Here is a 229,817-nt window from a genome sequence, read left to right on the forward strand (position 1 = left end):
CGGACCTGCTGACCAAGTTGAACGACGTGCGTAGCCGCCACCTGGCGCTGCGCCGCCTGCGCAACGTGCGGATCAACCCCACGAATAATGACAACATTTTGTGCTTCAGCAAGGTCTCCCGCCCGGAGGAGTCGGCGGATGGCTCGGTGGACATGGTGATCGTAGTGCTCAATCTCAACCCATTCGAGACCCACTCGGCCACTATTGACCTCGACCTGTCAGTCTTTGGCACGTCGGCCCGCTGGGACGGCTCACCGGCGATCGAGGTCTATGACGAGCTGACGGGCGCCTCCTTCCGCTGGAACGACCGCCCGTACGTGAACCTCGACCCGAACGGGACGGTCGCACATATCCTCTCTGTCAAGGTTCTCTAACCGAAAGGTGGCTTAGTGGCCAACGCGCACTTCGACTCTGGTCATTTCCCCGGGCTGTCCGACGATCCGGACTGGTTCAAGACGGCGGTCTTCTACGAGGTCCTGCTTCGTGCGTTCGGGGATTCGACGGGGAAGGGGTCCGGTGACCTCCGCGGCCTCATCGAGCACCTGGACTACCTGCAGTGGCTGGGCGTGGATTGCCTGTGGATCCCTCCCTTCTACCCCTCACCCATGCGCGACGGCGGGTACGACGTCTCGAACTTCACGGCGATTGCGCCCGAGTACGGCACGATCGAGGAGTTTGGCGAGCTGATCGAGGAGGCCCACCGGCGCGGGATCCGCGTCATCATTGACCTGGTGGTCAACCACACCTCGGATCAGCACCCGTGGTTCCAGTCCTCGCGCTCGAATCCGGATGGCCCGTTCGGCGACTTCTACGTGTGGAGCGACGACGACACGGCCTATTCGGACGCCCGCATCATTTTCATTGACACGGAGGCGAGCAACTGGACGTTCGATCCGGTACGCCGCCAGTATTTCTGGCATCGCTTCTTCTCCCACCAGCCGGACCTCAACTACGAAAACCCGCAGGTGCGTGAGGCGATTAAGGACGTGGTGCGCTTCTGGGCCCGGCTTGGGATTGACGGTTTCCGGCTCGACGCCGTGCCCTACCTGTTTGAGGAGGAGGGCACGAACGGGGAGAACCTGCCGCGCACGCACGCCTACCTGGCGGAGTTACGCGCCATGCTGGATGAGGAGTTCCCAGGCAAGATCATGTTGGCTGAGGCCAACCAGTGGCCGGAGGACGTGGTGGAGTACTTCGGGGATGAAGAGACTCCGGAGTGCCACATGTGTTTCCACTTCCCCGTCATGCCGCGCATCTACTACGCGTTACGCGACCAGCGGGCCACCGCGATTCGTGACATCTTGAATGCCAGCCCCGCGATCCCGGCGGGCTCCCAGTGGGGTACGTTCTTGCGCAACCATGACGAGCTGACGCTCGAGATGGTCTCCACCGAGGAGCGGGCCAAGATGTATGGCTGGTATGCGGAGGACCCGCGGATGCGGGCGAACGTGGGCATCCGGCGTCGTCTGGCGCCTCTGCTCGGCAACTCGCGCGCGGAGATCGAGCTGGCCAACGCACTCTTGCTCTCGCTGCCCGGTTCGCCGTGCTTGTACTACGGGGATGAGATCGGGATGGGCGACAACATTTGGTTGCCGGACCGTGATTCGGTGCGCACGCCCATGCAGTGGACCCCGGACCGCAACGCGGGCTTCTCCACCGCCGACCCGGGCAAGCTCTACCTGCCCACAATCCAGTCGCTCGTCTACCACTATCAGGCGATCAACGTGGAAGCGCAGCTGGCCCAGCCGGCGTCGTTGTTGCACTGGATGCGAGGGGCGTTGCAGGTGCGCCGCCGCTACCCGGTGCTCGGCAACGGCGACTTCGAGCTGCGCGAGTCGGGCAACGAGGCGGTGCTATCCTTCACCCGCGCGAACTCCGAGCAGGCGATGCTGTGCGTAATGAACATGGCCAACACGGCGCGCGCCGCGGTGGTCGAGGTGCCGCAGTACGCGGGGTGGAACGTGCGCGACGTGTTTGGCGGCGCCGGCTTCCCCGCGATCGGTGAGGACGGCCGCTACCCGATGACCCTCGGCTCGCGCGACTTCTTCTGGTTCGAGCTGACCCCGCCCGGGGAGGGCGAGTCGGCGCCCGTGGAGGGTGATAGCGCGTGATCGGCACGATCGAAGCCACGCTCGGCGCCGTGACGCCCGAGGCGCTCGCCGGCGCGACGCGGGAGTGGATGACGAGCGCTCGGTGGTTCACCGGCAACCCGGGAGATGAGCTCGAGTTCGGCCCGAGCGCCCTGCTCGCCGACGGCGCGGCCCGCACGGAGATCTTCCTGGTCCGCTCCGGAGAGCTGATGTTCTCGGTGCCGCTGACGTTCCGGGAGCGCACCGGGGCGGTCGACGTCTTTGATGCCACCGACGACGCCGATGGCCAGGCCGCCCTGCTCGGCGCGGTTTACACCGGAGCACTGTCCGGGGATGGCCTGACCCTCGAGGCCCACCCGATCCGGCCCGCCGCGCCCGTGGCGAGCGCGGCCAAGCTGACCTCGGAGCAGTCGAACACGTCGATCATCTACCGCTTCGCCGAGCTGGATGAGACGGGCTCGGCCGGGATTATCCTCAAGGTCTTCCGCGTGCTGTCGGACGGGGCGAACCCCGACGTCGAGCTGCAAACCGCGCTGGACGCCGCCGGCTCGCGCGCGGTGCCCCGCCAGTACGGATCGGTGACCGGGGCGTGGGGCGCGGCGAGCACCGACATGCTCGTGGCCCAAGAGTTCCTCGCGGGGGCAACCGACGCGTGGCAGGTGCTGCGGGGACAACTGGAGACGACGGCGTCGTTCGCGCAATGCGGCGAAATCGTGGCGCTGGGCAAGCTCACGCGCGACATTCACCGCCAGCTCGCCGAGGCCTTCCCCACGGTGGAAGCGACGCCGGCGATGCGGGCCGAGATCGTGGACCAGTGGCGCAAGCGCGCCCGGACGGCCCTTGCCCAGGTGCCCGCGCTTGCCGACTACCGCGACCGGATCGAGGCCGTGTTCGCCGGGGCGCTCGAGGAGCACTGGCCCCCGTTGCAGCGCATCCACGGCGACTACCACCTGGGCCAGGTGTTGAACGCCCCGGGGCGGGGCTGGGTGGCGCTGGACTTCGAGGGCGAGCCGCTGCGCCCGCTTGCCGAACGCGTGCACCCGGACCTGGCCCTGCGCGATGTGGCCGGCATCCTGCGCTCGTTCGACTACGCCGGGGGCTCGGCCGAACTCGCCGGCGGGAACCGGGCCGAACTGGAGGCGTGGACGCGGAGCGCGCGGGAGGCGTTCATGGCCGGATACGGGCAGATCGAGACCTCCGAACAACGCCTGCTCGACGCCCTAACCTTGGACAAAGCCCTGTATGAGGTGAGCTATGAGGTGGCGAGCCGACCCACCTGGTTGGAGATTCCCGTGCGCGGAGTACTTCGCCTGATCGGCGCCCAGGACAACTAATCCGACGTAGAATATTGCCATTAGCCAGCACGATGAAGGAAGCCTGACATGACTGAACCCGTACCGATGTCTGTCTCCCATGACGTTCTTGACGCCGTCTCAAATGGAATTCACCATTCGCCGCATGACGTCCTTGGGCCGCACACCAACGGTGAAACCGTCACGATCCGCGTGAGTCGCCAGCTGGCAGACTCGGTGACGATCGTGACCCCCGACGCCGAATACCCCGCCGCCCACGAATGGAACGGCGTATGGGTGGTGGCGATCCCGGGCGGGGAGGTTCCCACCTACCAGGTGCGCGCCACCTACGGCGACTTTGAGGCCACCACCGATGACGGCTACCGTTTCCTTCCCACCATCGGTGAGGTGGACCGCTACCTGTTCTCCGAGGGCCGCCACGAGCAGCTGTGGAAGGTGCTCGGCGCTCACGTGCAGACCTATGACACGCCGATGGGCCCGGTGCACGGCACCAGCTTCTCGGTGTGGGCACCCAACGCGCGCGTCGTGCGCGTGATTGGCGACTTCAACTCGTGGAGCGGCGTGTCTGCCGCGATGCGCACCATGGGCACCTCCGGCATCTGGGAGCTCTTCATCCCCGGTGCCGAGGACGGCCAGCGCTATAAGTTCGAGATCCAGTACGCCGACGGCAGCTGGCACCAGAAGGCTGACCCGATGGCTCGGCGTACGGAAATCCCGCCGTCGACGGCCTCGATTATCACCGAGTCCCACTTCGAGTGGGATGACGAGGAGTGGATGGAAGGGCGCGCGAAGACGGATCCGCACGCCGGCCCGGTGTCGGTCTACGAACTGCACCTGGGCTCCTGGCGCCACGGCCTGTCCTACCGCGACGCCGCCGAACAGCTCATCGGACACCTGAAGTACACGGGATTCACCCACGTGGAGTTCATGCCACTGGCCGAGCACCCGTTCGGGCCGTCGTGGGGATACCAGGTCACCTCCTACTACGCCCCCACCGCGCGCTACGGCCATCCGGACGAGCTGCGCTACCTCATCTCCGAGCTACACAAGGCCGGCATCGGCGTCATCATGGACTGGGTGCCCGCCCACTTCCCCAAGGACGAGTGGGCGCTCGCCCGCTTCGACGGCACGCCGCTGTACGAGGACCCGAACCCGCTGCGCGGCGAGCAGCCGGACTGGGGCACCTACGTGTTCAACTTCGGCCGGCGCGAGGTGCGCAACTTCCTCGTGGCCAACGCGCTGTTCTGGCTGGAGGAGTTCCACGTGGACGGGCTGCGCGTGGACGCCGTCGCCTCCATGCTCTACCTCGACTACTCGCGCCAGGATGGCCAGTGGCAGCCCAACGTGTACGGCGGGCGGGAAAACCTCGAGGCGATCTCCTTCATCCAGGAAGCCAACGCCACCGCCTACCGTACGCACCCGGGCATCATGATGATCGCCGAGGAATCGACGTCGTGGGGCGGAGTCACCGGCATGACAGATCAGGGCGGCCTCGGGTACGGCCTGAAGTGGAACATGGGGTGGATGAACGACACCCTGCACTACATGGAAGAAAAGCCGATCAACCGCAAGTGGCACCACGGGGAGCTCACGTTCTCGCTGGTCTACGCATTCTCCGAGCAGTTCCTGTTGCCGCTCTCGCATGACGAGGTGGTCCACGGCAAGGGTTCCCTGTACGGCAAGATGCCCGGCGACCACTGGCAGAAGCTGGCCGGCGTGCGCCTGTTGCTCGGCTACCAGTGGTCCCACCCGGGCAAGAAGTTGCTGTTCATGGGCCAGGAGTTCGCCCAGATCGATGAGTGGAACTCGGGCAAGAGCCTCGACTGGTGGCTCACCGACAACCCGGGCCATGACGGGGTGATGGCCTGCGTCAAGCGCCTCAACGAAATCTACCGCGAGCACCCCGCCCTGTGGAGCGACGACTTCACCAACCACGGATTTGAGTGGATCGAAGTCAACGACTCGGACCACAACGTGCTGGCCTACCTGCGCAAGTCCAAGGACGAGGACGACTTCGTGGTGGCGGTGTGCAACTTCTCCGGAGTCCCGCACAACGACTACCGCATCGGGCTGCCGTTCGAAGGCGTGTGGGAGGAGATTCTCAACACCGACGCGGTCGAGTACGGCGGCTCGGGCGTGGGCAACCTCGGCCAGGTAGAGACCGAGCCGGTGGAGCACGCGGGCCGCGCCCACTCGGCGATCGTGCAGCTGCCGCCCTACGGCGTGGTGTACCTGACGCCGAAGCGGGCGTAGCGGCTGGTCGGAAGCCGGCGATTTCACAACACTGGACGGTTTCGGGGCTATCTTCGTATGCGAGGAGATAGCCCCGAAACCGTCCAAACTTTTTGATCGGTCCCTTGGCGGTGTGATGGTCGAGCGACAACGGTGTGGATCTGCTGGGCCGACAGTTTCACATGTACTGTCATGTGAACCGATTTGGCACCGCTGGTTCGCTAAGTGAAATAATCGTATATATGTGGACAAAGACTGATGTTTCCCGACGTAATTATAAGGTTGCCGCGCTCGTTGGCCTGATCGGCGGAATCGTCTCCGCGATTGTGAAGTTCGGCTGGGAGGTCCCCCTCCCGCCGCGCACCCCCGAGCGCAACGCGACCAACCCGCCGCAGGCATTCCTGGAGCTGCTCGGCTTCTCCGACCAGACCACGCACGCCTCCTACACCTTCAATGGCAACGAAGGCCTGCCGTGGGTGTCCTTCCTCATCCACTTCGGCTTCGCCATCTTCTTCGCGGTGCTCTACTGCCTGATCGCCGAGGTCTACCCGGGCATCAAGCTGTGGCAGGGCGTCGCCTTCGGCGTGTTCCTGTGGTTCGTTTTCCACGCGGTGCTCATGCCGGCCATGGGTGTGGTCCCGGCACCGTGGAACCAGCCGTGGGAGGAGCACCTGTCAGAGATCCCCGGGCACGCGATCTGGATGTGGGTGATTGAGATCATCCGGCGCGACCTGCGCAACCGCATCACCGGTCAGCCTGACCCGGAGGTCGCGCTCGCCACGCGCTAATCATCACCGGGCTGGGTCAGCCCAAACTTCAACGGGCTTCAGCCCAAGCAACGACCAGTGGGCCGCTCAGCCGAGCGGCCCACTGTATTTACCATTTGCTTCCCAGTCGCCCACTGGCAAAGGTTAAACGGGTTGTTGATCGATCGAAAGGTAGCCGAACACAGTGCGACAACAGGCCGCCGCCAATTAAGCTTCGCCCAAGCCCGAGTCCAGATACACCACTCTTAAGGACGCAACCGGGGCGCAACCCGATTACATCCATACTCTGTTGGAGAGGGTCAGATCAATCCGTTCCGCGAATGGGTAGCGTTCACTCATTATCAGATGCAATCTTTATCACACCTACAGGAAGGAGGTGAAGACGATGCTACTCGCGCTCTTACGAAAGCTGGGATTCGGCACATTTACTCCGATGGACGATAAGTGCCCGTAGCGTAGTCGAATGGTACCCGGCCTGCTCTAGGTCGACTGTCTGTTAGCCAGCAAAGCTGACTAACAGACACAATAGTGTTTTGGAGGATGCATAGTACGGTTTCAGAGGGAGAAAACACTCGTACGTCTCGTGCAGTTCGGGCGTTTTCTTCCTGCCAAGATCATTGGTGACTCCTAACGGGACCGTAACTAGATTCGGTGCAGTTGCCCTGAGGCTACTTGTGACTATGGGAAAGTCTAAGAAGCCCAGAGTTTTAACTGTGGCCTATATGCCTGGGTTTGCTTGCAACTTATCCTGCGATTATTGCTATCAAAGGACTGACATATCTCATTCTCGACGTAAACCAATCCTTGGGAAACGGTCCGTATCGAACGAACAGATTTCGAGGTTCATTCACCAATTTGCTACGACAAAGAAAAAGCAAAGCATCCACCTTTCCTTGCTTGGAGGGGAGCCACTCCTTTATCTCGATCACTTTGACCGTTGTTGATTCAACCCCGTTTTACACCCCGCACACCTATGACCAAAGATTCATCAGCGAGTATGTGAGGCTTGCACGAAGCGTAGTTGCCGCTGGCTTTAGCTTGACTCTCCCTGGGCACTCTGGATTGTGCAGAACCTGTGGCACCCCGTTTGACCCAGAGGGTATTGTCGTTACCTCTCATGGGCAGCTCTACAGTTGCTGGGACAGTGCTGGTCAGGCAGGTATGTCCATAGGTGATGTGATTTCCGGATTCGATACATCAAAGGAACAAAGCTGGGTTCAATGTGGGTACTCCGGCAAAGAGTCCGACCTCCACCAGAGATTAGCATTGGAAATTGTCAAGATTCTCGCTGAGGGGTGAATCCGTGGAGACGTACAAGAACACCCCGCACTGGCTTTGGGCCTTCCGATTCGGATTGCGCTCTACTCCACTTAGCGCTGTCGCATCGATCTTGTTTCTCATTGTTGCTGCTTTAATCCCCGCCGCCACCGTTGTGCTGATCAAGTTGCTATCCAGCGCGATGGGTTCGGAGCAGAGAGCCGTCAGGCTCATCATCCTAGTTGCCGTCGTTTTCGGCGCAGGGAACGCCTGGCAACAAGTCTCCAACGCAATCTCGCGCGTGAATGCGATGAGGATCAACCTTTCTTCTGCCTCCTTATTCCAGGATCGGCTATCTCAGGCTTCGGCTCGGGAGTTTAACGACGAAGGGTTCATGAAGGAGTTGAGAGCGGCGCGGCAGTGTGTTGCCGAGGGACATGTCTCTTCGCAGTTCCAGGCAACGGTCAATATCGCGTGCGCGACGCTGACCGCGTTCACATTGTCGCTCTCTTTGTGGGAAATCAGCACGGCAGCCGCACTGATCAGCCTCCTTGCACCCATTCCCACCACGCTTGCATATGCCTGGTACGGGAAACAGGAATCCCACCTCTGGCCACAGGCAACAGAAGAGATTCGCCGATCCACGTATCTTCAGGACCAGATCTCATACCAGCGTACGGCGGTCGAAATATCGACCCTACGGGCGACGAATGTTTTCGCCGAGCTAGCTGCGCATCACCGATGCGCGCATATGGCGATCAGACAACGACTAGAGTGGCTGTCAATCGCGAGTGATTCGCTGGCCGGGCTCGTGACAACTGGCTTGTTTGCAATCGCGCTTCTCACGCTCTACAGGGACTCCGGTAACAACATCGGCGCATTGTTCGCCGGAACCGCCGGCGTGATGGCAGGGATCAGCGCAATGATGGGCATCGGGTACCAGATCGGGGAGCTTGTCACATCGCTGCCGGCGAACAAGCATCTCCGTTCGTTTGCTGACAGACCTACCGAGCGCTCAAGTCCTTTGGACGTTCGAAACGCCGAGGCTCTCATCGCCTCCGATGTGACGGTCAACTACGGCACGCTACGCGCCGTTGATCATGTGTCCCTCGAAGCTCCTTCCGGCAAGCTCACCGCAATAGTGGGCGAGAACGGGAGCGGGAAGACATCGCTTCTCAAGGCCTTGATGAACACACAGCGTGACGCATCAGGGGGCGTATTGATCGGCGACCGCACCATCAACGTGGGAGAAGACGAACATATTTCCTTTTATGTGTCCGCTGTTCTGCAGGATTATGGGCGTTACGAAATCTCGGTGCGTCGGTTTCTGATGTTGGGAAGCAGGCAGCGCGCGGCCGATTCCCAGCTGTGGGACGCCTTAGAGTTTGCAAGCATCGCACCTATTTTCCGGGACTCCCCGAACGGACTTGACACCCCCTGGGAAGCCAGTGGGGCGGAATCGAGCTGTCGGGGGGGGTCAATGGCAGCGGCTTGCCATCGCCCGCGCGATGGTCATGGACGAATACGTGTGGATCCTAGACGAACCGACGAGCACCATCGATGCCGCCGGCGAAGAAGAACTGTTCTCGAAGTTCGCAGCTCTCGCCAAGGACAGGATCTTTATCCTCAGTTCCCATCGGCTCTCAACCTTGAAATGGGCGGACACCATCTACCTCCTCGACGCTGGCAGGATCCTCGAATCTGGAAGTTTTGATGAACTGATGTCTCCGGGAACTGCCTTCCGGAAAATGTTTGAGGCACAGATCATGGAGGCTGAGGATCGTGGGCGGTATTCTCCCAACGATTCCTCGACTCTCTAGGGCCGATCGAAATGTGAGACATTTCAGGGTCCCCTTTGGACAGCGGGAACGATTCGGGTTAAGTTATTGCCATGAAGATTTACGCGCATGCTCACGCCCAGTCGGTCATGACTGCTGGTGTCGTTGCGCGAATGTACGTGTGCTAGGTTCCTGCGCACGTTGGGCGCGCAGGCGCTCGTAGCACTTTTCTAAAACAAGCCGCCTCGCCGATCGAGGCCGTTTGAGCCCACATCCTACGTTTTTCCAGGATGATCATGGCTACCTGTACCTCTGCTACCCCTGTACTCTCTGCTGTTCCGACGCCGGCCGCGCGGGCCACCGACCCAACGGTGACAAGCCCGGCCGCGAACCCGCCAGAACCCACCGCCAATCCGGCGTCCTTCGGCTGGCTCCCCGCCCGCGGCAGCGACCAGCTCCCCTCCCACATCACCACGTCGTTCGAGGTGATGCCGCCGCGCAACCCGCAGACCGCCCCGAAGTTCTGGACCACGGTCAAGCAGCTGGTGGACGCCCGGCCAAACTTCATCTCGGTCACCTACGGCGCGGCGGGCCAGGATCGGCGCGGGGCCCGGGCGGTCACGGAGATCCTCGCCCGGCACGTGCCCACTCCCCCGATCGCGCACCTGACCTGCGTGGGCACGTCGATCGAGGAGATCACGCAGATCGTCACGGACTACCTAGATTCTGGCGTGCGCACGTTCCTCGCCCTGCGCGGCGACCCGCCTCTTGGCAAGCCGGGTTGGACTCCGGCCGATGACGCCTTGGTCCGGGCCACCGACCTCATCCGTCTCATCCGCGAGGTCGACTACAAGCGCAACGCCCGCTCCGCCCCGCTCGCCCTGCAAAGCGCGCTCCAGCCAATCCGCATCGCGGTGGCCACCTTCCCCGCCGGCAACCCGGCGGCGGGCACGAGCCCGGAGACCGAGGTCGAGCGCCTGGTCCATAAGCAGGTAGCCGGCGCCGACTTCGCCATCTCCCAGTTCTCCTGGCACGCCGCCGAGTTCACCCGCTTCGTGGAGCTGGCCCGCGCGGCTGGCGTCACCATCCCGATCGTGCCGGGGATCCTCCCGCCGGTCGAGACCCGGCGCGTGCTTCGCACCCAGGAGCTCACTGGCGTGGTGGCCTCCCCCGAGATCCTCGAGGCCCTCGCCACCGCCGCCACACCCGAGGAGGAAGAGCGGATCGGCGTCCGGATCGCGGCCGACCTCGCCCTCGAGCTGCTCGACGGTGGCGCCCCCGGCGTCCACCTCTACACCTTCAACAAGGCCGTCCCCGCGCTCGCGGTCATGGACCTGGTCGCCAAGGAACATCATGCCTAGACGAATGCCCTGCTGGGATCCGCTTGCGGGCCGGCTCCCAGGTTTTCATTCCGCACCCGACCACACTGACCATTAAGACACGAAGGACTTTTCATGACTCTGCCCTCGACCATCCTCGGCTATCCTCGCATCGGCGCCAACCGCGAGCTCAAGCGGGCCCTCGAATCCTTTTGGGCCGCGAAGACCACCCGCGAGGAGTTCCTCGATGCGACCCGCAGCCTGCGCCTGGCCAACTATGCCCGCCTCACCGAGCTAGGCCTGACCGAGCCGGCCGCGATCCCAGACACCCACACCTACTACGATCAGGTGCTCGACGCCGCCTTCCTCGCCGGCATTATTCCCGCTCGCTTCGCAGACCTCGACGGCCTGGACGCCTACTTCGCCGCAGCCCGCGGCGACGCCTCCCACCCGGCAAACGAGATGACGAAGTGGTTCGACACGAACTACCACTACATCGTCCCCGAAATCGACTCGACCACCGCTGTGGCATACACCGACCGCCAGGTCGTGGCCCGCTACACCGAGGCCGCGGAGGCGGGGTACACGGTGCGGCCGGTCGTCGTCGGACCGGTCACGCTCCTGGCGCTGGCGAAGGGCACTGAGCGCGAGCCGGACTTTGACCCGCTTACGCGTATCGACGACGTCGCCGTCGCTTACGCCGCCCTCCTCGCCGAGCTTCAGGGCGCCGGAGCGCCGTGGGTGCAGTTCGACGAGCCGACGTTGGCCACCGATAATCTGCCCGCCAGCAGGGCCCGCCTCACCGAGATCGCCGCCCGCGTTTACTCACAGCTCGCATCTCTCGAGTCCCGCCCGCAGATCTTCCTCGCGGTCCCCTACGGCGACTCCTCGGCCTCCTTCGAGGCCCTGGCCGCGACGGGCGTGGAGGCGATAGGCGTCGATCTTGACCGCGGCTCCCTGCCCGAGGGCGCGCGGGCGGAGGGCGTGACGCTCGCGGCCGGCGTCGTGGACGGGCGCAACATTTGGCGCACGGACCTGCGCGAGGCAGCCGACAAACTCGAGCGGGCGCGAGCCACGGGCGCGAGGGTTGTGGCGTCCACGACGACGTCGTTGCAGCACGTCCCCCATACGCTCGAGGGCGAGGTGTGGGACGAGCCGCTGAATGCCAACCTGCACGCCTGGCTGGCGTTCGCGGATGAGAAGGTAGCGGAGATCGTCACGCTCGACCGGGGCCTGCGCGAGGGCTGGGACGCGATCGACGCCGACATCGCCGCTTCGACCGCCGCGTTCGAGCAGCGCGCGAGTGCCGACGGCGTCACGGTGGCTAGCGTCCGCGAGCGCACCGCCGCCCTGCGCCCCGAGGACCGCCGCCGCGGGGACGCCGTCCTGCGCCGTTCCCTCCAGCGCGCCCGCCTCGATCTGCCACTCCTGCCGACCACGACGATCGGTTCGTTCCCCCAGCGCAGCGAGCTGCGGGTGGCGCGGGCGAAGCGGCGCTCGGGCGAGCTGGACGAGGCCGGCTACCGCGAGGTGCTGAAGAACGAGATCCGGCACGTCATTGAATTGCAGGAGGAGATCGGGCTGGACGTCCTGGTGCACGGCGAGGCCGAACGCAACGACATGGTCCAGTACTTCGCCGAGCTACTCGAGGGCTTCGCGGTGACCCACAACGGTTGGGTGCAGTCCTACGGTTCACGGTGCACGCGCCCGTCGATCCTGTGGGGCGACGTCTACCGCACGCGCTCGCTCGGTGGGGAGTGGATCGAGTACGCCCAGTCGCTCACGAGTAAGCCGGTCAAGGGCATGCTCACGGGGCCGGTCACGATCATCGCGTGGTCTTTCCCGCGCCGTGACATCCCACTCGGCGAGGTGGCCGACCAGCTCGCGCTCGCCCTGCGTGACGAGGTAGCGGACCTGGAGGCCAAGGGCATTACGGTGATCCAGGTGGACGAGCCGGCGCTGCGCGAACTCCTGCCGCTGGACGAGGCCCGACACGAGGACTACCTCGGCTGGTCGGTGGGCGCATTCCGGCTCGCCACCTCGGGCGTGCGGGAGGACACCCAGATTCACACCCACCTGTGCTATTCGGAGTTCAACCAGATCATCGGCGCGATCGCCGCCCTCGACGCCGACGTCACCTCCGCGGAGGCGGCGCGCTCGCGCATGGAGTTGCTCGAGTCGGTGGAGGGCACCTTCACTAACGACATCGGCCCCGGCGTGTGGGACATCCACTCCCCGCGCGTGCCTGACACCGCCGAGCTCACCGACCTCATCTCGGCCGCACTGAGGAACGTTGCCGCAGACCACCTGTGGGTCAACCCCGACTGCGGCCTTAAGACTCGCGCCTACGCCGAGACCGAGCAGTCCCTGCGCAACCTCGTGGATGCCGCACAGTCGGTGCGCGAGCGCCTGTAACGACGGCGGCTGGCGTCGCTGACCGACGGCGGCCCGACGACGGCGGTGCTAGCCGCAAACCGACACCGAAGACAACTGAGCTGAAGACTCAACGACATCGAAAGGACCTCCCATGTCCCTGTGGAACCTCAAGCTGACCCGCGTGGACCTCACGCACGAACTCGACGAAAACTCCCCCTACTGGGGTGGCATGCCCGAAGGCGCGATCGAGCTCAACACCCCGATCCTCGACTTCGATTCACCCTACAACCTGCGCATTCAGCGCCAGACCTTCCCCGGCCAGTTCGGCACGCACATCGACTTCCCCGGCCACTTCCACCAAGATGGCGCACTCGCCCGTGACTTCGGGGTGGATCAGGCGGTATTGCCGCTTGTCGTCATCGATAGGCATGAGGAAGTGGAGGCGAACCCGGACTTTGCGCTGACGGTGGCGGACATCGAAGCGCACGAGGCGGAGCACGGCCCCATCCCGGCGGGCAGCTTCGTGACCTTCCGGTCGGACTGGCACAAGCGCTGGCCCGACGGCGCGGCGCTGGCCAACGCCGACGACGACGGGGCGCTGCACTCGCCTGGCTGGTCGAAGGAGGCGGTGAGCGCGCTCGCCGATCGCGGCGTGATCGGGATCGGGCACGAGACGCTCGACACGGACCCGGCCGTCGACTGCGCGGCGGCTGGCGACCTGGCCGTGGAGCGCCACGTGCTGGGACTGGGGCTGTTCCAGCTCGAGCTGCTGGCCAACCTTGACCAGGTGCCGGTGCGCGGGGCGCTCATTTCCATCGGTTGGCCCAAGATCGCGAGCGCGAACGGTCTGCCGGTGCGGGCCTGGGCTACGTTTGAGGCCGAGTAGAGACAAGCCGATTTATATACACTGGACGGTTTTGGGGCGATCTTCTTATATGAGGAGATCGCCCCAAAACCGTCCAAGAGTTTTTAAGCGAACGCGGTCTGCCGGCCCACACGTGGCCCAAACGAGTTCGGCCCCGCGCGAGAGCGCGGGGCCGAACCGGGTAAGGCGAGGAAAGGAGCCTTAGCCCTTGACAGCGCCTCCGGTCAGGCCGGAAACGATGTACTTTTGCAGGAAGAGGAACAGCAGCAAGATCGGCAGTGCCGAGATGATCGAGCCGGCAGTGAACCACTCCCAGTGTTTTTCATTACCGCCCACCCACAGGTTCATTCCCACGGCCAGCGTCCAGTTCTCCTGGCTGGTGAGGATAGTCCTCGACAGGATGAAGTCGTTGAACGCGGAGATGAAGGACAGCAGGCCGACCACCGCGAGGATCGGGATGACCAGCGGCATGATGATCGTCCAGTAAACCTGGGCGTGCGAGGCGCCGTCGATCTTCGCCGCCTCGTCCAGTTCCATCGGGATGGAGTTGAAGAAGCCGTACATGAGGAAGGTGTTCGCACCGAGCGCGCCACCCCAGTACACGGCGATGAGGGCGATCTTCGAGTCGATGCCCAGCCACGGGATGATGTCACCCAGGGTTGTCAGCAGCAGGAAGATAGCTACGAAGGTCAGTAGCTGCGGGAACATCTGGATGATCATGAGCGACATGAGCGTGACTTTGCGGCCCTGGAAGCGGTAACGCGAGAACGCGTAGGCCGCCGCCGCGCCCATGAGCACCGTGCCCACCGAGGTGGCCACGCCGATGATGAGCGTGTTCTTCAGCCAGGTCCAGAACATGGTGTCGGACAGCTCGGTGAAGTTTTCAACGGAGACGTCCGAGAAGAGCGCGTTTGCGCCCGTGAGCGTGGTGGAGATGTTCGGGTTGAGTGCCGCAGAGACGATGTAGACGATCGGGAACGCCGCGTAAATCACCGCGAGCATGCCCACCACGTGCCTAAATCCGAGCTCGCGGAACCAGCGCCCGAAACTCATCTTGTTTTGTGCCACCTCAAGCTGACCCGCCTGAGGCTGTGCCAGATCAGTCATCTACTTCAGTCCTTCCAGCGAGTTCGACTTCTTAAACGAGTACAGCGACACGCTTCCCACGATCAGGAAAATCACCAGCGACATGGCGGCGGCCAGGCCGTAGTTCGGCAGCGCCTCGCCTGTTAGGCCCGCGATCTTGTAGACCATGGAGATGAGGATGTCGGTGTGTCCCACCGGCACCGAGGCGTCCGCCATCGACGGGCCGCCCCCGTTCAACATGTAGATCAGGTTGAAGTTGTTGAAGTTGAAGGCGAAGGACGAGATGAGCAGCGGGGTCAGCGCGATCATGAGCTGGGGGAAGGTGACGTTGCGCCACACCTGGTAGGTGTTCGCCCCGTCGATTTTCGCCGCCTCCACCAGGTCGCCCGGGATGGACTGGAGTGCGCCCGTGACGATGAGGAACATGTAGGGGAAGCCCATCCACAGGTTCACGAGGATCACGGAGACCTTCGCCATGGTCGGGTCGGTCAGCCACGGGATCGCCGTGCCGAGCATCTCGTTGAAGAAGCCGTACTTGGCGTTCATGAGGCCCGCGAACAGGAACGCGGTCATGAAGGACGGGAAGGCGTAGGGCAACAGCATGATCGTGCGGTAAATCTTGCGGCCCTTCATCCGCTCGTCGTTCATCACGATCGCCAGGATCATGCCCAGCACAAAGGTGGTGAGCACGGAGAAGAAGGCGAACAGGACGTTCCAGATGAGGACCTTGACGAACGGCTGGGCGTAGCGGCCATCGGAGAAGCCCTTGACGAAGTTGTCGAACCCAACCCCGACTCGCCAGCCCACGGACAGCGTGGAGCCGTCGTCGGCCTGGAAGAAGCCCGTCTCCCCGTTGGCCTTGTAGGTCAGGCCCGTCTCGGTGTTCGTCATCGTGTCGCTTGCCTCGTCGTAGTGCAAGGTCGAGGTGAACTGGAAGGCGGTGGAGCCAGTCTGGGTGCCGAGTGTGCCGTCCTCCGGGTTGTCGGTCAGCGGCACGCGCAGGTTGATGACCTCCTGCTGGCGCTCGGCCAGGCCGGAGACCGGGATGATGTCCCAGCCGTCGACGGCGGTGATCTTCGTCCCGTCCGTCTCGCCCTTGACCTTTTCAAGCGGCATCTCGGCGGTGCCAACTTTGAGATCGCCGTCGTCGATGACGGCAAAGCCAAGATCGCCGTCCTTCTCCACGATCGCGAGCGGGTACTGAGGCGAACCTTCCACGCGCTTAAACGCGTTTTGCAGGACCAGAGCGTCGATGGCCTGGGACTTGGACAGGGTGTGCTGGTGGCCGTAGTTGGTGAACGCGATGTAGCCGGTGTAGACGATCGTGAACGCCTGGAAGATCAGCAGGAACACGAGGCCGGGCGCGAGGTACTTCAGGGCAAGTGTGCGCTTGGAGAAGTAGACCCAGTCGACGCCGAGCAGCAGGAGGAGCATGAGGGTGCCGACCACCCACGAGCCCATCGTGTATGCGGTGAAGATAATGTAGATGCCGAGGGCGTTGACCAAAGCCATGAGGATGAGCTTGGTGATGAAACCAACGGACCAGTTGGTGGCGTGCGAGTCCTTCTTGCGGAGCTCTTCGCGGCGCTGCTTCCTGCCCTTGGTCGCCTCGGACTGAACTGTCATCGAAGACAACGTTTCCCCTTCGGTTCTTAGGACAAGTGCCGGTCTGTCAGCGAGACCGGCCGGCACTTTCCATGGATCACTACTTGTTCATCTCTGTTTCGATGTCAGTAATCATCTTGTCCCACACGCCTGCGGGATCGGCGTCGCCGGCGATGATCTGCGACTCAGTCTTGCCCCAGAAGCCCCACACGGCACCCATCTCGGGCAGCGACGGCATCGGGAGGGCCTCCTTGCCCGCGGCGGCGAAGCCGGCCATGAGCGGATCGGAGGTCGCGTCATTAGCGGAGGCGGTCAGAGCGGGCAGGCGCTGGCCGATCTCGAAGAGCTTGTCCTGGACTTCCTTGGAGCCGACGTAGTTGACGAGGAAGTCGGTGGCGAGCAGCTGGTTAGCCGAGCCGGCGTTGATGAAGCCGCCCTGGACGCCCAGGAACGGGGAGGCCGGCATGTCGCCAGCGGCCGGGATCGGGTCAACCGCGATGTTCATGCCGGCAAAGTCCGCGATCATCCACGGGCCACCGAGGATGTAGGGGGACTTGCCGGACTTGAAGGCATCAACAGCGATGTCGTAGCTGATGTTGGTGTCGAGCACGCCGGTGCCCTTCTCGCCGTTGTCGGAGAGCCACTTGGCGAAGGCCTTGCCCTTGTCGCCACCGAGGTTGAGATCGGCGGTGTAGTTCTTGTCGCCATCAAGGGTGAAGACCGGGCCGGAGAAGGAGGCCTCGAAGGGGTACATGGTGTACGGGTCGCCGTCGGCGCCCACCTGCATGATGAACGGGTACTCGACGCCGGCTTCCTTGCCCTTGGCGATCATCTCGTCGAAGGTGGCCGGGGTGGAGTCCACCAGGTCGGCGTTACGGAAGATGGCGAGGTTCTCCACGGCGTAGGGCACGCCGTAGGTGGTGCCCTCGTAGGTGAAGGCGTTGACGGCGAGCTCGTTGAAGTCGCCAGCCTTGTCGCCGAGCTCGACCGGGGCCACCAGGCCGTTGGTGACGAACTCACCGAGCCAGTCGTGGGCACCGAAGACGACGTCCGGGCCCTCGCCAGCAGCGGCCTGCGAGGAGAACTCCGAGCGCATTTGGTCATTTTCCTTGACGACGAGCTCGACCTCGTTGCCGGTGTCTGCCTTGTAGTTGTCAGCCGCGATCTTGAAGGCCGGCTCGCGGTTCGCGTCGGTCCAGATAACGAGCTTGCCGCCGCCAGCGGGGGCCTCGGTGGAGGTTTCGGTTGCCGGGGCAGAGGTCGTCTCCTTGCCGGACGAGTTGTTGTCTGAACAGGCCGCCAGCGTCAGTGCCAGGCCGGTGCTCGCAATAAGCGCAATGCTCCTTCGCATTTTCTCTCCTCTTTATGTGGTGTGATGCGGTGGAGCGAACGAGGTTACGGAGCCTCATTGCTCGCTTCCTTCCGCGTGTCTTTGATCATACGTTCCCGAAAGCGCTTTGCAAGGCTTTACAAGGATTGTGCAAGATTCACGCAAGCGACAACGCCCGAAAACCGCGCGTTTCCGCGCTTTACCCACCTCAACGGAGAGTGTGTTATGCAAATATCACGCAAGATCTCTGCAAATAAGCTAAGGTGTCGGTGAGTTCAACGACGACTTGGAGAAACCGTGGCCCGAAAGATCCGCCTATCTGATATTGCTGCACAGGCAGGGGTATCAACCGCCACCGTCTCACGGGTCCTCAACGGCAAGGATTCCGTAGCCCCTGAAACGCGCCAGGCAGTGATCGCCGCACTTGACCTGCTCGGCTACGAGCGCCCCGAGGTGCTGCGCGAACGTAGCGGCGGCCAGATCGGCATCATCGTTCCCGAGCTCACCAACCCCGTCTTCCCGCTGTTCACCCAGCAGATCGCCAACGCTATGACAGTGCAGGGTTTCACTCCCCTGCTTGGCACGCAGATGGCCGGCGGCGCCACTGAGGACGCGTACGTGGAGGCTATGATCAGCCAGCGGGTGGCGGGCTTCGCCTTCATCTCGGGCCTGCACGCGGACTCTACCGCGAACACAGCCCGCTACGAGCGCATCTCGGAGCTGGGAATCCCGTTCATCACGATCAACGGCGCCAACCCGGCCCTCGCCAACCCGGATTTTTCTGCCGACGACGCCTCGGCCGTCCGCCAGTCGATCCGCCACCTTGTCACGCTCGGGCACACGAAGATCGGCCTGGCCTCCGGTCCGATCCGCTTCTTTCCCTCCCGGGACAAGACCGAGGCCTACCTTGATACGATGCGCGAGCTGCTGCCGTACGAAAAGCCGCGCGTCATCCACACTCTCTACACCCTGTCGGGCGGCCAGTTCGCGGCCTCCCAGCTGATCGGCGCGGGGTGCACCGCGATCATCTGCGGCTCGGACCTCATGGCGCTCGGGGTCGTGCGGCGCTGCCGCTCGATGGGCCTGCAGGTCCCGCAGGACGTGTCGGTGATCGGCTATGACGACACGCCGTTCACCAGTTTCACCGACCCGCCGCTGACCACCCTGCGCCAGCCGGTCAAGACCATGACCGAGGCCGCGGTGTCCACGCTGCTCGCGATGATCGGGGGCGCGCCGGCCGACGTCGGGAAGATGAAGTTCGAACCGGAGCTCATCGTGCGCGAATCGACCAGCCGCCACCACGAGTCCGCCCGCCACTAAGTTCACCTACCCAATTCAAAGGATACCCATGCTGCTTCATGCCCAAAGCGCCCCCGGCCAGTGGTGGCGCGAGGCCGTTATCTACCAGATCTACCCCCGCTCCTTCGCCTCCTCCGCCGGCCCGATCGGCGACCTGCGCGGCATCATTGGCAAGCTCGACTACCTGAAAGACCTCGGGGTCGACGCGGTGTGGATCAGCCCCTTCTACGTCTCCCCCCAAAAGGACGCGGGCTACGACGTGGCGGACTACCGGCGCGTGGACCCGATGTTCGGCACGAATGACGACGCCGTGGCGCTGGTCCGCGCCGCCCACGAGCGCGGGTTGAAGGTGATCGTGGACATGGTACCCAATCACACCTCGGACCAGCACGCCTGGTTCCAGGCGGCCCTGCGCAACCCAGGCGGGCCAGAGCGGGAGCTGTACTGGTTCCGCGAAGGGGAGGAGATCCCCAACGACTGGGGCTCGATCTTCGGCAAGGCCGCATGGACGCGCGTGTGCGACCGGTCCGACGCGCCCGGCTCGCCCTGGGAGCACGACAAGCAGTGGTATCTGCACCTGTTCGATTCCAGCCAGCCGGACCTCAACTGGGAAAACCCCGCAGTGCGGGCCGAGTTCCGCGACATCCTGCGCTTCTGGCTGGATCGGGGCGTGGACGGCTTCCGCATCGACGTGGCCCACGGGCTGGTCAAAGACAAAGCGCTACCCAACTGGAACTACGAGGTGGCGATGGTTTCCGGCATCGGGGACGCCCCGCGCCCGCCGCACTGGAACCAGCCCGGCGTGCACGAGATCTACCGCGATTGGCGCGCCGTGCTCGACGAGTACGGGCCGGACCGGGCGCTCGTCGCCGAGGCCTGGGTGGACGAGCTGACGGACCTGGCCAACTACGTGCGCCCGGACGAGATGAGCCAGGCCTTCAACTTCGACTTCCTGTGCACGCCGTTCGACGTCGACTCCTACCGGGCCGTCATCGCCGATTCGCTTGCCGCCATGGACACCGTGGGCGCGCCCACCACCTGGGTGCTGTCCAATCACGACGTCGTCCGCGCGGCTTCCCGCATGGGCCTGCCGGTCACGGGCAAGGGCCCGAACGGGATTCGCTCCACCGACACGCAGCCGGACGTGGAGCTCGGCTTTGACCGGGCGCTCGCGGCGCACGTGCTCCAGGCTGCGCTTCCCGGCTCGTGCTACATCTACCAAGGCGAGGAGCTAGGGCTTCCTGAGCACATGGCGCTCGACGACTCGGTGCGCGAGGACCCCGCCTTCTTCCGCACCGAAGGCGCCGAGGCCGGCCGCGATGGCTGCCGCATCCCCATGCCGTGGCAGGCGGACGCGCCCGGCTACGGCTTCTCCCCCAGCGGGGCGACCTGGCTGCCCCAGCCCAAGGAGTATGGCAAGCTGGCCGCCGACGCGCAGGCCGCCGACCCGGCATCGCCCCTCACGCTCTTCCACACGCTGCTGGCCGAGCGTAAGCGACTGGGGATGGCCCGTGCTGAGCTGAACGAGCCCGAGGAGGGCCACCACCTGCACTACGTCTCCCGGCTGGCAGGCCGCGATGACGTCCACGTCATCTGCACCTTCGACGAGCCCGCCGAGCTCCCTGCCGGCGCGAAGATCCTCGTCCAGTCCCGGCCCTTCGCCGGGGTCATACCGCCGAACGCCGCGGTGTGGTACACCTTGTAGAACGCCACGGACACGGTTGGGCCCGGGAGGAAACTCCCGGGCCCAACGTCCTATTCCGGGCCGAGTCTCCGTAAAGAACTGACCGTGCGGGCGCGAAAACAATCAATTCACACCACTATTTTGATGAAAACTTCTTTTCGTAGGCGTACTCTGAATATTAGTTTTCAACCAACGAAGACATGAAAGCTAATTCTCAGCCGTTGGCGATGGCGCCAACACTAAGAAGGGGTGGGCGATGTTTCTCATCATTCTCGCTATCCTGGTCACCATTGGCGCAGGATACATGCTCGTCAAGGGGAAGCAGCCGATCATGGTGCTCCTCCTCGCAGGTCTGTTACTGATTGGGGCCGCAGTCATTCTGGATTCGAGCGCGATGCCGCTGTCAGAGGACGCGACCTCGGGTTCGCGATGGGTTGACATCTTCGGAGTCATCGAGTCCGTTGCCAAGAGCCAGCTCGCAGGGGTTGGGTTAATCATCATGGCCGCTGGTGGTTTCTCAGCCTACATGAAGAAGATCGGCGCGACCCGAGCACTCGTCGAGGTAGCCGCCAGCCCGATGGAGAGGTTCCACCGGCCCTACGTCCTCCTGGTCATTGCCTATTTCCTGGGTCAATCGCTCTTCATGGTGATCCCAAGCGCCGCGGGTCTCGCCCTCCTTTTGCTGGTCACCCTCTTGCCGATCCTCAAATCGGCGGGGGTTCGCCCGGCCGCGGCGGGTGCCGTCATCGCGTCGGTCTCGGCACTGCCCATGGGCCCTGGTACAGGAACGGCCATCCTCGCCGCTGAGACTGTGGGGGGTCTCCCCCGCCGTCTACTTCGTCAAGAATCAGCTACCCGTGGCGATCCCCACGATGATCGCCATCGCCGTCACCATTTACTTCACCCAGAAGTACGTCGATCGACGCGAGGCCGCCTCGGCAATCCAGGTCGAGCAGGAACAGGCCGCGGGAGCGTCAGCACCCAAGTGGTACGCCCTTTTGGTGATTTGCCCCATCATCCTCCTCATTGTCTTCAGCCCGCTCACGAACGACGCCATTGAGTTGTCGACCGTTTCTGCTTTCTTCGTCGTCTGGCTCGCCGCCATGGTGATCGAGCTGATCCGCAGGCGGGAGATCAACGGCGTCTTCCTTGACGCACGTCAGTTCTTTGCAGGCATGGGTAACATCTTTACTTCCGTGGTCGCGCTCATTATCGCTGCACAGGTCTTCGCCGAAGGCCTCAAAATCACGGGCCTCATCGACGGTCTCATCGGTCTCGCCCAGCGCGGCGAAATCGGGATCGGTGTGATGGCCATCATCCTCACCCTTATCGTCGGCCTCGTCACCTTCCTCACCGGCTCCGGTGTCGGCGCCTTCTCTGCCTTCGCCTCGCTCGCTCCTAAGGTTGCGAGCGACATGGGCGGCTCGGTTGCCACCCTCGTCACCCCAATGCAGTTCGCGGGTGGCCTGTTCCGCTCAATGTCTCCTATCTCCGGCGTCGTTATCTCTGTCGCTGGAACAGTCGGCGTCAGCCCCGCCGCGATCGTCAAGCGCACGGCGCTCCCGATGGCTGTCGGCATCGTCGTCATGACTACCCTCAGCCTGATCGTTGGCTAATAGAAAGGAAATCACCGTGTCTTTTGGTTTGCTTGATAGCGCACTGACCCGCAGGGGGTACGTCTACACCGACTTCGATGAGATCTGGGGCGAGCGGCGCACCCTCGAGGCGTGGTTCGAGGTCGAGGCCACGCTCGCCGAAGTCCAGGCGACGCTTGGCATCATTCCGAAGGAGGCCGCCCGGGCCATTCGCGCCAATGCCCGCGTCTCCGACCAATTCGTCGACGCCGTCAGCCAGGGTGGCGTCGGCAACCCCCTGATCGTCGGGCTCGACAACATCCGCAAGACGATTCCCCCGGAGCATCGCGGCTGGGTCCACTATGGCGCAACCAGCCAGGACATCCTTGACACCGCGCGCGCCCTGCAAATCCGCGAATCACTCGATCTAATGGAAAGTCACCTCATCGCCTTGCGCGACACGTGCGAGCGTCTGGCTCACGAGCACGCAGAGACTGTCATGGTGGCGCGCACCAACGGCCAGCAGGCCCTGCCCACCACGCTCGGTCTACGGATCAGCCGCTGGAAGGCCAGCCTCGACCGTGATCTGCGCCGACTTCAGCTGTGCAGAGACGAGGCGCTCAGCGTCCAGTTCTCCGGGGCGGCCGGCACCTACGCCTCCAATGGCGAGGATGGGCCGAGAATCGCCGAGGGCCTAGCTGATCAGCTTGACCTGACCTTCCGTCTGCTGCCCTGGCACGCTGACCGCGATTCGATCACGATGCTGTGCTGCGTGGTGGCCATCCTCGGCCAGAACCTCGCCAAGATCGCCGAAGACCTCTTCGACATGCAGCGCAACGAGATCGGCGAGGCATTCGAAGCCATGGATGCCCACCTCTCCGGCTCATCCGCCATGCCGCAGAAGCGCAACCCCTTCGCCATGATGAAGACATCCGTGGCCGCGCGGCTTGCCGCCGGAGCTACAGCCACCCTGCTCACCCAACCGCCAGGCGCCCACGAACGCGACCACCGCCAGCTCGAGGTTGAGCGCGACGTCCTGCCCCGTACGCTCGTGCTGGTCGGGGGCGCGCTGGAGAAGCTCAACGGCCTCTTCACCCGACTCACGTTCAACGCCGCCCACCTGCGCCGCAATGCTGAGCTGGACGGTCCACTCATCCTCACGGAGAACATCCTTATGCAAATGGCTCCCCATATCGGGCACGACCGCGCCCATCACGTACTGCAGGATTTCGCGGCCGAGTACCGCGAAAAGGGCACCACCCTCGCCGCATTCGTGTCCCGGTCACCGGAGCTGTCTGATGCACTGGCCTCGGTGGACCTCGATCGACTCTCGCAGCCCGACAGCTACACGGGCCTGTCCGCCCACCTTGCCAGGCAGGGCGAACAGGACTAGGAGGATTGGCCGGGTTTGATGATCAGACCCTGGCTCGTAAACAGTTCCTCGATCTGCTCAATGCGCTCGTTGGAGCCCTCGTTCTCGAGGGCTCCAACGAGCGCCTCCAAGAAAACGAGCAGGGTGCTTCGGCTACGGAACCGGCCGACCGGCGGCGGGGCCTGCAACGTCATGATGATATCCGCGTGCTGGCGTAGCGGCGAGGCTGGCCGGTTCGTCACCAGGATGGTCGTAACCTTTTTCTGGTGTAGAAACTCGATCAGGCCTTTAATGGGTGCCGGGTGCCGGTCAAAGATCGAAATCAAGGCAATAGCATTCGGCTCGATTCCCGCAAGCTCATGGGGTAAGACGTCGATGTCTTCCGGCGACCTCATGTTGCCCCGATGGTAGCGCGCGAGCAGGTAAAAATAGCGCAACAGGTAGCGCCCCGAGGCGTGAGAGAAGAGATAGAGCGGCCGGGACTGATCCCGCACCAACTCAACGATCTCATCGAAGACCAGCGCGCTCTCCTCCGTGATAGAGGAGCCAATGCTCGCCTCTGCCGTCTGCACCTGTGCCGACCACATCGCCGCCGGCCGCGACGGTTCAATCTGCGCGACGTTGCGTTCGGCGGGGGAATCAAAGTTCTCCCGCACCTCCTCCCGCACCGCACCGCTGAAGTCTCGGAAACCCGCGTATCCGAGGCTCCTCACGAAGCGGGTGACGGACGCGGGACTCACTCCTGCTCCCGCCGCGATGTCCTCAATGTTCTCAAACGCGATGTTGGGGAAATGATCCTGGAAGTATTCCTGGAGCAGAGATTCCGTGGCCGTCGGAGTTTCGACGTTAGCAAGTCGATTAAAGAGCGAGAGTTTCACGCCGAGTCCTTCCACGGTTCGAAACTATTGTCTATCTCCACATTGTCAGGCTGGCCGCCCGTTAGAACAGCGCGTTCGTCAACGCCTTACGCGCCTGCGTGACCACCTCGGAGGGCCCGAGGATGTCGAAGTAGGCAAGCAGGCGCTCGCGGGCGGAGTCACGATCCTCCCCGCTGGTTGCCCGCACCACCTCGATGAGCCGGGCGAACGCGGCGTCGGGCCGGTTGAGGGAGAATTCGACGTCGGCGGCGGTCAGGTGCGGCTCGACGTCGCTCACCGGCGCCTCGGCCGCGGCGCGCAGCACGGACTCGACCCTCGACACGTCGCCGGCGATATCCAGCTTCTCGATGCGCTGCAGGAGCTCGACCTGGTGGAGGGCCGTCTGGGCCTCGTCGTCGCCGGGGTTCTCCGCGAGCGCCTTGGTGTAGGCGGCGTGGGCGGCAGCGAGGTCGCCCTTCTCGAGCGCCTCGCGCCCCTCGCGGTGCAGCGGCGGGACCTCCGGTTCGGGGGCGGCCGCCGAGTTGTCGAGCACGCCGTTAATGCCATATTGGGCGGCAGTCTCCACGAGCTTGTCGAGGGTCTCGGCCAGCTGGGCCTCCTCGGGCATGCCCTGGAAGAGCGGGACCGGCTGGCCCTGCAAGAGCGCGGCCACGGCGGGCACCGCGCTCACCCCGAAGGACTGGGCCACCTCCGCGTACTCATCCACGCTGAGCTTGGCCAGCTGGATGCGCCCGGCCTTGGCGGTGATGAGCCGCTCGAAGATCGCAACAAGGGTTTGGGAATTCTCGGAATGGGACGAGTGGAAGACCACCACCACCGGCACCTTCGCCGACGTCGTCACCGCACCCTGCAAGCCCTGATCCGTGAGGTCGTAAATCCACGGGCCCTGGACGGCCCCGCCCGCAGCCTGCGGCTCCGGCGTGTTAAACATCGACAGGTCGACAGCGCCACCCATAGACATCGACATATGCTCTCCTCTTTACTGCTGGTCCTGTGCCACGTTCTCCACGGAAATCAGCGTGGGCTCCGCCGAGCCGATCACGCGCACCGTGGCATCCGCGCCTGCCGGCGGCACGTAGAACGCCACTGTTGTCGAATAGTTCGCCACGCCCTGGTGATCGATCTCCAGCGTGGCGTTCTCCCCCGAGCCGTTGTACAGCGCGCCGATCTGCCCGCCGATGCGCAGCTTGGCCCCGTCCACGGTCTTCGTGATCCGGATCGCGTAGCGCATCTCGCCCACGATCACCAGGCCGCCGTTGTCGGTGGCCACGCCGCGCAGGCCCGCGTCGCCTACGTAAAAGTCCGTGGCGGCCGTACCCAGGTCCCCCAACGACTGCACGAAGGCATCCTGCTGGTTGGCGATCTGCCGGTAGAGCGGGTCCTCCGCCTCGAAAGCGATCGCTTGCTGGGTGCGGGTGCCGTTGTAGGCCACGTACGCGGCGAGCACCTCATTCGGGTCCACCGCGTAGTCCGCGGGCTCGACGTTCGGGAAGCCCTCGGCGTTGTTCAGCTGCGAGACGATGGTGGGCGCGTCCACGCCCGGGAACAACGCCACGTCCGCCCACAGGTGGTAGTTGCCGCGCGCCGAGTCCTGGCTCCACACCGCCAGCGAGGTCAGGTTCTGCCCGTCGCGCGGCGGCACCACGGCCATCATCGAACGCGGGAAAGCCGTGCCCGACGACACCGGGGTCGCATCCGTATCCACCAGCAGCGGGTCGAGGTCATAGGAGTCGCCCAGCAGGGATTCAAGCTTGAGCTGGGCCGCGCGGTAAGTCTTGGCCGGCCCGCCCACGCGCACGCCGAGGTCATCCGCGTTCAGGCTCGTGTCCGCCGCGGCAATCCCATCTGCCGCCGCCTGGGCGATCTCGGCGAACTTCGCGTCCGCCACCACCACCTGCGGGTTCGACCCGCTTACCGGGCTCGGGACCGCCTGCTCGCTCGCGCAGCCGCCCATCAGCGTCACTACGGCAATCGCCGCCACCGCCTTACGCATCCTCGTCTCCCTTCTGGAACGGAGTACCCCACTTGAAATTCCACAGCGCCCGCCAGTCCTTTTCCTCTTCGGCCGCTTCGCCGACGACGTCGTCCGCGCCGAGCTCGCCACTCTCCACTTCCGTCGGCTCGCCTTCCGCTGGCTCAGCCTGCTCGGCCTCCGCGGGGGCGTTAGCCTCAGATCCTTCGGGCTCTACGGCCGGCTCCACGGCCTCATCGACAGCCGCGGGATCGACGTCGGGATCCTCGTCCGCTACGGGAAGCACCACCCGGTCGGCGTCGCTCAGCTCGCGCTCGCGCAGCTCCTGGTTGACGGCGGGAAGGATGCCCGCGCCGAAGGCGCCTCCGGTCTGCTCAGCCGCCGACTGACGCACGCCCAACTCCTCCGGCGACTCATCGCCCCGGATCTTCGGCATGATACTGGTCTCGGCCTCGGAGCGCTCCTTGCGCTCGCGGTAGCTCTTCGCCACGCTCGCTTGGTCCTGCTGCGCCTGGCGCGCGCTCAGCAGAAGGAGAGCTCCGATCAGCAGGAGGAGCACGCCGATCGCGATCACCGGCATCGGGTTCGACAGCGCCAGCGGCCTGTTCCACGTGAGCGTGAGGTCGGGCGCCTGCCCGGTGGACGTCGTCGCGATGAGGGACTGCTCGAAGCTGGTGTCGGGCGTGAGCTCGAGCTCCACGGACCCCTCCCCCGAGCCCGAATCGAGCCACAGGTCAGAGCCCGTGATGACGAAGCCGGCCTCGCTGGCCGCCGCCTCGTCAATTGCGGCACGCGCCTCATCCGTGCCCGGGACCGTGTCCGACGACGCGGCCTCCCAGCTCTCCAGGCCCGTCACCTCGGTAGCCGGGGCGTCGCCCACGTAGGCCCGGACGTCGCCCGTCGTGGCCAACGCCCACTGGACCGTGCCCTCGCCCTCGAGCGTCACCGCCACCGTGTCATTCACCATCTCCAGGACGCCGGGTGCGGTGAAAATGAATTGCGACTCGCCGCCTGGCACCGTCACCTCAACGACGGTCGATTCCTCAGCCGTGGCAGCCCGGACAATCCCGAAAACCGCCACGATCAGGCCCAGGATAACCAAAAGCAGGCCGCCGATCCGTTTCATACCAGTTCCTCAGCATCCAGTAGTCTTTGATAACAATTGTGTAACACTATCCTGACACAGGTAATAAAATCATCGTAGTGTGAGTGACTCGACGGCGCGGTGACACTACGCTGTAGGGAGAGAAAACCGATCAAGGAGCCAATGTGACCGACCAATTCCCAGTCGTCATGCGCGGATACGACCGCGCTCAGGTAGACGAGCGCATCTCCCAGTTGGAGGCCAGCCTCGAGCAGACGCGGGATCACGTCTCCCGCCTGGACGCGCAGATCCTCCAGCTCTCCGCCGAGCTGACCGAGGCCCAGGACGCGCTGCGGGAAAATGAGCGGCCCTCCTACTCCGGGCTCGGCTCGCGCGTGGAACGCCTCCTGCGCTCCACCGAGGAACAGGCGCTCGACCTCATGATGCGCGCCCGCCAGGACGCTGCCGCGCTGGTTGCCGACGCGAAGTCCCGCGCCGCCCAGCTGCGCGCCAGCGCCGAATCCGAAAGCCAAAAGACCCTCGAGCACGCCCAGACGGAGGCCACCACTATGCGCACCAAGGCCGAAGCCGAAGCGGCCACCCTGTCCGAAACCACGCGTCGAACCGCCAACGAAATGGTCTCCTCCGCCGAACGCGAGGCCGCCCGCCTGCGCACGCTCGCCGACAAGGACACCACCGCCCTGCGCTCCGAGGCCGAACATGAGGCCGCGGCCCTTCGGGCCCAGACGGAAGAGGAGATGACCAATCTGCGCTCCACGGTGGCCCAGGAGGTGGCCAAGATGCGCGCCGAGGCGGAGGACGAGATCGCCGCGAAGGCCGCCGAATCCGCCCGCGCCCTCACTGAGCAGGCCGCCGAACTGCGCGCCCGCGCCGAGGAGATGGTGAGCGCGGCCGAAAACGAGGCACAGGACGCCGAAGCCCGGGTGGTCGAAGCCACCAAGCGGGCCGACGAGCTCACCGCCACCTCGAACACCGAGGCCGCCGCCATCCTCACCCAGGCCCGCGAAGAGGCCGCCGTCATCCTCGAGGCCGCACGCGAGGAGGCCGACCGCATCCGCTCCGCCGCGCAAAGCGCCGCCGACGGCGAGCGCAAATCCGCCGAAGAGCACGTGGCCTCCCTGCGCGAACAGCGCAACTCCCTCCAGTCCTACCTGGAGGACATCCGGGCGATCCTCACCTCCTCCTCACACTCCATGGCACTCGAGGAGATCGTCGATTCGGCCGAAGACAAAGCCGGGAAAGGCGGTGCCGGCGAGGGAGCCGAGTAGATAAGCTCTGCCAAGTGGACGCTGGTACGTCGAGGGCCCCGGGCATGCGCCCGGGGCCCTCTTCGCTCTCGCGGCGTTGCTAACTCGTGAATCTGAGAGGTTTCATGGCCGTATCGGCCCCGATCGGCTCCAGAATTACCAGTTAGCCACCACTTAGCGGGCTACGTGCGCGTAAAAATCGCGCAAAATGGCCGCCAGCTCCACCGGGCTCTCATCAGCCGCGAAGTGGCCCACGCCCGGGATCTCCTTGATCCGTGGCTGGTCGGTACGCAAGGCGAGCTTCATGTAGCTCTCCATCGACGCCGTGGGATCCTCCGTACCACGAATGAAATACACCGGGCCCTTCACCCGCGCCACCGCGTCCGTGCGATCCTCACGGTTCGCCATCGCCCGCTGGATCCACGCCAGGCCCTCATTCGGCAGGGCACGGAAGCGGGCGTCCAACGACGCCCGGACCTCGTCCGATGCATCCGGGCCCACCATCGTGGTCGTCCAGTCCTTTACCGTCTCATAGCCCTGGCCCGCGTCAGCCTTGGCGGCGGCGTCGCGGCGGAAAGCCTTGCGGTCGGCATCATCGGAATTGATGTTCGTGTCCATGAGGGCAAGGCCGGCCACGAGCTCGGGGTACGTGACCGTGAACTCCGCGGCCACCGAGCCGCCCATCGACAACCCGCCGAGCGCGATGCGCTTGATGCCCAGCTCGTCCAGGCGCGCCTTCATCGCGGCCACGAACGTGGCGATGCTCGGCTCGCCCGCCATGAACTCCGCGGTCAGTTCGGATTCCCCGAAGCCCGGGGCATCGAAGGTAAGGATGTCGACGTCGGAAAGCTCGCTGCGCACGGCATTCCACATCGCCGAATCCAACGGCAGTGCATGAAGAAGCACAAGCGGAAGGTCAGACGCTGGCCCAGTTCTACGATATGCAATCATAAAACCACGCTACCACTAGAAGCCCGTGGAGCGGCGCCCTTTCGCCCGCCAGCACGACGTGTGCCAGTGCCGGCGCGCCTCCTGGCCCGCCTGTGGGCCAAACCAGCTGTCCTCCGTCCAGGCCACCACGTGCGATTCCCCCACCATGATGATCCCGTTACACCCCGGGCACACGTACTCCTTGGTGCCCGCGCGGATGGTGTGAACCTTGAACTCCATGCCGTTATCGGCGGTCTCGTAGTGGGTGTAGTTCATCAACCGCTCCGGATCGAGCGGGCGAACCTCACGCTGATACTTGTTCCGCCGCCGGGCCATCAGAACAGCCGATCCTCAGGCCGGTCCACTCCGCGCATCGCGTCATAGTCGAGCACCACGCACTCAATCCCCCGGTCCTCCGCCAGCACCCGCGCCTGTGGACGGATCTCCTGGGCCGCGAAGATGCCGCGGATCGGACGGAGCGTGGAATCGCGCTCGAGCAGCGAAAGGTAGCGGGTCAGTTGCTCCACGCCGTCCACCCCGCCCCGGCGCTTGACCTCCACCGCGATGTGGCGCCCCTGCGCGTCCGTCACCAGCAGGTCCACCGGCCCGATCGCCGTCGGATACTCGCGCCGCACCAGCTGCGTGCCCGCGCCTAGGATCTCGGTCTGCTCGGCGAGCAGGCGCTGCAGGTGTTCCTCTACGCCGTCCTTGAGCAGGCCTGGCTCCACGCCCAAATCGTCCGTGATGTCCTCGTGGATCTCAAAAATGTGGATGACGAGCGCGTCATCCATCTTCGCGTGCTCCACCCGCCACTTTTCGGTAATCCCGCGCTCAGCCTCCGCTGCTTCCGGCTCCTCCACGCGCATCGTGCACGGCGCCGACATCCAATTCAGCGGCTTGTACGACCCGCCATCGGAATGGATAAGCACCGACCCGTCTGACTTGAGCATGACTACCCGCTTGGCGGGCTCAAGGTGGGCATCGAGGCGACCAGAATAATCCACAGAGCATGTCGCAATGACGATTCGCACGAGCTTCCTTTCCGCTAGAAGCTCCAGCCTAGCAGAGCGCCCGGCCCGCGCGTCTTGCGCCCGCTACCTCACGACGCTGCCCGGCAATGCAAGCCGCCGCACGACGCCGCCCGCCCGGCTCACCCCTACCCGAGCGTGGGCTCGGCCGAGGGGCGCGAGGAATCCATCCAGGACAGCAGCGCCGCCATCTCCTCCGGACTGGAGGCCACCCGCCGGCTCTCCCCCGCGCTACCTGGTTTGCCGGGCATGAGGACCGTGACCACGGAGATACCCCCGCGCGGGCGCTGCACCTCAAAACTCATCGTGTTGCGCACCCACCGCACCTTCGGCGCCAAGGACAGGGAGCGCGTGGAATACAGGTCAAGGGACTCAGGCCCAAGGATCGCGATCGCGTTGTGCCACGCCCCGTCCTCGCCCCGCACCGACACCTGGATCGAGGCCTCGTGATTGAGCAAGTAGCGAATGCGATACAGGTAGAGGGATGACAGGGCGAGAGCGAGCATCACAAGGATCGCGATGATCCACCAGATGCCGCCCTCGCCCATATCAGCCCGTTCCTATTCCGCGCCCAGTTCCTCGAACATCTTGGCGTTGGCCTCGGCGTCGTCGTAATCCTCCACGACCACCGTGATGTCGTCCTGGTCCACGGTCATGAAGCCGTTGCCAACCTTGAAGGACTTCGGCTCCCCATTCTCCACCAGGCGTACCGTGCCTTTGTAGATCACGGCCATGACGGGGGCGTGACCCGGCAGGATACCCATCTCGCCGTTGAATGCGGGCACCACGAGCTCAGAGACCTCACCTTTGTAGAGGCCCCCGGTTCGCGTAACGATCTCTAGCCTCATGACTCGGCCTGAATCTTCGCCCAGGCGCGCTCGATGTCCTCGATGCCGCCGATGTTGAAGAACGCCTGCTCCGGGATGTGATCGTATTCGCCCTCGGTGATGCGACGGAAGGCCTCAACCGTCTCGTCGATCGGCACCGTGGATCCCTCCACGCCCGTAAACTTCACGGCCGTGTAGGTGTTCTGCGAGAGGTACTGCTCGATGCGGCGTGCACGCGCAACGGTGATCTTGTCCTCTTCGGAGAGCTCGTCCACGCCCAGGATCGAAATGATGTCCTGAAGTTCCTTGTTCTTCTGGAGGATGGACTTCACGCGGGTCGCCACGTCGTAATGCGCCTGACCCACGTACTGCGGGTCGAGGATGCGCGACGTCGACGCCAGCGGGTCCACCGCCGGGTACAGGCCGCGCGAGGCGATCTCACGGGAGAGCTCGGTGGTCGCATCCAGGTGGGCGAACGTCGTGGCAGGCGCCGGATCGGTGTAGTCGTCAGCAGGCACGTAAATGGCCTGCAGCGACGTAATCGAGTGGCCGCGCGTGGACGTGATGCGCTCCTGGAGGGCGCCCATCTCATCGGCGAGCGTGGGCTGGTAGCCCACCGCGGACGGCATGCGGCCCAGCAGCGTGGAGACCTCGGAGCCAGCCTGCGTGAAGCGGAAGATGTTGTCGATGAACAGTAGCACGTCCTGGTTCTGCACGTCGCGGAAGTACTCCGCCATCGTCAGACCGGACAGGGCGATGCGCAGACGCACCCCCGGCGGCTCGTCCATCTGGCCGAAGACCAGGGCGGTCTTGTCCAGAACGCCGGCCTCCTCCATCTCCATGATGAGGTCATTGCCCTCGCGAGTGCGCTCGCCGACGCCGGCGAACACGGACACACCGCCGTGATCCTGGGCAACGCGTTGGATCATCTCCTGGATGAGCACGGTCTTGCCCACGCCCGCGCCGCCAAACAGGCCGATCTTGCCGCCCTGCACGTACGGGGTGAGGAGGTCGATCACCTTGATGCCCGTCTGGAACATCTTGGTCTGGCCCTCGAGCTGATCGAAGTTCGGGGCTGTGCGGTGGATCGGCCAGCGTTCGGTGACCTCGAGGGTCTCGCCCTCTTCAAGGTTCAAGCACTCGCCCACCACGTTGAACACGTGGCCCTTGGTCACGTCGCCCACGGGCACCGAGATCGGGGCGCCGGTGTTGCGCACCTTCGCGCCGCGCACCAGGCCGTCGGTGGGCTTCATCGCGATCGTACGCACGATGTTGTCGCCCAGGTGCTGGGCCACCTCGAGCACCATGGTCTTCGTGACCTCGGCGCCGTCCGCCTCGTCCTCGGGCAGGGCGACCTCGACTTCGAGGGCGTAGTTGATTTCAGGAAGGCCATCCGGCGGGAACTCGACGTCCACGACCGCTCCGACCACCTGGATGATGCGGCCATCAGCCAGCTTCTGAGACGTATCTGTCATAGTCATTTCCTTCTTGGCGCTACTTTCCGAGGCTGTCCGCGCCGGAGATAATTTCGGTGATTTCAGTGGTGATCTCTGCCTGGCGAGCATTGTTCGCAAGGCGCGTGTAGTCCTCGATGAGGTTCTGCGCGTTCTCGGTGGCCGCGTGCATCGCCTGTTGGCGCGAGGCCAGCTCCGATGCGGCCGCCATGAGCAGGACCGCGTAGATGCGCTGGTCGATGTACATAGGCAGCAGGGCGTCGAAGAGCTGGCGTGGCGAGGGCTCAAACTCGTACAGCGGCGCCTCTTCGTGAAGCCCGGCTTCGTCGTCGACGACGACGAGCGGCAGCATCCGCCGCACCTCCACGTTCTGCGTGATCATCGACTCGAACCGCGTGTAAACGGTGTGCAGCTCGGCAACTCCGCCCTCCTCCGGTGAGGCGAGGAAGCGGGCGAGGAACTCGCGCGCGATCTCGTGAGCGGTGTCCGCGCTCGGGTTGTCGGACTCCCCCGTCCACGAGCCGGCGAGCTCGACGCCGCGGAACTTGAAGTGCGACACCCCGCGCCGGCCGAAGACGTAGAGCACCGGCTCCTTGCCCTGGGCCTCGAGCTCCTCGCGTAGCCGGTCCGCCTCGCGCAGCACGGATGCCGAGTAGGCGCCGGCCATGCCGCGATCGGAGGTGACCACGAAGACGAGGACCCGGTTCGTGTCGGTACGCTCGTTGAGCATCGGGTGGCTCTCGTCAGCGTGTGCGGCAACCGCCGCGATCGACTTGGTCAGGGCCTGCGTATAGGGATCTTGGCCGAGCGCGCGCTTGCGCGCCCTGCCCACGCGAGAAGCCGCAATGAGCTCCATCGCGGAGAAGACCTTTTCGAGCGTCTCGGTCGCCCTGATCTTCTGCTTGTAGATACGCTGTTCGCCGGCCACTACTAACCCCTCTTGGACCGAACGATCTGCTCCTGCGACTTCTGGGCAGGATCGACCTGGTCGGTCGGCAGCTCGTGGGTCTCATAGGCGGAGGTGAAGGAGTCAAGGAACTTGGCGGTGGCCGCCTTCAGCTCCTCCTCCGTCTCGGGCTCCAGCTTGCCGGTCTCGAGGATGGTCTGCAGCACGTTCGTGTTGTGGCGCAGGTAGTCGAGGTAGCCCGATTCGAACTTGTGCACGTCCTTGAGCTCGATCGTGTCGAGGTAACCGTTGGTGCCGGCCCACACGGACGCCACCTGGTCCTCGACCGCGTACGGGGTGTACTGCGGCTGCTTGAGTAGCTCCATGAGGCGCTCGCCGCGGGTGAGCTGGCGTCGGGTGGTCGCGTCAAGATCGGAGGCGAACATCGCGAACGCCGCCTGGGCGCGGTACTGCGCCAGCGTGATCTTCAGCGTGCCGGCTACCTTCTTCATCGCCTTGATCTGCGCGTCACCGCCCACGCGGGACACGGAGATGCCGACGTCGACAGCGGGGCGCTGGTTGGCGTTGAACAGATCCGACTGGAGGAAGATCTGCCCGTCCGTGATCGAGATGACGTTGGTGGGGATGTAGGCCGAGACGTCGTTGGCCTTTGTCTCGATGATCGGCAGGCCCGTCATCGAGCCGGCACCGAGCTCGTCGGAGAGCTTCGCACAGCGCTCGAGGAGGCGAGAGTGCAGGTAGAACACGTCGCCCGGGTAGGCCTCACGCCCCGGCGGGCGGCGCAGCAGGAGGGACAGCGAGCGGTAGGCCTCTGCCTGCTTCGACAGGTCGTCAAAGATGATGAGCACGTGCTTGCCCTGGTACATCCAGTGCTGGCCGATGGCTGAGCCGGTGTAGGGGGCGAGGTACTTGAAGCCCGCCGAGTCGGAGGCGGGCGCGGCCACGATCGTGGTGTATTCGAGCGCGCCGTTGGCTTCGAGCGTGGCCCGCACAGAAGCGATGGTGGAGCCCTTCTGGCCCACCGCCACGTAGATGCAGCGCACCTGCTTGGTCGGATCGCCCGACTCCCAGTTCGCCTTCTGGTTGAGTACGGCGTCGATCGCCAGGGCGGTCTTGCCCGTCTTGCGGTCGCCAATGATGAGCTGGCGCTGGCCGCGCCCGATCGGGATCATTGCGTCAATCGCCTTGAGGCCGGTCTGCAGCGGCTCGTGGACCGACTTACGCATCATGACGCCCGGGGCCTGCAGCTCGAGCGCGCGGCGCCCGTCGAGGTCCGTGATCTCGCCCAGACCGTCGATCGGCTTACCAAGCGGATCGACAACGCGGCCGAGGTAGCCATCGCCCACGGGGACGGAAAGAACTTCCCCGGTGCGACGCACCTCCATGCCCTCGCGGATACCCTCGAATTCACCGAGGACGACGACGCCGATCTCTTCCTCTTCCAGGTTCATCGCCAAGCCGAGGGTGTCATCCTCGAACTGCAAAAGCTCATTCGCCATAGCGCCCGGCAGCCCGTCCACGCGGGCAATGCCGTCGGCCGTCAGGGTGACGTGGCCGACTTCCTCGCTGGCCGCTTTCGGAGGCTCATACGAACTCACAAAGCTGTCCAACGCAGCCCGGATTTCCTCCGGCTTGATCAGTTCAGCCATTTATCTTCCTTCGCTCGCTTGCGGCTAGGCCGCTTTTCAAAATCAGTTGGTAAATGCCCCTCGAACCGAGTCGAGTCGGCTGGCGATAGTGCCATCGATGATGTCATCCCCCACGTAGATCCGCAGGCCTCCGATGACTTCCGTGTCAATGGAAACGTGGATCTTGACCGGCGTGCCGTACTTGGCGCTGAGGATGCGTGCCAGGCGCTCCTCCTGCTCGCGCGTGAGCGGCAGGGCGCTGGTCACCGCGGCCACCATGTGCTCGTCCAGGCGCGCGGCTGCGAACGTGTAGCGGCGCAGCAGGCCCGGGATCGTGTGGTGTTCGCGCGCGATCGAGCGCCGGATGAGCGCCACGGTCCACGGCTGGAGGTTGTGGAACAGCTGCTCGGCGAACCGGTGGCGGGCCTCCGGGGACAGGTTCGGCGTGGTGAAGGCAAGGCGCAGATCGCGGTTGTCCGAGTAGAGGCGCATCGTCTGGTAGAGCTCCTCTTCCACGGTGGACAGCACGCCCTCGCGACGGGCGCCCAGCAGGATCGTGTCAACCCCGAGCGCTTCGATGGCCCGCTGCAGGTCATCCCGCTGGGACCACTCCTCGCGCACGAGTCCCTCCACGAGCTCGGCCACTCCGTCGCTCACGCGCCCGCCGAACACGTCGCGTGCGAGCTTCGCACGCGCCTGCGCGTCCCGCGATCCGCCCTCGAGTGCGTTGGTGAGCGCCGTGGAGACCTTGATGACATCCACGATGGAGAACATCTGGAGGGCCAGCTCGATCTCCTTGCCCACCTGGGTGGCGACGAACGGCTCCCACCGCTCCCGCGCCCGGTCGAGCGCGCCTTGACTTGCTGCGCGCATCCTAGGACTCCGCCTCCGTCAGCTCCGGGGTCATCGTCTCAAGATCATCCATGAAGCGATCGATGACACGGCGGGCGAGCGCCTCATCAGCAATCGCTTCGCCCACAATGCGGCCGGCCAGCTCCGTGGCCAGCACGCCCACCTCTGCCTGGAGGGAGCGCTGGGCTGCCTCCGAGTCGGCGTCGATACGACGCTGGGCGCTAGTGATCAGGCCGTCGGCCTCACTGCGGGCCTTGGCCTGGGCCTCGGCGATGATCGCCTTCGCGTTGTCCTGGGCGTTCTCGCGGATGCCCGTGGCCTCACGCTGGGCCTCGCGGATCTCCTCCGCGAGCTTAGCCTGCTGGTCGGCAACCTCGGCGCGCGCGACCTCAGCGGCCTTCAGGCCTTCCTCGATCTTCTCCGCGCGCTCGTCAAGCATCGCGACGAACGACGGCCAGGCGAACTTGTAGACCGCCACAGCCACGAGGATGAACGCCAGCGTGCCCCAGAGGAGTTCCGACGGTGCAGGAAAGAGCAGGTTGTAGTCGTCGCCCTCTGCAAGAATCGTCTCACGCATTCTTATGCACCGAAGACGAGGCCAGCACCGAAGCCAATCAGGCCCAGGGCCTCCGCAAACGCGATCGAAAGGAACATGTTGACGCGGAGGATACCCGCGATCTCCGGCTGACGAGCCGTTGCTTCCTGGTTCTTGGCGCCGATCATGCCGATGCCGATAGACGGGCCGAGGGTAGCAAGACCGTAACCGATGGTGGCGATGTTTCCGATCATTGTTTTCTTTCCTTTTGTTGAGTGGGTATCAGTGTTCTGAAATGGACAGGGAAATGTAGGAGGCCGTCAGCATCGCGAAGATGTAGGCCTGCAGTGCCGCGACGAAAATCTCGAAGCACATGAACGCGAGTGCGCCGATGAAGGTCACCGTACCGGTGGCCACGCCGAGCGCGCCCGACAGCGTGAAGTAGAGGAAGTGCGTACCGGCAAAGCACAGGACGAGGATGAGGTGGCCCGCCACGAGGTTCATGAGGAGTCGCAGGGTGAGCGTAGCCGGGCGTAGCACGAAGGTGGAGAGGAACTCGATCGGCGTCATGATGAAATAGATCGGCCACGGCACGCCCGGCGGGAAGAGCTGCTCCTTGAAGAAGCGCAGGCCCCCGCGGGCCTTGACGCCGGCCGCGATGAAGCCCACGTAGGAGAAGATCGCGAAGATGAGAGGCATGCCGATCAGCGACGTTCCGGCGATCTGCAGGCCGGGCACCACGCCGGTGATGTTCATGAAGAAGATGCCCAAGAAGATGGTCATGATCAGGGGCTGGTACTGGTGGGCGCGTTCCTTGCCGAGGATCTCCTCGCCAATTTGCACCTTGGAAAAGTCAAGGAGGGATTCGACGGCGGCCAGGCGGCGGTTGGGGACGAGCCTGCGGTTGCGCGCGTACCAGATGAGGATGAAGGCCAGCACCAGGGCGGCGATCATGCGCACCATGATGATGCGGTTCATCTCAAAGATCGTGCCTTCGAAGAAAAGCGCCGGCGGGTTGAATTCGTGCTCGAGCGTAGGCGGAACGAAGCTCTCACCCTCCCCCGTGAGGAAGATGGGTAGCGTTGCAAGCGCGTAAAGATTCACAGTGCGTTCAAACCCCAACTAGTGCGATGTCCTCATGTGCGTCGATGCTGACACGACCTCAAAACACTCTACCTGAGTATTTTCCTTGCTTCCAAGGTAACCCATGACCCCCTGGTCTCGCTCGGAGATTTTTGTGACTTATGCCCGTCTCGTGGCGCGTGCCTGACCGGTGGTTTTCCGCTACCCCTGCCCCACGTGTGGGCCGGCCCTGCGGAGGGCAAGGACGGAGTAAACGAGGAGGGAGGCAAGGAGGGCGAGGGCGAAGACGCCGACGACCACGCGCAGGTTCAGCCCCGAACCCCGCAACGCAAGCAAGGCCACCCCGAAGGCCGCCATCTTCACCACGTACGCCCCAACCATCGCCGCACCCTGCGCGTCGGCGAAATAGCGCGCGGCAAGCGCGCTCGCGCTGAGCGTCACGAGGTTGATGAGCACCGCGATCCCGCCGCCGGCCAAGATGGACAGGCGCTCGGCCGGGACGAGGAGCGCGGCGATCACGGTCACGACGCCGACCAGGGCCGCCGCGCCCAGCGTGGCCCGAGCGATCAGCCCGGCCGCCGTGTACGACTCGCCCGGCCTACGCCGCACGGCGCTTTCCGAACTTCTGCCAAGTCACCGCAGTGCCGGCGAAGATCGTGAGCGCCGCGCCCGCCAGCACGCGCGGGCCGGGATAGACCGTGTAGGCGACGGCGGAGAAGGAGGCGATCGCGGTCCACATGTACAAGATGAGCACGGCCACGGTGTGGGAGTGGCCCCGGCGCAGGAGGCGGTGGTGGAGGTGGCCGGCGTCGGCGGAGAAGGGCGAACGCCCCTGGCGCACGCGGCGGAACACGGCCCACGTGAGGTCAATGAGCGGAATGAGGAGCACGAGCAGGGGGATGACGAGCGGCATGAATGCCGGCAGGGCCTGGCGGGCGCCCACCGTGGCCGGGTCGATCTGACCCGTAACCAGGATCGTGGCGCCCGCGAGCACGGTACCGAGCATGAGTGCGCCCGAATCACCCATGAAGATCCTCGCCGGGTGGAAGTTGTGCGGCAGGAAGCCCACGCAACTGCCCACGAGAGCCGCGAGCACGGTCGTCGCCACGGAGGTGTAGTCACCGGGCGAGACCTCTCGGGTGAGGTAGTAGGCGTAGATGAAGAAGGCGAACGCCGCGATGCCGACCACCCCGGCCGCCAGCCCGTCCAGGCCGTCCACGAAGTTCACGGCATTGGCCACCACGACCACCGCGATGATTGTGGCAAACAGGGTCAGGCGCGTGGAGCCCACGGTCAGTCCCAAAAGCGGCACCGTCACCAGCTGCACGCCCTGCCACGCCATCACACCGGCCGCCAGGATCTCACCGGCGAACTTCGAATACCAGGTCAGCTCCCACACGTCGTCGATCGCGCCCAGGACGCACATGATTGCCCCGCCCCACAGGATCGCCCACACCCCCGTGCTCGGCGCGAACACCTCACGCAGGTAGGGGATCTGGCTGGCGAGCGCGAGCGCCCCCACGAGCCCGGCAAACATCGCCACACCGCCCAGACGGGCGATCGGGGTGGAGTGGACGTCACGCTCGCGGATCTGGGTTATCGCGCCTGTGGCGAGCGCGATGCGCAACACCAGCGGCACCAGCAGGTAGGTGAGGGCCGCGGCGAGGACGAGGATGAGGAGGTAGGTTCTCACGCCAGCGCCTGCCACACGGCGTCGGCGCTGATCGCGCCTTGACGCAAAATTGTCGGCTCGCCAACCACGCTGACGATCGTGGAGGCCACTCCCCCGGCCGACGGGCCGCCGTCGAGGTAAAGGGAGACCGCGCCGCCGAGCTGGTCCATCGCCGCCTCCACCGCAGTGGCGGGCGGCTGGCCGTGCTGGTTGGCGCTCGTCACCGCGAGCGGGCCCACCGCGCGAAGGAGCGCAAGCGTGGTATCCGAATCGGGCATGCGCAGCGCCACGGTCCCGTTCGTCTCGCCCAGGTCCCAGCCAATCGAGGCGCGCGCGGGCACCACGATTGTCATCGCTCCCGGCCAGAAGGCCTCCATGAGCGCCCGGGCCGCCGGCGAGATCTCCTCGCTCAGCTCCTCGGCCTGTCCCTCGGCCACGAGCACGGGCGGCGGGTTGGCGCGCGTGCGGGACTTGGCTGTCAGCAGCCGGGTGACGGCGTCGGTGTTAAAGGGATCGGCGCCGATGCCGTAAACCGTGTCGGTGGGCAGGCAGATAACTTCCCCGCGCGCAATCGCCGCGCTGGCCAGTGCAATGGCGCGCTGGTCGCTCGCCGGTACTTTCATTGGCGTTCCTTTCGTGCGCGCAGCCACCGGTCCCGGCCGGCCAGGTCACGCCCGGTGGTGACGTCCACGAAGCCGCACTCGGTGGCGGCCGCGCGGAGGGCCTCGCCCTGCTCGTCTCCATGTTCCATGATGAGGATACCCCCACCTCGCAGGAGGAGGTGGGCGCGCGCCACCAACTGCCGGGGCAGATCCAGCCCGTCCGTCCCGCCGCCAAACAGCGCGAGCTCCGGGTCCTGGCGCACCTCCGGCGACAGCTCGTGCCACGGCGCCACGTAGGGAGGGTTGCTCACGACGACGTCGATGCGGCCCGCGTACTCCTCCAGCTCCTCAAGCGCGTCGCCCTGGACGAGGCTGACAAGGCCGCCGTAGCGGGCGTTGTTGAGGGCGGCGGAGGCGAAGGTATCGGCAGAGCGCTCAACCGCGAGCACGCGGGCGTTCGATTCGGTGGCGATCGAGATCGCGATCGCGCCCGAGCCAGTGCACAGGTCCGCCACCAGCGGATCCGGCAACGCTCGGATGTCGGCCAGCGCGGCCTCGACCACCGACTCGGTCTCAGGCCGCACGATGAACACCCCCGGCCGCGCCTCGAGCTCAAGGTAGCGGAAATACATCGTGCCCTCCAGGTGCTGGAGCGGCACGCGGCGGGCGCGGGCGGCCACGAGCTCCTCGTAGCGGGCCAGCTCCTGCGGGGATGGCGTCCCCTGCACTCGCTCCCCTGCAACGAGCTGGGCGAGTAGGCGGGCGTCGGCCTCCGGGGAGGGCACGCCCGCGGCGGTCAGCTCAGCGCACGCCCGGGCGATCGCCTGCGCCCACATTTACTGGGCCTCGGCTTCGTCGGCTGCCGCCTGGAGGCGCTCCTCCTCGTCCTTTTCGCGCAGGGAGGTGATGACGTCGTCGAGGTGGCCGGCGAGCACCTGATCGAGGTTGTGAGCCTTGAATCCCGTGCGGTGATCGGCGATCCGGTTCTCGGGAAAGTTGTACGTGCGCACACGCTCGGAGCGGTCCACGGTGCGCACCTGCGAGCGACGCTGATCGGCCTCCTTGGCCGCCAGCTCCTCCATCTGGGCTTGGCGCAGCCGTGCCAGAAGCACGCGCATGGCCGCCTCACGGTTCTTGATCTGTGACTTCTCATCCTGCATCGACACGGTGATGCCCGTGGGTAGGTGGGTGATGCGCACGGCCGAATCCGTGGTGTTGACCGACTGGCCGCCCGGGCCCGAGGAGCGGTAGACATCGATGCGCAGATCGTTATCGTTGATCTGCACTTCCTCCGGCTCGTCCACCTCGGCAAACACGAGGACGCCGGCGGCGGAGGTGTGCACGCGGCCCTGCGACTCCGTGACCGGCACGCGCTGGACGCGGTGCACGCCCGCCTCATACTTCAGGTGCGCCCACACGCCGTCGGACGGATCCTCCGGCACATTCTTGGCCTTGATCGCCACCTGGACGTCCTTGTACCCGCCCATGTCCGTGTCGGTGTGCGACAGGATCTGGGTGGACCAGCCCTTCGACTCGGCATAGCGCTGGTACATGCGCAGCAGGTCGGAGGCGAACAGCGCGGACTCCTCGCCGCCCTCGCCCGCCTTGACCTCGAGGATGACGTCTCGGCCGTCGTCGGGATCGCGCGGCAACAGCGCGTCACGCAACGAATCGGCCGCGTCGTCCACCTCGGCCTGCAGACGCGGCAACTCCGCGGCGAACAGTTCCCCGTCCTCTCCGCCGAGCTCCACGATCTCCTTCGCCTCGCTCAGATCCGTGGAGGCGGCCAGCCAGTGCTCGTAGCGCGTCACCACACGCCGCAGCTCGGCGTAGCGCCGGCCCAGCTTACGTAGCTTCTCCGGCTTGGCCAGCACTTCGGGGGACGCCATCTGCTTTTCAATGTCCGCATACTCTTCGGCCGCGGCCTGCGCGGCAGGGAACTCACTCATGAACCTAATCTCTCAACATAAAAGCCAACGCCGGTACAGATAACACTGTACCGGCGTTGTAAAGCCCAGTTACTTGGTGCGCTTGCCGTAGCGAGCCTCGAAGCGGGCCACGCGGCCGCCGGTGTCGAGGATCTTCTGCTTGCCCGTGTAGAACGGGTGGCAGGCGCTGCACACTTCAACGCGCAACGAACCGCCCGGAAGCGTGGACCGAGTCTCGAATTCGTTGCCGCAGGTGCAGGTGACGTGAATGTCGTGGTAATCGGGGTGGATACCCTGCTTCATTTCTTTCTCCTTGGATCGTTTGATGCCCTGGGTCCGGCGAGCCGGTGAACCAGAAGCCGACGGTCAATTTAACCACAGCACGCAAGGGATTGGGTAGCGGCCGGCGGTGCCCCGTTGGTCACACCGCCGGCCCCACTCCTAGTCCGCGTTCTGCATACCTCGCACCACCGACATGAGGAACTCAGCGTTCGACTCGGTCTTGCGCATGCGGCCCAGCACGTAGTCCGAGGCCTCCTGCAGTTCGAGGGTGCCCAGCGCGCGGCGCAGGTGCCACACGATCTTGAGCTCCTCAGGGCTGAACAGCAGCTCCTCGCGGCGCGTACCGGAAGCGTTGAGGTCCACGGCCGGGAAGATACGGCGGTCGGCCAGCTGGCGCGAGAGGCGCAGCTCCATGTTGCCCGTGCCCTTGAACTCCTCGAAGATGACCTCGTCCATCTTCGAGCCCGTCTCCACCAGCGCCGAGGCGATGATGGTGAGCGAGCCGCCGTTTTCGATGTTGCGCGCCGCGCCGAAGAACTTCTTGGGCGGATAGAGCGCGCCGGCGTCCACACCACCCGACAGGATACGGCCCGACGCCGGGGCGGCCAGGTTGTAGGCGCGCCCGAGGCGGGTGAGGGAATCGAGGAGGATGACAACGTCCTGGCCGAGCTCGACCAGGCGCTTGGCGCGCTCCACCGCCAGCTCGGCCACGATCGTGTGGTCGGAGGCCGGGCGATCGAAGGTGGAAGCAATGACCTCGCCCTTGACCAGGCGCTGCATGTCCGTCACTTCCTCGGGGCGCTCGTCCACGAGCACCACCATGAGGTGAACGTCCGGGTTGTTGTTCGCGATCGCCATCGCGATCTGCTGCATGACCACGGTCTTACCCGCCTTCGGCGGGGAGACGATGAGGCCACGCTGGCCCTTACCGATCGGGGCCACGAGGTCGATGACGCGGGTGGTCAGCGCCTTCTGCGTGGTCTCCATCCGCAGCATTTCGTTCGGGTAGAGCGGGGTGAGCTTGTTGAACTCGGGCCGCTCGCGCGCCTCGTCCGGGGCCATGCCGTTGATGGCGGTGACCTCCACCAAGGGGTTGAACTTGTGCTGGCGGCCGCGGCGATTACCCGCCGCCGACGCGTCGCGCACTGCGCCCTGGATCGCGTCGCCTCGGCGCAGGCCGTAACGGCGGATCATCTGGGTGGAGACGTAGGCGTCATTCTTGCCGGGCAGGTAGCCGCCCGTGCGCAGGTAGTTGTTGTTGCCGTCGATGTCGAGGATGCCGGCCACCGGGATGAGCACGTCACCCGACTCGATGTCGTCCTCGCGCTCGGTGCGATCCTGGTCGCGGTCGCGGTTCCGATCGTTGCGATCATTGCGATCATTGTGGTTATTACGGTCGCCCCGCTCAGAACGCTCGCCCCGGTCGTTTCGGTCATTGCGATCGCCGCGGTTGCGGTTGCGGCTGCGCTGACGGCGGCCGCGGCGACCACGCGAGTCGTCGTCCGCGTTTTCCTCGGCACGACGCTCGGCGGCATCGCCCAGCGCGTCGAGCGCCGCCTTCTTCTCGTCCTGGCTCAGCTCCTTCGCCGGCCGGCCCTTGACCGGCGGCAGGTCGAGCCGGGCACTCGGATCGCCGTGCTGGTTGACCGCCTGCGAATCAGCAGGCTGGGTCTTGTCACGACGCGCGGGCCGCTCGGCGCTCTTCTCCGCCGGCTTCTCGGCACCTGCCGGCTTCTCGGCCGCGTCCTTCTTCGCGGGCGCCTGGCCGGAGCGCGCCTCACGGATGGCAGAAATGTAGTCGTTGCGGCGGGACTTGGCCGGCAACGAAAGGCCCATGGAGGCCGCCAACTCTTGCAGGTCGGCAAGGCGCATCGTCGAAATGGGGCCTGTGGGTGGCGTTGGATTTTCGCTCACGAGGTTCCTTCCTCGGATCCGGGACAAAGCCGGAGATCACTTGGTTAATAATCCGCACGATGGCGCAGTGCGCTCGAAACATGTGCGTGGCGCGGGCCCAGCGGGCCTCGCTGACGCGGCAATCAGCCAATCACGTCAGGGGCTAGCCTACACGCGCACGGCCGTTTTGGGAAACCTAACGCGCCAAAATGTGAGCACCGGCAACCTGCTTCGAGTCCACCGTGCGGAAACCCTGCTTGGCCAAAATGTTCGCCATCTCGGGCGCCACCTGCGCAAACAGGAGGATCGTGGGCCCAGCCCCGCTCACCACGGCGGGCCAGCCCGCCTCGCGCAACGCCTTGAGCATCGCGGCCGTGTGCGGCATGGAATCGGCTCGGTAGCCCTGGTGGAGGCGGTCCTCCGTAGCGGCAAACAGCAGCGAGGGATCGCTCGCCAGCGCGTGGGTGAGCAGCGCGGCCCGCCCGGCGTTGAACGCGGCGTCCGCGTGCGGAATCGTGGGCGGCAGGACTGCGCGCGCCGTCGTCGTCGGTAACACCTCGTGCGGCACCAGCAGCGTGGTCCTCACCTGCGGGGAAACCGCGAGCTGGGCCGTGCGGTAGCCCTCGCCCTCGGTCCAAGACACGGTGACACCGCCGTAGATCGCGGGCGCGGCGTTATCCGGGTGGCCTTCGTATTCGGCGGCGATGTTGAGCACCTGCTCGAGCGTGAACTCGGCGGGGCTCCCCAGCATCTCGCGCACGAGCATCACGCCCGCCACGACCGCCGCCGCCGAAGACCCCATACCTTTGCCGTGCGGGATCGCGTTGCGGCACACCAGCTCGATGCCGGCGGCCGGCGCGCCCACACGCTCGAAGGTCTCGCGCATGACACGGATGATGAGATGCGTCTCGTCCTTCGGAAGCGTGTCATGCCCCTCGCCCACCACGATCACCTTCGAGGCACCCGTGGTGAGGGTAGCCGAGACCTCATCCCACACGTCGTGAGCCATGCCCATCGAGTCAAAGCCCGGGCCAAGATTTCCCGACGACGCCGGCACCCGTACCCGCGCCGTGTCGTTCACGATCCTCATGACAGCCCCAGGACCCGGGCGGCGGCCTGCGTGGTCGGCTCGATCGGATCGAAGTCCAGCTCCATGTCGCCCAGCGCGGTGGCCGTGTCTTTCAGGCCATTGCCGGTCACCGTACACACGATCTTCGCACCGCTCGGCACCTTGCCCTGCTCGCCGGCCTGGAGGAGCCCGGCCACCGACGCCGCCGACGCCGGCTCCACGAACACCCCCACCTCGGAGGCGAGGATCTTCTGGGCGGCGAGGATCTGCTCGTCGCGTACACGGTCAATCCAGCCGCGCGAATCATCCCGGGCGGCCTCGGCGTACTTCCAGGAGGCCGGGTTGCCGATCCGGATCGCGGTGGCGATCGTCTCGGGCTGGTCCACCACGTGGCCGAGCACCAGCGGTGCCGCGCCCCACGCCTGAATGCCCCACATCTGCGGCACCTTCGCGGCCACGGGATCCATGTGGAGGGCCGAGTCGTCGAAGGAGGCCAGGGTGGTCCGGCCGGCGTACTCGTTATAGCCCATCCAGTAGGCCGAAATGTTGCCGGCATTGCCCACGGGCAACACGTGGATGTCCGGGGCGTCACCCAGCTCGTCCACGATCTCGAACGCCGCGGTCTTCTGACCCTGCAGGCGGTAGGGGTTAACCGAGTTGACGAGCGCCACCGGGTGGGAGTCGGTCAGCTCGCGCACGATGTTGAGGCAGTCGTCGAAGTTGCCGTCCACCGCCACGAGGCGGGCGCCATGCACGATCGCCTGGGCGAGCTTGCCCGCCGCGATCTTGCCCGCGGGCAGGATAACAGCGCACTGCAGCCCCGCCGCCACGGCGTAGGCAGCCGCCGACGCCGACGTGTTACCAGTGGAGGCGCAAGCCACCACCTCCACGCCAGTCTGCAGCACCTGCGAGATCGCGGTGGTCATGCCGCGGTCCTTGAACGAGCCGGTGGGGTTCGCGCCCTCCACCTTGACGTACACCTCGGCGTCCAGCTTCTCCGACAGCGCCTTGGCATAAACGAGCGGCGTGCCACCTTCCTTGAGGGTGACCACCGGGTCCGAGTCCGCAAACGGCAGCCGCTCACGGTATTCGCTGATGAGTCCTTGCCACTGATGAGCCATTATTCGTCCTCTACCCGAAAAACGCGCACCACCTCATGCACGTCACTAATCTTTCCTACAGCCTCGATGGTAGCCGCCATGTCGGCGGCAGACGCGGCGTGCGTAGTAATCGCGAGCGCCGCCAGGCCAGGCTGGCCGTCAACTTCCTGGTTGACGGCCGAGATCGACACGCCCGCCTCCGCGAACGCGTCCGTGACCTCAGCGAGCACGCCCACCCTGTCGGCCACCTGCAGGCGCACGAAGTAGCGCGAGACCGATTCCCCGGCGCCCATGAACTCCGACTCGCCGAGCACGATCTCCTGCGGGGCACGCCCACCCAGCACCTTCTTCGCCGCCGCTGCAACGACGTCGGACAGCACCGCCGACGCCGTGGGGGCGCCTCCCGCTCCCCTGCCGTAGAACATGAGTCGGTCCGCGGACTCGGCCTCGATGACCACCGCGTTGAAGGAACCGCCGATGGAGGCCAGCGGGTGGGATACGGGCACGAGCGAGGGCGCCACGCGCGTCTCGATCTTGCCGCCGGCCTGGGTTGCGGTCGCCACCAGCTTGATGACGTAGCCGTTCTTCGTGGCCGCCTCGATGTCCGCGTCCGTGATCGAGCGGATGCCCTCCACGTCGACGTCGGCGAGCGAGACCCGCTTGTGGAAGGCGAGGGAGGCGAGGATCGCGATCTTCGCAGCGGCGTCGAAGCCGTCGACGTCGGCCGTGGGGTCCGCCTCCGCGTACCCGAGCTCCTGGGCGGTGGCGAGCACCTCGTCGAAGGTGAGGCCCTTGGTGGTCATCTCATCGAGGATGTAGTTCGTGGTTCCGTTGAGGATGCCCTTGATCGCCTTGACCGAGTCCCCCGCGAGCGACTCGCGCACCGCGTAGACCACCGGCACCGCGCCGGCCACGGCCGCCTCGTAATACAGGTCGACCTTCTTTTCCTTCGCCAGGTCATACAGCTCGGGGCCGTGCTCGGCTAGCAGCGCCTTGTTGCCCGTCACCACCGAGGCGCCCGATTCGAGGGCGTGGCGGATGAGCGTGCGCGGGGGTTCGATGCCGCCAATGAGCTCGATCACGACGTCGGCCTGCTCGATGAGCCCGGCCGCGTCAGTGGTGAGCAGGGCCCGGTCGATCGCCGGGTCGCGTTCGGCGGCGAGGTTCGATACCGCGATCCCGATTAGTTCGAGGTCCGCCCCGGCGCGCGCCGAGAGCAGCGCATTGTTTTCGGACAGCAGGCGGGCCACCTGAGTGCCCACGGTGCCGCAGCCGAGGAGCGCAATCTTGATACTCATGTCGTCCTTTCGCACTAGCCCACGTCAAGGGCGAGCTGATCCTCGATTGTCTCACGGCGGAGGATAACCCTGCAGTGTCCGTCTCTTACTGAGACAACGCCAGGGCGCGGCAACATGTTGTAGTTCGATCCCATCGAGCGCCCATAGGCCCCGGTGACGGGCACGGCCAGCAGGTCCCCGGCCGCGAGCGGCGGCAGAGCGACGTCGTGAACCACGATGTCCCCCGACTCGCAGTGCTTGCCCACCACGCGACAGCGCGCCTCCTCGCCCTCCACGAGCCGGTTCGCCACGAGCGCCGTGTACTGGGCGCCGTAGAGGGCGGGACGGAGGTTATCGGACATGCCGCCGTCCACGGAAACGTAGCGGCGCGGGCCGGAATCGGTGACCACGTCCTTGATCGTGCCCACCGTGTAGAGGGTCATCATCGCCGGTGCCACGATCGAGCGGCCCGGCTCGATCGACACGCGCGGCGGGCGCAGGCCCGTTTGTGCCACGTGCTCGGAAACGGCGGCGGCGAGCACCCGGGCGAACTCCTCGGGGGCTGGCGGGACGGCGTCGGCGTCGGTGTAACGCACGCCGTATCCCCCGCCCAGGTCCACCTCCGTAATCTCAATGCCCTGGCCCGCCGCCCACGCCCGCACGTCCAGCACGGCGCGCGCTGCCTGTGCGAAGCCGTCAGCGGCGAGGATCTGGGAGCCGATGTGGGAGTGCAGGCCGATGAGCGAGAGCGCGGGATTCGCGGCGATGCGGGAGATGGCCTCCTGCGCCGCGCCCGTGGTCACCGACAGGCCGAACTTTTGGTCCTCGTGGGCCGTTTGGATGAAATCGTGCCCGCCGGCGTGAACGCCCGTGGTCAGGCGCACGTAGACGGGGGCGCGCGTGCCGACCGCCCGCGCGATACGCGCCACATGCTCGATCTCGGGCAGGGAGTCGACCACGATGTGGGCCGAGCCGCACTCGAGCGCGAGCGTGATCTCGGCATCCGACTTGTTGTTCCCGTGCAGGCCGATGCGGCTGCCCGGCACGCCGGCCGCGAGCGCCGTGCGCAACTCTCCCTCGGAGGCCGAGTCGATGTTCAGCCCCTCCTTAGCCATCCAGCGGGCCACGGCCTTGCTGAGGAAGGCCTTGCCGGCGTAGTAGACGTCAGCGCCCGCGAGCGGGGCGAAGGCCACATCCATCGCGTTCTTCCAGGCCCTCGCCCGGGCACGCATGTCCGCCTCGTCCAAGATGTAGGTGGGCGTGCCAAACTCGCCGGCGATCTGCGTCACGGGCACGCCCGCCACCGCAAGCTCGCCCGACTCGGTGCGGGCGACGTTCGCCGACCACACCCCGTCCGGGCGGCCTGTCGGCTCGGGTGCGCGGGCCACCACGGTTACATCCTCTCCGGGGCGCTGACGCCGAGCAGCGCCAGACCGTTGCGCAGCACCTGACCGGTGGCGTCGTTGAGCCACAGGCGGGTCTGGTGGACGGGGCTGACCGGGTCATCCCCGCGCGGGGTCACGCGCGAGATGCCGTACCACGAGTGGTACTTGCCCGCCAGCTCCTCGAGGTAGCGGGCCACACGATGCGGCTCGCGAAGCTCGGCCGCCTGCGCCACGATCACCGGGTACTGGGCGAGCGTTGCCAGCAGCTCCTCGTCCGCCTCCCCATCCAGGAGGGCCGGGTCGAAGGCATCGCGCCTCACGCCGTGCTCGGCCGCATTGCGGTCCACGGCGCAGGTGCGCGCGTGGGCGTACTGAACGTAGTAGACCGGGTTCTCGTTCGTGTTGGAGGTAATGAGGCCCAGGTCGATCTCCAGCGGGGAGTCCATCGCGGCGCGCACCAGCGAGTAGCGGGCGGCGTCCACCCCGGCCGCCTCCACCAGGTCGCTCAATACCACGATCGTGCCGGCGCGCTTGGACATCTTCACCGGCTCCCCGTCCCGCACCAGGCTCACCAGCTGGCCGATGAGGATCTCCAAGTTCTCCCCCTGGCCGGCCGTGTCACCGAAAGCGCGCGCCATCGCGTACATGCGCCCGATGTAGCCGTGGTGGTCGGCGCCCAGAATGATGACCACGCGGTCCGCGCCACGCTCGCGCTTGTTCAGGTAATAGGCGATGTCGCCCGCGAAGTAGGCCGCGTCCCCGTCGGACTTGATGATCACCCTGTCCTTGTCATCGCCGAAGTCCGTAGTGCGGATCCACGTGGCGCCGTCGGCCTTAAAGATCACGCCCTGCTCATCTAGGCGCGCGATCGCCGCATCCACCGCGCCCGACTCGTGCAGCGAATCCTCGTGGAAGTACACGTCGAACTCCACGCGGAAGTCACGCATCTCATCCTTGATCGCGGCAAACATGAGGTTGACGCCGCGCTCGCGGAAGACCTCGCGCGCCGCGTCGTCGTCAAGCCCTGCCGGGTCCGGGCGCCCGGCCGCGAGCTCGTCGGCGATCACCTGCTGGGCGATGTCGGCGATGTACTGGCCCCCGTACCCGTCCTCCGGCGCCTCCTCACCACGGGCGCGAGCGAGCAGGGACTTAGAGAAGCGGTCGATCTGGGCGCCGTGATCGTTGAAGTAGTACTCGCGTACCACGTCCGCACCGCTGGCCTTGAGGATGCGGGAAAGCGAATCGCCGACGGCGGCCCAGCGCGCGCCGCCCACGTGGATCGGGCCGGTGGGGTTGGCCGAGACGTATTCAAGGTTGATGGTGGAGCCCGCCAGCACATTCGCCGTGCCGTAGGCCTCCCCGGCCTCCACGATCATGCGAGCAAGCTCACCCGCGGCGGCCGCGTTCAGCGTGATGTTCATGAATCCCGGGCCCGCGATATCCACGGCCGCAATCGCCTCCGAGCCTGCAATCCTGCCCTTGAGGAGTTCCGCGAGCGCGCGCGGGTTCGTGCCCGCCTTCTTTGCCAGCTGCAGGGCAACATTCGTGGCCCAATCGCCGTGTTCGCGACTGCGCGGGCGCTCGACCTTCACGTCCGGCAGGTCGGCCGGATCCAGGTTGACCTCACCGGCGGCGATCGCCTGCTCGAGCGAGGTGCGTATAAAGGCAGAAAGTTCTTCAGGTGTCATGCACCAAGCATACCGGCGCCCGCCGACGCACCCAATTTGGTATCACCACACGATTCGATTCTGCGCGGCCTGCGGTGTTAGACTGACGAATCGCCGGGCCCCGATAGCTCAGGGGATAGAGCGTCTGCCTCCGGAGCAGAAGGTCGCAGGTTCGAATCCTGTTCGGGGTACTTTTCCCTCGCCCGCGCCGCGCCCTACGCCGTGCGCAAGATCGCCACCGGATCTCTGTTGACCGCCCACGCGATCGGGATGAGCGCCGTCAGCGACGAGGTCAGCACCATCACGAGCGCCACCGCCACCGTGAACTGCGGCGGAATCGGGCTCAGCCACACGCGCGCCACGACGTCGGCTGCCAGGCCCGCGAGCGCCGCTCCTAGCGCGATCGGTAGCGTCACCCTCACCAGCGTTAGTGCTGTGAGGTCTATTCGCGTGATCCCCAGCGCTCGCCGCCGCCCCAGCAGCCGGCGGTAGAGGAGCACGTAGGCAAGGGAGACCACCGTGGTGAGGACGCTACCGAGCCCGATGACGGTCAGCAGGGCCGACTTCGTGCAGCTGGCAAAGTCCCCGGACGTCACGCGGTCAGCAATGGCTAGCCCCGAGCTTTCGAAGGTCAGCTGGCCCGGAGACTCCTCGGCCGCGTACGTGCGGATCGCGGCCTGGATGGAGGGCACGGCGTCGATGGCATCGGCCATGACGACGATGCTACGCATGGTCTGTAGCTCGGAGTTCTGGACGACCATTGACTCGGCGAACACCTCGTATCCTGGGCGGACGGTCGCGCCCGCCACCACGGGAAACTCCCTCCCGGCGCTGGTGAGCACGACGCCGGAGGGCACCTCCCAGCCCAGCTTGCGGAGGACCTCCTCGTCGATCGCGGCCTCGCCGTCGGCGGGCGGGCGCCCGTGGGAGAGGACGAACGGCACGCTCAGGTCGGTCACCTGCCACGCGGTGGTCTTGGCGCCCGGGACGGCCGCATCCACCTCCAGTACCTCCCCCACGCCGATCACCGACTCCACGCCACGGGTGGTTCGCAAGAGCTGGACCACCTGGGCATTGAGGAGCTTGCCCGTGGCCTCGCGAACCGTGAGCACGCGCGCCGAGGGATCGTTGAGCTCGCCTGCCAAGGCTTCGCGCTGAGCCACCTGCTGTCCGGCAGTGAGCAGCGCGCCGAGCGTCGCACCGAGCGAGACGATAAAGAGGAGGAGGGTGGGGACCACCTGCCGGCGCGCGTCCCGCCGCGCCTCGCGTAGCAACTGCACCAACCTCATACCTCCACCCCCGCGCTGACATCGAGCACGTAATCGCACGCCTCGATGACAAACGGGTCGTGCGTGGCGACGACGACGGTGCGGCCGGCACGTGCCTCCTCCTGGAGGAGGGAGAGGATAGTCTGCGCGTTGCCGCGGTCAAGGTTTCCGGTCGGCTCGTCGGCGAGGATGATCGCCGGGCTATTAATGAGCGCGCGAGCCATCGCGGCGCGCTGGCCCTGGCCGCCCGAGATCTTGGTGGGGCGCTTGCCCTCGAAGCCGCTCAGCCCCACCTTGGCCAGTAGCTCCGTACCGCGCTCAACGAGCTGTCGGTACGTGTTGCCCACGTAGAGTCCCGGCTCCACCACGGAATCGAGGATCGGTGAGAAGTCGTCCAGCTCGGAGTCCTGAAAGACGAATCCAATGTTGCGGGCCCGAAAGGTGCTGCGCTGAAAGTCGCTTAGCCCGCTAACGTCCCGCTCCCCAACACAGACCGCCCCCGAGCGCGGCTGAAGCATGAGCCCGAGGATATAGAGGAAGGTCGACTTCCCGCAGCCGGACGGGCCTGTGAGGGCCGTGAGTGCCCCGGGGTGGAAGTCGTAGGAGAGCCCCTCGAGCACGCTTGGGCCCTTGCCATAGGCGAAGCTCACGTTGTTGGCGCGCAGCGTGTCCATCAGTCGCCCTCGCCGAAGACGCGGATCTCGCTTCCCACATCGATCCCGTCGACGACCGCGACGCCCTGGGAAGCGCCCAGCACCACGACGTCGTGACGCTCGCCGGCGGCGTCGACGACATAGGTGGCGCCGAGTGCGTCGGTCATGATGGCCGAGCGCGGCACGAGCGGGCCGGAGACCTGCGGCACAATCTCGATGATCGCCTGAAGCTCGCTGCCGGGGGTGAGCCCCTCGCAGTCGTCGTCGCACACGGTGCCACCGCCGACGCCTTGGATCTCGACCTCGTAGGTGAAGGACTCCTCGTTCTTGCGGGTCTCGCCCACCACACCGCTCCACTCGTGCTCGCCGTTCGTGAGGCGCACCTGGGCCTCGGCGGGCAAGAGGGCCTGCTGTGATTCGTTGAGCACAAGGAAGACGCGCGGAGTGCCGGCCGGTGCGGACACCACCACTTCTCCCCCGGCAAGTAGCACGCCCTTTTTGAGGACCTTCCGGTCGAATGTGAGCTCGGCGGGCAGGCTCGGGCTGGCCACCAGCTGCCCGAGCTGAACCGTTCCCGTAACAGGCTGGCCCGTGTCCTTTTGCCACTGGCGCACGTTCTTCTCAGCGATCGGCCCGAAGTCTGAATCCACGGCCCCCGGGTAGCCGAGCGCGTTGAGGTAAGCGTTGAGCTGCTTGACGTCCCCGCCCGTCATGCCACGGGAGAGGTCGCGATAAAACGGGACGTCGCCGTCGACGACGCCGACGGGCAGCCCGCCCACTTCGTACAACGTCTGCCCGGCGGAGAACACCTGATCCTCGGCCACGAACGTCACGACTCCGGGGAGCACGTTCGTTGCTAGTGTCGTGCTATCCACGTCAACGCTCGCGCCAAAGCTCAGGCTACGGCCCACGCTTCCCGTCTCCACCGTGACGGTTGCGGGCGCGGCCTTGACCGGCACCGCCTCCTCACCGCGGACAACGACGTAGCCCGCACCCAGCCCGAGGCCGGCAGCAACCAGCACCGTGAGGAAAAATGCGATGATCCGGCGCATCGTGCCACCCTTCTTTTTCGATCAGCAACGCCTTTTGGTCAAAAGCGCTCCTCCACATTGAAACGCTGTTACTTTAATCACATACATCCCAGTACACCTCAGATAAGAGATCGGATCATGTACATCAGAAAGACTCTCATTGCTCTTTCCACCTCGCTCGCACTCGCACTGAGCATCGCTGCTCCGGCAACAGCTGCCTCTCGAAGCGGAACAGCAACCTGCCCGGCGGGAGTTGCAGGGGGCATCTCCGCCTATTCCGAGCGACGGTTTCCTAGTAACTACATGTATGTGAAGGTCGGCACCTCAGTTAAGGACGGAACAGGTCACGACCGTTTGCAGATCGACACCAACCTAAAGACTGCATTTTGGTACGCCCAGAGTCCGAGTCTTCGTAAAGCAGCCGGCTACTGTAACCCGCGTTAGTTGTCTCTCATGTTCATATCTTCTCGCAGCTGCAAGAGTTTACGCGTCGTTGGTGTTGCCCTGTGTGCCGCTCTCATACTCGCCGGCTGCTCCTCACAAGAGGAAACCACGGCGCCCACTGGCACTCCCGACAACCCACGGGACGTCACCGCGTGGTCTCCCTCAGTGATCCCGACGAGCGCCCCCATCACCGAAGAACAGCAGGAAGCATCGCGGCTCGAGCAGGTAACGCAGATCCTCCAGGCTTACGACCTTCCCGCACCCACCTCCGAGGTCGAGCTCCCGCCTGTCGTGCGACGGGTGAGCTACGAGGATTCCGGCCCCCTCATCGCACAGTGCCTGACGGACAACGGCTTTTCCAGCACGTCTTCGGGTGGAATCATCACCACGCTCGACGTGGCCGATGAACAGGAGAAGTCCTTCGCCAAAGTTCGCGCCGACTGTGCCGCCCAGTACCCCATCGACGCGAAATACACGCAAGAGTGGACAGCCGACCAGTGGAGGGTCTACTACGAGTACATGGTCGGGTACTACACTCCGTGCGTCGAGTCCTTCGGCATCGCGATCGACAAGGACAATATCCCTGAAGAACGGACTTTTATCGAGAGCGCCCTGTCCGGCGCTGATAGGTGGAGTCCCGTGGCAGAATGGTTCGACAATCCCGATTATCACAAGCTGACGGACGAGACGACCCCCGAGGGCGCCGAGCTAGCTGAGGCGTGCCGGCAATCCCCGCCGAGCAACAAGCTCTTCGGCTAGTTCGCCCCGCCCCGCATCTGGTCGATCACCGACCGCGCCAACGTCGGCCGATCGGTGATGAGCCCGTCCACGCCGAGCTCGAGAGCCCTGCGCATGTCGTCGGCGTCGTTGACGGTCCACACATGCACGGCCAGGCCGCGTGCGTGGGCCAGCGCGATGAACTTCTCATCTACCACCTGGATGGTCTTGAACAGCTCGGGGACCTGCACGCATTCCACGCCGCGCTCCGGACCCGGCAGGCGGTAGGCCAGCGCGCGCGGGCCCTTGGCCGCCACCACTAGCCGCGCGATCGCGGACGTCCCCATCGAGGAGCGCACTCCCGGAAGGCGCCTGCGCATCCACGCCAGGCGGACCTCGGAGAAGGAGGCCAGGCTCACGCGGTGGGCGGCATTCTGGCGGCGAATCGCCGTCACCATCGCCGGGGCGGTCGCGTTGTTCTTCGCGTCCAGGTTAAAAATGAGGTCCGGGAACTCTTCGAGCAGGTCATCGAGGCGCACGAGCGGGTTACCCGAGTGGTCGCGCACGTGCCGCAAGTCCTTCCACGCCCAGGAGGAGACCGCGCCAGAGGCGTCCGTGAGACGGTCGAGGATCGGATCGTGAATGATGACCGCCGTGCCGTCGGCCGTCACATGACAGTCGGTTTCGACGTAGCGGAAGCCCTGATCGCGCATCGCCTCAAAAGCGACGATGGTGTTCTCCGGGTGCTCGTCCCCACCACCGCGGTGAGCGAGGATGACGGGCTCGCCGATCTCCCACATGCGCTGATGAACCATGAAGCCTGCGCTCGCTAGCACATATCGGACAGATCGACCGCGCCGAAGTCCTCCAGAGCCTTGATCGGGTCCAGCAGGTTATCCTGCCCCGTAGTCTCGATCTCGTGGCCCGTGTGGACCTCGAAGTGCAGGTGCGGGCCGGTGGACCAGCCCTTCGAGCCGACGTCGGCGATGTGCTGGCCGGCCCTGACCTTGTCACCCTTCTTCACGTGCACCCCGTCGTCGTACATGTGGACGTACCAGGTGGTGTATTCCTTTCCATCGATCACGTGGGCGATGACGATGAGGTTCGACGAGCGTCCTGCAATACCCTCTCCCGCGTAGACGACCTCGCCGTCGGCCATCGCGTAGATCGGTGTGCCGGCCGGGGCTGCCATATCCTGGCCCAGGTGGAAGGATGAGGTGTAGGAGATCGGGTCAATGCGCAACCCGAAGGGCGAGGTGAGGCGGTAGGTGCCCGCCGCCATCGGCATGACCACCAGGTCGGATTCGGACTCGAAGGCCGAGGCGAGCGAGTTCGCTCCCCCGCGCAACTCGCACTGGATGGCAGCCCCCGAATACGTGCGTTCGAAACCACGATAGCGGGCCGAGTCCGCCGCGCCGCTCGTCTTCTTCAGGGTGTCCGGGACCGTGGGCTGCGGGGTGGCCACCGTGGAGGTGGCCAGGTTCTGCGCGCCCTGGACGGCCGAGGCGGAATACAGGCTGCCGAATAGGATGCCGGTGACTGCGGAGCCGGCGACGACGGCGCTGAGCACGCCTGCCGTGGCGGGATTCTTCGCCTCTTTGAAGAGCCGGCGGAAGAATGAGAGCTCCTTGGTGGCCCGCGGAGCAACGGGCGGGAGCTCGATCACTTCAGTGACCTGGACGTCGCGAAGTTGAGCTTCGCGGGCGAGCCGGAGATCACGGCGCGATGGTCGCACAGTTTCACGCTCAGCCAATCCGGCCCCTCCTCTTTCTTGTGCGCACAATATCGGGAAAACCCCGGACATCTCCCAATGATAACGGTTTGATAACGCTACCGCGAGCAGTATTCACAACCTCGGGACTGAACTCCCTATGATGTGAGCCACTGCCGGTGAAGTCTCACTTGTCATGGTCACGAAATGGTCGCGGCGGCGCTACTTCTGCATGGCGTCGCGAACCTCGCCAATCAGCTCCTCAATCACATCCTCGAGGAAGAGCACGCCCCGCACCTCGCCGTCCACCACCACGCCCGCCAGGTGAGTGCCGTCCTTCTGCATGGAGCGCAGAGCCGTCTCGATCTCGTCCTTCGAATCCACCTTCGACATGGTGCGGATCTTCCACGGCGCCAGCGGCGCGTTCCGCCGCCCGGGCGCCACGTCGATGATGTCCTTGAGGTGGACGTAACCGACAATCTCGCCGCCCTCCTCAACCGGGTAGCGCGAAAACCCGTGCTGGGCGATCTCTGCCTCCAGCTCGGCCGGGGTGGTCTGCGGCATGACCATGACTAGCTGCTCGGTTGCCACCATGAGGTCGCCAGCCGTGTACTCGGAGAACTCGAGGGCGGAGGAGATGAGGCCGACGTCCGCGTCGAGCACGCCTGCATTCTTCGAGGCCTGCACGATCGATGCCACCTCGTCCACCGTGAACGCTGCGCCCACCTCGTCCTTGGGCTCGAGCCCGAAGACGCGGATGATGTGGTTGGCGAACCAGTTGAGGGAGAAGACCACCGGGTGGAAGATCTTCGAGACGAACACAAGCGGGGGCACCAGGATATAAGCCGCCCGCTCGGGGGTGGTGACCGACAGGTTCTTCGGCACCATCTCCCCCAGCACCACGTGCAGATAGACCACCAGCGCGAGCGCCAGCACCAGCGCGATCGGGTGGAGGAACGACGCGGGCACGCCCGCCGCCTCGAGCGGGCCCTCGATCCAGTGCGCGATCGCCGGCTCCGAGATCGCGCCGAGCGCCACCGAGGCGAGCGTGATCCCGAGCTGGCAGGTGGCAAGCATAAGGGTGACGTTCTCCAGGGCGTAGATGACGGTCTTGGCCGACTTCTTCCCCGCGTCCGCCAGCGGTTCCACCCGCGAGCGCCGGGCGCCCATGACCGCGAACTCGCCGCCCACAAAGAACGCGTTGGTCAGCAGGAGCAGGCCCGTGACAAGGAGTGCCATTCCGATGCTCATTCGTCCACCCCGCAAATCCGCACCTGTTCGATGCGTCGGCCATCCATGGTGGCAACCACCGCGCGCACGCCGTCTTCCTCCACCTCGTCCCCTACCTCGGGCATCCGCCCGAGCCGGGCCATCATCCAGCCGCCCACGGTTTCCCACGGGCCCTCGTCCGGCACGTCGAGCCCGAGCTCGCGGGCCACCTCGTCCGGGCGCATGAGGCCGGGGATCATCCAGCTACCTCCAGAGACGATATGCGTGCGCACGCGGCGCCGGTCGTGTTCGTCGGCCACGTCGCCCACGATCTCCTCCACCGCGTCCTCGAGGGTGACGATGCCCGAGGTACCGCCGTATTCATCGACGACGACAGCCATCTGCAGCCCCTCGGCGCGCAGCTGCACGAGGAGCGGGGCGAGCGCGATGGTCTCGGGCACGCGCGTGGGTTCGACCAGCAACGACGACGACGTCACGCGCACCTGCCCGCGCGCCTCGTAGGGGATCGCCACCGCGCGGCGCAGGTGGACGAAGCCGCGGATGTCGTCGAGGTCCTCGCCGATGACGGGGAAGCGGGAGTGTCCGGTCTCGGCAGCGCGCGCGATGACGTCGGCCGCCGTGTCGTCCACGTGGAGGGCGGCGACCCGCCCGCGGTCGGTCATGACGTCCACGGCGGTCAGCGCGCCGATGTCGATCGAGCGGGTGAGCAGACGGGCGGTGGGCAGGTCGAGCGTGCCCTCCTCCGCCGAGTGCCGCACGAGCGCGGCGAGCTCGGAGGCCGAGCGCGCACCCGAGAGCTCCTCGGCCGGCTCGATGCCGAACTTGCGCAAGATCCAGTTCGCGGTCTCGTTCAGCAGCACGACCACCGGCTTGAACACCGCCGTGAAGATGCGCAACGGGAGGGAGACGAAGGCGGCGGTGGAGAGCGGCTCGGCGAGCGCCATGTTCTTGGGGATGAGCTCACCGAACAGCATGGAGGCGACGTTAATGATGATGAAGGCCAGCGTCGCGGCGGTGCCGACCGCCGCTGCGGGCGCCAGGCTGCCCAACAGGCCAGAGAAGAAGTGTTGCAGCGGGGCCGTGGCCACGTAGCCGAGCAGGATCGTCGTCATCGTAATGCCCACCTGGCACGAGGACAGCTGGAGGGAGAGGTGATGCAGGGCCTTTTGCACGCGCCCGGCCTTCGCGTCCCCCGACTGGGCGCGGTCATCGATCGTGGCTGGATCCAGGGCGACGAGCGAGAATTCGGCGGCAACGAACAGGGCGTTGCCCGCAATAAGTACAAGGGCAAGACAAAGCAATATGAGATCAGTGGCCACGGGCCACCTCTTGTCGTCCTTCCATACCCACCATCGTAACCCACCGCCTGGGCGCGCTGCGGCCCCGCCCTCGCCCACAGGGGAATTCTTGAATCATCACGGGAGTTTTCTTGACGCTAAGAGATTTTGACCGGCGAAAACACCCCGATTTGAGGCCAGTTTTGGGACTTTGCTCCCCCGTGCGAAAGAAAGATCACTAGGCTTGGATACATCGGTCATCCAACGAACAAGTGAGGCAGACAGTGTCGTCAACCAACTCCGATGATTTTGGCGCGAACCAGGGTTTTATCGAAGATCTTTACGCGGCATACCTTCAAAACAAGGACGGGGTCGGCCCCCAGTGGGCCGAGATGTTCCGTAGCTGGGAAGCACAGGGCCGCAAGCCTGCGGGCGCGGCGAGCGAGGCCGGCGTCGTGAACGCCCCGGAGCCGAAAAAGGAAGTGACGCCCGCCCAGCGCGCCGTCCACTCCCAAGCCGATCGCGCTTCCACCCCCACCACGAACGTCACCCGCTCCGACCTGCCCCCGCAACCGCGCGCCGCGGCCGCCCCCGCCATCACCCCCTACGCCACGTCCTACTCCCTCCGCCCGGCCAGCGCCGAAGCGGACATGGACCCCAAGGCCAAGGACGTCACGGCCCTCAAGGGCGGGGACCGCGGGCTGGCGAAGAACATGGACGCCTCACTGTCCATCCCCACCGCCACCTCGCTGCGCGCCATGCCCGCGCGCGTCATGTTCGACAACCGCGCCGTCATCAACCGTTACCTCGCGGCCACCCGCGGCGGCAAGATCTCCTTCACCCACCTCATCGCCTACGCCATGGTCGAATCGCTGGCCGAAATGCCAGAGATGAACGTGGCCTACTCGATCGAGGATGGCAAGCCGTCCCTGGTCGAACCCAAGCACGTCAACCTGGGCATCGCGATCGATGTCGCCAAGCCCGACGGCACACGCACGCTCGTCGTTCCCTCAATCAAGGCCGCCGAGACGAAGACGTTCTCCGAGTTCGTGGCCGCCTACGAGGAGCTGGTAGACCGCGGGCGCGCGGGCAAGCTCACGATCGAGGATTACCAAGGCACCACCGCCACACTCACCAACCCCGGCGGGCTCGGCACCACCGAATCCGTGCCGCGCCTCATGGTCGGCCAGGGGCTCATCGTGGGCGTCGGCTCCATGACCTACCCGCCCGAATTCCAGGGCACCGCCGATGAGACGATCGCCCGCCTGGGCGTGTCGAAGGTGGTCCACATCGGCTCCACCTACGACCACCGCGTCATCCAGGGCGCCACCTCCGGGCGCTTCCTGCGCCTCATGGAAAACAAGTTGCTCGGCGAGGATAGCTTCTACGAGCGCGTCTACCTCTCGTTGCGCGTGCCCTACACGCCCGTCGTGTGGGAAAAGGACATCGAGTACGACGCCGAACGCGAACTCGGCAAGCCCGCCCGCATCGCCGAACTGATCCACGCCTACCGCTCGCGCGGCCATCTCATCGCGGACACCGACCCGCTATCCTTCCACCTGCGCCGCCACCCGGACCTGGAGATCGGCTCCTACGGGCTCAGCCTGTGGGACCTCGACCGCTCCTTCCCCACCGGCGGCTTCGCCGGCACCAGCCACCTCACGCTACGCCAGATCCTCACCAACCTGCGCGAGGCCTACTGCCGCACCGTGGGCATCGAGTACATGCACATCCAGGACCCGGTCCAGCGCAAGTGGTTCCAGGAACGCCTCGAGCACACGCCTGAGGCCACCACGCCCGAACAACGCGTGCGGATCCTCGAAAAGCTCAACCAGGCCGAGGCCTTCGAGGTCTTCCTCCAAACCAAGTACGTGGGACAGAAGCGCTTCTCGCTCGAAGGCGGCGAGTCCCTCATCCCGGCCCTCGATTCGATCCTGGACGGCGCCGCCGACGACGGGCTGCACGAGGTCGCCATCGGCATGGCCCACCGCGGCCGTCTCAACGTGCTGACCAACATCGCCGGCAAGTCCTTCGGCCAGGTCTTCTCCGAGTTCGACGGGGTGATGGACCCGCGCAAGCCGGGCTCGGGCGACGTCAAGTACCACCTCGGCACCGAGGGCACCTACACCTCCGCCCGCGGCGACCAGGTGGGCGTATACCTCGCCGCGAACCCGTCCCACCTCGAGGCAGCCGACGGCGTGCTCGAGGGCGTGGTGCGCGGCATGCAGGACCAGCTCGACGACGACGGCGGCGCCGTGGTCCCCCTCCTCATTCACGGCGATGCGGCCTTCTCCGGCCAGGGCGTGGTCACCGAGGTGCTCAACCTCTCCCAGCTGCCCGCCTACCGCACCGGCGGCACCATCCACATCATCGTCAACAACCAGATCGGCTTCACCACCGCCCCGTCGAACTCGCGCTCCTCGCGCTACACCACCGACATCACCAAGGGCCTGCAGCTGCCGATCTTCCACGTCAATGGAGACGACCCGGAGGCCGTGTGCCGGATGGCCCGCATGGCCTACGACTACCGCATGCAGTTCAAGAAGGACGTCATCCTCGACATCATCTGCTACCGCAAGCGCGGCCACAACGAAGGCGACGACCCGTCGATGACCCAGCCGATCATGTACTCCCTGGTGGACGAAAAGCGCACCACGCGCCAGCTATACCAGGAGGCCCTGCTCGGCCGCGGCGACATCTCTGACGAGCAGGCCGCCAAGGTGGAGGACGACTTCCACGCCCTACTCGAGAAGGCGTTCCAGGACGCGCGCGAGGCGGAGAAGAAGGCCGAAAACGACGAGGCCGACGCCGCCGACGCGCTCGGCATGCCCGCCTCCCAGCAGGAGGACGCCGGCACGATGGTCGGCTGGACCACCGCCGTCTCCCCCGAAATCCTCCAGCGCATCGGCCGGGCCCACACCACCCCGCCGGAGGGCTTCACCCCGCACAAGAAGATCATGGCGCTGTTCGACAAGCGCAACAAGATGGCCCACGAAGGCCACATCGACTGGGGCTTTGGCGAACTGCTCGCCTTCGGCTCCCTCCTCATCGAGGGCGTGCCCGTGCGCATGTCCGGCCAGGATTCGCGCCGCGGCACGTTCACCCAGCGCCACGCCGTGGCCCACGACCTGGTGACGGGCGAGGAGTGGACGCCGCTCATGAGCCTGACCGAAGACCAGGCGCGGTTCAAGATCTACGACTCGGCCCTCTCCGAGTACTCGATCATGGCCTTCGAGTACGGCTACTCGGTGCAACGCCCAGACGCGCTCGTGCTGTGGGAGGCCCAGTTCGGCGACTTCGCCAACGGCGCCCAGACCGTGGTGGACGAGTTCATCTCCTCCGCCGAACAAAAGTGGCACCAGACGGCGTCGATCGTGCTGCTGCTCCCCCACGGCTACGAGGGCCAGGGCCCGGACCACTCCTCGGCCCGCATCGAGCGCTACCTGCAGCTGTGCGCGGAGGACAACATGATCGTGGTTCAGCCCTCCACCCCGGCAAACTACTTCCACATGCTGCGCGAACAGGCCTACCGCCGCCCGCGCAAGCCCATGATCGTCTTCTCCCCCAAGCAGCTCCTGCGCCGCAAGGGCGCGGACTCGATGGTGGAGGAGTTCACCTCGGGCACGGTGCAAAAGGTGATCGGCGAGACCCAGGAGCTCGGCACCGTGGATCGGGTGCTGCTGTGCACCGGAAGGATCTACTACGACCTCATCGAGGAGCGTGCCAAGAAGGGCGATGACCGCACCGCGATCATCCGCGTCGAGCAGCTCTACCCCAACCCGGTGGAGGAGCTTCGCGCTGAGCTCGACAAGTACCCGAACGCCGAGGTGTTCTGGGTGCAGGACGAGCCCGCCAACCAGGGCGCCTGGGCGCACTTCGCGCTCGACATGTTCGTGGAGCTCGACCGCGGTATCACGCGCATCTCGCGCCCGGCCGCCGCCTCGACAGCCGCGGGCATGATCGGCCGCCATCGTATCGAGGCCGAGGAGCTCATGCGCCAGGCCTTCGCGCGGTAATGGCGCGATAACACCGAGATATTGCCGACCACGTGGCCCCTGCCTTCGGGTGGGGGCCACGTACTCTATAATGGGCGTGTGAGCATCCGAGTATTCTTCGTAGGCGACGAACTGGTGGCGGGCTACGGCGATGCCCGCGCCCTGGGCTGGGTGGGGCGCACCATCGCGCGCTCCCCAAGCGACCCACCCCTCATGCCGATCTCGCTCGCCTATCCCGGCGAAACCACCGACCGGCTGGTGTCACGCTGGGAGGCTGAGGTGCTCCCCCGCCTCGATCGCGACGCCGACAACCGCCTGGTGGTTGGCCTCGGTTCACACGACCTGTCGGTCACCTCAACTTCGCGCTCTCGCCTGTACCTGGCCAACATGCTCGACACGGCCGTGCGCCGGGGCATGAGCCCCTTCGTGGTGGGCCCGCCGCCGCGGCTCAACATCGCTGCCCGCGACCAGGCCGAGCTCACCCGGGCCTTTTCCGAGGTGTGCGAGAGGCGCCAGATCCCATTCGTCGACACCTACAATCCATTGCGCGATCACGAACAGTGGCTGACTGACATGGCCACCTCCGCCGACTCCTACTGCCCCCGCCAGGCCGGCTACGGCCTCATGACCTGGCTGGTGCTCCACAAGGGCTGGCACCGCTGGCTGGGCATCGAGCCGCCCACGGCCGACTAGCACGTTGAAAGGGGGAGCGCGGATCGCGCTCCCCCTCTTCAGTTCAGTGCGTCTTAGCCGACGCGGATGTAGATCGGGTTACCGTAGATCGGCCCCTCCATGACGCCCGTGGCAGGGTTGCGGGCCGCGATGTGCTGGCCATTGCCGGTGTAGATGCCCACATGGCCGGGCCACCACACGAGGTCACCAGGCTGGGCCTCCGCGGCGGAGACCTGCTGGCCGGCGTACAGCTGAGAGCCAGACGAGCGCGGCAAGGAGATGCCGGCTAGCGCGTACACGTAGGAGGTGAAGCCCGAACAGTCAAAGCCGGCGGGCGACGTGCCGCCGTAGACGTACGTGGAGCCGGCGTAGGAACGCGCGATTCCCACAATGCCGGAGGCTGCCGGGGCGGGGGCCGCGGCAGGCTCTGCGTAGGTGGCTTCGGTCGCCGCCTCGGAGGAGTCCGCGCGGGCGGTCTGCGCGGCCTGGGCGGTCTGCGCGGTCTCGACGGCCGGCGCGGCAACGGCCGGGCTCTCGGCCTCAACAGTCACGGCCTCGAACTGCCACTCACCCTCGGCGGTGGTGGCCAGCGACGCGGAGGAAGCTTCAGGGGCAACGACCGCAGGGGCAACGGCCTCAGGCCGGGCCGCCGGCTCGGCCTCGGTATCAGCGAAAGCGATAGGGGCAACCATACCCACCATGGTCGATGCCGCGAATGTGGACGCGGTGGTGATGCGAGTAGCGGAGTGGTTGCGCTGCTTGATCACGCGACGATCGGCACGAGACATGAGGCTCCTTGTCAGACAATCATTTGATAACGAAACCATAACAAAGGATCACAGCAGGATCACACCATCGTCCACACCTGTGGACGACTTCACAGGCCCGCCCGCGGGCGAATATATGCTGGCCGATTGAAGAGTTTTGGACGATTCCGGGCCGATCTGCTCATATACGAAGATCACCCTGGAATCGTCCAGTAAATTCAAACCGGCGGCAAGCCGGCAGGAAACCCAGCGGAGAAACCCGGGCAAAAAGAAATGGCCGGAGACAACTCCGACCATTTACCTAGGCGTTGGGGCGCTTGCCGTGGTTCGCACTCTTCTTCTTGCGATCCTTGCGCTTCCGTCCACGCTTCGACATGTTTACTCCTCCGGTAGATAGGTCTCAAGTGTATCTTTTCAGCCGGTATCCTACCAACCTACTCGCCAACGATGTGTGTGATCTTCGTACGCAAAGACTCGGGCGCCTCCTGGGAGCAGCACCCGCGGCGGATCACCTTGCGCACCACGATCTCCTCCTCGATCCTCGCCGCGCACGCCCTACACGTGGCGCCGTGGCGGAGAAGGCGGCGGGCGTCATCGTCGGAAATCTCGTCATCCACCAGCTCGAAGAGGTGGTCGAGCACCTCCTCACAGCCGCACTGGGCGCACGTGCACTCCCCGTGGCAGGTGCAGGCCTCGAGTTTGGACATGAGCTCGTCAAACTCCTTCATCACACGTTCTCCTTGACATATCCCAGATCGCGCGCGTAGTCGCGCAGGGCCTCACGCAACTGGGTGCGGCCCCGGTACAGGCGTGACATGACGGTCCCGATCGGGGTGCCCATGATGTCCGCGATCTCCTGGTAGCTAAAACCCTCCACGTCGGCCAGGTAGACCGCCGTACGGCGCTCGTCCGAAAGCTGGTCGAGTGCCTGCCGGATATCCTCGTTCGGCAACAGTTCAAGCGCGAGCATCTCGGCGGACTCCAGCCCGCGCGAGTGGTGGAACGAGGCCTTGTATTCCTGCCAGTCCTCCACCTCGGCCGCGGCCTCCTGGGGCCGGCGTTGGCGCTTGCGATAGGAGGAGATGAAGGCGTTGTTGAGGATCCGGTACAGCCACGCCTTGAGGTTGGTGCCTGGCGTGAACTGGTGGAAGGAGGCGAAGGCCTTGGCGAAGGTCTCCTGGACGAGGTCCTCGGCGTCCTGCTGGTTGCGGGTGAGCCGCAGGGCTGCGCCGTAGAGCTGGTTGAGGTAGGGCATCGCGTCGCGCTCAAAGCGGGCGGTGCGCTCCTCGGGCGTCTCCTCGACCGTCATGGCATCTCCTCCATCCATCACCGGGGCAAACGCACAAGGCGCCGCGGTCTATTCCCGCGGCGCCCTGTGAGCTACCTTGCTACGCCCTCCCGGACGATCGTGGTGACCTCCAGGTCTTCGGTGAAGACGACGGCATTCGCCGGCTCCCCCACCTTCCACTCGAGGGTCACGCCCGGGTCGGCTTGGGTCAGCCCGACGGCGTGGGCCGGGGCTCCCACCCCGCACCGCACGGCGGCCTCCATGTCGAGGCACCCGCCGCGGACCATCCGCTGGACCTCCTCGGCCACGCGAGCAGTGCCGCCCGCAATGGCGCCGTTGCGCGAAAGCCGCGCGACGCCGTCGACAATATCCACATCCTGCCCGCCGAGCACGTACTTGCCGTCCGGCATGCCCGCACCTTCCATCGCGTCGGTCACGAAGACAACGCCGAGCGGGTTCTCTCGCTGGATGAAGGTAACGACGTCGGCGACCAGGTCGGGGTGGACGTGGACCGTGTCGGCCACGAGCTCGACCACCGCCTCTCCCCTGCGCGCCGCCGCCATGAGCTCGCGGACCGGGCCCGGGGCGCGGTGCCCGAGCGGGGGCATCGCGTTGAACAGGTGAGTGGCCATCTGCGGCGGCTTAGTAAAGCCGATCTTCGCGGCGTAGGCCGAGGTGGCCTCGATGACCGCGCGGGTCTGCTCTTCGTCGGCCGAGGTGTGACCCCACGAGGGCACGGCCCCGTAGTCGAGGAGCAGCTGGGCGGCCTCGATGGCGTTGTCCACCTCAGGCGCGATCGTCATCGTCTTAATCCAGCCCTTGCCGGCCTCGAGCCACCCACGCAGCTCATCCAGATCCGGCATACGGATCGCGGCCGGGTTCTGGGCGCCACACTTGGCGGGCGAAATGTAGGGGCCCTCCAGGTGGATGCCCACCAGCTTGCCCTCCTCGCACGCTTGCGCCAGCCCCTTGATCGGGGTCAGCGTGTCAATGAGCGAGACGGTGGAGGCGATGAGCGCCGTCGTGCCGAAGGAGCGGTGGGCCTCGACGGCCTTATCCACGCCCTCGGCGCTCGGGTCGTCGGGGAAGGAGGCCCCGCCGCCGCCGTGGCAGTGGACGTCGATAAAGCCCGGTGTCACCCAGCCCTCCACGCCCTCCTCCACGGGGAAGACCTCGGCCACGACGCCGTCCTCCAAGCGCACGCCCGAGCCGACGATCTTGCCGTAGCCGTTAAGGAGCTTGCCGCGAAGCTCGATCACTTGAGGACCTCCCAGCGCGTGCGGTACATGTCGGTGTTCGTCAGCTTCGAGGCGGCCGCCTCGTCACAGAAGACGACGACCGACGGGTGCATCTGCGTGATCGACGCCGGGCAGGAGGCCGAGATCGGGCCCTCCACCATGCCGGCGATCGCGTCGGCCTTGTTCTCGCCGCGAGCGATGAGGAGCAGGTGCTTGGCCTCCATGATGGTGCCCAGGCCCTGAGTGACGCACTTGTCCGGCACCAGGTCAAGGTTGCCCTCGAAGAAGCGGGCGTTGTCCTTGCGGGTCTGGTGGGTCAGCGCGTCCACGTGCGTGCGCGAGACGAGCGAGACGCCCGGCTCGTTGAAGCCGATGTGGCCGTTGGCGCCGATCCCCAGGATCTGCAGGTGTACCCCGCCGTTGTCGCGAATGTCGGCGTCGTAGGCCTCGGCCGCCGCGTACGGATCGTCGGCCTGACCGTTCGGCGTGTGGAGGTTGTCCTCCGTCAGGCCCGTTTTTTCATCCCCCACGAGCTCGGTACGCAGCACGTTGCGGTAGGCCTCCGGGTGGGCCGGGTCGATGCCGACATACTCATCGAGCGCGAAGGCCTTCGCGTCCGCGAGCGTGAAGTCGCCAGTGGCGTGGGCCTCGCGCAGCTGGGCGTACAGCCCGAGCGGGGTGGAGCCCGTAGCGACGCCGAGGTTCTTCGGCTCGGCGCCCTTCATCGTGTTCATCAGGTAAGCGGCGGCAGCCTTGGCAAGTTCCGTCTCGTCGCTGAAAATTCCGATCTGCATGTTTCTTCTCGCTTTCTTAACTGATGGCATCTGCAAACCACGACGTGATCGTGGTCGGGTGGGTAATGGCCGTGCCGACGACGACCGCGAAGGCGCCCGCGTCCATGACGGCCTTGGCGTGCTCGGGCGTGTGAACGCGGCCCTCGCAGAAGACCGGCAGGTCGGGGAAGGCGGTCACGATCTCGCGCAACAGCTCGAGGTCCGGGCCCACACTCTTCGGGCGCTCGCCCGTGTAGCCGGACAGGGTGGTCGACAGGATGTCGGAGCCAGCCTCGGCCGCCATCACCGCGTCGTCAAACGAGCCGCAGTCGGCCATGACGAGGGCGTCGTCCTTCTTCAGCTCGGCCACCGTCTCGGCGTAGGTGCGCCCGTCAGGGCGGGGGCGGCGGGTGGCGTCGATCGCCACGATGTCCGCACCGGCCATGATGCAGGCGCGCGCGTGGCGCAGGGTGGGGGTGATGTAGACGCCGTCGTGACCCTCTTTCCACAGGCCGATGACAGGCACGTCCACCTGCCCCTTGATAGCGGCGATGTCTGCCAGGCCCTGGCAGCGGATCGCGGCGGCGCCACCACGCTCGGCCGCGAGCGCGATCTGTGCCATGGTCTCAGGGTGGCGCATAGGCTCGCCCGGGTATGCCTGCGCGGAGACGATCAGGCGCCCGCGCAGCGATTCGATGAGCTGATGCATTTAGACTTCTTTCCTCATGAAGTTGATCGCCGCCCCGTACAGGGGCGCGGCGGAACCGAGTTCGCCGAGCTTGATCGGCACGGTGGCGACCGGGTCCATTGCGCGCGCAACAAATCCCGCGTAAACATTTTGCCACCATTCCTCCCCCGAGCGCGTCATCGAACCGGAAAGAACAATGACGGAGGGGTCGATACAGTTGGCAAGCGTGGCGAGCGATTCGCCCGTGGCGTAAGCCGACTCGTTGAAGACGGCCCGCGCCAGCTCGTTGCCGGATTCGGCGAGGTCCTGGAGCTCCTTGCCGTTGGTGACCTCCGGGTCGGAGGCGCCGCGGCGGGAGTTGTACCAGTTCGTGATCCCATGCCCGGAAGCGATGGCCTCAATGTGGCCGGTGCGCCCGCACGAGCAGGGCATGCCCTCGGCCAGGTGGTGGTGGATGTGCCCGTAGTGGCCGGACAGGAAGTGATCACCAAAATCGATCTGGCCATCGCGGATGAGCGCGCCCCCGATCCCGGTGCCGAGCGCCATCGACACCACCGACGTCGCCCCCTTGCCCGCACCCATGACGGCCTCGCCCAGCCCGTGGGCGTGGACGTCGTTGATGACGTGGACGGGCAGGCCCGTGGCCTGGGACAGCATCTCCCCCAGGCGCGTCCCGGCCCATCCGGGCATCGTGTTCGTAGCTGAGACGATCGCGCCCGTGGCCGGGTCGACCACACCCGCGCTGGCGATTCCGATGCCGAGGAGAGAGCGGTTAGCACACGCATCCACCACCATGTCGCGGATGCGCCGTGCCACATCGGCACCGCCAGCGCGAGCGAGAGTCTTCATGGATTGGCTTTCGCCGACGCACAGGTGCTCGGCGTCGGCGAAAGCCCAACCCACCTTGGTGCCACCAATATCGATCGTCAGGATCTCGGCACCAGCCATGGTCCCCTCCTAGTTGAGATGCCCGGTTTCCCGGAGCACGCGGGCCACGGCCTCCACGTTCTCACCCTCAAGAGCGAGGACGGGCTCGGGCATCGTGTTCGTCTCGAACACGCCGAGCAGCATGAGCGCCGTCTTGAAGGCGCCGACGCCGGCCGCGAAGCCCACCTCACCAGAGGCAACCTGGACGATCCGCATGAGGCGGGTCGCCTCATCCTGCAGCTCGCGCACCCGGCCCCAATCGCCGGCCTGGTAGGCGCGCCACTGCTCGACGAAGATGACCGGGTCAACGTTCGCCAGGCCCGGCACCGAACCGTCCGCGTGGGACATGTAGGCGCCGTCCACCACGACCTCGTGCCCGGTGAGCAGGGCCAGGTCAAGGCTCTCCTCGTCACGGGCCTGGGCCAGGAAACGGAAGGAGACGTCGTCGCCGGACGAATCCTTCACGCCCGCCAGCACGCCCTCTCGGGCGAGCTCGAGGATGAGCGCCGGGGCGAGCTTGACGTGCACGCACACCGGAATGTCGTAGGCGAACAGCGGCAGGTCCACCTCCTCGTGGACGAGGCGGAAGTGACGCTTGATCTCCTTCGGGCCCAGGATTGCGTAGAAGGGGGCGGTGGCGACGATGGCGTCGGCGCCGAGCTCCTTGGCCACGCGAGCGTGCTCAATCGTGCGCTTGGTGGTCATGTCGATGACACCGACCAGCACGGGCACGCGGCCCGCCACGATCCGCACGGCGTTCTCGATGACCTCGCGGCGGCGCTCATCGGTGGAGAACACGACCTCGCCGGAGGAGCCGAGGACGAACAGGCCATCGACTCCGGCGTCGATCATGCGGTTAATCGAACGCTCAAACGAGGCGACGTCGAGCGCGCCGTCCGCGGTGAGCGGGGTGACAACGGGAGGGACAACTCCACGGATTTTCATTGGTCTTCCTTACAGTTGAGGATGGAGAAGCGACGGTGCCGCTCCGAGCAGTTTCTTGGTGTAGGGGTCCTTCGGGTTGGCCAGGAGCTCCTTCGCCGGGCCCTCCTCCACGACCTTGCCCTTGTTCATCACCGCAATGCGGTCGGAGATGTAACGCACGGTCTGGATGTCGTGGGAGATAAAGACCATCGCGAGCCCCAGCTCGTTCTTCAGGTCCATGAGAAGGTTGAGGATCTGGGCGCGCACCGACACGTCGAGGGCCGACGTCGGCTCGTCGGCAATGATCGCGTCCGGGCGCAGGGCGAGCGCGCGGGCGATCGCCACGCGCTGGCGCTGGCCACCGGACAGCTGGCCGGGAAGCGCGTCGAGTGCCGACTGCGGCAAGCCCACCTGGGCGATCAGCTCCTCCACGCGGGCGTCACGCTCGGCTTCGGTGCCGATGTCGTGGACGCGCAGCGGGTCGAGTAGCTGGTCACGCACGTGCATGCGGGCATTCAGCGCGGTGGCCGGATCTTGGAAGACGACCGAGACGACGCGCCCGATCTTCCGGCGGTCGGCAGCCGAACGCTTCGTCACCTCCTCACCCTTGAAGAAGACCCGGCCCGTGGTGGCCTCCTGCAGGCCACACATGACGTTCGCGGTGGTGGATTTGCCACACCCGGACTCGCCCACGATGCCGAGCACCTGGCCGGGCATGACCTTCATCGACACCCCGTCCACCGCGTGGACCTTGGTGGGGTTGAAGATAGTGCCGGCGCGGGTCTTGAAGATGACGTGCAGGTCGCGCAGTTCGATGATCGGGGTCTCGCTCATCGTGCTTCTCCCTTCGCTTCAGTGTTCTGCCCCGCCGGGACACCGGGCTGGGCAGGGGCCGGGTAGCCGGCGTCGGTCCAGGCCGAATCCGGGATGGCGGCGTAGTAGTGGTCGCGTCCGGGGATCTCCATGCGCAGCGGCGGGGTGGTGAGCCCGACGTCGGGGTGCGAGGAGCGCGGCGCGAAACGGTCGCCCGCCGGGAAGTCCTTCGGCGACGGGACCGTGCCGGGGACCTGGTGGAGCCTGTCGGCGCCCGCCTCGATCGAGAGCACCGAGCCGAGCAGGCCACGGGTGTACTCGTGGACGGGGTGGGTGAGCAGCTCCGAGGCCGGCGCCTGCTCGACCACCTGGCCGGCGTACATGACCGTGATCTTGTGGGCGACCTCGGCCACGAGGGCCAGGTCGTGGGAGACGAAGACCATCGCAAATCCGAGCTTCTCGCGCAGGTTGTTGAGCAGCTCGATGACCTGCTTTTGCACCGTCACGTCGAGGGCGGTGGTCGGCTCGTCGGCAATGATGAGCTTCGGGTCGCGGGTGAGGGCCATGGCGATGAGCACGCGCTGGCGCTGGCCGCCGGAGAGCTCGTGCGGGTAGGACTCGAGCGTGCGCTTCGGGTCCAGGCCCACCAGCTCCAGCAGCTCCTCGGCGCTGCGGGTGCCGCCGCGCGAGGTCAGCTGCTTCATCTGGCTGCGGATGAGCATGGCCGGGTTGAGCGAGGACAGGGCGTCCTGGTAGATCATCGCCATCTCGTTGCCGAGCAGCGCCTGGCGCTCCTTGGCGCTCATCTTCAGAAGGTCCTTACCCTCGTAGAAGATCTCGCCGCTGATCTCGGCGCGCGGGTCGATGAGGCCCATGACCGTGAGCGCGGTGATCGACTTACCACAGCCGGACTCGCCCACCAGGCCCATCGTCTCGCCCTTGCGGACCGAGAAGTTGACGTGGTCGACCACGTTGATGTCGCCGTGGCGCGGGAACTTGATCGACAGGTTGCGCACCTCCAGCAGCGGCTGGCCGGTGGCGGTGGCGACGAAGCGGTCCGTGCGCTTGGACTCGACCACCTCGAGCTGATCGAGGCGAGCCTTGAGCGATTCGGCCTGGGCGGCGTAGGCGAGGCGTGGGTCGAGCAGCAGCTTGTCCTGCTCGCGGGCGCCCGTGACGGCCTCGACCTTCTGGGCCGACGACGGCGCCGCCACCATCGCGTCGGTAATACCTTCGGACAGGATATTGAGGCATAGCACCGTGAGCATGATGAACAGACCCGGGAAGAGCGCCGTCCACCACATGCCGAGCAACACCGACAGGTTCGACGACGCGTCCGACAGGACGTTACCCCAGGTGGGGACCATCGTGGACTGCAGGCCCGAGCCGATGAAGGTCAGCGAGGCCTCGAGGATGATCGCGTCAGCAACCAGCACGGTGGCGAACACGAGGACCGGGGCGGCCGTGTTGCGGGCCACGTGACGGATGAGGATCCAGGGTGCACGCGCACCGGAGACGATGACCGCGCGCACGTAGTCCTCGCCGTAGGCGCTCATGACGTTCGCACGAACGATGCGGGCCAGCTGCGGGATGTAGACGAAGGCGATCGAGCAGATGATGACGATTACCAGGCCCACCACGTTGTCCGGCTCGAGGCGGCGGGAGAAGACTAGCACCATGACCGCGGCCATTGCGATGCCGGGGACGGCCATGATGACGTCCATGATGCGCATGATCACTTCGCCGATCCACTTGCGCGACACGGCGGCGACCGCACCGATGAGGGCGCCGAAGACCAGTGCCACGAGGGTGGCGGCGATGCCGATGATGAGCGAGAAGCGGCCACCGTAGAGGATGCGGGACAGGATGTCACGGCCCACGTGGTCCGTGCCGAACGGGTGCTCGCCTCCGGGGGCGAGCCACTGGCCGCCCAGCTCGTTGGGGTTGTAGGGGGCGATCAGCGGGGAGAGGAAAGAAATGATGAAGATGAGGATGAGGAACACCATGGCCAGGCGCGCGCCGAGCGACATGTTCTTGATCCGCGAGAAACGGGCTCCGGGCGCCGTGACCTTCTCGAGCTTCTTTTTCTTGGAAGTCATCTGTTACACCGACCTAATACGCGGGTTGATGAGGAGGTAGAGCATGTCAACCACAATGTTGACGATGATGAAGGAGATCGCGACCACGAGCGCGCCGCCTTGCACGAGGTTGACCCAGTTGTTCTGGATGCCGAGGATGAGCACGCGGCCCATGCCCTGCAGGCCGAAGATGATCTCGATGACGACGGCGCCACCCATGAGGTAGCCAACGCGCAGGCCGAGCACGGTCACCGGGGTAATGAGGGCGTTGCGCAGAACATTGCGGCCGATGACGACCGAGCGCGGGATGCCGGCGCCGAGTGCGGTGCGCACGTAATCCCTATCGAGCTCTTCCACCATGGAGGTTCGCACCACGCGGGTCATCTGGCCGATCACGGGGACCGCCAGGGAGAAGGCGGGAAGCAGCATGCGCATGAACCATCCGCCAAAGTCTTCGCTCATCGCGGGCAGGCCACCGGAGACGGGGATCGAACCGCCCACGAAGGCCAGCACCAGGAGGGAGGCGAGCCAGAAGGACGGGGTGCCGATGCAGATCACCGAGAAAACGCGGATGACCTGATCTGGCCAGCGGTCGCGGTAGATGGCGGCGAGGATGCCGAGCGGGAAGGCAACGAGGATAGCGATGATGAGGCCGAAGAAGGTCAGAGACAGGGTGACCGGGAGTGCGCCCATCACCATGTCGGACACGCGGTTGGTTTCGCCGACGCCGTAGATGCCCAGGTCCCCCTGGAACATGTTGATGACATAGTTGCCGTACTGGATAAAGAAGGGATCGTTGAGGCCGTGTGCGACGCGGAACTCTTCCAGCGCCTGCGGCGTCGCGAACTCGCCGAGAGCCGTGTAGGCCGGGTCGATCGGCGAGAGAGACATGATGAAGAAGACGAGCAGGGTCACGCCGATCACCATGATGGGTAGCGCGATCAGGCGCCGCCCGAGAAGTCTGAGCAGATTGTTCATCTGTATTTCCTCTTCCGACGAGGGAGGGCTGAGGTCAGTGCGCACCTATGTGCGCTGGCCTAACTGGCTGAGGGTGCAAAAAGTGGAGGGTAGGCGGAAGGACCTACCCTCCACTCTTTGACTCGAATGGATGTTACTTGACCGAAGCGCCGACAAGGTTGAGGCCGGTGGTGCCAATACCGTGGGCACCCACAACCTTATCCCCGTTGATGCCGGTGATCATCGTGCGGTGGAAGAGCGGGAAGAGCGGAGCCTCATCGGCGATAAGATCCTGCGCCTCGCCCCACAGCTTCTTCGCTTCGTCACCAGAGGCCTGCTCGGCACCGGTCACGATCTCGGAGAGCTTGGCGAACTGCTCGGGCGCGGAGTTGGCCCACTGCGTACGCTTCTGGGTCCACACGTTGTCGCCGTACCACCAGTTGATGATGATGCCCGGGTCGGAACCGAAGACCGACGGATCGCCCGGTGCGAGGGCGACGTCGAAGGTCGGGTTGTCGACGTCGGCGAAGTTCGCGTAGAGGTCACCCGAGGCCATCGACTGAACGTTGACGGTCAGGCCAGCGGCCTCGAGATCCTGGCGGATCTGCGGGGCGAGGTTGGCGATCCACGGGTGATCGGTGGTGATGAGGGTGATCTCCTTCAGGCCGGCGGCTTCGAAGGCAGCCTTAGCCTTGGCCGTGTCATAGGTGAACTGCTCGGCAGCCTCCTTGTGCATCGGGTTGGCAGCGGGCAGGAAGGAGGTGGCAACGGTCGCGTCGCCGCCCATCACGTCGTTGACCAGCTTCGCACGGTCGATCGCGTAGTGGAAGGCCTTGCGGACGTCCTTGTTGTCGAACGGAGCCTTGGAGGTGTTGAACATCAGGAACGGGTTGTTGTAGCCCGGAACCTCGTCCAGGGTCCAGCCGGCGGCTGCGAGCTGATCCTTGGTGGCCGACGGGACGGTCTCCATCACGTCGATGGTGCCACCGAGGGCGGCAGCCAGACGGGCCGCGTCGTCCTTGAGGACATCCCAGTGGATCTTCTCAACGGTGGCGGGCTTGGAGCCATTGTAGTGCTCGTTCGGGACGGCCTCGATCGCGGTGTTGGTGATCGACTCGTACTTGTACGGGCCGGTGCCGATCGGCTTGGCGGTCATCTCTTCCTGCGTGGAGGCCGCGGGGACGATCTTCACATCGACAAAGCGCTCAGCGACGGCGGCGAAGGGGTACTTCGTCTTGATCGTGATCGTCTTGTCATCCTTCGCCTCGACCGAATCGACGAAGCTGAAGAACTGCTTGTAGATCGAGGTGTCGGCCGTCGTGCGGGCATAGGACTCGAGCACGTCAGCCGTGGTGACGTCGGTGCCATCCGAGAACTTCGCGCCGTCGCGCAGGGTGACCTCGTACTCGGTGTCCGAAACCTTGACCGGATCGCCGGCAGCCAGGGCCGGGAAGAGCTCGTAGTTGGACATGTCGAACTCGTACAGACCCTCAACGACGTGCCAGTTCGCACCCATGGCCAGAGCCGAGGAGGTGGTGGACGGATCGTAGTTCGTGGTCTCGTAGGCGACACCCAGGTTCAGCTGACCGGACGGGGCCCCACCTGTGGAGGTGTTCGAATCGGTGGTCCCGGACGATGACGGCGTCTGCGAGCTTCCTCCGCCACAGGCGGCCAGGGCGAGCGTGGTGGCGGCAGCGACAGCCGTCAACTTCGCCCAGCGCTTTGTAGAACGCATGTTGTTTCCTCTCCATTGAGTTAAATGTGAAGCGCCAACGCTTCTCATCGGGTACACTCATCGTATGTTGTCTGACAAGTCCGCGCAAGTGCTTTTAAGTAAGTACTCCCCGACAACGATGCCGGGGAAGAGCGCCATTCCAACCACGAACCGCTCATCAGCCACGATCGATGCCGTCAAGTCCTATATCATCCAACACGACCTCAAGCCCGGAGATCCGCTTCCCACCGAAGCGGCCCTGTGCGAGGCGCTCGGCGTTTCGCGTTCCTCCGTGCGCGAGGCCCTGCGCAAGCTCGAGGCGCTCGACATCATCCGCGTCCACCAGGGCCGGGGCTCCTTCGTGGGCGACATGTCGCTCGAGCCGATGGTCGAAACCCTCGTGTTGCGCTTCGCCCTCGACCGGGCCTCGGGCACGGAGTCGCTGCGCCAGGTGGTCTCCACGCGGCGCTTCCTCGACCTGGGCGTCGCCGTTGCGGTAACCACCGCGATGAAAGGCACCGCCAACCCGGAGCTGCACCGGCTGGTTGAGCGCATGGTGGAGAAGGCCTCCCGCGGGGAGCGGTACATGGAAGAGGACAGCGCCTTCCACAACGGGATCATGGCCTACCTGGATAACGAGCTGATCTCCCAGCTCAACGCGGCGATGTGGCTCATCCACCAAACCTTCATCCCCGATCTGGACGTGGAACAGGACGACGGGCTGCTCCAGACCGCGCGCGCCCACGAGCGCATGCTCCTCACGGCCGAGGCCGGCGACGAGGCGGCCTACCGCCAGGCGGTCATCGACCACTACGCCCCGCTCGCCGACATCCTCGAGATGAGCTAACCGCCGCGCGGCACGAAGGCGGACCCGTGGCGAGCCGACAAAGGACGGCGTCGCGCAGGCCGGCAAGGGGCGACGCCGAGCGGGTCTGTTCGCGCGTGATGGCGCTGTGTCCGGACAGTGTCGGCGCGGTCGATTAGACTGGACACACAGACGAACGGAGGACCTCATGCTTTCCACTCTTGCCCGCCCGCTGCTCGCGGCGCCCTTCGTGGCCGCCGGTATCGACGCGATCCGTAAGCCCGCCGGCCACCGTGCCGCCGCCGAACGCATCCTCGGGGTGCTCGAGCGGGCGGGCGTGCCCACGAAGGACATCCCGGTTGACGTGCTGACCCGCGTCACGGGTGCGGTCTTCACTGTTGCCGGCGTTTCGCTCGCGCGCGGGCGCATGCCGCGCTCTACCGCCCTCATGCTGGGCGCGATGCAGATCCCGATGTCGCTGGGCCGCAACCCGTTCTGGGAGCAGTCTGGGCCCGCGCGTCGTGCCTCTCTTTCGGCGCTGGTTGCCGACGCCGGCCTCATCGGTGGCGCCCTCATCGCCTCGACCGACCGGGGCGGCAGGCCCTCGCTCGGCTGGCGCGCCTCCACGTGGGCGAAGGACGTCTCCGAGAACGCCCACATCGGTACCAGCCGGTGACGTGGCCGGCCCCCGCGTCGGGCCCTGCCCACGCCACGTTCTCCATCCCCGGCTCGAAGTCGCTGACGAACCGGTACCTCGTGCTTGCCGCCCTGGGCGATGAGCCGACCGTGATTCGCCACCCGCTGGTGGCGCGCGACACCGAGCTCATGGCCGGCGCCCTTGAGGCGCTGGGCGCGCGGGTGGTGCGCGGCGGCGATGCGTGGCGCGTGGAGCCGGGCCCGTTCCGGGGCGGGCGCATCGAGTGCGGGCTTGCCGGCACGGTTATGCGCTTCATTCCGCCGCTCGCCGCGCTGGCGGGTGATCCCGTGGTTCTCGACGGCGACCGGGCGGCCCGTGTGCGGCCGATGGGCGCGATCGTGGAAGCACTGGGCAGGCTCGGGGCGCGCGTGGAAGCCGGCGAGCACGAAGGCTCCCCCGTTTTGCCACTGACCGTGCACGGGACTGGCCGCGTGGCCGGCGGCCAGCTCGATATCGACGCCTCGGCCTCCTCCCAGTTTGTTTCCGCCCTGCTGCTCGCCGCGCCTCGGATGGAGCGCGGCCTCGACCTGCGCCACGTGGGCGCTAGCCTCCCGTCGGCACCGCACATCGCGATGACGGTGGAGGTCCTACGCGAGGCGGGGATCGAGGTCGTGGACGAGGGGCAGCGTTGGGTGGTCTCCCCCGGCGTACCCAGACTGGGCGAGGTGGCGATCGAGCCAGACCTTTCGAACGCGGGGGCATTCCTCGCCGCCGCGATGGTGACCGGCGGAACCGTGCGCGTGGAGCGCTGGCCGGAGGCGACCACGCAGCCGGGGGATGCCTACCGTCGGATCTTTACCCAGATGGGCGGGCGGGCGCGCCTGGAGGGCGGCACACTGGAGCTGACCGGGCCGGAGCGCATCGTGCCGTTTGATGCCAACATGAAGGACGTGGGCGAGCTCGTGCCAACCGTGGCCGCCGTCGCCGCGTTTGCCGACGGCACGTCGCGCCTGCGCAACATCGGCCAGCTGCGCGGGCATGAGACGAACCGGCTCGCGGCGCTCGTGACCGAGCTTGGCCGCGCTGAGATTTCGGCCCGCGAGGAGGGCGATGACCTGGTGATCGAAGGCGGGGCCGGGCGCCCCGCCACGTTCGACACGTACGACGACCACCGGATGGCCACGTTCGCCGCGCTCCTCGGGCTACGCCTGGAGGGCTCGCGCGTCCAGAACGTGGAGACGACAGCGAAGACACTGCCGGGCTTCGTTGCGATGTGGGAAGGGGCGTTCGGGCATGTCGAGGCGTGACATCGGCACGGACGACCACCGGGTGCGGGTGCGCCCGGGCAAGGGCTCGCGCCCGCGCACGAAGATCCGGCCCGACTACAGCCAGGCCGCGCGCGCCCGAGTCTACCGGGTGGATCGCGGGCGCTATCACGTCACGCTCGAGGACGGAACAAAGGTGACGGCCGTCAAGGCCAAGGAGCTGGCACGCGGTGCGATCGTGGTGGGCGACATCGTGGCCCTCACGGGCGACCTGTCGGGTCGGAAGGACACGCTCGCCCGGATCGTCCAGGTGGACCCGCGCAAGACGGCCCTGCGGCGCACGGCCGAGGAGTCGGAGGCGGCAGGTACCGAGCGGGTCATCGTGGCGAACGCCGACCAGCTGGTCATCGTCATGGCGCTCGCCCAACCCGAGCCGCGCCCCGGCATGATCGACCGCTGCCTCGTAGCCGCCTACGACGCCGACATGCACCCGATCCTGCTGCTCACCAAGTCGGATCTGGCCAGCCCCCAGGCGCTGCTCGACCTGTATGCCGACCTCGACCTCGACATCTACACCTCCACGATCGACGAGAAGCGCGAGACGTCGGACGTGGGTGAGATTGCCGCTGCGCTAGAAGGCCACGTGTCGGTGCTGGTGGGGCACTCGGGGGTAGGGAAGTCGACGCTCATCAACGCACTCGTGCCGAGCGCCGAGCGCGAGACCGGGCACGTGAACGAGGTGACGGGACGCGGGCGGCACACGTCGACGTCGGCGATGGCCTTCGGCCTCGAGGGCGGCGGCGTGGTCATCGATACGCCAGGCGTGCGCACGTTCGGCCTCGCGCACGTCGAGGCCGAGGACCTGCTGCGCGGGTTCCCGGATCTGCGCGAGGCGGCCGAAGACTGTCCGCGCGGTTGCCCGCACGAGCCCGGCGCGCTCGAATGCGCGCTCGAAGAGGTGGAAGGCGAGCGGCTCATGGCCCGTGTTGAGTCCTTCCACCGCCTGCTCGATTCACGCCAGAAGATGGACCCCCACTGGGCCTAGCCACACCGGGCGGGCCTGGTGGCCGGGGCGTAACCGGCATGGCGGCGTCGTGCGCGGGGCTCGATGGGCGCGCGGGGCGTGCGAAAGCCAATCAGCGGCTATGCTTGGGGCATGCAACCACGTTACGCCGATGACCTGCAGGTGGCCCTCGGGATCGCCGACCGGGTCGATGTCCTTACCCTCGAGCGCTTTCGGGCCGCCGACCTGCGGGTCGAGACCAAGCCCGACATGACCCCCGTCTCTGACGCCGACCGCGCCGCCGAGCGCCTCATTCGCGACATGTTGCGCCAGTTCCGTTCGCGCGACGGCGTGACGGGCGAGGAGGAGGCCCCGGTGGAGGGCCTGTCGGGGCGGCGGTGGATCATCGACCCGATCGATGGCACGAAGAATTACGTGCGCGGCGTGCCGGTGTGGGCCACGCTCATCGCGCTGGAGGACAACGGGGCGATCGTGCTCGGCATCGTCTCAGCCCCAGCGCTCAAGCAACGCTGGTTTGCGGCGAAGGGCCTGGGAGCCTACGCGGGGCGGTCGGCGGCTGCGGCGCGGCGCATCCACGTGTCGCAGGTGGGGCGGGTCTCAGACGCGTCGCTGTCCTATTCGTCGCTGGATGGCTGGTCGGATCGCAACCAGCTGCGCGCCTTTTTGCGCCTGGCTCAGACCTGCTGGCGCACGCGCGCCTTCGGCGACTTTTGGTCGTACATGCTGGTGGCCGAGGGCGCGGTGGATATCGCGAGCGAGCCGGAGCTCAACCTGTATGACATGGCCGCGCTCGTGCCGATCGTGACCGAGGCCGGCGGGCGCTTCACTTCGCTCGAGGGCGAGGATGGGCCGTGGGGGCACAACGCGATCGCCACGAACGGCCACCTTCACAACCCCGCCCTCGAGATCCTCAATTCCGTGCGGGATTAAGCGGTTTCTGCCGCCGGCGGGGCGTGCGGAGAAAAAGTTGTCGGAGGGGACCGCTAGCCTGAAGACATGAGGTTTTTACATACGGCCGATTGGCACCTGGGCCGGGAAATGCACGGTGCCGATCTCACCCCTGCCTTTGAGCAGTGGGCCGATCACGTGGTCGATCTCGTGGCGGCGGAGAGTGTGGATGCTCTCTTCATTTCAGGTGACGTGTTTGACCGCAGCGTCCCGCCCGTCACCATGGTGGAGCTGCTGTCTGACACGCTTGGGCGCCTGCTCGAGCACACGCGGGTGATCATGACCAGCGGCAACCACGATTCGCCCCAGCGCCTCGGCTTCCTGTCAGGTTTGGTGCGGGATCGGCTGCATATCTGTACCGATTCGCGCCGCGCCCACGTCCCCGTGGTGATGGACGACGACACCGGGGGCGCCCTCATCTACCCCATCCCCTACTTAGATCCGCCCACGGAGCGGGAGAAGCTGGCCGGGGATGAGGTGCTCGAACGCAGCCACATGGCGGTTAACACCGAGATGCTGGCCCGCGTGGAGGCGGACATGAAGCGGCGCGGGGGCAACCCGTACCGGGTGGTGCTCTCCCATTCGTTCGTCATCGGCGCGCAACCCACGGAGTCGGAGCGGGATATCTCGGTGGGCGGGGCGGATTCGATCCCCTCGCACCTGTTCCGCCTGGGCGGGCTCACGGATTACGTGGCCCTCGGCCACATCCACGGCCCGCAACGGGTGGGCACGGAGGGCGATCCGCTCATGCGCTATTCGGGCTCGCCCATCGCCTTTTCCTTCTCCGAGGAAAAGCACGTCAAATCCTCCGTGCTGCTCGATACCCAAAGCGGGGGCGTGGAGCTCATCCCTGCGCCCGTATACCGGCCGCTTGCCACGTTGGAGGACACGCTGGAAAACCTGCTGTCGGTAAAGTACGCGGCGTTTGGCGATTACTTCGTGCGCATCCGAGTCACGGATCCGGACAGGCCGGCCGATCTGTACGCCAAGCTCAAGGCGCGCTTTGCGCACATGCTCGTGCTCGAACACGTGAGTGAGGCCACGGCCGTCACGCTGAGGGAGCTGGCCGAGATCCGTTCCAACCCGCTGGCCGTCATGCGCGAATTCTTTGCGCATGCGGGAGGGCGGGAACTGACCGAGATGGAGGACCAGCTCGTGGCCGATACGTGGGAGAAGGTGAGGGCCTGATGCAGTTCCGGCACCTGACTTTCAGTGCGATCGGCCCATTCCCGGGCACGCACACGATCAACTTTGATGACCTGACGGCCTCCGGCCTGTTCCTTTTTGACGGGCCCACGGGCGCCGGGAAGTCCTCAATTATCGACGCGATCGTCTTCGCCCTGTACGGGGACGTGGCGGGAATCGACTCGGATCGGTCCCGCATGCGCTCCAGCTACGCGCCCGGCACCGTGGAGTCGGTGGTGGAGCTCGTGTTCACCATCGCCTCGGGCACGTACCGCGTGCGGCGCACGCCCGCCTACCTCAAGCAGAAGGTGCGCGGGGAGGGCACCACGCCCATAGGCGCCACCGCACACCTGTGGCGCATGTCCGAGGCGGCCGTGGAGGCGAAGAAGTGGGAGGCCGGGGAGATCCTCGGCTCGAAGATCTCACAGGTGGATGCCGAGCTGGAGGGGCTTTTGGGGCTCACGCGCGAACAGTTCGTGCAAACCGTGGTGCTCCCCCAGGGTCAGTTCGCTCAGTTCTTGAAGATGAAGTCCACCGAGCGGGCGGCTCTGCTCGAAACCCTGTTCAACACCAGCGATTACAAGCGTTTCGCCTACGCCCTGGAGGATGCGGCGAAGGAGGCACGCGGAAAGGTCAAGGCCGCCTCGGAGGAGGCCATCCGCGCCTTGCACTCCTGGCTTGATATCGACGGGGTGGCCGAACAGTTCCCCCACCTGGTCCAGCTCGTCCTCGAGCCGGACGATGAGGCGCCGCTCGAGGCGATCGGGGAAGCCGACCACGTGCTTGGCCAGGCGTGGGCGGCGGCCTCGGAGCTGACCGTCGAGGTCGGCGCCGCCGCCCGGCAGGCCGCTCAGGCCCTGCAGCAGGCGGAGATCCTCACCGCCGCCATCGCCGAACGGGGTCGGCTGGTGGCCGAGCGCGCAGTGCTGGCCGAGCGTGCGCCACGCATCGAGGAGGCGCGGGCGAAGATCGCCGCCCACGAATCGGTGGCACTCGCCATCGACCGCCTGAACCGGGAGGACTCGGCGCGGGAGGCGCTGTCTGCTATCGCGCTGCCCGCGGGCATGGCGTCCGCGGGGGCGTCCGGGCCGGATGCGGCTGCTACGGAGCCGTCGGCTACGGGTGCGGTGGGCACACCAGCCGCGGGGGCTGCGACCGTCACGGATATTGACTCGCTCGCCAGCGCTATCGCGGCACAGGAGGGCGTGCTGGAGGCCGCCGAATCTGTCATCGATTCCTGCGATGCGGAACTGGCCGGGATCAACACCCAGCTCGGCGCGCTCGCGGAGCTGGCCGCACTCGAGGCCGGCCTGTCGCAGCGCCGAGAGGAACTGGCCGGTCTTGAAAAGGAGGCAGAGGCACTGCAAGCGAGGGCTGCCGAGCTCGATGAACAGCTTGCCGCCTACCCTTCGCGCGCCGCCGAATTCGACTCCGCGCTCCAGGCCAAGCGCACACTTGCCGCCACCGCCCCGGTCATCACGGAAAAGCTTGCCTCCCAGCAAGCGGCCCAAGCCACGGCCACGAAGCTCACGGACGTTGAGGGCACGCTCGAGCGGGCGCGCGGGACCCTGGTGAAGGCCGCCGCCGCGCACTCGGCCCAACGCGAGAAATTAAATGCCACCACGGAGGCCTGGCGCAGATCGATGGCTTCCAACCTAGCCAGCACGCTGAGCGAATCTGAGCCGTGCCCCGTTTGCGGTTCCACCGAGCACCCCGCTCCGGCCGCCCCAGCGGCGGATTCGGCCACGCTCGAGCAGGTCCAGGCCGAGGAGGCGGCGCTCGCGCCGCTGGCCGCCGCACTTGACCAAGCGAACCAAAAGGTCACGGCCCTGTCCAGCTCTGCCGAAGCGTTGCGTTCCCAGCTGGGCGACGCCACGCCCGAGTCGATCGCGGCCACGATTGTTGCTCTCACGGCTGACCTGGCAAAGGCCAGCGCTGCCGAAAAGAACGCGGCGGCGATGGAGGCCGAGCGCGCGGCGCTGGAGGACGCCCAGGCCAAGCAACGTCTGGCACTGGGGCAGGTCCGGGAGGATCAGCGAGCGCTGACCGAACGTACCGCAAGCGCCAGCCAGATGCTCGGGGCCGATACCGCGCGCGTCTCCGACGCGCGCGGGGAATTCCCCAGCGTTCATGACCGCCAGGCCGCGCTTGGCCGGCAGCGCGAACAGCTCAGCAGCTTGCGCGCAGTGGCAACGACGGCGGCATCTGCGGCCCGCTCGCTCGAAGAGGCCCGCGCCGCGGCGTCCGAGGCGCTCGCTGCCGCGCACGTCACCGCCGCGCAGGCCCGCGCAAGCCACCTCCCCCGTCCCACGCTCACAGCGCTGAAGAAGGAGGTAGAGGACCACGCGGCCCAGTGCGCAAGCATCGAAGGCCAACTGGCCAGCGAACGGCTGCAGGTTGAGGGCCAGGAGGTGGACCTGGAGGCCGCCCGGCGAGCCGATGCCGCCGCGCGGGAGGCGGTCTCCCAGGCCAACCGTGCCGAGGCGATCGCCTCACAGCGGATGACCGCCTCGAATGGGCACCTCGCTCGGCTACACGCCGCCCATCGGGACTGGAAGAGGATCAGCGATGCGGCCGGGCCGGCCGTCCGGCTGGCGGATCTGGCGAACGCCGGGTCGATGTCGCTCAGCCGCGTCAAGCTCACGGTGTGGGTGCTTCTGCGCCGCTTCGAGCAGATCGTCGAGCGAGCCAACGAGCACCTCGCCCGCTTCTCCTTCGGCCGCTACGAGCTACGCCGGGCCGACGAGGGGCGCGGGGAGCTTAAGTCGGGCCTCGGGCTCGAGGTGGTCCATCACGACTCCGGCCCTGGCGGCGACCACGTCCGCTCCCCCGGCACCCTCTCGGGCGGCGAGACCTTCTACACCTCGCTCGCCCTCGCGCTCGCCCTGTCCGAAGTGGTGCAGGCGGAGAACGGCGGGATCCGCATTGACACGCTCTTGATCGACGAGGGCTTCGGCAGCCTGTCGAGCGACTACCTGCAAACGGTCATGGACACACTCGGGCAGCTGCGAGCGGACGGGCGCACGGTGGGCGTGGTCTCCCACGTGGAGGAACTCAAGGCCATGATCCCCGATCGGGTCACGGTCAAGCCGCTCGACCGCGGGGGCTCCACGATGAGCGTCTCCGCGTAGGCCGGTCGCGGAGCATGAACCCTTCCCGGTTCTGACTCGCGGTCCCACCCGGCAGGCGCAAAACCCGGGCCCTAGGCGCCCGGCTCGACCAGTGCGCCTGCCTCAAGTTCGGCGGCCAGGTCGGCGCGCTCGATGACGTCGTACCAGAGCAGGTCGATGTCACCGGTTGCCGCGAAGGCCGCCTCCTCACCGGCGATGGCACGGGAGACGAGCTCCTCGTATCCCGGTTCATCCACGAGGATGGTCTCCACGTCCCCCCACTCCACGGAAGCGGTGAGCCGGCGGGCAGTGGGGAGCTCGGCCGCGTGCTCTAGCGCACGGCCGGGCACCTCGGCCACGCACACCATCCGGCGGCGCGCCTGACGGCCGGCAAGCAGGCGGAGCGAGTCGTCAGCGGCGGCAAGGGTGGCGATCATTTCCCACCCCTCGTCGTCCTCGCGTGGCACGGTCCGCTTGAGTTCGGGTGTGACGGCGTGAACCAGCCGGGGCTCGATGGCCGCGGCGAGGTCCTCGGGCGTGAGCGGAATGTAGATGCGCATAGACACATCCTAAACCGCCGCGCCCGCTGACGCGCTCGCCTGATGCCCCCGCCGCTATGCGCCCGCGGCGCCGATGACCTCCCACAGGGCCCGCACGTCCTTGGCATAGCCAGAACGCGGGTAGGTACCCACCATGTCGCGGGCCTGGAGCTCGCAGCGTTCGAGGCGCCGCCGATCAGCGCGCAGGAAGTGAATCGGCACGGGTGCGTCGGCGAGGAGCGAGAGGACCTTCGCCTTACCGTCCACGCCCAGTCCGTGCTCGGAGAGGAGGACCACCCCGTGGTGCTCGCCAAGCCTGTCACTGCCCAGGGCGTCGAGGTGTTCGAGGAAGCGCCGCAACCCCACGGGCGTGCCGGCGCCCACGTGCACCACCACGTCCGCCGCCTCCACGGCCGAGCGGGTGGCGGCGTGGCGGTCCTCGCGGGAGGGCCGCGCCTCCATCCCACCGGAAAGGTCCACGATCACCGCGTCCGCGGATGCGGCGAGCGGCTCCCACATGCGCTCGACCACCACCCGGGGCAACTCCCTCCAGCGCTCGCCAGTATTAAGGCCGGCAAGTATGCGGCCAGGCTTATCAGCCCCGCGCCCGGGCAGCTCCACCAGCACCGCGTCGATGAGCTCGGCCGGGTCCTTGCCCCGCTCGATGTGCCGGGCGAGGGCCACGATGGCAGACGTCTCCTCCAGCCCGTAGAGCTGGGACAGGCTGGGGCGGTGGGTGTCGGCGTCGACCACCACGACGTTCGGGGCAACCGCCGCGAGGTCTCGCACGAGCGCCGATCGCCCCACGCTCCCGCCCGGCCCCCACACGGCGATGATCCGGCCCCGCCGCATCGGTGCCGCCACGGGTTCAACGGGCGTGGACCCGCGCACGAAGTCCACCATCTCCGACTCGGCCACGGGCACCGCGCCGAGCGCGTTGATGGCCGTGACCGGCCGGAAGGACGGCACCACACCCACGCGCGCGCCGGCGGCGGCGAGCCGGGTGACGGCCGAGAGGTCGAGCGCGGGATCGTCGCCCAGCAACACGATCTTGCCCAGGTTGGCCTCAACCCCGGCGATGACCTCGGCCAGGTCGGCACACCGGCGGGCGATGCGGACCTCCTCGCCGAACGCCGCCAGGCCGCGCACCACCTGCTCCTCAAGCTGGGCGGGCAAACATAGGAGGATCATTGGCCGGCCTTCCCCACGAGCACCAGCCCGTCCTGGGTGCCGAGCACCTCGAGGATCCCGGGCACGTCGGCTGGCGCCACCCGGATCTGGGCGGCGGTCTGCGAGCCCACGCCCCCGACCTCCACGGAAACGATCACCGCGCCCTGCGCGATGAGCCTCGCCCCCGAGGCCGTGTTGATGGTCGCGTTCTGCACGCGCCACACATCCACCTGCGACCCCACCCCCACGCTCGAGGCGGGCGCCACGAGCAGCGGGATGGTCACGTCGGCAAGCGCGCCTGGCTGGCCGAGGGCGGAGGTCGGGAGAAGATCGCCGGGCTGAAGAGCGTGAGTTGCCACGGCGCCGTCAGGAATCTGCCCGCTCCTCACGTACTCGGCCCCCACGCGCTCGGGCAGCTCCACCACTGTGAACTGGCTCTCACTTAGCACGCTACCCTCCGCGACCGGGGCGCTCGCGCGCAGTAACGGGACAGAGGATTCCCCACCCAGCACGACCGAGCCCGCGAGCCCGCCACCCGCAATGAGAAGCACTCCAATGGCCAGCCGCGGATCCTTCCACGGTAGATATTTCGATATCGTCATGGCTCAACCGTTGCATATTTCGCGAAAATCGTTCACAGTTTTCCACAGGACTTAACACCCGTGTACAGTTCAAGCGTCGGTCGCTAGTAGATGGGACACTCTAGCTATGTCTAGGTTTCTAACAATCGCTGATGTCGCCGAGTACCTGAATGTCTCGGCCGGACAGGTACGCACGCTCATCAAGAATGGCGAACTTCCTGCCATTCAGGTAGGCGGACGCGGCCAGTGGCGCATTGAGGACGCCGTGCTCACCGAGTACGTCGAGCGCGCCTACGCGGCCACCCGAGAAAAAATCGCGTCGGGAGAGGATTTCTAAACCCCGCGGTTCACCCTCGCCTGGCTCATCACGGCTATCGCATCGATCGGAATGACGATCTGCGATAGCCGTTCCCTTTGCCCGAAATCGTAGCGGGCCTCCCACGGCTGGGCGTACGAACCGTACCGATCCCCGCCCTCCTCTTCAATCAGCAGGTGGTCGCGCCCAACGCCGACCACCCGGCCCGCCACGTTGACGTCCGGCCCGCGCAGCGCCACGTAGGTGTCCTGGAGCTGGCGCACGAACGACCCCACGCTGACCGGCAGGCCACTTCCCGGCGTCTGCGCCCAGGACACGCGGCTGAGGCTCACCACCGCCTCCGTGAGCACGATGTGCTCGTGGGTGGCGTCCGTGAGCAAGAACCAGCCCTCGCCCACCGCCTCGACGACGCCGTCGAGCACCAAGCCCCGCACGGCCACCTCGATGCTCGCTCCCACGGCACCCCGCAGGCGGTCCCCCACCGTGAGCGTGGCCCGTTCGGCGTCGGCGAGGTCGGCCACCTCTGCGTCGAGTTCGTCGCGCTCGCCTTGTTCCACTTCGGAGGCGATGGCCTCAGCAAGAATCGTCCAATCCATAGGCACAGGCTACGGCCGGTCGCCCGCGAGCGCTCCACTTTCCACACCGTCGCGCATCTCACCCTTCGACTTACCGGGTATACCCACTCGCGCACGCCATCAAACAGCACCAAACTCGATCACACAGCATCAAACAACACCAAACAGCATCATTGGAGTCGACATGAACCCGTCCCACACCGGCGCACCCCAGCAGGACCTGGAGGCCGTGCTCGTCGCCGCGTCCGCCGTGGCAATCGCGCTCGTGGTCCTGTGGTATCTCATCGCCGCGCTCGCACTCCTTCGCGCCTCCCGCTCCGGAAGCCGCACCCTGCGCGCACGGGTCGCCCGTTGGGGTCCGCCGATCCTCAAGGGCATCGCCGCCGCCGGGCTTGCCGGCAGCTTCATCGCTCCCGCCTCCGCCGACGTCGATCTCAGCTGGGGCGCTCCCCTGCCCTCCGCGAGCACGCTCTACGAGCCGGCCGGAGCCATTCACGACGCCGACCCCGCCGTCGCGTCCGAAACCGCGGTCGCGCCCCTACCGGAGGCCGGACCAGTCGCCGCCGCCGAAGCACCTCGCATCGGCAAGCCGCTCCACGACGCCGCCCTCGCAGCCACGCGCGAGTCGGCGCCGATCGCCAGGGTCGATCATACAGCGGGAGCCACGCTCATCTCGGAACGCACCCACATCGTGGAAGCCGGGGATTGCCTGTGGTCGATCGCCAGGGACTACTACTCCCCCTCGAACGACTCCGAGTTGGCCGACATCGTGCTCGACCTCTACCTCGCTAACAAGGGCGTCATCGGCGACGACCCGAACCTCATCCGTCCCGGCCAAATCATCACACTTCCCTAAGGACACCCCATGAGCCAAGCACTACTCGATCACAAGGTCCACGTCGCCCCTCCCCCGCCGCCACCGCGCCAGCTCCCGAAGAGCTACCCAGGCCGGTCCTCGCAGTCCCTGCCTGCGCCCTCCAACGGCGAGGGCTTCGACCGCGCAGCCTTCACCTCGCCACGCATCGACAGGCTCATGTACAACGGCGAATCGGGCAAGACCACCGAGAAGCTCACCCCGCCGGACCGCTTCGCCGCCCGCGTGGTCGGCCAGTCCATCGAGGTCCTCATGGGCCACCGGCCCGCCCGCCAGCTCCAGACTTGGATGCACCCCGACGTCTACGAGGCCCTCACCCGCCGCGCCGGCCTCGCCCAGCGCGTGCTCGGCCGGGCCGAGAAGTGCATGCCGCCGCGCATCAAGCGTGTGCGGGTGTGCGAGCCGCGCGACGGGGTCGCCGAGGTCTCGCTCGTCGTTTTCGACGGCAAACGCACCCGCGCGGCGGCCGCCCGGCTCGAGGTGCGCCGCGGCCGGTGGCACGTGACCGCCCTCGAGATCATCTAAGTGGGGCCCGGCCACCCCCGCGGGCCCCTGCCAACGAACTCGCGAGCAACGATTGAAATAAACTGGACGATTTCGGGCCGATCTTCTTATATGAGGAGATCACCCGGAAATCGTCCAGTTTCTTTTAACGCACCTATCCAACGTGGCCCGGTAGCGTCCGCCACCGGGCCGCGCCACCCGCGGGCTCCTACTTGCGCCGCTTGGCCGCACGCCGCTGGGCGCGATTCATCCCCGCGTACGGGTCCGCCTCGCCACCTTGCTGGCCCTGGCCCTGCGTCAGAGCGTTGCCGAACGTGCCCACCGGAGGCTTGTTGCCCGCCGCCGGTCCACGCTGGGCCGCGGGCCCGCTCTGACCGGCTGACGAGGAATAGGACAGCTTCTGCGACTCGGGCCGCTTGATGCCCAGGATCTTCTCGGTCGACTGCTGCGGCTGCACGGGAGCCTTCTGGCCGATGAAACCGCCCTCACCCGCAGCGAGCGCCGCCTTCGCGGACTCCAACGCCTCGCGGGCCATCCGCTCGGAGGGCAGTTCGAAGTTCAGCAGGTGACGCACCGTCTCCTCGCGGATCGAGTCATTCATCTGCTGGAACATGTGGTAGCCCTCCTGCTTGTATTCGACAAGCGGGTCGCGCTGGGCCATCGCGCGCAGGCCGATGCCTTCCTTAAGGTAGTCCATCTCGTACAGGTGCTCGCGCCACTTGCGATCCAGCACGGTCAGCAGCACCTCGCGCTCCACGTTGCGCATCTGCTCAGAGCCCAGCTCCTCCTCGCGCTCGTGGTAGATCGTCTCCACGTCCTCCAGGATCTCGTCACGCACCGTGCTCCGGCTCAGCTCGCGCTGGTCGCCGCCGTGAGCCTCGATGAGCTCCTCGTCTGTGAACGACGGGCGGTAGATGCCCTTCACGTCCATCCACAGCGCGTGCATGTCCCACTCGTCGGCCGAACCGACCGTGTGGCTGCCCACGACGTCGTCAACCACGAAGGTGATGAACGAGCTGATCTGGTCCTCCACGTCCTCACCCTCGAGAATGCGCCGGCGCTCGGCGTAGACGGTGGAGCGCTGCTCGTTCATCACGTCGTCATACTTCAGCACATTCTTGCGCATCTCGGCGTTGCGCGCCTCGATCTGGGTCTGGGCGCGCTCGATCGCGGTGCTCAGGATCTTGAAGTCGAGCACCTCGTCCTCCGGGCCGTTCTTGAAGCGGTCCGTGGCGCGCGTGTTGCCGAACAGGCGCATGAGGTCGTCGTCGAGTGAGAGGTAGAACCGCGACTCGCCCGGGTCGCCCTGACGCCCTGATCGTCCGCGCAGCTGGTTGTCAATGCGGCGCGATTCGTGGCGCTCCGAGCCGAGCACGTACAGGCCGCCCAGCTCCACCACCTCGTCGTGCTCCTTGGCCACGGCCGCCTTGGCCTCGGCCAGCACCTCGGGCCACACCTTCTCGTACTCCTCGGCGTCCTCCTCCGGGTCCAGCCCACGCTTGGCCATGAGGTCCACCGCGATGTGCTCGGCGTTTCCGCCGAGCATGATGTCGGTGCCTCGACCAGCCATGTTGGTCGCCACCGTGACGGCGCCCTTGCGGCCCGCCATCGCCACCACCGCTGCCTCGCGCTCGTGCTGCTTGGCATTGAGCACCTCGTGCGGCACGTGCGCCTTCTTCAGCAGGGCCGACAGCTTCTCCGAGTTCTCCACCGACGCCGTACCCACCAGCACCGGCTGGCCCGTGGCAAACCGCTCCTTGATGTCCTCCACGATCGCCGCGAACTTGCCGCGCTCCGTGGGGTAGACCAGGTCCGTGTGGTCAACGCGCCGCATCGGACGGTTGGTCGGAATCGGCACCACGCCGATGTCGTAGGTGGAGGCGAACTCCTCCGCCTCGGTCTCTGCCGTGCCCGTCATGCCCGACAGCTTGTCGTACAGGCGGAAATAGTTCTGCAGCGTGATCGTGGCCAGCGTCTGGTTCTCGGCCTTGATCGCCACGCCCTCCTTCGCCTCGATCGCCTGGTGCATGCCCTCGTTGTAGCGGCGCCCGGGCAGCACGCGGCCCGTGTGCTCGTCCACAATCAGCACCTCGCCGTCGGCCACGATGTAATCCTGGTCGCGTGCGAACAGCTCCTTGGCCTTGATCGCGTTGTTGAGGTAGCCAATCAGCGGGGTGTTGACCGACTCGTACAGGTTGTCGATCCCCAGTATGTCCTCAATCTTGTCAATGCCCGGTTCGAGCACGCCCACGGTGCGCTTCTTCTCATCGACCTCGTAGTCAATATCGCGCTTGAGCGAGCCCACCGCCTGGGAGAACATCGTGTACCACTTGTTCGCATCCCCCTCGGCCGGGCCCGAAATGATAAGCGGGGTACGCGCCTCGTCAATGAGGATCGAGTCCACCTCGTCCACGATCGCGAAGTTGTGCTCACGCTGGACCAGGTTGTCCAGGCTCATCGCCATGTTATCGCGCAGGTAGTCAAAGCCGAACTCGTTGTTCGTGCCGTACGTGATGTCGCACGCGTACTGCTCGCGCCGCTGGGCCGGGCTGAGCCCCGTGGTGATGCACCCGGTGGTCATCCCGAGGTAGCGGAACACGCGGCCCATGAGCTCCGACTGGTAGGAGGCCAGGTAGTCGTTGACCGTCACCACGTGCACGCCGCGCCCCGGGATCGCGTTGAGATAGGCGGCGAGCGTGGCCACCAGAGTCTTGCCCTCACCGGTCTTCATCTCCGCGATGTTGCCCAGGTGCAAGGCGGCACCCCCCATGATCTGCACGTCGTAGTGCCGCTGGCCGAGCGTACGCACCGACGCCTCGCGCACCACCGCGAATGCCTCCGGCAGCAGGTCATCCAGGGACTCGCCCTCCTGGTAGCGCTCGCGGAATTCCGCCGTCTGAGCCTTGAGCTCCTCGTCGCTCATCTCCTTGAAGGCGTCTTCCAGCTCGTTGACTTGCCGCGTGATCCCCTCGAGCTTCTTCAGGGTTCTCCCCTCGCCTGCCCGGAGAATCTTATCGATCAGTTTGCGCACGTTTGCTCCTTTTAAGACTGCCGCCATTCTAGCCGTTCCCCGGCCCCCAGCCGCAATTGTCCGCCTCACCGTTCGCCTACGAAGAAGCGCAGGGCACGTACACCCTGCGCTTCCGTTCGCGACCTTGACGCTTTCGCGTGTGAGCCCCCGTTACGACAACGCCGTCACGCCATACGTTCGACCATCCCGTGGGCGAACATGACCAGATAACTGTAGACTTCCCGGTCCTTGATTCCCTCCAAGTATCCCAGCGCGTCGTCCACCCATTGCCGGGCGAGCTGCCGCGTCTGGTCGACCACGTCGTGCGCCTTGAGCATGCCCACCACCGTGGCCAGCCGGTCCCCCGCCTCCAGGTTGCCTTCGGCGAGGAAGTCGAGGATCACGCGCCCGTCGTCGTCGATCGTGCCCTCCTGAGCCGCGCGCTCAAGCAGAAGCGTGGGCATGGTCGGCACGCCCTCGAGCAGGTCAGTGCCCGGAGTCTTGCCGGTGAGCTCGGGGTCGGAGACCAGATCGATGACGTCGTCGGCGATCTGGAAGGCCACGCCGATCCGTTCGCCGAACGCGGCCAGCGCCTCACTCTCCTCGTCCGGGCCGCCCGCGGCCATGACGCCGTGGTGGGCGGATGCCGCGATGAGCGAGCCCGTTTTGCCGGACAGGACCTTGAGGTGATGCTCGATCGGGTCCTCCCCCGCCTGCGGGCCCACCGTCTCGTGCAGCTGGCCCATGCACAGGCGCTCGAAAGACTCGGCGTGCATGTAGATCGCCTTCTGCCCCAGCCCGGCCACAATCTTAGACGCGCGCGAGAACAGTACGTCGCCAGCCATGATCGCCGAGGAGTTACCGAAAATGTACTGTGCTGTCGGAACGCCGCGCCGCTTGGGTGCCTCGTCCATGACGTCGTCGTGGTAGAGCGAGGCCAGGTGCGTCAGCTCCATGACCACGGCCGCGTCAATGACGTCCGGCGAATCGGGGTTCGGGCCCACCTCCGCCGCGAGCAACGTCAGCAGCGGCCGCAACCGCTTGCCGCCGGCGTCGGCGAGGTAGGAGGTGGCCGAATCGACGACGACGTCGTCCACCCGGCACGCCGATCGCAGGCGGTCTTCGACCACCTCCATGCGCGCGGCGAGCCGGCGGGCGAGCGGGTCGTCGCTGGCTAGGACATCCGTGACGCTCACGCAAACGATCCCATGATGAAGTCGAGCGCGAAGTAGGGCACCACGCCGAGCGCGATCGTGGTGATCGCGGCGATGACGATCGCGACGATCGACATGCCCTCCGACTCGACCACGGCCACCGACTCGCCCTCTGGCTCACGGAAGAACATGAGCTGGACCAAGCGGAAGTAGAACACCGCGGTCGCAGCCGAGGCCAGCACCGCCAGCACCACGAGCACGGCCAGGCCGCCCTCGATACCGGCGCGGAAGACCTCGAACTTTCCGATGAAGCCACCGGTCAGCGGGATGCCCGCGAACGACAGGAGGAAGATCGTCATCGACACGGCCAGCACCGGGTTGCGCTTGCCCAGGCCCGCCCAGCTAGAGAGCTTCGTGGCCTCGCCCAGGATGTTGCCCTGAACGTCACGCTCGCGCACGAGCGTCACCACGCCGAACGCACCCACGGTGGCCACCGCGTAAGCCAGCAGATAGAACAGCACCGCGGGGACCGCGATGAGCGTGACCTCGGCGTTAGAAATGATGTTGATCGCCGTGACAGCAATGAGGATGAAGCCGGCGTGCGCGATCGAGGAGTAGGCCAGCAGGCGCTTGATGTCGGTCTGCACCAGACCCATGACCGTGCCGATCACGATCGTAGCGATGATAACGATCCACATGAAAATGTTGATCGAATCCCACACAGGGGCCACCAGCAGGATGAACACACGCATGAGGGCCACGAACGCGGCGGTCTTCGTACCAGCGGCCATGAAACCGGTGATCGGCGTGGGGGCGCCCTGGTAGACATCCGGGGTCCACGCGTGGAACGGCGCGGCGCCCACCTTGAACAGCAGGCCGATGACCACCATCACGACGCCGACCGTCAGCAGAACCGGTGTCGCCAGACCCTGGCCGCGCGAGATGAGCAGCACCGGGGCCTCGATCGACAGGGAGCCGGTGGCGCCGTAGATGAGCGCCGAACCCATGAGGAAGATCGCCGAAGAGAAAGCGCCGAGGATGAAGTACTTCAGCGCGGCCTCCTGCGACAGCAGGCGCTTGCGGCGCGCGGTTGCCGACAGGACGTAGAGCGGAAGAGAGAGCACTTCGAGCGCGATGAAGAAGGTCAGCAGATCGTAGGCCGAGGTGAAGGCCATCATGCCGCCCGTGGCGAAGAGTGCCAGCGGGTAGACCTCGGTCTGCTGGCGGCCAAGCCGGCTAAACTCTCGCTCCTCCGACGAACCCGGGCGGGTGGCGGCGGCCGCCGCGAACGCGCCCTCGCGGGTCTGCGTGCGGTCGGCGATCACCAGGAAGGACAGGAGCGCACCGACCACGATGACCACCTGCGCGATGAGCGACATCGCGTCCTCCACGAGGCTGACCGCCACCGTGCCGTCGGCGTGGATTGCTAGGGCCAGCGGCTGCACCGTGGAGCCATCGGCCTGGGTCTCCGTCCAGCGCCACACGAGCACCACCAGGGCGGCGGCGAGCGCGGCGAGCGACAGGGTCACCTGCACGGTGCGGCGAGCGCGGCGGGGCACGAACGCCTCAAAGAGGGTGCCCAGCACGGCCGATCCGAGGACGATCAACAGTGGCAGGACTGCCATCCATTGAATTTCGAGATTCACTTGGTGCTCCCTTCAGCGGTGACCGTCAGCGTGGATGCGTACTGCTCGGCCACGGGGTTGACGGCGTCGAGTGCGATGGACGGGAAGAAGCCGAGGACGAGCATGGCCGCGATCAGCAGGCCCATGACCGTCTTCTCGCGCCCGCCCAGGTCCGCCACCTGCTCCTCCGGCTTCGGGCCGGTAAAGACCCGCTGGTACGGCAGAAGGATGTAGAGCGCGGCGAGCACGACGCCGACGACGCCGATGAGCGCCGCCCACGGTAGCACGCCGTACGTGCCCATGAGGACCATGAACTCGGGGATGAAGCCCGACAGGCCCGGCAGGGCGATCGTGGCAAGGCCCGAGATCATGAACGTGCCGGCCAGGATCGGGGTGACGCGCTGCCAGCCGCCGTAGCGAGAAATGAGGTGGGAGCCCCCGCGTTCGCCGAGGAAGCCCACAATGAGGAACAGGCCCGCGGTACCAATACCGTGCGCCACCATGTACAGGATCGCGCCGGCCATCGCGATCGATGAGCCGGAGAAGATACCCATGACCATGAAACCGAAGTGGGACACCGAGGTGAACGCCACGAGGCGCATGAGGTTGTCCGAGGCGATCGCCATGAGCGCACCCCAGATGATCGACACGAGCGCGAAGCCGATGATCACCGGCGCGGCCGCGGCGGCGGCGTCGGGGAACAGCGGCAGGCAGATCGCGATCATGCCGAACGTACCCATCTTGTCCAGGATGCCCACCAGCAAGGTGGAGGTGCCTGCGGGGGCCTCCTCCGTGGCGTCGGGCAGCCAGGTGTGCACCGGCCACATCGGGGCCTTGATCGCGAACGCGATGAAGAAGGCGAGGAAGATCCATATCTGCGCCGCAGCCGACATCTGCGAGCCCGCAGCAAGGTTATCGATCATGAAGCCGCCCGAGCCGCCCGGCCCGTAGGCGTAGACCGCGATGACGCCCACCAGCATGATGAGGCCGCCGGCGAGCGAGTAGATGAGGAACTTCATCGCGGCCTTGCCGCGCCTCTCCCCCTTGCCGTAGCGGCCGATCATGAAGAAGATCGGCAGGATCATGAGCTCGAACAGCACGTAGAACAGGAACAGGTCACGCGCGGCGAACAGGCCGATGATGATCGCCTCAAGGGCGAGGATCCAGGCGAGGTAGCCACCCTGCCGGTCGTCGTCGACCTCGGTCCACGACGCGAGGATGACCACCGGCACGAGGAACACGGACAGCGCGAGCATGACCGCGCCCATCCCGTTGATGCCCCACGCGAGCGACACGCCAATCTGCGGAATCCACGAGTAGGTCTCGGCTAGCTGGACGCGCGCCGAGCTCGCCACCTCGAACTCCGAGATCATCGCGCCGACGAAAACGCCGGCCACGAGGAGGGACACGCCCAGCGCCACCGGGCGGGCCGCCGAACGCAGCGGCTTGACCAGCCACAGCGCGAGCGCGCCCAGCAGGGCGAGCCCGATCATCACTGTGATCCAGGGGAAGCCAGCTTCGGAAACAGTTTGCAATTGCATACCTCTTGTCCTCCTAGAGCGCGGCCGCGACGACGACGATGAGCGCCAGGACCAGGCCGATGGTGATGTAGCTGGCGTAGTTACGGGCGTAACCGGTCTGGAACTTGCCCACGACCGATCCGACGGACGGCAGCTTGCCAACCCCGCGGATCAGGCCGTCCACCACGCCGCGGTCGAGCGCGTCGGTGCCTGCCACGAGCGTGAGGCCGGGGTTCATGAACAGGCCCTCGTTGATCTGATCCTGGTAGAGATCCACGCGCGCGGCGCGGGTCAGGCCGTTGCCCACCGGTGCTGCCTTGGGCATCGGGGTGGCCACGTACATCTTCCAGGCGAGCCCGACGCCGATCGCCACGATGGCGAGCGTGACGCCCGTGATGACCGGGACCGGCAAGACCGGCTCCTCGTGGGCGACGTGGCCGATCGCCGGCTCAAGCCAGGTGAGGAAGCCCGTGTAGTTGAGGACCGCGCCGAGGCCGAGGGAGCCGAGGGCGAGCAGCGCCATCGGGATCCACATGAGCGGCGACGGATCGTGCGGGTGCTTGGCGTCCGGGCCTTCCTTCGCCCAGCGCTCCTCCCCCAGGAAGATCCCGAAGAACAGGCGCGACATGTAGAAGGCGGTAAGCCCCGCCACGAGCACGGTGATCGTGCCGAAGATCCACGGAAGCGCGCCCTCGCCCGTGAACGCGATCTCGATGACCTTGTCCTTCGAGTAGAAACCGGACAGCAGCGGGAAGCCGATGATCGCCAGGTAGCCGGCGAAGAACATGTAGAACGTGATTTTCATGTGCTTAGCCAGGCCACCGAAGCCGCGGATGTTGACCTCGTCGTTCATGCCGTGCATGACAGCGCCGGCACCAAGGAACATGTTGGCCTTGAAAAAGCCGTGAGTGACGAGGTGGAAGATCGCGAAGCCAGCACCCACCGGGCCGAGGCCCGCCGCCAGCATCATGTAGCCGATCTGCGACATGGTGGAGGCCGCGAGGACCTTCTTCATGTCGTCCTTCGCCGCACCGACGATCGCGCCGAAGACGAGCGTGATGAGGCCGATGAGGGCCACGAGCAGAGCGGCAGTGGGCGCGGCCTGGTAGACGGCGCCGGAGCGAACCATGAGGTAGACACCGGCGGTCACCATCGTGGCGGCGTGGATGAGGGCCGAGACCGGGGTCGGGCCCGCCATCGCGTCCCCCAGCCATGCCTGCAGCGGGAACTGCGCCGACTTACCGCAGGCGGCCAACAGGAGGAATACCCCGATGAACGCGGCCGTGCCCTCGGAAACGCCAGCCACACCGGCCGACACGTCGGTGAACTTCACCGAACCGAAGCTCGCCACCATCGCCATCATCGCGATCAGCATGCCCAGATCGCCCACACGGTTCATGACGAACGCCTTCTTACCGGCGGTGGCGTACTCGGGCACGTGGTTCCAGAACGAGATGAGAAGGTAGGACGCCAGGCCCACGCCTTCCCAACCGAAGAACAGCACCACGTAGGAGTTGCCCAGGACGAGCAGTAGCATCGCTGCCACGAACAGGTTGAGGTAGGCGAAGAAACGACGCCGGGCCGGATCGTGCTCCATGTAGGACACGGAGTAGATGTGGATGAGGGTGCCCACGAAGGTCACGAGCAGGACGAACGTGATCGACAGCGGGTCGACCCGCGTGCCGAAGTCCACCGCGAAGTTACCCACCGCGGGGATCCACTCATACAGCGTGGTCTCGACCACGCGCGCGCTCGCGTCCATCCCCAGCAGTTGCAGGGCGGCGGCGGCGCCGATGACGAACGACGCCGTGGAGGCGAGGATCGCCAGCCAGTGGCCCCACGCGTCAGCAGCCTTGCCTGCCAGGAGGAGGATCGCGAAGCTGACAAGCGGGATGGCCACGGCCAGCCAGATGAGGCTCGCCGCGCCCGTCGCGCTTGCGACAGCCACGGTGCTTTCCGCAAAAATGCTAGTCAATGCTCGCACCTGCCTAGTTCTTCATGAGGTTGGCGCCGTCCAACGACGCCGTCCTGCGAGTACGGAATATGGACACGATGATCGCCAGGCCCACCACGACCTCGGCGGCAGCCACCACTATGACGAAGAAGGCGAAGACCTGCCCCTCAAGGTTGCCCCACATGCGGGAGAAGGTGATGAGCACCAGGTTGCACGAGTTGAGCATGATCTCAACGCCGAGCAGGGCGATGACGCCGTTGCGGCGGGTGAGGACGGTCGCGCCGCCCACCACGAAGAGGATGATCGCGAGGACCACGTAGTACATCAGATCCATGGCTTACTCCTCCGTCTTATCCGTCAGCTCGGCAGTGGTCTCGGCCGCGTCAGCGACCTCCCTGGCGCTCGGCACATCCGCTCCGCTCTCAAGCTGCTCGAGGCGGGCCAGGGCGGCGTCGTGATCGGGGGCGAGCTCGCCGGGCATGCCCGCGAGGGTCGCGCGGCCGGTGACGCCGTACGTTGACGGGCCGGAGACGCCGGTCCCAGTGGCGATGCGTTCCACGGTGGCCGGCGAGATCTGGCCGACCGTGCGCATCTGGCCACGCACCTGCAGCACGCGGTTGACCGACAGATCGAGCGGCTGGCCGTAGGCGGTCAGGCCCGGGTTGGCCGACGAGTTCGACTCGGCGTAGACGCCCGGGTTCGGCTTGTTGCCGATGTGGCGCCCGTCCGTGACGAAGTCGCGTACGCCCTGGTGGGCGCGGTCTTCCTGCGTGATCGGATCGTGGATGCGATCACGGTGCGTCAGCGTCATCGCGCCAAGCGCGGCCACGATGAGGAGCGTGCCGGTGAGCTCAAGGGTGAGGATGTGGTTGGTGAAGATCGACTGCGCGACTCCGACGGGGTTGCCGTTCGCGTTCGCGGCTGCAAGGCCAACCGCGGCCGGGTTCGCCGCGCCGAGCACGACGCCAATGAGGATCCCGGCCACGCCAATCCCGCCCACGATCGCCACCGGGCGCTGGGCCTTCAGTGTCTCGTGTGTAGAATCGGAGGAATCCACGCCGATGAGCATGAGCACGAACAGGAACATCATGAGGATGGCACCCGTGTAGACCACCACCTGGGCCACGCCCATGAAGGGCGCCTCCAGCGCGGTGTAGAGCACGGCCAGGCCGACCATGATGAAGATGACGGAAACGACCGAGTAGACGGCCTTGCGCGCAATGAGCAGTCCGTAGACGGCGAGCGCGACCATCGCCACCGCCATGAGGGCGAAGATGATCGTCTCACCGAGCGAAATCTCAAGAGGCTGGGTGGGCATTATTGTGCGACCTCAGCTTTCTGGGTGGCCCGCGCCGTGGAGAGGGAGGGATCGTCGGGTCGGTTGTCCTTAACCCAGTCGATCTGCTCCTGCGTGGGCCCGGTAATAGTTCCCTGGTAGTAGTCGGCGTCCGTCGTGCCCTCCACCATCGGGTGGGGCGGGTTGAGCATGCCCTCGGCGAGCGGAACGAGGAGCTGGTGCTTCTCGTAAATCATGTCCTCGCGGGTGGGGCCTGCAATCTCGTAGTCGTTCGACATCGTCAGCGCACGCGTGGGGCACGCTTGGATGCAGTACGCGCAGAAAATGCAACGCAGGTAGTTGACCTGGTAGACGCGGCCGTAGCGCTCGCCCGGCGAGTACTGCGCCCCCGGGGTGTTCGCCGCGGCCTCGACGTAGATAGCGTCCGCCGGACAGGCCCAGGCGCACAGCTCACAGCCGATGCACTTTTCCAGCCCGTCCGCGTAGCGGTTGAGCTTGTGCAGGCCGTGGTAGCGCGGGCGGGTGGGGACCTTCTTGAAGGGGTACTCCTCCGTGACCGTGGGGCGGAAGATGGTCGAGAACGTCACGCCAAATCCGGCCACCGGCGCGAAGAAGTTGCCGATCGGGCCCTTCTTCGTGGGGCTGTAGAGCGCCGGATCCGGCTGCTCGAAGCGCGGAGCGTTGGTGTCTTCAGACATTTAGGCCTCCTCAATGGTCTGCGTGTCGATCGTCGCACGGCCACGCGCACGCGGCGACGGCGGAAGGTGCTGGCCGGGAAGCGGCGGAACGGGGTAGCCGTTCTCGAAGCCGTCGAACTCCTCCGACTCGCGCTCCGCGATGATCTCCTGCTGGGTCTTCTTCACCGTGTCATCACCGAAAGCCCAGATCAGCAGGATGAGCGAGTAGCCGACGGCGAGGATCGTGAGCACGGGGACCATGTTGATCCGCACCACCATGTTGATGCCGACCACGATCATGACGATCGCCAGCCAGCCGAGGGCTGCGGGGATGAGGCCCTTCCAGCCCAGGTGCATGAACTGGTCGTAGCGGAAGCGCAGCAGCGTGCCGCGCACCCAGACGAACAGGGCCATGAAGGTCCACATCTTCGCCACGAAGATGAGCACCGGGAACCAGCCCACGTTCGGGTCCCCGCCCCACAAGCCGAACAGCGAGGTGAGGATCGGGCCCGAGCGGTAGCCGCCGAAGAACAGGGTGGTGACCAGCATCGACATGTTGAGCATGTTGACGTACTCGGCCAGGTAGAACCAGCCGAATTTCATGGAGGAATACTCCAGGTGCGCGCCAGCCACGATCTCGCCCTCGGCCTCGGTGAGGTCAAAGGGGAGGCGGTTGGTGCCGCCGAACATCGTCACCAGGAAGATGAGGAAGGCCGGCATGAGCAAGATGACGTTCCACAGACTGGTCTGGGCCTCGACGATGCCCGAGGTGGACATCGTGGCGGCCGTGATGAAGATCGTCACGAGCGACAGGCCCTCGGCCAGCTCGTAGGAAATCATCTGGGTAGCCGCGCGGACCGAGCCGTACAGCGGCAGGGTGGACTTCGCGGACCAGCCGCCAAGCACCAGGCCATATTCGCCGAGCGCCGCGGCGGCCAGCACGAAGAGCATCGCCACCGGGGAGTCGGCCAACTGTAGCGGGGTGTGGATGCCGAACATCGACACGCCCGGGCCCACCGGGAGCACGGCCATAACCACGAACGCACACGTTGCCGAGATGGCCGGCGCGATCGCGTAAATGACCTTATCGGCGCCCGCCAGCCAGAAGTCTTCCTTCAGGATCAGCTTGATGGCGTCCGGGAAGGACTGGCCAAGGCCGAGGGGACCAACCGTGTTCGGGCCGAGGCGGTTTTGCATCTTGGCGATCAGCCGGCGCTCAAACCACAGCGCGAAGATCACGGAGAAAATGAGGAAGACGACGATCGCGACCGCCTTGATCACCCAGATCCACCACGTGTCTTGCGAGAAGTCTGCGGCGACTCCGCCAACGGTATAGAGATTCACTTCGTTACCTCCGATTGAATCGTGACGAGGTCGCCTGGCCGGCTTCCGAGCGTCGCGATGGCGCAACCGACAGCGTTTTGCGGGACCCACACCACGGCGTCGGGCATGTCGACCACCGCGACGTCGAGGCTCAGCGAGCCCGCCGGGCCGGTGATCTTCACCGCGCCGGTGACGCCGGCCTTCTTCGCGGTGGCGGGGCTCATGACCGCCACGGGCTTGCGGGCCGTCTTGGCCAGGTGGGGCTCGCCGCTTAGCAGCGCGCCCGCGTCAATCATCTGCTTCCAGGAGGCGAGCACGGCCTGACCCGCGCCCACGGTGGGGGCGGGAGCCGGGGCCTCGTTCGGCAGCTCGGCGCGCGTGCCGTCCCAGCGGCGCAGCTCGGCCATTTCCTCGACGACGGCCTTGAGGGTCTCCAGCCCGAGGTCGACACCCATCTCGGTGGCGAGCTCGGTCAGGACCTTGCGGTCGGCGAGGGCCTTGGACACGATGGTCTGCCCGAAGGGGCGCAGGCGGCCTTCCCAGTTGACGAACGTGCCGCCCTTTTCGGCCGTGGGGGCCACGGGCAGGACGACGTCGGCAAGCGCGGTGGTCTCGGTGTCGCGCACCTCAAGCTGGACCACAAACACGTTGCGCAGGGCATCGGCGGCGCCGGCCGGCAGGTCGGCCAGCTCCACGCCCGCGAGCACGATCGCGCCGAGCTCGCCCGCCGCGGCCGCGGCCAGGATTTGCTCGGTGTGGCGGCCCGGGGTGGCGGGGAGCGAGTCCACGCCCCACACGGCCGCCGTGTCGATGCGGGCGCCGGCGTCGGACACGAGGCGACCGCCCGGTAGCAGGTTCGGCATGGCGCCGGCGTCCACGGCACCGCGGTCGCCCGCTCGGCGCGGGATCCACGCGAGGCGCGCGCCCGTGCGCTCGGCCAGGCGGACGGCTGCGGACAGCGCGCCCGGGGTGTCGGCCGCGCGCTCACCCACGAGGATGATGGAGCCGGCGGCGGAAAGATCAGCGAACGCCTCGCCGAAGCCCTCAGCGCCGCCCGCGGCGATCGCGTCGAGCACCTCGGCCTCCGTACCCGGCACCGCCGGCAGGAAGCGAGCGTTCATCTTCGACGTGCCCAGCGTCTTGTAGGCGGAGACCACCGTGACCGCCGTGGTCTTCGCCAGAACGCCCTTGCGAAGGCGCAAGAAGACCGAGCCGATCTCGTCCTCGGCCTCCAGGCCCACCGTGAGAACGTGCCCGGCATGCTCGATGTCGGCGTAGGTGACGCCGAGCTCGGTGCCGGCCACGTGCGCCGCGAGGAACTGGTCCTCCTCGGCGCTGCCGCGGCGGGTGCGGAAGTCGATATCGTTCGTGCCGAGCGCCACGCGGGCGAACTTGGAATACGCGTAGGCATCCTCGAGGGCCAGGCGGCCGCCGGTGATGACGCCGACGCCCTTGGCCTTCGCCGCATTCAGCCCATCGGCGGCGGCCTCAAGGGCCTCGAACCACGAGATCGGGCCCTCCTCCCCCGCGATGCGCGGGTAGGTGAGGCGATCCGGGCCGGTCTGCCAGCGGAAGGCGAAGCGGTCCTTGTCCGTGATCCACGATTCGTTGACGTCCATGTCCTCCTGGGCCATGCGCCGCACCACGGTACCGCGGCGGTAGTCGACGCGAATGGCGGAGCCGGAGGCGTCGTGCTCTGTAACCGAGGGCACGGAGACCAGGTCGAACGGGCGGGCGCGGAAGCGGTAGGCCGCCGACGTCAGCGCGCCCACCGGGCAGATCTGGATGACGTTGCCGGAGAAGTAGGAGGAGAACGGCTTGCCCGTCACGTCCATCTCACCCACGGCCACCGGGCCGGCCGAGAAGCCGACCTCGCGGCCCGAATCGCCGTCCGGGCCCGAGTAATCGTTGAGCACGTCCGGGGCGTGGCCGCCCTCGACCGCGAAGTCGAGGACCGAGGCGTCGAAGTTACCGATCTGCGAGCCGTGCAGGCCGTGGACCTCGCGCCCGGCCGAACCGCCGCCGCGGCCCTGAAGCTGGATGAAGGCGTCGCCCGCAATCTGCGTGGAGAAACGCGTGCAACGTTGGCACAGGATGCAACGGTCGCGATCAAGCAGGATCTGGGAGGACACCGAGATCGGCTTGGGATAGGTGCGCTTGATGTCAATGAAGCGCGACTCCCCGCGGCCGTCCGTCATCGCCTGGTTCTGCAGGGGGCACTCGCCGCCCTTGTCACACACCGGGCAGTCCATCGGGTGGTTGATGAGCAGGAACTCCATGACACCGTGCTGGGCCTTCTCCGCCACCTGCGAGGACGCGGCCGTGAAGACCTCCATGTTCGGCGACACCGTCACCGCGCACGCCGGCTGCGGCTTAGGCATCTTCGCCACCACGCCCTCACGGTTCGGGGTAGCCACCTCCACGAGGCACTGACGGCAGGCCGCCGCGGGCGCCAATAGCGGGTGGTCACAGAAACGCGGGATGTGCACGCCGATCTTCTCGGCGGCGCGAATGATCAGCGTCCCCTTCGGAACGGAGACCTCCTTGCCGTCAACCTTGATCGTGACAAGATCGACGGGTGCGTGATCAGTGGTTGTCATTGAACACCTACTTCGCGGAACAGGACGGACTTCTCAGGCGGGAAGAGCTCGGCGGCCGGCGTCGTGTAGCCAGCCTCAAACTCGGACCGGAACAGGTCAATGGCAGAACGGATCGGGGTGGCCGCCGCGTCGCCAAGCGCGCAGAAGGAACGTCCGAAAATGTTGTCGGCAATCTCGTACAGCAACTCGATCTCGCCCTCGCGGGCCTTTCCAGCCTCGAAGCGGTGCATGAGCTGGCGCATCCAGTACGTGCCCTCACGGCACGGGGTGCACTTGCCGCACGATTCGTGCTGGTAAAAGTCGGTCCACCGCGACACGACGCGGACCACCGACACGGTCTCATCGAATACCTGGATGGCGCGCGTGGCGAGCATGGAACCGGAGGCCGCCACCTCGTCGTACCCGAGCGGGACGTCCAGGTGATCGGGCGTGCACAGCGGCGCCGAGGAACCGCCCACCGCGTAGAACTTCAGCTCGTGGCCGTCGCGGATGCCGCCGGCCATCTCCAGCAGCTCGCGCATCGTGATGCCGAACGGGGCCTCGTACTGACCCGGGTTCTTCACGTGGCCGGACAGAGAAAAGATGCCGTGACCTCGGGAGTTCTTCGTATCGGCGCCCATCGCCTGGAACCAGTCAGCACCGTGGTTGATGATGCCGGGAACCGAGGCGATCGATTCGACATTGTTGACTACCGTGGGGCGGGCATACAGGCCCTCAACCGCTGGGAACGGGGGCTTCAGGCGCGGCTGGCCGCGGAAGCCCTCGAGCGAATCGAGCAACGCGGTCTCCTCACCACAGATGTAGGCGCCGGCGCCGGCGTGGACCGTGATGTCCAGGTCGTAATCGCCGTTCGGGCCCAGGCCCTTGCCCAGCAGCCCGGCCTCGCGGGCCTCGCGCACGGCAGCGAGCAGGCGGCGATAGACGTGAACGACCTCGCCGCGTAGGTAGATAAAGCCGTGGTGGCCGCCGATGGCGAGCATGCAAATCATCATGCCCTCCACCAGCAGGTGCGGGTTCGCCATGAGGAACGGGATGTCCTTACACGTGCCCGGCTCCGACTCGTCAGCGTTGACCACGAGGTAGCGCGGGCCGCCGTCGGGAGCGGGAAGGAAGGACCATTTGAGGCCCGTGGGGAAGCCTGCACCGCCACGGCCGCGCAGGCCGGAGTCCTTGATCACGTTCGTGATCGCGCCGTCTTCCTTCGCCATCTCCCAGGCCTTCTTGATCGCCTGGTAGCCGCCGTTCGCCCGGTACGTCTCGAGCGTCCAGGAGCGCTCCTTGTCCCAAGTGTCAGACAGCACCGGGGAGAGGGGTCCTGCGGGTGAAAACTCAGTCATTTCGTCTCCTCCACTGCCTTCGGCGCGGACCAGCCGTGCTCGCGGGCGATCTTCAGGCCGCGCAGCGAGGCCTCACCGGCCGCCGGGCCCTCGTCGACATGGCCGTCCTCGAAGCCGGCCAGCACGCGGGAAATCTCCTTAAAGGTGTGCACCTTCTCCGGGCCGCGCGTGGGGTGGATGTCCCTGCCCGCACGGATGTCGTCCACGATCTGCTTCGCCGACGCCGGGGTCTGGTTGTCGAAGAACTCCCAGTTGACCATGACGACGGGCGCGTAGTCGCAGCCCGCGTTGCACTCGAGCTGCTCGAGCGTGATCTTGCCGTCCTCCGTGGTCTGGTCGTGGCCCACGCCGACGTAGTCGGTGAGCTCGTCCCAGATCTGGTCGCCGCCCATGACGGCGCACAGCGCGTTGGTACAAACGCCCACGTTGTATTCGCCGTTGGGGTGGCGCCGGTACTGCGAGTAGAAGGTGGCAACCGCGGACACCTGCGCGCGGGTCAGGCCCAGGATGTCGGCGACCAGCGTGATGCCACGCGGCGAGCAGAAACCATCCTCGGACTGCACGAGGTGCAGCAGCGGCATGATAGCCGAACGCAACTGCGGGTAGCGCGAGACGACCTCGGCGGCGTCGGCGCGAAGACGCGCCTCGACTTCTGGCGTGTAATTCGTAGCCATTAGCGGTCCACTCCTCCCATCACGGGATCGACGGCGGCCAGCGCGATGATGAGGTCAGCCAGCAGGCCGCCCTCCGCCATGAGCGCCAGCGACTGCAGGTTGTTGTAGCCCGGATCGCGGAAGTGCGCGCGGTAGGGACGCGTGCCGCCATCGGAGACCAGGTGCACGCCCAGCACGCCCTTGGCGTGCTCAATGATCGAGTAGGCCTGGCCGGCCGGTACCCGGAAGCCCTCCGTGACCAGCTTGAAGTGGTGGATGAGGGATTCCATCGACTCGGTCATGATGTGACGCACGTGCTCGGGGCTGGTGCCCTGGCCGTCGGAAGCGATCGAGAGCTGGGCGGGCCAGGCGATCTTCTTGTCGTCAATCATCACCGGATCGCCGGCGGTCCTCTCCAGCTCGTCCAGCACCTGGTAGATGATGCGGATCGACTGGTAGCACTCCTCGAACTTGACCTTGATGCGGTTGTACGCATCACACTTGTCGGCCACCGGCACGTCAAACTCGTACTTCTCGTAGCCGCAGTAGGGCTGGGTCTTGCGCAGGTCCCACGGCACGCCAGCGGCGCGCACCGACGGGCCCGTCATCGACAGGGCCATGAGGGCCGACAGCGGAGAGACCGCGACGTCGACGTGGCGCTTCAAGAAGATCGGGTTCGCCATCGTCAGGTCCTGCATCTCCGAGATCGTGTTACGGATGCCGGGGAGCAGTTCACGGATGTAGTCGATGCCGCCTTCGGGCAGGTCCTCCATCACGCCGCCGGGGCGGATGAACTCGTTGTTCATGCGCAGGCCGGTGATGTCCTCCATGATGCGCAGGATGTCCTCGCGCAGGCGGAAGGTTAGCGTCAGCATCGTGGTGGCGCCGAGCTCGTTACCGCCCGAGCCGATGCCCACGATGTGGGAGCTGATGCGGGTGAGTTCCATGAGCAGCACGCGGATCGCCTGGGCGCGCTCGGGGATCTGATCCTCGATGCCGAGCAGCTTCTCCACCGCCATGCAATAGCCGACCTCCTGGAAGATCGGCGCCACGTAGTCCATGCGCGTGCAGAACGCCACGCCCTGGGTCCACGTGCGGTACTCCATGTTCTTCTCGATACCGGTGTGGAGGAAGCCGGTGGCGGCGCGAACTTCGTTCACGCGCTCCCCGTCAAGCTCAACCTGGACGCGCAAAACGCCGTGCGTGGAGGGGTGGACCGGGCCGAGATTGACGACGATGTGCTCTTCGCCCAGCTCCTCAGCGTCCTTGGCGATATCGCCCCAATCCCCGCCCACGGCCTCGTAAATCTTGGCGTTCTCCATCGACTCTTCGGTCGCTGCGCGGGTCGCGTATGTGGAATTCATTAGTTGTACTCCCTCCGTGTATCCGGCGGCGGAATAACTGCGCCCTTGTACTCAACCGGGATGCCGCCAAGCGGGTAGTCCTTGCGCTGCGGGTGGCCGACCCAGTCGTCGGGCATCGCCGAGCGTGTCAGACCCGGGTGCCCGTCAAAGATGATGCCCATGAGGTCGAACGCCTCGCGCTCGGACCAGTCATCGCCCGGGTAGACGGAGCAGATGGAGGGCATGTGCGGGTCGTCGTCGGGGCACGTGACCTCGAGGGCGATCATGCGATTGTGGGTGATGGAGAAGAAGGGGAAGTACGCGTGTAGCTCGCGGCCCTTGTCCATCGGGTAGTGCACGGCCGAGACACCGAGGCACATTTCGAAGCGCAGGTCCTGGTCGTCGCGCAGGTAGCGCGCCACGAGCGGCAGGCGCTCACGCTTGATGAAGATGACCAGCTGGCCGCGGTCCACCGAAATCTTCTCGATGACGTCACGCTCGGTCAGGCCGTCAGCCTGGGCGAGCTCGATGATGATGTCCACCACCTCGTCGAACCAGCCGCCGTACGGGCGCGACGACGGCGGGGCGATGACGGCGACCTCTTCGTTCCCGGTAAAGCCGGTGGTGTCGCCCGTATCCTTCACGCCCCACATACCCTTGCGGGTAGCGATGACCGAACCGGCCACAGCGTTTGGCACCATAGCGCCTTCGTGTTCACTCACGCCAGCAGTCCCTTCTTCTCTTCGACGGGGATCGCAGCAAGTGCGGCCTGCTCGGCCTTGCGCGCGATCTCCTTACGGTGTTCGCCGATCGGGCGGCCCTCAACGTGGTGCCTGCGCAGCTCGAAGATGGCGTTGATCAGCATCTCCGGGCGCGGCGGGCAGCCTGGCAGGTACACGTCCACCGGCACGAGGTGGTCGATGCCCTGCAAGATGGCGTAGTTGTTGAACATGCCGCCCGAGGAGGCGCACACGCCCATCGAGATGACCCACTTGGGCTCGGCGAGCTCGTCATAAATGTTGCGCACAACCGGGGCCATCTTGTGACTCACACGGCCGGAGACCAGCATGAGGTCTGCGTGACGCGGCGAGGCGCGGAAGACCTCCATGCCGATTCGCGAGGCGTCGTAGCGCACGGCACCGAACGACATCATCTCAATAGCGCAGCAGGCAAGGCCCATGGTGACGGGCCAAAGCGAACGGGCCTGCGCCCAGCCGCCGACGGCCTCGATACCCGTGAGGAGCTTGCCGGATGCCTTTTCTTCAATTCCCATTTATTTCACTCCCACTCCAGGCCGCCACGACGCCATTCGTAAATGAACGGGACGGTGATGAGGAAAACAAAGACGCCAATCGAGATGACACCCGCCAGCCCGAGGTAGCCGGCCGAGACCGCCCACGGGTAGAGGAAGACCACCTCGATGTCGAAAATAATGAAAGTCATGGCCGTCAAGAAGTACTTGATCGGGAAGCGGCCCTCGTGCCCCGCGTTCGGGGTGGCTTCAAGGCCGCACTCGTAGTTCGCGACCTTGACGCGGTTGTAGCGCTTGGGGCCAATGATTGCCGACACCAAAAGGCCGGCAACCGCGACCACGCCACCGGCAATGATCATCACGAGAAGCGGAACATACGAATACATCAGTCCTCCACATGTTCTTTCATCTTCGAAAAGTGGGCGCTCATGTGTGCACCACTTCTCACTTTACAGTTTTGCCCACGAAAAAATGTGCTCATGCGCGCGGCACCGCCTTCGACAGCGCCGTGATGAGACGATCCATCCAATCCCCGTCGTGGCGATCATATGAATCGGACAGGAGCTTCATCACCAGGGTCATGAGCGTGGAGCGCGGCAGGCCGTACTTGACGCACAGGTGCATGATCTCAGGGCGCTCGATGAGCGCGGCGAAGACCCGTCCCAACGTGTAGTAGCCGCCGAGCTCGGCGCCCAGCTGGCGCGGGTATTCGGCCATCACCCGGTCTTGGGCACCGAGAGGGCCGTGGGTCAGGGCCTGGGCGATCGAGTCGGCGGCCAGGCGGCCCGCCAGTAGCGCGGGCCCGATGCCCTCTCCATTGAAGGGCGAGACCATGCCGCCCGCGTCGCCCACCAGCACCAGCCCGCTCGCGTAGTGCGGCTTGCGGTTGAACGCCATGGGCAGCGCGGCGCCGCGGATCGGGCCGCGCTGGGTGTCGGCGTTCATCTGCCACTCCTCGGGGGTGTTGGCCAGCCACTGCTGGAAGACCTTGCGGTGATCGACGCCAGTGGCCTTCGCGGTGGACGACAGGGAGCCGAGCCCCACGTTGATGAGCCCGTCCCCCACGGCGAACGCCCACGCGTAGCCGGGCAGTTGCTCGGATTCACCGGGCTTGCCCGCCCACAGCTCCAGCCAGGACTCCATCATGTCGGTGCTGGCCAGCGGGGATTCGAAGTAGGTGCGGTAGGCCACGCCCATCGGGCGCATCATGTCCTTCTCCCGCCCCACCGCGATTGACAGCCGCGCGGCCACTCCCCCGGCGTCGACCACGAAGCGGGCGGAGAAGGTCATCTCCTTCTTGCGGTCGGCACTCGAGCGGGCGGTGACGCCCACGACGCGGCCGGAGGGCTCGTGGATGAGCGGGCCTGTGACCGTGACGCCCTCGCGCAGGCGGGCCCCGGAGGCCACGGCGTGGCGGATGAGCATGTGGTCGAAGTCCACGCGCCGGTTGGCGCTCCCCCATGAAGGCATGGAGGCCAGCTCGGGCCAGGGCACCTCGATCATGTGGCCGGCGCCATACGCGCGCACGCCGTAGTTGCGCACCCAGCCCTCCTCCTCGGGCAGGGAGATGCCCATGCGGATGAGTTCTGACACCGCGCGCGGGGTCAGCCCGTCGCCACAGATCTTGTCACGCGGGAAGGTTGCCTTTTCCAGCACGAGCACGTCGATACCGTTTTGTGCGAGGTAGTGTGCGGTGGCTGCTCCGGCAGGACCACCGCCGACGACGATCACGTCAGCATGCTCCCTCATAGCCACCACCTTTCGCCGGCGAGCACGAAATCTCGCCATAACGGCCCAAGTCTACGCAACTGTTAGGGGCTTGAAAAATTATGGTGCGGGTATTAACAGCACAGTTGACTTGCGCAAATAGGTGGCCCATCAACGCTCGATCGGCTTGGTCGCACGATGCAAGGCCACGACCCCGTTCGACAGGTTGCGATACTCCACATCGCTCCACCCGGCCTCTTGGATCCGCTTCGCAAAAACCTCCTGGCGCGGCCAGGACAGGATCGACTCCACGAGGTAGTCGTAGGCCTCGGCGTCGGACGAAACCGCGAAGGCGATGGTGGGCAGCACGTCGGCCAGGAAGAAGCGGTAGGCGCGGCGGAAGGGCGCGAAGGTGGGCCGTGAAAATTCGGTCACCACGAGCTTGCCGCCCGGCTTCGTCACGCGCAACATCTCGCGCAGAGCCTTATCCGGATCGTTGACGTTGCGAAGTCCGTAAGAAATGGTGGTGACGTCGAAGGAATCGTCCTCGAACGGCAGGTTCGTGGCGTCGGCCTGGACGAACTTCAGTTCGGGGTGACGCAGGCGCCCCTTCTCCATCATTCCCTCGGAGATGTCGGAGGCGACGACGTCGGCCCCCGCGGTTGCATACGTGACCGACGAGGAGCCCGTGCCTGCGGCGATGTCGAGGATAGACATGCCGGGGCCGGGCGCGATCGCCTCACGGGTGGCGACTCTCCACACGTCGATGAGGCCGAAGGTGAGGATGAAGTTGGTGCGGTCGTATTTGGAGGACACCTGGTCAAACATCGCTGCGACGTCCGCCGGGACCTTCTCCAGAGTGGCTCGTTTCATGACTGCATTTAACCATCTTGGCACGTAAGATCGTTATTCGTGTTTACCATTCCACACCTGCGAGCCCAGACAACCGCCCTGCCTACGCCCCCGGTTTTGACCGAGCTCATGCCCGCGTCGGCTGGCGCGCTCGCGTGGCTGAAGGACGGGTGCGGCTTCATTGCCGCAGGCGAGGCCGCCCGTTACGACCACGGGCGCGACGGGGCGGGCACCCGCTTCGCGCTCGCCTCGCAGTGGTGGATCGAGGTGGTGCAGGCCGCAGAGATTCGTGACACGCTTCTCCGCCCCGGCACCGGGCTTGTGAGCATGGGCTCGTTCGCCTTCGCCGCCGATTCGCCCGTCGGTTCTGCGCTCATCGTGCCCCAAGTGGTGGTGGGATTCGACGGAGAGGTCGGTTGGCTAACCTTCATCGGCCCCGCCGACCTTGACGTCTTCGACACCCTCACCCCGGATGCCCTGGCGCTGGTGGACGCCGCGCTTCGGCCGTCGTCGGGAAGCTACGCCAGCCACGGGAAGGTGCGCGCCGACGACGTCGATGTGGCGGTTTACCGCGACAAGGTGACGCGGATCCAGGAGCGGATCGCGGCGGGGAGCGTGCGCAAGGTGGTGCTGGCGCGCGAGCTGCAGGTGGAGGCCGAACGCGAGATCGACGAACGCTACGTGGTGGCACGGCTGGCGGCGGCCTACCCGCAGTGCTGGACGTTCGCGGTGGACGGACTGGTGGGGGCCACCCCGGAGCTGCTGGCCGCGGGCACGGGGCGCGAGGTGGAGGTCAAGGTGCTGGCCGGCACGCTCCCCCGCGGCGAGGCGGACGTGCAGGCGCTGCTGGATTCGGCGAAGGACGCCTGCGAGCACCGGCTGGCCGTGGAGTCCGTGGTGGAGAAGCTGGAAAAGCTCGGCCGGGTGGAGGTGGCGCCCACCGAGGTGCTCACCCTGCCCAACGTGTTGCACCTGGCCACACAGGTGCGGGCGGAGTTGGAGATTGAGGCGACGTCGTTGCAGGTGGCGGGCGCGCTTCACCCGACGGCGGCGCTCGGCGGCACGCCCACGTTGCGCGCGCTCGACACGATCGCAGAAATAGAAGGTATCGACCGCGACCGCTATGGCGCGCCCGTGGGGTGGATGGACACCCGCGGGGGCGAATGGTGCATCGCGCTGCGCTGCGCCCGGATCGAGGGGCGGCAGGCAATCGCGTGGGCCGGCGGCGGCATCATGGCCGACTCCGACCCGGACGCCGAATACGCCGAGACGGAAGCGAAGCTTGCTCCCGTGCTCGGCGCACTCGGAGGGTAAGGCCCTGTGGGCGGTAGCCGCGGCTGCCGCAGGGCGGGACGTTAGTTCTGGTCGGCGCGGGTGGCGAGCGTGACGTCCACGTTCACCAACTCCCCGGTGCGGGCCACGAGCAGGGTGACGACGTCGCCGGAACTGAACTGGCGCACGTAACCCGTGAGCGCGAGCGCCGAGGCGACATCGCGGTCGCCGATCTTGAGGATCACGTCGCCCTCCTGCAGGTTCGCCTCCGCGGCCGGCGTGCCGGGCTCCACCCGGCCGATCTTTGCACCCTTCCAGTTCGTGCCGTCAGCCTGGCCGACGCCGTCGACAATGCTCACGCCCAGGAATGCGTGCTCGGCCACGCCGTTGTTGATCAGCTGATTGGCGATGGTCTTGGCGAGATTGATCGGGATCGCGAAGCCCAGGCCGATCGAGCCGGACTGGCTGGACTCGCTCCCGGACAGGGTGGCGATCGAGGAGGCGACGCCGATCACCGCGCCGCTCGAATCGAAGACCGGGCCGCCCGAGTTGCCGGGGTTGACCGCCGCGTCGATCTGGACAGCGTTCGTCACCACGCGCGTAGCCGACGCCGGGCTGGACTCGCTGACGGTCTGGACCGGGCGGTCGAGGGCGGAGATGATGCCGGTGGTCATGGTCGAGGACAGGCCGAGCGGGTTGCCGATCGCGGCCACGGGCTGGCCAACCTTGAGGGCCGAGGAGTCACCGAAGCGGGCCACGGTGAGGTCCTTCGGCGGGTTGACCAGTTTGATGACCGCGAGGTCGGTCGCCGCGTCGGTGCCGACGATCTCCGCCTGGTAGACCCGGGAATCGGAGAGAGTGACGTAGACCTGGTCCGCGCCCGAGACCACGTGGTCGTTCGTAATGATGTGGCCGTCTTCGTCAATAATGAAGCCCGATCCGGCAGTGTCACCCTTCGCGCCACTCACGTTAATCGAGACCACCGCGTTGCTAACCGCTGCAGCCACCGCCTGCCAGTCCGTGCCATCCACGTTCGAGACCGTCTCGGTTACTCCCGACGTTGTCGACGTCGGCATCGCCGCCGGGCGGGCCGTACCCCACCGTGCCGACACCACACCCACTCCGATTGATCCACCCAGCAGTGAGGCGATGAGGCCTACCGCGATGAGGGCCATCCAACCCGGGCCGCGGCGGCGCTTCTTCGCCGGCTGAGGTGTGGCCCACGCAGGGGCCTGGCCGGAGCCGGGTTGGCCGGGGTGGCCCGGCTGGTTCGGGTTGCCGGGCTGGCCTGGCTGCGGGCCGTAGCCCGACGGGCCGTTCGGGTTGGCGAAACCGCCGGCCACAGGCAACGGCTGGGTGGGCCGGGTCGGCTGCAACGGCTGCGTCGGATGGCTCGAGCCGGCGGGCTGGCTGAGCTGCGCCTGCGGAGCCGGTTGTCCCGACTGTGTAGGCCGCGCCGCCTGGCCGGCCTGCCCCTGAGAAACCGTCTGCGCCGGCTGTTCTGCCGGGCGGGGCACTCCTGCCTCCGAGCTGCGATACACCTTGGGGTGCTCGGGAGCTCCCGGGACGACGCCGGCACCCGCACCCGGCACGCGCTCCGGGTTATTCGGCACCTGGCCAGATACCGGAGCTGGCATGGGCGAGGGACGCTGCTCTGCCGCCGGCGTCGGGCGGAAAGTCGGGGCGGCGTCATGCGTCTGCTCGGCGGGCGCCGGGCCCTCCTCTGCCCGTGCCGGGCGCTCCTCCCGCGCCGGCATCATGGGCGCCGGGCCCTCCTCGTGCGACGATGCCGCGGGCGCCGACTCCGTGCGCGCTCCGCTCTCATCCTCGACCGGGGTCTCAGCCAGGGTCTGCGCCGGCGATATTTCAGGTTTACCTGCTACCGGGTTCGCGCCCTGGGGGGCCGATGTGTCGTCGGCGGGGCCGCGTTCCTCATGCTCGTTCATTCGTTCTCCTTTCCAACGCCGGGATGCCGGCTATAGGAACAGATTCCATCTTTAATCTTTTCAAAGAGTGAAGAATTCCTGAAACTTGGCTGGGAGTTCCGGCCCGGGCGCGCCTCCGCGCCGGCTCGTCCGTAGACAACAGGTAAACCTGAGAAGTCTCGTCAGTAAAAACGCCCCTTCCGGCCCCAGACTCACCAGTTACCCACACCGGCCGCCGGCTGGACCCAGCCACTAAATCACAGAGCACCTTGCCACCAAAGCACATAGCATATTGCCACCAAACCACAGAGCACCTTGCCACCAATCAACAGAAATGCCTAGACGCCCAAGCGAATAGTACCTAGGATAACCTGCATGAGCGCTATTATCCCAAGGAATTCAGCACCCCTCCTCCGGCAGCTGACGGATCATTTCCCGGCTGTCGAGGTTCTGGGTGCACGGCAGGTGGGAAAGTCGACGCTCACCCAGCAGGTTTCCGAGGAGTTGGCGTCAGCCGGCACGTCAGTTGCGAGCTTCACGATGGACGACCCGGAAACTCGAAGCGTCGCTCTCGATGATCCCAGGGGTTTTCTTGCTCAGAACCCCGGCGGCATGCTGGTCATTGACGAGTTTCAACGGGTGCCCGAGCTCATTCTCTCGCTGAAGGCCGAGATCGATCGCTACCGCAGACCCGGCCGCTTTCTGATTACTGGTAGCTCTCAGCTGACGACGGGTACTGCCGCCGCGGACAGCCTGGCCGGCCGAGTGGCCAGCTTGCAGATGCGCGGCTTTAGCCAGGGAGAGCTGAGCGGCATGCGGGATGACTTCGTTTCGCGCACGCTCGGCAGGCTCAACCCCGCAGGCGAGACCTCGCCGCTGACCCGTAGCGATTACGTCGACGCGATATCCCGCGGCTCCATGCCAGAAGCGCAACACCTTCCAGAGCGGATGAGACAAACGTGGATGAGGTCGTACACCACCCGTGTGACCTCACGGGATATCCAGGACCTATCGAAGATCCAGCGCCCAGAGCAGGTGACGGCGTTGCTTCGCACGCTTTCTGCTGTGCAAGGATCGGAGGTGGTTATCGGCCGTTTGGCCAATGAGCTCAGCATTCCGGCAAGCACTGCCGCGCAGTACCTGCGCCTGCTCGAAGGGCTGTTCCTCGTGGACCTCTTGCCGCCGTGGACACCCAATCTGCTCAAGCGTGAGGTGGGCCGCCACAAGGTCGTCATCAGCGACCCCGGCCTTGGCATGTGGCTCACCGGCGCAAAACCGGCCACGCTCAAGGACCTCGTTCGAGGCCAGGCGTTCGGCGGGATGCTGGAGGCATTCGTGGCAAGCGAGTTGCTTCGCCAGAAGACCTGGTCCTCGGAGGAATGGGAGCTCTTCCACTACCGCAGCCCGGACGGCCGCGAAATCGACCTGGTCATTGAACTCGACGACGGCCGCGTCATCGCCTTGGAAGTCAAGGCAGCGTCCTCTGTTGGGACTGTCGATTACAAGCACCTGACGTGGTTGCGTGATCAGCTGGGCGAGCGCTTCATCGCCGGATATGTCCTCACCACAGACAGCCGCGGGCGTCTCCTCGGCGATCGCCTCGCCGCACTCCCCGTCGCCTCCCTCTGGGGCTAGATTGCCCGGCAGATTACCGGCGCCCGGGCCGGCGCCGGGCACCCAGTTCCAGGGCCCCTCCGACAGAACTCGTGAAAATACCGGCTACCGATTCCCATAGGCACCAGGTCGATCTCAGATTCACGACTTACGCCGGGCACACCCGGAGCCAGGCGCGAACGAGACCCGCCGGGCCAGATTATCGGCGGCGTTTGCCGGCCAGACACCACCTCCTCCTAGCCGGCCATCCGCCTAACTCCCCAGTGCGGCGAGCACTCGCTCGGCCAGGCCCTGGCGGGCGGCACGTTCGGCGGCCATGGGCACGCGCCCGGCGTCGATGTGCACGATCCGCACCCCGAACTGCCCTGCCAGCGCCTCCCGCAGCTCCGCCATCTCCCGCACGCGCACGTATTGCGCCCCCACGGCCCGCGCGAACGCCTCCACGTCCAGGCGCTTCTCGGTGCGGAACACTCGATCGTAGGTCTCTTCGGGCCCGGCCCCGTATTCGAGAGTGGAGAACAGCGAGCCGCCGTGATCGTCGATGACGACGACGTCGAGCCTCGGCCCGGCCTGCCTCGCGGTGGCCACGAGCGAGGTGGCGTCGTGGATGAAGGCGAGGTCGCCGACCACCACACGGGTGGGCTGACCCGTGGCGAGCGCGGTGCCGATGGCGGTGGACATCGTGCCGTCGATGCCGGCAAGCCCCCGGTTGGCGTACAGCGGCCCGGCCGGCGCACGCCCATAGAGGTTGACCTCGCGGATGATGGTGGACGCGGCCAGGTGGGTGGGCACCGGCGATTCGGTGAGGGACCGCGCGATCGCCGGCGTCGACATCCCGGCCTCCGCCAGCGCTTCCTCGATCGCCACCTCGGCGCAATGGGAGGCCTCCTGCCACTCGGCCAGCCACAAATCAGGCGAGCCCGCCACGAGCCCGGGCACGTCGGCAAGCTCCACGACCTCCGCGATCCCGGCCACGTCCGTGTAACCGACGGCCTCGTCCACAGCGTAGACCTCGCCGGCGGAAAGCAAGACTGACACGTCGCGCGTGAGGGTGGGATGCCCAAGCACCACCACTCGCTCGATCCGCTCCCCCAGCCCAGTGCGCAACAGGAGCGGGTGGGCGGCCACGGCGTTCGGGTGCCCGCGCAGCTCGGAGGTCGGCTCGGCGAGGATCGGCACCCCGCCCAGGTCTGGCAGCTCCCGCGCGTACAGCGGGTTCGACCTACTCGACGGCCCGGCAACGACGACCGTCCGCCGACCAGCGCCCAGGCCCTCGCCCACACCGCCCTCGCCAAGGTCACCCGCGCCCGCGCGCCCGCAGTCCTCGGCAACGCTCTCCCACGGCCCGCCCGGCATGAGCGGTTCGCGGAAGGCCACGTTGATGAGCACAGGCCCGGCCTGGCGCGTCGCAGCCCGGGCTGCCCGCACCACCTGCCCGCGTAGGGCCGGCGCGTCGGCCGCGATCTCGGCCACGAAGCGCACGGAGCCCTCGAGCACGCCGCGGTGGTCGGCGGTCTGGGAGGCCCGCACGCCTCGCCGCTCGTGCGGCCGGTCCGCGGCGAGCACGATGAGCGGCACGCCCGCATACCGCGCCTCCTCCACCGCCGGGTGCAGGTTCGCAACGGCCGAGCCCGACGTCGTGACCACCGCCGCCACCTGCCCCGCGAGCCCCGAGCCCAGGGCCACGAAGCCTGCCACCCGCTCGTCGGTCTCCACGTGGAGCTCGACCACGCCGGCGGCCTCGGCGTCCGCGAGCGCGTACGCGAGCGGTGCCGACCGCGATCCGGGGCACAGCACGAAGCGCCGCACCCCCTGGCGTACCAGTTCGGCCACGATCTCGCGCGCCATCCGCGTTGACGCCTCTACCTGCTCGTTCACGCTAGCCCTCCCATGAATTCGTATTCGCCGCGCACATGCCCTGCCCCCTCGGCCACCTCCCACATCTGTGCTAGCCGCCGTTCCCAGGCGCAGGCCAACTCGGCCCCCACGGGTAGGCTGCGCGCCGGGTCGGGAACGACGTCGCGCACCGCGATCTGCCCGCCCTTGGGCGCGAGCGGCTCGGCCACGACGTCGTCCACGAAGAGCCGCGTGGTGGCAAGCCCGCAGGCGTGCGGCAGCTCGGGCAGGGCGGCGGCGAAGGCGAGTCCGGCCCGCAGGCCCACCGAGCTTTCGAGCGCAGAGGAGACAACCACCGGCATGGCGAGCGCCTCGGCGAGCGCAAGCGCGGCGCGCACGCCCCCAAGCGGCTGGTTCTTGAGGACGGCCACGTCGGCGGCCTCGCGGCGCACCACCTCGAGGGGGTCGGCGCCGCGGCGGATGGATTCGTCGGCGGCGATTGGCACGTCCACGCGCCGGCGCACCTTCGCCAAATCCTCCACGCCAGGGCAGGGCTGCTCGACGTATTCGAGTCTCCCGGCGGCACGGTCCATCTGCCGGATCTGGGCTACGGCCGTGTCAACGTCCCACGCAGCATTCGCGTCCACCCGGATCTTCGCCGCCGGTTGCGCGGCCCGCACGGCCTCCAACCGCGCCAGGTCCTCGGCAAGCGCGCCCGCGTGATCAGCGATCTTCACCTTGAACGTGGCGCAGCTCGACGCCGCGGCCAACGCGTAGGCTACCTCCGCATCCACTGCCGGGATGGTCTCGTTGACCGGCACGGCGCCGCGCAACGGGGCGGGCAGCCCGGCCGCGGCCTCGACACCGGCGGCCAGCCAGCGAGCCGACTCCACGGCGTCGTAATCCCAAAACGGGCTCACCTCGCCCCAGCGCTCGCCCTTGACGAGCAGCCCGTCGCGCTCAGTGAGGCGCCGGAAGCGGTTTTTGAGCGCAAGGCGGTAGACGTAGAACTTCACCGTTCCACCATAAGGCACAATGGTGGCATGACTATCACTGCCCTGCCCCACAAGGTTTCCGACATCTTCGACCCGCGTCGCTGGCGCGCCGTGCCCGGCTTCCCCGACGCCGACATCACCTACCACCGCGGCGTCGAGCGCGTGTACGACGACGACCGCCCCGTTGCCGAGCGCGACCTCCCGGTTGCCCGCATCGCTTTCAACCGGCCACAGGTGCGCAACGCGTTCCGGCCCGAGACGGTCGACCAGCTCTACCGCGCGATCGACCACGCGCGGCTGTCGGGAGAGGTGGGCACAGTGATCCTCACGGGCAACGGCCCGAGCCCGAAGGACGGCGGTTGGGCATTTTGCTCCGGTGGCGACCAGCGCATTCGCGGCCGGGACGGCTACAAGTATGGCGGGGAGGACGACGCCGCGGCCAACGCCGCCACCCGGGCCGAGACCTCACACGCCGGGCGCCTGCACATCCTCGAGGTCCAGCGCCTCATGCGCACTTCGGGCATGATCTTCATCGGCGCGATCAGCGGTTGGGCCACGGGCGGCGGGCACTCGCTCAACGTGCTGTGCGACCTCTCACTTGCCTCGATCGAGCACGCGCGTTTCATGCAGGTGGACGCCAACGTCGGCTCCTTCGACGGCGGTTACGGCGCCGCGCTCCTTGCCCGGCAGGTGGGTGACAAGCGCGCCCGCGAGATCTTCTTCCTCGCCCGCGAGTACTCGGCTCACGACGCCGAACGCTGGGGCGTGGTCAACGAGGCGGTCCCCCACGCCGAGCTGGAGGACAAGGCGCTCGATTACGCCCGCATCATGTCCACGAAGTCCCCGCAGGCCCTGCGCATGCTAAAGTTCGCCTTCAACCTCGCCGACGACGGGCTGGCCGGCCAGCAGGTCTTCGCCGGGGAAGCCACCCGCCTGGCCTACATGACGGCAGAAGCGCAGGAGGGGCGTGATGCCTTCCTGGAGAAGCGGGCCCCGGACTGGTCGAGCTTCCCGTTTTATGCGTGAGCCGCTACGGTTCTCGCAGGCGCGACGTTTGCCAACCGCAGGAGCGTAGGATCGCCATCACGAGCAGGCCAACCGTTGCCAGCGGAAGCAGGTAGGTGACGAGGGGGTAAGAGATCTCTCTTGCGAGGGACTGGCCGATCGCCCCGTTCGCCTGCGCCACATAGTTCCACAGCATGTGCCCGACCACGAGAGGGCTCACCATCGCCGTCGTGCGGAAGAAGGCCACCGCGAAAACTGACAGTGGAAGGAAGCCGAGCAGGATGGCCAGCGACCCGTGGTGCAGGTGGATGACGCCGCGTACCAGTGCCGACACGGCAAGGATGAAACCCCAGCCGCGCCCGTAACGGCGCGAGAGCAGTGCAATGATGCCAACGTTCGCGATCTCCTCCGCGCCGCCCACGATGATTGGGCTAAGGAAAACGAGGGTGGGGCTAAAGCCTGCGTAGTTCCCTGCTCTCGAATCCCCAGCCCCCTCCCCGGCGCATCGCGAGGTAGACTGCCGCAACACAGAGGAACCAGAGGACGTGAGCAACGATCGCGACCGGCGTGCCCGTCACCAGGGCGTTCGACACGAGCCACGGCGTCTCATCCCCGACCCGCGGCGAGACATAGTAGACGACGTTATCGACGACGAGCGCCGCCGTGGGCACGAGTGCGACCACCGCGGCAGCCAGTACGCTCCAAGATCGGTTCGTCATGTCGCACACACTACCGCCCGCGCCCGCGCGTCGCCCCTGCTCGTGGGGTTGCGTCCCGCATTGTGAGCGACGCGGCCAACCAACCACTTCTCAGACAACCTGTTGGAGGAGCACCCTGGAAGGGTGAACGCGAAACAGTCTTCCACGCACGCCCCCACGCACACCCCTGTGCCCGCGCCGTCTACGACGCCGGCCCCCAAGCTCCCTCCCATCGGCCCGGCCTGGTTCCCGGCCGCCATGGGCACGGGCATCCTAGCCAACCTGCTCCAGACCCACTCGGACCATTTGCCGGGTGCGGGCGCGGCCGCCGTCGTCGTTCTCGCGATCGCCTGGGCGGTGCTCGTCACGCTGATCGTGGGCTACATCGTGCGGATCTCGCTTTCGCGCGACGCGTTCTCGATCACGTTGCGCGACTCCACGCAGACCCCGATGTGGGGCACCGTGTCGATGGGCATCCTCTCGGTCGGCTCGGCCACCGCCACGATCGTGCCCGCGCACTGGCCGCACCTGACCGACGCCGCCTGGCACATCGACACCGTCACCTGGATCGTCGGCGCTACAATCGGCATCATCACGGCGCTCGGCTTCGCGACGCGACTGGTGGGCAAGGACCTTGGCGCGCCGACTACGGTGTGGGGCCTGGCCGTGGTCGGGCCGATGGTCGCCTCGACCACGGGCGCCGGACTCGTGCCGCACGTGTCAGAGACGTTCCAGTTCTGGCTGCTAACGACCTCCGCGGCCGCCTTCTTCCTCTCCCTCTTCCTGGGCGTGGCCGTGTTCGCCACCGCCTACCGCCACCATTGGCGGGTGGAGCCGTTGCCGTTGGCCGCGAGCGCGAGCGCCTGGATTCCGCTCGGCATGGTAGGGCAGTCGACGGCGGCCGCCCAGTCGGTGGCCCTGCAGTCCACCTACATGCTGCTCCCCGACTACGCGGGCAGCGCACAGGACGTGGCCAACGCCTATGGGTACTTCATGCTGGTGATCGGCGTACCGCTGGTGGCGTGGGCCACGGTGATGACCGTCCGCGGGTTTATCGGCCGCATGCCGTTCGCGCCGGGCTGGTGGGCGCTGACCTTCCCCATCGGCACCCTCGCCCTCGGCGCCACCCTGCTCTCGCGTGGCACCGGGATCGGCGCGCTCATGTGGCTGGGCACGTTCGGCACGCTGGTGCTGGTCGGCACCGTGACGCTGTGCCTGTTCGCCTCCAGCTTCTCGATCGCCCGCCGCGGCATGGCCTGGTGAGCGCCGCGATTTGAAGTGCGCCGCCCGCGCGGCAACGATAGAGGGATGAAGATCATCGACGGCGGTCGCGGCGCCTCCGCCCTTGCCCGCGTTCACGACGCCGTCCTGCCCGCCTTGCGCACGTGGCTCGCCGGTGGCGTCCCCGAGCCGCTGTTCGTGGTCGCGCCCGGGACGGATCGGGACGCGGTGGTCGCCGAGGTGGGGGGCTTCGAGGCGGCGGGATTTCCTATCCCCGACGACACGGGCCTGCTCATGCGCACGTCCGGCTCCACCACCGGGCAGGGCAAAATCGTTGCCATCTCCTGGGACTCCCTCACCGCGTCCGCGCGCGCCACGCACGCCGCTTTCGGCGGGCCCGGCCGCTGGGCCTGCCAGCTTCCCCTCGACCACATCGCCGGCTTCCAGACCGTGGCCCGCAGCGCGCTCGCCGAGCTCGAGGCGCTCGCCGCCGGGGCCACCCCGGAGCGCGCGGCAGCCTTCCGCCCGGCCTACGTGGGCCTCACCGACCCGGCCGCCACCCGCGCCGCCCTCCACCCCGACACCGCACCCGGCGTGCCCACCTACCTCTCCGTGGTCCCCACCCAGCTGCGCCGCATCCTCGCCACCCCCGAGCTGACGGGGGCCGTGCGCGGCGCGATCGTGCTGGTGGGAGGTGCGGCCACCGACACCGCCCTGCTCGGCGCCGCCCGCTCCACCGGCCTGGAAGTCCACACTTCTTATGGCATGACCGAGACCTGCGGCGGCTGCGTCTACGACGGGCGCCCCATCGGCGACACCGAAATCTTGATCACCGACGGTCGCATCTCCCTGCGCGGTAGCGCGGTCGCCACCTGTTATCTGGGCACCGACGCCGCGTTCGACCCGCCCGGCCGCCTCCGCGCGCCCGGCTCCCCCGCCACCCACCTCACCCGCGACGCCGGGAGGCTAGGCGCCGGTGTGCTCGAGGTCCTCGGCCGGATCGACGACGCCATCACCACCGGCGGGCTCACCGTCATGCCCCAGCTCATCGAGGAGTCCCTAGCGAAGACGGGCCGGCGGGCCGTCGTCGTCGGGGTGCCTCACCTGGAGTGGGGCGAAGCGGTAGTCGCCGTCGTCGACGACACGGACAACGCCGCGCAAAGCTGCGATATTACGGTGATGCGCAGCTGGGTCAAGCTCGAGCTTGGCGAGGGCTGGGCGCCCACGTACGTCGTGGGCGTTTCCGACATCGGGGGCCTGCCGATGACAGATTCGGGCAAGGTCAACCGGCGCAAGCTAGCCGATATCGTCGAGGACTACCTCGGGCTGTAGAATGACCAGATCTGAAAGGCAGGTACATGGCAACCCTCAATGATTGGCTCGAAGGTGCGCGCATCCGCACGCTCCCCGCGGCGGTGGCGCCCGTGCTGGCGGGCACCGGAGTCGCCATCCACGAGGGCGGCTTTTCCCTGCCCCGCGCGTTGCTCGCCGCCGGGATCGCACTTTTCTTCCAGATCGGGGTGAATTTCGCCAACGACTACTCGGACGGGGTGCGTGGCACCGACGACGTCCGCAGTGGCCCGCCCCGTCTCACCGGCGGCGGCAAGACCTCGCCCACGGTGGTCAAGGCCGCGGCGTTTACCTGCTTCGCGCTCGGCGCGGCCGCCGGACTCGCGCTCGTAGCACTGAGCGGCCAGTGGTGGCTCATTGGCGCCGGCGCCGCGGCGATCCTGGCCGCCTGGTACTACACCGGAGGCGAGCACCCGTACGGCTACATGGGCCTGGGCGAAGTGTTCGTCATGATCTTCTTCGGCTACATGGCCACGGTCGGCACCACCTACACCCAAACCGGCACGGCGCCCTGGATGGCGTGGGTGGCCGGCACCGGTGTGGGGCTCATCGCCTGCGCGCTACTCATGATCAACAACATCCGCGACATCCCCACCGACTCCGTAACCGGCAAGCGCACCCTCGCCGTCCGCCTCGGCGATAACCGGGCTCGCTGGGCCTACGTGGCCATGCTTGTGGGGGCGCTGGCCTGCGCCGTCATGATCGGGGTTGGAAGTTGGCCGGTGCTCATGGGCGCGATCGCCATCGCGCTCGGCCCGATCCTCCTCACCCCGCCAGTGTTGAAGGGCGCGGCCGGCCGCGATCTCATCCCTGTCCTTCGCGACACCGGCCTGTTCGAGCTGTGCTACGCCATCGTCCTCATCATCTCGCTCACGGCGTGAGCGCTACAGTTCCACATCAAAGTGAACTAGGGTGAAGCTGTGCTGAGAGTATTGCCTATTATCTTCGGGCTCGCGCTGATCATCTACACGTTCATCGACTGCGCGCGCACCGATTCTTCCTCCATGCCCGCCAAGATCTCCAAGCCGCTGTGGCTGGTTCTCATCGCGCTCGTGCCCGTGCTCGGTGCACTGATCTGGCTGTACTTCAAGTACCAGCAGCACATCTTCACCTCCGGCTACTCCTCGCCGTCGTTCGGCGGGCAGAGCCCGTTCGCGCGCCCGCAAAAGCCGCGCGGCCCCGTCGCTCCCGACGACGACCCGGAGTTCCTCGCCCGCCTCGAAGCCCGCAACCGGCGCCGCGCCTACGAAGAGCGCATGCGCGAAGAGGGCCGCCTGCCCGAGGAGGACGACAAGCGCCCGGACGAGGACCACGAGGAGGGCGGCCTGTACGGCAACCGTTAGACGCGGGCCGCTCGGACGGCGTCGTGAGCCTAGGAAAGCTCGGCGGCCTCGGACGTGCCCGGCACCATGTCGGCGGCCCGGTGGAGCAGATGGCCCACCGGCTCCCAGTAATCGAGGGAGAGTAGCTGCTTGCCGGCGAACGTGAGCGACGTGACCGAGCACAGCGAACACTCGCGCTTGCGCGGGTCGGAGGCGATGGTCTTGCCCTCGATGAAGCGGCGCATCGTCCAAATCGGCAGCTGATGGGACACGAGCACGGCCTCACCACCGCGCGCCTGGTCAATCCCGCGGGCGATCGCCTGCGACATCCGCTCGATGACCTCAAGGTAGGGCTCGCCCCAGGAGGGCTCAAAAGGATTGATGTACCACGACCAGTAGCGTGGGTGGGCCAAAATCCACCTGTTCTTGTTCACCGGCACGCCCTCAAACATGTTGTCCGCCTCGATCAGGCGCGCGTCCGTGGCAATCTCAAGGCCGAATAGCTCCGCGGTAGGGGTGGCCGTCTCCACCGCACGCTCGAGCGGGGAGGCGATGACGCAACGGACGTCGTGGTCCTCGAAGGCGAGGGCGAGTTCGTCGGCCATCTCCCGGCCCAGATCGGACAGGTGGTAGCCAGGGCGGCGGCCGTACAGCACGGCCTCGGGGTTGTGAACTTCGCCGTGGCGAACCAGGTGAACGGTCGTAATATCCATGGGCACTATTGTGCCACGGGCTCCTCACAGGAGCCGATCTTGGCAAACAGCTCGCCGAGCTGGAGGAACTCTTCGGCGCTGAGGCAATCCACCAGGTTCTTGCGCACCGAATCCACATGCCTGGGGGCGGCCTGCTCCAGCTTGGCAAAGCCCGACTCCGTCAGATGACACACGATGCCGCGCCGGTCCTCCGGACATCGGGTGCGTTCAACGTAGCCCGCCCCCTCGAGGCGCTTGACCGTGTGTGTCAAGCGGGAGCGGGAGTGGACCAGGTGCTCGGCCAGATTCGACATGCGCAGCCTGCGCTCCGGGGACTCCGACAGGCGCACCAGCACCTCGTATTCGTTGAGGGTGAGGCCGGAATCGGTGACCATGTCCTGATTAATGGCCTCCAACACGCGGGCCTGCCCCGTGAGGAAGGACCTCCACGCTCTCTGCTCCGGCTCGGTCAACCAGTTCGCCATCACCCTCCACCTTTCGTTAAATCTTAAACGATTCTATCAAGGTGGGCGGTTCCCCACCACACATGGCCTACGACCGTGGTCGTAGAGACAAGAGAACCGGCCCTCAGGCCGGCTCGAATCGGGAAACCCGACTTACTTCTTGTTACGACGCTGGTGGCGCGTCTTACGAAGCAGCTTGCGGTGCTTCTTCTTCGACATACGCTTGCGACGCTTCTTAATAACGGAACCCATAGGTTACCTCCGATCGTTGGCCCGCCAGATAGAACTTAGAAAGTCTACAGCAGACAGCCAAAACACAAAAATGGCTTATGCGCCCAGGGTCTCAGCCTGGTCCATGCCACCGGACAGAAGCTGCTCAACCGCAGACACCGGAACCCGGTACGAGCCCCCAACCCGGACAGCCGGAAGCTCGCCAGAATGAACCATCCGGTATACCGTCATGCGCGAAACACGCGCCAGTTCGGCAACTTCTGCCACAGTCACAAACTGCGGCGCCGAGGCTGGAAACTGCGCCATCCTTGACCGTCCTTGTATCGCCCAAAGGCTCAAATAGTGCGTGTGGGCAAATGCCCGTGAGAACTTCGCTTCACACCATACCGGATTTTCTCCCGCCAAACACCTCAAATCCGCATCTTCACAGCTCTAACCCGATCTCCGGCCCTGCAACTTGATTACGGGCCGGCCTCGTGTGGCACGATTGACGCAGGGAGAAGAGGAGGTGACATGGCCGAAGTTCACACCGCGAAGCGGCGGCACCTTGCCTCACGCCTCCGCGAACACATCGATCACCTCGCCCGGCACTCGCCCGCGCGGTTGGTCATGCTCGTCTTCGCTTTCATCATCCTCATCATCACCTCCCTCCTCCTCATGCCGTTTGCCACGGTCGAACCCGGCACGGCCACGTTCATTGAGGCGCTTTTCACAGCGACGTCCGCGGTGTGCGTGACAGGCCTGACCGTGGTCGACACGGCCTCGCACTGGACGGGATTCGGGCAGGTCGTCGTCGTCATCGGAGTGCAGATCGGCGGGTGGGGCGTCATGACGCTCGCCTCCATCCTCGCCCGCGCCGTCTCCCGCCACATCGGCCTCACCCAACGCATCCTCGCGGCCTCCGAACGCAAGTCGCGCTTGGGCGACGTCGGCGCGCTCCTGCAGTCCGTGGTCATCACCTCCCTCACGGTCGAGGGCCTGCTCGTGGCCGTCATGTTCCCCTCGATCATGGAAGAGCGCGGCACATTCCTGGGTGCGCTCGGGCACTCGATCTTCATGGCGGTCTCCACGTTCAACAACGCCGGCTTCGTCATCATCGGCCCGGACCTGACACCGTTCGTGGGCAACTGGGCCATCAGCCTGCCCATTATCCTCGGCACGGTGGCCGGCGCGATCGGCTTCCCGGTCATCCACAACATCGCACACAACCTGCGCTCTCCCAAGCGCTGGTCGCTCCACACGAAGATCACCGTGGTCACCTACGTAGCGCTATGGGTGGCGGGCATCGTCATGGTGGCGGCCTTCGAGTGGAACGGTGCGTTTTCCGATTTGACGACGAACGAGAAGGTGCTTGCGTCCTTCTTCCAGGGCACGACGCCGCGCTCGTCGGGCATGTCCACCGTGGATATCGGCTCCCTGTCGGAGGCCACGTGGTTCGTCATGGACGCGCTCATGTTTATCGGCGCCGGCTCAGCCTCCACGGGCGGTGGCATCAAGGTCACCACGTTCGCCGTGCTGCTGCTTGCCATTGTTGCCGAGGCCCGCGGTGACCGCGACACGGAGGCCTTCGGCAAGCGCATCCCGCCGGACGTCATCCGCCTGTCCATTTCCGCAGCCTTCCTCGGCGCCTTCCTGGTTGGCACGTCCACGCTCATCATCTTGCAGCAGTCCGACTTCCCGCTCTCGCGCGTGCTGTTCGACGTCATCTCGGCGTTCGCCACCTGCGGCCTGTCCACCGGCATCACCGCCGACCTGCCCGATTCGGCCAAGCTCATCCTCGTCCTCCTCATGTACCTCGGCAGGCTCGGAACCATGACGTTCGCGGCGGCACTCGCCCTCCGCACGCGCCGCCGCGTCATCCGACTCCCCGAAGACCGCCCCATCATCGGCTAAGCGAAAGAGAACCCCATGCCCAACACGTACGCGGACAACGCCACCCTGGTCATCGGCCTGGGCCGCTTCGGCTCGGCCATCGCCGTCACGCTCGACAAGCTCGACAAGGAGATCCTCGCCGTCGAAACAAACTCCGACCTCGCCCAGCAGTGGAGCCATCGCTTCAACGTGGTGGAGGCCGACGCGCGCTCAGCCGAGGCGCTCCATCAGCTCGGGGCGGAGGACTTCGGCGTCGCCGTCGTGGGTGTTGGCGCGCTCGAGGCGTCGGTGCTCATCACCGCCAACCTGGTCGACATCGGCGTCCCCGACATCTGGGCCAAGGCCACCTCGCGCGAGCACGGCACGATCCTCAAGCGCATCGGTGCCCACCACGTGGTCTACCCCGAGTACGACGCCGGCCAGCGCGTTGCACACATGCTCTCGGGCCGCATGCTCGACTACATCGAGATGGAGGACCAGTTCACGATCGTGAAGATGGTCCCGCCGCGGGATCTGGTGGGTTTTTCGCTGGCAGAATCGAACGTGCGCGAGCGCTTCGGGGTGACCGTAATTGGCGTCAAATCCCCAGGTCAACCGTTCGAGTATGCCTCGCCGGAGACGACGATTGGCAACGGGGACGTCCTCATCGTCTCGGGCGAACCGTCCCTGCTCGAGGCATTCGCGAACAGATTTGTCGGACGCCCTCGATAGCCTTGGGGTATGGCAAAGAATCAGACGTTTAGATGCAGCGAGTGCGGTTGGACCACGGTCAAGTGGGTCGGCCGCTGCGGGCAGTGCCAAGCGTGGGGCACGATCGAAGAGGCCACCGAACAGGTGGGCACGAAGATCGCGGCGCTCACGCCGCGCTCGCCCGCTCAGCCGATCACGGAGGTTTCCCAGCAGGCCTCGGTGAAGGAACCCACCGGCGTGCCGGAATTGGACCGGGTGCTCGGAGGCGGGATCGTGCCCGGCGTCGTTATCCTGCTGGCTGGCGAACCGGGGGTTGGCAAGTCCACACTGCTGTTAGACGTGGCGGCGAAGGCGGCCGAGCAGGCGGCGCAGGCCGGGCGCAACCCGGTGCTGTACGTAACGGGCGAGGAGTCGGCATCGCAGGTGCGCTCGCGCGCCGAACGTATCGGCGCCCTGCACCCGTACCTGTTGCTCACGGCGGAGGCGGACCTGGCGAAGGTCCTGGGGCACGTTGCCGATTCGCGCCCGTCGCTTCTGATTGTCGACTCGGTGCAGACGATCATGGACCCGCACGTGGAGGGATCGGCGGGCGGCGTGGCGCAGGTCCGCTCCGTGACGTCCACGCTGGTCAACACGGCCAAGTCCTCCGACCTGCCGGTGTTGCTGGTCGGGCACGTGACCAAGGACGGCTCGATCGCCGGCCCGCGCGTGCTGGAGCACCTGGTGGACGTGGTGTGCCAGTTCGAAGGCGATCGGCACTCGCGGCTGCGGCTCGTGCGGGCGGTGAAGAACCGCTACGGGGCCACCGACGAAGTGGGTTGCTTCGAACTTGCGGACTCGGGGATCGTGGGGCTTGCAGACCCGTCGGGCCTGTTCCTCTCCGCTCGCAACCTCACCGTGCCGGGCACGTGCGTGACGGTCACACTCGAGGGGCGGCGGCCCATGCCGGTGGAAGTGCAGGCGCTGTCGGTGCCGGCGGCCGGCCCGCCGCGGCGCACCACCTCGGGGGTGGACAGCTCGCGGGTGGCCATGATGCTGGCCGTGCTCCAGTCCCGGCTCGGCGTGCAGTTCGAGCGTAACGACGTGTTCGTGTCCACCGTGGGCGGGGCCAAGGCGCTCGAGCCGAGCGTGGACGTGGCGATCGCGCTGGCGCTGGCCTCGGCCGCCGCGGATCTACCGCTTGCGCCGGGCGTGATCGCGGTGGGCGAGGTGTCGCTGACCGGCGAGCTGCGCCCGGTGGTCGGGCTCCAGCGGCGGCTGAACGAGGCCGCCCGGCTCGGCTTCCACACGGCGATCCTGCCCCGGACCTCGGAAAAGCTCAGCCCACCCGCCGGCATGCGGCTGCGCCCAGTGGACGACGTGGCAGCGGCGGCGCGGGCGGTGCTGCCGCTGGACGCGTAGCGCAGGGCGGTGTAGGCGCGTGGCGCGGGCGGCCTACCCCTCGGAATTCTCGGCCGTAGCGCCCTCAGAATCGCTGGATTGGCCGGAATCACCTGTGCCGGCGTCGTCCGCACCGTCGGTGGCCGTCTCCCCGTCATCCGACCCTCCCGAGCCGCCCTCACCGGAGCCCGCGCCGTCCGCGCCGTCCGCGCCGTCGCCCCCTGCGACCGCGGAGCCATCATCCGTGACGCTATGCCCGCCAAAGGCGGCACCCGAGCCGGTCAGTTCGAAGATGTAGCCAGACTCGAGGAGCGGGTCGGTGCCCAGGAAGACCCTCGCCACGTAGGTGCCCGCACCCGCGAGCGATTGCCCCTGGCAGTTGGCGCCGGCGTTGATGCCGTTCCAGGTGAGGGTCTGGGTGGTGGTCAGACCGGTGTCGAGAAGCAAGATCTTGGCTGCAGGGCCGGATTCGCACACTTGGCTGTCGTAGGCGGTCTGGTCGCCTGAGGCGAGTTGGAGGCGAAGGTCGGCGGCGTCGAAGCTGCAGGGGGTGTCTCCCTTGTTGGTGATCGAGACACTGACCGCGACCTGCGATTTTCCCGTGCTGGCAACTTGGACGGTGGTGCTGAGCATCGACGAGCTGCACGCCACGGGATCGAACTGCTCCACCGGGTTGATCGGCACGGTGTGCTTTTCTATCTTCGACAGCGCGTACTTGACCGCCACGAACGTGGCGACGATCGCGAGCACCACGATGAGCAAAATGGTCAGCAACCGGCGCTGGAAGGACGAACGGGCCGGGTTTGTCCGCTTGCGAGGTGCGGGTCGCGCCGACACGGGCCTCTTCGTGGCCTGCCGCCCCTGATTTTGCCGCACCTGTGTTTGCCGGGCCTGAGATTGCCGGCCCTGGGTCCGGCGCTCCGAGGTGGGCCGCTGGCGTGCGGAGTTACCGGCGCGCTCGGCGCGGGAGGTACGCTCCCCGGCCGACTGTTGCGCTTTCCCGCGCATTTGACGCTTGCCGCCACTCCGAACCTGGCGGTCAGAGCCTCGCGAGGGGTGCTCCCCGGCGCGCGCCTGCCGCTCGGCAGCTCCCTGAGTCGGCCGCTTCCCTTCGCGCGCCGAACGCTCAGCGCTCCCGCGCCCCGCGCCTTCACCGCCACGGCCTGCGCGCTCGCCTCCGCGTCCCCGGCCAGGCTGGGCGCGCTCGCTCGTCGGGCGCGGCGCCCCGCGCCCCGCCTGCTTCCCGCGCTTCGGAGTTTCGTTCACGCCCCTACCGTAGCGGCAATCCCTTGCCGCGGGAGCGATGCGCGCCGGGCGGCGCTATAGTGAGGCGGGTGGCACCCGAACCCGAAACCGCTTACGCGGCCCTCACCCACTGGTACGCCCAGCATGCCCGGCCGTTGCCGTGGCGTGAGACCACGGACCCGTGGTCGATCCTCGTGTGTGAGGTGATGAGCCAACAGACCCCGGTTGCCCGCGTGGAACCGGTGTGGCGGACGTGGATGGAGCGCTGGCCCTCCCCCGCCCACCTTGCCTCGGCCTCTCCCGCCGAGGTCCTTATCGCCTGGGACCGCATGGGCTACCCGCGCCGCGCACTGCGTCTGCAGGAGGCAGCGATCGCGATCACTGAGCGCGGCTCCTTCCCCTCCACCTACACCGATCTGCTCGCCCTGCCTGGCGTCGGCCCGTACACGGCGGCCGCCGTCGTTGCCTTTGCCTTCCGCGGCCGCAGCGTGGTGCTTGACACGAACATCCGCCGCGTGCTCGCCCGCTGGCACGGCGAGGCCCTGCCCGCGCCCACGCAGACCAAGGCCGAACTCGCTCGCGCCGAGGCTTTCGTTCCCGACGACGACCAGGCCTGGCTCTGGAACGCCGCCATCATGGAGTTTGGGGCGCTCGTCTGCACGGCCCGAACGCCCGCCTGCGATGCCTGCCCGCTCGCCACCCACTGCGAGTGGAATCTGGCCGGCAGCCCGGCCGACGCCCACGCCCACCGCCGCCGCCCGCAGGCCTGGGAGGGCACGAACCGGCAGGCGCGCGGGAAGATCATGGCAGCCCTGCGCCGCGGCCCCCACGACTACGACTCACTCCTCGCCGCCACCACCCTCCCCGCGGAGCGCTTCGGCCCGGCGATCGACGGCGTTCTCACCGACGGCCTAGCCGAGCTAGTTTCGGGCCAATTCCGCCTTCCGCTAGCATCGAAGCCATGAACGAACTCAAGCTCGCCCGCGCCGGAGGCGTGCTCGGCGTCCTCGCGCTGACCATCCTCGCCCTCGGCCTGCTCATCCAGATCGCCGGCAAGCACGGCGCGCTCGTCGCGCTCATCCCGGGCGGGGCGGGCGCGGTGCTCGTGGCAGTGGGCGCCTACCTCATCGCTCTTTCGCGACGCCCGAACCCCGACCTCGCGTCCGCCGCTCGCCTGACGCGCGGGGCGGCCCTCGTCGCGACAGCGGTGGTGGTCGTGGGCGTGGCGGCAACTGCGATCGCCGGGATCGGCGTCATGACCACGATCATCCTCGCCCTGGTCGGCCTCCAGGCCCCGATCGGGCTGCGGATGACGGCGAACTTCCTGGCCGAGGGCGGCCGGGACCGCTAGAGCTGCTTGAACATGCGCGAATTGCCCAGGGTGTTGGGTTTGACCCGGGCGAGGGCTGCGGCGTCGTCATTGATGCGGACGTAGCCGAGCTCGGAGAAGAACTCGACTTCGAAGGTGAGGCAGAACAGGCGGCGGATGGCGAGACTGCGGGCGCGCGCCTCGAGCTCGTCTACGATCGCCTTGCCGATGCCGCGCCCACGGAACTCGTCGCGGACGGCGAGGGTGCGGATTTCGGCGATGGCCTCGCTAAAGACGTGCAGGGCGCCGCAGCCGACCACTTCGCCCTCCACCTCCGCCACCACGAATTCTTCGAGGCTTTCGAAGTATTCCACCAGGTCCTTGGCCACGAGCACGCGCTGGTGGGCGTAGGGGCGGACGACGTCGTAGATGGCGTGCACGTCCCGCGCACTCGCCGGGCGGATCATCGCAATGTCCCGAGCCCGGAGCGCATCGAGTACTCGTAGATGAGGTCGGCGGTGTCCTCGTCTACCACGAGGTCCGTGATGAGGCCGGCGCGCAGGGCCGCGACCGTGGCGACCACCTTGTCCGAGCCGGAGACGACGCCGATGCGCCGCGGGATCTTGCGCAGGTCGGTGGGCGTGGGGCCGGAGGCACGCGAGTTAATCTCCAGGTCCTTCCACGAGCCGTCGGCGCGAAGCAACACCGTGCAGATGTCACCCACCACGCCCTCGCGGCGCAGCGAGTCGAGCTCCTCGGCGCTGAGGTAGCCGCCCGAGTAGACCATGGAGGGGTTCTTCGCGGTGAGAGAGCCGATGCCGAACAGAGCGATGTCGGCCCGCTGTTGGATCTCGCGCACGGCCGCGATGGAGCGCTCCTGCCACAGGGCTTCGCGTGTGGCGGCGTAGTCGAAGAACGCGGGGACGGCGAAGTAGTGGACGGAGGCACCGAAGGCCCGGCCGAAGGCTTCCATGAGCGAGCCGGCATACGGCACGCCGCTGGTGGAGGCGTTGGCGGCGCCGTTGAGCTGGACCGCGATCGAGCCGCGTGCGGGCCGCGGGACGAGGTGGTCGACGACGGCGGCCACTGTGTTGCCCCAGGCCACGCCGATGACCGACTCGGGCTTCATGAGGTCGGAGACCATGATGCCCGCCACCTGGGTTACGGCGTTGAGCCGGCGCGTCTCATTGACCCCAAACGGGACGGGCACCACCTTCACATGCACATCGAACATCTGCGACAGGCGCACCTGCATCTCGCTGGCCGCCTCCTCGGGCAGGTGAATGGTGATCTGGATAAGACCTTCGTCCTTCGCCTCGGCGATGAGGCGGGAGACGGTGGAGCGCGAAACGGACAGTCGGCGGGCGATCGACTCCATCGTCTCCCCCTGGATGAAGTGCATGACGGCTGCTTCATAGGCCGCAAGGGAGCGGTCTTCTCGGTTCATCTCAGGCCTTTCCTCAACGTACGACAGACATATTCTACACGGCGGGTGCAAGTCATTTCAGTTCATCTGCACGGCCGTGCACACTTGGCCAAAATACTTTAAACCCCCCGTTTTCACACCACGCCTCGTGGAAAACACCGTAAATTGGTGATTAAGTCTCCGCGTAGAAATCGGAAGAACCATGAAAACTATAAACACCGATGTTGTTGTTATAGGCGGTGGAGCAACCGGGGCTGGCGCATTACGCGATCTGGCCATGCGTGGCTTCTCTGCTGTCCTTGTCGAGCGTGCCGATCTGGCACAGGGAACCTCCGGGCGGTTCCACGGCCTGCTCCATTCGGGTGGCCGTTACGTCATTTCGGACCCCCACTCGGCCACTGAGTGCGCCGAGGAAAATGAGATCCTGCGCCGAATTCACCCCGAATCGGTGGAGGAGACCGGCGGCCTGTTCGTCGTCGGCCCGAATGACGATCCGGAATTCTCCACCCGCTTCCTGCCCGCGGCCCGCGAAACGCAGGTGCCGGCCGAGGAGCTCGACGTCGCTGAGGCGTTGCGCATCGAGCCGCGCCTCAACCCGGGCATCCAGCGCGCGTTCCGCGTGCGTGACGGCTCAATTGACGGCTGGGGCATGGTCTGGGGCGCGGTCGAGTCCGCCAAGGCCTACGGCGCCCAGTGCCTGACCTACCACCGGGTCACCAAGATTGAAAACGAGGACGGCCAGGTCTCCCAGGTGGTCTGCACGGATGAGAAGACGGGCGAAGAGGTCCGCATCAACTGCCGTGCGGCCATCAACTGCGGCGGCCCCTGGGCGGGCCAGATCGCGAAGATGGCGGGCTGCCACGGGGTCGACGTCGTGCCCGGGCGCGGCATCATGATCGCGATGAACCACCGCCTCGTCAACCACGTGGTCAACCGCTGTATCCACCCCGCCGACGGCGACATCATCGTCCCGGCCCACACCGTCTCAATCATTGGCACCACGGATCAGAAGGAAGACGATCCGGACTTCCTCGTCATCCGCAACTCCGAGGTCCAGCAGATGCTCGACTCGGGCGAAGACCTGGTGCCGGGCTTCCGCAAGGCGCGCGCGGTTCACGCGTGGGCCGGCGCCCGCCCGCTGGTCAAGGACTCGCGCGTGGATGCCTCTGATACGCGCCACATGTCGCGCGGCATGTCGATCATCGACCACTCCACGCGCGACGGTGTGAAGGGCTTCTTCACCATCGCCGGCGGCAAGCTCACCACCTACCGCCTCATGGCGAAGAACATCGTGGACGCGCTGCTTGAGCAGATGGACGAGTTCGTCGAGTGCACCACCGAAACCGAGGCCGTGCCCTCGAACGCCACCCGTACCCACCGGGTCACGGACAGGCTGGAGGAAGCCGAAGCCGACCGCTTCGAAGACCCGATCATCTGTGAGTGCGAGCTCCTGCCCCGCTCCACGATTGAGAAGGAACTGGCCAAGCAGCCGGAGGCCAACCTTGACGACATCCGCCGCCGCACCCGCCTCGGGATGGGCCCCTGCCAGGGCACGTTCTGTGGCATGCGCGCCGCTGGCATCATGCACGAGGCCCTGGCGGGTCGCCTGGAGCGCGAAGAGAACGCGGACCGGACGTCGTCGATGCTGCGCCTGTTCGTCAAGAACCGCTACTCGGGCCTCGAATCCCTCATGTACGGCGAGCAGCTGCGCGAGGCCACGCTGAACAAGTGGATCCTCGCCGGCAACCTCGACATCGACCATCTGCCGGCCCCGACCGAGAAGGCCGTGCGTGCCACGGGCGACCTCGAGCTCATCCACGGCCGCCCCTCGGTGGCATAAAGGAGAAGAATCATGCGCATCATTGTTATTGGTTCAGGCCTTGCGGGCCTCACGGCAGCGCTCAAGTTGCGCGAGGCCGGCCACCACGTCGACATCGTGACCAAGGGCTGGGGCGGCCTGCTCCTGTCCTCGGGCACGCTCGATGTTTACGGCTGGGACAAGGACGGCCACCCCATCTCCGACCCGTACGCCGAGATCGAAAAGCTCGTGGCCAAGGAGCCCGGCCACCCGTACGCCTCCATTGGGGCGGACGCGGTGCGTGAGGGCGTGGATTGGCTGTGTGCCACCACCGGCCTGTTCGCCAAGCCGGGCAAGAACGTCCTCATCCCCACCGCGATCGGCGCGGTTCGCCCCACGATCGCGGTGCAGAACACGATGGTCCCCTCCCTCATGGAGGACGGGAAGAAGTTCCTGGTGGTCGGCATCCGCCAGTTCCGCGACTTCCCCGCGGCCTTCATCGCCGACAACCTCGCCCGTTCCCCGCTGGCCAAGGTTGAGACACGGGCCGTGACCATCTCGCTCGCGCCACGCAAGCCGGAGGCCGACTCCACGGGCACCACCTTCGCCCGCGCCTTCGACGGCACCGCCGGGCTGGACGGCCCGGCCACTCGCGATTCGCTCATCAACGAGCTGCGCGGCCACGTCCGCGCGGGCGAAACGATCCTCCTGCCCGCGATCCTCGGCTTTTCGCCCGACGCTTACCAGGAGATCTCCGCCGAGCTCGGCGTGCCCGTGGGCGAGGTCCCGGTCCCGCCGCCGTCGATCCCCGGCCGCCGCATCAACGACGTGCTCATCCAGCTCTGCCACGACAAGCGGGTCGACATCTCCCTCAACGCCGAAGTCATCGGCTTCGAGGCAGACGGCGGCCACGTGACCGCGCTCAAGGTCCAGCGCGCCGGCCGCGTCACCACCAACAAGGTCGACGCCGTGGTCTACGCCGGCGGCGGTCTCGAATCCGGCACCATCCAGCGCGACTCCTACGGAGACATCCGCGAGCGCGTCTTCGACCTGCCGCTGACGTTCCTCGACGCCGAGGACGCCGAAACGACGGGCGTGACCGGCTCGGTCATCGTCGACGGCAAGGACCTCTTCGGAACCGGGGTGAGCGTCAACGAAGACATGTTGCCGCTCGACGGCGACCGCCCGGTCTACGACAACCTCTACTTGGCAGGCTCCATCATCGGTGGCGCCCGCCCGTGGAGCGAGAAGTCCGGTGAAGGCATCGCGCTCGGCAGCGCTGTTGCCGCCACCCGTGCAATCCTCAGGAGGGATTAATCATGACCACCGTTGTTAACCCACTCGAGCACGCCAAGGCCTCCCTGGCCCGCGCGTCCCTCGACGCGTGCGTCAAGTGTACGATCTGCGAGTCGCAGTGCCCGGTTGTGCGCGCCACCCCGCTCTTCTCCGGCCCGAAGTTCGTGGGGCCGCAGGCTGAGCGCTTCCGCAACGGCGCCAGCGTGGACAAGTCCCTCGACTACTGCTCCGGGTGCTCGATCTGCACCACCACGTGCCCGCAGGGCGTGAAGATCGCCGAGATCAACGCCCAGGCGCGCGCCGTGATGAAGGCAGACCACATGCCGCTGCGCGACCGGATCATCCCCGAAACCGAACTTGAAGGCAAGCTCATGACCCCGTTCGCCCCGATCGCGAACGTGGCACTGGCCAACAAGCCGGTGCGCACGATCGTGGAGAAGGTCATCGGCATTCACCGTGACGCGCCCGTGCCCAAGGCCCAGACCTCCACGTTCATGAGCTGGTTCAAGAAGCACGAAAAGGAGCGCACCGGCCCCTTCTCCAAGGGCCCGATCGTGTTCTTCCACGGCTGCGCGGGCGGCTACTTCGAGGTCGCCACGTCGAAGGCCGCGGTGGAAGTGCTGGAGAAGCTCGGGTATGAGGTGCTCGTGCCGAAGCAGGGCTGCTGCGGCCTGGCACACCAGTCCAACGGCCTGTTCGGGCGTGCGTCGAAGAAGGTTCGCCAACTGTGCGATCAGCTCAACGCCGCGGGCAAGGACCTGACCATCGTGTCGGCGTCGGGATCGTGCGCGGGCATGCTGCGCCACGAGGCCCACGAGATCATGGGCCTGGACGATCCCACGCTGCTCGACGTCGGATCGCGCACCGTGGAGATCTCCGAGTTCATTCTTGAGCTCATCGACGCCGGTGAGTTCCCGGTCGAGGAGCTCAAGCGCTGGGACATCACGATCCCCTACCACCAGCCGTGCCAGGTCAAGAGCCAGGGCATCGGCAAGCCCGCGATCCGGATGATGGAGACCGTCCCCGGCGTCACGGTGATCGAGTCCGGCGAGGCCTGCTGTGGCATCGCGGGCACGTACGGCCTGAAGAAGGAAAAGTACGAGATCGCGCAGGCCGTGGGCAAGCCGCTGTTCGACATGATCAAGCGCACCAACCCCAAGCTCGCCGCGTGCGAGACCGAGACCTGCCGCTGGCAGATCCGCAAAGGCTCCGGCGCCACGGTCATCCACCCGATCGAGGTGATCCACCGGGCGCTCGGGCTGGCGTAACTGGTTCGGTGGCGGCTACCGCCGGCGATTAAAATAACCTGGACGATTCTGGGGCTATCTTCGTATATGAGGAGAACGCCCGGAAATCGTCCAGGTTATTTTCATGCTCGCCTCCTGACCGGGTTGCAACTCGTTGCCGGCGGCAGTCGTGCCGGCGGGGAGGGATGAAGCCTCACCGCTCAAGGTGATGGGGCGACTGCCGAAGGCGCAGGTCCCCGCTGCTGACCCGACCTGAATGGTTGATGCGCAGACAGCGACTGGTTGCTGCGCGGGCGGGATCTGCGATACTTGAGCCATGTTTGAACAGATCACCGATCCCGTCGCCTACCACGGCGAGGGGCCCTGCTGGTCCGAGGAGTGGGGCGGCCTGCGCTTCGTGGACATGCTCGCCGGAGACCTCCTGACCCTCCTGCCCGACGGATCCATTCACCGCCTCCACACCGGCTCGCCGGTGGCCGCCTTCGTACGGCCGCGGGCGAGTGGCGGATTCGTGGTAGGGCTCGAGCGCGGGCTCGGGCTGGCCGATGAGCCCTTCGGCGACGTCCGCGCACTGTCAGAGCTCTGGTCCGATACCGACGTGCGCATGAACGAGGGCGGCACCGACCCGTGGGGCAACCTGTACGCCGGCTCGATGTCCTACACGCGGGTGCCGGGCGCCGGCAAGCTGTACAAGATCTCCCCCGACCTGACCTCGCGCGTGGTGCTGCCCAGCGTCACCACCTCCAACGGCATTGCCTTCTCCCCCGCCGGCGAGCGGGCCTACTACCACGACACGGCCACCCGGCGCACTGACGTGTTCGACGTGGTGGACCGAGAGCTGGTGGGCCGCCGCGAGTTCCACGAGGCCACGGGCACGAGCCCGGACGGGCTGGCAGTCGATAGAGCGGGGAACGTGTGGGTGGCACTCAACCGCGTGGGCAAGATCAGGCTCTACTCCCCCGACGCCGAGGTGTTGGGCGAATGGGACCTCCCGGTACGGCTGGTTACGGCTGTCACGCTCGGCGGGGAGGACGGCCGCGACGTCTTCGTCACCACATCAAGGGAGAATTTGGACGACCCGGAGCCGGGCGCGGGCGCGATTTTCCGCGCCCGCGCCGAGGTCCCCGGCGTGCCGGTCACTCCCTTCGCGGGCTGAGCCCGGCCTGAGCCCACGTCGAATATCAGGACCCTGGAAGTTTTCGTCGCCAAAACCGGGCTTTTCGCACTCAAAGTCCTGATCTTTGACGGGCAGCGCGACTTCCCACCCCCGCCTCACCCGCCCGGCCCGGCGGGTGAGGCGGGCAACGTTCCTCCCTGGCGGGGCGGCGGCGCCGGGCGCGTTAGACTGGGCCCATGTCCACTCCCCTGTCGAATGATGGCCTGTTTGACCTGCCCGAATCCGCGCGCCAGCCGAATGCGCGCGTCATTTTGGTGATGGGCGCATCGGGCAGCGGCAAGACGCGTTTCACCACACGCACGGGCCTGCCGGTGGTCTCACTCGACGACTTTTACTATGACGGGAACCGGCCGGGGATGCCTATGCGCCACGGGATGGTTGACTGGGATTCGCCGTCCACGTGGGACCGCCAGGGCGCGGTGGACGCGCTGGTGGACCTGTGCACCACTGGTTCGACCACGGTGCCGGTCTACGACATCCCCACCTCCACGCGCGTGGGCGAGCGCAACCTCGATATGGAGGGCCGCCGCTACGTGCTAGCAGAGGGGATCTTTGCCCCCGAAATCATTGACGATCTCAAGCGTGAGGGCATCCTCGCCGACGCCCTGTGCATCAAGCGCCCGCGCCTGCAAACCTTCTGGTTCCGCCTCATGCGCGACCTGGACGAGGCCCGCAAGCCGCTACCCAACCTGCTGCGCCGTGGCGTCGCCCACTTCCTGGCCGAGCCGGCGATGTACCGCGAGGTCGAGGCGAAGGGCGCACGGCCCGTGTCCTACACCGAGGCCCAGGAAACCCTCACGCAGATGCTCGCCGCCCTCCGCTGGACCGAGTAGCACAGGAACACGCCGCCCACTTAGGGCGTTTGGGCATTGCCCCATCTTTCGTTTGCCTTTTCCTGGCCCCACCACACAAAGCGCACATGTGCACATTTTCCCAAGGCCGTTCTGGATCCTGTGCAAATATTTTCAATTCAAACTGTCATGAACGCTTTGACGCACAAAAGAGCAAGAATAGGGACAGGCTTCCGAGTATTTTTTGGGCCGTCCGGCAAGGTCGCCGGAGATAGTCGCACAACTGAAAGAGGCAAATATGTCGCTTGGAGAAATCTTTGTATCCGAGTTCATCGGAACAACATTGCTCATTATCCTTGGTGTTGGTGTGGTCGCCAACAACCTCCTGACGAAGAATAAGGGCCGGGGCACCGGCTGGCTGATGATTAACTTCGGGTGGGGTCTTGCTGTGTTCATCGGTGTTTACGCCGCATACAAGACCGGCGGTCACCTGAACCCGGCCGTGACCCTGGGCGTCCTCGCCTCGGGCGCGGAGGAGTACGTTCCCGGCGTCGCCGTGAACTTCTCGAACACGATGATCTACATCGTCGCCCAATTCCTCGGTGCCTTCGTCGGTGCCGTGATCGCGTGGCTGGCATACAAGCAGCACTACGATGAGCACGACAACCAGGCCGAGGTGCTCGGCACCTTCGCCACCGGCCCGGAGATCCGCAACCCGCTGTGGAACACCATCACTGAGGCCATCGCTACCTTCGTGCTCGTCGCCTGGGTTCTCTTCAACGGTGGCAGCCCGACGGCGGTCGGCCCGCTCGCCGTGGCCCTCGTGATCGTCGCCATCGGCGCCTCCCTCGGTGGCCCCACCGGCTACGCCATCAACCCGGCCCGTGACCTCGGCCCGCGCGTCGCACACGCCGTGCTCCCGATCAAGGGCAAGGGTGGCAACGACTGGGGTTACTCCTGGGTGCCGATCGTCGGCCCGACCATCGGTGGCGTGCTCGCCGGCCTCATCTTCGGCGCAAACGCACTCAACGTCCTCGGTATGTAAGGTACGACGCCGCCCGGTTCGCGCGCCTTGTGGGCGCCGGTCGGGCGGCGCCGCCCATCCGGGCGAAGAAATATTTCTCAACCAGATTCTCGGCGTTGGCCATTTGTGAAAACTGTGATCAGCGCCCCATTCCATCGCTATTATTTCAAGTAACCGTTCAACGACGAAGGGAACTCAATGACTGAGAAGAAATACGTAATGGCAATCGACCAGGGCACCACCTCGTCCCGTGCGATTATCTTCGACCACTCCGGAACCATCGTTTCCGTGGGTCAGATGGAGCACGAGCAGATTCTGCCCAAGGCCGGTTGGGTTGAGCACAACCCGATTGAGATTCGTGACAACGTTCGCGAGGTCATTGGCCAGGCTCTGGCCAAGGCCAACATCAACCGCCATGAGATCGCGGCTGTTGGTGTGACCAACCAGCGCGAGACGGCCGTCGTGTGGGATAAGAACACGGGCGAGCCGGTGTACAACGCTATCGTGTGGCAGGACACCCGTACTGACAAGATTGTTCGCGAGCTTGCTGGTGACGAGGGCCCGGACAAGTACAAGGAAATCTGTGGCCTTGGCCTTGCCACCTACTTCTCTGGCCCGAAGGTCAAGTGGATCCTTGACAATGTTGAGGGGGCACGCGAGAAGGCCGAGGCGGGCGACCTCCTCTTCGGCAACACCGACACCTGGGTGATCTGGAACCTCACCGGTGGCCCCAACGGCGGTGTCCACGTCACCGACGTGACCAACGCGTCGCGCACCATGCTCATGGACGTGCGTGAGCTGCGTTGGCGCGAGGACATCTGCGCGGACATGGGCATCCCGATGTCGATGCTCCCGGAGATCAAGTCCTCCTCCGAGGTCTACGGCTACGGCTCGAAGAACTCCCTCATCATCGACACCCCGATCGCTGGCGACCTTGGCGACCAGCAGGCGGCCACCTTCGGCCAGGCCTGCTTCGAGAAGGGCATGGCGAAAAACACCTACGGCACCGGCTGCTTCATGCTCATCAACACGGGCAACGAGGCGATCACCTCGAAGAACGGCCTGCTGACCACGGTGTGCTACAAGATCGGCGATCAGGCTCCGGTCTACGCGCTCGAGGGTTCGATCGCTGTGACGGGCTCGCTCGTGCAGTGGCTGCGCGACCAGCTCGGCATCATCACCTCCGCCCCGGAGATCGAGACCCTTGCTGAAACGGTTGAGGACAACGGCGGCGTCTACATCGTCCCGGCGTTCTCCGGCCTGTTCGCCCCGTACTGGAAGGACGACGCCCGAGGCGCGATCGTCGGCCTGACCCGCTACAACAACAAGGGCCACCTGGCTCGCGCGGTCCTCGAGGCCACCGCGTTCCAGACGGCCGAAGTTCTCGAGGCCATGAACGCCGATTCGGGCGTTGAGCTCGGCGAGCTTCGTGTTGACGGCGGCATGACCGCGAACGATGCACTCATGCAGTTCCAGGCTGACATCCTCGGTGTGGAGGTCGTCAAGCCGGTCGTCGCTGAGACCACCGCCCTCGGTGCCGCCTACGCGGCCGGTATCGCGGTTGGCTTCTGGGCCGGCGAGCAGGACGTCATCGCCAACTGGCAGGAGGACAAGCGTTGGTCGCCCAAGATGGACGCCGACGAGCGTGCTCGCCAGATGCGCCTGTGGAAGAAGGCCGTCACCCGTACGTTTGACTGGGTCGACGACGACGTGCGTGCTGAGTAAGCACCAGGCCACAGCGTAGCAGGTGGGCGGATCCAATCGGATCCGCCCACCTTCACGTTTGCGGCAAGAACTATGCGCGCGCGGTCGGCTTGACGAACGGGAACAGGATCGTCTCGCGGATGCCCAGGCCGGTGAGCACCATGAGCATGCGGTCGATGCCCATGCCCATGCCGCCCGACGGCGGGAAGCCCTGCTCCATCGCCTCGATGAAGGACTCGTCCAGCTGCATGGCTTCCGGGTCACCCGCTGCGGCCTCGAGCGACTGCTGGGTGAGGCGCTCCCGCTGAATCACCGGGTCAGCCAGCTCAGTGTAGGCGGTGGCGATCTCCACGCCCCGCACGTACAGATCCCACTTCTCGGTCAGCCCCGGCTTGGAGCGGTGGTTGCGGGTGAGCGGCGAGGTGTCCTCCGGGAAGTCGAAGACGAAGGTGGGCTCCCACAGCTTAGAACCAACCAGCTCCTCCCAGATGTCCTCGGCGATCTTGCCGGCCACGGCGTATTCCTTGACCGCGATGTCGAACTTGTCCGCGATCTCCACCAGGTGTTCGCGTGGGGTCTCTACCGTCACTTCCTCCCCCACGGCCTCGGACAGCGAGGTGTAGAGGTCGAGGCGCGCCCACTCGCCACCCAGGTCGTACTCAGTGCCGTCGGCGAGGGTCACAGTGGTGGTGCCGAACAGGTCACGTGCCGCGTTCTGGATGAGATCGCGGGTGAGGACCGCCATCTCCTCATACGTGGCGAAGGACTGGTAGGCCTCCATCGCGGAGAACTCCGGCGAGTGCGTGGAATCCGCGCCCTCGTTACGGAAATTCTTCCCGATCTCAAACACGCGCTCGATGCCGCCCACCACGGCCTTCTTCAGGTACAGCTCGGTGGCGATGCGCAGGTAGAGGTCCTGATCGTAGGCGTTGATGTGGGTCTCGAACGGGCGGGCCGCGGCGCCGCCGTGGAGCGGCTGCAGGATCGGAGTTTCCACCTCGATGTAGCCGCGGTCGTCGAACGTCTTGCGGATGGACTTCATCATGCCCGCGCGCAGGCGCACGATCCTGCGCGCGGCGTCACGCGTGATGAGGTCGAGGTGGCGGTTACGCACGCGGGTCTCCTCGCCGAGCGCCATCTCGGTGCCGTCCTCCGCCGTGAACATCTTCGGCAGCGGGCGGATCGCCTTGGAGGCCAGCTGCCAGGACGTGGCGAAGATCGACAGCTCGCCGCGCTTGGAGGCGCCCACATAGCCGTCCACCCACACGAAGTCGCCCAGGTCCACGTCGGCCTTCAGCGCGTCCAGCGCCTCCTTGCCTACGTTCGCCAGCGAGAAGATCACCTGGATGCGCTCGCCGTCACCCGCCTGTAGCTGGCTGAAGGCGATCTTGCCTGACGGGCGGAACAGCATGACGCGCCCGGCGAGCTCCACGCGCTCCTCGGTCAGCTCATCGCCGGGCTGGAGCACGACGTCAGCGCTCACCTTTTCCCCCTCGCGCTCCACCGCATACTTCGCGCGCACGTCCGCGATGGTGTGCGTGATCTCGAGGTGGGGCGGGTACGGGTCACGGCCGGCGGCGAGCAGGCGGGCCCGCTTTTCCTTGCGGACGGCGAGCTGGTCGGAGGTGTCGTCGTAGTTTTGCTGCATGGGTGTCCTTTTCTTCTCGCGAGGCCCCTGAGGCGGGGCCCTGTGGCTGGGCGCTCTTAGAGCTGGTCCTTGATATAGCGCGGGAGGATGTCCGCAATCGTGGTCAGCGCGTAGTTCGGCTGGTCCTTTCGCTTGAGATCGCGCGCCTGGTCCGCCGTGGCGCTGCCGGTCAGCACGAGCGCGGTGGGCACGCCGTAGCGCTTGGCCATGCGGATGTCGGCGCCGAGGGAGTCGGTGACGAACAGCGAGTCCTCCGGGCGGACCTGAATGTCATCGAAGATCATCTCGAGCAGGTCGGTCTCGGGGCTACCGAGGTTCTTGGTCAGGCGTTTACGCGTGGCTGTCTCGAGTGCAGTGATGATCGGCAACGTGCCCGGCTCGCGCGAGCCGTCGGGCATGCGGCGCACCCGCCGCAGCGACGTACTGATGAGGTCCGCCCCGTTGTCCGCGATCGCGTGGTAGGCGGTGGAGAACATCTTCATGTCGAAATCGGAGGTGAAGCCCACGATCACCAAGTTGGTCTCCGCCGCCTTGTCCGTGACCTCGATCCCGTTCGCCGCAAGCTCGTCGCGGAAGCGTGTACCGCCTGCCACGAACACCTTCGCGCCCGGGTAGGAGTTCTTGAGGTAGCGCGAGGCGAGGGTGGCCGGGGTGATGACCTCATCGGCCGTGATCTCAATTCCCTCGTCGCTCATCATCTCCACGAGCTGGGCCGGTGTCACGTCCGACAGCCAAGACATGAAGCGGAACGGCCGGTTGAGGTGGTCGAGCGCGTCGATCACCATCTTCAGCTTCGGCATGAGGTTCGTGCCCGCATACAGGCCCGCGTCAATGTTGATGAGGTAGGCGTCGAACACGCGCCCAGGGGATTCCTCGACCATGACGTCAAGGTTGGTGATCCGCGAGGAGATCTCCTCATCGCTGGAGAATTCGGAGGCCGAGGTCACGGCTTCCGTGGATTCCGATTCGGACTTGGATACCATGCCACGCAGCCTGTCCACGTCAGGGACGAGCGCCTTGGGATGGATCTTGGGGATCTTCGGAAAACGCATGTTCTTCTCCTATCGTGCGTGGTCGAAGGGGATGCCCGACGCGGTGAGGCCGTGCCCATCGGGCACCTGGCCCGGGTCGCTGCCCGCACCGTGGATACGATTCTGGCGATCGACGTAGATGACCTTCGGTTCGTACGTGCGGGCCGAGTCATCGTCCATCTGGCTGTAGCACATGATGATGACCAGGTCCCCCACGTCGACCAGGTGGGCCGCCGCGCCGTTGAGCTTGACCTCGCCCGCGCCACGTTCACCTGGGATGACGTAGGTGGTGAGCCGGGCTCCGTTGGTCACGTCCACGACGTCGACCTGCTGGCCCGGCAGGATGTCCGCAGCCTCGAGCAGATCGAGGTCCACAGTAATGGAGCCCACGTAGTGCAGATCCGCCCCGGTGACGGTGGCCCGGTGGATCTTGCCGGTGAGCATTGTGCGCAGCATCATCGAAGCTCCACCTCCATGTTGTCGATGAGGCGGGTGGGGCCCACGTAGGCGGCGGTGACGAGCAGGCCGGGGCCGTGCGCGTGATCGTCAAGGAAGGCGAAGGTGGCCGGGTCAACCAAGTGGAGGTAGTCGAGGCGCACGCCGTCGGCCGCGTGCAGTTGCGCGCGCACCGAGTCCCGCACCTCACCCGCGCTCGCCCCCGACTCCGCGAGCTCCACCCCGCGGCGCAGGGCCGTGGACAGGGCGAGGGCCTGGGCGCGCTCGGCATCGGAAAGGTAAGAATTGCGCGAGGACAGCGCCAGGCCCGACTCATCGCGCTTGATCGGCACCGCCCGCACGTCAATGCTCATGTCCAGGTCATCCACCATCGTGCGCACGAGTGCAAGCTGCTGGGCGTCCTTCTGCCCGAAGAACGTCATGTCCGGGCGGACCAAGTTGAACACCTTGTGGACCACCTGGAGCACGCCGGCGAAGTGCCCGGGCCGGGTGGCGCCCTCGAGCACGCGGGCCATCGGCCCCGGGTCAATCCGCACGAGCGGTTCGCGCGGGTACATCTCATCATTCGTGGGCAGGAAGGCCACATCCACGCCCTCGCGCTCAAGCAACGCCAGATCCGCAGCCTCGGTGCGCGGATAGGCGGCGTAGTCCTCATTCGGGCCGAATTGGAGCGGGTTAACGTACACCGACGCCACCACGGTCTGCGCCGCGGCGCGCGCTGCCTTCAGCAGCTGGGCGTGCCCGTCGTGCAGGGCCCCCATGGTCATGACAAGCGCGCGGGTGCCATCGGCCTTCGCCAGGGCGCTCGCCAACTCGCTGCGTGTCCTACAGATCTCCATATCTGCCATTCTATCTTCCCCCATGCGAGCAGCGAGCGGCGCCGACGATGGTATGCAACTCATTTGCCTCTGTTTCGCCGATAACGCCCGCCATCAACGCCCGCTCCACGAGGCGCTCCAACAGGTTCAGGTCCGCCTTCGCGACGTCGGCCAACTCCGGCGACTCCACCGCCAACGTCCCCAACGCCTCCACGCGCTGCGCGGCTTCCTCCGCACTGGGTGGCGCCGGCGGACGAGGCACACCAGCCCCCGCTCTGTTCGCGCCCACGACGCCGTCCGGGCCCGTCCCGCCCACCGCTCCCGTCACGCCCACGGCTGGGCCCATGCCCGCACTGGCACCCCCAGCAGAGCTCACAGCGGCACCCGCCGCGTTGCCCGCGAAGAGCCCGCGATCGAGGCCGGCCTGGGCCCACTCGCCGAGCAGATCACCCGGCTGCGCCACACCGATCTGCGCCAGCACTCGCCCCGCCTGGGACGCGGCCAACTCCACGCCCTGGCGCGCATGGGCGAGCGCGGCCGCATAGATCGCGCGGTCAGCAGAGTTCACCACCACGCCCTGCGCGCCCATCTCCGCCGCGAGCGCCAGCCCGATCGGCTGGATCGCGTTCGCCGCGGAGACCACGACGTGCGCGCCCTGGAGCCGGGCAACGTCCACCGACGTGCCCGAGAACTCCATGACCGGGTGCAGCGCCAGCGTGAGCGCGCCAGCCGCCTGCGCCGGCGCCAGCACCTCCACGCCCCGCCGCGCCGAGGTATGCACCACGATCTGGCCGGCCTGCCACGCGCCCAGCTTGGCCAGGCCGGCCACGAGGCCCTCGAGCTCCTCATCCGGCAGTGCCAGAATGACCAGCTCGGAGCGCTCCACGATCGCCGGCACGTCGAGTGCCGGCACTCCCGGCAACATGACCTCCAGCCGCTCCCGCGACTGCGGCGAGGGCGCGTGCGCGCCCACGATCCCGTGCCCGGCCGCGCGCAGCGCGCTGCCCAGCGCCGCGCCCACGCGCCCCGCGGAGATGATGCCAATCCCCATGCGTCCCGTCGAATTCTCCATGTCCACCATCCTAGCCACCGCCTCCGACACTTCTTTTCCGCCTCCGGACCGCCCGCATCGTCCCATCCGCACCCGCGCCCCCAGCGCAGGCCCCGCGCCCAACGCGAACCGCGCCACGGCGTCGTGAAAAAGACCCGCCAAGCGGCGAACGCAAACCGGCCCACGGCGTCGGCGTTCGGCTCTCAGCGTGAAACGCCAAAGCCCCGCAGAAAAGGCACAATCACCTGCGAAAATGACGCCCCAAAAGATTCCCGTTCTATTGCATGGGTCAGGTAACGATGGGACAATTGCGGCATGAAGAAAATAATCAATAACCCCAATGACGTGGTCACTGATTCCCTCGTTGGAGTGGCCGCTGCCCATCCGGACCTTGAGGTCGATATTCCCCGTCACATCGTCTACCGAGCAACGAAGAAGGAGGGCAAGGTCGCCCTCGTCTCCGGTGGTGGATCCGGCCACGAGCCGCTCCACTCGGGCTTCGTGGGTGAAGGCATGCTGGACGCGGCATGCTGCGGCGAGGTCTTCACATCGCCGGTCCCCGATCAGATCATGGAGGCCACCGCCAAGGTTGATTCCGGCGCCGGCGTCCTCCACATCGTCAAGAACTACACGGGCGACGTGATGAACTTCGAGATGGCCGCCGAAATGGCTGCCGACATGGAGGGCACCCAGGTCAAGGCCGTCATCGTGGAGGACGACGTGGCGGTCCAAGACTCCCTCTACACCGCGGGCCGCCGCGGCGTGGGCGGCACCCTGTTCGTGGAGAAGATCGCCGGCGCGCTGGCAGAGGAGGGCGCGGATCTCGACGCCGTCACCGCCGTTGCGCAGAAGGTCGCCGATTCCACGCGCAGCTTCGGCATGGCCCTCACCTCTTGCACGGTCCCCGCGGCCGGCAAGCCCACCTTCGAGCTGGGCGAGGATGAGATCGAGCTCGGCATCGGCATCCACGGCGAGCCGGGCCGCGAGCGCCGCGCGCTCCAGCCGGCACACGAGCTGGCCAAGGAGCTGGTGGAGCCGATCCTGGCGGACATGGACTTCACTGGCGCGCCCGTGATCGCCATGCTCGGCGGCATGGGCGGCACCCCGCTGTCGGAGCTGTACCTCATGTACGGCGAGGTGGCGAAGCTGCTGGAAGACGCCGGCGTGACTGTAGCCCGCGTGCTCGTGGGCGACTACGTGACCTCGCTCGAGATGGCCGGCTGCGCCCTGTCGCTGCTCAAGGCTGACGACGAACTGTTGCGCCTGTGGGATGCCCCCGTCGTGACCACCGGACTGAGGTGGGGTAAGTAATGCCCGAACTGCAGCCTTTCGCGGCCTGGATGGCCGGATTCAAAACCAGGATTGATGAGCAGGCGGACTACCTGACCGATCTGGACCGCCAGATCGGCGACGCGGACCATGGCTCCAACATGGCCCGCGGCGTGCAGGCGATCTCGGAGATCGACCTGGATGCGGTCCCAGATGCCGGCGCCTACCTGAAGAAGGCGGGCATGGCTCTGGTGTCGAAGGTGGGCGGCGCGTCCGGCCCGCTGTACGGCACGCTACTCATGCGGATGGGCGGGGCTCTGCCCGAAGGCGAGTTCACTCGAGAGGACTTCCTCGCCGCCCTCCGCACCGGCGTCGAGGCCCTGCAGGCGCGGGGCAAGGCCGAGGTGGGAGACAAAACGATGCTTGACGTCTGGTTCCCCGCACTTGAGGCCGCCGACTCCGCGGAAGGCTCCCTTGCCGACGCCCTCGCTGCTGCCGCCGCCGCAGCGCGCACGGGTGCGGAGGCCACTATCCCGATGATTGCCCACAAGGGCCGCGCCTCCTACCTCGGAGAACGCTCGAAGGGCGTGAAGGATCCGGGTTCGGCCTCCTCCGTCCTGCTCATTGAGGCAGCGCTGGAGGCATTTGGTGACTAACGTCGGCCTCGTTGCCGTCTCGCACTCGGCGCCACTGGCGGCCGCAGCTCGCGACCTCGCGCTCGACATGGGCAGGGACGCGGTGATTGTGGCCGCCGGCGGCGCCGATGGCGGTTTCGGCACCTCTGCAGAACTCATCTCCGCCGCGATTGAGGAGGCGGACGGCGGCGCGGGCGTGGTCGTGCTCGTTGACCTCGGATCGGCGGTCATGTCCACGGAGATGGCGCTCGAATTCATTGACCCGGACATGGCCGAGCGCACCACCGTGGTGCCCGCTCCCCTGGTGGAGGGCCTGGTGGTGGCCGCCGTCGCGGCGGGCGCTGGTGCCAGCCGCAAGGACGTGGCACGCGAGGCCATGGGCGCGCTCGCCGCGAAGGAGGCCGACATTCCCTACGCGGACGCGGCCGGTGGCGCTATGGGCGCGGGCGGCGTCGACGACGACGGGCCCGACACGCGCGAGTGGATCTCGCGCACCTACGTGGTGGACGACCCGGCGGGCCTGCACGCTCGGCCGGCTGGCGCACTCGTGGCGGCGGTAGCACCGTTTGACGCGGAGGTGCGGGTCTCGCACGTCGGCAACGGGCGGGGGCCGGTGGTCGCACGCTCGATGACGTCCCTCATCTCGCTCGGCGTGCTCGAAGGCGACGAGGTCCTGGTGCAGGCCACCGGGCCTGAGGCGGAAGCCGCGCTCGACGCCGTCGGGGAACTCGCCCAGCGCGGGTGGCTCGCCAAGGGCGAAGCCAAGCCCGAATCCCCCATCCCCGCACACAAGCGGCAGACCGGCTCCGGCATGGAGATCGCGGTGGGGCCCGCGCTCGTGTGGAACGCCCAGCCGCGCCCGGAGCTCGGCACCGAGCCGAAGAACCAGGCCGACGCCTACGCCGAGGCGCGCGAGGCTGTGCGCACCTACCTCGCGTCCCTCGGGGACGACCCGATCCTCACCTTGCAGGTGGGACTCCTCGACGACCCGGCCTACGCTGGGCGCATCACAACCGCGATCGACGCCGGCAAGCCCGCCCAAATCGCGGTTCACAACGCCACACAAGACACGGTGGCCGAGTACCTCGACCTGCCCACCGCCTACCTGCGCGAACGCTCAGAGGATGTCAAGGCCCTGGGCGACCTTCTCATCCAGGCGCTCCACGGCCTGCCGCTCGGCGGGCTGGCCGCCGCGATCGCCGACTTCGGGCGCGACCCCGTGGTGGTGCTCGACTCGCTCACCCCGGCCCTAGCCTCGGAGATCGACCCCGGCTCGGTGATCGGCATCCTCGCCGCCACCGGCTCGGCCACCGGGCACGGCGCCCTCATCGCCTCCGCGAAGGGCATCCCCGTCATCACGGGCAAAGAGATCGCGCGTGACATCACGGAGGGCCAGGAGGTAGCGCTCGAGCCGCGCTCGGGGATGGTCTACGTGGACCCGACGCGGGCCCAGCTCCACGAACTGCTGCGCGCCTCCAAGGAACAGGCCAAGCTGGCGAAGGCAGCCCGCGAGCACGCCCACGAACCGGCCATGTTCGATGGGCGGCAGATCTACGTGCGCGCGAACGTGGCCCTGGCCAGCGACGCGGAACTCGGTGCCAAGAACGGGGCCGACGGCTCGGGGCTGGTACGCACCGAGGTGCTGTTCGCCGACTGGGATCACCGGCCCACGGTGGACGAGCAGGCGGAAGTCTTTACTCAGATCGCCGAAGCGCTCGGCACCGAACAGCCGATCACGCTCCGCACGTGGGACGTGGGGGCCGACAAGCCCGTGTCCTTCTTCGACTCCGAACCGGAGGACAACCCGTTCCTGGGCGTACGCGGGATCAGGCTCATGCAGCGCATACCCGACGCGCTGGTCGACCAGTTCCGCGCCGCGATCCGCGTGGCCCAGCACGCCAACATCAAGGTGATGATCCCCATGGTCACCACCGTTGCCGAAGTGGTGTGGGCACGCGAGATGTTCAACGTGGCCGTGGAGGCCGAGGGTCGGCCCGACGAGCTACCCCAGTTCGGCATGATGCTCGAAACCCCGGCGGCGCTACTCAACGTTGCCGCATTCGATGAGAAGGTAGACTTCTTCTCGGTGGGCACGAACGACCTGATCCAGTACATGGCGGCCACCGACCGCGGCAACTCCGCCGTAGCACCCGTGGCCGACCAGGTGATCCCGCTCGTGGTGGACCTCATCGCGGACACGGCCCGCAAGCTCGAGTCCCCCCTCGGCATCTGCGGCGACCTGGCCTCCTCCGAGGAGCACGTGCCCCAGCTGGTGCGCGCCGGGGTGGCCTCGCTCTCCGTGCGCCCGGGCCTGGTGCCCCAGATCAAGGCGGCAATCCGGGCGATCAAGTAGCCGGGCAGTCAGCCGGGAGACTGTGACGAGCCGGGCAGCCAGGGTGCCGGGCCGGGGCAAATTAAAACATTTTGGACGTATTTGGGGCGATCTCCTCATATACGGAGATCGCCCCAAATACGTCCAGTAAATTCAAATCACGGGCTGAGCTAGACTCCCACGCGCTCCCGCCAGGTGTCGATCGACTCGCTCACGCCCACGTGCCGCGCCTGCGCGCTGAGCTCGTTTTCCACCCAGACCATGCGCTCCACATCGGACACCGCCATGTTCTTGTGCGTGGCCGACGCGAACGACACCAGGTCAAGCTCAATCTCACCCAGGCCCAGACGGCGTTGGATCGGACCTTGCTTCATCTTCACCGACTGCGTGTGGTCCTGCCACACGAACATGACCCGCCGCCCGAAGCGCCCGCGCCGGAACACGGCTACCTTCGGGGTCAGGCACACGCCGCGCGACTTGTACGTAATCGGGTCGAACCACTTGGCCTGATCCGGTGAGGACAGGAAGTGGCGGCCCGTGCCCGACCCATCCAGGGCGTCGCGGATGAGGCCGGCGTCGTCGGCGGTGCCGGCGTCGGGAAGCATGGTCCACAGCACGCGCAGGGCTTCCTTGCGCGAGCCGGCAGGGATAATAATTTCGGAGCCGGGGGTGTCGCCGGAGGTGTCGAGCGTGGCGGCGCCGGCCAGGGTGGCCGTGACCTCCCACCAGTCCTTCCAACGCCACAGCATCGGGCGGTGTAGCTCGATGGCATGCAGGCGCGCCGGCGGAATGGAGCGGGTGGTGAGCGTGGTCAGTCCCCCACGCACGCGCAACCCGTTCGCCGATAGGTATACCTTCGTGCCGTACTGCCCCAGCGAGGATTTGACGAACGTGTAGGCCGAGCCGACCACCAGGAAGATCACCGCCATGAGGGTCTCCCCCAGCCAGATCGAGCCCACCAGCATCGCTAGCGTTACCGTCAACACCGACAGGAACGTGGGGCTCAGCAGTCGGGAGGCGATGAGGCGGGAGGTGGGCATCTCGAAGATGAGCTGGTCGAGCTCGGTGTCGTCAGGGTCAAAGATGGGGATCGCCGGAGCGGCCCCGGTGGCGGCGGGCTGGCCGGTCTCCCCGGGTTGGCCTGCGTCTGGCTGGCCCGGCAGGCCGGCGTGATCAGGTCCGACGACGCCGGTAGCGCCCGTCGCGCCCGCGGCGTGGTCGGTGGCGCCCGTTTGGTTCGCGGCGCCGGGTTGGCCTGCGTCAGGCTGGCCGCCGAGCACCGAGCCGGGGGTCGCCGCGGGGGCGGTGGAAGCTGGGGCGACGGCGTCGTTGGCAAGACCAATCGGGCGGCCGGCGCGGGCGTTGGCAAGGCCCTGCAAGACCTCCTTTCGCAGGGCAGCGCAGTCGGCCATGGTGAGCAGGCCGAGCGTGATGCCCTCGTCGGAGCCCGCGGACTCGACCTTGACCGAGCCGAAACCGAAGATGCGGCCGAAGATCTTCTGCTCCACCTCCACGCTCTGCACGCGATCCCAACGCATATGCTTGTGACGCTTGATGAGGACGCCGGAACGGTGGTGGATGCCGGAGTCGACCACGGCGAAGGATGCGAAGCGCCACACCACCCACGAGCACACGACCACCACGATCGTGAGCAGAACCAGGGCCCCAGCCGCGATCAAGATCCACATGAGGGTGATGTGGGAGGCGGCGTCACGAAGCTCGTCCACGCCATCTTCAAGCAACGACTGCAGGATGTTGTACAGGAAAATCGCGAGCGCCACCCACAGCACGCCGCCATTGGCCAGCGGGGTCACCTTGTGGAACTTGCGCCACGCGCCCTCGGGCACGGATTCGCCGAGCGTACGCTTGTCGCTCACAGGCCCTCCATCCTCGCCTCGCCCAGCGCGGTCAGCTTCTCGCGCAGGCGCTCGGCCTCCTCAATCGCCACCCCGGGGATGGAGGCATTCGAGCCCGCCGACGCCGTCACCAGCTCAATCGACCCCAGCCCAAAGCGCTTCAGCAGCGGACCCGTGCCCACCTCCACCTGCTGCATGCGGCCGTAAGGCACCACGGTCACGGAATGGAACATGATGCCGGAGCGGATGAGGAGCTCGTCCTCCAGCTCGGCGTAGCCGAACGCGCGGGCCCGGCGCAGCGCGAACGGGACCTGGATCAGCCACACCACCGCCCAGATCGCAAAGCCGACCCACCACAGCACGCCCGGGAAGCTCGCACTCCCGAGCAAAATCCCGGGGATCGCGCCGACCACCACGATCACGATCACGGCGACCGACCAGCGGATGGCCTGCACCTTCGTGTATCCGGGGTCCAAGGGGATGAAAACGGTGTCCTGGGCAAGTGGATGTCTCATGTCTGACATTCTACCGCCCGCGCGGCCGGCCCCGTCCACCTAGCGTCTGAGGCTCAGCGGATTCGAGCTCGTGGCCGAGGTCGGGAGGATTGCCGTCGTTTGCCCGTGTGAGGCCTACCCGCAGAAGCTGTACTAAACCGCAAGATGCGACACTACTTTCCCGTTATGTAGTGCCGCATTTGTCAGTTTAGTGCCGCATTTGGACAGGGCGGGCCCTGCGCACGACGCCGTGGCGCGGTTCGCGGCCCCTGCGCACGACGCCGTGGCGCGGCTCGCGGCCCCAGCACGGCGCGCGGCCCCAGCACGGCGAACGGCTAGGCGCTGGCAGCGGCGTCGGGGCTCGGGTCGTCGTAGGTGCACCAGCGCTCGCCAACGAGCGCCGCCATGGTCATGATGATCGACGCGATCCCGGCGAGGAGGGCGTTGTGCGCGTTGTCGGTGAGGAAGGCCGCCGAACCGGCATAGTAGGCCACCGCGACGCCAAGCGCGCCGCCAGCCATCAGGGTGCCGCCACGCGACGTGGCCTGGGTCAGCACCCAGATCCGGGCGGCATACAGCTGATCGACCGGGCGCTTGCCCCGGCGGTACTGGCGCACCAGCCACGCCTGGCTGATCACCACCGCGCCGATCGCCAGCGGCGCGAGGAACAGCCAAAACGGCACTGGCACCGGGCTGGCGCCAGAGCGGATGAACACCGACGTCAGCGAAAAAACCGTGATCCCCGCGACTAACCCTGCCCCGACCAACATCGAGATCGACGTGGGGCGCAGCTTCGGGTTCTCGCTCATGCTGGCTCCCCCAGGGGCTGGACCCGCTGGTCGGCGACGCCGGCGAGCAGGCTCACGACGGGGTGGCCGGCGAGGCGCGCGCCCGGGTCGACGGCGGCCCAGGGCTCGAGCACGAAGCGCCGCTCGGCGGCGCGCGGGTGGGGCAGGGTTAGGCGCGGGGTGTCGAGTTCGAGGCCCGCATAGGTGACGATGTCGAGGTCGAGCGTGCGCGCACCCCAGCGCTCGGATCGGACCCGCCCGTGAGCCGCCTCGATCCCCTGCAGGGCGTCGAGCAGTTCGAGGGGCGATAGGTGCGTGTCTAGCAGCACCACGGCGTTAACGTAATCCGGCTGCCCGGCCTGGCCCTCCGCCAGTCGCGGCGCGGTGTCATACAGCCCCGAGGCCGCGACGACAACTCCCAGCTCGCCCAGCTCCTCGATCGCGGCGCGCACGTGCCCGGCCGCATCGAGGTTGGACCCGACGCCGATCACGGCCCGCTCCGCGCCCGCCGGCGCCGACAGCTGGCCGCCGGCTTGTGCCGCAGCCCCGGCACCCGGGGCCACAGCCAGCCCGGCCGCGAGCCCATCGCCCGCCGACCCGGCCTCCAGGGCCCAGCGCTCGAGCGTGACGGCCACGTCGGTGAACTCGTGCGGGATCGGTGCCTGCGGCTTATGTACAGTCACCTCCACGCCCGCGGCTCCAAAGCCCAGCGCCCGCTCGGCGATGCGGCCGGCCAAGGTCTCGATGAGGCCCGCGTGGTCACCCTCGATCACGCCTACCACCATGTCGGCCACCTCGGCGTAGTTGATGGTGTGGGCGACATCGTCGGTGGCAATCGCCCGCGAGATGTCGAGGTGTAGCGCCACGTCGACCACGAAGTCCTGCGCCTCGGCGTGCTCGAAGTCGAGCACGCCGTGCATGCCGCGGACTCGCAGGCCGGTGAGGCGGATAGTCGACAGGGCCATCACAGGCCCTTCATCATGCGGGCCACGCCGATCGCGGTAGCCGTGGCGGCCACGTTGTGCACGCGCACCGCCCACACCGACTCCGCGATGAAGGCCGAGATCGCGGCGGTTGCCACGTCCCGTTCGTCGTTGACGGCAAACGGCACGAGGAAGCGCTTGCGCGAGTGCCCCACGAGCACGCGGTGCCCCTCGCCTAGGAAGGCGCCGAGCCCGCGCAGGATCTCCCAGTCCTGATCGCCCACCTTGGCAAAACCAAGGCCCGGGTCGAGGATGATTGACTCCGGCGCGATCCCTGCGGCCACCGCCCCATCGCACGAAGCCAGCAGCTCGGAGCGCACCTCGCCCACCACGTCGCCGTAGGAGGCCAGGTCGTTCATCGTGCGGGCATTGCCCCGCCCGTGCTGGAGCACGTAGTCGCAGCCGAGCTCGGCCACGGTGGCGAACATGGCCGGATCGCCCTGCCCGCCGGTCACGTCGTTGACGATCGCCGCGCCCGCCTCCACGGCCCGGCGCGCGGTGCTGGCGTGGTAGGTGTCCACCGACACCGCCACCTCGCCCGACAACTCCGCCACCACGTCCGCAATCCGCGCCCACTCGTCCTCCGGGGCCACCGGTTCGGCTCCCGGGCGGGTGGACTCCCCGCCGATGTCGAGGATCGTGGCGCCGGCGGCCACGAGCTCGCGTCCGTGCTCGATCGCGGCGCCCGGGTCCAGGAACTGGCCCCCGTCCGAGAACGAGTTCGGCGTGACGTTCACAATTCCCATGATGTTCATGGCTACCTCACTAGGCTCATCGCTTCGGCGCGCGTGGCCGGATCGTGCATCGTGCCCCGCACCGCCGACGTCACCGTGCGCGACCCCGGTTTACGCACCCCGCGCATCGACATGCACAGGTGCTCCGCCTCCACGACGACGATCACGCCTGTCGCACCCAACCGCTCGTAGATCGCCTCCGCCACCTGGGTGGTGAGCCGCTCTTGGACCTGTGGCCGATGCGCATAGCCCTCGACCAGCCGGGCCAGCTTCGACAGGCCGGTCACCCGACCGTCCGCTCCGGGGATGTAGCCCACGTGGGCCACGCCGTGGAACGGCAGCAGGTGGTGCTCGCACATCGAATACACCGGAATGTCCCGCACGAGCACCATCTCCTGATGCCCCACGTCGAACACTTTCTCCAGGTGCTCGCCCGGGTCCTCGTCCAGGCCGGAAAAGATCTCCGCATACGACCGGGCCACGCGGGCCGGGGTGTCAATCAGGCCGTCGCGGTCCGGGTCCTCCCCAATCGCAAAGAGAAGTTCACGGACGGCGGCCTGTGCGCGCTCAACGTCCACGCTCACTTGATTCCTCCTTCGGGCTCGCTTCCCGACGACGGCCGCCCGCCCTCGGCACTGTCCTCGGCGTTCTTGTCCTGGCCGGCGTCGGCACTGTCTCCAGCCCCTGCATGAGAACCCTCGCCAGCCTCGGCTTCGTCGTCGGCTTTCGGGGCCTCAGGCAGCGGCACGGGCGGCAGGTCGGACACGGGCCGCTCGGGCGAGGACAGCCACAGCTGGCGCGCCGGCGCCTTGACGATGTCCTTGAAGATTTCCTTGAGTTCGCCCTCGAGCACGGTCTCCTTTTCCAGGAGCACGGAGGTGAGGCGGTCGAGCACGTGGCGGTTGTCCATCATGATCTGCCATGCCTCTTGGGCGGCGCGGTCGAGCAAGGTGCGCACTTCCTCGTCCACGATCCGGGCCAGGTCATCGGAGTGCTCGCGGGCCTGCCCGCCGCCCATCCGAGTCATGGGATCGGAGTCGTCTGCCGTGAGGCGCACGGCCCCCACCCGCTGCGACATGCCGTATTCGGTGACCATCTTGCGCGCCACCGAGGTGGCCTTCTGGATGTCGTTCGAGGCGCCCGTGGTGGGATCGTGGAACACGACCTCCTCCGCCGCGCGCCCGCCCATCGCGTAGACCATTTCGTCCAGCAGCTCGTGGCGAGAGGTGGAGTACCGATCCTCGGTGGGCATGACCATCGTGTAGCCCAGGGCCCGCCCGCGCGGCAGGATCGTCACCTTCGTGACCGGGTCGGTGTGGTTGAGCGCCGCGGCGGCCACGGCGTGGCCGGCCTCATGGTAGGCGGTCATCCGCTTCTCCTTCGGGTTCATCACCCGGGTGCGGCGCTGCGGTCCGGCGATCACGCGGTCGATCGCCTCGTCGATGTCGTCCTCATCAATCTTCGTGTGCCCGCGGCGGGCCGCAAGGAGCGCCGCCTCGTTCAACAGGTTTGCCAGGTCCGCTCCGGAGAAACCGGGCGTGCGGCGGGCGATCGACTCGAGCGAGACCCCCTCTTCCAACGGCTTGCCGTCGGCATGGACCTTGAGGATCTCCTGGCGTCCGGGCAGGTCCGGCGCGTCCACGCCGATCTGCCGGTCGAAGCGGCCGGGGCGCAGCAACGCCGGGTCGAGTACGTCGGGCCGGTTGGTGGCCGCAATGACGATGACGTTCGTGCGCTCGTCGAAGCCGTCCATCTCCACCAGCAGCTGGTTCAGAGTCTGCTCGCGCTCGTCATTGCCGCCGCCGATCCCGGCGCCGCGGTTGCGCCCGACCGCGTCGATCTCGTCCACAAAGATGATCGCCGGGGCCACCTTCTTGGCCTTCGTAAACAGGTCACGCACTCGGGAGGCACCCACGCCCACGAACATCTCCACGAACTCGGAGGCTGAGATGTGGAAGAAGGGCACGCCGGCCTCGCCTGCCACGGCCTTCGCCAGCAGCGTCTTGCCGGTTCCCGGCGGGCCGTAGAGCAGCACGCCGCGCGGGATCTTCGCCCCCATCTTGTAAAACTTCTCCGGAGTCTCGATGAACTCCTTGATCTCGCGTAGCTCTTCGACTGCCTCGTCGACGCCGGCGACGTCGGCAAACGTCACGTCCGGCAGGTCCGATTCGACCCCGTCGCGTTTGACCTTGCCAAATTCGTTCATCCGCCCCTGCATTTTGGGGATCATCCAGAAGAACAAACCCACGATCAGCAGCATCGGCAGCATAAAGGATAGCAGGGAGAACAGCAGCGACTGCTGCGGCACGATCGAGTTGTACCCGTTTTCAGACTTCGCCCTCTGCACAAGCCCGAGCATCGCGTCGCCCTCCGGGTCCGTGTACTGGAACTGGACCTTCTTCGTGGGCTTTTGCTTCTTGCCCTCCAGGTCGGTGGGCTTGTAGTCGTCCTTGAGCCAGATCTGGACGATCTGGCTGCCGTCGGTAACCTGGATGCGCTCAATCGACTGCGACTGCAGGATCTGGCGGCCCTCGCTGGTCTTAACCTGCGTGAAGCCGGCGGGGTTGAAGAAGAAGAAAATAAGCATGGCACCCACGGTCAGGGCGCTCATGATCCCCCAGAAGATGCGCCGCTGCTTGCGCTCGCGCTCCTCCTGTTCCTTGCGCTCGCGCTTCGAGCGCGGGCCTTCATCCGCATCGCCTCCCTGCTTGGCCTTGCGGCCCCTCCGGTTGAAGTCCTCCAGGCTGCGTCGCTGTCGATTAGACATTTAACCTCCGTACACGTGGGGAGCGAGGACACCCACAAAGGGAAGGTGGCGGTAGTCCTCGGCGTAGTCGAGCCCGTAGCCGACCACGAATTCGTTGGGGATGTCGAAGCCGACGTATTCCACGTCCACCTTGACCTTCGCCGCGTCCGGCTTGCGCAGCAGGGTGGCGATCTTGACCGACTTCGCCCCGCGGGTGACGAGGTTTTGCTGCAGCCAGTCGAGGGTGAGGCCCGAGTCAATGATGTCTTCGACGATGAGGACGTTGAGGCCCTCCAGCTCCGTGTCCAGGTCCTTGAGGATGCGCACCACACCCGACGTCTTCGTGGAGGCGCCGTAGGAGGAGACCGCCATCCAGTCCATGTGCAGGGGCACGGAGATCTGCCGCGACAGGTCAGCCATCACCATGATGGCCCCGCGCAGCACGCCCACGAGCAGTAGTGAGTCCTCATCCTTGTAGTCCTCGCTGATCTGGGCTCCCATTTCGGCCAGGCGCTCCTTAATCTGCTCCTCTGTGACGACGATCTTCACCACGTCATCTTTGCAATCCTCAAGATTCATGACTTCTCCGCTCTTGTGATGGTTAAAAGGTTGGCTCGCCGGCAGGCATGGGCGCCGGGTAGATCGAGTTCACGATTATTGTCCGCCCCGCACACGAGCCTATCAAGCGCGTCAATGTGCCAGTAAACAATGTCACCAGGGCGCCCGACGCCGCCCGCCGCCTCGCGTAGGACCCGGGTTCGCACCGCCCGTGGGGCACGTGCCAGCGCTCGCACGTCGATCCCCTCCGGCCCAGTTACGTCCGCCCGCACCCGCTCCGCGATCTTCGACAGCGCCGCGTCGTCCTCCCGCGCCATGTGCGCCGTGCGGCACAGTGAGTCGACGACGCCGTGGCCCAGCACCTCCTCCAGCGCCGGCATGGCCCTGTGGCGGATCTGCGAGCGGCGAAGCGGGCCGCCATCGGCCGAACGCCACGGCCCATTCACATCGTTGGACGGGTCCTCCAGCCACGGCAGGTCGAGCACCCGGCAGACCGCGCGCAGCTCGCCGCGGCGCAGGTGGAGGTAGGGGCGTACCATCGGCACGTCGGGGTGGCCGGGCAGGTGGCCGCGGCGGGCCATGCCCGCAATCGAGCGGGTGCCGGAGCCGCGCCCGAGCCCCATGAGCACCGTCTCGGCCTGGTCGTCGGCCGTGTGGCCGAGGAGCACGGTGAGCGGGCCACACCCCTTGAGCTCCCCGCCGGCCCGTGCGATCTCCGCCAGCCTGGCGTAGCGGGCCGCGCGGGCGTTGCCCTCCGGCCCGTCCCCGCCCGCTGCGGCTACCTCCACGCGCGTGGCAATCGGGGTGTCCACCACTCCCCTCAGGTACCGTTCCACCGCCAGTGCCTCACGCCCCGATTCGGGGCGTAGCCCGTGGTCCACCGTGGCCGCGAGAACCTCCACCCGGCCCGCGCTGGCCCACATTGCCACCTTCGTCAGCGCCATCGAGTCCGAGCCGCCGGACACGGCGAGCAGGACCGAGCCCCCATCGGGGATGGGGGCGAGCGCCTCGCTCATGGCGTGGCGGGCGGCGGTGAGGGCAGGGGCCGGGAAGGACATTACATGCGCTCGATCCAGGCCGCCGGGTCGGCCAGCTCCGCGGGCGTGGGCAGATGCTCGGGCGCCAGCCACACCTTGTTGAAAAACTCCATGCCGCGCTCGCGCACCACGTACTTCACGAACGTCTCCCCCGCCGCGTACTGCGCCGTCTTCTTATCCAGGCCCAGCTTGCGCACGAGGAACGCCACGATCGGGTTGCTGCCCGCGCGCTGGGCCGCCATGGCAGACACGATGCGCTGGCGGGAGGGGATGCGCGTGGTGGGCACGTTGTTCATCACGTATTCGGCGTGCCCCTCGAGCAGCGACATGACGGCCGTGACGTTCGCCAGCGCCTCCTCCACCCCCGCATTTGAGTTGAAGGCGTCCATCAGTTGCCCGGCCCGCTTCGCCAACTCAGGTTTGAGCCAGGGGGCCGCAGCGAACTGGGTGGCGTGCGTGAGTTCGTGGACGGCCACCCACAGGCACAAATCCCGCCGGTCCAGATCGAAGTTCATGCGGAAGGCGGCCACGTTCGGCGCCACCAGGTACAGGCGCTCCGGTTCCGAGAACGGATCGAACTGGCCGAGCACCTTTGCGGCCACGGCCGAGAACACCACCGCACCCTCGAGCGTTCCCACCACGTCCCGACCCGGGATCATGTTCTCAATCGACACCGCGCCCGCACTCGCCCACGTGGCTCGGTCCACCACCTTGACTTCCACCGCCGCCGCGTGCTCGGCCGCCTCGGCCAGGCCCGTGACGGAGGCGACGATACCCGGGGCGCGCTTCGCCTGCGCGCGCAGGTCAGTGACGAGCGCGCGAGCCTTGGCTGGGCTGACCTCCGGACCGCCGCCCGACAGCACGCGCGCAGCCCGGTGAACCTTGCTGTGATCAATCATGTCTCAAGGGTAATGTGCCCCTCCGACACTCGCGAGAAAAGTCGCTCAAGGCGCAAACCCACGACGCCCGGGCACGGGCCCGCGACCAGCGCGGACGGCGTCGTGAAACACGGCCCGCCACGGGGCCCGCTACAACTTCGTGAGGTCCGCCACGAAAGAATCGATGAGCGCGCGCGAGCCGGGCGCGGTGCCTTCCTCGAGCTGGTCGAGCAGGATGGAGAAGATGAGCGGGTAGCCAGCCTCCGTGCGCAGGAAGCCGGACAGGGAGGTCGCCTGCACGAGCGTGCCCGTCTTGGCCCGGACCTGCCCTTCCGCGTCCGAGCCGGTGAAGCGGTCTTGAAGCGTGCCATCCAGGGCCGACACCGGCAGGCCCGCGGGCAGGGCGGCGAACGGGCACTCCTCGCAGCGCCACACGTCAAGCAAAATCGAGGTCAGCAGCTCGGCGGTCACCCTGTTTGACGCCGACAGCCCCGAGGCATCCGCCAGCACGACGCCATCCATCGGGTAACCCGCCGCCCGCAGCACCTCCGCGATCGCCTGCGAGGATCCGGCGAACGTGGCCGGCTTGCCCTTCGCGATCGCCACCAGGTGCCCCATGACCTCCGAGACCGAGTTGTCCGACTCGGTGAGCAGGAGGTCCACCAGGTCACGTACCGGCGCGGACTCGACGCGGGCCAACAGGGCGGCGCCGTCGGGCGCCTTCCCGCGGCTCGCCTCCCCGACCTCGACGCCCGCCGCCCGCAACTGTTCGGCGAACGCCTCGCCGGCCAGCAGGTCCGGGTTCGGGCGGTAGCCCATCCCCTGCACGCGCCCGCGGTCGACGGCGATCGGGCGCAGCTCCATGACGTAGCCCCGGTCGGCGCCCTCGATGTCGTCGTAATGAAGCGGGCCCTCGAACAGGCTCGAATCGACGACGAGCTCGAGCGGCCCGGACACGTCCGAGCGGCTAGTGAGCGCCTCGGCCACCTTCGCGGCGAGGTCCGCCAGGCCCGCCCGGCCACGGGTCACAGTGGGATCGCCCGCGCCGTCGGTGAGGAGCACGTCGCCCCCGCCGATCAGGTAGAGCGTGTTGCCGGACAGCGCGGCGACCGTGGGCAGGGTGGTCTCGGGGCCGAGCACGTCGAGCGCCGCCCGGGCCGTCACCAGCTTCATGTTTGACGCCGGCGTGGCCGCACGCGACGCATTGTAGGAGGCTATCACCTCGCCCGTGCGTGGATCCGTGACAATCACCGAGGTCTGGCCCGTATTCGACTCGGCGTTTGCCAAAGCCGAGATGAGGGAGGCCACGGCGTCGCCCGATGGCGCGCTCGCATCCGACTCCTCAACCTCCGGGGCCTCCGCCACCACCGCATCCAACGTCGGATACGGCAACGGGTGGGCCGGCTCCGGCTTCGTGGTGAGCGGGCCCGGGGCAAGGTCCCAGGCATCAGCGAAAACGTAGGTACAGGCCAAGATCACCGCGAGCGCCGCAACAACTCTCTTCCACACCTTGCCATCTTCCCACACCCAGGCGCAGCGCGTGGACACATGTGCGCACGAAAGCCGCAATGACACGCAAAAATGTTCAAACCGCGGGCTAGAATGGTGGTCAGTTCAACAGCGAAGGAGAGAGTAATGGACTTCGACGTCACCATCGAAATCCCGAAGGGGAACCGCAACAAGTACGAGGTGGACCACAAGACCGGCCGCATTCGGCTCGACCGGATGCTCTTCACCTCCACCCGCTACCCTGACGATTACGGCTTTATCGACGGCACGCTCGGCGAAGACGGCGATCCGCTCGACGCGCTCGTGCTCCTCGACGAGCCCACCTTCCCCGGCTGCGTGATCCGTTGCCGCGCACTCGGCATGTTCCGCATGAAGGACGAGGCGGGAGGCGACGACAAGGTGGTCTGCGTCCCCACGGGCGACCAGCGAGCATCCTGGCGCACCGAGCTCGAGGACATCTCCGAATTCCACCGCCTCGAGATCCAGCACTTCTTCGAGGTCTACAAGGACCTGGAGCCCGGCAAGTCGGTGGAGGGCGCCCACTGGGTGGGCCGCGAAGAAACCGAGGCGGAGATCCGCGCCTCCTTCCAGCGCGCGATCGACACCGGCTACTACGAGCACAACCCGAACATCCACCCCGACAACATGAAGTAGCAGGCGCCGGGGCTGAGCGAAGAAGCAAAGCCCGGAAAGCCGCAAAGCCTAGAAGAGGAGGCCGCCCCGGCTGGGGTGGCCTCCTCTTCTAGGCGTGTTCCTTGACGGGATGGTTCTTAGCGGACGCGCAGGTAAATCGGGTTACCCCACACCGCGCGCTCCTGGGTGCCCATCGACGGGTTCCAGGCGGCAATGTGCATGCCGTTGCCGGTGTAGATTCCCACGTGGCCGGGCCACCACATGACGTCACCGGGCTGGGCCTGGGAGGCCGGCACCTGGCGGTAGGCGCCCCAGAACTGGGTGACAGACTGGCCAGTGCGGCGCGGGGTGGTCACCCCGAAGCGCTGGTGGACATACCACACGAAGCCCACGCAGTCCCAACCCGAGGTGGGCGAGACGCCGCCCCACACATACGGGACACCGGCGAATTGGCGTGCGTAGTTGACCAGGGCCTGGCCCGAGCCCGACGTCGGCGCGTTCTGGGCGGCCTTGTTCGCGGCCTCCTTCTCGGCCTTGGCGGCGGCATCTCTAGCCGCCTTCTCAGCGGCAGCCTTGGCAGCCGCCTCCTTCTCCGCCTTCTCGCGTGCCGCCTTGTCAGCGGCCTCCTTCGCGGCCCTCTCCGCCGCGGCCTTTTCGGCAGCAGCCTTAGCGGCCGCCTCCTTCTCCGCGGCGATCCTCTGGGCCTGCTCGGCGGCGGCCTTCTGGGCGGCGATGCGATCAGCCTGCGCACGCTGGGCGGCAGCGAAGTCAGCGGCCTCCTTGGCAGCCTTCTCCGTGTTGGCCTTGCCCGCACCCGAGGAGTTCTTCGCTTCTTCGGCGAGGCGCTGGGCCTCCTTCTCGGCGGCGTTCGCGGCGGCGTCGGCAGCAGCAGCATTGGTGGCCAACTGGTCGACAGCGGCCTGAGCGTCCGACGTGGCGCGCTCCTGGCGGACCTGCTCGGCCTGGGCGCGCACGAGGTTCGCGGCGGCTTCCGCCTTGCCCTGACGCTCCTGTTCGAGCTGGGCGAGGCGTGCGCGCTCCAGCTCCTCCGTGGTACCACGACGTGCGGCTAGCTCCGAGGCCAGGCCATCGCGCTGGGCCTGGGCCGAGGCGAGGATCTGCTTCTGGGATTCGGCGGCGGCCTTCGCGGCGTCGGCCTTGGCGGTCACTTCGTCCGCGGCCTTGGTCTGGGCCTCCGCGGCGGCGTCGGCCTCTTCCTGGAGCACACGCGCCACTTCCTCGAGCGCCTGGAAGCGCTGCACCCTGGAGTCAACCGAGTTCGCCACCGCGCCGAAGACCTGCGAGCGCTTATTCGCGTCCTCCATCGAGTCCGCACCGAAGAGGTAGTAGGACTGCGTGACCTCGCCCGCTTGATTCTTGTACATCGCCTGCGAGACAGAACCGAGTTCACGACGCGCGACCTGCAGGTCATCGTTCGCAGCGTTTGCCTTCTCCTGAGCGGCGATCGCTTCGGAGATCGCGTCTGACAGATCCGACTGCGCGATGATCGAGGCAGCCTCCGCCTCGGCGGCAGCGGCCGTGGCGGCGTCCGACTCCTGTGCCAGGCGCGTCAACTCCAGTTCGAGATCGGCCAGCGAGCGAGCGGTCTGCTCTTGCGCAGCGTACGAATCCTCGATGTCGTTTCCCGAGATGGGAGTTGCCTGTGCGGGTAGCGCGAAGGACCATGCCAACCCGAAGGCTGAGAGCATTACCAGTGACTTACGTGCCACCAGCCACCTCCATATGTGTGATGCGTGCGGGCGTGTCGGCTTGACAACGCGTTTTCACCCACCACCGTATACCCATTCGTTACAAAATGAAACACGAGAATCACAATTCACTTTATTTACTTCATTCTCACCATTAACAACTGTCACACGCCCGCGATCTTGCCGCTGTCTCATGCCGCGTCATCCCGTTGCGCCCCTTTCGGGCGCGCCCTATGGTGGAGGCATGAAGCGAATGTAGAGCGGGCACCGGCCCCTTCCTGGCGGGTGCCCTTGACATGCCCGTGATCTACGATGAGGACCTCCATGACACCCGACGCTTCTTACCCGCCTTTCCTTGTGGGCTACCCGCCGCTCACGCCCGTCACCGACGCCGCCCCCGTGGCGGACTTCGACACCGGCTACCACCCGCCCCTCTCCCGTAAGCCCCTGCCGGCCACCGGCGCCTGGCGCGACGGCGACGAGCCCGGCGAGCGCCAGTTCGCAGACCTCGGCCCACTTCCCCTCGAGCTTGGCGGCACAATCCACGTCACGCTCGCCTTCGAGACCTGGGGCACGCTCAGCCCGGACGGCTCGAACGCGATCCTGCTGTGCCACGCCCTCACGGGCGACTCTCACGCCACCTCGAAGGACGGCACGGACGGCTGGTGGAACGAGATCGTCGGCCCGGGCAAAGCCATCGACACCGACCGCTGGTTCGTGGTCTGCCCCAACGTACTGGGTGGTTGCCAGGGCTCGACCGGCCCGGCCTCCATCGCCCCCGACGGCAAGCCGTGGGGCTCGCGCTTCCCCGAGATCACGATCAGGGATATGTGTGCGGCGGAAAACCTCTTGGCCGACCGGCTCGGCGTGAGCCGCTGGGCGCTCGTCGCCGGCGCGTCCTTCGGCGGCAACCGGGTGATGGAGTGGGCGGCGTCGTACCCGCGCATGTGCGGGGCGATCGCCGTGCTAGTGGCGGGCCCGGCCACCACTGCCGAGCAGATCGCCTACCAAAAAACCCAAAATCAGGCCATCGCCCTCGACCCCGCCTTCAACGGCGGCGACTACTATCACCTTCCCGACGGCGCCGGCCCCCACCGCGGCCTGGGCCTCGCCCGCGAGCTCGCACATATTACCTACCGCAGCCCGCTCGAACTCCACCAGCGCTTCGGCCGCACGCCCCAAGAGGGCGAAGATCCACTCGCCGGCGGCCGCTACGCCGTCTCCTCGTATCTGGATCACCACGCCTACAAGCTCGCCGCCCGCTTTGACGCAAACTCCTATCTCACAATCTCCCAGTCGATGATCACCCACGACATCGGGCGAGGCCGCGGCGGCACCCCCGCCGTCGTCGCAAACCTGACCATGCCCGCACTCGTGGTGGCAGTCGACTCAGACCGGCTGTTCTACCCCGCTGACATGGCCGCGCTCGCCGCCGCCCTCCCCGGCGCGCGCCCGCTGCGAACCGTGCACTCCGCCTACGGCCACGACGGCTTCCTCATCGAAAACAACCAGGTCACGGCCATCCTGCGCGACTTCCTCGACGACCCCGCACTCTTCCCCGCCCGCGCGCGCCGGGTGCAATAATGGTGGCATGTCGTGGACACCTGATTTCCTCGGGGACGGCTTCTACCAGCGCGTCCTCCCCCTGCACGACGACGAGTTCGGGCCCAACCGCGCCACACTCGTGACCTACCGGCCTGGGGACAGCGCACCCACGTTCGCGGTGCTGGCAATCCACGGCTGGAACGACTACTTCTACCAGTACGAGTTCGCACTCGAAGTGGAGCGCATGGGCGGGCGCTTCTACGCCATTGACCTGCGCAAATACGGCCGCTCGCACCTCGACGACCAAATGTGGGGCTACATCGAGGACCTATCCACGTACGACGAGGAGATCCACGAAGCGCTCGACGTCATCTACTCCGAACTCGGCGACACCGTCCCGCTCTTCCTCTATGGCCACTCCACCGGCGGCCTCACCGCCACACTCTGGGCCGACCGCCACCCCGATGCCCTCGCCGGCGTCATCCTCAACTCCCCCTGGCTCGAATTCCAAGGCCAGACCGCGCTGCGCCTCGCCAGCCAGCCCATCCTCGACACAATCCATCGCCTCTCGCGCACCACCGTCATCCCCATGCCCGGCAACGACTTCTACCACCGGCTCTTGACCGGCTACATGACCGACGAGGAACGCGCCGCAGCCAGCGCCGATCCCTGCGATGACCCGTTCGTCACCGACGGCGGCTGGCACCCCGACCCGCGCTACCGGCAAGTGCCCTCCTTCCCCATCCGAGCCGGCTGGCTACGCGCGATCGCCAACGGGCACGAGCGCGTGGCCCAAGGGCTCGACATCCAGTGCCCGATCCTGGTGCTCACCAGCGCGCAGACCTTCTACTCCGACACGTGGAATGACCAGATGCGCCACGCCGACACCGTCCTCAACGTCGACCAAATCTGGAAGCGCGTGCCCTGGCTCGGGCGGGTAACCACCCTGGTCAAGGTGCCGGACGCCATCCACGACGTACTACTCTCCCGGCGCTCCGCCCGCCAGTACGCCTACGGCCACATCGAGCGCTTCGTCCGCGGCGCTGTTCGACCAGACCCGGGGCCTGGCCGACACAACTCGTGAAAATACCGGCTACCGATCGCTATAGAAGCCCGCTCGCCCTCAGATTCACGACTTGTGACGACGGGAGCCGGAGCCGAGCAGGAACCAAGCCAGTAACACGGATTATCGGCGCCCAAATCGGCGCGGGTACCGGAGCGGGGCGGGGGTGCTGCGCTAGGCGATCTCGCCGAAGGAGCGGCCGTCCGGGACGAGCCACATGCGCCAGCCGTCCGCGCCGATCATGCCCGAAGCCGCCACCGCAGCCTGCGACGGATCCGCAAACACGCCCTTGCCCTCCACCTCGAGCAGGCCGGTCTCTGTCAGCCGCGCGGAAAGGCTGCGCCGGCGGCGGCGCCGCGAGCGCCACGTCACGTCAACAGCGCCCACCTCGGCCACGACCTGCTGCATCCGCGGCAGGGGCTCGGGCAGGTCCGTGGAGTCAATGTTGGGCTCACGCGTGTTAGCCGCGAGCTGGGTAGCAGACTCAGGCGCGGCCGCGCGATCGGAGCTGTCGGCGCGCTGGGGCCCAGGCGCGGGCGAGCCGGCAGGTGCAGGCTTAGCAGGAGCCAGCGACTTCCACGGGCGCATTGCCGCGCGGGTCACCGCCTCCTGCGAGGCCACCGACGAAGCCTGCTCCGAGTAAATGGTGGCACCGTGATCCTTCGGCGCGCTCATATCCCACAGGCGCTGTTCGGGGCGCTTGGCCTCGCTCATGAGTTGGTCGTACATGGTGGGGCCCACGTCCTGGCGGTTCTTTTCCAAGAGATCCCGGGCCTCCTCGCTCAGCGCCCGGCGGCTCTCCCGCGAGGTTCGGCGGGACTCCACCGTGGACATGACCTCCGACGCCGACCTCTTCGCCGGCCTCTCCTTCTCAAAGCGCCAGCCGCTGATGTCCCAGGCGTCGTCGTAGCGCTGGGCGCGGTCGACGATCTCCTCCGCCTCCGGCGACGGCTCCGCCGTGACTTCAGGCTCCGCGACGTCGGCCACCTCGGCAACCTCAACAGCCTCAGCCACATCTTCGGCGGGTTCTGCAACGTCCGCCGCCGGCTCTTCGGCCGCCGGCTCAGCAGCATTAACCACTTCGGCCGGCACGTCCTCGGCCGGCGCCCCCTCAACGACCTCTTCGGTAGCCGACTCCTCCGCAACGAGCTCCGGCTCAACCGCCTCTCCCGCCCACGGCAGCGCCGCGGTCAGCTCAGCCAGCTCGGCGATCTCTACCAGCAGTCCCTGCGCGCTCTGATAGGCCAGCACCCGATGGGCCTCCACCCCACCGCCGCGCAGGGCGAGGATAGGGCACAGGACATCGGTGTCGTAGGCCAGGGAGAAGATGTGCAGGCGCGGCCCGGGCGCCGTGCGCGGCGGAGCGGAGTCGACGAAGGCGCGGTAGTCGGCGTCGAAGGACTCGAGCCCGCCGGGGTACATCTGCCCGAGCGCGGCCCGGCTCATCTGGGCGTGCCGGCCGGCGCGCGTGAGCGCCGCGCTGAAGTCCTGGGCGGAGAGCGCCTCCACGACGTCAACGCTCACCACCTGCCCCGTCGTATCAAGCGCGAGGAAGGTCTGGTCCGCCCAGCCCACGCCGAACAGCGGTTGGCCGATAAAGTCAAAGATTTGGGAGCGTACGGCGTCAAGGATTTCGGGGCTCGCCTCACTGGGCACGGACTGCGCCGCCGCCACCAGGCGCCCCTGATGCAATGCGAAAACCACCACGCGTTCTCCTTCCCGCACCTCAGTTTATTCCAGCCTACCGGCCCCGGATGGGCGCCGCCTCATCCGTGAAGTGGACTTGCCGACAGCCACGCGGCCAACCCCGCCTTCCGTGCCCGCCCGCGCGCCCGTAGCCAACCGCCCAACGACGGCGCGCCCCGGCTTCCTGCCCGGCTCGTTCACGACGCCGCCCGGCCACCACAGCCGCACCCTACCGGCGCCCGCCCTTGCGCCGCACGGCCACCCCGTCGCGCAGGAGTTCGGCGAGGTGCACGCCCTGGTCGCCCGCCAGCTGGGCGGCCTGGGTGCGGCAGGAGAAACCGTCGGCGAGGTAGACGGCATCGTCGGGGGCGGCGGCGAGTTTGGGCAACAGGTCGTTGGCGGCAACCTTGACCGATACCTCGTAGTGCCCCTTCTCCATGCCAAAGTTGCCGGCGAGCCCGCAGCATCCTGAGACCGTGGTGAGGTCGGCGCCGGCGCGGCGCAGCAGCTCCGCGTCGGCAAGCCAGCCCATGACCGAGTAGTGGTGGCAGTGCGGTTGGGCCACCACCGTGAGGCCGCTGAGGTCCGGCGGCGTCCACACCTCCGGCCCGATCGGTGCGGGCGCGGTCAGCAGCTCGGCGAGCGTGTAGGTCATGTGGGAGACGAGGCCGGCGCGGGCGTCATCGAGTAGGTCGGGCATGTCCTCGCGCAGCACCGCCGTACACGACGGCTCCACGCCCACAATTGGGATCCCCGACGCCGCGAACGGCGCCAGCACATCCAACAGGTGCGTGAGTTCCTTCTTCGCGTGCCCCAGCTGCCCGGTGGTGATCCACGTCAGCCCGCAACACGTGTCCGACGGCGGGATGAGCACCGTGTACCCCGCCCGCTGCAACACGGCCACCATGGCCTGCGCGCCCGTGGTATCGAGCGTCTCGGAGAACGAGTCGGCCCACAGCATCACGTACTTTTTCCCCAGCTCGTGCGCGCCGACGACTCCGTCCCCGGCCCCCGCCCGCACCCGCGACTCCTCGCCGGCGCCAGCCCCGGCCAGCTCGCCGCCGACCCGCCGCATCTCGGCCTGCTCGGCCCGCGCGAGCTTGGAAAATCGCGTCGTAGCGAACCCGGGCATCTGCCGGCGCGAGTCCAGCCCAGCCACGGCGAAGGCCAGCTTGCGCAGCGGCGTGACCTTGAGCGCCGCGTTCGCGATTGCCGCCACCCCGGGCACGGCCGTGGCCCACCGGGCCAACAGCGGCAGGTTGCCCAGCACGTAGTGCGTGCGCGGACGGAGCTTGCCCTTGTACCCTCGATAGAGCGCCTCGGACTTGAACTTGGCCAGGTTCACGCCCGTGGGGCAGTCGGAGGAGCAGGCTTTACACGCCAGGCACAGGTCGAGCGACTCGCGCAGCGCCGCATCGGCGAACCCCTTAATCAGCTTCCCGCTCGTCGCCTCTTGCAACACGCGCGCCCGCCCGCGCGTGGCGTCCTTCTCCTCGCGCGTGGCCAGGTACGACGGGCACATGAAATACCCCGCGCCCGTGCGGTTCGCCCGGCAGTTGCCCACGCCGGTGCAGCGGTGGACGGCGCGGGTGAGGTCGGCGTCGTCCTCGCGGAAGTGGAAGCCGCCGGCGTACTCACTGGGCGAGGCGTGGGGGCGGCGCAGGTCAGAATCGAGGGGCCGCGGGCGCACGAGCACCCCCGGGTTGAGCACGTCTTCCGGGTCGAAGAGTGCCTTGACCGCGCCGAACAGCTCGATGACCTCCGGCGGGTACATGCGGGTCAGCAGCTCGGAGCGGGCGCGCCCGTCGCCGTGCTCACCTGACAGCGACCCGCCGTAGCGCACCGCCACGTCGGCGGCCTCCTCCATGAACGCGCGCATCACCGGCACCCCGCCCAGCTCCTCGATCGGGAAGTCAATGCGCACATGCACGCACCCATCCCCGAAGTGGCCGTACATGAGCCCGTCCAGGCCCTTGGCACCCATGAGGGCGCGCAGGTCGCGCAAGTAGGGGCCGAGCTTCTCCGGCGGCACCGCCGAGTCCTCCCAGCCCGGCCAGGCCGCGGCTCCCGACGGCGTCCGCCCGCCCAGCCCCGCACCGTCGGCGCGGATTCGCCACAGCTCGGTTGCCTCCGGCCCCGGCGGGCAGACGCGGGCGGCGTCGGTGCCGGCGTCGCGAAGGATGCCCGCCACGCGCTCCTCGACCACCGCGAGCTCCTCGCCCTCCTGCGCCCCGACCTCAATGAACAGCCAGCCGCCGCCCTCCGGCAGCTCGGGCACAGAGCCCTTCTTGCGCCGCACCACGTCCACCAGCTGCGCATCAATCCCCTCCACCGCGAGCGGCGAATGGGGAAGTAGCGCGGGCACGGCGTCGGCGGCCGCGGGCATGTCCGGGTAGCCGAGCACCACGAGCGTGGGCGTCTGCGCCAGCGGCACCAGGCGCACCACCGCCTCCGTCATCACGACGAGCGTGCCCTCCGAGCCGACCAGCATCTTCGCCAAGTCGCGCCCGGCTTCGGGCAGGAGGTGCTCGAGCGAATAACCCGAGACCTGGCGGGAAAACCGGCCAAAGCTTTTGCGAATGTCGGCCAGGTGGGCATCCACGAGGGCCTCCAGCCCCGGCACGTTGAGCTCCCCCGCACCGGCCGTGAAGCGCCGGCCCATGCCATCCAGGCACTCGAGGGAGACCACGTTATCGGCCGTTCGCCCCCAGGCCACCGCGTGCGGGCCACAGGCGTTGTTGCCGATCATGCCACCCAGCGTGGCACGATTTTGCGTGGAAGGATCCGGGCCGAAGCGCAGGCCGTACGGGGCGGCCGCCGCCTGCAAATCGCTCATCACCACGCCCGGCTGGACGCGGGCCGTGCGCGCTACCGGGTCGACCTCAATGGCATTCATGTAACGCGAAAAATCAAGGACCACGCCCTCACCCACCGCGTTACCCGCCACCGACGTGCCACCCCCGCGCGACGTCAGTGGCACCGAACGCTCCCGGCAGATGCGCAGAACGGCCGCGACGTCGTCGTCGTTCTTGGGGCACACCACCACCTGCGGCGGGACCCGATAATTCGACGCGTCCGTCGCGTACTCGGCGCGGGCGCGGGGCGAGGAATGGACGTCCCCCTCGATGGCGGCCTCAAGCGCGTGGGCAAGCGTAGGTTCCATGATGCCTCCTTCGAGGCCATTGTCCCCTTTTTAGCGCGCGAACGCGCACCCTGCACAACTAATGAGAGCCTCGTCAGTCTGCGCGCCGTTCGGCCCGCACGCCCCCTGTCCCGACGAGCACAACGACGACGCCGACCCGCCCAGCCCCGTCCGCTCCAGGTGGTCCACCAGCACCCGGACGAAGACCTCGCTGGTGCCGGTCTTCTTCGCAACGTTAGGGATCGTGCCGCCGGCCCGGATCTCGGCAAGGACCCGGTCGGCAACCGAGTAGGCGGGGCTGCCGGGACGCTGGCTGGCAGCGTTAGCCGGGCTAGCCGGGCGCAGGGACGCCGGACGCGCGGGTGCGCCCACGTTAGCCGCGGGCGCACTCAGGCGAGCGGGAGCGTTCACAGGAACAGCTTCCCGATCTGGAAGATACCCACCGCCAGCGCCCAGGCGATGACGAGCTGGGCGCCCACAGCGATCGTGGTGCGCTTGCCGCCGATCAGGCGGGCCTGCTCGGCCACCGTAGCCAGGCACGGGGTGTAGGCCAGGACGAAGACGAGGAACGCGATCGCGGCCAGGCCCTGGTAGCCCTCGCCGGCCGTCTGCGTGAACGTGGAGGCGAGGAGGTCGGGAAGTTCACCGAGGTCGTCGCCGTTGTCTTCGGCGTCGCCGGCGGCCTCCGGGTCCATGTTGTAGGAGGCCACGATCGAGGACACCACGGTTTCCTTCGCCACGAAGCCAGTCATGAGCGCGCCAGCCATGTGCCAGTCGCCGAAGCCGGCCGGCTCGAAGACGGGTTCGAGCACCTTGGCCACCTGCCCGTAGGCCGAATCCTCCATCGGCAGCTCCGGGTCAGCGAAGGACTTGCCCGCGCCTCCCGCGCCCATCGGGATCGCGCCCAGCAGCCACACCACCATGGTCATGGCCACGATGATCTTGCCCGCGCCCTTGACGAAGATCCACGAGCGCTGCACCGCCTGACGCAGCAGCACAAGCGCGCGGCACCTGGTAGGCGGGCAGGATCAGCATGAGCGGGGACTGGGCGTCATTCTTGGTATAGAAGAACTTCAGCACCCACGCGCCCAGCACCACCAGCACGATCGAGGCAAGGTAGAGGGCGAAGACCACGGTTCCTGCGTTGTTGGGGAAGAAGATCTTGGTCATCATGAGGTAGATCGTCAGCCGCGCCGCGCAGGAAGTGTACGGCGTGATGAGTACCGTGACTAGGCGCTGCGCCGGGGAGGGCAGCGTGCGGGCCGCGGCGAGGGAGGGCAGGTTGCAGCCGAAGCCCATGATGAGCGGGAGCACCACGCGCCCGTCCAGGCCGATGCGGCGCATGAGGCGGTCCGCCAGGAACGCGGCACGGGCCATGTAGCCCGAATCCTCCAAGATCGACAGCGCGGCGAAGATCGTGAACATGAGCGGCACGAACGACCCGACCACTCCCAGGCCCGTACACAGACCGCCCACCAGGAGCGAATCCACCCACGTTCCGCCCAGGCCGACGACGCCGAGCAGCCAGCTCACGCCGTTCGCCAGTGAGATCGCGCCCTCGTCCGTGCTGGAGAAGATCGCATCACACCAGTCCTGGATGGGACCCACCCACTCGCCGGCCAGCTTGAACAGCAGCCACATGACCGCGAAGAACACGATCGGGCCAGCCACCGGGTTGAGCAGCACCTTGTCCACGCGATCCGAGCGCGACGGCCCGTGGGTCTCAGGGCGCTCGGCGGACGTGTTGATCGCCGACTCCACACGGTCCACCCAGCCGAACAGGCGGGTGGCCCGCTCAAGCTCCGCATCCGTGGCGGAGGCAGGCTCAGTCGTGTGCGTGGGGCCAAGCTCAAGGCTGGTCGGGCGGTCGTGCCCGCAGCCGCAGGCGAGGCCCGTGGGGGCGACGTCGTCAAGCTCCAGGGACGAAGCCTTGTCGTGGCCGCAACCGCACGCAGCACCGCCGCCGCAGGAGGTCTGGGCGAGGAGGTCGCGCTCGTCGACGTCGGACAGCCGGCAGCTAGCCAGCGGGTTCGCGGCCGCGCGGGCGTTGTAGCCGGGGGCCGTGGGGTCGGCGTCGAGGCCGGACACGCGGCGCGGCTCGAGGATCGCCTGCTCGACGAAGCGGTCAAGCTGGGCGTACTGGCCGCGCTTGCGCGGGTCAAAGATCATGACCGGGATACCAAGCTCGCGCGAAACCACCGACGGGTCGATCTTGATGCCGTTATCGGCGGCGACGTCAGCCATGTGGATCACCGCCGCGACCGGGTAGCCCGTCTGCGCCAGCTGGGCCACGAGGTACAGGGAGCGGGTGAGCGCGCCGCCGTCGAGCACGGCGAGCACCAGGTTGACGTCCTGATCGAGCGGGCCGCGGTGGCCGTGATGGCCGTGGTCAGCCGGGGCGGCGGCGTCGCGACCGGGGCCCGCGAGCGTGTCAGCCACCACCTTCTCATCCGGGCTGTTGGGGATGAGCGAGTAGGCGCCGGGCAGGTCGAGCACGCGGGCGCCGAGGCTCCGCCACGTGCCGGCCTTGACCTCCACCGTGGTGCCGGGGGCGTTGATGACCGCCTGGCGGGCGCCCGTCACGCCGTTGAAGAGCGTGGACTTGCCGACATTCGGGTTGCCGACCAGTGCGATCGTCACGCCCGCGTAACGCTTGTTTTCCTTGACCTTTTCCTGGACCGTCATGCCACCAGCTCCGCTTCGATGTTCTTCGCGGACCGGTGGTCGATCGCCACGCGCGAGCCGGCAATATTAAGGACCAAGCCGCCAAAACCGGCATGCTGGATCACCGTGGCTTCGGCGCCAATCCGCACACCGATCTCCTGCATGCGCAGCAGGCTATGCTCGGGGAGCTTCAGGTTAGTGAGTCGAAGCGTAACGCGTGTGGGGCATTCGCTGAGCTTCATTCTTCCTCCAGGAAATATGGAATTGTCACGAGTAAGGCAATCCTTGCCTTGCTCATATAAGAAAGCCCAAAGTCCCGTTATTTACACCTTGGAATGACTCCAGTTTGGGGTGCGGCGGTGGCGGCCGGTGGTCTGTCGCCGGCCCGCCGGTGGGCTGCCGCCGGCCCGCCGGTGGGCTGCCGCCGGCCCCTCTCAGCAGATGCGGCACTAAACTGACAAACGCGGTACTAAATAACGGGAAAGTAGTGCCGCATCTTGCCAGGTAGTGCAGCATCTGCAACGACCACCAGCCGGAGGGCAGCTGCCGGGCGGGCAGGCCGCGCGCGTGGTGGCGAGCTCGTGTCCGGGGGCTGTGGGCGCTGCGGGCTCTGCGGGCGCTGGTGACGCAGGTGACGCGAAACGCACGCACGGGCAGGCGCGGGTGCGGGCGCACGGGCAGGCGTGCGGTGACGCGGCAGGCAAGCGCGGGCATGAGTGTGGGCCCGGACGGATGTCCGGGCCCACACTGCTAGCTGGCGTTAGGTGAGGTCGTACTCGCGGAACTCGCCCGAGGCGGAGCCACCCGGTGCCGGCACACCCGGCCCGGCCTGCGCGCCAGGACCTGCCGGAACTCCCGGCGCGATGCCCGGCTGAGCTCCCGCAAACGTGCTGGCCTCGGCCGAGTGGGCCGCGGAGAACTGAGGAGCCTCCGGCTGAACGCCGAGCTCGGCGCCCTGACCCGGCGCGCCCGGGCCCACCGGAGCCCCCGGCTGCACGCTGTATGGCTGCGCGCCATACGCGCCCGCCGGCCCAGCCACACCGGCGGCACCGGCAGCTCCCGGGTACGGCGCCGGCTTCGGCCCCTTGGAGAACAGCTTGGCGATCTTCTTGCGGAAGATGATGGCCAGCGCGATGAGCGCGATCACCACCACGGCAGCGATGATCATGCCTATCAGCTTGCCCATCGTCGGACCCGACGCATACCCCTCGAACCAGAGCGAGCTGGCGTCGGAGACGGAGTAGGTGTACGTGTCACCATCGCGGGTCCACAGGTAGTCGCTAACATTCGCCCACTTCTGCATGGTGCCGAGTTCAACGCTGCCCGTCACCTGGGAGATCTGGGCGCCGCCCACGAAGTCGTACGGGTCGAGTTCGAGCTGGACCTCGTAGTCGCCGTCGGTGACCTCCTTCTCGACGCCTTCGAGGGTGCGGACGCGGACGGACCAGGCGTACGCGGATTCGTCCTTTGGCGTGAAGGAGAAGGAGTAGGTGCGCTTGCCGTCGGTGTCGGAGGTCTTCATAGAACCGCCGTTCTCGGCGAGCGCGGCCTCCACCTGGTCGAGGAAGTCGGCGTATTCGGTGGAATCGAGCACGACGTCGACGTCGAGCGTCCATTCCCTCGACATCGACACGTTCACCGCGAAGTCGAGCGAGTCGAAGACGATGTCCTTGTCGAAGGCGAACTCGAAGCTGGTGCCGTACGCGTAGTCGGTGTTGTCGCCACCCCCGGAGGTGTAGCCCTCGGGTGCGATCATGTGTACTTCTAGCCCGCAGTAGCTGCTGCACAGCTCCACCGGGTCGGCGGTGCCGCGGTAGGTGCGCTGGAGCTTGGCTTCCCCGTTTTCGCCGCCAGTGCCGACTTCGAACGACGTCGCCCCCTCGCCGAACACGTCGTCGAGCTTCAACACGAGGTCCTCGGCGGAGATCGCGTCGAAGCTGAGCGAGCGCTGGTAGTTGTTGGTCGAGGTGTCGGTGTCGGAGTCGATCGTCATGCCGGAGAACTTGCCGAGGAACTCGTCGTCGATCTTCTTGATCGGCTCGGTCGGCTTCGAGTAGCGTTCGAGCACGACGACGGCCCCGAACGAGCCGTCGTCGTTGTCAGCGATTGTCAGGTAGACGTTGTCGAAGCCCTGGTCCTGGGTTTGATCGATGAAGATGGAGCCGCCGTAGTCCGACGTGTAGGTCTCCCCTCCGTAGGTGACGGTGCTGGGGTCTTCGCCGTCGATGACGCTGCTGCGGTCGTCTTCGGCGATGACACCTTCGACGACGAGCGCGTCCGGCACCCAGGCCAGCAGGTCGGAGGAGGAGAAGCTTTCTTCGAACTCGAAGCCCTTCTTGAACGAGCCGTCGGCGGAGAAGAACGTGATCTCGGGATCCCCGTCAAGGCCGCCGGCCTCGAGGATCGCGGTGACCTTCGACTTGTAGTCGTCCATGTCGGTGAAGGACAGGGTGAAGTTGCCCGTCACCTCCGCCTCGCCCATCGTCAGCCCGGAGAACTCGAGGCCTTCGGGCAGGTGCTTGACGATCGCGGCGTCGGCGGCTTCGAAGCCGCCGGTGATGCGGTCCCGGGTGTCGGCGTCGTTGGCCACGGTGAAGGAGATCGTGCGCGTGCCGGCGCCGCCCTCCTCCAGGGCCACGGTGGTGTTCAGGCGCGCGCCGCACGCCGTGAGCAACATGAGCAGGGCCACCGCGAGGGCGACCACGCTGAAACGTGACTTGGTCTTCATGGCTACGACACCAACTGACCGAGGATGAGGAAGATCAGCATGACGACCACGGCGGCAAGCCCGCAGAAGAGGACGTACGGGACTAGCATCGACTTCTCCGCCCGCGCGATCCGGTTGAGCCCCACGTAGTTCGCGATAAACGCCATGTTGCCCGCCAGGCCCACGCCAATGGAGAGCACGAGGAAGCCCAGGAAGAACGTGACCGTGGTGGGGATGATGACCAGGAAAGCGCCGATCACCATCATGAAGATCGCCGGGGTGGCCGACACCGACCACAGGGTGGCCACCTGCCCAAACGGCACGGTGACGCCTCGCATCTTCAGTGTGAAGTACAGGGCGCACGTGAAGGCGAACACCAACGCCGCCAAGACGACCGCGCCGAACAGCCAGAGCTTCAACCCGGTGCCGAGCAGGTCGCCCACGCTGGGGCCGGAGTAGCCGAAGCCGTAGCGGCTGTAGGTGTTGACAAAGTTGACGATCCCCTTCAACGCTGCCACGCCGACGCCCGCGGGGATGAGCGCGCCGACGAACACGAAGATGCCCATGGCCACGTGCCAGTAGTAGCGGTGGGACTCGCCCAGCTTAATCGCCTCGAGCAGGCGGCCGCCCAGGATCAGCTTGATCACGGACCACATGGCACCAAAAACCCCGCCGATGGAGTCCGCGGGGTTCGCGGGGGCCGACGACGCCGGGGCGCCGGCCGCGTAGACTGCGTTCGGGTCGTAGCCCTGGCCGGGCACGTAGGGCACGTAGGCAGGGGCCGCGTTCGGATCGTAGGCCTGTGGGGCGTTCTCGGCGGCCGGCGACGCCGGGGCGCCGGGCGCCTGCCCATAGGTGTTGGCCGGGGCCGCGGCGTAGGAGTCGGTGGGCGTGTAGTCAGCCGGAGCGGCCTGCTCGAGCGGCTCCGTGGGGTTTTGGGGCAGCGGCTCCGTGGGGGCCGACTGCGCGGCGCCCGCCGCCTCGGGGCCGTCAGCCCTTTGAAGCGGCGCGGTCTCGGTACCATCTGCCGATTCAGGCGTGGGTGTGAGTTCGTTGTCCACGATGTCCCTTTCGTGTGTGCGTGTGAGGGGCACGTCTGTGCGACATGACCCCATCATTATAACATACGTCACTTTTGGGGCATCGATTTCCCGACGACGCCGCCGGGCCCGCGCCCACCGACGCCGCCCGGCCCGCCAGCGGAAAGAAGGAGGGGCTCGGCCATCCCTGGCCGAGCCCCTCCCGATTCGCCCGCGTACTCGCAGGCCCTTCAGCGATTTACAGGTCGTTGAAGTGGCGCACGTACGTGGTCTCGTTCTCGATGGCCGCACGGCCCGATTCGAGGCGGGCCACCGGCACGCGGAACGGCGAGCAGGACACGTAGTTCAGTCCGACCTTCTCGAAGAAGTGGATCGAGCTCGGGTCACCGCCGTGCTCGCCACACACGCCCATCTTCATGTTGGGCTTGGAGTGGCGGCCGCGCTGCACGCCCATGTCCACGAGGGCGCCCACGCCACCGAGGTCCACGGACTCGAACGGGGACACGCCAAACACGCCGTAGTCGAAGTATTCGTTGAAGAACGTGCCTTCGACGTCGTCGCGCGAGAAGCCCCACGTGGTCTGGGTGAGGTCGTTCGTGCCGAAGGAGAAGAAGTCGGACTCGGTGGCGATCGTGTCAGCCGACACGGCCGCGCGCGGCAGCTCGATCATGTTGCCGATCGGCAGGTCGAGCTCCACGCCCGTCTCCTTCGAGACTTCGGCGATGACTTCGAGGGCCATGTCGCGCACGATCTGCAGTTCGCGCACGCCGCCGATGAGCGGGACCATGATCTCCGGCTTCGGGTCCTTTCCTTCCTTCATCAGGTGGGCGGCGGCTTCGGCGATCGCGCGCACCTGCAGGCGGATGAGGCCCGGGATCTTCAGCCCGAGGCGCACGCCGCGCAGGCCCAGCATGGGGTTCTGCTCGTGGTGCGACTTCACGGCCGCGAGCAACTCGCGCTCGTCGTCGGTGATCTCCTCGCCCTTGGCTTCCTTGACCGCGAGCTTAACCGACAGGTCGGTCAGGTCGGGCAGGAACTCGTGCAGCGGTGGGTCGATGAGGCGCACGGTGACCGGCAGGCCGTCCATCGCGTCGAAGATGCCGATGAAGTCCTCGCGCTGGTATGGCAGCAGCTCGGCCAGCGCTTCGGCCTGGGTCGCCTCGTCGTGGGCGAGGATCATCTTCTCGATGAGCTTGCGGCGGGACCCAAGGAACATGTGCTCGGTACGGCACAGGCCGATGCCCTGGGCGCCGAACGCGCGGGCACGGGCGGCATCCTCCGGCGAGTCGGCGTTGGCGCGCACGAGCATGCGGCGCTTCTCGTCCGCGTGGCTCATGATGCGGTCCACGGCGCCCACCAGGTCGCGGTCGTCATCGGTGTGTGCGGCGGCGAGGCCGGCCTCGAGCCCTTCGGCCAGGTAGGTGGTGACCGGGGAGTCGGTCACGGGCACGTCGCCTTCGAAGATTTCGCCGGTGGTGCCGTCGATCGCGATGATGTCGCCCACCTTGAATTCCTTGCCGGTGGACTTGACCTTCATGGTGCCGGCCACGTCGTCGACCACCAGGTCATCGGCGCCGACCACACAGCAGCGGCCCATGCCGCGCGCCACCACGGCCGCGTGCGAGGTCTTGCCGCCGCGGGCGGTGAGGATGCCCTCGGAGACCACCATGCCCTGGAGGTCTTCGGGGTTCGTCTCACGACGCACGAGCACCACCTTCGCGCCCGCCTGCGTGCGTGCTACCGCGGTGGCGTTGTCCATGACGATTTCGCCCACGGCCGCGCCCGGGGAGGCCGGCATGCCGCGGGTGATGGTGACCTTCTTCGCGTCCTTGTCGAACTGCGGGAAGAGCAGGGAGGTGAGCTGGTCGCCCGTCACGCGGGTGACCGCCTCGTCGCGAGTGATGAGACGCTCGTCGACCAGCTGGTCCGCCACGCGGAACGCCGCGGCCGGGGTGCGCTTACCCACGCGGGTCTGCAGCATCCACAGCTTGCCGCGCTCCACCGTGAACTCGATGTCGCACAGGTCGCGGTAGTGGATCTCGAGGCGGTCCATGATGGCCAGCAGCTCGTCATACGACTTTTTGTCCAGCTCACCGAGCGCCGACAGCGGCAGCGTGTTGCGGATGCCCGCCACCACGTCCTCGCCCTGCGCGTTCTCGAGGTAGTCGCCGTACACGCCCGAGTGGCCCGTGGAAGGATCGCGCGTGAAGCACACGCCCGTGCCGGAGCCCGCGCCCATGTTGCCAAACACCATGGTCTGGACGTTGACGGCGGTGCCGATGTCGTTCGGGATGTGCTCGCGGCGGCGGTAGATGCGGGCGCGCTCCGTGTTCCACGAGTTGAACACGGCCTTGATCGCCAGATCGAGCTGCTCGCGCGGGTTCTGCGGGAAGTCGTGGCCCGTGGCCTCCTTGACAATCGCCTTGAACTCCATCACCAGGCGCTGCAGGTCCTCCGTGGTCATGTCCGGATCGCCGGCGTAGCCCTTCTCATCCTGGAGGGCATGCAGGGCGTCCGCGAACGGCTCACCCTCAATGTGCAGCACGGTCTTGCCGAACATCTGCACCAGGCGGCGGTACGAATCCCACGCGAAACGCTCATCCCCGGACTGCTCCGCAAGGCCGAGCACCGACTCGTCGTTCAGACCAATGTTGAGCACGGTCTCCATCATGCCCGGCATGGAGAACTTCGCACCCGAGCGCACCGACATGAGCAGCGGATCAGCCGGATCACCCAGGTGCTTGCCCATCTTCGCCTCGACCTCACGGATCGCGCCCGTGACCTGCACGTCCAGCTCCTCCGGCGCCGCACCCTCGTTCAGGTACACGCGGCAGGCCTCCGTGGTAATCGTGAAGCCGGGAGGCACCGGGAGACCAAGGTTGGTCATCTCAGCCAGGTTCGCGCCCTTACCGCCGAGGAGGTCCTTCTGGTCCTTATCACCCTCGGTGAAGTCGTATACGTACTTTGTCATCTGCCCTCCGTTGGGAATCATGGGTTGTCGTATGTTGTAGGGGCGCGCCACCCGTTTCGGGCGGTTCGGCCCGCCTATTTCGAGCGGTGTGGCCCGCCTAGTATGGGCGGCCTTAGCCGCCACGCACCGCCCTCAAATGTATCACCGGCCGGGCGCCATATGCGACTTTCGACCCGGTTCCCGCAACGGCAAGCCCCCGGGTGGCGGGCCCGCCTCACGCGCGCTTGGGCCCGGGTGCCTAGGCCGGCGTCACGACGCCGGGGCACGGCTTGCGTCCGGAGACTACGCGTCCCAGAATCTCTGACTAGATGCGGATATTACCGGCGCTCTTAACACTCGCTTTAAGAGCCTCCCGAAGCTCTGGATCCTCAGCGTAGACATAAAGGCCGTTCACACCTCGTGTCATCAACACGTTGAGTTCGTTTTGGAGAAGCTCGCGCGATACCTCTTCCTTTGGCCGACCAGAGTCCCGGCGTTGGTTTGTCACCCGGGCATTCTTGCTACTTGCCGGGTCTAGGACGATCCTTCCACTACGGAAGGTAACGGACTTTCCAAGGATGACGCCAGCGACATTAAGGTCGAATCCTTGAATCGTATAGATCGATCCGACTTCATTGATCGTCTGATCTTGTTCCGCCCAAGCTTTTCCTCTTAACGCCTTCTTGTCCGGCGCCGAGTATGTCGCTTCTAACTCATAGTTCCAGGGCAGACTCCAGTCCCCTATGCTGACTGACCATAGAACGTCCTTGCTACGAGCTTCAATCTTTGCGCGCAAACCAGTATCACCTTCAAGATTCTTTGGATCAAACGCGCTCCTCTTTTCTTGTCCCCAAGGCGTCTTTGTCTCACTCCAGCTCCAGTCATAGCTTGCGATAAGTCGAGAAAGACCGTGCTCCACAGATCGCGCCTTTTCTTTGATGGCTTCGTGCAACTGCTGGGGCGAGTCAAACACCTTGATATCGTAGCTGTCATCTCCTTCAGGATACGGTTCGATCTCGAGATCGCGGGTAATGCTGTCAATCCATCTAATGACACCCTCCGACGCTGAAATCCGATGCTGTTCTTTCAGCTCAATCGTCTCGTGCGTTACCCCTTGCATCCAGTCTTTCCAACCCGCATTTGCGTACTGCTTAATTGATACGACCTGCCGCGGATCGTAGATGGCGAGGACAACCTGTGCGCGCGTAAGAATGTCGTATAGCTGATTCTTGTTGTCGCTTGAATACCCTTGATCACCCTGCGTTAACAAAAGATGCGCCTCGTCAACTAGAACAACATCAACAGGCCTATCCGTCGAAAAGCGATTAATGAAAGGCGAAGGCTTGTGAACGATTTGATCGTCCTTCGACTGAAGCTGCAGCTTCTTCGCTATTTGATTGTAAACGGTACATTGCTCGACATGATTAACGACGATGTGGACGTCAAGATTCCGGTAGTTAGCCTCCTCAAAGGAGGTAATCTCCTCCGGCTCAACGATTCTGACATTACCGTTCTTACCTTCCTCAACGAGCAGTTTCGCAAGATCCGCAAAAACGCTACTGAGAAGCACAGTCTTGCCCGTTCCTGCTCCGCCTGCTACATGGATCAGCTTTCCTAAGGAATCCGTTTTCGTAGCATCGGAGGCGCTCTCGCGCGCTTCCGACTGGTGGAGCTCTCCGATCGTTTCCACGATCGTCGCAAAGATCTGCTCCTTTGCTTGAGCTTGCGACGCTGAGAGCTTGTGGAACGGCGACGCTTTAAAAAGCGCCGAGTCCTTGATTGTTTCGATATCGAGGAAGAGATCTGGGTTCTCAATTTGGAGCCTTTCCCAGATATCTCCGAATACCTCGTCTAGCTTCTCGTGAGTGAAATAGTCACCTTGTGGGTTGCCACGCCAATTGTGAATCTCCTCCACCGATGGCGAACCTGAGAGCATCAGTATGAGTTCATTCTCGATATCAAGCGTGAGGGACTTGTTGAAAATCGTGTTCGCAATGACGTATACGTTCGCTTTATTCTCGCGAGCCGCACGCCTCCAGTTGTCACGATATTCGCGCTTCGGATCGGCATGCTCTGCCAGTCGACGTTGGATATTGTTTGTTTCGCCAACGTATACATGAAACTTCTTACGATATTTGTTCTTGTCAGGGTATTCGACCACATAGATCGTGGGGTATTCAAGCGTGTACTTGCGAATAAGCTCTTCGGTCCAGCTTTCCACCGGAGAGATTGAACGGCTAATGCTCTCTTCGTTCACGTTGCCAAATTCCCAGCGCTCCACGTGCGTATCGCCGATCAACTCCAGACCCATCGCACTATCGCACTCCATGAAATCACACCTGTCACACTCTTGAGAATGGCAATCTTGAGTAAACAATAACGCACCCGCGCGCTGACTATCTGGACCTGACGAGGATAGATGTCATGACCGCTATAGTTTCGGGTATCAACATGCAAGGACAAACACTACGAAGCCTAATGAAGTCTGGAGGAATGATGCCGAGCATTAGTCCGGAGAAACCGCTCAACAGTGATTCCATTTCGACACTGACATCATTAATCAACGCTTTCCGAGAAGAACGCGACTGGCGAAAGTTCCATAACGCTAAGGATCTCGCGCTGTCGATCTCCCTTGAGTGCTCCGAACTCCTCGAGGTCTTTCAATGGCGAACCGCTGAATCCGCTGTGGCTGAGCATCGCGATGAACTCCTCGAGGAATTAGCGGACATTGTCATTTACTGTCTTCAGCTTGCCTCGGATCTGGATGCCGACCTCGGTCATGAGATAGTGCGGAAAGTAAACCTGAACGGTGAGAAGTATCCCGTGGACAAGTCAAGAGGTACCGCGACGAAGTACACCGAGCTTAAGTAGCTCTTCCGGCCAGGCGTGTCACACCTACTGCAAGTAGTGATGGCAGAATTAGCCACGAGGTCAATACCTCTTGCGACCGTATGTGTGTATGGTCAAGTGTTTTTGAGCCGATTGTGCAGTTGTAATTGAGCCAGTGGGTGGCTCAGTTTTTCGCGCGGTTCCCGGCGCAGGGCTCATCCCCGCCTGCGCGGGGAGCACGAAGATTACCTCGCACTGATCCCGGCGCGGGCGGGCAGTCTGCCCTCATGCGCATGGCGGGGCGAGCTGCACTGTACCTTCAGATCGTGAGGGCGGAATGCGGGCGGGCGTCCGGGGATCCAGGCGCCTGCCCGCGGCCGGCCAACGGACGCCGGACTCCGGCGTCCGTTGGGCATAGCCCAGCGCTAAGCCCAGTTACCATGCTCCGTGAACACAAAATCGTCGCCCGGGTAGTCGCCGATCTTGGTCAGCCCGATAATAAAATCGATCAACTGCCAAATACCGAGCGTCATCCACGACACGAGCAGCATCAAAACACCAATCCCAACCTGACCGCGCAGAAAACTGTGAACGCCAAAGGTGCTGAAGAAGAACGACATCAGGATGTACAGAGTCTTATTCACCCTCTTCATTCCAGGCGCCTGAGGAGCAGCCATACCGTAATGCTGCTGGTACACATGCGGGGGCTGAGCCTGATACGTCGGCTGACCCTAGAACGCCGAGTTCTCCTGAAACCCCGGCTGAGGCTGGAATCCCGGCGTTGGCTGGGGCGGATTGTTCGGCGGAAAATCCTGATTAGACATGATATTGCGTGACCTTTCTGTGAAGGGTCGTGCTTACCCGTGGTGGTCATTCTAGCCGCACCCCCTTCACAACACCCACTCGCCCACAAGCCAAGCAGTGCATGCCGACTACGCCACCATCGGGTAACATTTATCGCCCAAACGCGATACTATCGAGTCATGACGATCAGCAGCCCTCCCCTCGACCACTCCGCCACCGCGGTCTACGCCAGCCTCTTCCACTCACTGTCCGACCCCACACGCCTCGCCGTTCTCCACCACCTCTCCTACGGCGAGCACCGCGTGCGCGACTTGGTCGATCACCTCGGGCTCGCCCAATCCACCGTCTCCAAACACCTCTCCTGCCTGCTCGAATGCGGCCTCATCGAATTCCGTGCGGAGGGCCGCGCCTCCTGGTACCGCCTCGCCGACGCCGACGACCTCGCCTCCCTCCTCCAAGCCTCCGAGCACCTCCTCGCAGCCACCGGCTCCCAGGTCACTCTGTGTTCCCAACTCATGCACCCCAACGAGGCCTAAATGTCCCACCACATGCACTCACACTCTCACGCTGGCGCGGCCGGCTCCCCCGCGACGCCTGACCATCGGCGGAGGCTCACGATCGTCGTCGTGATCACGGGAATCATCGTGGCCGCGCAGCTCGTCGGCTCGATCGTCACGGGCAGCCTCGCACTGCTCACCGACACCGTGCACGCCCTCACCGACCTGTCCGGGCTGGTGGTCGCGCTCGTAGCCGCGACGCTCATGCTGCGCCCTGCCACAGCCCAGCGCACGTGGGGCTTCCGCCGCGTCGAGGTTATTGCCGCGCTCGGGCAGGCTGTGCTGCTGCTGGTCGTGGGCGGGTATGCCGTGATCGAAGGCGTGCAGCGACTGTTCGCCCCGCCGGTCGTGCCCGCCGGCGAGCTCCTCGTGTTCGGCGTGATCGGGTTGTGCGCGAACCTCGCGGGCCTGCTCGTGCTACACGGCAGCCGGGAGGCCAACCTCAACCTGCGGGCAGCCTTCCTCGAGGTGCTTAATGATGCGCTCGGCTCGCTCGGCGTGATCGTGGCAGCGATCGTCATCTGGGGCACCGGGTTCCAACGCGCCGACGCCCTGGCCGGCCTCTTCATCGCCGCGCTCATCCTGCCGCGCGCGTTTGTCATCCTTCGCGAGACGATCCGGGTGCTCATGGAGTTCGCACCCGAGGGGCTTGATTTGGAGGAGGTGCGGCGGCACCTGGTCGCGGTGGATCACGTGGTGGAGGTCCACGACCTGCACGCCTCCGCCGTTTCCACCGGGCTGCCCGTACTCACCGCGCACGTGGTCCTCGACGATGAATGCTTCACCGACGGGCACGCCCAGCAGGTGCTGCGCGCCATGCGCGAATGCGTCGACCAGCACTTCGACGTTGCCCACACCACCTTCCAGCTCGAGGCGCCCGGGTTCCACGCCGGCGGGCACGCATGCTCGGTGCCGCAGGAGGCCGGGAAGTAGGCTGGGCCGGCGGTGCGGAGGTGGCCGGCCGTCAAATCTCAGGACCCTGTAGCTTTTCATCGCCAAAATCGGGGGTTCGAGCCTCAGAGTCATGAGATTTGACGGGGCGGCGAGAGACCCGGCCCGGGCGGAAGATAAAACTCCAGGTCAGAGCGTTGCTCTCCCGTCAATGGAGATTCAGCACCCGCCAGACCGCCGAGCCGGCGTAACCGGTGAGCCTGAACAATCTCATCGCAAAAACCGGCCTTTTCGACCTCAGATTCACCAGTTAGCAATGCTCCGACCGGTACGGCCCCTGTAAGAGCGGCCACCCAACGTCCGCTGAAGTGAAAGCAGAACATCCGCAAAAGCGACAGTGAAACATCCGCAAGAGTGACAGCGAGACGTCCGCAAAAGTGACAACGCCACCCTGCGACCTCGGTAAACGCTGATTCCGGGAACGCCCAAAATACAGCCAAAGAAACCGGCGGGCGCACGGGCTTCACCTTGCCCAGCGGCTTCCACGTGTTACCGCTCAGCGCGCTGGGGCCCCAGCTCAGTTAACGACGTCGGCCGCCGTCCCGCCTGATTGGATCGTGCGCGCCATGCGCGTGAACGCGGCAAAGGTGTGGCGGTAGAACTCGGTGTAGCCAGCCCAGAGGTAGTTGCGGCCCGGCTCTCCGCTCGCCGCCAGGCACTCGGCCACAACGTCAACGCCCCTAGCCACGGATCACCCCCGGCAGCGCCTCGACGAGGGTTCCCAGCGCCACCCCCGCCAGGAGGATGCCGAAGGCCAACGTGAGCGTGGATTCCCGCACGCGCGTGGTTAACCTGGCGCCGACCAGCCCTCCGCACATGCTCGCCGCCGCAAACGCCAGCGCGATGTCCCAGTTCAGCTCCACACCCGTGCCGATTCGGCCCAACAGGCCCATGAGCGAGGCGATGATCATCACCAGCAGTGACGTGCCCGTGGCCTTCTTCGGCGAGAAATGCAGCACCAGCACGAGCGCCGGCACCACCACGAATCCCCCGCCCACGCCAAAGAACCCGGTGAGCACGCCCGTTAGTGTGGCCACCGCCAGCAACACCAGCGGGCTCGCGCCACGGGCCTCCCCGCCAGGCATGTCACCCGCATCTCTACGCATCTTCCACGCCTTGCGTAGCATCACCACCGCCACAACGCTGAGCATCACCCCGAACGACACCATGAGCACCGTCGGTGCCACGAGCGCCGACGCCCGCGCCCCGGCGAACGAGCCCAGCGCGGACAGCGCGGCGAAGATCAGTCCGTCGCGCCACCGAACGCGGCCCGCCCGCGCATGGGGAATAATCGACACGCACGCCGTCAACGCCACAATCACCAGCGAGGCCGCCGTAGCCTGATGCGGCTCCTGCCCCAGGATGTACACGAGGATCGGGACGGACAGGATCCCTCCCCCGGCGCCGAGCATGCCCACCACCACGCCGACCGCCAGGCCAATCACAGCTGCGAGGATCATGCGCGGCCTCCCAAGATCTGCTTCGCCCGGCGGAGCGCGAGCGCCCGCACGATGCGCTCCGCGAGCGACGTCGACTGCATTCCAAACACGGGCGTTCTCCTTCCTTCACGCGCGGCCGCGGCCAGGGCCGGCCTCTCACTCCACAGTCTAGAACCGGCCTCCGACAAGACTCCCCTCAGCCCGGCCGCCCAGGAAGCGCTCGAACGTCGCCCGTTACCTTATTGATAGGCCTGGATTCCTGAGATGATGGGCTTGTTGGCTGGACAGTCCTGGCATGATGATTTGTCCCTGTTTGTTAAATGATCCGGGGGCGCTGTGGAAATCTTCTCCTTGCCGTAGGGCAGCGTTGATAGTGTTATGCCACGAGCAACGAGTGCAGTTGAGGGGGTGCCAATGGTCGTCCGCGTGAATGTCGCGCCTGAGCTACTGACCTGGGCAACTGAACGTGCCGGTTGGGATAACAACGACATCGCAAGGCGCGCCCCGCACCTTCACGAATGGGTGAGCGGAAGCCGCACGCCCACCTTGAACCAGATCCAGAAGTTCGCCGCGGACACCTATACCCCCTTCGCCGCGCTCTTTCTTGACGAGCCTCCCGCCGAGCACATCCCCATCCCCGACATGCGAACTCTGAGCAACCGGGCAGTTGCCAAACCGTCGGCCAACCTTCTCGACACCATTTACGAGTGCCAGAATCGCCAAGATTGGTACAGGGAGTACGCCGAAGAGGTGGGCCTGCCCCTGGTACCATTCATTGGGGCGGCAACCATACAGAGTCCCGTGGCCCATGTTGCAGCCGAGATGATCGATTTGCTTGGCTTCGACGTTGCCCGCAGGCACAAGCTCCGCACAATCAGTGAAGCCCGCAGCGCCCTGATCGACGTCGTCGAGCAAGCCGGAGTCCTCGTGATGGTCAGTGGAATCGTCGGTAACAACACCCACCGCAAGCTGAACGTGGCAGAATTCCGCGGTTTCGCGTTGGCCGATGCCCGGGCGCCCCTGATCTTCGTCAACGGTGCTGACACGCAGGCCGCACAGATCTTCACAATTCTCCACGAGCTTGCTCACCTCTGGCTAGGACACAGCGCACTTTCTGACGCGGAGGTGGAAACGCATGCAGGGAACGCCGAAGAGTTGTGGTGCAACCGCGTCTCCGCCGAGGTCCTCATTCCTCAGGCCGTTCTCCGCGAGCAGTATGCGGGGGTCCTTGATGACGACGAGCTTGAACGCCTCGCCGGGATATTCAAGGCAAGCACACTTGTCGTGCTCAAGCGGCTCTTTGATGTCGGGCTATTGGCGTGGGACCCGTATCACGAAGCCTACGAAGCCGAGCACCGGCGCATCCTTGAGCTCCTCGCCAGCCGCCCAGCCCCGAGTTCCGGAGGCGATTTCTACAAGACACATCCACGCCGGGTCAGCGCACGGTTCGCCCGCGCTGTGCTCGAAAGCGCATTCGCCGGGGCCACCCCGTTCCGGGACGCCTACCGGCTCCTCGGCACGAAGAAGCCCTCGACGTTCGAAAATCTCGCTGACAGGCTCCTCACGGCATGACGTACCTGCTCGATTCCAACGTCTTCATCCAAGCCAAGAATCTCTACTATGGCTTCGACTTCGCGCCGGGTTTTTGGTCGTGGTTAAACATGGCCTTTGAACAATCTCAGATCCACAGCATCACCGCTGTTCGTAACGAACTTGTGCAGGGAAACGACGAACTGGGCGCGTGGGCACGAGCGAGGAAAGACTTCTTTCAAGAGATTGATGCCCCCACGACGCGCTACTTCACCGAGCTCAGTACCTGGGTTTACAACAACAATTTTACGCAGGTCGCGCGCGACAGCTTCACTGCGAGCCATGCCGACTTTTTGCTCGTCACTTACGCTCGCGCCCATAATCTCACCCTTGTCACTCATGAAACCTTTTCCCGTGGCGTCAACAGAGTCAAGATCCCCAACGCGTGCCAAGCACTCGGGGTTGAGTACACCAATACCTTCGACATGCTCAGACAATCGCAGGTCCGGCTGGTCCTTTCCGAGTAATCAGGCTCTCACCTCCGGGTGGCTAGCCGCGCCTCTTGTAGCTAACTAGTGAATCTGAGCAGTTTCAGTGTCAAAACCGGGCTTTTGAAGCCCCAGATTCACCAGTTAGCTACCGATCCCGATTTGCTGACCTCCCGGATCCGGGCCTCCACCTCGTTGGCGATCTCGGCGGGCGTGCCCGCCACGTCAATCACGGCCCCGAGCTCGCCGGGCTGGAGGGCTTCGAGGGTGGCGTACTGGGAGTCGAGGAGGGAGGCGGGCATGAAGTGGCCGGTGCGGGCGCCAAGGCGGCTGGCAAGAAGGGAGCGGTCGCCGTCAAGATGCATGAAGATGACGCGGGCCGCGCCGTTGCGCAACACGTCGCGGTAGCTTTTCTTGAGGGCGGAGCAGGTGACGATCGTGGACCGGCCCTCGTTTTCCTTCTCGGTCATCCAGGCGCGGATGGTTTCGAGCCAGGGCCAGCGGTCGTCGTCGGTGAGGGGAACCCCGGAGTGCATCTTTTCGACGTTCGCCTGCGGGTGGAAGTCGTCGGCCTCGGCGGCGTCCCAGCCCCAGCGGTCTTGGAGGATGCCCGCCACGGTGGTCTTGCCGCAGCCGGCCACGCCCATGATGATCACGTGCAACGAGCCAGCGACGCCGCCGGCCGCTCCGAATGTAGCCGGCACTTTGGTACTCTCCATGTTCCTCACCTTCGACCGTTGGTAGCCGGACAGGCTTAGCGGCCGGCCCGGCCGAGCTCCCTCAGGAAGGTGTCGATTTCGGCGGACGTGGGCGCCGTGTTCGGCCCGCTCCGCCCGGCCTTGAGGGCCGCGGCCGCGTTGGCCCGCTCCACGGCGCTCATCATGTCAAGGCCCCGGTCCAGCGCAGAAAGCAGCACGCCCGCGTGGACGTCGCCGCACCCGTTGGTGTCCGCCGGCTCGCAGGGGAAGGTCGGCACCGCGGTGACCTTGCCTCTCCCATCGTTGCGGCTCACCCGCGTGGCCTCGGCCCCGTTGCGTACCACTGCCCACGCACCTTCCGGCAGGGCGGCGGCCAATTCGCGCGCGACGTCGTCGTGATCAAAGCCGGCACCGAGCACGCCGAAACGCTCGAGGATGACGGCGGCCTCGCGTTCGTTGGCGCTGAGGATGTCGCAGCGCGCGAGGACCGGGGCAAACAGGTCAAAGGGGAGGTCGGCGACGAGGGGCGAGGGGTCGACGAACACCGTGACCGACGGCGGCAGGCCGGGCAGCCAGCGGGCGAGGCCGTCGGCGTTTTTCGCGGTGGCGAGAGAGTAGCCGGAGACGTAGACGAAGTCGCCCGGGCGGACGTCGATCGCATCGAGGTGCTCGATCCCGAAGTCTCCCTCCACCCCGATCGAGGTGATGAACGTGCGCTCGGCGGAGTCCTCGACGAGGGCAACGCAGAAGCCGTTGTCGGCGGGGAGGCGCTCGTAGTTGACGCGCACGCCCGCCTCCTCGAGCGCCCGGGCGATGACGGCCGCGTTCATGCCGGTGCCCACCAGCCCGCAGTAGAGCACGTCCATGCCGTCGCGCACGGCCGCAAGCAGGGAGTTCATCGCACCGCCGGCCACGGTGAAGGCCCCGGTGGCCACGATGTCGCCGCCCGGCTCGGGCATCTTCGCGATGCGTAGCACCTGGTCGACGATCACGGAACCCGTGTGAATCAGCGTCATGGCGCGTCCTTTCCGACCGCCCGCGCGCGGCGCTCGAGGAGGGCGGGGGCAAGGGTGTCGAAGCTGAGCGAGTTGCGTTCGGCGATCTGATTCACGACGTCGGCCGGCCAGGTTTCCATGCCCGAGAGCGCGCCGCGCATGGCGCCGACCATCGCGCCGACCGTGTCGGTGTCGCCACCCGCCGAGGCCGCCAAGCACACGGCCTCCCAATCCGGGATGTCGAGCGCGGTGATCGCGAGCGCCGCGACCACCGACTCGTGCGACTGCATCGAGGTGCCGATCAGGTGGAAGAGGGCAGTGATCGGGTCGGGGGCTCGGCGGAGCTGGTCAATCGCCCATCGGGTGCGAAGGGCGATGTCGGGCGCCGTGAAGTGGGTGCCCTGGGCCGCGGCCTCAGCGGCCGCGGCCAGGCCAAACTCCAGGGCAGCGGCCAGGTCAGCACCGTCCAGCGCCGCCGACACCACCCCCGCCACCGCCGCCGCACCCGCCAGCGCCACCGACGTTCCGTGGGTGGGGCGAGAAGCCGCAACGACGGCGTCGACAAGCTCGCCCATCGGCTCAGACGGCACCACAATCCCCACCGGGGCCACCCGCATCGCCGCGCCGTTGGTGGTGCCAGTGCGGCCGGCGTCGGCGGGCGAAGCGCCCTCGCGGATCGCAAGAAGGGCGCGCTTGGTGGACGGGCCGAGGAGGTCAAGGGAGCCGCGCGCGATCATGTCGTTTTCCCAGGTGAGGAGGGCGTCGGTGAGGGCGCGGGGGTCAACCCGGCCGTCGGCGGCAAGGAGGCGGGCGAGGACGATGGCCTGCTCGGTGTCGTCGGTGATCATGCCCGCGGGCGCGCCCGCCGCGATGACTTGGCGAGGGCCGGCGGGGAGGAGGGAGTGGATGTGGCCGTAGTCGGCGCAGATGATGTCCGGGGGTAGGTCCTGCGTGGGCATACCAAGCGCGTCACCGATGGCCAAGCCCCACAGGCAGCCCTGCGCTCGCGAAAGAAGATTCATGTCCCGTCCTTACCTCGTGGCTACTTCCAGGGTAAGCCACGGGGCGGGGAAGGCGGGCCCGGTTTCGGCCCGTGGCGGGGCGCGCTAATCTACTGGAATAGCAGGGCCGCGGCGTTCTCGCGGTCGATCACCACGACGTTGAACAGGCCCGCACTGACCGCCGCAGCGAGCGGCTCGGCCCGGTCGGCTCCCTCTGTGGCCACAATCCTCTGCGGAATTTGGCGGATTTCCTCCAGGGTTAAGCCGATGATGCGCTGGTCGAAGGCTCCAGCGACCGCACGCCCGTCGGTATCGAAGAACCGGCCGCTGATATCCGACATGGCCCCGCGGCGCGCCAACTCGGCGAGCTCCGCGTCATTAATCTCCGGCGCGAGCGCGGCCCGGTCCCAGGCGGAGCCGCCGAATCGGGTCCCGATGCCCGAAATAAAGACGTGGGCCTCGCGCGCTCGCCTCAGCACCTCGTTCGTCGCGTCGTTGCCAGCCAGCACCGAGGCAACCTCCGCATCGACGCCAACGAGCGGAGCGGCAAGCGCGAAACTCTGCCCGTTTGTCCGATCCGCGAAGGCCTGCGCCACGTGATCGGGGTTGAGCGACCGATCGGCCCCGGCATACCCTCCCGATCCGGGCACGAAGGACACGCCCCGTGGGAAACTCTCGGCAGCAAAAGCGGGAACCATCGCCACCGTCTGGGACGCCCCGATCGCCACCGCGGCCCCCTCCGCCAGCGCGGTCGCCAGGAACGACGCCGTCTCCCGGGCCACGTTCTCACGCGCGGCTTGTCCCGGGCCCAGCGCAGGCACGACCCGCGCAGCCTTCAGCCCGAACTTCTGTACAAGGGCCGCCTCGAGGTCCTCGTACGGCCGCGCGTCGCCATGGATGGAAATGGTGACAATGCCCAGCTCGCGGGCGCGCTCGACGTCTTCCCGTTCGAGCCGCTCCCCGCCGATCATCGGATCCTCAACACGCCACGCCTCACTGTCACGCCCCACCTGGGCGGCGCGTCCAAGGAAGCGGCGCGGATCGCCGCGCGGATTGGAGCCGAGGATATCCAGCGTTGGCTGAACGGCCAGACACCGAAAAACGCGGTCAACCCAGAGGTCTTAGAGGGCCGCTGAGGTTGAGCGCAACAGCGGCGCGTGCGAGTCACAAGACCCACACGCGCCGCTTTCTTTACGCATATGCAACGCTAATCCCCCAGATGCAACACCAATTTCGCACTTTTTACCGTTGCACATTCCGGATGAGCGTTGCAGATACGAAGCCGGCGGGCCCGGCGGCGGGTGGGGTATTCGCCGGGTGGAGCCCCGGCGCCGGGCGCGAGCCCAACAGGCCCGGCGCTAGGCGCGAATCCCGGCGCCGAGCCCGCCTTCCGGCTACGTCAACCAGCCCAGCGGCACAGTGATGAGTCCGGGGAAGGCCACGAACAGCAGCACCAGCACGCATTGGGAGATGAGGTAGGGCAGCACGGTCTTGGCCACCGCCTCGATGCGCACGTTGCCCACAGCGCTCGCCACGTTCAGCGACGGCCCGACCGGCGGCGTGATCAGCCCCAGCACGTTGGCGAGGGTGAAGATAATGCCGAAGTACACCAGGTCCACGCCGGCCGTCTGCAGGACGGGGATGACGAGCGGGGTGAGGATGAGGATCGTGGGGATCACGTCGAGGATGAACCCGAGCAGGAACACGAAGATCATGAGCACCAGCACGAGCAGCTTCGGCTTGTCGATGAAGGGCTCCATGATCGAAGTGACCACGCCCGGCAGGCCCGAGATCGTCATGAAGTAGCCGGCCACCTGCGCGGTCGCGGCGAGGAACATGACGACGGCGGACATCTTCGCCGAGGACACGAGGGCACGGATGATCACCTTCATGTCGAGTTCGCGGTAGATGACGCCGCCCACGAACAGTGCGTACACGGCGGCGATGACGCCGGCCTCGGTGGCGGTGAAGACGCCGGAGCGCAGGCCCACGAGGATGATGACCGGCAGCAAGATCGCCCAGAAGGCACCGCCGAGGAGCTTGAGGAAGCCGAGCATGCCCGGCCACGGAACGTCCGAACGCACGGCGTCCTTACGGGAGACGAACCACCAGGTGGCCCCCATGAGTAGCACGAGGTAGAACGCCGGGACGATGCCGCCCATGAAGAGCTGGGTGATCGACACGCCCGCCGTCGCACCGTACACGATGAGCGGCACCGAGGGCGGCATGATCGGGGTGATGATGTTGGTGCCAGCCACCAGGCCGGCGGCCTTCTCGCGGTTGTAGCCGGAGTTGACCATCATCGGGATGAGGATCGCACCCAGCGCGGCCGTCGAAGCCACCGCCGAACCGACCAGGGCGCCGAACAGCATGGTCACCAGGATGGTGACATAGCCCAGTCCGCCGCGGATGCGTCCAACCGAGATGTTGGCCAGCGCGATGAGGCGCTGCGTGATACCGCCGCGGTTCATGAGCTCGCCCGTGAGGATAAAGAACGGAAGGGCCATCATCGACAGCGAGTCCGTGCCGCGCAGCAACTGCGTGGCAATGATCTGGGGATCAGTGGCGCTCCCACCGATCATGAGCGCCGACGCCGCACCCGAGAACAGCAGCGCGAACGCGATCGGAACACCGATCATGATGGCGGCGACGAGGAAGCCCGTCATCCCGCCCAGGATCGACATCCCCGATCGTGCAGTGAAAAGAATCTTGCTCATCGCCGCTCCTCCTTACCGTGGACGTGGCCCGTGTGCGAGCCGTGGTGCTCCGATCCGGTGCGCTCAAGCTCCTCGATCTCCGCGAGCGCCGCCTGCGCGCCGGCCTCGGCGTCGTCGTAGAGGGCCTCGGCCGAGTCGTCGTTCTGCGCCTGCAGCAGCTCCTCGATCGTGGTGCCGCGGATCATCCGCACGATGTTCGCCACCGCGAGAATGATGATCGCGACGCCGGTCACCGCACCCACGCCGCTGACAATCCAGCGCGGGAACTGGGTGGCCACCCAGCGATCGTTGAGCGACTGCTGAGCGAGCGAGATCGACCCCATCATGAGCAGATACATCACCCAAATGACGATGCCCTGCACAACCACGTACATCGCCTGCGCCGCGCGCAACGGCAACCGCTCGAGTAGGAAGTTCACGCCCAGGTGGCGGTTGTCACGGAAGGCGCCGATCGTGCCCAGGTAGACGAGGAAGATGAAGGACAGGCGCGCCACCTCCTCGGACCACGCAAGGCCTGAGTTAAAGATGAAACGCATGATGACGTTCACGAGCATGAGCCCCACCATGATGGCAAGGAAAATCGCCATGAGGTATTCGAGCGCCCGGAAGATTCTGTCTAGAGTTTTCGACATGTTAGTGCTCCAGAAAAGTGGTGGGGCGAGCCAGGCCCGCCCCACCGTGAGTCTTACTGAACGTCGCGGATACGCGCGGTCAGATCTTCAGCCCAGTCGTTCTCAGCAAGCAGCTTGTCCACGACCGGCTTGGTGGCCTCGATGAGGCGGGCGCGCTCGGCGTCGTCGATCTGCGTGACGGTCAGGCCCTTCTCCTCGAGGAACGAGCGCTCCTCGTCGACGGCGGAAATGTAGTTGGTCCACGCCTCCTCGGAGGCCTTGGCGGCGGCGTCGCGAACAACCCGCTGGAGCTCCTCGCTCAGACCGTCAAGGAAGTTGGCGGACGTGATCATCTCGAGGGTCGCCACGATGTGGTTCGACTCGTAGACGTACTTCTGCACCTCGTAGAAGCCCTCGGAGATGATGGTGACCATGCCGTTGTCCTGGCCGTCAACCACGCCTGTCTCGAGCGAGGTGAACAGGTCTCCCAGCGGGATGACCTGCGCCGACGCGCCCAGGTTCTCGGCCAGGCCGATGTGGATCTCATTGGAGGGCATGCGGAACTTCTGGCCGCGGAAGTCGTCGATCGAGGTCAGCGGCTTGGCAGAGGAGAAGGTGCGGGCCGAGTTCGGGCCCCATCCGAGGATGTAGGTGGTGGGGAAAGCCTCGTGGAAGTCGTCGCTCATCTCCTGGGCGATGTCTCCCGTCCACACGGCCTTTGCGTGCTCGAGGTCACGGTAGAGGAACGGCCAGTCCGAGATGAGCATCTTCGAGTACTCCTGGTTCATCGGGGTGCCGACGAGGACCATCTCGATCGTGCCGTTGCGCACGCCGTCCCACAGGTCGCCCTCGTTGCCGAGCTGGCCGGAGTGGTAGACCTCCGCCTTGAGCTTGCCGTCGGACTCCTCCTCGATCATGGGCACGAAGACCTCGTCGATCGCCTTGGCCATCGGGTGGCTGGCGGCCCAGTTCGAACCGATGCGGAAGGTGACGGTGCCGTCGCTAGAGGTGTTACCGCCGTCGTCCCCGCCGCACGCGGACAGGCTCAGCGCGAGGGTAGCCGCGGCAATCACGGAAATAATCTTCTTCATGGGGTTCTCCTTTGAATATCCACGCGTGTGATGCTGGTTGTGTTTAGGAAATCTTGATCATGACCTTGCTGGAGCCGGTCGTGCGATCGGCTGCAACGTTGAAAGCCTCGACGGCTTCTTCGATGGGGAATTCGTGGCTCATGAGCGGATCGACGTACAGGCCGTCGGCGAGCAGGGCGAGCGCCTGGTCCATCTCATCAACGAAGCGGAAAGAGCCGGCCCACGTGATCTCACGGGTGACGAGCTGGCCGAGCACCGCCTTGACCTCGTCAGCAGGCAGGTTGCCCACCTGAATGAGGAGGCCGCCGCGGGCAACCGCCTGGAGGACACCGCCGAGTGCACCCGGCGCGCCCGAGCTTTCGAAGACGACCTCGACGTCGCCCGGCAGCTTCTCCGTGCCGACCAGCACCGTGGCGTCCGCACCCAGCTCGCGAGCGCGCTTGAGGGCGGGCTCGGCCATATCGGCGGCGACGACGCGGGCCGCACCGAGCGCCTTCGCACCCGCGACGACGAGCAGCCCGATCGGGCCCGCGCCGTTGACGAGCACGGTCTTGCCCGCCACCCCGTCGGCCAGGTAGTCGCGGGTGCGGTTGATGGCGTGAAGCGCCACCGCGAGCGGTTCGGCCAACGCGGCACGCTTGAGGTCAAGCCCGGCGGGCAGGGGGCGTAGCTGATCAGCGCGCATCACCTTGAACTCGCACATGCCGCCGTCGGTGTGCGGGCGCATCGCGGCCGAGCCAAAGTAGCGCACGGACGGGTACAGGTTGTGGCGCTTCGCGATGTGCTCGGGGAGCACGTCGTCGCCCACCACGGTGGCCGGGTAGGCCGAGGTCTTCACGCCGACCAGCGCAGGGTCGACGTCGTCGCCAACCTCCACCACCGTGCCGGAGATTTCGTGCCCGAGCACGAGCGGATCGTGAAGGATGGCGGTTCCGGACGCACCCTTGAAGGCGTATCCGAGGTCGGAGCCGCAGATGCCGGCGTAGGCCACTTGCATAAGAACCTCGCCCGGGCCGGGCGTGGGGACAGGGACGGTGTCGACTCTCAAGTCGGCAGGGCCGTGCGCAACAACAGCTTTCATTTCGTTCATGTCTCGGCGCCTCCTTGCGCTTAAAATGACGTGCTCCAAGGCTAACATACCGCCTTACATCCTGGCTAGTATGTAAGCTGATTTATAAGAAATCCAGTTTTGGACCATACTTGATATCAAGAATCGACGAGGATTGAGGCGCCATGACATCTAACGCGGGAGCCGTCTCCGCACGCCGTATCACCTACAACACGCTGCGCAACAGGATCATTAGCCTGGAACTGCCCCCGGGCTCACTCCTGTCCGAAAACGAACTCGCGCAGGCACTCGGCTGCTCACGCACTCCCGTCCGCGAAGCGCTCATCCTCCTCGCCGACAACGGGCTGGTCCACGTCGTCCCCCGCAAGGGCACGTTCGTCTCCAGCCTCAGCCTCGACGACATCCGTGACGCCCAATTCCTCCGCGAATCCGTCGAACTTCACGCGCTCGACTCCATCTCCTTCCCTTTGAACGACGACGTCGTGGCGCGGATCCACACGAACCTCGACCACCAGCACGAGTCGATCGAACGCGGCCCGTCCGAGTTCTTCTCCCTCGACGAGGAGTTTCACCAGCTGCTCCTCGAGCTCAGCGGGCACCGACGCCTGTGGCAGCAGGTGGCCGACTACAAGACCCACCTCGACCGCGCCCGCTTCCTCGGGCTGACCACGCGCGACTCCCTCGCCCGCTTCCACCAGGAGCACGTGCAGATCACTGAGTCCCTGCTCGCCGAGGACCTCGCGGCGGCCCACGCCACCCTGTGCGCCCACCTGCGGATCGTGCTCGATGACCTCAAGAACGCCATGACCCGCTACCCCGCGATCTTCAAGCTGACGGAATTGGCGGAGACCGACCTGTAACCAACTGGTGAGAAAAAGCAGTTTCATTGATAAAACCTGGCTTTTTGGCCCCAGACTCACGAGTTAGCCACGCCAGAGCCGCTGCCGGTAAGGGTCCGGCGCCGGGCGGCGAGCGGGGTGCAAAGCCCCGCCCTACCGTGCACTTATGGGCATGAACGCGCCAACCATTCCGCTAGTGAGCACAGCATCTTAGAATTGGATTATTGCTAGAACCCGTCAAAGGAGCAGGAATGAAACTGGCATTTGGTTGTGACCCCAACGCTTCGGAGCTGAAGGAAATCCTCATGGCGAAGGCCACTGAGCTTGGTCATGAAGTCGCTGATCTTGGATCCGACGATCCGATCTACGCCAACGTTGCTTTCGACGTCGCCACCGCGGTGGCCGGCGGCGAGTACGACCGCGGCATCCTCGTGTGTGGCACCGGCATTGGCGTGTCGATCGCAGCCAACAAGGTTGAGGGCGCGTACTGCGCCTGCATCCACGACGTCTACCAGGCCGAGCGCGCCGTCCTGTCGAACAACGCCAACCTCATCGCGATGGGTTCGCAGGTGATCGGCACCAAGCTGGCCGAGAAGCTTCTCGAGGAGTACCTCAAGTACACCTACGATCCCAACAGCCGCTCGAAGGACAAGGTCAATCGCATCTGCGAGTTCGAGCGCCAGTAACCACCGCGTCAAGCAAGCCGCCGGGCGGGGCATTGTCCCCCGCCCGGCGGCTTCGCGTTAGCCCACCGGTCCACCCACATCAATCCTCGCGCTGCCCGACCACCCGCGTTTATCGTCACCAAAAGTGTTTTGTGCACACCAAAATCGGCCATTTGAGTGACGAGAAAACACTTTGCGTGCCGTGAAAACGAAAGACGTGAAAGCTGAAAGGGAGGCAGGCACCCCCCGCCGAAGGCCCAGCCCACGCGCGGCCCGGCCCCGGCTACTCGGGCACGACCGCGATCTTCACCCCTACCCGGTCGTGGAGCGCCTGGTAGGCGTCGGCCACACGGGAGAGGGGGAAGGTGTGGGTGACGATCTCGTCCACGTTGATCTTGCCCGCCTCGAGCAGTTTGATCGCGCGCTTGACGTCGCGCCGCCGGGCGTTGGACCCGCCGGTGACGGCCAGTTCCTTGTAGTGGATGAGGTTGGGCTCCAGCTCCGAGGTCGAGCCCTTGGGGAATCCGGCGAAGTAGCTGACACGCCCGCCGTCGGCGGCGAGTTCGAGCGCGTCCTGGGCAAGTGCTTCGGCGCCAATGCACACGATGACAACGTTGGCTCCGGCCCCGCCCGTCACCTCGGCCACGCGCGCGGGCAGCTCCTCCGGCCCCACGCCGATCGCGCCGAGCCGGTCCGCCACCTTCCGCCGCTCCTCGCCGCGGTTTGACACGAACACGTAACTTGCCCCAGAGGCGAGGGCGAGTTGGGCGTGGATGAGCCCGATGGGCCCGGCGCCGAGGATGGCCACGGTCTCCCCCGAGTTCACCTTGAATTGGTCGAGCCCGTTGAGGCAACACGAGATCGGTTCAGCGAGGCACAGGGCGCGCGGGTCGAGCTCGGCGTCGGTGAGGAACAGGTTCCCGCGGCGCAGTGCGCGTTCAGGCACGATCATGTATTCTTGCAGGCCGCCGTCGATCCCGTAGCCGAACAGTTCGAGGTTGAGGCAGAGGTGCTCGCGGTCAGCGAGGCAGTTGCGGCAGTACCCGCAGGAGACGACGATCGACACGGTGGCCTGCCGCCCCACTTCGAGGTCGGGCATGATGTCGATCGCGCCCTCCCCGATTGCGGCCACGCGGCCGGCGAGTTCGTGTCCGGGCACGACGCCGGGGCGCACGCCCGCCGTTTTCGCGCCGGTGTAGAGCCGGTAGTCGGTGCCGCACAGGGTGTTGGCTTCGATCTTGAGCAGGACCTCGCCGGGGCCGGGTTCGGGGCGGTCCTTGGTGACGAGTTCGAGGTCGTGGGGTGCGTTGAGGTGGGCGGCGAGCATGTGTCCTCCTTGTGCCGGGGCCGGGGTGTACCGGTGGGGGCGGCGCCCGGCCGCCCCCACCGAGGGTTACTTGATGACGTGCGGGACTACCTTCATCAGGATAGCGAAGGAGGTGGCGCCGGGGTCGGGCGTGCCCACCGACTTGTCTCCGTGCGTGCGAGCGCGGCCCTTCTTTGCGGCGAAGTTCGCGGTGCCGGCGGCGGCTTCTTCGGCGGCGTCGGCGGCGTCGGCCCACGCGTCCACGAGTTCGGCGTCGGTGCCGGCGAGCGCGTCGGCGAACGGTTCGGAGGCGTCCACGATGGTCTTGTCGCCCACCGCGGCCCCGCCCATGGTGACGAAGGATCGCACTCCGTCGACGACAGCGGCCTTGACTCCCGCGTCATCCGTCGCGGCGTCGTCGGACAGGCCCGCTCCGACCTTGGCGAGCGCCCCGCCCCATAGTGCACCGGCGGTTCCGCCCGCGCCCTCGGACCAGGCGGCTCCCGCCCGGGCGAGCAGGGTGCGAGCTCCAGCTCCGGCCTCGACGGCCTCGCGCGCGGCCTTGGCCGACGCCGTAGCGCCGAGCACCATGCCCTGGCCGTGGTCGCCGTCGCCGGCGACGGAGTCCATGTGCCCCAGTTCGTGCTCCACCTCGCGCGCCCGCTCCTCGAACGCGGCGAGCACGCGGGCGATCACCTTGGCCTGCTCGGCCGACTCCGGGGCGCCCGCCTCGATCTCGGCCTGCTCTTCGTCGGCAACGACCCGCCGCTCCGCCGAGCCCGCATCCACGCTACCCACCCGGTAGGCGGGGGTGTCGGCGGGGGCAAGCCAGAGTCGCTCGAGTTCGTCGTCGAGGAACATGAGCGACAGGGAGATACCGGCCATGTCGAGCGAGGTGACCTGCTCATCTACCACCGGGCCCACGATGGTCAGCCCGCGATCTTCGAGCATGCGCTTAACAGCCCCGTAGAAGACGAACATTTCCTCGTACTTCGTGGCGCCCAGGCCGTTGACCAGCACGGCCACCCGGCCTTCGTAGCCGGCCTCGCCGCGGGCGGGCTCCTCCTCGAGGAGTTTGTCGATGATCATCGCGGCGATGTCGTCGCAGCTCATCATCTCGTGCTCGGAGATGCCGGGCTCGCCGTGGATGCCCAGGCCCAGGCCGAACGTGCCGGGTGCCACCTCGAACAGCGGCTCGGTGGCGCCGGGGAAGGTGCAGCCGGTGAAGGCCACGCCGAGCGTGCGCGTGCGGGCGTTGGCGCGGACGGCCACCGCTTCGACGTCGTCGATGCTCATCCCCTCGGCGGCCGCGGCGCCGGCGGCCTTGACCACCAGCAGGTCGCCAGCGATCCCGCGCCGATCCAGGTGGTTCTCAGGCGTGTTGGAGGCGATGTCATCAGAAATCGTAAAGATGCGCACATCCTGGCCCTCGGCGCGCAGCTGTTCGGCGGCGTTGCCGAAGTGGAGGACGTCGCCGGCGTAGTTGCCGAACATGATGATGGTGCCACCGCCGTTATCGGCGGCCCGGCACACGGACGTGGCCTGCGAGGCCGACGGCGAGGAGAAGATGTTGCCGCACACAGCACCGTGCGCCATGCCCTGGCCCACCCAGCCGGCGAACGCCGGGTAGTGGCCCGAACCGCCGCCGACGACGATCGACACCTCCCCCTTCGGCGAGGCTCCCGTCCGCACGACTCCGCCGTGAACGGGCTGGACGTAGGTTGAGTATGCTGCGGCGAAGCCTGCCACGGCCTCCGCCGGGAACTTTTCTGGATCGTTGACGAGGAACGTCATTGTTCTGTCCTTTCTAAGGGGTTGTCGGATGTGCTGGGTGCGGATACGGGGGTGGCGTGGGCCGGCCCGGCGCAACGCCCGAGGGCTGGTCCCCCTTGCGCGCCGCCAGTCTCACGCGGGGCAGAGCAACGGCGGGTGCGGCACCCTGCCGCACCCGCCGCCTCTACTCCTGCTCGAACAAGTCCGCGAGCGCGGGGTAGATCTTCTGCTGGAGCTGGGCGATCTTCCCGTAGCGTTCGTGGGCGTCGAGGTCGGGTTCGGTGCGGTCGATGAAGCTGGTCATGGCGTCGGCGGCACTTGCCACGTCGGGGAAGGCGCCGATACCCACCATGCCCATAATGGCCGCGCCCTGGGCGCTGACCTCGTCCACTCCGGAGACCACGATCGGTTTTCCGGTGGCATCAGCGAAGATCTGGCGCCAGAGCGGGTTGCGCGAGCCGCCGCCGGTGGCGCGCAGTTCGCGGATGGTGCGCCCGGTGGAGGCTTCCACCCGGCGGATGTTTTCGCGCAGTTCGAGGGCAATGCCCTCCATGAGGGAGCGGTAGAGGTGGGCGCGGGTGTGGGCCGAGCCGAAACCGACCATGATCCCACGCGCGAACGGCTCCCAGTACGGGGACTGCACGGCGTTCCAGTACGGCACGGTGAGCAGGCCCTCCGCGCCGAGCGGGACCTTGGCGGCCGCCGCGTCGAGCTCGGGGTCGATCTTGCCCTCGAGCGTCGGGTCGCCCAGCTCCTTGCGGAACCAGTTGAGCAGCACCGAGCCCGAATTCTGCACGATCTCCAGCACGTACTGGCCCGGGATCCCGGCCAGTAGCGTGCGGTAGGAGGGGTCGAAGGCGAAGTCGGGCGAGTGGATCCCGCACACCACGGACGTGCCGACGTTGACGTAGGCCGTGTCCTGGTCGATCGCGTTGGTGCCAAGCCCGGAGGCCTGCCCGTCGCCAACTCCGGCGATGAGCACCACCTCGCCCAGCCCCCACTCGTCGGCCAGCTCCGGCTTGAGAGCGCCGATGGTTTCGGTGGGCTTGGCGAGCTCGGCCATCTGGTCGCGGCGCACGCCCGCGATCTCGAGTAGCTTGTCTGAGTAGTCCTGTGCCTTGATGTCCATGAGGTTGAGCGTGTCCGCCGACCCCATCGCCGACACCCACCTGCCCACCAACTGCTTGGCGAGGTAGGCGTGCACGTCCACCACCTTCGCAGCCCGCGCGAGCACCTCCGGCTCGTTTTCCTTCAGCCACGCCATCTTGTAGATGGCCGGCGTCGTGTCGGCCGGCTTGCCGGACAGCTCGTGAATCTCGAGCGATCCGTACTTCTTGATCTGCGCGCCCGCGCGCGAATCCAGCCACAGTATCGCGGGCCGTAGCGCTTCGCCCGCCTCGTCCACCAGCGCAAAGGACTCGCGCTGGTGCGTGATGCAGATGCCGCGCACCCGCGCCCGATCCGCCTCCGACAGCGCGCCCAGCGCCTCGGTGATCGCCGCGTGGGTGGAGGTCCACCACTGGCGTGGGTCGTGCTCGTAGCGGTCCATCCCCGGGGTCAGTAGCTCGATCGGCGCGTGCCCGGTGGCAAGCACCGCCCCGCTCGCGTCCACCACCACGGCCTTCGACGCCGACGTCGACGAATCAATCGCAATAACCAGCTCACTCATCGGCCTCGTCCTTCACGACGCCGTCCGCGCCAGCCCCGTCCACAGCGCCAGCCGCGCCATCGGCGTCGTCGGCTTGCCCGTAGACGTTTTGGTAGCGGGCGTAGAGCGAGTCGATGTGCTCCTGGGCGATCGAGCGCGGGGTGCCGAGCCCCTCAGCGATGGCCACGGTCTTGGCCACCTCCTCCACCATGACCGCGGCCTTGACCGCCGCCGTGGCGTCCTTGCCCACCGTGAACGGGCCGTGGTTGCCCATGAGCACCGCCGGCGAGCGCGACTGCGCGAGGGTGGCAACAATGCCGCGGCCGATCGAGTCGTCTCCGATGATCGCGAACGGGCCCACGGGCACGTCCCCGCCGAACTCGTCGGCCATCATCGTGAGCACACACGGGATGGGCCGGTGCACGGCCGCAAACGCGCACGCGTACGGCGAATGCGTGTGGACCACGCCGCCCACCTCGGGCATGTGCCGGTAGACGTAGGCGTGAGCCGCCGTGTCTGACGACGGCGACAGGGCGTCCGCCGTCCCGTCCTCAATCTTGTTGCCGTCCAGCGTGCACACCACCATCTTTTCGGGGGTGAGCTCGTCGTAGCGCACGCCGGATGGTTTGATGACGAACAGGTCCGCCCCGGCCACACGCTGCGAGACGTTGCCCGCCGTCCAGACCACCAGCCCGTTGGCGGGCAACTCGGCGTGAAGGTCGCACACCTCACGCCGAGCCGCCGCCACGGCCTCCTGCACCTTCGGTGAAAGCTCGGAAAGCTTCATCGTCACTCTCCGAACGCCCGGGCGCGGATGTCCTTCAGGCGGTGCATGATCTGGTTCTCGCCCCGGCCGAAGAAGTCATGCAGCTCGCGGTAGATGCCGTAGAGCTCCTCGTACTTATCGGAGGCGTCCTCGTTCGGCACGTACTTGTGTTCGGTCACGTGGGACATGGCCGTGGCTGCCGCGTAGACGTCGTCGTACACGCCGGCCGCGACCGCCGCGAAGATCGCCGAGCCGAGCGCGCCCGTCTGTTCCGCGTCGGAGACGGAGACGGGGCGGCGCGTGATGTCGGCGAGCATCTGCATGAAGTGGTGGTTCTTGAGCAGGCCGCCGGCGGCCACGATCTCCGTGACCGGTACGCCGTGCTCTTCGAAGTTGTCCACGATCACGCGGATGCCGAACACTGTGGCCTCCATGAGGGCGCGGTAGATGTCCTCCGGGCGGGTCTGCAGCGTGATGCCGATGATCGAGCCGGACAGGCGCGCGTCGGACAGGATCGAGCGGTTGCCGTTGAGCCAGTCGAGGGCGATGAGGCCGTGCTCGCCGATCTCCATCGCGAACGCGCGGTGCATCATGTATTCGAGCACCGAGATGCCCTCCTCGCGGGCGGCCTGCTCGTAGCGCTCGGGCACGGCGTTATCCTCGAACCAGGCGAAGACGTCGCCCACGGCGGTCTGCCCGCCCTCGATGCCCCACAGGCCCGGGACCGCGCCGCCCTCAACGTTGCCGAACACGCCGGGAACCGGCTTGTAGCCTTCGCTGTTGATGACGTAGCAGCCCGACGTGCCGATGATCGCCGTCATCTGCCCCGGCTTGACCGCGTTAGCGCCGGCCACGACGACGTGGGCGTCAATATTGCCCGACGCCACCGCGATGCCTTCCGGCAGCCCGGTGAGCTTGGCAGCCTCAGCCGACAGGCCGCCCACCTTCTCGCCCAACTGCTTGATCGGCGCGTTCATCTTCTCCTCGAACACCGGGCCAAACCCCGGTGCGAGCGCCTCACAGAATTCCCGGCTCGGGTACTCCCCGTCCGTCAGCATCCGCTTGTAGCCCGAATCGGAAGCCGCGAACGTCAGCTCGCCCGTCAGCTTCCACGTGATCCAGTCCAGCAGGTTCACGACGACGTCCGCCGCCGCATACACCTCCGGCGCCTTCTCGTACGTCTCCAGGATCTTCGGGAAGAGCATTTCGGAAGACAGGATGCCGCCGTAGCGCTCCAGCCACTCCTCCCCGCGCTCCTCGGCGAGCGCAATGATGCGGTCGGCCTGGTCCTGCCCGCCGTGGTGCTTCCACAGCTTGACGTAGGCGTGCGGGTTGTTCTTGAACTCTTCCTTCTCGCACAGCGGGGTGCCCTCAGCGTCCGTGACAAACACCGTGGCCGAGGTGGCATCGATGCCCACACCGACGACGTCGGCCGGGTCAATCCCCGCGTCCTTGATCGCGCCCGGAATGGCATCCGTGAGCACGTCCACGTAGTCGCCCGGGTTTTGCAGAGCGAACTCCGGGGGCAGCTTCTGGCCGTCGCCCGCATCGAGGGTGCGGTCCATGACCGCGTGCTTGTAGTGGCTGACCGACGTGCCCACCTGGACGCCGTCGGAGGCGCGCACCACGATCGCGCGGCCCGACAGCGTACCGAAGTCAACGCCGACCAAATACTCTTCTGACATGTTGACGCTCCTTTGCGTTGTTCGTGTCTACTTCTTGCGTTGGCGCCGACTATTCGGCGTCCGGGTGCGGGTGACGGCCCCAGAAGCCCTCGGGTGAGAAGAGCCGGGCCACGACGTCGTCGTAGAGGCCGAGGTCCATGAGCACGTCGAGCACCGTGTAGCGTGGACGGATCATCTGGGCCTTGTAGTGGGTCTCGCGGAAGCGATCCCAATCGATCTTCAGCATCTCCGGGTGGTAGGGGGCGCCCGCGGTCTTCAGCATGTCCCACGCCTGCTGGGCCGGGATGATCTGAGCCTCGCAGCGCGCCTTGATCGTGGGCCACTTTTCCTTCAGCAGCGCGATGCGCTCACGCAGCTGATCCTCGGGCAAGAGCTTGCCCACCGAGTGCTTGACCGCCTCCTCGGCGATGGTCGGGATGAGCGTGGCGCGCACGTTCGCCTCCACCTCCTCGGGGGTCTTCATCGCGGCCACGGCGCGCTCGGCGTCGAAGTCAGCCTCCGTCAGCTTCAAGAACTCCTCCCAGATCGCGAGCGAGGCCACCGTGCCCACGCCCACCTTGTTGCCGTGGCTGAGCGGCGGCTCCCAATCCAGGCCGTGACCCTCCATTTCCCACACGTGGGAGAACTGGTGGCCCGCGCCCGACGCCGGGCGGGAAGACTGGTGTGCCTGCATGGCAAGCCCAGACATGACCTGGCCCTCGCCGAGCTTGGCGATCGCGTCGTGCTCACAGTTGCGCACGGCCTCCGGGTCGCCGAGCGAATCCATGAGCGGGCCCTGCACCAGGCTCCACACGTAGTCATCGATCGGCTCGATGCCCAGCTCGTCGGACAGGATCCAGTCCGCGCCCGCTGGAATCTTCTCAATGAGGTCGCCATAGCCGGTGGCGGTGAGGCGGTAGGGGGCCTCCATCATCGTCTGAATGTCCATCACCAGGCCCGCGGGGGCCGGGCAGTTACGCGTGATCTTGAAGCCGTCCTTCGAGATCGACGCGCCGAACGAGCAAAAACCATCCACCGACGCCGCGGTACACACGTTGATGTACTCGCGCCCGAGCTCGCCCGAGGCCAGCTTCGCGATGTCGTTGAGCGTGCCCGCACCGAGCGACATGACCACCGTGTTCTCGTACGGGCGGATCACCTCGCGCAGCTTGGAAACGTTGACGTAGTCGCCATACAGGGTGGGGGTGCCGGGGAAAATGTAGGGCTCGTCCGCGAACTCCACCCCGGCCTCACGCAGCGAGGCCACCACCGTGTCGCCGACTGCGCCGTAGGTGTTCTCGTCTGCCACCACCAGCACCTTCTGGTCCGGGTAGAGGCGCGCAAACAGGGCACCGGCCTCCTTGTTCACATCATCACCGAAGATGATGTCCTTCGTTTCGGTGGCAGTCTTCAGTGCCTTGTTAATGAGCTCAGACATTGTCCTTCCCTTCCTTGTTGGCAACAATGACATTGGTAAGCGTATGTAAGTAGTTCAGGTCCTGGTCCGTGACGGTGTCATCAATGATCAGGTACGAAAAATCTGACAGGTCAGCGAGCCGGTGGAGTGCCACGCGGCTCAGCTTGTCTGCGGTGATCGCGAGGATCGGCACCTCGGTGCGGGCGATGACCTCGCGCTTGAACAGGGCCGCCTCGCTGAAGGGGTGGTAGATCGAGCCATCCTTGACCGACGCCGCGCCGATCAGCGCCGTCTCGAAGGCGAGCTCGCCCACCTGCCGGTTCGTGGTCGGCCCGAAGTAGGCATCCAAGGCCCGGTCGAACAGGCCGCCCAGCATGGTCAGCGACTGGTGCTCGCCCGCCCCGATCTTGATCGCCGCGGGTGAGGCGTTCGTGATGAACGCCTTCGACTCGGGAACGCCGATGTGGTCAAGCGCCAGGTAAGCCGTGGACGAATCGTCCACGAAAATCGACGAGTACCGCGAGACCAGCCGCGCCGCCTCCCGCGCCACGGCCTCCTTCGCCTCCGTCTCCTGGTAGAGACGGAAGGCGAACGGCGCCTCCGAAATGGAGGACACCAGCAAGGAGACCGTGCCGCGGTGGCGCGCAATGACCTGGTGGGCCTCGAGGGCCGCAAGATCGCGGTAGAGGGTCATGACGGAGACGCCGAAGAGGTCGGCCAGGTCATCGACCCGCAGCGAGCCATGGTCGATGATCAACTCGACAATGCGAGCCTGCCGCTCCTCCTGGGTCGCCTTCGCCATGATCAGATCTCTCAGCGCTGTCCGGCCACGTAGTCAACCACCGTGTGGATGTGCTCCTGGTTGACCGCGTACTGCTCGATGTACTTGTCCGCGAAGAACTTGTACTCCTCGTGGCGGTTCATGTTCGGCTCGATGCGCTCACGCTCGTGAACCATGTGGTTCGCGGCGTCCTGCACCGAGTCGTACAGGCCCGCGCCGGAAGCGGCGAGGATGCACGAGCCGAGTGTGACGGCGTCGCCGACCTCCGTGAGCGTGATCGGCACGCCCGTGACGTCGGCGTGCATCTGAGTCCACTCACGCGACTTCGTAGCTCCACCGCAGGCCACGAACTCCTGGACCTCGAAGCCCGCCTCGCGCAGCTTACGCATCGACGCTTCGACGCCGTAGCACACCGCCTCCTGGATGGCTCGGTAGACGTGCTCGCGGGTGTGGGACAGCGACAGGCCGGTGAACACACCGCGCGCCTTCGCGTCCGACCACGGGGTGCGATTGCCCTGGAAGTACTCGTTGATGATGAGGCCCTCGCAACCGATCGGGATATCCTTCGAACGGGTATTCATCACGTCGTAGGCGCCGATGCCGATCTCGTTGGCCGCCTTCTCGATGTCCTGGCAGAACTGGTCCTTAAACCACTTCAGCACCGATCCCGACGACGTCAGCGACGTCTCCACCGTGTACTGACCGGGCACGACACCGTCCGTGTAGCCTCCGAAGAAGCCCGGGCCGGACACCGGCTCCACAGCCTGGCCGGACATGACGTGGGACGAGCCCGTCACCAGCGACATCTTGCCCGGGGAGAGCACGTTGAGGCCGATCTGGCCGTGCCAGGCGTCGCCGCCACCCTGGGCCACCGGGGTGCCCGGGATGAGGCCAAGGGCCTCCGCCGCGCGCTTGGTCAGGCCGCCCAGCGGCACGCCGAGGTCCACCACGCGCTCGGGCAGCTTGTCGAAGACGTCGCCTGCGCCGGCCTGCTCGTACAGGTCCACCGGCCAGCCACCATTGTCACGGTCGTAGTAGGCGCGGTGTGCTGCGGTGTTGATGTTCTGGGTCCACTGGCCGGTCAGCTGGTAGGTCAGCCAGTCCGGGGCATCCAGCAGCTTGTAGGCGCGCTTGTAAATGTCCGGCTCGTTCTCGCGCAGCCACGCCGCCTTGAACGGGTACCACTCGGCCGTGGGCGGCAGAGTGCCACCGCCCGTGTAGCGGGTGACCGGCGAATCCGAATCGGCCACGCGGGCCGCCTGCTCCGTGGCGCGCACGTCCATCCACATGATCGCGTTACGCAGCGCCTCGCCGTTTTGGTCCATCGGCACCACGGTCATCGTGGTCGCATCATACGAAATACCCGCGATCTCCGGCGGCTCAATGCCCGCGCGAGCCATCACGCGGTGCGTGGAGGCGATCAGCGCCTGCCACCAGTCATCCGGGCTCTGCTCCGCCCACCCCGGGTGCGGGTGGGTGGTGGTGTACGGGGTGGCCGCGAACGCCACCGGCGAACCGACCGTGTCAAAAATACCAACGCGACACGACTCCGTACCGAAATCAATACCCATGAGGTAGGGGCCCATGGTGTAGCGGTTGACTGCTGCTGTAGACATCTTCTCTTCCTTGAGTTAAATGATTGGTAACTGTTGGTGCGCCGTCTTGGGGCGGAGCAAGCTAGGTTGCGGGTTCGGCGGGCGAGCCGCTCACAGGCGGCGGGCCGGGGATGCGAGCGCGAGCCGGAACGCCGTCGTCGGGCACCCGTCAGGCGCAAGCGTTAATCTTCATCCGAATCGGACCACCCCCACTGGGCGCGGATATCGTCGGGGATGAGGTGATCAATGCGGTCCAGGACGTAGGTGGGCTGGTGGGCCGGGTCAAGCGCCTCGGCCTCCTCGGCCGTGCTATCACCCGTCAGCAGCAGGGCGGAGGCCATCCCGGTGTTGACCGCCATACCGATGTCGGTGTGAAGACGGTCGCCCACCATCATGCAGTTGGCGGGATCCACATCCAGATCCCCGAGCGCCGCCTCGAGCATCGCCGGCTCCGGCTTTCCCATATTGGCCTTGAGTTTCGTTCCCGTGCAGGCCTCAATGGCCGCCACGATGGAGGCCGCATCCGGCTCGCCACGCCCGCCGGGGAACGGGCAGTAACGATCCGGGTTCGTCGTAATAAGGAAAGCCCGCTTGTGGAACCAGATCGCGTCAAACGCGATCTGAAGCTTGCGGTAATCGAAGGTGCGATCGTAGGAGGCGATCACGATGTCGATCTCCTCCGGGTTCTCACTCATCTTGATGCCGGCCTCACGCAGCGCCTTCTTCAGCGGCTCCTCCGAAATCGGGAAGACCGTGGCGTCCGGATAGTGAGCCTTGAGCCAACGGGTGGTGGTCACCACCGTGTTCGCGATCTCGCTCAAGGGCGCGGGAATCCCCAGCCGCTCCAACTTCTCCACGTAATCCTGCGGATCCTTCGTGGGATTATTCGACAGGAAACGCACCGGCTTGCCCAGCTTGCGCAGGCCCTCGATCAGGCGCTTCGCGCCCGGTAGCAGGTGGTCGCCGAGGTAAATCGTGCCGTCCTGGTCAAAGACATAGGCGTCATAGAGCTTGGTCGGAGAAGAGTACTGCATGAAAATCCCTGTTCGAAAAGTGGCGGTGGGGGTTGGTGGCCAAGTGTCCAGGTGGCCGTTGGGGACGAGAGTTGCCGTGCTGGGCGGGTGCCGGGGCGACGGCGTCGTGGGGCAGTGCCCTCCCGCCCGGCCCGAAAGCCGGGCAGGAGCACACGCTACATGATGACAGCGGTGACGTGGATGAGGGTGGTACCGATCCAGATGGCGAAGGCCGGGGGATCGATGTGGGTGTCGCCGTTCGAGTTCGTCATACGAGCGAGGAGCTCACCCAGCAGACCGCCGAGGATGCCGAAGATGCCACCGATGATGCAGGCCAGCGCGAGGTTACCCGCGGTCCACATCGCCGGATCCGACGTGCCAGCAATGATCGGCATGAAGCGCAGCGCCGCGATCGAGGCCAGGATCGTCATGTGGTGGGTCACCGGCGTGGGCAGACCACAGGTGAGGAAAATGAGCGTGACAGCCGAGATCGCCCAGCCGAGCAGCTGAGCGTGGTTCGCGATCGCGCCACCCGACACCTCGAAGAAGTGCTGGACAACCACGAGCGTGCCGAACGCCGACAGCAGACCGGAGGTCAGACCGTGAGTGGCCGTCACCGACCACTTCTCCTGGTGCTCCACCCAGTGCTTGCCCTCGCCAACCTCGAGCAGGCCAAGGCCGTTGACCTTGTTGAAAATGCCCGTCTTACCGAAGACGAAACGAGTAACAATCGCGATGATAATAATCGTCAGAGCCACCGTGTCAGTGGAGCCGAGCGCCTCATTGCCGTAGTGCAGCAGCGGGTCAGTCCGAAGGGTGGGCAGCACTTGAGCGATGGCGAGGTTCAGGATGTAACCGATCATGCCGGTCACACCACCGACAACGAGGATGTCCGAACGGCCCAGGCCCGCCAGCGGGGTCACGATATCTCTACCGTTCGTCCCCTTCGGCATCGCGCCCTTCCACGCGGCGTAGGCGGCCGCCGTGGCGCCACCAGCGAATGCGATGTGCGGGCCGAAGACCGGGCCGAACACCACAGAATCCATGTACGGGCTCGCATCCATACCAGCCATGTACACGCCGAGGCCGATCAGGTACATGAGACCGGTGAAGATAAAGGCCGTCTGACCTCCAATGGCTGCACCAAATGCGCCACCACCAAAGGCGGCGACCAGCCAGAAGATATCAATTTCCATGTGGACTCCTTTGTCAAGGTGATATACGAGTGTGTGAGCTGAACGCCAAGCCAACGTGGCCGGCGATCATCCGTAGCTAGATCCCTGACCCGCCCCCGCACCACATCCGTTGTGCTACGGCGACGTTTCGGCCAGGCTGTGCCGGGCCAGTTCACTATCTGAAGCCCAAAGTAGCATTGGATTTGTTTGTTTTCACATAGGTGACGTCAATTTGCTCATAGGTGCTGTGACGGGGCGCACTGCGCCCGAGATGCCGGGCCGGGCGGGCGCGAGCCGGGCGACGGCGTCGTCGGCACGCCACTAGCGCCAACCAGGGCGCGCCCTATAATGAAGCATGCCTAACACACCCGAAGAGCTGACCGAACGCGACATCCTCGCGATCAACGCCGCCAAGCTCTACTACTCGGGGAAGACCCAGGCCGAGGTGGCCAGCGACCTGCACATTTCGCGGCCCACCGTATCAAAAATGCTCGCCTACGCACAGCGGCAGGGTTTCATCCGCATCAGCGTCATCGATCCGCGCGACCAAAGCAAGGACGTCATCACCAAGCTCAAGCAACGCTATGGGCTGATCGACGTCGTGCTCGTCTCACCCCCACTTCCCACCCAGGATTCGTTGCGCAACTCCCTTGCGGCAGCCGCCGCCCGCACCATCGGCGAGATGGTGCGCGACGGCGACATCATCGGCGTCGCCCCGTCCCGAACCATGCGTGCCGTGGCCGAGCACCTGGAGGTCTCGCGCCGCCAGAATCTGACGGTCGTCCAACTCGCCGGCGGTTTCTTGGGTGGGGATGAAAACCAGCGCGTCGTCGCCACGTTCGCCGGCTCGCTCGGCGCGCATTGCCACACGCTGCCCGTTCCCGCGTTCGTCCAGTCGGTGTCGATGAGGAACCGCCTCGCCCAAGAAGACCACGTCCGCCCGATTCTGGCGTTCGGCGCGCGGGCGAGGATCGCGATCTTCACGGTCGGGAGAGTCGGGGCCAGCCTCCCCACCCTGCCTAAGATGACACTCTCCGCGCACGACGTCGACGTGCTCGGCCGGCGCGCAGTGGGCGACATCTGCGGGCGTTTTGTCGACAAGCACGGGCGCATCTGCCTGCCCGACATCAACAACAAGACGATCGGGATCTCCCTACCCGACCTGCGCGCCAAGGACCAGAAGCTCCTCATCGCTGGAGGAGGAGACAAGATGCACGCCATCCTCGCCTGCCTTGAGAACGGGTACGCGAACCGGGTCGTGCTCGATTACACGACTGCCACGGCAATTCTTCACATGCGACAAGGCTAAAAGCCCGTGCGGAACAAATGTTCCACTTCGCGCCATTTGATCCAAATCACCGCTTTACACCCGCTCAAAACTGTCACTTTTCGGCTTTCTAGCAACGTTTTTCAGCGCGAACATTCGTTCCTCCGCCCCCTTCCCAGGTACCTTGCGCCGTCTTATTCTCAATGCACCGCAACGTGATAGCCGTCATGGCAAAGTCACACACTACTCGTCATCAAGGAAGAAGACATGAGTATCGACAACGACGTCATCGGGAAGAAGAACACCTCCTTCGGTGTCATCAAGGACACCTCACGACAAATGCCCGACGGGTACCTGTCCAAGACACCCATGTTCCAGTACATCCTGGTTTCAATCTGCTTCCCCATGTGGGGCGCGGCCGCAAGCCTCAACGACATCCTCATCACCCAGTTCAAGACCATCTTCACCCTGTCGGACTTCGCCTCCGCCTTCGTCCAGTCCGCCTTCTACGGCGGCTACTTCCTCCTGGCGATTCCGGCGTCGCGCATCATCCGCAAGTGGAGCTACAAGAGCGGCATCCTCATCGGCCTGTGCTTCTACATCATCGGGTGCACGATGTTCTTCCCCGCCTCGCACATGGCCACGTATTCGGTATTCCTCGCGGCACTGTTTGCGATCGCGACCGGCCTGTCCTTCCTGGAGACGTCGTGCAACACGTACTCCTCCATGCTCGGGCCGCGCCGCCTGGCCACCCTCCGCCTCAATATCTCGCAGACCTTCTACCCGCTCGGCTCGATCTTCGGCATCCTGCTCGGCAAGTACCTGGTCTTCACCGAGGGCGAGGCCCTCCACAAGCAGTTCGGCAGCCTCGGCACCGATGCCCAGCGCGAGCTCGCTGAGCAGATGCTCCAGCGCACGCTCGGCCCCTACCGATTCATCATCATCGTTCTCGCAATCCTGCTGATCCTCGTGGCGCTGACTCAGATGCCACACGCTAAGCCGCTCGTGGCCGGCCATGAGGTGAAGGCCTCGATCGGCGAGACCCTGCGCTACCTTGCCGGCAACACGATGTTCCGCCGTGGCATCTTCACCCAGTTCATGTACGTCGGCATGCAGACCGCGGTGTGGTCCTTCACGATTCGTCTCGCCCTCAACCTCGATCCGAACCTCAACGAGCGGTCCGCCTCCAACTACATGGTGGCAGCGTTCATCGCGTTCTTCTTGGGCAAGGTGATCGCCAACGTGCTCATGACGAAGTACGACGAGAACCTGGTGCTGATGGGTTACGCCGCCGCCGGCTGCGCCGCCCTGCTCGGCGTCATCCTCATCCCGTCGATCGTGGCGGTGTACTTCGCGATCCTCACCTCGGGGCTCTTCGGTCCGTGCTGGGCAACCATTTACGCCCGCAGCCTAGATTCGATCAAGGACAAGCGCCACACCGAGACCGGCGGTGCCGTGATCGTCATGTCGATCGTGGGCGGCGCTGTCATCCCCGTGATTCAGGGCTTCGTCTCCGATTCGACCGGCTCGATGCAGACCGCCTTCGTCGTCTCGCTCGTGTGCTTCGCCGTCGTCTTCCTGTACTTCGCGTGGCAGCGGCGCGTGTCGGCGTCGTCGGACGTCGCCTAACCATCTCCTACCACCACAGAATTCGAGGAAATATGTACACCCTTCCCCTTCGTGAGACTCTTTTCGAGCCCGCCCCACAAACCATCATCGACTCGGGCGACCTGCGCGCGACGACCAAGCGTTACCCCAGTGGCATCGCATCGTTGACGATCGCGAACGAGCGCGGCTATGTCGAGGTCCTGCCCTTCATGGGCCAGATCATCTGGGACGCCGCCTTCGACGGTCACAGCCTGCGCATGAAGAACATGTTCTCCGAGCCGCGGCCCGCCACCGAGATTTCGGACATCTACGGTTGTTTCGCCTTCCACTCCGGCCTCCTCGCGGCGGGTTGCCCCGCTCCCGACGACGACCACCCGCTCCACGGCGAGTTCCCCTGCGCCCCCATGCAGGAGGCCTGGTTGGAGATTGACGACGACGCGATCCGCGTGGTCTCGATGCGCGAGTATGTGCGCGGTTTCGGGCATCACTATCGCGCGACGCCGTCGGTGCGGCTCGAAGCCGGCGCATCCGACTTCGAGATCGCCCTGTCCGTGACGAACCTCAGCGAGTACCAGCCCATGCCGTTGCAGTACATGTGCCACATGAACTACGCCTTCGTCGAGGGCGGCACGATGAATCAGTCTCTGCCCGAGGGTGCGTTCCAGCTACGCCGTTCCGTCCCCGCGCACGTCACCCCCACCCCGCGGTGGACCGAGATCAACGAGCAGATCCTCGAGGGCAAGATCGACGCCGACTCCCTGGATCGCGCCAAGGAGTTCGACCCGGAGATCGTCTACTTCGCCGACGACCTCCCCTCCTACGGCGACGACCTCGAATTCACGCTGAGGAGCCCGGAGGGGCACGCCTTCTTCGTCGAGTTCTCCTCGAAGGATTTCCCCGTGGCGACACGGTGGCTTCTCTATAATGCTGATCAACAGGTCGCAGCCTTCGTACTTCCCGGCACATCGCGGCCTGAGGGGTACAACGCGGCCGAGAAGTGCGGCATGCTCATCATGCTCAACGCAGGCGAAACAAAGAAGTTCACGGTGAAGACAGGAGTACGCAACTAATGGACATTGCAGTTATCGGATCCAACATGGTCGACCTCATCTCGTATATCGACCGCATGCCCGGCGAGGGCGAAACGGTGGAGGCGCCCAGTTTCGCCATCGGCTGTGGCGGCAAGGGCGCGAACCAGGCGGTGGCCGCGGCACGCCTCGGCTCGGAGGTGTTCATGCTGACGCGCGTGGGCAACGACGTCTTCGCCGACAACACGATCGACAACTTCCGCCGCAACGGTATCGACACCGAGTTCGTCCTCCGCACCGACACCACCTCGGGCGTGGCGCCGATCTTTGTGGACCCGCAGTCGCACAACTCGATCATCATCGTCAAGGGCGCCAACGGCCACCTCTCCCCAGCCGACATCGACGACGCCGCCCACAAGATTTCCGCTTGCCACCTCATCGTGTTGCAGCTGGAGATCCCGCTCGAGACGGTCTACGCCGCGATCCAGTTCGGCAAGGAGCACGGCATCCCGGTGCTGGTCAACCCGGCGCCCGCCCAGCCGGACCTCGAGCTGGAGAAGGTCAAGGACTGCACGTACTTTGTGCCGAACGAAAGCGAGCTGTCACTGCTGACGGGCATGCCGGTAGACACGCTCGCCGACATCGAAAACGCCGCCCACGCCCTCCTCGACGCGGGCATCCACGACGTCATCGTTACGCTCGGCTCCAAGGGCGCGCTGTGGGTCAACGACGCCGGGGCGCGGCTTTTCGAAGCGCCGAAGGTTGACGCCGTGGACACCACCGGGGCTGGAGATGCCTTCATCGGGTGCTTCTCCCACGAGCTGGTTGCCAATGGAGACGTGGAGTCCGCGATCCAGACCGCGATCCGCTACGCCTCCGACTCCGTGACCCGCAAGGGCACGCAGACCTCCTACGCCACCGCCGAGGAGTTCGCCGGCTAACCCGCCGCTTGGACGCCGCAGCCCCTGGGCGCATGTGCAACACCAATCCGCAATATGCAACGGCAATAAGCGTTTAATTGGTGTTGCACATCGGGAATTAGCGTTACAAATAGGAAGCTACACGTAGCCAAGCGCACGAGGGCGGCCCCGCGATCATCGCGGGGCCGCCCTCGTGCGCTTGGTCCGGGTAAGCCAGCTACTCCTGTCCGACGCGCGGGGAAGCGTCCTCGCCGGCAGGCTGCTCGCTGCCCGAGGCACTCGCACCCGCGCCGGAGTCCTCACCCTCCGGCACCAGCGACGTGGCCTGCGCCAGCCCGTCGATCTGCTCGGACTCCGCGGCCGGCTTTACACCCTGCGGTAGCTGGTAGTCCGAGTCGTGCCCGGTGAACGTGAAGGTCTTCGGGACGGCGTCGTGATCCACATCCACCACGATGGTCTGGCCCTTGGTGAACTCGCCGAACAGCAACTTCTCCGAGAGCATGTCCTCGATCCCGCGCTGGATGGCGCGGCGTAGCGGGCGGGCGCCAAGCACAGGGTCGTAGCCCTGGTCGGCCAGCAGGTCCTTCGCCGCGTCCGTCAGGACGATCGACATACCCTGGTCCCACAGGCGGGCACCGAGCTTGGCGATCATGAGGTCCACGATCTGCAGGATCTCGTGCTTCTGCAGCTGCGGGAACACAATGATGTCGTCCACACGATTCAAGAACTCCGGCCGGAAGTGGTTCTTCAGCTCCTCCGACACGCGGCCCTTCATACGCTCGTACGAGGTCTGGGTGTCGGCGTCGAACTGGAAGCCGGTCTGCACTCCCTTGGCGATGTCCTTCGTGCCGAGGTTGGTGGTCATGATGATAACGGTGTTCTTGAAGTCCACCACCCGGCCCTGCGAGTCGGACAGGCGCCCCTCCTCCAGAATCTGGAGCAGGGAGTTGAAGAGGTCCTGGTGGGCCTTCTCCACCTCGTCGAACAGCACCACGGAGAACGGCTTGCGGCGCACCTTCTCCGTCAGCTGGCCGCCCTCCTCGTAGCCCACGTATCCCGGGGGCGCACCGAACAGGCGCGACACCGTGTGCTTCTCGGAGTACTCCGACATGTCGAGCGTGATGAGCGAATCCTCGTCCCCGAACAGGAACTCCGCGAGCGCCTTCGCCAGCTCCGTCTTACCCACGCCGGTGGGGCCAGCGAAGATGAACGAGCCGCCGGGACGGTTCGGGTCCTTGAGGCCGGCGCGCGTGCGGCGGATCGCCTGCGACAGCGCCGTGACCGCCTCATCCTGGCCGATGACACGCTTGTGTAGCTCGTCCTCCATGCGCAGCAGCTTGGCGGACTCGGCCTCGGTCAGCTTGAACACGGGGATGCCCGTGGCCATGGACAGCACCTCAGTGATGAGGTCCTCGTCCACCACCGACACGACGTCGAGGTCGCCCTCCTTCCACGCCTTCTCACGCTCGGCGCGCTTGGCAGAAAGCTGCTGCTCCTGGTCACGCAGGGCGGCGGCCTTCTCGAAGTCCTGGCCGTCGATCGCGGCCTCCTTCGCGCGCTTGACTTCGCCGATCTCCTCGTCCAGCTCGCGCAGCTCGGGCGGCGCGGTCATCTTGCGGATCGCTAGGCGCGCGCCCGCCTCGTCGATCAGGTCGATCGCCTTGTCCGGCAGGAAGCGGTCATTGATGTAACGGTCCGCGAGCGTGGCGGCCGCCTCGAGCGCCTCGTCCGTGATCGTGACGCGGTGGTAGGCCTCGTAACGGTCGCGCAGGCCCTCGAGGATCGCGATGGTCTCCTTCACCGACGGCTGCTCAACCTGGATCGGCTGGAAGCGCCGCTCGAGCGCCGCGTCCTTCTCAATGTACTTGCGGTACTCATCCAGAGTGGTGGCACCGATGACCTGAAGTTCGCCGCGCGCCATCATGGGCTTGAGCAACGATGCCGCGTCCAGCGCGCCCTCGGCTGCGCCCGCGCCCACGAGCGTGTGGATCTCGTCAATGAACAAGATGATGTCCCCGCGAGTGTTGATCTCCTTGAGGATCTTCTTCATCCGCTCCTCGAAGTCACCGCGGTAGCGCGAACCCGCCACCAGCGAGCCCATGTCCAGCGAGTAGAGCTGCTTGTCCTTCAAGGTCTCCGGCACGTCGCCCGCTGCAATCGCCTGCGACAGGCCCTCCACCACCGCGGTCTTACCCACGCCGGGTTCACCGATGAGCACGGGGTTGTTCTTCGTGCGCCGGGAGAGCACCTGCATCACGCGCTGGGTCTCATTGTGGCGCCCAATCACCGGGTCAAGCTTGTTCTCACGCGCCGCCTGGGTCAGGTTGCGCCCGTACTGGTCAAGGATCGTGGAGCCGGCCTTCTGGCCCTCGCGCGGCCCGCCGCCTCCCACGCCCACGGCTTCCTTCCCCTGGTAGCCAGACAGTAGCTGCGTGACCTGCTGGCGCACCCGCCCCAGGTCCGCACCCAGCTTCACCAGCACCTGGGCGGCCACGCCATCCTGCTCACGGCACAGGCCGAGCAGCAGGTGCTCGGTACCAATGTAGGAATGGCCGAGCTGGAGCCCCTCACGCATGGCGTACTCGAGCACCTTCTTGGCGCGCGGGGTGAACGGAATATGGCCCGACGGCTGCTCCTGCCCCTCGCCAATGATCTCGATGACCTGCTCCTGCACGGCGTCATACGTAATCCCCAGCGACTCGAGCGCCTTGGCCGCCACGCCCTCACCTTCCTTGATGAGGCCCAGCAGAATGTGCTCGGTGCCGAGGTAATTGTGCTTGAGGTTCCGCGCAGACTCCTGAGCGAGCACAATGACCCGCCGAGCGCGGTCCGTAAACCGTTCAAACAAGTTGGACTCCTTACAAATAATTCCGCGGGGGTCGTGCATCTCCCCGCGATTCCTCATTTACCTTAACGACGCCACCGCCCCGCCCGTTCGCCGTTTCGCCACAGGCGTGAGACGGCCCGTGACTTGTGCCCTGTGCGAAAAGCCGGAATCTGTATGGTTCCCCGGCGGGCGGCTCCCGCCGCCGGCCGGGCCTATGGGAACCTCGTCCCACGAACGGCCACCCCCGGCGGTGCCGGGCGCCTAAACCTCCACGAGGATGGTGAACGGGCCGTCGTTGACCAGCTCGACGTCCATCATCGCGCCGAACAATCCGGTCTCCACGTGTAACCCGTAGCCTCGGACAGCATCAACCACCGCGTCGAAGACCGGCTCGGCCACCTCGCCTCCGGCCGCGTGGGACCAGCTGGGTTTGCGGCCTTTGCGTACGTCCGCATACAGCGTGAACTGTGAGACCAGTAGCACAGGGGCGCCGGATTCCTCGGCGCTGACGCGGGCGGCTGGGTCGTCACTGCCATCGGGGGCTCGCAAGAGCTTGAGCTGGGCGATCTTTCGGGCGGTCTTCTCGATCTGGGCCGGGCCGTCACCGTGAGTGACGCCCACGAGCACGCACAGGCCCGGGCCTATCTGGCCCACCACCTGGCCCTCGATCGTGACCGAAGCCCGCTTGACGCGCTGGATGACCGCGCGCACTACCAACTCCCCCTCTGGGGCCCGCGGCCGCGCCCGGCCCCCGGGCCCATCTTCGAGCGCTCCGGGCCGAGGTAGTAGACCACGGCGATGAACAGGGCCAGGCGGATGAAGCCGGCCAGCGGCAGATAGATATGGAGGAAGCTCATCGCCGCGTAGGCGAGCGTCCCACCGCCGAGCATGGCCAGCCAGAAGTTCTTCGACTGGGAGGCAAGCGCGAATTGGCGGGGCGGGCGGGCCACCGCGTCAATGAAGGCCCACACGAACACGCCCGTCACCGCCACCGGCAGGACCACGTTCAAAAGGATGTAGAAGGTGTAGTTGATCTGTCCCATGGGTCTACCTACCGCCGGGCGCGCATGCCGGCGCCCGGCCGCTCGTCCGGCGACGCCGACGACTTGCCCTCGCGCGCCACGATCGGTACCTGGGCGGCGACGAACGCGCCAACGGCCAGCTCGCCCTCCGGGACGTTGCGCTTGAGCAGAGCCAGGGCCACGGGGCCCTCCTCCGAATCGCGGGCGACCGAGGTCAGCTGACCCACGACCTTCTCCCCCGCCTTCACCTCCGCTCCCGGCTCGGGCAGCTCTCCCTCCGGGCCCTCAAGGTAGAGGTAGGCCAGCCGCCGCGGCGGGCGGCCGAGGTTGACCAGCTTCGCCACGGTCTCTTGGCCGCGATAACAGCCTTTCTCCAGGTGGACGGCGGTGCGCAGCCAGTCGAGCTCGTGTGGCAGGGCCCGCTGCACCACCTCCGTGTTCTGGCGCGGGCGCCAATCCGAAATCCGCTTCGCTTCCCACGCCTGCAGGCCGGCCGGCACGAAGCCCGCCGCCCCAAACGTCTCGATGACCGCCTCCTCGGGCCGCGCCGCGATGAGCACGCGCGCCGAGTCGCAGGCCGGGTGGTCGGCGTCGGGAACGCCGTAATGCGCACCGCCGGGTAGGGTGCGCGGCCAGGGGTCGTACCAGACGACGGCCGACAGCGCGGCGATCGCCTCGGGCACGCCGGCGGGCGCGAAGAAGCCGAAGACCCGCACGTCCGGGCGGGCGACCTCCACGCGCATGCGGAAGACCATCGACTCGAGGAACGCGGCGAAGGGCTCAGCCTGGCCACGGTCAAGGAAGAACCAGGTGCGCTCGCCGTCGTCGATGACGCCGGCGGCGGTGCAGATGTGGCCGTTCGGGTCGAGCAGCAGCATCTCCGAGCTTTCGCCGGCGGGCAGGTTCAGGAAGTCACGGGTGGTGAGGTTGTGCAGCCACGTGGCACGGTCCGGGCCGGAGACCGCGAGGACCTCGATGAAACCCAGGTCGGTGAAGGCCCGCCCGCGGGCCAGCAGGTTCTCCTCCGCAAACGGGTTGCCATAGTGGGCCGGCACGCCGTGCGTCTCATCCAGCACGGCGCCAGGAAGATCGACCGAGCGAGCCGGGCTCACTCCTCATCCGCCTTGCTTGCAAAATAGCTCACGCCCCAGTGGCCCTCGGGCTCGGCGCCCTTGACGGGCGATTCGGGAGCCGCGGGGTCGCAGACCGGGCGGGCGGCGCCGTCGGCCTTACCCGTAGCCTTGCCTCCCTTGTCCGCGAAGTAGCTCATGCCCCAGTGGCCGTCTTTCTTGTCGGTCATCACTCCTCCTCGGTGCTGGGGGCGTCCACGGAGCCGTCAAACTGGCGCGACAGCCGCCCCGCAAGGTAATTGCGCATCTCGAAGCCGAAGGCCTCCATGTCGTAGGCGTAGAAGAAATCCGAGGCGACGTTGCCGCCCAGGAACTTCGCCGCCGTAAAGTCGGCCGCGGCGCCGGAGCGGATCACCGTGTCGGTGACCATCTGCAGGCGCGGGCCGTTGATGAGGCCCACCCACAGCTGGGAAATTCCCATCGGTGTGGCGACCGTGGCTTCGAGCTCCACCGCGCCGTCCTCCCGCTTCGGGGCGTCCGGCGTGACGCGCAGGTAGCCGGTCTGGGCCGACCACAGCACGTCCTTCGTCAGGTGGTCGTACGTCCACTGGCCGGGGGCCTCCTTGTCGACCTCCGAGGCCGGCTCCTTCGCCAGCCAAATCCGCGAATTGAGGCGCACGTACGGGCCGCCATCCACGGCGTCAATGGTGAGCTCGTGGAGGTAAGCCGCGGCGTCCACGTTGTCATATTCGAGCACACCGCCGCCGTGCCAGGAGTCAATCAGCCAGCCCAGCGGGTAGTTCTCCGGGGCCAGGTTCTCAGGAAGTCGGAAAGTCATGCCCTCAGCTTAGAGCACAACAAGCGTGAAGATGTAGCCGATCATGCCCAGCGCGCAATGCGGGATCACGGCCTTCACATACCCCTGCACCCAGGTCAGCGGCCGCTCGAAGGTGCGCATGCACCGGCGGATGAAGGCGAACACCAGCCCCACGCACACGCCGATCGCGCCGCCCACCCACACCGGGCCCGACAGCAGGAAGGCCGCTACCAGCCCCACCACCGTGGTGTTGAGGAGGCCGAGGAGGTTGGCGTGGTCGAGGTCAAAGCCGTGGATGAGGGCCGCCACCGCGATGACGATAGCGGTCAGCAACCCGACGAACGTGCCCGCCGCCGGCAGCGCCCGGCTGGTGGCGTGCCAGTCCCCCGCCGCGAACACCCACATCGACGCCGAGATCATCAGCATCGCCCCGCCCGCTGACGCCGAAATGTGCTCGATGAGGTGGAGTCGGCCGTCGTGGCGCATCATCTCCCCCACGAACGAAGCAAAGATGGCGAAGGTGGCGGCCAACATCATGCCGGGCATCGAGCCGAAGCTGGCCGCGACCAGGCCCGCGACCAGCGTCAACGTCATGACGACGCGCGAGACGGCCCGGTTGGTCAGGCCAAGGAGCACCGGCCAGCCCGAAATCAGGGGGGCTGCCGCGAGCGCCACCGCGATCACCGCCGCGAGCGGGCCGAGCGACGCCCCGAGCGCGATGAGGGCGGCATAGAACGCGCCGATGGATGCCCACACAAACGGCGGGCGCACATCGGTGGAAGGACGAGCCGGGGACTCCCGATCAAACAGCCGATCAAGGAGCGAAGGCGTGCGTCCGGGCTCTTGCGTAGAGGACGTCATAGCCAAAAGTGTATCTCCCCAAACTCCGGTAGTAGGACTTTACCACGGAAAACGGCGCCGTGGCGCGGTTTTGAGGCAAGAGCGGAGAACGTGCACGGGCCCGTGGCGGGCGCGGAAACCGTGCGTAACTTGGGGCGTGACAGGGCGGGGAACGTGAGTTAGGCTAGAGCCAGACACCGGATCGCGAAAGCCCCGGGCTCCAAATATTTGCCGCTACGAGCGGCCTTAGCGCCGACAGGCGCTCTCGGGTTCGGTGTCCTAAGCGTAGGGCCGCACCTTCTCGTGCGGCCCTTCCCTTTGCCCGCGGGGTGCCGGCTACTCGTAGGCCTTGGCCGAGTTCACCGCGCCGTCCCACACGTTGCCCTCGAGCACGCCAGGCAGGCCGGCCTGCGAGGGCACGAACACGGGCTCGGTCACGCGGCGCGCGCCAGCCGTCCCGGCTCCAGCAGCGCCCGCCCCAGCGCCCACCGGCACCTCGACGAACCCATCGCGGGCGATAGCCGCCTTTTGCCGCTCGTAGTCGCGTAGCGCGGCCATGACCCAGCCGGACAGGGACAGCACGCCGACGAGGTTGAGCACGGTCACCACGAACATGGCCAAGTCCATGAGCGCCCACACGAACGTCAGCGCCAGCACCGCGCCAACGAACGAGAAGACAACGATGGCCACCTTGCCCACGGTGATCGCCCACTGCGGGGCGCGCAGGAACACGAGGTTGGCCTCGCCGTATGCGTAGGCGCCGAGGATGGAGGAGAAGCCGAAGAAGAAGATCATGATCGCCACGGGCCACGCCATCCAGGACCCCATGGTGGAGGTGATAGCGGTGGTGGTGAGGTGGCCGGCGTCGTCGGGAATGGCGGTGGTGAGGTCGAGCACGCCGGCGGTCATGATGATGAAGCCGGTGGCGGTGCAGATCACGATGGTGTCTACGAACACGCCGAAGGACTGGATGAGCCCCTGCTGGACGGGGTGGGCCACGGTGGCAGTGGCGGCGGCGTTGGGGTTGGTGCCCATGCCGGCCTCGTTGGAGAACAGACCGCGGCGCATGCCGTTGACCAGCGCGGCGAGCACCCCGCCGGCCGTGCCCGCGAGCGCCTCATTCAGCCCGAAAGCCGAGGAGAAGACGTCCGTGAAAAATTCGGGGACGCGCCCGATATTCATGACGATCACGATGATCGCCACCAGCAAGTATGCCAGCGCCATCGCGGGCGAGATGATCTCGGTGGAGCGAGCCACCCCGCGCACGCCACCCAGCACCACCACGGCGGCGAGCACCGCCACCACCGCGCCGGTCACCCAGGCGGGCACGCCCTGGGAGGCGTCGAGCACGCCGGCGATCGAGTTGGCCTGCACCATCGGCATGGCGATGAACATGGAAAACACCATGGCCACCGAGAACGCGACCGCCAGCCCGCGCGACTTCGCCCCGCGCAAGATGTAGTTGGAGGGCCCGCCGCGGAAGGTGCCATCATGGTGGGCGGACTTGAAGATCTGGGCGAGTGTGGCCTCGGCGAACGCGGTGGCCATGCCGATGAGCGCCACCAGCCACATCCAGAACAGGGCGCCCGGTCCGCCCAGGATGAGCGCGAGCGCCACGCCCGTGATGTTGCCGATCCCGATGCGGGTGGCCATGCCCATCGCGAACGCCTGGAAGGACGAGATCCCGCCCTGCGAGCCGGCGCGCGAGTGGCCCACGTACCGCAGCATGTCGCCAAAGCGGCGCACCTGCAGGGCGCGCCCGCGGAACGTCAGATACAGGCCCGCGCCCATGAGCACGGCGATCATGATCCAGGCATACAGCCAATCACTGACCGACCCCAGCGCGGCCGTGGCCGGCCCGGTCAGCTCGTCGATCCATTCCTGCCATTCCTGCATGATCTTCCTCTTCTCGTTCTTCGTTCACGACGCCGTGGTGCGGCTTTCGCCGTTCGGCCCAGCTTTCGTCCGCCTCTCGGCGATCGTCGGGCCCGGCGTCGTGGCCCCGGTCGACGTCGTGCAACAACTGCTGACGCCCCTCAAGTCTCACACATGGTACCTACGCCAGCCGGGGCGGCTCACGGTGTGAAATAGATGGTCGTTTGACCGAAATACCCGGGTACGCACGGTCCGTTTTCTCATTTCTTGGAAAAGTAATTCATCCTCGCGTAGCCTTGGCGTTGAGAGCTGTTAACCTATTCGGAGGCGTACGCCGCATGGCTGGATTCCTGTCACGCTTTGCCACTCAACACAAGGTCCAGGACCTTCTTAACGAGCAGGCATCTTTCCTTGTCCGGTCGGCCCGGACGCTGGCTGATATGGTCGCCGCGGGTACCACGCAGCGGGTGGAACTCAACCGTGCGTTGCACCAGATTGAAAACGACGCCGACGCGTGCAATCACCTCGTGTTGCAGGAGATCGGCTCCCGCTTCATTCTCCCCTACGATCGCGGCGACCTCATCGAGCTGACCGGCCAGATCGACACGTGCGTGGACCTGATTGACGAGGCCGGCAACAACCTGGTGCTGTACAAGATCGGCGAGGTCCACGAGCAGCTGTTCGAAATGGCCGACATCATTATTCAGTGCGCCGAGCACGCCATCACCGCGGTGGGCAAGCTAAAGAAGATCGAGCCGTCGATCCGCGCGGAGTGGCTCGAGATCAACAATCTGGAGAACCGTGCGGACCAGATCTACCGCGAACTCATCATCGACCTGTTCGAATCAGACTGTTCGGGCAAGGAGATCCTGGCCCGCAAGATCACGCTGGATTCATACGAGGCCGCGGTCGATTCCTTCGAGACCCTCGCCAGCCGCATCGAGCTGCTCACGCTGAAGGAGTCCTAAGCCTTGGATCCGGTATTGGCGTTAGTGATCTTTGTTGTCGTTTTCGCTTTCGTCTTCGACTACACGAACGGTTTTCACGACGCCGCTAACGCCATCGCCACGTCGGTCGCCACGCGGGCGCTGACCCCGCGCGTGGCCCTGCTGATGGCCGCCGTCATGAACTTCATTGGAGCGCTGCTGGGCACGGGCGTGGCCGAAACGATCGGCTCGGGCATCGTGGAAGTAGCACCCTCAGATGGAATATCGGGCCTGCTCGTGGTGATCGCGGGCCTGGTGGGCGCCGTCGTGTGGAACCTCACCACCTGGTGGTTCGGGCTGCCGTCGTCGAGCTCGCACG

At 66.4% G+C, this 229,817-nt stretch carries 209 protein-coding genes, 1 tRNA gene and 2 pseudogenes (2 of these 212 running past the window's edge); 70 read left to right on the forward strand and 142 right to left on the reverse strand.

The window, feature by feature from the left end:
• The 11 genes and pseudogenes from QPC17_RS06600 to QPC17_RS06640 all read left to right on the forward strand — a co-directional run.
• Positions 1-374 carry the 3' end of an alpha-1,4-glucan--maltose-1-phosphate maltosyltransferase gene (locus QPC17_RS06600; RefSeq protein ID WP_070446416.1) on the forward strand. It extends 1,810 nt beyond the left edge of the window, so the window shows 374 of its 2,184 coding nt (coding positions 1,811-2,184); its start codon lies off the left edge, out of view; it ends in the stop codon at positions 372-374.
• A gap of 15 nt (positions 375-389) precedes the next feature.
• Positions 390-2,111 (forward strand): maltose alpha-D-glucosyltransferase, encoded by a 1,722-nt coding sequence (treS, locus tag QPC17_RS06605; protein WP_285347133.1) that lies wholly within the window; start codon positions 390-392, stop codon positions 2,109-2,111.
• Positions 2,108-3,424, forward strand: a complete 1,317-nt coding sequence (locus QPC17_RS06610) for a phosphotransferase (protein WP_285347134.1) — start codon at positions 2,108-2,110, stop codon at positions 3,422-3,424. The genes treS and QPC17_RS06610 overlap by 4 nt, the downstream gene beginning before the upstream one ends.
• Before the next feature lie 66 nt (positions 3,425-3,490).
• Complete coding sequence (gene glgB / locus QPC17_RS06615; RefSeq protein ID WP_236698668.1) at positions 3,491-5,656, forward strand: 1,4-alpha-glucan branching protein GlgB; 2,166 nt, start codon at positions 3,491-3,493, stop codon at positions 5,654-5,656.
• A gap of 221 nt (positions 5,657-5,877) precedes the next feature.
• On the forward strand, positions 5,878-6,423 hold the full coding sequence (locus tag QPC17_RS06620) for a YagU family protein (RefSeq protein WP_062613475.1): 546 nt from the start codon (positions 5,878-5,880) through the stop codon (positions 6,421-6,423).
• Between the two features lie 701 nt (positions 6,424-7,124).
• Complete coding sequence (locus QPC17_RS09620; RefSeq protein WP_371440130.1) at positions 7,125-7,346, forward strand: radical SAM protein; 222 nt, start codon at positions 7,125-7,127, stop codon at positions 7,344-7,346.
• A gap of 1,238 nt (positions 7,347-8,584) precedes the next feature.
• Positions 8,585-8,983, forward strand: a pseudogene (locus QPC17_RS09625) (ATP-binding cassette domain-containing protein); the annotation flags it as partial.
• Positions 8,984-9,107: 124 nt separating this feature from the next.
• Positions 9,108-9,479 carry an ATP-binding cassette domain-containing protein gene (locus QPC17_RS09630; protein ID WP_371440128.1) on the forward strand — a complete coding sequence of 124 codons (372 nt, stop codon included), beginning with the start codon at positions 9,108-9,110 and terminating at the stop codon, positions 9,477-9,479.
• A gap of 254 nt (positions 9,480-9,733) precedes the next feature.
• Complete coding sequence (locus QPC17_RS06630; protein WP_083200568.1) at positions 9,734-10,798, forward strand: methylenetetrahydrofolate reductase; 1,065 nt, start codon at positions 9,734-9,736, stop codon at positions 10,796-10,798.
• 93 nt (positions 10,799-10,891) lie between these two features.
• Positions 10,892-13,171, forward strand: a complete 2,280-nt coding sequence (gene metE / locus QPC17_RS06635) for a 5-methyltetrahydropteroyltriglutamate--homocysteine S-methyltransferase (protein ID WP_285347136.1) — start codon at positions 10,892-10,894, stop codon at positions 13,169-13,171.
• 112 nt (positions 13,172-13,283) lie between these two features.
• Positions 13,284-14,018: a cyclase family protein gene (locus tag QPC17_RS06640; RefSeq protein WP_062613471.1), complete on the forward strand. Its 735-nt coding sequence runs from the start codon at positions 13,284-13,286 to the stop codon at positions 14,016-14,018.
• Positions 14,019-14,198: 180 nt separating this feature from the next.
• Here QPC17_RS06640 and QPC17_RS06645 read toward each other — a convergent pair whose 3' ends face one another.
• The 3 genes from QPC17_RS06645 to QPC17_RS06655 form a co-directional block, all read right to left on the reverse strand.
• Entirely contained in the window at positions 14,199-15,104 is a 906-nt protein-coding gene (locus tag QPC17_RS06645) for a sugar ABC transporter permease (RefSeq protein WP_062613470.1), read from the reverse strand.
• On the reverse strand, positions 15,105-16,709 hold the full coding sequence (locus tag QPC17_RS06650; protein WP_062613469.1) for an ABC transporter permease subunit: 1,605 nt from the start codon (positions 16,707-16,709) through the stop codon (positions 15,105-15,107).
• Positions 16,710-16,788: 79 nt separating this feature from the next.
• Entirely contained in the window at positions 16,789-18,039 is a 1,251-nt protein-coding gene (locus QPC17_RS06655; RefSeq protein ID WP_062613468.1) for a sugar ABC transporter substrate-binding protein, read from the reverse strand.
• 276 nt (positions 18,040-18,315) lie between these two features.
• Between QPC17_RS06655 and QPC17_RS06660 the strand changes: the two genes are divergently transcribed.
• From QPC17_RS06660 to QPC17_RS06675, 5 genes and pseudogenes are all read left to right on the forward strand, one after another.
• Positions 18,316-19,338 carry a LacI family DNA-binding transcriptional regulator gene (locus tag QPC17_RS06660; protein ID WP_285321269.1) on the forward strand — a complete coding sequence of 341 codons (1,023 nt, stop codon included), beginning with the start codon at positions 18,316-18,318 and terminating at the stop codon, positions 19,336-19,338.
• Between the two features lie 28 nt (positions 19,339-19,366).
• Complete coding sequence (locus QPC17_RS06665) at positions 19,367-21,022, forward strand: glycoside hydrolase family 13 protein (RefSeq protein WP_285347137.1); 1,656 nt, start codon at positions 19,367-19,369, stop codon at positions 21,020-21,022.
• A 235-nt stretch (positions 21,023-21,257) separates the two neighbouring features.
• Positions 21,258-21,803, forward strand: a pseudogene (gene dcuC / locus QPC17_RS09635) (C4-dicarboxylate transporter DcuC); the annotation flags it as partial.
• A 55-nt stretch (positions 21,804-21,858) separates the two neighbouring features.
• Positions 21,859-22,617, forward strand: a complete 759-nt coding sequence (gene dcuC / locus QPC17_RS06670; protein WP_285347138.1) for a C4-dicarboxylate transporter DcuC — start codon at positions 21,859-21,861, stop codon at positions 22,615-22,617.
• A 16-nt stretch (positions 22,618-22,633) separates the two neighbouring features.
• Positions 22,634-23,968 carry a lyase family protein gene (locus tag QPC17_RS06675; protein ID WP_070446425.1) on the forward strand — a complete coding sequence of 445 codons (1,335 nt, stop codon included), beginning with the start codon at positions 22,634-22,636 and terminating at the stop codon, positions 23,966-23,968.
• Here QPC17_RS06675 and QPC17_RS06680 read toward each other — a convergent pair.
• The 4 genes from QPC17_RS06680 to QPC17_RS06695 form a co-directional block, all read right to left on the reverse strand.
• Positions 23,965-24,825 (reverse strand): MurR/RpiR family transcriptional regulator, encoded by an 861-nt coding sequence (locus QPC17_RS06680; RefSeq protein ID WP_062613463.1) that lies wholly within the window; start codon positions 24,823-24,825, stop codon positions 23,965-23,967. The genes QPC17_RS06675 and QPC17_RS06680 overlap by 4 nt on opposite strands.
• Before the next feature lie 61 nt (positions 24,826-24,886).
• Entirely contained in the window at positions 24,887-25,792 is a 906-nt protein-coding gene (locus QPC17_RS06685; RefSeq protein WP_285347139.1) for a tetratricopeptide repeat protein, read from the reverse strand.
• 12 nt (positions 25,793-25,804) lie between these two features.
• Positions 25,805-26,818, reverse strand: coding sequence for a hypothetical protein (locus QPC17_RS06690; RefSeq protein ID WP_062613461.1), 1,014 nt, complete (start codon positions 26,816-26,818; stop codon positions 25,805-25,807).
• Positions 26,811-27,923 carry a hypothetical protein gene (locus QPC17_RS06695; protein ID WP_285321272.1) on the reverse strand — a complete coding sequence of 371 codons (1,113 nt, stop codon included), beginning with the start codon at positions 27,921-27,923 and terminating at the stop codon, positions 26,811-26,813. Before QPC17_RS06695 ends, QPC17_RS06690 begins: the two co-directional genes overlap by 8 nt.
• A gap of 143 nt (positions 27,924-28,066) precedes the next feature.
• Between QPC17_RS06695 and QPC17_RS06700 the strand changes: the two genes are divergently transcribed.
• The gene (locus tag QPC17_RS06700) at positions 28,067-29,170 is read left to right on the forward strand and encodes a coiled-coil domain-containing protein (RefSeq protein ID WP_285347140.1); all 1,104 of its coding nucleotides are present in this window, start codon (positions 28,067-28,069) and stop codon (positions 29,168-29,170) included.
• Between the two features lie 153 nt (positions 29,171-29,323).
• Here QPC17_RS06700 and QPC17_RS06705 read toward each other — a convergent pair whose 3' ends face one another.
• From QPC17_RS06705 to argS, 24 genes are all read right to left on the reverse strand, one after another.
• Positions 29,324-30,022, reverse strand: coding sequence for an alpha/beta fold hydrolase (locus QPC17_RS06705; protein ID WP_062613458.1), 699 nt, complete (start codon positions 30,020-30,022; stop codon positions 29,324-29,326).
• 93 nt (positions 30,023-30,115) lie between these two features.
• Complete coding sequence (locus QPC17_RS06710; protein ID WP_062613457.1) at positions 30,116-30,415, reverse strand: Rv1322 family protein; 300 nt, start codon at positions 30,413-30,415, stop codon at positions 30,116-30,118.
• Positions 30,415-31,110: an endonuclease NucS gene (gene nucS / locus QPC17_RS06715; RefSeq protein ID WP_062613456.1), complete on the reverse strand. Its 696-nt coding sequence runs from the start codon at positions 31,108-31,110 to the stop codon at positions 30,415-30,417. Before nucS ends, QPC17_RS06710 begins: the two co-directional genes overlap by 1 nt.
• 125 nt (positions 31,111-31,235) lie before the next feature.
• Positions 31,236-31,655 (reverse strand): DUF2550 family protein, encoded by a 420-nt coding sequence (locus tag QPC17_RS06720; protein ID WP_062613455.1) that lies wholly within the window; start codon positions 31,653-31,655, stop codon positions 31,236-31,238.
• A 12-nt stretch (positions 31,656-31,667) separates the two neighbouring features.
• Positions 31,668-31,955: a F0F1 ATP synthase subunit delta/epsilon gene (locus tag QPC17_RS06725; RefSeq protein WP_062613454.1), complete on the reverse strand. Its 288-nt coding sequence runs from the start codon at positions 31,953-31,955 to the stop codon at positions 31,668-31,670.
• Positions 31,952-33,415: a F0F1 ATP synthase subunit beta gene (gene atpD / locus QPC17_RS06730; protein ID WP_062613453.1), complete on the reverse strand. Its 1,464-nt coding sequence runs from the start codon at positions 33,413-33,415 to the stop codon at positions 31,952-31,954. Before atpD ends, QPC17_RS06725 begins: the two co-directional genes overlap by 4 nt.
• A gap of 13 nt (positions 33,416-33,428) precedes the next feature.
• Positions 33,429-34,316, reverse strand: coding sequence for a F0F1 ATP synthase subunit gamma (locus QPC17_RS06735; RefSeq protein ID WP_068538689.1), 888 nt, complete (start codon positions 34,314-34,316; stop codon positions 33,429-33,431).
• Between the two features lie 2 nt (positions 34,317-34,318).
• Positions 34,319-35,944, reverse strand: coding sequence for a F0F1 ATP synthase subunit alpha (atpA, locus tag QPC17_RS06740; RefSeq protein ID WP_062613451.1), 1,626 nt, complete (start codon positions 35,942-35,944; stop codon positions 34,319-34,321).
• Positions 35,945-35,986: 42 nt separating this feature from the next.
• Positions 35,987-36,796 (reverse strand): F0F1 ATP synthase subunit delta, encoded by an 810-nt coding sequence (locus tag QPC17_RS06745; RefSeq protein ID WP_062613450.1) that lies wholly within the window; start codon positions 36,794-36,796, stop codon positions 35,987-35,989.
• Between the two features lies 1 nt (position 36,797).
• Entirely contained in the window at positions 36,798-37,352 is a 555-nt protein-coding gene (gene atpF, locus QPC17_RS06750) for a F0F1 ATP synthase subunit B (protein ID WP_285347141.1), read from the reverse strand.
• Positions 37,353-37,354: 2 nt separating this feature from the next.
• Positions 37,355-37,564 carry an ATP synthase F0 subunit C gene (gene atpE, locus QPC17_RS06755; RefSeq protein ID WP_062613448.1) on the reverse strand — a complete coding sequence of 70 codons (210 nt, stop codon included), beginning with the start codon at positions 37,562-37,564 and terminating at the stop codon, positions 37,355-37,357.
• A gap of 28 nt (positions 37,565-37,592) precedes the next feature.
• Complete coding sequence (atpB, locus tag QPC17_RS06760) at positions 37,593-38,414, reverse strand: F0F1 ATP synthase subunit A (protein WP_251769189.1); 822 nt, start codon at positions 38,412-38,414, stop codon at positions 37,593-37,595.
• A 180-nt stretch (positions 38,415-38,594) separates the two neighbouring features.
• The gene (locus tag QPC17_RS06765) at positions 38,595-39,002 is read right to left on the reverse strand and encodes a hypothetical protein (RefSeq protein ID WP_062613446.1); all 408 of its coding nucleotides are present in this window, start codon (positions 39,000-39,002) and stop codon (positions 38,595-38,597) included.
• Positions 38,992-40,086: an MraY family glycosyltransferase gene (locus QPC17_RS06770; protein WP_082661164.1), complete on the reverse strand. Its 1,095-nt coding sequence runs from the start codon at positions 40,084-40,086 to the stop codon at positions 38,992-38,994. Before QPC17_RS06770 ends, QPC17_RS06765 begins: the two co-directional genes overlap by 11 nt.
• Positions 40,083-40,688 (reverse strand): L-threonylcarbamoyladenylate synthase, encoded by a 606-nt coding sequence (locus tag QPC17_RS06775; protein WP_062613445.1) that lies wholly within the window; start codon positions 40,686-40,688, stop codon positions 40,083-40,085. Before QPC17_RS06775 ends, QPC17_RS06770 begins: the two co-directional genes overlap by 4 nt.
• Positions 40,685-41,503 carry a peptide chain release factor N(5)-glutamine methyltransferase gene (gene prmC / locus QPC17_RS06780; RefSeq protein ID WP_062613444.1) on the reverse strand — a complete coding sequence of 273 codons (819 nt, stop codon included), beginning with the start codon at positions 41,501-41,503 and terminating at the stop codon, positions 40,685-40,687. Before prmC ends, QPC17_RS06775 begins: the two co-directional genes overlap by 4 nt.
• Complete coding sequence (gene prfA / locus QPC17_RS06785) at positions 41,504-42,616, reverse strand: peptide chain release factor 1 (protein ID WP_062613443.1); 1,113 nt, start codon at positions 42,614-42,616, stop codon at positions 41,504-41,506. It lies immediately after the preceding gene.
• Positions 42,617-42,685: 69 nt separating this feature from the next.
• Complete coding sequence (rpmE, locus tag QPC17_RS06790) at positions 42,686-42,898, reverse strand: 50S ribosomal protein L31 (RefSeq protein WP_062613442.1); 213 nt, start codon at positions 42,896-42,898, stop codon at positions 42,686-42,688.
• Between the two features lie 138 nt (positions 42,899-43,036).
• Positions 43,037-44,749, reverse strand: coding sequence for a transcription termination factor Rho (rho, locus tag QPC17_RS06795; RefSeq protein ID WP_068538683.1), 1,713 nt, complete (start codon positions 44,747-44,749; stop codon positions 43,037-43,039).
• Between the two features lie 217 nt (positions 44,750-44,966).
• Positions 44,967-45,860: a homoserine kinase gene (gene thrB, locus QPC17_RS06800; RefSeq protein WP_101923645.1), complete on the reverse strand. Its 894-nt coding sequence runs from the start codon at positions 45,858-45,860 to the stop codon at positions 44,967-44,969.
• The gene (gene thrC / locus QPC17_RS06805; protein WP_062613439.1) at positions 45,857-46,960 is read right to left on the reverse strand and encodes a threonine synthase; all 1,104 of its coding nucleotides are present in this window, start codon (positions 46,958-46,960) and stop codon (positions 45,857-45,859) included. The genes thrB and thrC overlap by 4 nt, the downstream gene beginning before the upstream one ends.
• Entirely contained in the window at positions 46,960-48,237 is a 1,278-nt protein-coding gene (locus QPC17_RS06810) for a homoserine dehydrogenase (protein WP_070446479.1), read from the reverse strand. Before QPC17_RS06810 ends, thrC begins: the two co-directional genes overlap by 1 nt.
• A 14-nt stretch (positions 48,238-48,251) precedes the next feature.
• Positions 48,252-49,607 (reverse strand): diaminopimelate decarboxylase, encoded by a 1,356-nt coding sequence (gene lysA, locus QPC17_RS06815; RefSeq protein ID WP_285347142.1) that lies wholly within the window; start codon positions 49,605-49,607, stop codon positions 48,252-48,254.
• A gap of 2 nt (positions 49,608-49,609) precedes the next feature.
• The gene (gene argS / locus QPC17_RS06820; RefSeq protein WP_285347143.1) at positions 49,610-51,289 is read right to left on the reverse strand and encodes an arginine--tRNA ligase; all 1,680 of its coding nucleotides are present in this window, start codon (positions 51,287-51,289) and stop codon (positions 49,610-49,612) included.
• Between the two features lie 97 nt (positions 51,290-51,386).
• Here argS and QPC17_RS06825 point away from each other — a divergent pair.
• Positions 51,387-51,459, forward strand: a tRNA-Arg gene (locus QPC17_RS06825).
• A 24-nt stretch (positions 51,460-51,483) separates the two neighbouring features.
• On the opposite strand, the gene QPC17_RS06830 is transcribed toward QPC17_RS06825, so the two are convergent.
• The 3 genes from QPC17_RS06830 to QPC17_RS06840 are packed head-to-tail and all read right to left on the reverse strand — an operon-like array spanning position 51,484 to position 54,241.
• Positions 51,484-52,557: a hypothetical protein gene (locus tag QPC17_RS06830; protein ID WP_285347144.1), complete on the reverse strand. Its 1,074-nt coding sequence runs from the start codon at positions 52,555-52,557 to the stop codon at positions 51,484-51,486.
• Positions 52,554-53,210: an ABC transporter ATP-binding protein gene (locus QPC17_RS06835; RefSeq protein ID WP_070446442.1), complete on the reverse strand. Its 657-nt coding sequence runs from the start codon at positions 53,208-53,210 to the stop codon at positions 52,554-52,556. The genes QPC17_RS06830 and QPC17_RS06835 overlap by 4 nt, the downstream gene beginning before the upstream one ends.
• Positions 53,210-54,241 (reverse strand): peptidoglycan-binding domain-containing protein, encoded by a 1,032-nt coding sequence (locus QPC17_RS06840; protein ID WP_285347145.1) that lies wholly within the window; start codon positions 54,239-54,241, stop codon positions 53,210-53,212. The genes QPC17_RS06835 and QPC17_RS06840 overlap by 1 nt, the downstream gene beginning before the upstream one ends.
• Positions 54,242-54,829: 588 nt before the next feature.
• Here QPC17_RS06840 and QPC17_RS06845 point away from each other — a divergent pair.
• Complete coding sequence (locus tag QPC17_RS06845) at positions 54,830-55,423, forward strand: hypothetical protein (RefSeq protein WP_285321277.1); 594 nt, start codon at positions 54,830-54,832, stop codon at positions 55,421-55,423.
• Here QPC17_RS06845 and QPC17_RS06850 read toward each other — a convergent pair.
• From QPC17_RS06850 to QPC17_RS06865, 4 genes are all read right to left on the reverse strand, one after another.
• Positions 55,420-56,196 (reverse strand): glycerophosphodiester phosphodiesterase family protein, encoded by a 777-nt coding sequence (locus tag QPC17_RS06850; protein WP_285347146.1) that lies wholly within the window; start codon positions 56,194-56,196, stop codon positions 55,420-55,422. The genes QPC17_RS06845 and QPC17_RS06850 overlap by 4 nt on opposite strands.
• 14 nt (positions 56,197-56,210) lie before the next feature.
• Positions 56,211-57,116: a M23 family metallopeptidase gene (locus QPC17_RS06855; RefSeq protein ID WP_068538674.1), complete on the reverse strand. Its 906-nt coding sequence runs from the start codon at positions 57,114-57,116 to the stop codon at positions 56,211-56,213.
• Between the two features lie 198 nt (positions 57,117-57,314).
• Positions 57,315-58,343 (reverse strand): hemolysin family protein, encoded by a 1,029-nt coding sequence (locus QPC17_RS06860; protein ID WP_062613430.1) that lies wholly within the window; start codon positions 58,341-58,343, stop codon positions 57,315-57,317.
• The gene (locus tag QPC17_RS06865; RefSeq protein ID WP_062613429.1) at positions 58,340-59,641 is read right to left on the reverse strand and encodes a hemolysin family protein; all 1,302 of its coding nucleotides are present in this window, start codon (positions 59,639-59,641) and stop codon (positions 58,340-58,342) included. The genes QPC17_RS06860 and QPC17_RS06865 overlap by 4 nt, the downstream gene beginning before the upstream one ends.
• A 242-nt stretch (positions 59,642-59,883) precedes the next feature.
• Between QPC17_RS06865 and QPC17_RS06870 the strand changes: the two genes are divergently transcribed.
• Both QPC17_RS06870 and QPC17_RS06875 read left to right on the forward strand, forming a co-directional pair.
• Complete coding sequence (locus QPC17_RS06870) at positions 59,884-63,615, forward strand: multifunctional oxoglutarate decarboxylase/oxoglutarate dehydrogenase thiamine pyrophosphate-binding subunit/dihydrolipoyllysine-residue succinyltransferase subunit (RefSeq protein WP_285347147.1); 3,732 nt, start codon at positions 59,884-59,886, stop codon at positions 63,613-63,615.
• An 84-nt stretch (positions 63,616-63,699) separates the two neighbouring features.
• Complete coding sequence (locus QPC17_RS06875; RefSeq protein ID WP_082661162.1) at positions 63,700-64,287, forward strand: GDSL-type esterase/lipase family protein; 588 nt, start codon at positions 63,700-63,702, stop codon at positions 64,285-64,287.
• 53 nt (positions 64,288-64,340) lie between these two features.
• Here the strand turns inward: QPC17_RS06875 and QPC17_RS06880 are convergent, their stop codons facing one another.
• The 14 genes from QPC17_RS06880 to QPC17_RS06940 form a co-directional block, all read right to left on the reverse strand.
• Positions 64,341-65,054 (reverse strand): C40 family peptidase, encoded by a 714-nt coding sequence (locus tag QPC17_RS06880; protein ID WP_251769180.1) that lies wholly within the window; start codon positions 65,052-65,054, stop codon positions 64,341-64,343.
• Between the two features lie 48 nt (positions 65,055-65,102).
• Entirely contained in the window at positions 65,103-65,330 is a 228-nt protein-coding gene (locus QPC17_RS06885; protein WP_101923637.1) for a hypothetical protein, read from the reverse strand.
• 4 nt (positions 65,331-65,334) lie between these two features.
• Entirely contained in the window at positions 65,335-65,409 is a 75-nt protein-coding gene (locus QPC17_RS09640) for a 50S ribosomal protein bL37 (RefSeq protein WP_099981265.1), read from the reverse strand.
• A 58-nt stretch (positions 65,410-65,467) separates the two neighbouring features.
• Complete coding sequence (gene rsrA / locus QPC17_RS06890; protein WP_062613425.1) at positions 65,468-65,761, reverse strand: mycothiol system anti-sigma-R factor; 294 nt, start codon at positions 65,759-65,761, stop codon at positions 65,468-65,470.
• Positions 65,761-66,360, reverse strand: coding sequence for a sigma-70 family RNA polymerase sigma factor (locus tag QPC17_RS06895; RefSeq protein ID WP_070446454.1), 600 nt, complete (start codon positions 66,358-66,360; stop codon positions 65,761-65,763). The genes rsrA and QPC17_RS06895 overlap by 1 nt, the downstream gene beginning before the upstream one ends.
• Before the next feature lie 53 nt (positions 66,361-66,413).
• Complete coding sequence (locus tag QPC17_RS06900) at positions 66,414-67,580, reverse strand: N-acetylglucosamine-6-phosphate deacetylase (RefSeq protein ID WP_285347148.1); 1,167 nt, start codon at positions 67,578-67,580, stop codon at positions 66,414-66,416.
• The gene (gene nagB, locus QPC17_RS06905; RefSeq protein WP_285347149.1) at positions 67,577-68,353 is read right to left on the reverse strand and encodes a glucosamine-6-phosphate deaminase; all 777 of its coding nucleotides are present in this window, start codon (positions 68,351-68,353) and stop codon (positions 67,577-67,579) included. Before nagB ends, QPC17_RS06900 begins: the two co-directional genes overlap by 4 nt.
• 16 nt (positions 68,354-68,369) lie before the next feature.
• Entirely contained in the window at positions 68,370-69,041 is a 672-nt protein-coding gene (locus tag QPC17_RS06910) for an N-acetylmannosamine-6-phosphate 2-epimerase (protein WP_062613421.1), read from the reverse strand.
• Positions 69,042-69,968: an ROK family protein gene (locus QPC17_RS06915; RefSeq protein ID WP_285347150.1), complete on the reverse strand. Its 927-nt coding sequence runs from the start codon at positions 69,966-69,968 to the stop codon at positions 69,042-69,044.
• A 9-nt stretch (positions 69,969-69,977) separates the two neighbouring features.
• Complete coding sequence (locus QPC17_RS06920; RefSeq protein WP_062613419.1) at positions 69,978-70,892, reverse strand: dihydrodipicolinate synthase family protein; 915 nt, start codon at positions 70,890-70,892, stop codon at positions 69,978-69,980.
• Positions 70,893-70,901: 9 nt separating this feature from the next.
• Positions 70,902-71,705 carry an ABC transporter ATP-binding protein gene (locus tag QPC17_RS06925; protein ID WP_062613418.1) on the reverse strand — a complete coding sequence of 268 codons (804 nt, stop codon included), beginning with the start codon at positions 71,703-71,705 and terminating at the stop codon, positions 70,902-70,904.
• Positions 71,702-73,783: a dipeptide/oligopeptide/nickel ABC transporter permease/ATP-binding protein gene (locus QPC17_RS06930; protein ID WP_062613417.1), complete on the reverse strand. Its 2,082-nt coding sequence runs from the start codon at positions 73,781-73,783 to the stop codon at positions 71,702-71,704. The genes QPC17_RS06925 and QPC17_RS06930 overlap by 4 nt, the downstream gene beginning before the upstream one ends.
• 3 nt (positions 73,784-73,786) lie before the next feature.
• Complete coding sequence (locus QPC17_RS06935; protein ID WP_062613416.1) at positions 73,787-74,740, reverse strand: ABC transporter permease; 954 nt, start codon at positions 74,738-74,740, stop codon at positions 73,787-73,789.
• A gap of 133 nt (positions 74,741-74,873) precedes the next feature.
• Entirely contained in the window at positions 74,874-76,454 is a 1,581-nt protein-coding gene (locus QPC17_RS06940; RefSeq protein WP_062613415.1) for an ABC transporter substrate-binding protein, read from the reverse strand.
• 64 nt (positions 76,455-76,518) lie between these two features.
• Here QPC17_RS06940 and QPC17_RS06945 point away from each other — a divergent pair, with 64 nt between their 5' ends.
• From QPC17_RS06945 to QPC17_RS06975, 7 genes are all read left to right on the forward strand, one after another.
• On the forward strand, positions 76,519-77,280 hold the full coding sequence (locus QPC17_RS06945) for a FadR/GntR family transcriptional regulator (protein ID WP_062613414.1): 762 nt from the start codon (positions 76,519-76,521) through the stop codon (positions 77,278-77,280).
• A gap of 166 nt (positions 77,281-77,446) precedes the next feature.
• Positions 77,447-77,914: a DoxX family membrane protein gene (locus QPC17_RS06950; RefSeq protein WP_062613413.1), complete on the forward strand. Its 468-nt coding sequence runs from the start codon at positions 77,447-77,449 to the stop codon at positions 77,912-77,914.
• Positions 77,911-79,182, forward strand: a complete 1,272-nt coding sequence (gene aroA / locus QPC17_RS06955; protein ID WP_101923634.1) for a 3-phosphoshikimate 1-carboxyvinyltransferase — start codon at positions 77,911-77,913, stop codon at positions 79,180-79,182. The genes QPC17_RS06950 and aroA overlap by 4 nt, the downstream gene beginning before the upstream one ends.
• Entirely contained in the window at positions 79,169-80,185 is a 1,017-nt protein-coding gene (gene rsgA, locus QPC17_RS06960) for a ribosome small subunit-dependent GTPase A (protein WP_070446464.1), read from the forward strand. Before aroA ends, rsgA begins: the two co-directional genes overlap by 14 nt.
• A gap of 111 nt (positions 80,186-80,296) precedes the next feature.
• Positions 80,297-81,094 (forward strand): histidinol-phosphatase, encoded by a 798-nt coding sequence (gene hisN, locus QPC17_RS06965; RefSeq protein ID WP_062613410.1) that lies wholly within the window; start codon positions 80,297-80,299, stop codon positions 81,092-81,094.
• Between the two features lie 66 nt (positions 81,095-81,160).
• Positions 81,161-82,300, forward strand: a complete 1,140-nt coding sequence (locus QPC17_RS06970; RefSeq protein WP_070447836.1) for an exonuclease SbcCD subunit D — start codon at positions 81,161-81,163, stop codon at positions 82,298-82,300.
• A complete protein-coding gene (locus QPC17_RS06975; protein WP_285347151.1) occupies positions 82,300-85,428 on the forward strand; it encodes an AAA family ATPase in 3,129 nt (1,042 codons plus the stop codon). The genes QPC17_RS06970 and QPC17_RS06975 overlap by 1 nt, the downstream gene beginning before the upstream one ends.
• Positions 85,429-85,499: 71 nt before the next feature.
• On the opposite strand, the gene QPC17_RS06980 is transcribed toward QPC17_RS06975, so the two are convergent.
• Genes QPC17_RS06980 through QPC17_RS06990 form a run of 3 tightly spaced genes read right to left on the reverse strand, consistent with a single transcriptional unit; the run spans position 85,500 to position 87,718 of the window.
• Positions 85,500-85,967, reverse strand: a complete 468-nt coding sequence (locus tag QPC17_RS06980) for a DUF6912 family protein (protein WP_062613407.1) — start codon at positions 85,965-85,967, stop codon at positions 85,500-85,502.
• Positions 85,968-86,021: 54 nt separating this feature from the next.
• Positions 86,022-87,137 carry a CpaE/TadZ family protein gene (locus tag QPC17_RS06985; RefSeq protein ID WP_145989861.1) on the reverse strand — a complete coding sequence of 372 codons (1,116 nt, stop codon included), beginning with the start codon at positions 87,135-87,137 and terminating at the stop codon, positions 86,022-86,024.
• On the reverse strand, positions 87,134-87,718 hold the full coding sequence (locus QPC17_RS06990) for an SAF domain-containing protein (RefSeq protein WP_143601995.1): 585 nt from the start codon (positions 87,716-87,718) through the stop codon (positions 87,134-87,136). The genes QPC17_RS06985 and QPC17_RS06990 overlap by 4 nt, the downstream gene beginning before the upstream one ends.
• Positions 87,719-87,824: 106 nt before the next feature.
• Here QPC17_RS06990 and QPC17_RS06995 point away from each other — a divergent pair, with 106 nt between their 5' ends.
• Positions 87,825-88,034 (forward strand): helix-turn-helix domain-containing protein, encoded by a 210-nt coding sequence (locus QPC17_RS06995; protein WP_062613404.1) that lies wholly within the window; start codon positions 87,825-87,827, stop codon positions 88,032-88,034.
• On the opposite strand, the gene QPC17_RS07000 is transcribed toward QPC17_RS06995, so the two are convergent.
• Positions 88,031-88,609 carry a hypothetical protein gene (locus QPC17_RS07000; protein ID WP_068538662.1) on the reverse strand — a complete coding sequence of 193 codons (579 nt, stop codon included), beginning with the start codon at positions 88,607-88,609 and terminating at the stop codon, positions 88,031-88,033. The genes QPC17_RS06995 and QPC17_RS07000 overlap by 4 nt on opposite strands.
• Before the next feature lie 163 nt (positions 88,610-88,772).
• Here QPC17_RS07000 and QPC17_RS07005 point away from each other — a divergent pair, with 163 nt between their 5' ends.
• Together QPC17_RS07005 and QPC17_RS07010 are read left to right on the forward strand one after the other, a co-directional pair.
• A complete protein-coding gene (locus QPC17_RS07005; protein ID WP_285347152.1) occupies positions 88,773-89,444 on the forward strand; it encodes a LysM peptidoglycan-binding domain-containing protein in 672 nt (223 codons plus the stop codon).
• A gap of 9 nt (positions 89,445-89,453) precedes the next feature.
• A complete protein-coding gene (locus tag QPC17_RS07010) occupies positions 89,454-89,987 on the forward strand; it encodes an Rv3235 family protein (RefSeq protein WP_083200551.1) in 534 nt (177 codons plus the stop codon).
• 187 nt (positions 89,988-90,174) lie between these two features.
• On the opposite strand, the gene secA is transcribed toward QPC17_RS07010, so the two are convergent.
• The 18 genes from secA to QPC17_RS07100 all read right to left on the reverse strand — a co-directional run bounded on the left by secA (position 90,175) and on the right by QPC17_RS07100 (position 112,291).
• The gene (secA, locus tag QPC17_RS07015) at positions 90,175-93,024 is read right to left on the reverse strand and encodes a preprotein translocase subunit SecA (RefSeq protein ID WP_219619333.1); all 2,850 of its coding nucleotides are present in this window, start codon (positions 93,022-93,024) and stop codon (positions 90,175-90,177) included.
• 137 nt (positions 93,025-93,161) lie between these two features.
• Entirely contained in the window at positions 93,162-94,172 is a 1,011-nt protein-coding gene (locus QPC17_RS07020) for a polyprenyl synthetase family protein (protein ID WP_062613399.1), read from the reverse strand.
• On the reverse strand, positions 94,169-95,755 hold the full coding sequence (nuoN, locus tag QPC17_RS07025) for an NADH-quinone oxidoreductase subunit NuoN (protein WP_068538737.1): 1,587 nt from the start codon (positions 95,753-95,755) through the stop codon (positions 94,169-94,171). Before nuoN ends, QPC17_RS07020 begins: the two co-directional genes overlap by 4 nt.
• Before the next feature lie 17 nt (positions 95,756-95,772).
• On the reverse strand, positions 95,773-97,296 hold the full coding sequence (locus QPC17_RS07030; RefSeq protein ID WP_068538658.1) for an NADH-quinone oxidoreductase subunit M: 1,524 nt from the start codon (positions 97,294-97,296) through the stop codon (positions 95,773-95,775).
• A 13-nt stretch (positions 97,297-97,309) separates the two neighbouring features.
• A complete protein-coding gene (gene nuoL / locus QPC17_RS07035) occupies positions 97,310-99,223 on the reverse strand; it encodes an NADH-quinone oxidoreductase subunit L (RefSeq protein WP_285347153.1) in 1,914 nt (637 codons plus the stop codon).
• 40 nt (positions 99,224-99,263) lie between these two features.
• A complete protein-coding gene (nuoK, locus tag QPC17_RS07040; protein WP_285347154.1) occupies positions 99,264-99,563 on the reverse strand; it encodes an NADH-quinone oxidoreductase subunit NuoK in 300 nt (99 codons plus the stop codon).
• A 3-nt stretch (positions 99,564-99,566) separates the two neighbouring features.
• Positions 99,567-100,547, reverse strand: a complete 981-nt coding sequence (locus tag QPC17_RS07045; RefSeq protein ID WP_062613395.1) for an NADH-quinone oxidoreductase subunit J — start codon at positions 100,545-100,547, stop codon at positions 99,567-99,569.
• A complete protein-coding gene (gene nuoI / locus QPC17_RS07050) occupies positions 100,547-101,224 on the reverse strand; it encodes an NADH-quinone oxidoreductase subunit NuoI (RefSeq protein ID WP_062613394.1) in 678 nt (225 codons plus the stop codon). Before nuoI ends, QPC17_RS07045 begins: the two co-directional genes overlap by 1 nt.
• Positions 101,225-102,547 (reverse strand): NADH-quinone oxidoreductase subunit NuoH, encoded by a 1,323-nt coding sequence (nuoH, locus tag QPC17_RS07055; RefSeq protein WP_062613393.1) that lies wholly within the window; start codon positions 102,545-102,547, stop codon positions 101,225-101,227.
• Positions 102,544-105,126: an NADH-quinone oxidoreductase subunit G gene (locus tag QPC17_RS07060; protein WP_062613390.1), complete on the reverse strand. Its 2,583-nt coding sequence runs from the start codon at positions 105,124-105,126 to the stop codon at positions 102,544-102,546. The genes nuoH and QPC17_RS07060 overlap by 4 nt, the downstream gene beginning before the upstream one ends.
• Complete coding sequence (gene nuoF / locus QPC17_RS07065; RefSeq protein WP_070445902.1) at positions 105,123-106,463, reverse strand: NADH-quinone oxidoreductase subunit NuoF; 1,341 nt, start codon at positions 106,461-106,463, stop codon at positions 105,123-105,125. The genes QPC17_RS07060 and nuoF overlap by 4 nt, the downstream gene beginning before the upstream one ends.
• Entirely contained in the window at positions 106,460-107,137 is a 678-nt protein-coding gene (nuoE, locus tag QPC17_RS07070; RefSeq protein ID WP_285347155.1) for an NADH-quinone oxidoreductase subunit NuoE, read from the reverse strand. The genes nuoF and nuoE overlap by 4 nt, the downstream gene beginning before the upstream one ends.
• The gene (locus QPC17_RS07075; protein WP_062613385.1) at positions 107,137-108,480 is read right to left on the reverse strand and encodes an NADH-quinone oxidoreductase subunit D; all 1,344 of its coding nucleotides are present in this window, start codon (positions 108,478-108,480) and stop codon (positions 107,137-107,139) included. Before QPC17_RS07075 ends, nuoE begins: the two co-directional genes overlap by 1 nt.
• On the reverse strand, positions 108,480-109,160 hold the full coding sequence (locus tag QPC17_RS07080) for an NADH-quinone oxidoreductase subunit C (protein ID WP_251769217.1): 681 nt from the start codon (positions 109,158-109,160) through the stop codon (positions 108,480-108,482). Before QPC17_RS07080 ends, QPC17_RS07075 begins: the two co-directional genes overlap by 1 nt.
• A 17-nt stretch (positions 109,161-109,177) precedes the next feature.
• On the reverse strand, positions 109,178-109,732 hold the full coding sequence (locus QPC17_RS07085; RefSeq protein WP_285347156.1) for an NADH-quinone oxidoreductase subunit B: 555 nt from the start codon (positions 109,730-109,732) through the stop codon (positions 109,178-109,180).
• A 5-nt stretch (positions 109,733-109,737) separates the two neighbouring features.
• Positions 109,738-110,097 carry an NADH-quinone oxidoreductase subunit A gene (gene ndhC / locus QPC17_RS07090; RefSeq protein WP_062613379.1) on the reverse strand — a complete coding sequence of 120 codons (360 nt, stop codon included), beginning with the start codon at positions 110,095-110,097 and terminating at the stop codon, positions 109,738-109,740.
• Between the two features lie 91 nt (positions 110,098-110,188).
• On the reverse strand, positions 110,189-111,460 hold the full coding sequence (locus QPC17_RS07095) for a geranylgeranyl reductase family protein (RefSeq protein ID WP_062613377.1): 1,272 nt from the start codon (positions 111,458-111,460) through the stop codon (positions 110,189-110,191).
• 129 nt (positions 111,461-111,589) lie between these two features.
• Positions 111,590-112,291, reverse strand: a complete 702-nt coding sequence (locus QPC17_RS07100; protein ID WP_068538654.1) for a class I SAM-dependent methyltransferase — start codon at positions 112,289-112,291, stop codon at positions 111,590-111,592.
• Positions 112,292-112,330: 39 nt separating this feature from the next.
• Here QPC17_RS07100 and QPC17_RS07105 point away from each other — a divergent pair, with 39 nt between their 5' ends.
• Complete coding sequence (locus tag QPC17_RS07105) at positions 112,331-113,584, forward strand: isochorismate synthase (RefSeq protein WP_285347157.1); 1,254 nt, start codon at positions 112,331-112,333, stop codon at positions 113,582-113,584.
• Positions 113,585-113,625: 41 nt separating this feature from the next.
• Here QPC17_RS07105 and QPC17_RS07110 read toward each other — a convergent pair whose 3' ends face one another.
• On the reverse strand, positions 113,626-115,488 hold the full coding sequence (locus tag QPC17_RS07110; RefSeq protein ID WP_285347158.1) for a S1C family serine protease: 1,863 nt from the start codon (positions 115,486-115,488) through the stop codon (positions 113,626-113,628).
• Between the two features lie 354 nt (positions 115,489-115,842).
• Between QPC17_RS07110 and QPC17_RS07115 the strand changes: the two genes are divergently transcribed.
• Positions 115,843-117,102: an ATP-binding protein gene (locus QPC17_RS07115; protein ID WP_070447814.1), complete on the forward strand. Its 1,260-nt coding sequence runs from the start codon at positions 115,843-115,845 to the stop codon at positions 117,100-117,102.
• Between the two features lie 231 nt (positions 117,103-117,333).
• Here the strand turns inward: QPC17_RS07115 and menD are convergent, their stop codons facing one another.
• Both menD and QPC17_RS07125 read right to left on the reverse strand, forming a co-directional pair.
• Positions 117,334-118,959: a 2-succinyl-5-enolpyruvyl-6-hydroxy-3-cyclohexene-1-carboxylic-acid synthase gene (gene menD, locus QPC17_RS07120; protein WP_285347159.1), complete on the reverse strand. Its 1,626-nt coding sequence runs from the start codon at positions 118,957-118,959 to the stop codon at positions 117,334-117,336.
• Positions 118,956-119,933 carry an o-succinylbenzoate synthase gene (locus QPC17_RS07125; RefSeq protein WP_068538649.1) on the reverse strand — a complete coding sequence of 326 codons (978 nt, stop codon included), beginning with the start codon at positions 119,931-119,933 and terminating at the stop codon, positions 118,956-118,958. Before QPC17_RS07125 ends, menD begins: the two co-directional genes overlap by 4 nt.
• A 27-nt stretch (positions 119,934-119,960) precedes the next feature.
• Here QPC17_RS07125 and QPC17_RS07130 point away from each other — a divergent pair, with 27 nt between their 5' ends.
• Complete coding sequence (locus QPC17_RS07130; protein ID WP_285347160.1) at positions 119,961-120,938, forward strand: 1,4-dihydroxy-2-naphthoyl-CoA synthase; 978 nt, start codon at positions 119,961-119,963, stop codon at positions 120,936-120,938.
• 4 nt (positions 120,939-120,942) lie between these two features.
• On the opposite strand, the gene QPC17_RS07135 is transcribed toward QPC17_RS07130, so the two are convergent.
• Positions 120,943-121,338 (reverse strand): CPBP family glutamic-type intramembrane protease, encoded by a 396-nt coding sequence (locus QPC17_RS07135; RefSeq protein ID WP_068538648.1) that lies wholly within the window; start codon positions 121,336-121,338, stop codon positions 120,943-120,945.
• Positions 121,339-121,369: 31 nt separating this feature from the next.
• Complete coding sequence (locus tag QPC17_RS07140) at positions 121,370-121,636, reverse strand: hypothetical protein (RefSeq protein WP_285347161.1); 267 nt, start codon at positions 121,634-121,636, stop codon at positions 121,370-121,372.
• Positions 121,637-121,759: 123 nt separating this feature from the next.
• On the opposite strand from QPC17_RS07140, the gene QPC17_RS07145 reads away from it, so the two are divergent.
• Genes QPC17_RS07145 through QPC17_RS07160 form a run of 4 tightly spaced genes read left to right on the forward strand, consistent with a single transcriptional unit; the run spans position 121,760 to position 125,529 of the window.
• Positions 121,760-122,878: a TDT family transporter gene (locus tag QPC17_RS07145; protein ID WP_201783152.1), complete on the forward strand. Its 1,119-nt coding sequence runs from the start codon at positions 121,760-121,762 to the stop codon at positions 122,876-122,878.
• A gap of 45 nt (positions 122,879-122,923) precedes the next feature.
• Positions 122,924-124,168, forward strand: coding sequence for an AMP-binding protein (locus QPC17_RS07150; RefSeq protein WP_068538647.1), 1,245 nt, complete (start codon positions 122,924-122,926; stop codon positions 124,166-124,168).
• 26 nt (positions 124,169-124,194) lie between these two features.
• Complete coding sequence (locus tag QPC17_RS07155) at positions 124,195-125,067, forward strand: 1,4-dihydroxy-2-naphthoate polyprenyltransferase (RefSeq protein WP_062613358.1); 873 nt, start codon at positions 124,195-124,197, stop codon at positions 125,065-125,067.
• A gap of 39 nt (positions 125,068-125,106) precedes the next feature.
• Positions 125,107-125,529: a PLD nuclease N-terminal domain-containing protein gene (locus tag QPC17_RS07160; RefSeq protein ID WP_285347162.1), complete on the forward strand. Its 423-nt coding sequence runs from the start codon at positions 125,107-125,109 to the stop codon at positions 125,527-125,529.
• 29 nt (positions 125,530-125,558) lie between these two features.
• Here QPC17_RS07160 and QPC17_RS07165 read toward each other — a convergent pair whose 3' ends face one another.
• The 4 genes from QPC17_RS07165 to QPC17_RS07180 all read right to left on the reverse strand — a co-directional run bounded on the left by QPC17_RS07165 (position 125,559) and on the right by QPC17_RS07180 (position 127,201).
• Positions 125,559-126,221 carry a histidine phosphatase family protein gene (locus QPC17_RS07165; RefSeq protein ID WP_062613355.1) on the reverse strand — a complete coding sequence of 221 codons (663 nt, stop codon included), beginning with the start codon at positions 126,219-126,221 and terminating at the stop codon, positions 125,559-125,561.
• 5 nt (positions 126,222-126,226) lie between these two features.
• Positions 126,227-126,685 (reverse strand): MarR family winged helix-turn-helix transcriptional regulator, encoded by a 459-nt coding sequence (locus QPC17_RS07170; protein WP_285347163.1) that lies wholly within the window; start codon positions 126,683-126,685, stop codon positions 126,227-126,229.
• Between the two features lie 132 nt (positions 126,686-126,817).
• Positions 126,818-126,916, reverse strand: coding sequence for a 30S ribosomal protein bS22 (locus QPC17_RS07175; protein WP_005504750.1), 99 nt, complete (start codon positions 126,914-126,916; stop codon positions 126,818-126,820).
• 75 nt (positions 126,917-126,991) lie between these two features.
• The gene (locus tag QPC17_RS07180) at positions 126,992-127,201 is read right to left on the reverse strand and encodes a helix-turn-helix domain-containing protein (RefSeq protein WP_062613352.1); all 210 of its coding nucleotides are present in this window, start codon (positions 127,199-127,201) and stop codon (positions 126,992-126,994) included.
• A gap of 207 nt (positions 127,202-127,408) precedes the next feature.
• Here QPC17_RS07180 and QPC17_RS07185 point away from each other — a divergent pair, with 207 nt between their 5' ends.
• From QPC17_RS07185 to radA, 3 genes are read left to right on the forward strand one after another with little or no spacing between them, the layout of a single operon-like run.
• The gene (locus QPC17_RS07185; protein ID WP_062613350.1) at positions 127,409-128,788 is read left to right on the forward strand and encodes a TrkH family potassium uptake protein; all 1,380 of its coding nucleotides are present in this window, start codon (positions 127,409-127,411) and stop codon (positions 128,786-128,788) included.
• Between the two features lie 15 nt (positions 128,789-128,803).
• The gene (locus QPC17_RS07190) at positions 128,804-129,478 is read left to right on the forward strand and encodes a potassium channel family protein (RefSeq protein ID WP_062613348.1); all 675 of its coding nucleotides are present in this window, start codon (positions 128,804-128,806) and stop codon (positions 129,476-129,478) included.
• A gap of 9 nt (positions 129,479-129,487) precedes the next feature.
• A complete protein-coding gene (radA, locus tag QPC17_RS07195; RefSeq protein WP_070445924.1) occupies positions 129,488-130,858 on the forward strand; it encodes a DNA repair protein RadA in 1,371 nt (456 codons plus the stop codon).
• Positions 130,859-130,891: 33 nt separating this feature from the next.
• Here the strand turns inward: radA and QPC17_RS07200 are convergent, their stop codons facing one another.
• Positions 130,892-132,103, reverse strand: coding sequence for a DUF4232 domain-containing protein (locus QPC17_RS07200; RefSeq protein ID WP_285347164.1), 1,212 nt, complete (start codon positions 132,101-132,103; stop codon positions 130,892-130,894).
• Positions 132,104-132,171: 68 nt separating this feature from the next.
• Between QPC17_RS07200 and QPC17_RS07205 the strand changes: the two genes are divergently transcribed.
• On the forward strand, positions 132,172-133,047 hold the full coding sequence (locus QPC17_RS07205; RefSeq protein ID WP_244899223.1) for an HhH-GPD family protein: 876 nt from the start codon (positions 132,172-132,174) through the stop codon (positions 133,045-133,047).
• On the forward strand, positions 133,044-133,433 hold the full coding sequence (locus tag QPC17_RS07210) for a hypothetical protein (RefSeq protein WP_068538642.1): 390 nt from the start codon (positions 133,044-133,046) through the stop codon (positions 133,431-133,433). Before QPC17_RS07205 ends, QPC17_RS07210 begins: the two co-directional genes overlap by 4 nt.
• On the opposite strand, the gene QPC17_RS07215 is transcribed toward QPC17_RS07210, so the two are convergent.
• On the reverse strand, positions 133,430-133,858 hold the full coding sequence (locus tag QPC17_RS07215; RefSeq protein WP_068538641.1) for a GNAT family N-acetyltransferase: 429 nt from the start codon (positions 133,856-133,858) through the stop codon (positions 133,430-133,432). The genes QPC17_RS07210 and QPC17_RS07215 overlap by 4 nt on opposite strands.
• Positions 133,855-134,838, reverse strand: a complete 984-nt coding sequence (locus QPC17_RS07220; RefSeq protein WP_285347165.1) for a sugar-binding transcriptional regulator — start codon at positions 134,836-134,838, stop codon at positions 133,855-133,857. Before QPC17_RS07220 ends, QPC17_RS07215 begins: the two co-directional genes overlap by 4 nt.
• Positions 134,839-135,019: 181 nt before the next feature.
• Here QPC17_RS07220 and glpA point away from each other — a divergent pair, with 181 nt between their 5' ends.
• From glpA to glpK, 7 genes are all read left to right on the forward strand, one after another.
• Positions 135,020-136,657, forward strand: a complete 1,638-nt coding sequence (gene glpA, locus QPC17_RS07225) for an anaerobic glycerol-3-phosphate dehydrogenase subunit GlpA (RefSeq protein WP_068538639.1) — start codon at positions 135,020-135,022, stop codon at positions 136,655-136,657.
• A gap of 12 nt (positions 136,658-136,669) precedes the next feature.
• On the forward strand, positions 136,670-137,932 hold the full coding sequence (glpB, locus tag QPC17_RS07230) for a glycerol-3-phosphate dehydrogenase subunit GlpB (protein ID WP_070445936.1): 1,263 nt from the start codon (positions 136,670-136,672) through the stop codon (positions 137,930-137,932).
• Positions 137,933-137,934: 2 nt separating this feature from the next.
• Positions 137,935-139,179, forward strand: coding sequence for an anaerobic glycerol-3-phosphate dehydrogenase subunit C (locus QPC17_RS07235; RefSeq protein WP_062613332.1), 1,245 nt, complete (start codon positions 137,935-137,937; stop codon positions 139,177-139,179).
• 295 nt (positions 139,180-139,474) lie between these two features.
• Entirely contained in the window at positions 139,475-140,314 is an 840-nt protein-coding gene (locus QPC17_RS07240) for an SMP-30/gluconolactonase/LRE family protein (RefSeq protein WP_285347166.1), read from the forward strand.
• Positions 140,315-140,511: 197 nt separating this feature from the next.
• Positions 140,512-141,168 carry a uridine kinase family protein gene (locus QPC17_RS07245; protein WP_068538636.1) on the forward strand — a complete coding sequence of 219 codons (657 nt, stop codon included), beginning with the start codon at positions 140,512-140,514 and terminating at the stop codon, positions 141,166-141,168.
• A gap of 256 nt (positions 141,169-141,424) precedes the next feature.
• Positions 141,425-142,171 (forward strand): MIP/aquaporin family protein, encoded by a 747-nt coding sequence (locus QPC17_RS07250; protein ID WP_068538635.1) that lies wholly within the window; start codon positions 141,425-141,427, stop codon positions 142,169-142,171.
• Positions 142,172-142,348: 177 nt separating this feature from the next.
• On the forward strand, positions 142,349-143,875 hold the full coding sequence (gene glpK / locus QPC17_RS07255; protein ID WP_062613324.1) for a glycerol kinase GlpK: 1,527 nt from the start codon (positions 142,349-142,351) through the stop codon (positions 143,873-143,875).
• 70 nt (positions 143,876-143,945) lie between these two features.
• Here glpK and lysS read toward each other — a convergent pair whose 3' ends face one another.
• From lysS to QPC17_RS07280, 5 genes are read right to left on the reverse strand one after another with little or no spacing between them, the layout of a single operon-like run.
• Positions 143,946-145,502 (reverse strand): lysine--tRNA ligase, encoded by a 1,557-nt coding sequence (gene lysS, locus QPC17_RS07260; protein WP_062613322.1) that lies wholly within the window; start codon positions 145,500-145,502, stop codon positions 143,946-143,948.
• 56 nt (positions 145,503-145,558) lie between these two features.
• Positions 145,559-146,554, reverse strand: coding sequence for an HAD-IIA family hydrolase (locus QPC17_RS07265; RefSeq protein ID WP_062613319.1), 996 nt, complete (start codon positions 146,552-146,554; stop codon positions 145,559-145,561).
• A 9-nt stretch (positions 146,555-146,563) separates the two neighbouring features.
• A complete protein-coding gene (gene panD / locus QPC17_RS07270) occupies positions 146,564-146,992 on the reverse strand; it encodes an aspartate 1-decarboxylase (RefSeq protein ID WP_280521823.1) in 429 nt (142 codons plus the stop codon).
• On the reverse strand, positions 146,989-147,828 hold the full coding sequence (gene panC, locus QPC17_RS07275) for a pantoate--beta-alanine ligase (RefSeq protein WP_101923618.1): 840 nt from the start codon (positions 147,826-147,828) through the stop codon (positions 146,989-146,991). The genes panD and panC overlap by 4 nt, the downstream gene beginning before the upstream one ends.
• Positions 147,829-147,838: 10 nt before the next feature.
• Positions 147,839-148,879 carry a DUF2520 domain-containing protein gene (locus QPC17_RS07280; protein WP_285347167.1) on the reverse strand — a complete coding sequence of 347 codons (1,041 nt, stop codon included), beginning with the start codon at positions 148,877-148,879 and terminating at the stop codon, positions 147,839-147,841.
• A 294-nt stretch (positions 148,880-149,173) separates the two neighbouring features.
• Between QPC17_RS07280 and dhaK the strand changes: the two genes are divergently transcribed.
• From dhaK to dhaM, 3 genes are read left to right on the forward strand one after another with little or no spacing between them, the layout of a single operon-like run.
• Entirely contained in the window at positions 149,174-150,169 is a 996-nt protein-coding gene (dhaK, locus tag QPC17_RS07285; RefSeq protein ID WP_062613313.1) for a dihydroxyacetone kinase subunit DhaK, read from the forward strand.
• Positions 150,169-150,783: a dihydroxyacetone kinase subunit DhaL gene (gene dhaL / locus QPC17_RS07290; protein ID WP_062613311.1), complete on the forward strand. Its 615-nt coding sequence runs from the start codon at positions 150,169-150,171 to the stop codon at positions 150,781-150,783. Before dhaK ends, dhaL begins: the two co-directional genes overlap by 1 nt.
• Entirely contained in the window at positions 150,776-153,115 is a 2,340-nt protein-coding gene (dhaM, locus tag QPC17_RS07295; protein WP_070444844.1) for a dihydroxyacetone kinase phosphoryl donor subunit DhaM, read from the forward strand. Before dhaL ends, dhaM begins: the two co-directional genes overlap by 8 nt.
• 149 nt (positions 153,116-153,264) lie before the next feature.
• Here the strand turns inward: dhaM and QPC17_RS07300 are convergent, their stop codons facing one another.
• The 11 genes from QPC17_RS07300 to dacB all read right to left on the reverse strand — a co-directional run bounded on the left by QPC17_RS07300 (position 153,265) and on the right by dacB (position 164,677).
• The gene (locus QPC17_RS07300) at positions 153,265-154,971 is read right to left on the reverse strand and encodes a PH domain-containing protein (protein ID WP_285347168.1); all 1,707 of its coding nucleotides are present in this window, start codon (positions 154,969-154,971) and stop codon (positions 153,265-153,267) included.
• Positions 154,968-155,465: a PH domain-containing protein gene (locus QPC17_RS07305; RefSeq protein ID WP_068538629.1), complete on the reverse strand. Its 498-nt coding sequence runs from the start codon at positions 155,463-155,465 to the stop codon at positions 154,968-154,970. Before QPC17_RS07305 ends, QPC17_RS07300 begins: the two co-directional genes overlap by 4 nt.
• A 314-nt stretch (positions 155,466-155,779) precedes the next feature.
• Entirely contained in the window at positions 155,780-156,253 is a 474-nt protein-coding gene (locus tag QPC17_RS07310; protein WP_101923615.1) for a DUF3180 domain-containing protein, read from the reverse strand.
• Positions 156,250-157,197: a 2-amino-4-hydroxy-6-hydroxymethyldihydropteridine diphosphokinase gene (gene folK / locus QPC17_RS07315; RefSeq protein WP_285347169.1), complete on the reverse strand. Its 948-nt coding sequence runs from the start codon at positions 157,195-157,197 to the stop codon at positions 156,250-156,252. The genes QPC17_RS07310 and folK overlap by 4 nt, the downstream gene beginning before the upstream one ends.
• Positions 157,197-157,970, reverse strand: coding sequence for a dihydropteroate synthase (gene folP / locus QPC17_RS07320; protein WP_285347170.1), 774 nt, complete (start codon positions 157,968-157,970; stop codon positions 157,197-157,199). Before folP ends, folK begins: the two co-directional genes overlap by 1 nt.
• 2 nt (positions 157,971-157,972) lie before the next feature.
• Entirely contained in the window at positions 157,973-158,533 is a 561-nt protein-coding gene (gene folE, locus QPC17_RS07325; RefSeq protein ID WP_070444836.1) for a GTP cyclohydrolase I FolE, read from the reverse strand.
• Complete coding sequence (gene ftsH / locus QPC17_RS07330) at positions 158,530-160,716, reverse strand: ATP-dependent zinc metalloprotease FtsH (protein WP_083297660.1); 2,187 nt, start codon at positions 160,714-160,716, stop codon at positions 158,530-158,532. Before ftsH ends, folE begins: the two co-directional genes overlap by 4 nt.
• Entirely contained in the window at positions 160,717-161,274 is a 558-nt protein-coding gene (gene hpt, locus QPC17_RS07335) for a hypoxanthine phosphoribosyltransferase (RefSeq protein WP_062613298.1), read from the reverse strand.
• Positions 161,271-162,311: a tRNA lysidine(34) synthetase TilS gene (tilS, locus tag QPC17_RS07340; protein ID WP_070444835.1), complete on the reverse strand. Its 1,041-nt coding sequence runs from the start codon at positions 162,309-162,311 to the stop codon at positions 161,271-161,273. Before tilS ends, hpt begins: the two co-directional genes overlap by 4 nt.
• Positions 162,311-163,189: a zinc-dependent metalloprotease gene (locus QPC17_RS07345; protein WP_068538624.1), complete on the reverse strand. Its 879-nt coding sequence runs from the start codon at positions 163,187-163,189 to the stop codon at positions 162,311-162,313. The genes tilS and QPC17_RS07345 overlap by 1 nt, the downstream gene beginning before the upstream one ends.
• Before the next feature lie 129 nt (positions 163,190-163,318).
• Positions 163,319-164,677, reverse strand: coding sequence for a D-alanyl-D-alanine carboxypeptidase/D-alanyl-D-alanine endopeptidase (gene dacB, locus QPC17_RS07350; protein WP_285321355.1), 1,359 nt, complete (start codon positions 164,675-164,677; stop codon positions 163,319-163,321).
• Positions 164,678-164,803: 126 nt separating this feature from the next.
• Here dacB and QPC17_RS07355 point away from each other — a divergent pair, with 126 nt between their 5' ends.
• Positions 164,804-165,331, forward strand: a complete 528-nt coding sequence (locus tag QPC17_RS07355; RefSeq protein WP_062613290.1) for an inorganic diphosphatase — start codon at positions 164,804-164,806, stop codon at positions 165,329-165,331.
• A gap of 116 nt (positions 165,332-165,447) precedes the next feature.
• Here QPC17_RS07355 and QPC17_RS07360 read toward each other — a convergent pair whose 3' ends face one another.
• A complete protein-coding gene (locus QPC17_RS07360) occupies positions 165,448-167,040 on the reverse strand; it encodes a C40 family peptidase (RefSeq protein ID WP_143601976.1) in 1,593 nt (530 codons plus the stop codon).
• 303 nt (positions 167,041-167,343) lie between these two features.
• On the opposite strand from QPC17_RS07360, the gene metX reads away from it, so the two are divergent.
• Together metX and QPC17_RS07370 are read left to right on the forward strand one after the other, a co-directional pair.
• Positions 167,344-168,603, forward strand: coding sequence for a homoserine O-acetyltransferase MetX (metX, locus tag QPC17_RS07365; protein ID WP_070444832.1), 1,260 nt, complete (start codon positions 167,344-167,346; stop codon positions 168,601-168,603).
• 7 nt (positions 168,604-168,610) lie between these two features.
• Positions 168,611-169,648, forward strand: a complete 1,038-nt coding sequence (locus QPC17_RS07370; protein ID WP_070447781.1) for an alpha/beta hydrolase — start codon at positions 168,611-168,613, stop codon at positions 169,646-169,648.
• 153 nt (positions 169,649-169,801) lie between these two features.
• On the opposite strand, the gene QPC17_RS07375 is transcribed toward QPC17_RS07370, so the two are convergent.
• From QPC17_RS07375 to QPC17_RS07420, 10 genes are all read right to left on the reverse strand, one after another.
• Positions 169,802-171,334: a hypothetical protein gene (locus QPC17_RS07375; RefSeq protein ID WP_062613283.1), complete on the reverse strand. Its 1,533-nt coding sequence runs from the start codon at positions 171,332-171,334 to the stop codon at positions 169,802-169,804.
• Positions 171,335-171,542: 208 nt separating this feature from the next.
• Positions 171,543-174,476, reverse strand: a complete 2,934-nt coding sequence (locus tag QPC17_RS07380) for an FAD-binding and (Fe-S)-binding domain-containing protein (RefSeq protein ID WP_285347171.1) — start codon at positions 174,474-174,476, stop codon at positions 171,543-171,545.
• Positions 174,477-174,506: 30 nt separating this feature from the next.
• Positions 174,507-174,866 (reverse strand): hypothetical protein, encoded by a 360-nt coding sequence (locus QPC17_RS07385; protein ID WP_062613279.1) that lies wholly within the window; start codon positions 174,864-174,866, stop codon positions 174,507-174,509.
• Entirely contained in the window at positions 174,863-175,384 is a 522-nt protein-coding gene (locus QPC17_RS07390; protein ID WP_236698655.1) for a nucleoside recognition domain-containing protein, read from the reverse strand. Before QPC17_RS07390 ends, QPC17_RS07385 begins: the two co-directional genes overlap by 4 nt.
• Positions 175,314-177,140 carry a ferrous iron transporter B gene (feoB, locus tag QPC17_RS07395; protein ID WP_236698654.1) on the reverse strand — a complete coding sequence of 609 codons (1,827 nt, stop codon included), beginning with the start codon at positions 177,138-177,140 and terminating at the stop codon, positions 175,314-175,316. Before feoB ends, QPC17_RS07390 begins: the two co-directional genes overlap by 71 nt.
• Positions 177,137-177,361, reverse strand: coding sequence for a FeoA family protein (locus QPC17_RS07400; protein ID WP_068538616.1), 225 nt, complete (start codon positions 177,359-177,361; stop codon positions 177,137-177,139). Before QPC17_RS07400 ends, feoB begins: the two co-directional genes overlap by 4 nt.
• A gap of 518 nt (positions 177,362-177,879) precedes the next feature.
• Positions 177,880-179,847, reverse strand: a complete 1,968-nt coding sequence (locus QPC17_RS07405) for a hypothetical protein (protein ID WP_285347172.1) — start codon at positions 179,845-179,847, stop codon at positions 177,880-177,882.
• Between the two features lie 2 nt (positions 179,848-179,849).
• Positions 179,850-180,887 (reverse strand): hypothetical protein, encoded by a 1,038-nt coding sequence (locus tag QPC17_RS07410; RefSeq protein WP_285347173.1) that lies wholly within the window; start codon positions 180,885-180,887, stop codon positions 179,850-179,852.
• 217 nt (positions 180,888-181,104) lie between these two features.
• On the reverse strand, positions 181,105-183,837 hold the full coding sequence (ppdK, locus tag QPC17_RS07415; RefSeq protein WP_285347174.1) for a pyruvate, phosphate dikinase: 2,733 nt from the start codon (positions 183,835-183,837) through the stop codon (positions 181,105-181,107).
• Between the two features lie 304 nt (positions 183,838-184,141).
• Positions 184,142-186,127 carry a DNA/RNA helicase domain-containing protein gene (locus QPC17_RS07420; protein ID WP_285347175.1) on the reverse strand — a complete coding sequence of 662 codons (1,986 nt, stop codon included), beginning with the start codon at positions 186,125-186,127 and terminating at the stop codon, positions 184,142-184,144.
• A 113-nt stretch (positions 186,128-186,240) separates the two neighbouring features.
• Here QPC17_RS07420 and QPC17_RS07425 point away from each other — a divergent pair, with 113 nt between their 5' ends.
• Complete coding sequence (locus tag QPC17_RS07425; protein ID WP_285347176.1) at positions 186,241-186,687, forward strand: nucleotide pyrophosphohydrolase; 447 nt, start codon at positions 186,241-186,243, stop codon at positions 186,685-186,687.
• Between the two features lie 383 nt (positions 186,688-187,070).
• On the opposite strand, the gene QPC17_RS07430 is transcribed toward QPC17_RS07425, so the two are convergent.
• On the reverse strand, positions 187,071-187,322 hold the full coding sequence (locus QPC17_RS07430) for a TM2 domain-containing protein (protein WP_285347177.1): 252 nt from the start codon (positions 187,320-187,322) through the stop codon (positions 187,071-187,073).
• A gap of 306 nt (positions 187,323-187,628) precedes the next feature.
• Between QPC17_RS07430 and QPC17_RS07435 the strand changes: the two genes are divergently transcribed.
• Together QPC17_RS07435 and QPC17_RS07440 are read left to right on the forward strand one after the other, a co-directional pair.
• The gene (locus tag QPC17_RS07435) at positions 187,629-187,985 is read left to right on the forward strand and encodes an ArsR/SmtB family transcription factor (RefSeq protein ID WP_068538610.1); all 357 of its coding nucleotides are present in this window, start codon (positions 187,629-187,631) and stop codon (positions 187,983-187,985) included.
• A 12-nt stretch (positions 187,986-187,997) separates the two neighbouring features.
• Entirely contained in the window at positions 187,998-188,939 is a 942-nt protein-coding gene (locus tag QPC17_RS07440) for a cation diffusion facilitator family transporter (RefSeq protein WP_101923673.1), read from the forward strand.
• 535 nt (positions 188,940-189,474) lie between these two features.
• On the opposite strand, the gene QPC17_RS07445 is transcribed toward QPC17_RS07440, so the two are convergent.
• Complete coding sequence (locus tag QPC17_RS07445) at positions 189,475-189,645, reverse strand: arylsulfatase-activating aslB domain protein (RefSeq protein WP_143601975.1); 171 nt, start codon at positions 189,643-189,645, stop codon at positions 189,475-189,477.
• Positions 189,638-190,417 carry a sulfite exporter TauE/SafE family protein gene (locus tag QPC17_RS07450; protein WP_068538608.1) on the reverse strand — a complete coding sequence of 260 codons (780 nt, stop codon included), beginning with the start codon at positions 190,415-190,417 and terminating at the stop codon, positions 189,638-189,640. The genes QPC17_RS07445 and QPC17_RS07450 overlap by 8 nt, the downstream gene beginning before the upstream one ends.
• Positions 190,418-190,810: 393 nt before the next feature.
• On the opposite strand from QPC17_RS07450, the gene QPC17_RS07455 reads away from it, so the two are divergent.
• Both QPC17_RS07455 and QPC17_RS07460 read left to right on the forward strand, forming a co-directional pair.
• The gene (locus QPC17_RS07455) at positions 190,811-191,968 is read left to right on the forward strand and encodes an ImmA/IrrE family metallo-endopeptidase (protein ID WP_068538607.1); all 1,158 of its coding nucleotides are present in this window, start codon (positions 190,811-190,813) and stop codon (positions 191,966-191,968) included.
• Positions 191,965-192,453 (forward strand): DUF4411 family protein, encoded by a 489-nt coding sequence (locus QPC17_RS07460; protein WP_070447751.1) that lies wholly within the window; start codon positions 191,965-191,967, stop codon positions 192,451-192,453. The genes QPC17_RS07455 and QPC17_RS07460 overlap by 4 nt, the downstream gene beginning before the upstream one ends.
• A gap of 98 nt (positions 192,454-192,551) precedes the next feature.
• Here QPC17_RS07460 and QPC17_RS07465 read toward each other — a convergent pair whose 3' ends face one another.
• The 8 genes from QPC17_RS07465 to QPC17_RS07500 all read right to left on the reverse strand — a co-directional run bounded on the left by QPC17_RS07465 (position 192,552) and on the right by QPC17_RS07500 (position 200,617).
• Entirely contained in the window at positions 192,552-193,133 is a 582-nt protein-coding gene (locus tag QPC17_RS07465) for a gluconokinase (RefSeq protein WP_201783151.1), read from the reverse strand.
• 35 nt (positions 193,134-193,168) lie between these two features.
• Complete coding sequence (locus QPC17_RS07470; RefSeq protein WP_285347178.1) at positions 193,169-194,128, reverse strand: PfkB family carbohydrate kinase; 960 nt, start codon at positions 194,126-194,128, stop codon at positions 193,169-193,171.
• Positions 194,125-195,129, reverse strand: coding sequence for an ADP-ribosylglycohydrolase family protein (locus tag QPC17_RS07475; RefSeq protein ID WP_285347179.1), 1,005 nt, complete (start codon positions 195,127-195,129; stop codon positions 194,125-194,127). Before QPC17_RS07475 ends, QPC17_RS07470 begins: the two co-directional genes overlap by 4 nt.
• An 89-nt stretch (positions 195,130-195,218) precedes the next feature.
• Positions 195,219-196,118, reverse strand: coding sequence for a sugar-binding transcriptional regulator (locus tag QPC17_RS07480; protein ID WP_285347180.1), 900 nt, complete (start codon positions 196,116-196,118; stop codon positions 195,219-195,221).
• Between the two features lie 384 nt (positions 196,119-196,502).
• A complete protein-coding gene (locus QPC17_RS07485; protein ID WP_285347181.1) occupies positions 196,503-197,825 on the reverse strand; it encodes a TRAP transporter large permease in 1,323 nt (440 codons plus the stop codon).
• Entirely contained in the window at positions 197,822-198,457 is a 636-nt protein-coding gene (locus QPC17_RS07490; protein WP_083200540.1) for a TRAP transporter small permease, read from the reverse strand. Before QPC17_RS07490 ends, QPC17_RS07485 begins: the two co-directional genes overlap by 4 nt.
• Positions 198,458-198,510: 53 nt before the next feature.
• Complete coding sequence (locus QPC17_RS07495) at positions 198,511-199,527, reverse strand: TRAP transporter substrate-binding protein (protein ID WP_070444798.1); 1,017 nt, start codon at positions 199,525-199,527, stop codon at positions 198,511-198,513.
• A gap of 43 nt (positions 199,528-199,570) precedes the next feature.
• Positions 199,571-200,617 (reverse strand): L-idonate 5-dehydrogenase, encoded by a 1,047-nt coding sequence (locus QPC17_RS07500; protein ID WP_285347182.1) that lies wholly within the window; start codon positions 200,615-200,617, stop codon positions 199,571-199,573.
• Between the two features lie 143 nt (positions 200,618-200,760).
• On the opposite strand from QPC17_RS07500, the gene QPC17_RS07505 reads away from it, so the two are divergent.
• Complete coding sequence (locus tag QPC17_RS07505) at positions 200,761-201,456, forward strand: GntR family transcriptional regulator (protein ID WP_062613246.1); 696 nt, start codon at positions 200,761-200,763, stop codon at positions 201,454-201,456.
• A 230-nt stretch (positions 201,457-201,686) separates the two neighbouring features.
• The gene (locus tag QPC17_RS07510) at positions 201,687-202,121 is read left to right on the forward strand and encodes an RpiB/LacA/LacB family sugar-phosphate isomerase (RefSeq protein WP_062613245.1); all 435 of its coding nucleotides are present in this window, start codon (positions 201,687-201,689) and stop codon (positions 202,119-202,121) included.
• 262 nt (positions 202,122-202,383) lie between these two features.
• Here QPC17_RS07510 and QPC17_RS07515 read toward each other — a convergent pair whose 3' ends face one another.
• From QPC17_RS07515 to QPC17_RS07560, 10 genes are all read right to left on the reverse strand, one after another.
• Positions 202,384-203,427 (reverse strand): alcohol dehydrogenase catalytic domain-containing protein, encoded by a 1,044-nt coding sequence (locus QPC17_RS07515; protein WP_070447740.1) that lies wholly within the window; start codon positions 203,425-203,427, stop codon positions 202,384-202,386.
• Between the two features lie 66 nt (positions 203,428-203,493).
• Complete coding sequence (locus QPC17_RS07520) at positions 203,494-205,200, reverse strand: dihydroxyacetone kinase family protein (protein ID WP_285347183.1); 1,707 nt, start codon at positions 205,198-205,200, stop codon at positions 203,494-203,496.
• Positions 205,201-205,363: 163 nt separating this feature from the next.
• On the reverse strand, positions 205,364-206,848 hold the full coding sequence (locus tag QPC17_RS07525) for a xylulokinase (RefSeq protein WP_285347184.1): 1,485 nt from the start codon (positions 206,846-206,848) through the stop codon (positions 205,364-205,366).
• Positions 206,841-207,614, reverse strand: a complete 774-nt coding sequence (locus tag QPC17_RS07530; RefSeq protein ID WP_285347535.1) for an L-ribulose-5-phosphate 4-epimerase — start codon at positions 207,612-207,614, stop codon at positions 206,841-206,843. Before QPC17_RS07530 ends, QPC17_RS07525 begins: the two co-directional genes overlap by 8 nt.
• 2 nt (positions 207,615-207,616) lie before the next feature.
• A complete protein-coding gene (locus QPC17_RS07535) occupies positions 207,617-209,278 on the reverse strand; it encodes a ribulokinase (RefSeq protein WP_285347185.1) in 1,662 nt (553 codons plus the stop codon).
• A gap of 49 nt (positions 209,279-209,327) precedes the next feature.
• A complete protein-coding gene (locus tag QPC17_RS07540; protein ID WP_082661125.1) occupies positions 209,328-210,695 on the reverse strand; it encodes a sn-glycerol-1-phosphate dehydrogenase in 1,368 nt (455 codons plus the stop codon).
• Entirely contained in the window at positions 210,688-211,476 is a 789-nt protein-coding gene (locus QPC17_RS07545) for a DeoR/GlpR family DNA-binding transcription regulator (RefSeq protein WP_062613236.1), read from the reverse strand. The genes QPC17_RS07540 and QPC17_RS07545 overlap by 8 nt, the downstream gene beginning before the upstream one ends.
• A gap of 11 nt (positions 211,477-211,487) precedes the next feature.
• The gene (locus QPC17_RS07550) at positions 211,488-213,071 is read right to left on the reverse strand and encodes an FGGY-family carbohydrate kinase (protein WP_285347186.1); all 1,584 of its coding nucleotides are present in this window, start codon (positions 213,069-213,071) and stop codon (positions 211,488-211,490) included.
• Between the two features lie 161 nt (positions 213,072-213,232).
• Positions 213,233-214,084 (reverse strand): HAD-IIA family hydrolase, encoded by an 852-nt coding sequence (locus QPC17_RS07555; RefSeq protein WP_062613234.1) that lies wholly within the window; start codon positions 214,082-214,084, stop codon positions 213,233-213,235.
• A gap of 155 nt (positions 214,085-214,239) precedes the next feature.
• Entirely contained in the window at positions 214,240-215,259 is a 1,020-nt protein-coding gene (locus QPC17_RS07560; RefSeq protein ID WP_062613233.1) for a DUF7973 family transport facilitator, read from the reverse strand.
• Positions 215,260-215,593: 334 nt separating this feature from the next.
• Between QPC17_RS07560 and QPC17_RS07565 the strand changes: the two genes are divergently transcribed.
• From QPC17_RS07565 to rbsK, 4 genes are all read left to right on the forward strand, one after another.
• Entirely contained in the window at positions 215,594-216,547 is a 954-nt protein-coding gene (locus QPC17_RS07565; protein ID WP_070447734.1) for a sugar-binding transcriptional regulator, read from the forward strand.
• A 225-nt stretch (positions 216,548-216,772) separates the two neighbouring features.
• Positions 216,773-218,134 carry an L-fucose:H+ symporter permease gene (gene fucP, locus QPC17_RS07570; RefSeq protein ID WP_062613230.1) on the forward strand — a complete coding sequence of 454 codons (1,362 nt, stop codon included), beginning with the start codon at positions 216,773-216,775 and terminating at the stop codon, positions 218,132-218,134.
• Between the two features lie 32 nt (positions 218,135-218,166).
• On the forward strand, positions 218,167-219,183 hold the full coding sequence (locus tag QPC17_RS07575) for an aldose 1-epimerase family protein (protein ID WP_070447728.1): 1,017 nt from the start codon (positions 218,167-218,169) through the stop codon (positions 219,181-219,183).
• Positions 219,183-220,082: a ribokinase gene (gene rbsK / locus QPC17_RS07580; protein WP_062613227.1), complete on the forward strand. Its 900-nt coding sequence runs from the start codon at positions 219,183-219,185 to the stop codon at positions 220,080-220,082. Before QPC17_RS07575 ends, rbsK begins: the two co-directional genes overlap by 1 nt.
• Before the next feature lie 196 nt (positions 220,083-220,278).
• Here the strand turns inward: rbsK and QPC17_RS07585 are convergent, their stop codons facing one another.
• From QPC17_RS07585 to QPC17_RS07620, 8 genes are all read right to left on the reverse strand, one after another.
• Positions 220,279-222,909 (reverse strand): ATP-dependent Clp protease ATP-binding subunit, encoded by a 2,631-nt coding sequence (locus QPC17_RS07585; RefSeq protein WP_062613225.1) that lies wholly within the window; start codon positions 222,907-222,909, stop codon positions 220,279-220,281.
• A 240-nt stretch (positions 222,910-223,149) separates the two neighbouring features.
• Positions 223,150-223,599 carry a D-aminoacyl-tRNA deacylase gene (dtd, locus tag QPC17_RS07590; protein WP_285347187.1) on the reverse strand — a complete coding sequence of 150 codons (450 nt, stop codon included), beginning with the start codon at positions 223,597-223,599 and terminating at the stop codon, positions 223,150-223,152.
• The gene (locus tag QPC17_RS07595; RefSeq protein WP_062613221.1) at positions 223,599-223,931 is read right to left on the reverse strand and encodes a DUF2516 family protein; all 333 of its coding nucleotides are present in this window, start codon (positions 223,929-223,931) and stop codon (positions 223,599-223,601) included. Before QPC17_RS07595 ends, dtd begins: the two co-directional genes overlap by 1 nt.
• An 8-nt stretch (positions 223,932-223,939) precedes the next feature.
• Positions 223,940-225,022, reverse strand: a complete 1,083-nt coding sequence (gene ygfZ, locus QPC17_RS07600; protein ID WP_285347188.1) for a CAF17-like 4Fe-4S cluster assembly/insertion protein YgfZ — start codon at positions 225,020-225,022, stop codon at positions 223,940-223,942.
• Positions 225,019-225,210 carry a hypothetical protein gene (locus QPC17_RS07605; protein ID WP_070446268.1) on the reverse strand — a complete coding sequence of 64 codons (192 nt, stop codon included), beginning with the start codon at positions 225,208-225,210 and terminating at the stop codon, positions 225,019-225,021. Before QPC17_RS07605 ends, ygfZ begins: the two co-directional genes overlap by 4 nt.
• Positions 225,210-225,818: a heme-binding beta-barrel domain-containing protein gene (locus QPC17_RS07610; protein ID WP_062613215.1), complete on the reverse strand. Its 609-nt coding sequence runs from the start codon at positions 225,816-225,818 to the stop codon at positions 225,210-225,212. The genes QPC17_RS07605 and QPC17_RS07610 overlap by 1 nt, the downstream gene beginning before the upstream one ends.
• Positions 225,819-225,827: 9 nt before the next feature.
• Complete coding sequence (locus QPC17_RS07615; protein WP_143601971.1) at positions 225,828-226,658, reverse strand: hypothetical protein; 831 nt, start codon at positions 226,656-226,658, stop codon at positions 225,828-225,830.
• Positions 226,659-226,973: 315 nt separating this feature from the next.
• Positions 226,974-228,533: an alanine/glycine:cation symporter family protein gene (locus tag QPC17_RS07620; RefSeq protein WP_068538589.1), complete on the reverse strand. Its 1,560-nt coding sequence runs from the start codon at positions 228,531-228,533 to the stop codon at positions 226,974-226,976.
• Between QPC17_RS07620 and QPC17_RS07625 the strand changes: the two genes are divergently transcribed.
• The 3 genes from QPC17_RS07625 to QPC17_RS07635 all read left to right on the forward strand — a co-directional run.
• On the forward strand, positions 228,532-228,723 hold the full coding sequence (locus QPC17_RS07625; RefSeq protein WP_062613210.1) for a hypothetical protein: 192 nt from the start codon (positions 228,532-228,534) through the stop codon (positions 228,721-228,723). The two genes, QPC17_RS07620 and QPC17_RS07625, sit on opposite strands and share 2 nt — an antisense overlap.
• 127 nt (positions 228,724-228,850) lie before the next feature.
• Positions 228,851-229,480 (forward strand): DUF47 domain-containing protein, encoded by a 630-nt coding sequence (locus tag QPC17_RS07630; protein WP_285347189.1) that lies wholly within the window; start codon positions 228,851-228,853, stop codon positions 229,478-229,480.
• Between the two features lie 3 nt (positions 229,481-229,483).
• Positions 229,484-229,817 carry the start of an inorganic phosphate transporter gene (locus QPC17_RS07635; protein WP_068538587.1) on the forward strand. The gene runs 671 nt beyond the window's last position, so only the first 334 of its 1,005 coding nucleotides appear in the window; the start codon lies at positions 229,484-229,486; the stop codon falls past the right edge of the window.

Origin of the sequence: Trueperella bernardiae (assembly GCF_030246965.1) — a bacterium.
Taxonomy (GTDB): Bacteria; Actinomycetota; Actinomycetes; order Actinomycetales; family Actinomycetaceae; genus Trueperella; species Trueperella bernardiae.

Bases quoted from the DNA above. Each gene is read 5' to 3' on its own strand.
- glgB (WP_236698668.1), top strand. From the start codon at position 3,491: ATGTCTGTCTCCCATGACGTTCTTGACGCCGTCTCAAATGGAATTCAC.
- QPC17_RS06620 (WP_062613475.1), top strand. From the start codon at position 5,878: ATGTGGACAAAGACTGATGTTTCCCGACGTAATTATAAGGTTGCCGCG.
- QPC17_RS09620 (WP_371440130.1), top strand. From the start codon at position 7,125: ATGCCTGGGTTTGCTTGCAACTTATCCTGCGATTATTGCTATCAAAGG.
- QPC17_RS06630 (WP_083200568.1), top strand. From the start codon at position 9,734: ATGGCTACCTGTACCTCTGCTACCCCTGTACTCTCTGCTGTTCCGACG.
- metE (WP_285347136.1), top strand. From the start codon at position 10,892: ATGACTCTGCCCTCGACCATCCTCGGCTATCCTCGCATCGGCGCCAAC.
- QPC17_RS06640 (WP_062613471.1), top strand. From the start codon at position 13,284: ATGTCCCTGTGGAACCTCAAGCTGACCCGCGTGGACCTCACGCACGAA.
- QPC17_RS06645 (WP_062613470.1), bottom strand. From the start codon at position 15,104: ATGACTGATCTGGCACAGCCTCAGGCGGGTCAGCTTGAGGTGGCACAA.
- QPC17_RS06650 (WP_062613469.1), bottom strand. From the start codon at position 16,709: ATGACAGTTCAGTCCGAGGCGACCAAGGGCAGGAAGCAGCGCCGCGAA.
- QPC17_RS06655 (WP_062613468.1), bottom strand. From the start codon at position 18,039: ATGCGAAGGAGCATTGCGCTTATTGCGAGCACCGGCCTGGCACTGACG.
- QPC17_RS06665 (WP_285347137.1), top strand. From the start codon at position 19,367: ATGCTGCTTCATGCCCAAAGCGCCCCCGGCCAGTGGTGGCGCGAGGCC.
- QPC17_RS06685 (WP_285347139.1), bottom strand. From the start codon at position 25,792: ATGTCGATGTCTATGGGTGGCGCTGTCGACCTGTCGATGTTTAACACG.
- QPC17_RS06690 (WP_062613461.1), bottom strand. From the start codon at position 26,818: ATGCGTAAGGCGGTGGCGGCGATTGCCGTAGTGACGCTGATGGGCGGC.
- QPC17_RS06695 (WP_285321272.1), bottom strand. From the start codon at position 27,923: ATGAAACGGATCGGCGGCCTGCTTTTGGTTATCCTGGGCCTGATCGTG.
- QPC17_RS06705 (WP_062613458.1), bottom strand. From the start codon at position 30,022: ATGTGGAATGCCGTGCGCAGCGAGCTTTCCGACGTCGACATCCTTACC.
- QPC17_RS06710 (WP_062613457.1), bottom strand. From the start codon at position 30,415: ATGGCCCGGCGGCGGAACAAGTATCAGCGTGAGGTTCGCCCGCTCGAT.
- QPC17_RS06720 (WP_062613455.1), bottom strand. From the start codon at position 31,655: ATGGGCGAGGGCGGCATCTGGTGGATCATCGCGATCCTTGTGATGCTC.
- QPC17_RS06725 (WP_062613454.1), bottom strand. From the start codon at position 31,955: ATGAGGCTAGAGATCGTTACGCGAACCGGGGGCCTCTACAAAGGTGAG.
- atpD (WP_062613453.1), bottom strand. From the start codon at position 33,415: ATGACTATGACAGATACGTCTCAGAAGCTGGCTGATGGCCGCATCATC.
- atpA (WP_062613451.1), bottom strand. From the start codon at position 35,944: ATGGCTGAACTGATCAAGCCGGAGGAAATCCGGGCTGCGTTGGACAGC.
- QPC17_RS06745 (WP_062613450.1), bottom strand. From the start codon at position 36,796: ATGCGCGCAGCAAGTCAAGGCGCGCTCGACCGGGCGCGGGAGCGGTGG.
- atpF (WP_285347141.1), bottom strand. From the start codon at position 37,352: ATGCGTGAGACGATTCTTGCAGAGGGCGACGACTACAACCTGCTCTTT.
- atpE (WP_062613448.1), bottom strand. From the start codon at position 37,564: ATGATCGGAAACATCGCCACCATCGGTTACGGTCTTGCTACCCTCGGC.
- QPC17_RS06775 (WP_062613445.1), bottom strand. From the start codon at position 40,688: ATGAAAGTACCGGCGAGCGACCAGCGCGCCATTGCACTGGCCAGCGCG.
- prmC (WP_062613444.1), bottom strand. From the start codon at position 41,503: ATGTGGGCGCAGGCGATCGCCCGGGCGTGCGCTGAGCTGACCGCCGCG.
- prfA (WP_062613443.1), bottom strand. From the start codon at position 42,616: ATGAGTGAGTTCCCTGCCGCGCAGGCCGCGGCCGAAGAGTATGCGGAC.
- rpmE (WP_062613442.1), bottom strand. From the start codon at position 42,898: ATGAAGCAGGGTATCCACCCCGATTACCACGACATTCACGTCACCTGC.
- rho (WP_068538683.1), bottom strand. From the start codon at position 44,749: ATGCGCCTTGCCGACCTGCAAGAGTTGGCGGCCTCCATGGGCCTTTCG.
- thrB (WP_101923645.1), bottom strand. From the start codon at position 45,860: ATGAGGATCGTGAACGACACGGCGCGGGTACGGGTGCCGGCGTCGTCG.
- thrC (WP_062613439.1), bottom strand. From the start codon at position 46,960: ATGGCTCATCAGTGGCAAGGACTCATCAGCGAATACCGTGAGCGGCTG.
- QPC17_RS06810 (WP_070446479.1), bottom strand. From the start codon at position 48,237: ATGAGTATCAAGATTGCGCTCCTCGGCTGCGGCACCGTGGGCACTCAG.
- argS (WP_285347143.1), bottom strand. From the start codon at position 51,289: ATGACACCTGAAGAACTTTCTGCCTTTATACGCACCTCGCTCGAGCAG.
- QPC17_RS06830 (WP_285347144.1), bottom strand. From the start codon at position 52,557: ATGAGGTTGGTGCAGTTGCTACGCGAGGCGCGGCGGGACGCGCGCCGG.
- QPC17_RS06835 (WP_070446442.1), bottom strand. From the start codon at position 53,210: ATGGACACGCTGCGCGCCAACAACGTGAGCTTCGCCTATGGCAAGGGC.
- QPC17_RS06840 (WP_285347145.1), bottom strand. From the start codon at position 54,241: ATGCGCCGGATCATCGCATTTTTCCTCACGGTGCTGGTTGCTGCCGGC.
- QPC17_RS06850 (WP_285347146.1), bottom strand. From the start codon at position 56,196: ATGGTTCATCAGCGCATGTGGGAGATCGGCGAGCCCGTCATCCTCGCT.
- QPC17_RS06860 (WP_062613430.1), bottom strand. From the start codon at position 58,343: ATGAGCATCGGAATGGCACTCCTTGTCACGGGCCTGCTCCTGCTGACC.
- QPC17_RS06880 (WP_251769180.1), bottom strand. From the start codon at position 65,054: ATGTCTCGTGCCGATCGTCGCGTGATCAAGCAGCGCAACCACTCCGCT.
- QPC17_RS06885 (WP_101923637.1), bottom strand. From the start codon at position 65,330: ATGGTCGGAGTTGTCTCCGGCCATTTCTTTTTGCCCGGGTTTCTCCGC.
- rsrA (WP_062613425.1), bottom strand. From the start codon at position 65,761: ATGAAGGAGTTTGACGAGCTCATGTCCAAACTCGAGGCCTGCACCTGC.
- QPC17_RS06895 (WP_070446454.1), bottom strand. From the start codon at position 66,360: ATGGATGGAGGAGATGCCATGACGGTCGAGGAGACGCCCGAGGAGCGC.
- nagB (WP_285347149.1), bottom strand. From the start codon at position 68,353: ATGCAGATCGGAATTTTCAGCGACGAGACGGAACTTGCCAAGGCTGCC.
- QPC17_RS06910 (WP_062613421.1), bottom strand. From the start codon at position 69,041: ATGCATCAGCTCATCGAATCGCTGCGCGGGCGCCTGATCGTCTCCGCG.
- QPC17_RS06915 (WP_285347150.1), bottom strand. From the start codon at position 69,968: ATGGCTGGTGCCGAGATCCTGACGATCGATATTGGTGGCACCAAGGTG.
- QPC17_RS06920 (WP_062613419.1), bottom strand. From the start codon at position 70,892: ATGAAAATCCGTGGAGTTGTCCCTCCCGTTGTCACCCCGCTCACCGCG.
- QPC17_RS06925 (WP_062613418.1), bottom strand. From the start codon at position 71,705: ATGAGCGAGACCCCGATCATCGAACTGCGCGACCTGCACGTCATCTTC.
- QPC17_RS06930 (WP_062613417.1), bottom strand. From the start codon at position 73,783: ATGACTTCCAAGAAAAAGAAGCTCGAGAAGGTCACGGCGCCCGGAGCC.
- QPC17_RS06935 (WP_062613416.1), bottom strand. From the start codon at position 74,740: ATGAACAATCTGCTCAGACTTCTCGGGCGGCGCCTGATCGCGCTACCC.
- QPC17_RS06940 (WP_062613415.1), bottom strand. From the start codon at position 76,454: ATGCGTTCTACAAAGCGCTGGGCGAAGTTGACGGCTGTCGCTGCCGCC.
- QPC17_RS06945 (WP_062613414.1), top strand. From the start codon at position 76,519: ATGTTGTCTGACAAGTCCGCGCAAGTGCTTTTAAGTAAGTACTCCCCG.
- QPC17_RS06950 (WP_062613413.1), top strand. From the start codon at position 77,447: ATGCTTTCCACTCTTGCCCGCCCGCTGCTCGCGGCGCCCTTCGTGGCC.
- rsgA (WP_070446464.1), top strand. From the start codon at position 79,169: ATGTCGAGGCGTGACATCGGCACGGACGACCACCGGGTGCGGGTGCGC.
- hisN (WP_062613410.1), top strand. From the start codon at position 80,297: ATGCAACCACGTTACGCCGATGACCTGCAGGTGGCCCTCGGGATCGCC.
- QPC17_RS06970 (WP_070447836.1), top strand. From the start codon at position 81,161: ATGAGGTTTTTACATACGGCCGATTGGCACCTGGGCCGGGAAATGCAC.
- QPC17_RS06975 (WP_285347151.1), top strand. From the start codon at position 82,300: ATGCAGTTCCGGCACCTGACTTTCAGTGCGATCGGCCCATTCCCGGGC.
- QPC17_RS06980 (WP_062613407.1), bottom strand. From the start codon at position 85,967: ATGCGCATCTACATTCCGCTCACGCCCGAGGACCTCGCCGCGGCCATC.
- QPC17_RS06985 (WP_145989861.1), bottom strand. From the start codon at position 87,137: ATGATCCTCCTATGTTTGCCCGCCCAGCTTGAGGAGCAGGTGGTGCGC.
- QPC17_RS06990 (WP_143601995.1), bottom strand. From the start codon at position 87,718: ATGACGATATCGAAATATCTACCGTGGAAGGATCCGCGGCTGGCCATT.
- QPC17_RS06995 (WP_062613404.1), top strand. From the start codon at position 87,825: ATGTCTAGGTTTCTAACAATCGCTGATGTCGCCGAGTACCTGAATGTC.
- QPC17_RS07000 (WP_068538662.1), bottom strand. From the start codon at position 88,609: ATGGATTGGACGATTCTTGCTGAGGCCATCGCCTCCGAAGTGGAACAA.
- QPC17_RS07005 (WP_285347152.1), top strand. From the start codon at position 88,773: ATGAACCCGTCCCACACCGGCGCACCCCAGCAGGACCTGGAGGCCGTG.
- QPC17_RS07010 (WP_083200551.1), top strand. From the start codon at position 89,454: ATGAGCCAAGCACTACTCGATCACAAGGTCCACGTCGCCCCTCCCCCG.
- secA (WP_219619333.1), bottom strand. From the start codon at position 93,024: ATGGCGGCAGTCTTAAAAGGAGCAAACGTGCGCAAACTGATCGATAAG.
- nuoN (WP_068538737.1), bottom strand. From the start codon at position 95,755: ATGGCAGTCCTGCCACTGTTGATCGTCCTCGGATCGGCCGTGCTGGGC.
- QPC17_RS07030 (WP_068538658.1), bottom strand. From the start codon at position 97,296: ATGCAATTGCAAACTGTTTCCGAAGCTGGCTTCCCCTGGATCACAGTG.
- nuoK (WP_285347154.1), bottom strand. From the start codon at position 99,563: ATGGATCTGATGTACTACGTGGTCCTCGCGATCATCCTCTTCGTGGTG.
- QPC17_RS07045 (WP_062613395.1), bottom strand. From the start codon at position 100,547: ATGCCCACCCAGCCTCTTGAGATTTCGCTCGGTGAGACGATCATCTTC.
- nuoI (WP_062613394.1), bottom strand. From the start codon at position 101,224: ATGTCTGAAGACACCAACGCTCCGCGCTTCGAGCAGCCGGATCCGGCG.
- QPC17_RS07060 (WP_062613390.1), bottom strand. From the start codon at position 105,126: ATGACAACCACTGATCACGCACCCGTCGATCTTGTCACGATCAAGGTT.
- nuoF (WP_070445902.1), bottom strand. From the start codon at position 106,463: ATGACTGAGTTTTCACCCGCAGGACCCCTCTCCCCGGTGCTGTCTGAC.
- nuoE (WP_285347155.1), bottom strand. From the start codon at position 107,137: ATGGCTACGAATTACACGCCAGAAGTCGAGGCGCGTCTTCGCGCCGAC.
- QPC17_RS07075 (WP_062613385.1), bottom strand. From the start codon at position 108,480: ATGAATTCCACATACGCGACCCGCGCAGCGACCGAAGAGTCGATGGAG.
- QPC17_RS07080 (WP_251769217.1), bottom strand. From the start codon at position 109,160: ATGGTGCCAAACGCTGTGGCCGGTTCGGTCATCGCTACCCGCAAGGGT.
- QPC17_RS07085 (WP_285347156.1), bottom strand. From the start codon at position 109,732: ATGGGAATTGAAGAAAAGGCATCCGGCAAGCTCCTCACGGGTATCGAG.
- ndhC (WP_062613379.1), bottom strand. From the start codon at position 110,097: ATGTATTCGTATGTTCCGCTTCTCGTGATGATCATTGCCGGTGGCGTG.
- QPC17_RS07095 (WP_062613377.1), bottom strand. From the start codon at position 111,460: ATGAGGGAGCATGCTGACGTGATCGTCGTCGGCGGTGGTCCTGCCGGA.
- QPC17_RS07100 (WP_068538654.1), bottom strand. From the start codon at position 112,291: ATGAAACGAGCCACTCTGGAGAAGGTCCCGGCGGACGTCGCAGCGATG.
- QPC17_RS07110 (WP_285347158.1), bottom strand. From the start codon at position 115,488: ATGAACGAGCATGAGGAACGCGGCCCCGCCGACGACACATCGGCCCCC.
- QPC17_RS07115 (WP_070447814.1), top strand. From the start codon at position 115,843: ATGAGCGCTATTATCCCAAGGAATTCAGCACCCCTCCTCCGGCAGCTG.
- QPC17_RS07130 (WP_285347160.1), top strand. From the start codon at position 119,961: ATGACTATCACTGCCCTGCCCCACAAGGTTTCCGACATCTTCGACCCG.
- QPC17_RS07140 (WP_285347161.1), bottom strand. From the start codon at position 121,636: ATGACGAACCGATCTTGGAGCGTACTGGCTGCCGCGGTGGTCGCACTC.
- QPC17_RS07150 (WP_068538647.1), top strand. From the start codon at position 122,924: ATGAAGATCATCGACGGCGGTCGCGGCGCCTCCGCCCTTGCCCGCGTT.
- QPC17_RS07155 (WP_062613358.1), top strand. From the start codon at position 124,195: ATGGCAACCCTCAATGATTGGCTCGAAGGTGCGCGCATCCGCACGCTC.
- QPC17_RS07165 (WP_062613355.1), bottom strand. From the start codon at position 126,221: ATGGATATTACGACCGTTCACCTGGTTCGCCACGGCGAAGTTCACAAC.
- QPC17_RS07170 (WP_285347163.1), bottom strand. From the start codon at position 126,685: ATGGCGAACTGGTTGACCGAGCCGGAGCAGAGAGCGTGGAGGTCCTTC.
- QPC17_RS07175 (WP_005504750.1), bottom strand. From the start codon at position 126,916: ATGGGTTCCGTTATTAAGAAGCGTCGCAAGCGTATGTCGAAGAAGAAG.
- QPC17_RS07180 (WP_062613352.1), bottom strand. From the start codon at position 127,201: ATGGCGCAGTTTCCAGCCTCGGCGCCGCAGTTTGTGACTGTGGCAGAA.
- QPC17_RS07185 (WP_062613350.1), top strand. From the start codon at position 127,409: ATGGCCGAAGTTCACACCGCGAAGCGGCGGCACCTTGCCTCACGCCTC.
- QPC17_RS07190 (WP_062613348.1), top strand. From the start codon at position 128,804: ATGCCCAACACGTACGCGGACAACGCCACCCTGGTCATCGGCCTGGGC.
- radA (WP_070445924.1), top strand. From the start codon at position 129,488: ATGGCAAAGAATCAGACGTTTAGATGCAGCGAGTGCGGTTGGACCACG.
- QPC17_RS07210 (WP_068538642.1), top strand. From the start codon at position 133,044: ATGAACGAACTCAAGCTCGCCCGCGCCGGAGGCGTGCTCGGCGTCCTC.
- QPC17_RS07215 (WP_068538641.1), bottom strand. From the start codon at position 133,858: ATGATCCGCCCGGCGAGTGCGCGGGACGTGCACGCCATCTACGACGTC.
- QPC17_RS07220 (WP_285347165.1), bottom strand. From the start codon at position 134,838: ATGAACCGAGAAGACCGCTCCCTTGCGGCCTATGAAGCAGCCGTCATG.
- glpA (WP_068538639.1), top strand. From the start codon at position 135,020: ATGAAAACTATAAACACCGATGTTGTTGTTATAGGCGGTGGAGCAACC.
- glpB (WP_070445936.1), top strand. From the start codon at position 136,670: ATGCGCATCATTGTTATTGGTTCAGGCCTTGCGGGCCTCACGGCAGCG.
- QPC17_RS07235 (WP_062613332.1), top strand. From the start codon at position 137,935: ATGACCACCGTTGTTAACCCACTCGAGCACGCCAAGGCCTCCCTGGCC.
- QPC17_RS07240 (WP_285347166.1), top strand. From the start codon at position 139,475: ATGTTTGAACAGATCACCGATCCCGTCGCCTACCACGGCGAGGGGCCC.
- QPC17_RS07245 (WP_068538636.1), top strand. From the start codon at position 140,512: ATGTCCACTCCCCTGTCGAATGATGGCCTGTTTGACCTGCCCGAATCC.
- QPC17_RS07250 (WP_068538635.1), top strand. From the start codon at position 141,425: ATGTCGCTTGGAGAAATCTTTGTATCCGAGTTCATCGGAACAACATTG.
- glpK (WP_062613324.1), top strand. From the start codon at position 142,349: ATGACTGAGAAGAAATACGTAATGGCAATCGACCAGGGCACCACCTCG.
- lysS (WP_062613322.1), bottom strand. From the start codon at position 145,502: ATGCAGCAAAACTACGACGACACCTCCGACCAGCTCGCCGTCCGCAAG.
- QPC17_RS07265 (WP_062613319.1), bottom strand. From the start codon at position 146,554: ATGCGTTTTCCGAAGATCCCCAAGATCCATCCCAAGGCGCTCGTCCCT.
- panD (WP_280521823.1), bottom strand. From the start codon at position 146,992: ATGATGCTGCGCACAATGCTCACCGGCAAGATCCACCGGGCCACCGTC.
- panC (WP_101923618.1), bottom strand. From the start codon at position 147,828: ATGGAGATCTGTAGGACACGCAGCGAGTTGGCGAGCGCCCTGGCGAAG.
- QPC17_RS07280 (WP_285347167.1), bottom strand. From the start codon at position 148,879: ATGGAGAATTCGACGGGACGCATGGGGATTGGCATCATCTCCGCGGGG.
- dhaK (WP_062613313.1), top strand. From the start codon at position 149,174: ATGAAGAAAATAATCAATAACCCCAATGACGTGGTCACTGATTCCCTC.
- dhaL (WP_062613311.1), top strand. From the start codon at position 150,169: ATGCCCGAACTGCAGCCTTTCGCGGCCTGGATGGCCGGATTCAAAACC.
- QPC17_RS07305 (WP_068538629.1), bottom strand. From the start codon at position 155,465: ATGAGACATCCACTTGCCCAGGACACCGTTTTCATCCCCTTGGACCCC.
- QPC17_RS07310 (WP_101923615.1), bottom strand. From the start codon at position 156,253: ATGAGCGAGAACCCGAAGCTGCGCCCCACGTCGATCTCGATGTTGGTC.
- folK (WP_285347169.1), bottom strand. From the start codon at position 157,197: ATGGCCCTGTCGACTATCCGCCTCACCGGCCTGCGAGTCCGCGGCATG.
- folP (WP_285347170.1), bottom strand. From the start codon at position 157,970: ATGAACATCATGGGAATTGTGAACGTCACGCCGAACTCGTTCTCGGAC.
- ftsH (WP_083297660.1), bottom strand. From the start codon at position 160,716: ATGTCTAATCGACAGCGACGCAGCCTGGAGGACTTCAACCGGAGGGGC.
- hpt (WP_062613298.1), bottom strand. From the start codon at position 161,274: ATGAATCTTGAGGATTGCAAAGATGACGTGGTGAAGATCGTCGTCACA.
- tilS (WP_070444835.1), bottom strand. From the start codon at position 162,311: ATGTCCTTCCCGGCCCCTGCCCTCACCGCCGCCCGCCACGCCATGAGC.
- QPC17_RS07345 (WP_068538624.1), bottom strand. From the start codon at position 163,189: ATGATTGATCACAGCAAGGTTCACCGGGCTGCGCGCGTGCTGTCGGGC.
- QPC17_RS07355 (WP_062613290.1), top strand. From the start codon at position 164,804: ATGGACTTCGACGTCACCATCGAAATCCCGAAGGGGAACCGCAACAAG.
- metX (WP_070444832.1), top strand. From the start codon at position 167,344: ATGACACCCGACGCTTCTTACCCGCCTTTCCTTGTGGGCTACCCGCCG.
- QPC17_RS07370 (WP_070447781.1), top strand. From the start codon at position 168,611: ATGTCGTGGACACCTGATTTCCTCGGGGACGGCTTCTACCAGCGCGTC.
- QPC17_RS07380 (WP_285347171.1), bottom strand. From the start codon at position 174,476: ATGGAACCTACGCTTGCCCACGCGCTTGAGGCCGCCATCGAGGGGGAC.
- QPC17_RS07390 (WP_236698655.1), bottom strand. From the start codon at position 175,384: ATGACCATGGTGGTGTGGCTGCTGGGCGCGATCCCGATGGGCGCGGGA.
- feoB (WP_236698654.1), bottom strand. From the start codon at position 177,140: ATGACGGTCCAGGAAAAGGTCAAGGAAAACAAGCGTTACGCGGGCGTG.
- QPC17_RS07400 (WP_068538616.1), bottom strand. From the start codon at position 177,361: ATGAAGCTCAGCGAATGCCCCACACGCGTTACGCTTCGACTCACTAAC.
- QPC17_RS07405 (WP_285347172.1), bottom strand. From the start codon at position 179,847: ATGAAGACCAAGTCACGTTTCAGCGTGGTCGCCCTCGCGGTGGCCCTG.
- ppdK (WP_285347174.1), bottom strand. From the start codon at position 183,837: ATGACAAAGTACGTATACGACTTCACCGAGGGTGATAAGGACCAGAAG.
- QPC17_RS07420 (WP_285347175.1), bottom strand. From the start codon at position 186,127: ATGGGTCTGGAGTTGATCGGCGATACGCACGTGGAGCGCTGGGAATTT.
- QPC17_RS07425 (WP_285347176.1), top strand. From the start codon at position 186,241: ATGACCGCTATAGTTTCGGGTATCAACATGCAAGGACAAACACTACGA.
- QPC17_RS07430 (WP_285347177.1), bottom strand. From the start codon at position 187,322: ATGGCTGCTCCTCAGGCGCCTGGAATGAAGAGGGTGAATAAGACTCTG.
- QPC17_RS07435 (WP_068538610.1), top strand. From the start codon at position 187,629: ATGACGATCAGCAGCCCTCCCCTCGACCACTCCGCCACCGCGGTCTAC.
- QPC17_RS07440 (WP_101923673.1), top strand. From the start codon at position 187,998: ATGCACTCACACTCTCACGCTGGCGCGGCCGGCTCCCCCGCGACGCCT.
- QPC17_RS07450 (WP_068538608.1), bottom strand. From the start codon at position 190,417: ATGATCCTCGCAGCTGTGATTGGCCTGGCGGTCGGCGTGGTGGTGGGC.
- QPC17_RS07455 (WP_068538607.1), top strand. From the start codon at position 190,811: ATGGTCGTCCGCGTGAATGTCGCGCCTGAGCTACTGACCTGGGCAACT.
- QPC17_RS07460 (WP_070447751.1), top strand. From the start codon at position 191,965: ATGACGTACCTGCTCGATTCCAACGTCTTCATCCAAGCCAAGAATCTC.
- QPC17_RS07465 (WP_201783151.1), bottom strand. From the start codon at position 193,133: ATGGAGAGTACCAAAGTGCCGGCTACATTCGGAGCGGCCGGCGGCGTC.
- QPC17_RS07470 (WP_285347178.1), bottom strand. From the start codon at position 194,128: ATGACGCTGATTCACACGGGTTCCGTGATCGTCGACCAGGTGCTACGC.
- QPC17_RS07475 (WP_285347179.1), bottom strand. From the start codon at position 195,129: ATGAATCTTCTTTCGCGAGCGCAGGGCTGCCTGTGGGGCTTGGCCATC.
- QPC17_RS07485 (WP_285347181.1), bottom strand. From the start codon at position 197,825: ATGAGCAAGATTCTTTTCACTGCACGATCGGGGATGTCGATCCTGGGC.
- QPC17_RS07490 (WP_083200540.1), bottom strand. From the start codon at position 198,457: ATGTCGAAAACTCTAGACAGAATCTTCCGGGCGCTCGAATACCTCATG.
- QPC17_RS07495 (WP_070444798.1), bottom strand. From the start codon at position 199,527: ATGAAGAAGATTATTTCCGTGATTGCCGCGGCTACCCTCGCGCTGAGC.
- QPC17_RS07500 (WP_285347182.1), bottom strand. From the start codon at position 200,617: ATGAACGAAATGAAAGCTGTTGTTGCGCACGGCCCTGCCGACTTGAGA.
- QPC17_RS07505 (WP_062613246.1), top strand. From the start codon at position 200,761: ATGACATCTAACGCGGGAGCCGTCTCCGCACGCCGTATCACCTACAAC.
- QPC17_RS07510 (WP_062613245.1), top strand. From the start codon at position 201,687: ATGAAACTGGCATTTGGTTGTGACCCCAACGCTTCGGAGCTGAAGGAA.
- QPC17_RS07515 (WP_070447740.1), bottom strand. From the start codon at position 203,427: ATGCTCGCCGCCCACCTCAACGCACCCCACGACCTCGAACTCGTCACC.
- QPC17_RS07520 (WP_285347183.1), bottom strand. From the start codon at position 205,200: ATGACGTTCCTCGTCAACGATCCAGAAAAGTTCCCGGCGGAGGCCGTG.
- QPC17_RS07525 (WP_285347184.1), bottom strand. From the start codon at position 206,848: ATGAGTGAGCTGGTTATTGCGATTGATTCGTCGACGTCGGCGTCGAAG.
- QPC17_RS07530 (WP_285347535.1), bottom strand. From the start codon at position 207,614: ATGAAGCTTTCCGAGCTTTCACCGAAGGTGCAGGAGGCCGTGGCGGCG.
- QPC17_RS07535 (WP_285347185.1), bottom strand. From the start codon at position 209,278: ATGTCAGAAGAGTATTTGGTCGGCGTTGACTTCGGTACGCTGTCGGGC.
- QPC17_RS07540 (WP_082661125.1), bottom strand. From the start codon at position 210,695: ATGTCTGAGCTCATTAACAAGGCACTGAAGACTGCCACCGAAACGAAG.
- QPC17_RS07545 (WP_062613236.1), bottom strand. From the start codon at position 211,476: ATGGCGAAGGCGACCCAGGAGGAGCGGCAGGCTCGCATTGTCGAGTTG.
- QPC17_RS07550 (WP_285347186.1), bottom strand. From the start codon at position 213,071: ATGTCTACAGCAGCAGTCAACCGCTACACCATGGGCCCCTACCTCATG.
- QPC17_RS07555 (WP_062613234.1), bottom strand. From the start codon at position 214,084: ATGCAGTACTCTTCTCCGACCAAGCTCTATGACGCCTATGTCTTTGAC.
- QPC17_RS07560 (WP_062613233.1), bottom strand. From the start codon at position 215,259: ATGGAAATTGATATCTTCTGGCTGGTCGCCGCCTTTGGTGGTGGCGCA.
- QPC17_RS07565 (WP_070447734.1), top strand. From the start codon at position 215,594: ATGCCTAACACACCCGAAGAGCTGACCGAACGCGACATCCTCGCGATC.
- fucP (WP_062613230.1), top strand. From the start codon at position 216,773: ATGAGTATCGACAACGACGTCATCGGGAAGAAGAACACCTCCTTCGGT.
- QPC17_RS07575 (WP_070447728.1), top strand. From the start codon at position 218,167: ATGTACACCCTTCCCCTTCGTGAGACTCTTTTCGAGCCCGCCCCACAA.
- rbsK (WP_062613227.1), top strand. From the start codon at position 219,183: ATGGACATTGCAGTTATCGGATCCAACATGGTCGACCTCATCTCGTAT.
- QPC17_RS07595 (WP_062613221.1), bottom strand. From the start codon at position 223,931: ATGGGACAGATCAACTACACCTTCTACATCCTTTTGAACGTGGTCCTG.
- QPC17_RS07605 (WP_070446268.1), bottom strand. From the start codon at position 225,210: ATGACCGACAAGAAAGACGGCCACTGGGGCATGAGCTACTTCGCGGAC.
- QPC17_RS07610 (WP_062613215.1), bottom strand. From the start codon at position 225,818: ATGACTTTCCGACTTCCTGAGAACCTGGCCCCGGAGAACTACCCGCTG.
- QPC17_RS07615 (WP_143601971.1), bottom strand. From the start codon at position 226,658: ATGACGTCCTCTACGCAAGAGCCCGGACGCACGCCTTCGCTCCTTGAT.
- QPC17_RS07625 (WP_062613210.1), top strand. From the start codon at position 228,532: ATGATCTTCCTCTTCTCGTTCTTCGTTCACGACGCCGTGGTGCGGCTT.
- QPC17_RS07620 (WP_068538589.1), bottom strand. From the start codon at position 228,533: ATGCAGGAATGGCAGGAATGGATCGACGAGCTGACCGGGCCGGCCACG.
- QPC17_RS07630 (WP_285347189.1), top strand. From the start codon at position 228,851: ATGGCTGGATTCCTGTCACGCTTTGCCACTCAACACAAGGTCCAGGAC.